The organism is Mesorhizobium sp. M0601, assembly GCF_040320845.1.
Classification (GTDB): domain Bacteria; phylum Pseudomonadota; class Alphaproteobacteria; order Rhizobiales; family Rhizobiaceae; genus Mesorhizobium.
Genome location: NZ_JAMYQK010000001.1, coordinates 111,093 through 336,836, shown reverse-complemented (window position 1 = coordinate 336,836; position 225,744 = coordinate 111,093). Strand labels below are relative to the sequence as shown.

The 225,744-nt window shown below is 63.3% G+C and carries 225 protein-coding genes, 2 pseudogenes and 1 riboswitch (2 of these 228 running past the window's edge); of the genes and pseudogenes, 129 read left to right on the top strand and 98 right to left on the bottom strand.

Going from position 1 to position 225,744, the window contains the following annotated elements; all coding sequences use genetic code 11:
- Together NKI41_RS01690 and NKI41_RS01685 are read left to right on the top strand one after the other, a co-directional pair.
- On the top strand, positions 1-968 hold the 3' portion of the coding sequence (locus tag NKI41_RS01690) for an NAD(P)H-dependent oxidoreductase (protein WP_352473396.1). It extends 355 nt beyond the left edge of the window; only the last 968 of its 1,323 coding nucleotides appear in the window; the start codon falls outside the window, past its left edge; its stop codon occupies positions 966-968.
- Between the two features lie 20 nt (positions 969-988).
- Positions 989-2,482: a xylulokinase gene (locus tag NKI41_RS01685; RefSeq protein ID WP_352681072.1), complete on the top strand. Its 1,494-nt coding sequence runs from the start codon at positions 989-991 to the stop codon at positions 2,480-2,482.
- Here the strand turns inward: NKI41_RS01685 and NKI41_RS01680 are convergent.
- Positions 2,479-3,441, bottom strand: a complete 963-nt coding sequence (locus NKI41_RS01680) for a sugar-binding transcriptional regulator (protein WP_352681070.1) — start codon at positions 3,439-3,441, stop codon at positions 2,479-2,481. The genes NKI41_RS01685 and NKI41_RS01680 overlap by 4 nt on opposite strands.
- Positions 3,442-3,749: 308 nt before the next feature.
- On the opposite strand from NKI41_RS01680, the gene NKI41_RS01675 reads away from it, so the two are divergent.
- From NKI41_RS01675 to NKI41_RS01655, 5 genes are all read left to right on the top strand, one after another.
- The gene (locus tag NKI41_RS01675) at positions 3,750-4,733 is read left to right on the top strand and encodes an ABC transporter permease (RefSeq protein WP_502895673.1); all 984 of its coding nucleotides are present in this window, start codon (positions 3,750-3,752) and stop codon (positions 4,731-4,733) included.
- 150 nt (positions 4,734-4,883) lie between these two features.
- Positions 4,884-5,822 carry a sugar ABC transporter substrate-binding protein gene (locus tag NKI41_RS01670; RefSeq protein ID WP_023674026.1) on the top strand — a complete coding sequence of 313 codons (939 nt, stop codon included), beginning with the start codon at positions 4,884-4,886 and terminating at the stop codon, positions 5,820-5,822.
- Between the two features lie 33 nt (positions 5,823-5,855).
- On the top strand, positions 5,856-7,364 hold the full coding sequence (locus NKI41_RS01665; protein ID WP_352681067.1) for a sugar ABC transporter ATP-binding protein: 1,509 nt from the start codon (positions 5,856-5,858) through the stop codon (positions 7,362-7,364).
- Positions 7,365-7,491: 127 nt separating this feature from the next.
- Entirely contained in the window at positions 7,492-8,256 is a 765-nt protein-coding gene (locus NKI41_RS01660; protein ID WP_352502025.1) for an SDR family oxidoreductase, read from the top strand.
- A gap of 8 nt (positions 8,257-8,264) precedes the next feature.
- The gene (locus NKI41_RS01655; protein ID WP_352681065.1) at positions 8,265-9,050 is read left to right on the top strand and encodes a glucose 1-dehydrogenase; all 786 of its coding nucleotides are present in this window, start codon (positions 8,265-8,267) and stop codon (positions 9,048-9,050) included.
- Positions 9,051-9,102: 52 nt separating this feature from the next.
- Here NKI41_RS01655 and NKI41_RS01650 read toward each other — a convergent pair whose 3' ends face one another.
- A complete protein-coding gene (locus NKI41_RS01650; RefSeq protein WP_502901191.1) occupies positions 9,103-10,185 on the bottom strand; it encodes a D-alanine--D-alanine ligase family protein in 1,083 nt (360 codons plus the stop codon).
- 470 nt (positions 10,186-10,655) lie between these two features.
- Between NKI41_RS01650 and NKI41_RS01645 the strand changes: the two genes are divergently transcribed.
- From NKI41_RS01645 to NKI41_RS01630, 4 genes are all read left to right on the top strand, one after another.
- The gene (locus tag NKI41_RS01645; protein ID WP_352681062.1) at positions 10,656-11,630 is read left to right on the top strand and encodes an ABC transporter substrate-binding protein; all 975 of its coding nucleotides are present in this window, start codon (positions 10,656-10,658) and stop codon (positions 11,628-11,630) included.
- A 74-nt stretch (positions 11,631-11,704) separates the two neighbouring features.
- A complete protein-coding gene (locus NKI41_RS01640) occupies positions 11,705-12,784 on the top strand; it encodes a quaternary amine ABC transporter ATP-binding protein (RefSeq protein WP_352681060.1) in 1,080 nt (359 codons plus the stop codon).
- A complete protein-coding gene (locus NKI41_RS01635) occupies positions 12,781-14,763 on the top strand; it encodes an ABC transporter permease (RefSeq protein WP_352681059.1) in 1,983 nt (660 codons plus the stop codon). The genes NKI41_RS01640 and NKI41_RS01635 overlap by 4 nt, the downstream gene beginning before the upstream one ends.
- A gap of 158 nt (positions 14,764-14,921) precedes the next feature.
- A complete protein-coding gene (locus NKI41_RS01630) occupies positions 14,922-16,469 on the top strand; it encodes an autotransporter outer membrane beta-barrel domain-containing protein (protein ID WP_352681057.1) in 1,548 nt (515 codons plus the stop codon).
- Positions 16,470-16,592: 123 nt separating this feature from the next.
- Here the strand turns inward: NKI41_RS01630 and NKI41_RS01625 are convergent, their stop codons facing one another.
- The 5 genes from NKI41_RS01625 to NKI41_RS01605 form a co-directional block, all read right to left on the bottom strand.
- Positions 16,593-17,774, bottom strand: coding sequence for a M20 aminoacylase family protein (locus tag NKI41_RS01625; RefSeq protein WP_352681055.1), 1,182 nt, complete (start codon positions 17,772-17,774; stop codon positions 16,593-16,595).
- A gap of 45 nt (positions 17,775-17,819) precedes the next feature.
- The gene (locus NKI41_RS01620) at positions 17,820-18,593 is read right to left on the bottom strand and encodes an amino acid ABC transporter ATP-binding protein (RefSeq protein WP_352681053.1); all 774 of its coding nucleotides are present in this window, start codon (positions 18,591-18,593) and stop codon (positions 17,820-17,822) included.
- On the bottom strand, positions 18,580-19,500 hold the full coding sequence (locus NKI41_RS01615) for an amino acid ABC transporter permease (RefSeq protein ID WP_352612313.1): 921 nt from the start codon (positions 19,498-19,500) through the stop codon (positions 18,580-18,582). Before NKI41_RS01615 ends, NKI41_RS01620 begins: the two co-directional genes overlap by 14 nt.
- A gap of 8 nt (positions 19,501-19,508) precedes the next feature.
- Entirely contained in the window at positions 19,509-20,339 is an 831-nt protein-coding gene (locus tag NKI41_RS01610; protein WP_502901192.1) for an ABC transporter substrate-binding protein, read from the bottom strand.
- Positions 20,340-20,411: 72 nt separating this feature from the next.
- Positions 20,412-21,386, bottom strand: coding sequence for a substrate-binding domain-containing protein (locus NKI41_RS01605; RefSeq protein WP_352681049.1), 975 nt, complete (start codon positions 21,384-21,386; stop codon positions 20,412-20,414).
- Between the two features lie 109 nt (positions 21,387-21,495).
- Here NKI41_RS01605 and NKI41_RS01600 point away from each other — a divergent pair, with 109 nt between their 5' ends.
- Positions 21,496-22,833, top strand: a complete 1,338-nt coding sequence (locus NKI41_RS01600) for an aminotransferase-like domain-containing protein (RefSeq protein WP_352681047.1) — start codon at positions 21,496-21,498, stop codon at positions 22,831-22,833.
- A gap of 25 nt (positions 22,834-22,858) precedes the next feature.
- Here the strand turns inward: NKI41_RS01600 and NKI41_RS01595 are convergent, their stop codons facing one another.
- Positions 22,859-24,217 carry a trimethylamine monooxygenase gene (locus NKI41_RS01595; protein WP_352681045.1) on the bottom strand — a complete coding sequence of 453 codons (1,359 nt, stop codon included), beginning with the start codon at positions 24,215-24,217 and terminating at the stop codon, positions 22,859-22,861.
- Positions 24,218-24,477: 260 nt separating this feature from the next.
- Between NKI41_RS01595 and NKI41_RS01590 the strand changes: the two genes are divergently transcribed.
- The gene (locus tag NKI41_RS01590; protein WP_352681043.1) at positions 24,478-25,200 is read left to right on the top strand and encodes a helix-turn-helix domain-containing protein; all 723 of its coding nucleotides are present in this window, start codon (positions 24,478-24,480) and stop codon (positions 25,198-25,200) included.
- A gap of 222 nt (positions 25,201-25,422) precedes the next feature.
- Here NKI41_RS01590 and NKI41_RS01585 read toward each other — a convergent pair whose 3' ends face one another.
- Genes NKI41_RS01585 through NKI41_RS01570 form a run of 4 tightly spaced genes read right to left on the bottom strand, consistent with a single transcriptional unit; the run spans position 25,423 to position 29,179 of the window.
- Positions 25,423-26,463: a heme-dependent oxidative N-demethylase family protein gene (locus NKI41_RS01585; protein ID WP_352681041.1), complete on the bottom strand. Its 1,041-nt coding sequence runs from the start codon at positions 26,461-26,463 to the stop codon at positions 25,423-25,425.
- Positions 26,464-26,472: 9 nt separating this feature from the next.
- Positions 26,473-27,438, bottom strand: coding sequence for a PDR/VanB family oxidoreductase (locus NKI41_RS01580; RefSeq protein WP_352681039.1), 966 nt, complete (start codon positions 27,436-27,438; stop codon positions 26,473-26,475).
- A complete protein-coding gene (locus NKI41_RS01575) occupies positions 27,435-28,031 on the bottom strand; it encodes a dimethylamine monooxygenase subunit DmmA family protein (protein WP_352681037.1) in 597 nt (198 codons plus the stop codon). The genes NKI41_RS01580 and NKI41_RS01575 overlap by 4 nt, the downstream gene beginning before the upstream one ends.
- Before the next feature lie 14 nt (positions 28,032-28,045).
- On the bottom strand, positions 28,046-29,179 hold the full coding sequence (locus NKI41_RS01570) for an aminomethyl transferase family protein (RefSeq protein WP_352681035.1): 1,134 nt from the start codon (positions 29,177-29,179) through the stop codon (positions 28,046-28,048).
- 287 nt (positions 29,180-29,466) lie between these two features.
- Here NKI41_RS01570 and NKI41_RS01565 point away from each other — a divergent pair, with 287 nt between their 5' ends.
- The 16 genes from NKI41_RS01565 to NKI41_RS01490 all read left to right on the top strand — a co-directional run bounded on the left by NKI41_RS01565 (position 29,467) and on the right by NKI41_RS01490 (position 46,942).
- The gene (locus NKI41_RS01565) at positions 29,467-29,754 is read left to right on the top strand and encodes a hypothetical protein (RefSeq protein WP_023673993.1); all 288 of its coding nucleotides are present in this window, start codon (positions 29,467-29,469) and stop codon (positions 29,752-29,754) included.
- Positions 29,755-29,765: 11 nt separating this feature from the next.
- Positions 29,766-30,143: a hypothetical protein gene (locus NKI41_RS01560; protein WP_023673992.1), complete on the top strand. Its 378-nt coding sequence runs from the start codon at positions 29,766-29,768 to the stop codon at positions 30,141-30,143.
- Between the two features lie 15 nt (positions 30,144-30,158).
- Entirely contained in the window at positions 30,159-30,320 is a 162-nt protein-coding gene (locus NKI41_RS01555; protein ID WP_023673991.1) for a hypothetical protein, read from the top strand.
- 15 nt (positions 30,321-30,335) lie between these two features.
- Entirely contained in the window at positions 30,336-31,736 is a 1,401-nt protein-coding gene (locus tag NKI41_RS01550) for an APC family permease (protein WP_292653875.1), read from the top strand.
- Positions 31,737-31,782: 46 nt separating this feature from the next.
- Entirely contained in the window at positions 31,783-32,463 is a 681-nt protein-coding gene (locus NKI41_RS01545; protein ID WP_352681033.1) for a hypothetical protein, read from the top strand.
- Entirely contained in the window at positions 32,460-32,792 is a 333-nt protein-coding gene (locus tag NKI41_RS01540; protein ID WP_352681031.1) for a hypothetical protein, read from the top strand. Before NKI41_RS01545 ends, NKI41_RS01540 begins: the two co-directional genes overlap by 4 nt.
- Before the next feature lie 84 nt (positions 32,793-32,876).
- Positions 32,877-33,770, top strand: a complete 894-nt coding sequence (locus tag NKI41_RS01535; protein WP_352681029.1) for a class II glutamine amidotransferase — start codon at positions 32,877-32,879, stop codon at positions 33,768-33,770.
- Between the two features lie 4 nt (positions 33,771-33,774).
- The gene (locus NKI41_RS01530; RefSeq protein WP_352453795.1) at positions 33,775-34,509 is read left to right on the top strand and encodes a GltB/FmdC/FwdC-like GXGXG domain-containing protein; all 735 of its coding nucleotides are present in this window, start codon (positions 33,775-33,777) and stop codon (positions 34,507-34,509) included.
- A 6-nt stretch (positions 34,510-34,515) separates the two neighbouring features.
- Positions 34,516-35,844: an FMN-binding glutamate synthase family protein gene (locus NKI41_RS01525; RefSeq protein ID WP_023673984.1), complete on the top strand. Its 1,329-nt coding sequence runs from the start codon at positions 34,516-34,518 to the stop codon at positions 35,842-35,844.
- Positions 35,845-35,877: 33 nt separating this feature from the next.
- Entirely contained in the window at positions 35,878-37,185 is a 1,308-nt protein-coding gene (gene glnT, locus NKI41_RS01520; RefSeq protein ID WP_023673983.1) for a type III glutamate--ammonia ligase, read from the top strand.
- A 36-nt stretch (positions 37,186-37,221) separates the two neighbouring features.
- The gene (locus NKI41_RS01515) at positions 37,222-38,475 is read left to right on the top strand and encodes a sarcosine oxidase subunit beta family protein (RefSeq protein WP_352542209.1); all 1,254 of its coding nucleotides are present in this window, start codon (positions 37,222-37,224) and stop codon (positions 38,473-38,475) included.
- A 17-nt stretch (positions 38,476-38,492) separates the two neighbouring features.
- The gene (locus tag NKI41_RS01510; RefSeq protein WP_352472303.1) at positions 38,493-38,768 is read left to right on the top strand and encodes a sarcosine oxidase subunit delta; all 276 of its coding nucleotides are present in this window, start codon (positions 38,493-38,495) and stop codon (positions 38,766-38,768) included.
- Positions 38,768-41,752: a sarcosine oxidase subunit alpha gene (locus NKI41_RS01505; RefSeq protein ID WP_352681027.1), complete on the top strand. Its 2,985-nt coding sequence runs from the start codon at positions 38,768-38,770 to the stop codon at positions 41,750-41,752. Before NKI41_RS01510 ends, NKI41_RS01505 begins: the two co-directional genes overlap by 1 nt.
- On the top strand, positions 41,745-42,374 hold the full coding sequence (locus NKI41_RS01500; RefSeq protein WP_352681025.1) for a sarcosine oxidase subunit gamma: 630 nt from the start codon (positions 41,745-41,747) through the stop codon (positions 42,372-42,374). Before NKI41_RS01505 ends, NKI41_RS01500 begins: the two co-directional genes overlap by 8 nt.
- Before the next feature lie 272 nt (positions 42,375-42,646).
- Positions 42,647-45,016 carry a trimethylamine N-oxide demethylase gene (locus NKI41_RS01495; RefSeq protein WP_352681023.1) on the top strand — a complete coding sequence of 790 codons (2,370 nt, stop codon included), beginning with the start codon at positions 42,647-42,649 and terminating at the stop codon, positions 45,014-45,016.
- A 216-nt stretch (positions 45,017-45,232) separates the two neighbouring features.
- Positions 45,233-46,942, top strand: coding sequence for a trimethylamine N-oxide permease (locus NKI41_RS01490; RefSeq protein ID WP_023675992.1), 1,710 nt, complete (start codon positions 45,233-45,235; stop codon positions 46,940-46,942).
- Between the two features lie 147 nt (positions 46,943-47,089).
- Here NKI41_RS01490 and msuE read toward each other — a convergent pair whose 3' ends face one another.
- The 9 genes from msuE to NKI41_RS01445 all read right to left on the bottom strand — a co-directional run bounded on the left by msuE (position 47,090) and on the right by NKI41_RS01445 (position 58,532).
- A complete protein-coding gene (gene msuE / locus NKI41_RS01485; protein WP_023675993.1) occupies positions 47,090-47,650 on the bottom strand; it encodes an FMN reductase in 561 nt (186 codons plus the stop codon).
- A 115-nt stretch (positions 47,651-47,765) separates the two neighbouring features.
- Positions 47,766-49,121, bottom strand: a complete 1,356-nt coding sequence (locus tag NKI41_RS01480) for an LLM class flavin-dependent oxidoreductase (protein ID WP_023675994.1) — start codon at positions 49,119-49,121, stop codon at positions 47,766-47,768.
- 133 nt (positions 49,122-49,254) lie between these two features.
- The gene (locus NKI41_RS01475; RefSeq protein ID WP_352681021.1) at positions 49,255-50,748 is read right to left on the bottom strand and encodes an aldehyde dehydrogenase family protein; all 1,494 of its coding nucleotides are present in this window, start codon (positions 50,746-50,748) and stop codon (positions 49,255-49,257) included.
- Positions 50,749-50,818: 70 nt separating this feature from the next.
- Positions 50,819-53,959: an efflux RND transporter permease subunit gene (locus NKI41_RS01470; RefSeq protein ID WP_352681019.1), complete on the bottom strand. Its 3,141-nt coding sequence runs from the start codon at positions 53,957-53,959 to the stop codon at positions 50,819-50,821.
- A gap of 208 nt (positions 53,960-54,167) precedes the next feature.
- A complete protein-coding gene (locus tag NKI41_RS01465; protein WP_352681017.1) occupies positions 54,168-55,316 on the bottom strand; it encodes an efflux RND transporter periplasmic adaptor subunit in 1,149 nt (382 codons plus the stop codon).
- Positions 55,317-55,378: 62 nt separating this feature from the next.
- On the bottom strand, positions 55,379-55,987 hold the full coding sequence (locus NKI41_RS01460) for a TetR/AcrR family transcriptional regulator (RefSeq protein WP_352681212.1): 609 nt from the start codon (positions 55,985-55,987) through the stop codon (positions 55,379-55,381).
- 236 nt (positions 55,988-56,223) lie between these two features.
- A complete protein-coding gene (locus tag NKI41_RS01455) occupies positions 56,224-57,864 on the bottom strand; it encodes an acyl-CoA synthetase (RefSeq protein ID WP_352612278.1) in 1,641 nt (546 codons plus the stop codon).
- 90 nt (positions 57,865-57,954) lie between these two features.
- Positions 57,955-58,269, bottom strand: a complete 315-nt coding sequence (locus NKI41_RS01450) for a type II toxin-antitoxin system RelE/ParE family toxin (RefSeq protein WP_352472289.1) — start codon at positions 58,267-58,269, stop codon at positions 57,955-57,957.
- Between the two features lie 17 nt (positions 58,270-58,286).
- Positions 58,287-58,532, bottom strand: coding sequence for a type II toxin-antitoxin system ParD family antitoxin (locus NKI41_RS01445; RefSeq protein WP_352612275.1), 246 nt, complete (start codon positions 58,530-58,532; stop codon positions 58,287-58,289).
- A gap of 146 nt (positions 58,533-58,678) precedes the next feature.
- Between NKI41_RS01445 and NKI41_RS01440 the strand changes: the two genes are divergently transcribed.
- The 4 genes from NKI41_RS01440 (at position 58,679) to NKI41_RS01425 (ending at position 62,387) form a co-directional block, all read left to right on the top strand.
- Positions 58,679-59,644 (top strand): sugar-binding transcriptional regulator, encoded by a 966-nt coding sequence (locus tag NKI41_RS01440; RefSeq protein WP_352612273.1) that lies wholly within the window; start codon positions 58,679-58,681, stop codon positions 59,642-59,644.
- Between the two features lie 81 nt (positions 59,645-59,725).
- A complete protein-coding gene (locus NKI41_RS01435; RefSeq protein WP_352681015.1) occupies positions 59,726-61,780 on the top strand; it encodes a bifunctional aldolase/short-chain dehydrogenase in 2,055 nt (684 codons plus the stop codon).
- 75 nt (positions 61,781-61,855) lie between these two features.
- Entirely contained in the window at positions 61,856-62,113 is a 258-nt protein-coding gene (locus tag NKI41_RS01430) for a type II toxin-antitoxin system RelB/DinJ family antitoxin (RefSeq protein WP_352472285.1), read from the top strand.
- Position 62,114: 1 nt separating this feature from the next.
- Complete coding sequence (locus NKI41_RS01425; protein ID WP_352472284.1) at positions 62,115-62,387, top strand: type II toxin-antitoxin system YafQ family toxin; 273 nt, start codon at positions 62,115-62,117, stop codon at positions 62,385-62,387.
- A gap of 18 nt (positions 62,388-62,405) precedes the next feature.
- Here the strand turns inward: NKI41_RS01425 and NKI41_RS01420 are convergent, their stop codons facing one another.
- The 6 genes from NKI41_RS01420 to NKI41_RS01395 all read right to left on the bottom strand — a co-directional run bounded on the left by NKI41_RS01420 (position 62,406) and on the right by NKI41_RS01395 (position 67,217).
- On the bottom strand, positions 62,406-62,855 hold the full coding sequence (locus NKI41_RS01420) for a GNAT family N-acetyltransferase (protein WP_352681013.1): 450 nt from the start codon (positions 62,853-62,855) through the stop codon (positions 62,406-62,408).
- Entirely contained in the window at positions 62,852-63,127 is a 276-nt protein-coding gene (locus NKI41_RS01415; RefSeq protein ID WP_352472318.1) for a DUF4440 domain-containing protein, read from the bottom strand. Before NKI41_RS01415 ends, NKI41_RS01420 begins: the two co-directional genes overlap by 4 nt.
- A gap of 10 nt (positions 63,128-63,137) precedes the next feature.
- A complete protein-coding gene (locus tag NKI41_RS01410) occupies positions 63,138-63,323 on the bottom strand; it encodes a hypothetical protein (RefSeq protein ID WP_352503011.1) in 186 nt (61 codons plus the stop codon).
- Between the two features lie 201 nt (positions 63,324-63,524).
- A complete protein-coding gene (locus tag NKI41_RS01405) occupies positions 63,525-64,580 on the bottom strand; it encodes a substrate-binding domain-containing protein (protein ID WP_352455225.1) in 1,056 nt (351 codons plus the stop codon).
- A gap of 46 nt (positions 64,581-64,626) precedes the next feature.
- A complete protein-coding gene (locus NKI41_RS01400) occupies positions 64,627-65,622 on the bottom strand; it encodes an ABC transporter permease (protein WP_023676003.1) in 996 nt (331 codons plus the stop codon).
- An 83-nt stretch (positions 65,623-65,705) separates the two neighbouring features.
- Positions 65,706-67,217, bottom strand: a complete 1,512-nt coding sequence (locus NKI41_RS01395; RefSeq protein ID WP_352681010.1) for a sugar ABC transporter ATP-binding protein — start codon at positions 67,215-67,217, stop codon at positions 65,706-65,708.
- A 135-nt stretch (positions 67,218-67,352) separates the two neighbouring features.
- On the opposite strand from NKI41_RS01395, the gene mtnK reads away from it, so the two are divergent.
- The 10 genes from mtnK to dhaL all read left to right on the top strand — a co-directional run bounded on the left by mtnK (position 67,353) and on the right by dhaL (position 78,049).
- Positions 67,353-68,624 (top strand): S-methyl-5-thioribose kinase, encoded by a 1,272-nt coding sequence (mtnK, locus tag NKI41_RS01390; RefSeq protein ID WP_352681008.1) that lies wholly within the window; start codon positions 67,353-67,355, stop codon positions 68,622-68,624.
- Positions 68,621-69,715, top strand: coding sequence for an S-methyl-5-thioribose-1-phosphate isomerase (gene mtnA / locus NKI41_RS01385; RefSeq protein ID WP_352542227.1), 1,095 nt, complete (start codon positions 68,621-68,623; stop codon positions 69,713-69,715). The genes mtnK and mtnA overlap by 4 nt, the downstream gene beginning before the upstream one ends.
- Before the next feature lie 180 nt (positions 69,716-69,895).
- On the top strand, positions 69,896-70,780 hold the full coding sequence (locus NKI41_RS01380) for a helix-turn-helix domain-containing protein (RefSeq protein ID WP_031211585.1): 885 nt from the start codon (positions 69,896-69,898) through the stop codon (positions 70,778-70,780).
- Positions 70,781-70,910: 130 nt separating this feature from the next.
- The gene (locus tag NKI41_RS01375) at positions 70,911-71,570 is read left to right on the top strand and encodes a 2Fe-2S iron-sulfur cluster-binding protein (protein WP_352681006.1); all 660 of its coding nucleotides are present in this window, start codon (positions 70,911-70,913) and stop codon (positions 71,568-71,570) included.
- Positions 71,571-71,573: 3 nt separating this feature from the next.
- The gene (locus NKI41_RS01370; protein ID WP_352681004.1) at positions 71,574-72,560 is read left to right on the top strand and encodes an FAD binding domain-containing protein; all 987 of its coding nucleotides are present in this window, start codon (positions 71,574-71,576) and stop codon (positions 72,558-72,560) included.
- 71 nt (positions 72,561-72,631) lie between these two features.
- Positions 72,632-73,102: a nuclear transport factor 2 family protein gene (locus NKI41_RS01365; protein WP_352472276.1), complete on the top strand. Its 471-nt coding sequence runs from the start codon at positions 72,632-72,634 to the stop codon at positions 73,100-73,102.
- A 98-nt stretch (positions 73,103-73,200) separates the two neighbouring features.
- Entirely contained in the window at positions 73,201-75,510 is a 2,310-nt protein-coding gene (locus tag NKI41_RS01360) for a xanthine dehydrogenase family protein molybdopterin-binding subunit (RefSeq protein ID WP_352472275.1), read from the top strand.
- Between the two features lie 116 nt (positions 75,511-75,626).
- Positions 75,627-75,773: riboswitch (FMN riboswitch) on the top strand.
- Positions 75,774-75,850: 77 nt separating this feature from the next.
- Positions 75,851-76,324, top strand: coding sequence for a 6,7-dimethyl-8-ribityllumazine synthase (locus tag NKI41_RS01355; protein WP_352681001.1), 474 nt, complete (start codon positions 75,851-75,853; stop codon positions 76,322-76,324).
- A gap of 69 nt (positions 76,325-76,393) precedes the next feature.
- Positions 76,394-77,401 carry a dihydroxyacetone kinase subunit DhaK gene (locus NKI41_RS01350; RefSeq protein ID WP_352503003.1) on the top strand — a complete coding sequence of 336 codons (1,008 nt, stop codon included), beginning with the start codon at positions 76,394-76,396 and terminating at the stop codon, positions 77,399-77,401.
- A 9-nt stretch (positions 77,402-77,410) separates the two neighbouring features.
- Complete coding sequence (dhaL, locus tag NKI41_RS01345) at positions 77,411-78,049, top strand: dihydroxyacetone kinase subunit DhaL (protein WP_352472272.1); 639 nt, start codon at positions 77,411-77,413, stop codon at positions 78,047-78,049.
- Here dhaL and derI read toward each other — a convergent pair.
- The 3 genes from derI to NKI41_RS01330 are packed head-to-tail and all read right to left on the bottom strand — an operon-like array spanning position 78,046 to position 80,049.
- Complete coding sequence (gene derI / locus NKI41_RS01340; protein WP_023676015.1) at positions 78,046-78,489, bottom strand: D-erythrulose-4-phosphate isomerase; 444 nt, start codon at positions 78,487-78,489, stop codon at positions 78,046-78,048. The genes dhaL and derI overlap by 4 nt on opposite strands.
- A 26-nt stretch (positions 78,490-78,515) precedes the next feature.
- The gene (locus NKI41_RS01335; RefSeq protein WP_352472271.1) at positions 78,516-79,274 is read right to left on the bottom strand and encodes a triose-phosphate isomerase; all 759 of its coding nucleotides are present in this window, start codon (positions 79,272-79,274) and stop codon (positions 78,516-78,518) included.
- A 10-nt stretch (positions 79,275-79,284) separates the two neighbouring features.
- Positions 79,285-80,049 carry a DeoR/GlpR family DNA-binding transcription regulator gene (locus tag NKI41_RS01330; RefSeq protein WP_352680999.1) on the bottom strand — a complete coding sequence of 255 codons (765 nt, stop codon included), beginning with the start codon at positions 80,047-80,049 and terminating at the stop codon, positions 79,285-79,287.
- Between the two features lie 255 nt (positions 80,050-80,304).
- Here NKI41_RS01330 and fba point away from each other — a divergent pair, with 255 nt between their 5' ends.
- Positions 80,305-81,369, top strand: a complete 1,065-nt coding sequence (fba, locus tag NKI41_RS01325) for a class II fructose-bisphosphate aldolase (RefSeq protein WP_352472270.1) — start codon at positions 80,305-80,307, stop codon at positions 81,367-81,369.
- A gap of 47 nt (positions 81,370-81,416) precedes the next feature.
- Here fba and NKI41_RS01320 read toward each other — a convergent pair whose 3' ends face one another.
- The 10 genes from NKI41_RS01320 to NKI41_RS01275 form a co-directional block, all read right to left on the bottom strand.
- Positions 81,417-82,355 (bottom strand): sugar phosphate isomerase/epimerase family protein, encoded by a 939-nt coding sequence (locus NKI41_RS01320; protein ID WP_352472317.1) that lies wholly within the window; start codon positions 82,353-82,355, stop codon positions 81,417-81,419.
- Positions 82,355-83,872, bottom strand: coding sequence for a glycerol-3-phosphate dehydrogenase (locus tag NKI41_RS01315; RefSeq protein WP_352680997.1), 1,518 nt, complete (start codon positions 83,870-83,872; stop codon positions 82,355-82,357). Before NKI41_RS01315 ends, NKI41_RS01320 begins: the two co-directional genes overlap by 1 nt.
- A gap of 19 nt (positions 83,873-83,891) precedes the next feature.
- Complete coding sequence (locus tag NKI41_RS01310; RefSeq protein ID WP_352612246.1) at positions 83,892-84,932, bottom strand: 2-hydroxyacid dehydrogenase; 1,041 nt, start codon at positions 84,930-84,932, stop codon at positions 83,892-83,894.
- A gap of 7 nt (positions 84,933-84,939) precedes the next feature.
- Entirely contained in the window at positions 84,940-86,502 is a 1,563-nt protein-coding gene (locus tag NKI41_RS01305; RefSeq protein ID WP_352472265.1) for an FGGY-family carbohydrate kinase, read from the bottom strand.
- Complete coding sequence (locus NKI41_RS01300; RefSeq protein WP_352680995.1) at positions 86,502-87,626, bottom strand: ABC transporter ATP-binding protein; 1,125 nt, start codon at positions 87,624-87,626, stop codon at positions 86,502-86,504. Before NKI41_RS01300 ends, NKI41_RS01305 begins: the two co-directional genes overlap by 1 nt.
- A complete protein-coding gene (locus NKI41_RS01295) occupies positions 87,623-88,741 on the bottom strand; it encodes an ABC transporter ATP-binding protein (RefSeq protein WP_352680993.1) in 1,119 nt (372 codons plus the stop codon). Before NKI41_RS01295 ends, NKI41_RS01300 begins: the two co-directional genes overlap by 4 nt.
- A 4-nt stretch (positions 88,742-88,745) precedes the next feature.
- Entirely contained in the window at positions 88,746-89,603 is an 858-nt protein-coding gene (locus NKI41_RS01290; protein ID WP_023676025.1) for a carbohydrate ABC transporter permease, read from the bottom strand.
- Positions 89,604-89,612: 9 nt separating this feature from the next.
- Positions 89,613-90,536, bottom strand: coding sequence for a carbohydrate ABC transporter permease (locus NKI41_RS01285; protein WP_352452414.1), 924 nt, complete (start codon positions 90,534-90,536; stop codon positions 89,613-89,615).
- Between the two features lie 152 nt (positions 90,537-90,688).
- Positions 90,689-92,134 (bottom strand): ABC transporter substrate-binding protein, encoded by a 1,446-nt coding sequence (locus NKI41_RS01280; protein WP_352455241.1) that lies wholly within the window; start codon positions 92,132-92,134, stop codon positions 90,689-90,691.
- 44 nt (positions 92,135-92,178) lie between these two features.
- Positions 92,179-93,153, bottom strand: coding sequence for a sugar-binding transcriptional regulator (locus NKI41_RS01275; protein ID WP_023676028.1), 975 nt, complete (start codon positions 93,151-93,153; stop codon positions 92,179-92,181).
- A gap of 226 nt (positions 93,154-93,379) precedes the next feature.
- On the opposite strand from NKI41_RS01275, the gene NKI41_RS01270 reads away from it, so the two are divergent.
- From NKI41_RS01270 to NKI41_RS01240, 7 genes are all read left to right on the top strand, one after another.
- Positions 93,380-94,423: a substrate-binding domain-containing protein gene (locus NKI41_RS01270; RefSeq protein WP_352612238.1), complete on the top strand. Its 1,044-nt coding sequence runs from the start codon at positions 93,380-93,382 to the stop codon at positions 94,421-94,423.
- Positions 94,424-94,459: 36 nt separating this feature from the next.
- Positions 94,460-95,728: an ABC transporter substrate-binding protein gene (locus tag NKI41_RS01265; RefSeq protein ID WP_352680991.1), complete on the top strand. Its 1,269-nt coding sequence runs from the start codon at positions 94,460-94,462 to the stop codon at positions 95,726-95,728.
- A 75-nt stretch (positions 95,729-95,803) separates the two neighbouring features.
- Positions 95,804-96,649, top strand: a complete 846-nt coding sequence (locus NKI41_RS01260) for a carbohydrate ABC transporter permease (RefSeq protein WP_352472253.1) — start codon at positions 95,804-95,806, stop codon at positions 96,647-96,649.
- Entirely contained in the window at positions 96,646-97,488 is an 843-nt protein-coding gene (locus tag NKI41_RS01255; protein ID WP_352680989.1) for a carbohydrate ABC transporter permease, read from the top strand. Before NKI41_RS01260 ends, NKI41_RS01255 begins: the two co-directional genes overlap by 4 nt.
- Before the next feature lie 21 nt (positions 97,489-97,509).
- On the top strand, positions 97,510-98,550 hold the full coding sequence (locus NKI41_RS01250) for an ABC transporter ATP-binding protein (RefSeq protein WP_352542239.1): 1,041 nt from the start codon (positions 97,510-97,512) through the stop codon (positions 98,548-98,550).
- Between the two features lie 31 nt (positions 98,551-98,581).
- Complete coding sequence (locus tag NKI41_RS01245; protein WP_352680987.1) at positions 98,582-99,862, top strand: amylo-alpha-1,6-glucosidase; 1,281 nt, start codon at positions 98,582-98,584, stop codon at positions 99,860-99,862.
- A gap of 604 nt (positions 99,863-100,466) precedes the next feature.
- Positions 100,467-101,858, top strand: coding sequence for an FAD-binding oxidoreductase (locus tag NKI41_RS01240; protein ID WP_352680985.1), 1,392 nt, complete (start codon positions 100,467-100,469; stop codon positions 101,856-101,858).
- Between the two features lie 35 nt (positions 101,859-101,893).
- Here the strand turns inward: NKI41_RS01240 and NKI41_RS01235 are convergent, their stop codons facing one another.
- From NKI41_RS01235 to NKI41_RS01225, 3 genes are all read right to left on the bottom strand, one after another.
- Complete coding sequence (locus tag NKI41_RS01235) at positions 101,894-102,823, bottom strand: pseudouridine-5'-phosphate glycosidase (protein ID WP_352502990.1); 930 nt, start codon at positions 102,821-102,823, stop codon at positions 101,894-101,896.
- A gap of 12 nt (positions 102,824-102,835) precedes the next feature.
- Complete coding sequence (locus NKI41_RS01230; protein WP_352680983.1) at positions 102,836-103,945, bottom strand: carbohydrate kinase; 1,110 nt, start codon at positions 103,943-103,945, stop codon at positions 102,836-102,838.
- Positions 103,946-104,181: 236 nt separating this feature from the next.
- Positions 104,182-105,030, bottom strand: a complete 849-nt coding sequence (locus tag NKI41_RS01225) for a MurR/RpiR family transcriptional regulator (protein ID WP_352472245.1) — start codon at positions 105,028-105,030, stop codon at positions 104,182-104,184.
- 187 nt (positions 105,031-105,217) lie between these two features.
- Between NKI41_RS01225 and murA the strand changes: the two genes are divergently transcribed.
- From murA to NKI41_RS01180, 9 genes are all read left to right on the top strand, one after another.
- Positions 105,218-106,474 (top strand): UDP-N-acetylglucosamine 1-carboxyvinyltransferase, encoded by a 1,257-nt coding sequence (gene murA, locus NKI41_RS01220; protein ID WP_352542244.1) that lies wholly within the window; start codon positions 105,218-105,220, stop codon positions 106,472-106,474.
- On the top strand, positions 106,471-107,361 hold the full coding sequence (locus NKI41_RS01215; protein WP_352542245.1) for a glucosamine kinase nucleotide-binding domain-containing protein: 891 nt from the start codon (positions 106,471-106,473) through the stop codon (positions 107,359-107,361). Before murA ends, NKI41_RS01215 begins: the two co-directional genes overlap by 4 nt.
- Positions 107,362-107,545: 184 nt before the next feature.
- Entirely contained in the window at positions 107,546-108,469 is a 924-nt protein-coding gene (murQ, locus tag NKI41_RS01210) for an N-acetylmuramic acid 6-phosphate etherase (RefSeq protein ID WP_352542256.1), read from the top strand.
- Positions 108,470-108,568: 99 nt separating this feature from the next.
- Positions 108,569-110,089 carry an ABC transporter substrate-binding protein gene (locus NKI41_RS01205; protein ID WP_352502986.1) on the top strand — a complete coding sequence of 507 codons (1,521 nt, stop codon included), beginning with the start codon at positions 108,569-108,571 and terminating at the stop codon, positions 110,087-110,089.
- A 34-nt stretch (positions 110,090-110,123) separates the two neighbouring features.
- Positions 110,124-111,083 carry an ABC transporter permease gene (locus NKI41_RS01200; RefSeq protein ID WP_352502985.1) on the top strand — a complete coding sequence of 320 codons (960 nt, stop codon included), beginning with the start codon at positions 110,124-110,126 and terminating at the stop codon, positions 111,081-111,083.
- Positions 111,083-111,922 carry an ABC transporter permease gene (locus tag NKI41_RS01195; protein ID WP_352502984.1) on the top strand — a complete coding sequence of 280 codons (840 nt, stop codon included), beginning with the start codon at positions 111,083-111,085 and terminating at the stop codon, positions 111,920-111,922. The genes NKI41_RS01200 and NKI41_RS01195 overlap by 1 nt, the downstream gene beginning before the upstream one ends.
- Complete coding sequence (locus NKI41_RS01190) at positions 111,919-113,667, top strand: ABC transporter ATP-binding protein (protein WP_352502983.1); 1,749 nt, start codon at positions 111,919-111,921, stop codon at positions 113,665-113,667. Before NKI41_RS01195 ends, NKI41_RS01190 begins: the two co-directional genes overlap by 4 nt.
- Before the next feature lie 68 nt (positions 113,668-113,735).
- Positions 113,736-114,737, top strand: a complete 1,002-nt coding sequence (locus NKI41_RS01185; RefSeq protein WP_352680979.1) for a serine hydrolase domain-containing protein — start codon at positions 113,736-113,738, stop codon at positions 114,735-114,737.
- Positions 114,738-114,742: 5 nt separating this feature from the next.
- On the top strand, positions 114,743-115,873 hold the full coding sequence (locus NKI41_RS01180; RefSeq protein WP_352542249.1) for an anhydro-N-acetylmuramic acid kinase: 1,131 nt from the start codon (positions 114,743-114,745) through the stop codon (positions 115,871-115,873).
- On the opposite strand, the gene NKI41_RS01175 is transcribed toward NKI41_RS01180, so the two are convergent.
- The gene (locus tag NKI41_RS01175) at positions 115,870-116,301 is read right to left on the bottom strand and encodes a GNAT family N-acetyltransferase (protein ID WP_352502980.1); all 432 of its coding nucleotides are present in this window, start codon (positions 116,299-116,301) and stop codon (positions 115,870-115,872) included. The genes NKI41_RS01180 and NKI41_RS01175 overlap by 4 nt on opposite strands.
- A 49-nt stretch (positions 116,302-116,350) precedes the next feature.
- Positions 116,351-117,526: an MFS transporter gene (locus NKI41_RS01170; protein ID WP_352680976.1), complete on the bottom strand. Its 1,176-nt coding sequence runs from the start codon at positions 117,524-117,526 to the stop codon at positions 116,351-116,353.
- 48 nt (positions 117,527-117,574) lie between these two features.
- Here NKI41_RS01170 and NKI41_RS01165 point away from each other — a divergent pair, with 48 nt between their 5' ends.
- Both NKI41_RS01165 and NKI41_RS01160 read left to right on the top strand, forming a co-directional pair.
- Positions 117,575-118,114, top strand: coding sequence for an Lrp/AsnC family transcriptional regulator (locus NKI41_RS01165; protein WP_352680974.1), 540 nt, complete (start codon positions 117,575-117,577; stop codon positions 118,112-118,114).
- 202 nt (positions 118,115-118,316) lie between these two features.
- Positions 118,317-118,580, top strand: coding sequence for a sigma-70 region 4 domain-containing protein (locus tag NKI41_RS01160; protein ID WP_352503014.1), 264 nt, complete (start codon positions 118,317-118,319; stop codon positions 118,578-118,580).
- On the opposite strand, the gene NKI41_RS01155 is transcribed toward NKI41_RS01160, so the two are convergent.
- The 6 genes from NKI41_RS01155 to NKI41_RS01130 are packed head-to-tail and all read right to left on the bottom strand — an operon-like array spanning position 118,574 to position 122,953.
- Positions 118,574-119,833: an ABC transporter substrate-binding protein gene (locus NKI41_RS01155; protein WP_352472226.1), complete on the bottom strand. Its 1,260-nt coding sequence runs from the start codon at positions 119,831-119,833 to the stop codon at positions 118,574-118,576. The genes NKI41_RS01160 and NKI41_RS01155 overlap by 7 nt on opposite strands.
- 48 nt (positions 119,834-119,881) lie before the next feature.
- Entirely contained in the window at positions 119,882-120,310 is a 429-nt protein-coding gene (locus NKI41_RS01150; RefSeq protein ID WP_352472224.1) for a DUF4440 domain-containing protein, read from the bottom strand.
- An 8-nt stretch (positions 120,311-120,318) separates the two neighbouring features.
- The gene (locus NKI41_RS01145; RefSeq protein WP_352472223.1) at positions 120,319-121,374 is read right to left on the bottom strand and encodes an aldo/keto reductase; all 1,056 of its coding nucleotides are present in this window, start codon (positions 121,372-121,374) and stop codon (positions 120,319-120,321) included.
- A complete protein-coding gene (locus NKI41_RS01140; RefSeq protein ID WP_352472221.1) occupies positions 121,371-121,730 on the bottom strand; it encodes a TIGR04076 family protein in 360 nt (119 codons plus the stop codon). Before NKI41_RS01140 ends, NKI41_RS01145 begins: the two co-directional genes overlap by 4 nt.
- Entirely contained in the window at positions 121,731-122,219 is a 489-nt protein-coding gene (locus NKI41_RS01135) for a DUF3830 family protein (RefSeq protein WP_352452384.1), read from the bottom strand.
- Complete coding sequence (locus tag NKI41_RS01130; RefSeq protein WP_352472220.1) at positions 122,216-122,953, bottom strand: GntR family transcriptional regulator; 738 nt, start codon at positions 122,951-122,953, stop codon at positions 122,216-122,218. Before NKI41_RS01130 ends, NKI41_RS01135 begins: the two co-directional genes overlap by 4 nt.
- A gap of 125 nt (positions 122,954-123,078) precedes the next feature.
- Here NKI41_RS01130 and NKI41_RS01125 point away from each other — a divergent pair, with 125 nt between their 5' ends.
- The 6 genes from NKI41_RS01125 to NKI41_RS01100 all read left to right on the top strand — a co-directional run bounded on the left by NKI41_RS01125 (position 123,079) and on the right by NKI41_RS01100 (position 128,013).
- Positions 123,079-123,876, top strand: a complete 798-nt coding sequence (locus tag NKI41_RS01125) for an ABC transporter ATP-binding protein (RefSeq protein ID WP_352472219.1) — start codon at positions 123,079-123,081, stop codon at positions 123,874-123,876.
- Complete coding sequence (locus tag NKI41_RS01120) at positions 123,873-124,622, top strand: ABC transporter ATP-binding protein (RefSeq protein ID WP_352472217.1); 750 nt, start codon at positions 123,873-123,875, stop codon at positions 124,620-124,622. The genes NKI41_RS01125 and NKI41_RS01120 overlap by 4 nt, the downstream gene beginning before the upstream one ends.
- Positions 124,619-125,527, top strand: a complete 909-nt coding sequence (locus NKI41_RS01115; RefSeq protein WP_352472215.1) for a branched-chain amino acid ABC transporter permease — start codon at positions 124,619-124,621, stop codon at positions 125,525-125,527. Before NKI41_RS01120 ends, NKI41_RS01115 begins: the two co-directional genes overlap by 4 nt.
- Positions 125,524-126,501, top strand: coding sequence for a branched-chain amino acid ABC transporter permease (locus NKI41_RS01110; RefSeq protein WP_352472315.1), 978 nt, complete (start codon positions 125,524-125,526; stop codon positions 126,499-126,501). Before NKI41_RS01115 ends, NKI41_RS01110 begins: the two co-directional genes overlap by 4 nt.
- The gene (locus tag NKI41_RS01105) at positions 126,498-127,790 is read left to right on the top strand and encodes an NAD(P)/FAD-dependent oxidoreductase (protein WP_352472214.1); all 1,293 of its coding nucleotides are present in this window, start codon (positions 126,498-126,500) and stop codon (positions 127,788-127,790) included. Before NKI41_RS01110 ends, NKI41_RS01105 begins: the two co-directional genes overlap by 4 nt.
- Positions 127,791-127,866: 76 nt before the next feature.
- Positions 127,867-128,013, top strand: a complete 147-nt coding sequence (locus NKI41_RS01100) for a hypothetical protein (RefSeq protein ID WP_352452379.1) — start codon at positions 127,867-127,869, stop codon at positions 128,011-128,013.
- A gap of 51 nt (positions 128,014-128,064) precedes the next feature.
- On the opposite strand, the gene NKI41_RS01095 is transcribed toward NKI41_RS01100, so the two are convergent.
- The 6 genes from NKI41_RS01095 to NKI41_RS01070 all read right to left on the bottom strand — a co-directional run bounded on the left by NKI41_RS01095 (position 128,065) and on the right by NKI41_RS01070 (position 133,996).
- Positions 128,065-128,901, bottom strand: coding sequence for a GNAT family N-acetyltransferase (locus tag NKI41_RS01095; protein ID WP_352472212.1), 837 nt, complete (start codon positions 128,899-128,901; stop codon positions 128,065-128,067).
- Positions 128,902-128,906: 5 nt separating this feature from the next.
- Complete coding sequence (locus NKI41_RS01090; RefSeq protein ID WP_352472211.1) at positions 128,907-129,647, bottom strand: aspartate/glutamate racemase family protein; 741 nt, start codon at positions 129,645-129,647, stop codon at positions 128,907-128,909.
- Between the two features lie 2 nt (positions 129,648-129,649).
- Positions 129,650-130,468 (bottom strand): ABC transporter permease, encoded by an 819-nt coding sequence (locus NKI41_RS01085; protein WP_352451583.1) that lies wholly within the window; start codon positions 130,466-130,468, stop codon positions 129,650-129,652.
- Between the two features lie 4 nt (positions 130,469-130,472).
- Positions 130,473-131,384 carry an ABC transporter permease gene (locus tag NKI41_RS01080; RefSeq protein ID WP_352472210.1) on the bottom strand — a complete coding sequence of 304 codons (912 nt, stop codon included), beginning with the start codon at positions 131,382-131,384 and terminating at the stop codon, positions 130,473-130,475.
- A 197-nt stretch (positions 131,385-131,581) separates the two neighbouring features.
- Positions 131,582-132,871 (bottom strand): ABC transporter substrate-binding protein, encoded by a 1,290-nt coding sequence (locus NKI41_RS01075; protein WP_352472208.1) that lies wholly within the window; start codon positions 132,869-132,871, stop codon positions 131,582-131,584.
- Positions 132,872-132,907: 36 nt separating this feature from the next.
- Positions 132,908-133,996, bottom strand: a complete 1,089-nt coding sequence (locus NKI41_RS01070) for an ABC transporter ATP-binding protein (protein WP_352472207.1) — start codon at positions 133,994-133,996, stop codon at positions 132,908-132,910.
- 258 nt (positions 133,997-134,254) lie between these two features.
- Between NKI41_RS01070 and NKI41_RS01065 the strand changes: the two genes are divergently transcribed.
- The 5 genes from NKI41_RS01065 (at position 134,255) to NKI41_RS01045 (ending at position 143,267) form a co-directional block, all read left to right on the top strand.
- The gene (locus NKI41_RS01065; protein WP_023676076.1) at positions 134,255-134,968 is read left to right on the top strand and encodes a GntR family transcriptional regulator; all 714 of its coding nucleotides are present in this window, start codon (positions 134,255-134,257) and stop codon (positions 134,966-134,968) included.
- Positions 134,969-135,307: 339 nt separating this feature from the next.
- Positions 135,308-137,395, top strand: a complete 2,088-nt coding sequence (locus NKI41_RS01060) for a di-heme oxidoredictase family protein (protein ID WP_352680968.1) — start codon at positions 135,308-135,310, stop codon at positions 137,393-137,395.
- Positions 137,392-138,822: a putative sulfate exporter family transporter gene (locus tag NKI41_RS01055; RefSeq protein ID WP_352472925.1), complete on the top strand. Its 1,431-nt coding sequence runs from the start codon at positions 137,392-137,394 to the stop codon at positions 138,820-138,822. Before NKI41_RS01060 ends, NKI41_RS01055 begins: the two co-directional genes overlap by 4 nt.
- 36 nt (positions 138,823-138,858) lie before the next feature.
- Entirely contained in the window at positions 138,859-139,581 is a 723-nt protein-coding gene (locus NKI41_RS01050) for a phosphoadenylyl-sulfate reductase (RefSeq protein ID WP_352502966.1), read from the top strand.
- 437 nt (positions 139,582-140,018) lie between these two features.
- A complete protein-coding gene (locus NKI41_RS01045) occupies positions 140,019-143,267 on the top strand; it encodes an AfsR/SARP family transcriptional regulator (protein ID WP_352680966.1) in 3,249 nt (1,082 codons plus the stop codon).
- A gap of 52 nt (positions 143,268-143,319) precedes the next feature.
- On the opposite strand, the gene NKI41_RS01040 is transcribed toward NKI41_RS01045, so the two are convergent.
- Positions 143,320-144,417, bottom strand: a complete 1,098-nt coding sequence (locus NKI41_RS01040) for a lactonase family protein (protein ID WP_352472922.1) — start codon at positions 144,415-144,417, stop codon at positions 143,320-143,322.
- Between the two features lie 190 nt (positions 144,418-144,607).
- Here NKI41_RS01040 and NKI41_RS01035 point away from each other — a divergent pair, with 190 nt between their 5' ends.
- The 8 genes from NKI41_RS01035 to NKI41_RS01000 are packed head-to-tail and all read left to right on the top strand — an operon-like array spanning position 144,608 to position 152,142.
- Positions 144,608-145,159 (top strand): MaoC family dehydratase, encoded by a 552-nt coding sequence (locus NKI41_RS01035; protein ID WP_352472921.1) that lies wholly within the window; start codon positions 144,608-144,610, stop codon positions 145,157-145,159.
- 3 nt (positions 145,160-145,162) lie between these two features.
- Positions 145,163-146,323 (top strand): CaiB/BaiF CoA transferase family protein, encoded by a 1,161-nt coding sequence (locus NKI41_RS01030; RefSeq protein ID WP_352472920.1) that lies wholly within the window; start codon positions 145,163-145,165, stop codon positions 146,321-146,323.
- 20 nt (positions 146,324-146,343) lie between these two features.
- Positions 146,344-147,486, top strand: a complete 1,143-nt coding sequence (locus NKI41_RS01025) for an ABC transporter substrate-binding protein (RefSeq protein ID WP_352472930.1) — start codon at positions 146,344-146,346, stop codon at positions 147,484-147,486.
- Between the two features lie 21 nt (positions 147,487-147,507).
- Positions 147,508-148,695: an ABC transporter substrate-binding protein gene (locus tag NKI41_RS01020; RefSeq protein WP_352472919.1), complete on the top strand. Its 1,188-nt coding sequence runs from the start codon at positions 147,508-147,510 to the stop codon at positions 148,693-148,695.
- A 55-nt stretch (positions 148,696-148,750) separates the two neighbouring features.
- Positions 148,751-149,488, top strand: a complete 738-nt coding sequence (locus NKI41_RS01015) for an ATP-binding cassette domain-containing protein (RefSeq protein ID WP_352472918.1) — start codon at positions 148,751-148,753, stop codon at positions 149,486-149,488.
- The gene (locus tag NKI41_RS01010) at positions 149,481-150,224 is read left to right on the top strand and encodes an ATP-binding cassette domain-containing protein (protein ID WP_352472917.1); all 744 of its coding nucleotides are present in this window, start codon (positions 149,481-149,483) and stop codon (positions 150,222-150,224) included. Before NKI41_RS01015 ends, NKI41_RS01010 begins: the two co-directional genes overlap by 8 nt.
- A complete protein-coding gene (locus tag NKI41_RS01005; protein WP_352472916.1) occupies positions 150,221-151,171 on the top strand; it encodes an ABC transporter permease in 951 nt (316 codons plus the stop codon). Before NKI41_RS01010 ends, NKI41_RS01005 begins: the two co-directional genes overlap by 4 nt.
- 5 nt (positions 151,172-151,176) lie before the next feature.
- Entirely contained in the window at positions 151,177-152,142 is a 966-nt protein-coding gene (locus NKI41_RS01000; RefSeq protein WP_352472915.1) for an ABC transporter permease, read from the top strand.
- A 67-nt stretch (positions 152,143-152,209) separates the two neighbouring features.
- On the opposite strand, the gene NKI41_RS00995 is transcribed toward NKI41_RS01000, so the two are convergent.
- Together NKI41_RS00995 and NKI41_RS00990 are read right to left on the bottom strand one after the other, a co-directional pair.
- A complete protein-coding gene (locus NKI41_RS00995) occupies positions 152,210-153,046 on the bottom strand; it encodes an amidohydrolase family protein (protein WP_352472914.1) in 837 nt (278 codons plus the stop codon).
- 67 nt (positions 153,047-153,113) lie between these two features.
- Positions 153,114-153,902 (bottom strand): IclR family transcriptional regulator, encoded by a 789-nt coding sequence (locus tag NKI41_RS00990; protein ID WP_352472913.1) that lies wholly within the window; start codon positions 153,900-153,902, stop codon positions 153,114-153,116.
- Between the two features lie 161 nt (positions 153,903-154,063).
- On the opposite strand from NKI41_RS00990, the gene NKI41_RS00985 reads away from it, so the two are divergent.
- From NKI41_RS00985 to NKI41_RS00950, 8 genes are all read left to right on the top strand, one after another.
- Positions 154,064-155,380: a type 2 periplasmic-binding domain-containing protein gene (locus NKI41_RS00985; RefSeq protein ID WP_352472912.1), complete on the top strand. Its 1,317-nt coding sequence runs from the start codon at positions 154,064-154,066 to the stop codon at positions 155,378-155,380.
- A 140-nt stretch (positions 155,381-155,520) separates the two neighbouring features.
- Entirely contained in the window at positions 155,521-156,417 is an 897-nt protein-coding gene (locus NKI41_RS00980) for a carbohydrate ABC transporter permease (RefSeq protein ID WP_352680961.1), read from the top strand.
- A gap of 2 nt (positions 156,418-156,419) precedes the next feature.
- Positions 156,420-157,286, top strand: a complete 867-nt coding sequence (locus NKI41_RS00975; protein ID WP_352451567.1) for a carbohydrate ABC transporter permease — start codon at positions 156,420-156,422, stop codon at positions 157,284-157,286.
- A gap of 1 nt (position 157,287) precedes the next feature.
- Complete coding sequence (locus NKI41_RS00970) at positions 157,288-158,385, top strand: ABC transporter ATP-binding protein (RefSeq protein ID WP_352472909.1); 1,098 nt, start codon at positions 157,288-157,290, stop codon at positions 158,383-158,385.
- 4 nt (positions 158,386-158,389) lie between these two features.
- The gene (locus NKI41_RS00965) at positions 158,390-159,502 is read left to right on the top strand and encodes a mandelate racemase/muconate lactonizing enzyme family protein (RefSeq protein ID WP_352472908.1); all 1,113 of its coding nucleotides are present in this window, start codon (positions 158,390-158,392) and stop codon (positions 159,500-159,502) included.
- Between the two features lie 9 nt (positions 159,503-159,511).
- Positions 159,512-159,841, top strand: a complete 330-nt coding sequence (locus NKI41_RS00960) for an L-rhamnose mutarotase (RefSeq protein WP_352472907.1) — start codon at positions 159,512-159,514, stop codon at positions 159,839-159,841.
- A complete protein-coding gene (locus NKI41_RS00955; RefSeq protein WP_352472906.1) occupies positions 159,834-160,910 on the top strand; it encodes a Gfo/Idh/MocA family protein in 1,077 nt (358 codons plus the stop codon). The genes NKI41_RS00960 and NKI41_RS00955 overlap by 8 nt, the downstream gene beginning before the upstream one ends.
- Position 160,911: 1 nt before the next feature.
- On the top strand, positions 160,912-161,391 hold the full coding sequence (locus NKI41_RS00950) for a MaoC/PaaZ C-terminal domain-containing protein (RefSeq protein ID WP_352472905.1): 480 nt from the start codon (positions 160,912-160,914) through the stop codon (positions 161,389-161,391).
- A gap of 213 nt (positions 161,392-161,604) precedes the next feature.
- Here NKI41_RS00950 and NKI41_RS00945 read toward each other — a convergent pair whose 3' ends face one another.
- The 9 genes from NKI41_RS00945 to NKI41_RS00905 form a co-directional block, all read right to left on the bottom strand.
- On the bottom strand, positions 161,605-162,561 hold the full coding sequence (locus NKI41_RS00945) for a C-terminal binding protein (RefSeq protein ID WP_352542034.1): 957 nt from the start codon (positions 162,559-162,561) through the stop codon (positions 161,605-161,607).
- 12 nt (positions 162,562-162,573) lie between these two features.
- The gene (locus NKI41_RS00940) at positions 162,574-163,332 is read right to left on the bottom strand and encodes an HpcH/HpaI aldolase family protein (protein WP_352472903.1); all 759 of its coding nucleotides are present in this window, start codon (positions 163,330-163,332) and stop codon (positions 162,574-162,576) included.
- A 42-nt stretch (positions 163,333-163,374) separates the two neighbouring features.
- Positions 163,375-164,085, bottom strand: a complete 711-nt coding sequence (locus tag NKI41_RS00935) for a hypothetical protein (RefSeq protein ID WP_352472902.1) — start codon at positions 164,083-164,085, stop codon at positions 163,375-163,377.
- Positions 164,086-164,111: 26 nt separating this feature from the next.
- Positions 164,112-165,422, bottom strand: coding sequence for a TRAP transporter large permease (locus NKI41_RS00930; RefSeq protein WP_352472901.1), 1,311 nt, complete (start codon positions 165,420-165,422; stop codon positions 164,112-164,114).
- Between the two features lie 3 nt (positions 165,423-165,425).
- Positions 165,426-165,938 carry a TRAP transporter small permease gene (locus NKI41_RS00925; protein WP_352472900.1) on the bottom strand — a complete coding sequence of 171 codons (513 nt, stop codon included), beginning with the start codon at positions 165,936-165,938 and terminating at the stop codon, positions 165,426-165,428.
- 78 nt (positions 165,939-166,016) lie between these two features.
- Positions 166,017-166,994, bottom strand: coding sequence for a TRAP transporter substrate-binding protein DctP (gene dctP, locus NKI41_RS00920; RefSeq protein WP_352472899.1), 978 nt, complete (start codon positions 166,992-166,994; stop codon positions 166,017-166,019).
- 80 nt (positions 166,995-167,074) lie between these two features.
- The gene (locus NKI41_RS00915) at positions 167,075-167,620 is read right to left on the bottom strand and encodes a flavin reductase family protein (protein WP_352472898.1); all 546 of its coding nucleotides are present in this window, start codon (positions 167,618-167,620) and stop codon (positions 167,075-167,077) included.
- Positions 167,620-168,714 (bottom strand): LLM class flavin-dependent oxidoreductase, encoded by a 1,095-nt coding sequence (locus NKI41_RS00910; protein WP_352472929.1) that lies wholly within the window; start codon positions 168,712-168,714, stop codon positions 167,620-167,622. Before NKI41_RS00910 ends, NKI41_RS00915 begins: the two co-directional genes overlap by 1 nt.
- Positions 168,714-169,430, bottom strand: a complete 717-nt coding sequence (locus tag NKI41_RS00905) for a GntR family transcriptional regulator (RefSeq protein WP_352472897.1) — start codon at positions 169,428-169,430, stop codon at positions 168,714-168,716. Before NKI41_RS00905 ends, NKI41_RS00910 begins: the two co-directional genes overlap by 1 nt.
- A 215-nt stretch (positions 169,431-169,645) precedes the next feature.
- Here NKI41_RS00905 and NKI41_RS00900 point away from each other — a divergent pair, with 215 nt between their 5' ends.
- The gene (locus tag NKI41_RS00900) at positions 169,646-170,137 is read left to right on the top strand and encodes a hypothetical protein (protein WP_352472896.1); all 492 of its coding nucleotides are present in this window, start codon (positions 169,646-169,648) and stop codon (positions 170,135-170,137) included.
- A gap of 43 nt (positions 170,138-170,180) precedes the next feature.
- Here the strand turns inward: NKI41_RS00900 and NKI41_RS00895 are convergent, their stop codons facing one another.
- The 5 genes from NKI41_RS00895 to NKI41_RS00875 all read right to left on the bottom strand — a co-directional run bounded on the left by NKI41_RS00895 (position 170,181) and on the right by NKI41_RS00875 (position 171,696).
- The gene (locus NKI41_RS00895) at positions 170,181-170,399 is read right to left on the bottom strand and encodes a hypothetical protein (RefSeq protein ID WP_352542035.1); all 219 of its coding nucleotides are present in this window, start codon (positions 170,397-170,399) and stop codon (positions 170,181-170,183) included.
- Between the two features lie 3 nt (positions 170,400-170,402).
- Positions 170,403-170,582 carry a hypothetical protein gene (locus tag NKI41_RS00890; RefSeq protein ID WP_352472894.1) on the bottom strand — a complete coding sequence of 60 codons (180 nt, stop codon included), beginning with the start codon at positions 170,580-170,582 and terminating at the stop codon, positions 170,403-170,405.
- Positions 170,583-170,707: 125 nt separating this feature from the next.
- The gene (locus NKI41_RS00885; RefSeq protein WP_023716639.1) at positions 170,708-170,866 is read right to left on the bottom strand and encodes a hypothetical protein; all 159 of its coding nucleotides are present in this window, start codon (positions 170,864-170,866) and stop codon (positions 170,708-170,710) included.
- A gap of 148 nt (positions 170,867-171,014) precedes the next feature.
- Positions 171,015-171,452 (bottom strand): GFA family protein, encoded by a 438-nt coding sequence (locus NKI41_RS00880; protein ID WP_352472893.1) that lies wholly within the window; start codon positions 171,450-171,452, stop codon positions 171,015-171,017.
- Between the two features lie 25 nt (positions 171,453-171,477).
- Positions 171,478-171,696: a hypothetical protein gene (locus NKI41_RS00875; RefSeq protein ID WP_352472892.1), complete on the bottom strand. Its 219-nt coding sequence runs from the start codon at positions 171,694-171,696 to the stop codon at positions 171,478-171,480.
- A 134-nt stretch (positions 171,697-171,830) separates the two neighbouring features.
- Between NKI41_RS00875 and NKI41_RS00870 the strand changes: the two genes are divergently transcribed.
- The gene (locus NKI41_RS00870) at positions 171,831-174,131 is read left to right on the top strand and encodes an FdhF/YdeP family oxidoreductase (protein WP_352472891.1); all 2,301 of its coding nucleotides are present in this window, start codon (positions 171,831-171,833) and stop codon (positions 174,129-174,131) included.
- Between the two features lie 66 nt (positions 174,132-174,197).
- Here NKI41_RS00870 and NKI41_RS00865 read toward each other — a convergent pair whose 3' ends face one another.
- Together NKI41_RS00865 and NKI41_RS00860 are read right to left on the bottom strand one after the other, a co-directional pair.
- Positions 174,198-174,545, bottom strand: coding sequence for a response regulator (locus NKI41_RS00865; RefSeq protein WP_352472890.1), 348 nt, complete (start codon positions 174,543-174,545; stop codon positions 174,198-174,200).
- Between the two features lie 8 nt (positions 174,546-174,553).
- A complete protein-coding gene (locus NKI41_RS00860; protein WP_352472889.1) occupies positions 174,554-177,658 on the bottom strand; it encodes a CheR family methyltransferase in 3,105 nt (1,034 codons plus the stop codon).
- A 166-nt stretch (positions 177,659-177,824) separates the two neighbouring features.
- Between NKI41_RS00860 and NKI41_RS00855 the strand changes: the two genes are divergently transcribed.
- Positions 177,825-178,022 (top strand): hypothetical protein, encoded by a 198-nt coding sequence (locus NKI41_RS00855; protein WP_352472888.1) that lies wholly within the window; start codon positions 177,825-177,827, stop codon positions 178,020-178,022.
- 1 nt (position 178,023) lies between these two features.
- Complete coding sequence (locus NKI41_RS00850) at positions 178,024-178,620, top strand: response regulator (protein WP_352472887.1); 597 nt, start codon at positions 178,024-178,026, stop codon at positions 178,618-178,620.
- Positions 178,621-178,644: 24 nt separating this feature from the next.
- On the opposite strand, the gene NKI41_RS00845 is transcribed toward NKI41_RS00850, so the two are convergent.
- Complete coding sequence (locus NKI41_RS00845; RefSeq protein WP_352472886.1) at positions 178,645-178,914, bottom strand: hypothetical protein; 270 nt, start codon at positions 178,912-178,914, stop codon at positions 178,645-178,647.
- 272 nt (positions 178,915-179,186) lie between these two features.
- On the opposite strand from NKI41_RS00845, the gene NKI41_RS00840 reads away from it, so the two are divergent.
- The 9 genes from NKI41_RS00840 to NKI41_RS00800 are packed head-to-tail and all read left to right on the top strand — an operon-like array spanning position 179,187 to position 188,450.
- Positions 179,187-180,293, top strand: coding sequence for an NAD-dependent epimerase/dehydratase family protein (locus NKI41_RS00840; protein WP_352472885.1), 1,107 nt, complete (start codon positions 179,187-179,189; stop codon positions 180,291-180,293).
- Positions 180,290-181,369: an NAD-dependent epimerase/dehydratase family protein gene (locus tag NKI41_RS00835; RefSeq protein ID WP_352472884.1), complete on the top strand. Its 1,080-nt coding sequence runs from the start codon at positions 180,290-180,292 to the stop codon at positions 181,367-181,369. The genes NKI41_RS00840 and NKI41_RS00835 overlap by 4 nt, the downstream gene beginning before the upstream one ends.
- Positions 181,366-182,658, top strand: a complete 1,293-nt coding sequence (locus tag NKI41_RS00830) for a TIGR04295 family B12-binding domain-containing radical SAM protein (protein WP_352472883.1) — start codon at positions 181,366-181,368, stop codon at positions 182,656-182,658. Before NKI41_RS00835 ends, NKI41_RS00830 begins: the two co-directional genes overlap by 4 nt.
- Entirely contained in the window at positions 182,643-183,743 is a 1,101-nt protein-coding gene (locus tag NKI41_RS00825; protein ID WP_352472882.1) for a glycosyltransferase family 4 protein, read from the top strand. The genes NKI41_RS00830 and NKI41_RS00825 overlap by 16 nt, the downstream gene beginning before the upstream one ends.
- A 2-nt stretch (positions 183,744-183,745) precedes the next feature.
- Positions 183,746-184,876, top strand: a complete 1,131-nt coding sequence (locus NKI41_RS00820) for a CgeB family protein (RefSeq protein WP_352472881.1) — start codon at positions 183,746-183,748, stop codon at positions 184,874-184,876.
- Positions 184,873-185,967, top strand: a complete 1,095-nt coding sequence (locus tag NKI41_RS00815) for a CgeB family protein (protein ID WP_352680950.1) — start codon at positions 184,873-184,875, stop codon at positions 185,965-185,967. Before NKI41_RS00820 ends, NKI41_RS00815 begins: the two co-directional genes overlap by 4 nt.
- A complete protein-coding gene (locus NKI41_RS00810; protein WP_352472880.1) occupies positions 185,964-187,073 on the top strand; it encodes a CgeB family protein in 1,110 nt (369 codons plus the stop codon). Before NKI41_RS00815 ends, NKI41_RS00810 begins: the two co-directional genes overlap by 4 nt.
- Before the next feature lie 23 nt (positions 187,074-187,096).
- Positions 187,097-188,143, top strand: a complete 1,047-nt coding sequence (locus NKI41_RS00805; RefSeq protein ID WP_352472879.1) for a UDP-glucuronic acid decarboxylase family protein — start codon at positions 187,097-187,099, stop codon at positions 188,141-188,143.
- Positions 188,091-188,450 carry a hypothetical protein gene (locus NKI41_RS00800; protein WP_352472931.1) on the top strand — a complete coding sequence of 120 codons (360 nt, stop codon included), beginning with the start codon at positions 188,091-188,093 and terminating at the stop codon, positions 188,448-188,450. Before NKI41_RS00805 ends, NKI41_RS00800 begins: the two co-directional genes overlap by 53 nt.
- On the opposite strand, the gene NKI41_RS00795 is transcribed toward NKI41_RS00800, so the two are convergent.
- Entirely contained in the window at positions 188,387-190,132 is a 1,746-nt protein-coding gene (locus NKI41_RS00795; protein WP_352680947.1) for a hypothetical protein, read from the bottom strand. The two genes, NKI41_RS00800 and NKI41_RS00795, sit on opposite strands and share 64 nt — an antisense overlap.
- A 239-nt stretch (positions 190,133-190,371) precedes the next feature.
- Here NKI41_RS00795 and NKI41_RS00790 point away from each other — a divergent pair, with 239 nt between their 5' ends.
- The 10 genes and pseudogenes from NKI41_RS00790 (at position 190,372) to NKI41_RS00745 (ending at position 198,962) form a co-directional block, all read left to right on the top strand.
- Positions 190,372-191,475, top strand: a complete 1,104-nt coding sequence (locus NKI41_RS00790; RefSeq protein ID WP_352472877.1) for an inositol-3-phosphate synthase — start codon at positions 190,372-190,374, stop codon at positions 191,473-191,475.
- The gene (locus NKI41_RS00785) at positions 191,472-192,068 is read left to right on the top strand and encodes a histidine phosphatase family protein (protein WP_352472876.1); all 597 of its coding nucleotides are present in this window, start codon (positions 191,472-191,474) and stop codon (positions 192,066-192,068) included. The genes NKI41_RS00790 and NKI41_RS00785 overlap by 4 nt, the downstream gene beginning before the upstream one ends.
- Before the next feature lie 14 nt (positions 192,069-192,082).
- Positions 192,083-193,186 carry a CgeB family protein gene (locus tag NKI41_RS00780; RefSeq protein ID WP_352472875.1) on the top strand — a complete coding sequence of 368 codons (1,104 nt, stop codon included), beginning with the start codon at positions 192,083-192,085 and terminating at the stop codon, positions 193,184-193,186.
- The gene (locus NKI41_RS00775; protein ID WP_352472874.1) at positions 193,186-193,986 is read left to right on the top strand and encodes a nucleotidyltransferase family protein; all 801 of its coding nucleotides are present in this window, start codon (positions 193,186-193,188) and stop codon (positions 193,984-193,986) included. The genes NKI41_RS00780 and NKI41_RS00775 overlap by 1 nt, the downstream gene beginning before the upstream one ends.
- A 2-nt stretch (positions 193,987-193,988) precedes the next feature.
- The gene (locus NKI41_RS00770) at positions 193,989-194,750 is read left to right on the top strand and encodes a TIGR04290 family methyltransferase (RefSeq protein ID WP_352472873.1); all 762 of its coding nucleotides are present in this window, start codon (positions 193,989-193,991) and stop codon (positions 194,748-194,750) included.
- Positions 194,743-195,675 (top strand): glycoside hydrolase 5 family protein, encoded by a 933-nt coding sequence (locus NKI41_RS00765; protein ID WP_352542039.1) that lies wholly within the window; start codon positions 194,743-194,745, stop codon positions 195,673-195,675. The genes NKI41_RS00770 and NKI41_RS00765 overlap by 8 nt, the downstream gene beginning before the upstream one ends.
- A gap of 20 nt (positions 195,676-195,695) precedes the next feature.
- Positions 195,696-196,760 (top strand): glycosyltransferase family 4 protein, encoded by a 1,065-nt coding sequence (locus NKI41_RS00760; protein ID WP_352472871.1) that lies wholly within the window; start codon positions 195,696-195,698, stop codon positions 196,758-196,760.
- Between the two features lie 7 nt (positions 196,761-196,767).
- Positions 196,768-197,757: a GNAT family N-acetyltransferase gene (locus tag NKI41_RS00755; RefSeq protein WP_352472870.1), complete on the top strand. Its 990-nt coding sequence runs from the start codon at positions 196,768-196,770 to the stop codon at positions 197,755-197,757.
- Positions 197,754-198,518, top strand: a pseudogene (locus NKI41_RS00750) (class I SAM-dependent methyltransferase); the annotation flags it as partial. The gene NKI41_RS00755 and the pseudogene NKI41_RS00750, both read left to right, overlap by 4 nt.
- 225 nt (positions 198,519-198,743) lie before the next feature.
- The gene (locus NKI41_RS00745) at positions 198,744-198,962 is read left to right on the top strand and encodes a hypothetical protein (RefSeq protein ID WP_023676213.1); all 219 of its coding nucleotides are present in this window, start codon (positions 198,744-198,746) and stop codon (positions 198,960-198,962) included.
- Between the two features lie 188 nt (positions 198,963-199,150).
- Here NKI41_RS00745 and NKI41_RS00740 read toward each other — a convergent pair whose 3' ends face one another.
- Together NKI41_RS00740 and NKI41_RS00735 are read right to left on the bottom strand one after the other, a co-directional pair.
- The gene (locus NKI41_RS00740) at positions 199,151-199,279 is read right to left on the bottom strand and encodes a hypothetical protein (protein ID WP_352451525.1); all 129 of its coding nucleotides are present in this window, start codon (positions 199,277-199,279) and stop codon (positions 199,151-199,153) included.
- 50 nt (positions 199,280-199,329) lie between these two features.
- The gene (locus NKI41_RS00735) at positions 199,330-199,893 is read right to left on the bottom strand and encodes a sigma-70 family RNA polymerase sigma factor (protein ID WP_352488584.1); all 564 of its coding nucleotides are present in this window, start codon (positions 199,891-199,893) and stop codon (positions 199,330-199,332) included.
- Positions 199,894-200,210: 317 nt separating this feature from the next.
- Between NKI41_RS00735 and NKI41_RS00730 the strand changes: the two genes are divergently transcribed.
- From NKI41_RS00730 to NKI41_RS00720, 3 genes are all read left to right on the top strand, one after another.
- Complete coding sequence (locus tag NKI41_RS00730; RefSeq protein ID WP_292657608.1) at positions 200,211-200,414, top strand: hypothetical protein; 204 nt, start codon at positions 200,211-200,213, stop codon at positions 200,412-200,414.
- 61 nt (positions 200,415-200,475) lie between these two features.
- Positions 200,476-200,880 carry a DUF982 domain-containing protein gene (locus tag NKI41_RS00725; RefSeq protein WP_352472869.1) on the top strand — a complete coding sequence of 135 codons (405 nt, stop codon included), beginning with the start codon at positions 200,476-200,478 and terminating at the stop codon, positions 200,878-200,880.
- 69 nt (positions 200,881-200,949) lie between these two features.
- The gene (locus tag NKI41_RS00720) at positions 200,950-201,249 is read left to right on the top strand and encodes a DUF982 domain-containing protein (protein ID WP_352472868.1); all 300 of its coding nucleotides are present in this window, start codon (positions 200,950-200,952) and stop codon (positions 201,247-201,249) included.
- Positions 201,250-201,290: 41 nt separating this feature from the next.
- Here the strand turns inward: NKI41_RS00720 and NKI41_RS00715 are convergent, their stop codons facing one another.
- The 4 genes from NKI41_RS00715 to NKI41_RS00700 all read right to left on the bottom strand — a co-directional run bounded on the left by NKI41_RS00715 (position 201,291) and on the right by NKI41_RS00700 (position 203,617).
- On the bottom strand, positions 201,291-201,788 hold the full coding sequence (locus tag NKI41_RS00715) for a hypothetical protein (protein WP_352472867.1): 498 nt from the start codon (positions 201,786-201,788) through the stop codon (positions 201,291-201,293).
- A gap of 84 nt (positions 201,789-201,872) precedes the next feature.
- The gene (locus tag NKI41_RS00710) at positions 201,873-202,505 is read right to left on the bottom strand and encodes a LysE family translocator (protein ID WP_352472866.1); all 633 of its coding nucleotides are present in this window, start codon (positions 202,503-202,505) and stop codon (positions 201,873-201,875) included.
- Between the two features lie 4 nt (positions 202,506-202,509).
- On the bottom strand, positions 202,510-202,668 hold the full coding sequence (locus tag NKI41_RS00705; protein ID WP_352472865.1) for a hypothetical protein: 159 nt from the start codon (positions 202,666-202,668) through the stop codon (positions 202,510-202,512).
- Between the two features lie 118 nt (positions 202,669-202,786).
- Positions 202,787-203,617 carry an SIR2 family NAD-dependent protein deacylase gene (locus tag NKI41_RS00700; RefSeq protein WP_352472864.1) on the bottom strand — a complete coding sequence of 277 codons (831 nt, stop codon included), beginning with the start codon at positions 203,615-203,617 and terminating at the stop codon, positions 202,787-202,789.
- A gap of 310 nt (positions 203,618-203,927) precedes the next feature.
- Between NKI41_RS00700 and NKI41_RS00695 the strand changes: the two genes are divergently transcribed.
- From NKI41_RS00695 to NKI41_RS00645, 11 genes are all read left to right on the top strand, one after another.
- Positions 203,928-204,593 carry a GlcG/HbpS family heme-binding protein gene (locus tag NKI41_RS00695; protein WP_352472863.1) on the top strand — a complete coding sequence of 222 codons (666 nt, stop codon included), beginning with the start codon at positions 203,928-203,930 and terminating at the stop codon, positions 204,591-204,593.
- Positions 204,594-204,652: 59 nt separating this feature from the next.
- Positions 204,653-206,455, top strand: a complete 1,803-nt coding sequence (locus NKI41_RS00690; RefSeq protein WP_352680941.1) for a methanol/ethanol family PQQ-dependent dehydrogenase — start codon at positions 204,653-204,655, stop codon at positions 206,453-206,455.
- A complete protein-coding gene (locus tag NKI41_RS00685) occupies positions 206,436-207,299 on the top strand; it encodes a substrate-binding domain-containing protein (protein WP_352472861.1) in 864 nt (287 codons plus the stop codon). Before NKI41_RS00690 ends, NKI41_RS00685 begins: the two co-directional genes overlap by 20 nt.
- 1 nt (position 207,300) lies before the next feature.
- Positions 207,301-207,834 (top strand): c-type cytochrome, encoded by a 534-nt coding sequence (locus NKI41_RS00680; RefSeq protein ID WP_352472860.1) that lies wholly within the window; start codon positions 207,301-207,303, stop codon positions 207,832-207,834.
- Positions 207,835-207,872: 38 nt separating this feature from the next.
- Entirely contained in the window at positions 207,873-208,847 is a 975-nt protein-coding gene (coxB, locus tag NKI41_RS00675; RefSeq protein WP_352472859.1) for a cytochrome c oxidase subunit II, read from the top strand.
- Positions 208,844-210,820: a cytochrome c oxidase subunit I gene (ctaD, locus tag NKI41_RS00670; RefSeq protein ID WP_352472858.1), complete on the top strand. Its 1,977-nt coding sequence runs from the start codon at positions 208,844-208,846 to the stop codon at positions 210,818-210,820. The genes coxB and ctaD overlap by 4 nt, the downstream gene beginning before the upstream one ends.
- Positions 210,817-211,422, top strand: coding sequence for a cytochrome c oxidase subunit 3 (locus tag NKI41_RS00665; RefSeq protein ID WP_352472857.1), 606 nt, complete (start codon positions 210,817-210,819; stop codon positions 211,420-211,422). The genes ctaD and NKI41_RS00665 overlap by 4 nt, the downstream gene beginning before the upstream one ends.
- A 1-nt stretch (position 211,423) precedes the next feature.
- Entirely contained in the window at positions 211,424-211,765 is a 342-nt protein-coding gene (locus tag NKI41_RS00660; protein WP_352472927.1) for a hypothetical protein, read from the top strand.
- Positions 211,762-212,646 carry a cytochrome c oxidase assembly protein gene (locus NKI41_RS00655; protein ID WP_352472856.1) on the top strand — a complete coding sequence of 295 codons (885 nt, stop codon included), beginning with the start codon at positions 211,762-211,764 and terminating at the stop codon, positions 212,644-212,646. The genes NKI41_RS00660 and NKI41_RS00655 overlap by 4 nt, the downstream gene beginning before the upstream one ends.
- Complete coding sequence (locus NKI41_RS00650) at positions 212,627-213,040, top strand: c-type cytochrome (protein ID WP_352472855.1); 414 nt, start codon at positions 212,627-212,629, stop codon at positions 213,038-213,040. Before NKI41_RS00655 ends, NKI41_RS00650 begins: the two co-directional genes overlap by 20 nt.
- Before the next feature lie 526 nt (positions 213,041-213,566).
- Positions 213,567-214,088, top strand: a complete 522-nt coding sequence (locus NKI41_RS00645) for a ferritin-like domain-containing protein (RefSeq protein ID WP_352472854.1) — start codon at positions 213,567-213,569, stop codon at positions 214,086-214,088.
- 294 nt (positions 214,089-214,382) lie between these two features.
- On the opposite strand, the pseudogene NKI41_RS00640 reads toward NKI41_RS00645, so the two are convergent.
- From NKI41_RS00640 to NKI41_RS00595, 10 genes and pseudogenes are all read right to left on the bottom strand, one after another.
- Positions 214,383-215,409, bottom strand: a pseudogene (locus NKI41_RS00640) (IS110 family RNA-guided transposase).
- A gap of 367 nt (positions 215,410-215,776) precedes the next feature.
- Positions 215,777-216,706, bottom strand: coding sequence for a hypothetical protein (locus NKI41_RS00635; protein ID WP_352473421.1), 930 nt, complete (start codon positions 216,704-216,706; stop codon positions 215,777-215,779).
- The gene (locus tag NKI41_RS00630) at positions 216,703-217,098 is read right to left on the bottom strand and encodes a phage holin family protein (protein WP_292657573.1); all 396 of its coding nucleotides are present in this window, start codon (positions 217,096-217,098) and stop codon (positions 216,703-216,705) included. The genes NKI41_RS00635 and NKI41_RS00630 overlap by 4 nt, the downstream gene beginning before the upstream one ends.
- Entirely contained in the window at positions 217,095-217,823 is a 729-nt protein-coding gene (locus NKI41_RS00625) for a hypothetical protein (RefSeq protein WP_352473423.1), read from the bottom strand. The genes NKI41_RS00630 and NKI41_RS00625 overlap by 4 nt, the downstream gene beginning before the upstream one ends.
- Before the next feature lie 269 nt (positions 217,824-218,092).
- Complete coding sequence (locus NKI41_RS00620) at positions 218,093-218,566, bottom strand: DUF2269 family protein (protein WP_352680937.1); 474 nt, start codon at positions 218,564-218,566, stop codon at positions 218,093-218,095.
- The gene (locus NKI41_RS00615; RefSeq protein WP_352473425.1) at positions 218,566-219,852 is read right to left on the bottom strand and encodes an SDR family oxidoreductase; all 1,287 of its coding nucleotides are present in this window, start codon (positions 219,850-219,852) and stop codon (positions 218,566-218,568) included. Before NKI41_RS00615 ends, NKI41_RS00620 begins: the two co-directional genes overlap by 1 nt.
- A 34-nt stretch (positions 219,853-219,886) precedes the next feature.
- Positions 219,887-220,225, bottom strand: coding sequence for a hypothetical protein (locus tag NKI41_RS00610; RefSeq protein ID WP_352473427.1), 339 nt, complete (start codon positions 220,223-220,225; stop codon positions 219,887-219,889).
- On the bottom strand, positions 220,225-220,587 hold the full coding sequence (locus NKI41_RS00605) for a hypothetical protein (RefSeq protein WP_352473428.1): 363 nt from the start codon (positions 220,585-220,587) through the stop codon (positions 220,225-220,227). Before NKI41_RS00605 ends, NKI41_RS00610 begins: the two co-directional genes overlap by 1 nt.
- Positions 220,587-221,807 carry an NRAMP family divalent metal transporter gene (locus NKI41_RS00600; RefSeq protein ID WP_352473429.1) on the bottom strand — a complete coding sequence of 407 codons (1,221 nt, stop codon included), beginning with the start codon at positions 221,805-221,807 and terminating at the stop codon, positions 220,587-220,589. The genes NKI41_RS00605 and NKI41_RS00600 overlap by 1 nt, the downstream gene beginning before the upstream one ends.
- Positions 221,804-222,424, bottom strand: a complete 621-nt coding sequence (locus tag NKI41_RS00595; protein ID WP_352473430.1) for a hypothetical protein — start codon at positions 222,422-222,424, stop codon at positions 221,804-221,806. The genes NKI41_RS00600 and NKI41_RS00595 overlap by 4 nt, the downstream gene beginning before the upstream one ends.
- On the opposite strand from NKI41_RS00595, the gene NKI41_RS00590 reads away from it, so the two are divergent.
- Genes NKI41_RS00590 through NKI41_RS00580 form a run of 3 tightly spaced genes read left to right on the top strand, consistent with a single transcriptional unit; the run spans position 222,423 to position 222,969 of the window.
- A complete protein-coding gene (locus NKI41_RS00590) occupies positions 222,423-222,638 on the top strand; it encodes a DUF2934 domain-containing protein (protein ID WP_023676165.1) in 216 nt (71 codons plus the stop codon). The genes NKI41_RS00595 and NKI41_RS00590 overlap by 2 nt on opposite strands.
- Before the next feature lie 5 nt (positions 222,639-222,643).
- Complete coding sequence (locus NKI41_RS00585; protein ID WP_280952094.1) at positions 222,644-222,772, top strand: hypothetical protein; 129 nt, start codon at positions 222,644-222,646, stop codon at positions 222,770-222,772.
- Between the two features lie 8 nt (positions 222,773-222,780).
- Positions 222,781-222,969 (top strand): hypothetical protein, encoded by a 189-nt coding sequence (locus tag NKI41_RS00580; protein WP_292657549.1) that lies wholly within the window; start codon positions 222,781-222,783, stop codon positions 222,967-222,969.
- Here NKI41_RS00580 and NKI41_RS00575 read toward each other — a convergent pair.
- The 4 genes from NKI41_RS00575 to uxuA form a co-directional block, all read right to left on the bottom strand.
- On the bottom strand, positions 222,955-223,716 hold the full coding sequence (locus tag NKI41_RS00575; protein ID WP_352680933.1) for a GntR family transcriptional regulator: 762 nt from the start codon (positions 223,714-223,716) through the stop codon (positions 222,955-222,957). The genes NKI41_RS00580 and NKI41_RS00575 overlap by 15 nt on opposite strands.
- Positions 223,717-223,786: 70 nt before the next feature.
- Positions 223,787-224,569, bottom strand: a complete 783-nt coding sequence (locus NKI41_RS00570) for an SDR family NAD(P)-dependent oxidoreductase (protein ID WP_352680930.1) — start codon at positions 224,567-224,569, stop codon at positions 223,787-223,789.
- Between the two features lie 101 nt (positions 224,570-224,670).
- The gene (locus tag NKI41_RS00565) at positions 224,671-225,585 is read right to left on the bottom strand and encodes a PfkB family carbohydrate kinase (protein ID WP_352680928.1); all 915 of its coding nucleotides are present in this window, start codon (positions 225,583-225,585) and stop codon (positions 224,671-224,673) included.
- Positions 225,582-225,744, bottom strand: partial view of a mannonate dehydratase gene (uxuA, locus tag NKI41_RS00560; protein WP_352680926.1) — the final stretch only. The gene runs 1,037 nt beyond the window's last position; 163 of the gene's 1,200 nt are visible here — the last part of the coding sequence; its start codon lies off the right edge, out of view; the stop codon is at positions 225,582-225,584. The genes NKI41_RS00565 and uxuA overlap by 4 nt, the downstream gene beginning before the upstream one ends.

The following is a 225,744-nucleotide window of genomic DNA, read 5'->3' as shown; positions in this document are numbered from 1 at the left end:
TGTTCGCGCTGGAAGTGATGAAGAACGGCAAGCACATCGTCATGCTCAATGTCGAGGCCGACATCACCATTGGCCGTTTCCTCAAGGACGAAGCGCGTAAGGCTGGCGTCGTATATACCGGTGCGGCCGGCGACGAGCCCGCCTGCACGCTGGAGATCATCGGCTTTGCCAAGAGCCTCGGCTTCAACATCATCGCCGCCGGCAAGGGCAAGAACAATCCGCTGAAGATCGACGCCATGCCGGCCGACTACGAGAAGGAGGCGGCCGAGCGCAACATGAATGCGCGCATGCTGGTCGAATTCGTCGACGGCTCGAAGACGGCGATCGAGATGGTGGCGATCGCCAATGCGACCGGGCTGGTGCCCGACGTGCCGGGCATGCACGGCCCGACCGCGACGCTGGAGGAACTGGCCAGCGTGCTTTGCCCGCGCGAGGATGGCGGCGTGCTGCATCGCAAGGGCGTGGTCGATTACTCGATCGGCAAGGGTGTGGCGCCCGGCGTGTTCTGCATCATCGAGACCCGGCATCCGCGTGTGCTGGAGCGCATGATCGACCTCAAGGTCGGCAAGGGGCCCTATTTCACGATCTTCCGGCCCTATCATCTGACCAGCCTGGAAGTGCCGCTGTCGGCGGCGCGTGCGGTGGTCTACAAGCGTGCGGACATGGAGCCGCTCGACCATCCGGTCGCCGAGGCGGTGGCGGTCGCCAAGAGCGATCTTGGTGTGGGCCAATCTCTCGGCATGATCGGCGAGAATGACTATCGCGGCTTCGCCATGACCTGGGGGGATGCGCGCGCCCGCGGCGCCCTGCCGCTCGGCCTTGCCGAACGCGCCAAGGTGGTCAAGCCGCTCAAGACCGGCGACTTCCTGACCTATGAAAATTGTGTACCCGACGATTCGATGGTGATAACCCAGATCCGCCGCCGTCTCGACCAGTCGGACGGACGGTTCGTTACAAACGCAGCCTGACCCCGCCGGATCTCCGCCTGATGGACGATGTCGTAATCGGGATCGACGCCTCGACCACGGCCGTGAAGGCGATTGCCTTCGCGCGCGACGGCGAGGAGCTGTTCCAGGCGCGCGAGCCGTACCCGCTTTCAAATCCGAAGCCCGGCCATTTCGAGCAGGACGCCGAACATTGGTGGACGGCGCTGCTTGGCGCATTGAAGCAGGTCACCGAGGCGGTCGGCGCTGCGCGGGTGGCGGCGATCTGCATCGCTCACCAGCGAGAGACCTTCACGCTGGTGGACAGCGCCGGCAAAGCACTCATGCCGGCGATCCTGTGGCTCGACGAACGCGCCCGGCCGCAGGTTATCAGGCTTTCGGCCGAACTCGGCCGCGAGGCGATCCGCGACTGGAGCGGCAAGCCGCCGGACCCGACGCCGGCGCTCTACGCTATTGCCTGGCTTGCCGAGCACCAGCCGCAAGTGCTTCGCCAGGCAGCGGCACTGGTCGACGTGCACGGTTTCTTCGTCCAGCGGCTGACCGGACGATTGGTCACCAGCACCGCAAGTGCGGATCCCCTCGGGCTGCTCGACGTCGAGAAGGGTACCTGGCATCCCCGCCTCGTTGCGGCCGCCGGACTGCAGATGAAGCAATTGCCCGAGCTGGTCGCACCAGGCGTGGTCTGCGGCAGTCTTTCCGCAAGCATAACGCAGCTGACCGGCCTGAGGGCCGGCACGCCGGTCGTTGCCGGCGCTGGGGACGGCCAGGCGATGGGTCTCGGCATGGGCGTCTACGGCGAGGGCAAGAGCTATCTCTCGCTCGGCTCCGGCGTGGTCAGCGGCTGCTATTCCGGCAAGGTGAAAACCTCGGACGCCTTTCGCACGCTGGTCTCGCCGACCGGCTCCGGTTTCATGCTGGAGACCGTGCTGCGCTCGGGCATGCAGCTGGTCGACTGGATCGTGCAAACCACCGGTTCGCCTTCGGCGGCAGCGCTGGAGAAAGTGGCGCTGGATGTTGCCGCGGGCAGCGAGGGCCTGCTCATCATGCCCTATTGGGCCGGCGTCATGAGCCCGTATTGGGACGGTGCGGCGCGCGGCGCCATTGTCGGCCTGTCGCTGGATCACCGGCCGGAGCATCTCTTCCGCGCTGTCCTGGAAGGCATCGCCTTCGAGCAGGCCGTCGCCACCGAGGCCATGGAAGCCCAGGCCGGCGGACCGGCGGCGATGATTGCCGCCGGCGGCGGCACCAATTGCGCGCTGCTCATGCAGATCATGGCAAGCGTGCTCGAGCGGCCGCTCTCGGTTTCGCCGGTCAACGAAGCCGCCGCACTCGGCGCTGCCATGCTGGCGGCAGCGGCTGTCGGCTGGTTTGCCTCGCCGGAAGCCGCCGCGCAGGCAATGGCTGCCGCTCCCACCAGGCATGTCGATCCGGTCGACGGGCTTGTCGCCGCCTATCGCAGCCGCAAGGAAATCTACCGCGACCTTTATCAGGCGACGCGCGACATCCACACCCGCCTCAGCGCTCTCGGCGAAATCTAGCGGTTGAGCAGGCCCTTGGCCGCGTCTTCGTCGGTGATCAGAACCGATACCTTGGTGTTGGCGAGCGCAGCCCGCATTACCGCTACCTTTTCGCTGCCTCCCGACACCAGGATGATGCTCGGGATATCCGACAGATCCTGCAGCGGATAGGCGCAGACGCGGCGGTTGACCTCGTGGTCGACCGGGCGGCCCTCGGCGTCGATGAAATGACACAGAATATCGCCGACGGCACCGGCCGCCTGCAGTTCCTCGAGTTCGCTTGGCTTGATGAAGCCGTAATTGGCGATCGGGCTGTCGTTGGAAAACGAGCCGACGCTGAGCACGGCGATGTTTGCCCGGCGTGCACGGAAGACGACGTCCTGAACGCTGCGCTGGCTCATGAAAGCGTCGCGCTGCTCCGGCCTGTCGGCATAGACCGGCACCGGCAGCAGGAAGCACTCCGCACCGATCTTTTCGGCGAAATCCCAGGCGCTTTCTGTCGGGTTAAGCGGCTGGGCATGGGTGAGGCCGCCAAGCATCGAAACCACCGTCGTCCTGGCGATGGGCCGCCGCGGCAATTCATTGATGGCGAATTTCAGTGTCCGCCCCCAGCCCAGTGCGATGACATCGCCGGCATTCACATGGTCGGCCAGGTAGGCGGCGGCGGCGTGGCCGATCATCAGCGGCGCGTTGCTTCGGTCGGCCGCCGACGGCACCACAACAGCCTGGCTGAGCCCGAACCGCTGCTTGAGGCTTTCCTCCAAAATCACGCATTCGACGACGCTGTCGCGGATGCGAAACTGGACGACACCCTCTTCGCGGGCGGCGGAGAGAATGCGATGCACCTTGATGCGGCCGACGCCGAGAATTTCGGAAATCCGCTCCTGTGTAAGACCCTCGACATAATAGTGCCAGGCGGCGCGGGCCTTGAGTTCGGCGTCGGGGAAGCGCGGGACTCTTTCGTTCTCTACGATCGTCATCTGTTTGCCTTGCCGCAGCCGCCGGCTCTGCTCATGATATTCCAATCCGGCGACTTCGAAATGCCCAAGATTTCGGAGACCTTGCGTAAGGCAAACCGGCGGACAGCGCAAACCCGTCGTCGAATGAAGCGGCAGGCCTTGACAATTTTCCGACGAACAGTTTAGCTGAACAAAATTGCATGTAAAAGATAAATTGTTCACAGGGAGGGGCCTGGTGAACAAAGTGGCCCGGTGATGCAGCGCCGGATTGCTGTGGAGGAGACAAAGTGGCTGTGAGCAACGACGCAAGCAATTTGAAGGCAGGCGAGTTGAAGGCAGGCTCTGGCGCGCAGGCTACGGCGGGCGCAAGGTTTTCGGCTGTCTTTGCCGGAACCATGGGTCCGCTGATCGGGCTGGCTCTGCTGTGCCTGGCGCTCTCGCTGACTACCGACACGTTCCTGACCATCCGCAACATCCTCAACGTGCTCGACCAGGTCACCGTGCTCGGCATCATGGCGATCGGCATGACGCTGGTCATCCTGATCGGCGGCATCGACCTGTCCGTCGGCTCGGTGCTGGCGCTGGCTTCCATGGTGATGGGCTTCGTCGCCCATCCGGACTATCTCAATCTCGGCCTGCCCGCCGGCATCGCCGCGGCCCTCGTCGTCGCCGGTCTTTGCGGCCTGGTTTCGGGCCTGCTGGTGACGGTCACCAAGCTGCCGCCCTTCATCGCCACGTTGGCGATGATGTCGGTGGCGCGCGGCCTCGCCAACATGATCACCGACGGCTCGCAGATCGTCGGCTTTCCCGACTGGTTCACCAGCCTGTCGATAATCCGCCATTTCGGCTTCCTCTCGGTCACCGTCGGGCTGATGATCGTGCTTGCGGTCATTTTCGCGATCTTCCTGAATTATCGCGCTACCGGGCGTAGCCTGTACGCAATCGGCGGCAGCGCCGAAGTCGCCCGGCTGTCCGGCATACCGGTCAAGTCGCTGACAAACTGGGTCTATGCGATCTGCGCCGTGCTGGCCGGTCTCGCCGGCATCGTGCTTGCCGCCCGGCTCGATTCCGTCCAGCCGAGCTCCGGCCTTGGCTACGAACTCGACACCATCGCGGCGGTGGTGATCGGCGGCGCCAGCCTGTCGGGCGGCGTCGGTTCGATCGGCGGCACAGCCATCGGCGTCCTCATCATCGGCGTGCTGCGCAACGGGCTGAACCTGCTCGGTGTCTCGCCCTTCATCCAGCAAGTGGTTATCGGCGTGGTGATCGCGCTGGCGGTGGCCACCGACACGTGGCGGCGCCGAGCACAATGAAGAATGGGGCACAATGAAGAATTGGGCTCAATGAGATTCGCCCCGATATTCGGGCGAAAACGGATCGGTGATCCGAAACTGGGAGTTGTTCGGCCAAGGGGCGCCGCGATGCGCGGGCAGGACAGATTGAACATCAACGGAGGAATAAACATGCTGACCAAACGTTCATTGCTGCTTGCCGCCGCGGCCGTCATCCCGCTGCTTGGCCTGTCCGACATGGCCTCGGCCAAGGAGGCCAAAAAGCTCGGCCTCGCCGTCGCCAATCTGCAGGCCGACTTCTTCAACCAGATCAAGCAGTCCGTCGAAGCCTACGGCAAGGAAAAGGGCATCGAGGTCGTTACCGTCGACGCCAAGGGCGATTCGGCGACTCAGGTCAGCCAGGTGCAGGACCTGATCACGCAGAACATCGATGCGCTGATCTATATTCCGGCCGGCGCCACCGCCGCCACCGTGCCGACCAAGACCGCCAAGGCTGCCGGCATCCCGGTCGTCAATGTCGACCGCAACGCCGACGGCGCGCCCGGCGATACCTTCATCGCAACCAACAGCGTGGCATCGGCCAAGGCGGTTTGCGACTACATCGCCAAGCAGGCCGGCGGCAAGGGCGAGCTGATCATCATCCACGGCCAGAAGGGCACGACGCCCGAAGTCGACCGCTCGAAGGGCTGCGGCGAAGCGCTGAAAGGCTATCCCGACATCAAGGTTGTCGGAGAATTGTGGAGCGAAGGCTGGCACCAGGACGAAGGTTTCAAGCTGACGCAGGATCTGTTGCAGTCGCACCCCGACGTGTCGATCGTCATCGGCCAGGCCGATGCGCTGGCGCTCGGTGCGGCGCAGGCGGTCAAGGTCGCCAATCCCGGCCATAAGGTCTGGGTTGCCGGCTTCGACGGCGATGTGGCGGCGCTCAAGGCACTGAAGGACGGCGTCTTCGACGTGACCGCGACGCAGCAAACCCAAGGCATGGGCCGGCTCGCCGTCGACGCAGCAATCAAGCTGGTGGCCGGCGAGACCATTCCCGCCGAACAACTGCAGGATGCGACGCTGACCACCAAGGACAATGTCGAGCAGTTCATCGCCAAGCATCCCTGATTGAGACCAGTCCGGCAGTCGACGAGCGCAACGATGTCCACCGATCCTCGCCACACGCACAGCGCCAATAACGGGCTCGTCGTCAGCGGCCTCTGCAAAAGCTACGGGCCGGTGCAGGTCCTGGCCGATGCGAGCTTCGAGGTGCGGCCGGGCGAGGTCGTGGCGCTGCTTGGCGAAAACGGCGCCGGCAAGTCCACCGTCTCGAACATCATCGCCGGCTCGACCAAACCCGATGCTGGCACCATCTCCTGGCGGGGGAAACCTTATTCCCCCGCCAATCCTGCCGCGGCGATCGACGCCGGCATCGGCATGATCCACCAGGAGCTGAAGCTCTTGCCCGATCTGTCGGTCGCCGAAAATGTCTATGTCGGCCGCCTGCCGATGCGTGGCGGCCGCATCGACCGCGCGGCAATGAACGCACGGGCATCGGCCCAGTTGAAGCGCCTCGGCCTCGATGTCTCGCCCGAGCGCAAGGTGCGCACGCTGCGTATCGCCGCCCAGCAGCAGGTCGAGATCGCCAAGGCGCTGACGCTCAATGCCGAGCTGCTGATCTTCGACGAACCGACGGCCGCCCTTGGCGGCGAGGAAACGGAGCTCCTGTTCCAGCAGATCCGCAAGCTCAAGGCGGAAGGCATGTCCTTCATCTATATCAGCCACCGGCTGGACGAGATCGCCCAGATCGCTGATCGCGTGGTGGTGATGCGCGACGGGCGCATCGTCGCCCGGCACGAGCGCGCCGACATTCCGGTGCGCACCGTCGTCGAGCAAATGGTCGGCCGCAGTGTCGAGCGGATGTTCCCTACGGTATCGGCGCCGGGCAACGACACGCTGCTCGAGGTCGAGAACCTGTCCTCGCCGGAACGCAGCTTTCAAAATGTCAGCTTTTCAGTGCGGGCCGGCGAAATCCTCGGCATTGCCGGGCTGATCGGCGCCGGACGCACGGAGCTGGTGCGGGCGATCGCCGGTGCCGATCCGATCTCATCGGGATCGGTGCGCGTCGCCGGCAAGCCGGTGCATCTCAATGGCCCGGCGGCGGCGATCAAGGCCGGCGTCGTCCTGGTACCGGAAGACCGCAAGGCGCAGGGCGTGGTGCTCGACCAGACGATCGGCGAGAACCTGGCGATCGGCAATTTCGACCATGTCGCGCCGAATGGCTGGGTGTTCCCGAAGGCGGTGCAGAAATTCGCCGAGGCCGGCATTCGCCGGCTCGGCGTCAAGGGCCGGCCGAACCAGGCGGTCAGCAAGCTCTCCGGCGGCAACCAGCAGAAAGTGATCATCGCCAAATGGGTGTCGCGCCCGCCCAAGGTATTCATCCTGGACGAGCCGACGCGCGGCATCGACGTCGGTGCACGCGCCGCGATCTATGATGTCATCGCCGACCTTGCCCGCTCCGGCATGGCGGTGGTGGTGGTGAGCTCCGACCTCGAGGAAGTTCTCGGCCTGTCGCATCGCGTGCTGGTGCTGAGCCGCGGCCGGCAACGCGGCATTCTCGACCGCAGCGAAGCAAGCAATATCGCGGTGATGGAACTCGCCACGAGCTAGGAACAGCCCATCGAAACAAAGCGCAGCAGGTGGTATCCTCCCGGGCACCAGACCGCGCGGGGCGCCAGCAACAGAGTTGGCGCCCCTTTATTTCCGGAGGACGGCGGTTGGAGCAGAGGGACCGACGATGAAATTATTCGACCTTCATGGTGACGTGGCACTTGTGACAGGCGCCGGCAGCGGCATCGGGCAGGCAATCGCCATTGGGCTGGCCGAGGCCGGCGCCGACATAGCCTGCTTCGGCCACGCCTCGAAAGGCGGGCTGGAGGAGACCGCGCACCGGATCACGGCACTCGGCGGCAAGGCGCTTGTGCTGAACGGCACGGTGACTTCAGAGGCCGATCTCGCGGCCGCGATCGAGCGTACGGAGATGGAACTCGGCGCGTTGACCATCGCCGTCAACAATGCCGGCGTCGCCGGAGCTGAGCCGGCAGAGACGCTGTCGCTGGAGAAATGGCAGAAGCTCTATGACGTCAATGTCAGCGGCGTGTTTCTGTCCTGCCAGGCCGAGGCCCGCGCCATGCTGACGCGGCGCAAGGGCTCGATCATCAACATCGCGTCGATGTCGGGCTCGATCGTCAATCGCGGCCTGACCCAGGCGCATTACAATTCGTCGAAGGCCGCGGTCATCCACATGTCGAAGAGCCTCGCCATGGAATGGGCCGATCGCGGCCTGCGCGTCAATGTCGTCAGCCCCGGCTACACGCTGACGCCGATGAACAAGCGGCCGGAGGTCGCCGACCAGGTCAGGATCTTTGAGCGCGACACGCCGATGGGCCGCATGGCGGCGCCGGAAGAGATGGTCGGCCCGACCGTGTTCCTGGCCAGCCGCGCCTCGAGTTTCGTCACCGGCATCGACCTGATCGTCGATGGCGGCTTCGTCTGCTGGTAGGAGAAAAGATGCAGAAGCGATTCCAGGGAAAAACGGCGGTCATCACCGGCGCCAGCGGCGGCATCGGCGCGGCAATGGCCAGGCGCTTCGCGGCGGAAGGTGCCGCGGTCGTCGTCAGCGCCATCGACGCGCGCGTCGAAGAGGTCGCCGCCGATCTCAAGGCTACGGGCGCCAGGGTCGCATCGCTGCGCATGGATGTGACGAAGAAAGACGAAGTCGTCGCCCTCTATGACCTGGCCGAGCAGGAGTTCGGCCGCGTCGATATCTCCGTGCAGAATGCCGGTGTCATCACCATCGCCAGGATCGAGGCGGTGACCGAGGCCGAATGGGACAAGGTGATGGCTGTCAACACCAAGGGCGTGTTCCTGTGCTGCCAGGAGGCGATCGCGCGCATCCGCAAGCATGGCGATGGCGGCCGGCTGATCAACACCGCATCCGGCCAGGCGCGGCAGGGCTTTATCTACACGCCGCATTATGCGGCCTCGAAATTCGGCGTCGTCGGCATCACCCAGAGCCTCGCAAAGGAAGTGGCGAAGGAGAAGATCACCGTCAACGCGATCTGCCCCGGCATCATCGACACCGATATGTGGGCCTATAACGATGCCGCATGGGGCAAGTTGATGGGCGACTACAAGCCCGGCGAGCTGATGGCCGAATGGGTGAAGAACATCCCGATGGGCCGCGCCGGCAGCGGCGAGGACGTCTCCGGCCTGGTCAGCTTTCTCGCCAGCGACGATGCGGCCTACATCACCGGCCAGACCATCAATGTCGATGGCGGCCTGATCATGTCGTGAGCGGCGCGGGCCGACGTACCATCGACCGGATATGAATGCCGCTTCGCTGCGTTCAGGCTGCTCGGCCCGCCCGAGCCAATCCATGTTTCACGAGCCGGTCGATGATTTCGGAATAGCTGACGCCGCTTGCCGCCATTGCCTTGGAATACATGCTGATGTCGGTGAAGCCGGGGATGGTGTTGATTTCATTGACCAGGAACTGCATGTCCGGCGTCAGAAAGAAGTCGATGCGGGCCATCCCGTCACAGCCGACGGCTCTGAAAGCCCTTGCGGCCACGTCCCGCATGCCTGCTTCGACCTCCGGCGGCAGATCGGCCGGCACTCTTAGCGCCGCGCCGTTCTCGTCGATGTATTTGGCATCGTAGCTATAGAAATCATGGCTTTCGGCCGGCACGATCTCGCCTGGCCGCGAGACGAACAGGTCGCCTGCCGGGTCCTCCAACACGCTATATTCGATCTCGCGCCCACGAATGAATTCCTCGGCCAACAGTTTGCAATCGTGCCGGAAGGCTTCAGCAAGCGCTCCATCGAATTCCTGGCTGGCATGGACTTTTCCGACGCCGACAGACGATCCCTGACGCGCCGGTTTGATGAAGAACGGCAGGCCGAGCTCGCCTTCCAGTGTGGCGAGGGCGGGCGCCGCACCTTCATGGATCGTCACTGAGCGCGCGATTGGCAGCCCCGCCGCTTCCAGGAGCCGTTTGGCGATGTCCTTGTCCAGCGCGGTTGCCGAACCCAGGATGCCGCAGCCGGCGAGCGGCACCCGAGCCACCTCGGCCACCCCCTGTACCGAGCCGTCTTCGCCATGAGGGCCGTGCAGTACGGGAAACAGGATGTCGATCTTCGGCAGGTCATAGGGCGTGCCGTCGGCCGGGATCGCCATCATCCGTCCGTGCCCGCCCGGAACCAGGCAAACTTCCAAACCGCCCGCAGGCTTTGCGAGCGTACCATCCTGGAAGCTGCTCAGCAGCCACTGTCCTTCGCGCGTGACGAAGATTGGGACGGCATCGTATTTGGCGGGCAGCAGCGCACGCATGACATTGGTTGCTGAAAGCACCGAAACGTCATGCTCGGCGGAACGTCCGCCAAAGAGCACGGCGATGCGCAGTCTGTTCAAGGAAGAGGTCTGCTGCATTGTATCGGTACCCTATCTTGCGGCTCGCATACGGGATGATCGGCAACCTTGGCTTTTTTCGAACCAATCTGCGGGTCCATGTAAAAAGACGGGCCGTGAAATTGGCACCGGCGTTATTCGTTGCGCGACATGACCGTTGGTATATATAATTTCATCTCATGAAAGTGGCTCTGGGCGAGTTGCGGAGCCAACAGCCGAGATCATGGGACTTTGATGGTTTGCCCCTCAAGACCGGCGATCGATCCGTGGATGACTGCTTTGGCAGCAATCCTTCGGCAGTCATGACGCGGCCGGTCCCGCCACATCCTTCACCAATTTGGGCACCACCCCCGTTTTGCGCCGGCATCCGCTTCGGCAGCATTGTGGCGCCTACGGCCTTGCGCAACGACCAGCTTTTCCAACACAATCAAAAAAAGACGCAAGAAGGGAACTAACGATAATTTCCACCAGAGCTTGACAGGAGAACAAGCATGTCACTTCGGAGCATGATTTCGAATTTCTCAATGGGAGCCTTAACACTTGCCGCGGCGAGCGCGCTGACGTCTTCGGCCTATGCGGCGGCGCCGGAATCCAACGACCCGATCAAGATCGCGCTGTTCGATTGGACCAGCGTCAATCTGAACGCCAAGATCCTCGGCGGCATCCTCGAAAAGCTCGGCTATACCGTCGAGTATCCGACCGCCGACTATCTCTCCAGCCTGACCACCGGCCTGACCAATGGCGACATCGATGTCGGCCTGGAATTCTGGGACACGACGGCCGGCGAGGCGATGAAGGCCTCGGACGCGACGGGCCAGACCGAACGCCTCGGCAAGCTCGGACCAAAGGCCAAGGAAGAATGGTGGTTTCCCGAATATATGAAAGAGAAATGCCCCGGCCTGCCGAACTGGGAAGCGCTGAAAGACCCGAAATGCGCCGAGGCCTTCTCGACGGCCGAAACCGCGCCGAAGGGGCGTTATCTCGGCGGACCCGTGACATGGGAAGGTTTTGACGATGAACGCATCGAGGCGCTGAAACTGCCCTTCACCGTCATCCATGCCGGTACCGATGCGGCGATGTTCGCCGAACTGGACTCGGCCTATCAGCGCAAGGCGCCGATCATGCTGTGGATCTATTCGCCGCATTGGGCGCCAGCCAAATACAAGGGCGAATGGGTCGAATTCCCCGACTATACGACCGAGTGCTACACCGACCCGAAATGGGGTGTGAACCCCGACGCGAAATATGACTGCGGCAAGCCGCATGGCGAGATCTGGAAATATTCCTGGGCCGGCATGAAGGACAAATGGCCGGTCGCCTACAAGGTCGCGAAAAACTACACGGTCGATACCGACGAGCTCAACAAGATGAGCGGCGAGATCGATCTCGAAGGCAAGACGCCGGAAGACGTCGCCGCCGCCTGGATCGCCGCCCACGAAGCCGACTGGAAAGCCTGGGCCGAGTGACCGTCTGACTGGAAACGCGACGACCCGGCCAGTCAGGGCCGGGTCTCGATCCCCTATTCCAGAAGGACGATTGCATGAGCGATACGATTGAACAGGCGGTGAAAGCAACGGGCAAGAATGCCCGCCCGATAAAGCTTGGCTGTCGCAATGTCTGGAAGCTGTTCGGGGCGGACGCGGCCAATTTCATCCGCCGGCGCGACGGCAAGGCCAGCCTGGCGGACATCGCCGCTGCCGGACTGGTTGGCGCGGTGCGCGCCGTCGATCTCGAAATCCGCCAGGGCGAGGTCTTCATCATCATGGGACTTTCGGGGTCAGGCAAGTCGACGCTGGTGCGCTGCATGTCACGGCTGATCGAGCCGACCCACGGCAAGGTCGAGTTTGAAGGCAAGGACCTGCTCAAGATTTCCGATGCCGCGCTGATCGAACTGCGACGCCATCGCATGGGCATGGTGTTCCAGAATTTTGCCTTGCTGCCGCATCTCAACGTACTGGAGAACATTGCCTTCCCCCTCGGCATCCAGGGGCAGGATCGGCCGACGCGCGAGAAGCGGGCCCGTGAAGTCATCGAGCTGGTTGGCTTGCGCGGCCGCGAGCATTTCTATCCGCGCGAGCTTTCCGGCGGACAGCAGCAGCGTGTCGGCATCGCCCGCAGCCTCGCCACGAAGCCGGAAATCTGGTTCCTCGACGAGCCGTTCTCGGCTCTCGATCCGCTGATCCGCCGTGAGATGCAGGACGAGCTGATGCGGCTGCAGACCATGCTGCACAAGACCATCGTCTTCATCACCCATGATTTCGACGAGGCCATCCGGCTGGCCGACCGGATCGCCATCATGAAGGACGGCGAGGTCATCCAGATCGGCACGCCGGAAGAGCTGGTGGTCAACCCGGCGACCGACTATGTCGCCGAATTCACCCGCGATGTCGATCGCGCCAAGGTGATCTCGGCGCGCCGCCTGATGCGCGCCTGCGACGGCGCCGAGTACGGCGGCACGGTCGCGCCGGATGCCAAGATATCAAGTTTTTCGGCAGATATCGTCTCTGCCGGCAAGCCCTTCGCGGTGGTCAACGGCACCGGCAAGCCGATCGGCGAAGTCACGCCGCAGGCGGTGATCGATCTTCTCGCCGGCATCGAGCGTCGTGGGGCCGGCGGATGACCGTCACGGCAAGCGCCAGCGCAGCGAGGCCCCGGCCGGTTCAAACCTGGCTGGCGATCTGGGCCTGTGCGCTCGCCGCCGTGCTTATTGTCTTCCTGCTGCAGGAAAGCCTGCCCTGGGCGGTCAATTACCCGGCCGACGCGATCGTTCCTGTCGCTGACTGGGTCGGTGCGCTGATGAACTGGGTGAAGTCGAACTTCTCCTGGCTGACCCGCTCGATCACCGCGGTGCTTGGCGTGCCGCTCGATTTCGCGCTCGGTCTTCTGGCCAAGAATTTCAAGATCGGCCATGGCGCGGATATGATCGTCTTGCCGCGCCTGTCCTGGGTCGGCGTCTGCGCTGCCGCCTACCTTGCCGGACGCGCCGCCGGCGGCTGGAAGCTGGGTGCGCTGGCCGGCGGCTGTTTTCTCTACATCGCGCTGTTCGGGCAGTGGACCAGCGCCATGCTGACGCTGGGCTTGATCTCGATCGCCGTGCCGTTTTGCATTGTTACTGGGCTGTTCGCCGGCATCTGGGCATGGCGCAAGCCTTGGGCGGAGAGGTTGTTGATCTCCCCTGCCCTCGATCTGATGCAGACGATCCCGACCTTCGCCTATCTGATCCCGATGCTGCTTCTGTTCGGCAACAGCCCGGTCTCGGCAATGATCGCGACGGCAATTTTCGCGACGCCGCCAATGGTGCGGGCGACGATGCTCGGCCTGTCGCGGGTGCCGTCGGAGATCGACGATTTCAGCGAGATGGCCGGCTGCACGGCACGGCAGAAGCTGTGGCGGGTGCTGTTGCCGTCGGCGCGGCCGACATTGATGGTCGGCGTCAACCAGGTCATCATGCTGGCGCTCAATATGGTGATCATCGCCTCGATGATCGGTGCCGGTGGGCTCGGCTATGACGTGCTTTTGGCGTTGCGCGCGCTCAAGGTCGGCGAGGCGATGGAAGCTGGCCTCGCGATCGTCGCACTGGCAATTGCACTCGACCGGCTGAGCCAGGCGATCGCGCACAATCACGCCAAGGGCAATGTCCGCCACCAGGCCAGCACCAGTTTCTGGCGGCGCTATCCCAATCTGACGCTGGCCGTTGCCATCCTCGCCGTCGCCACGCTGCTCGGCCTGTTCGTGCCGGCGTTCGCCACGGTGCCGAAGGCGATCACCTTCACCACCGCGCCTTTGTGGAAGGCGGCGGTGAACTGGATCACCATCAACTTCTTCGACACGATCGAAGCGTTCCGCGTGGCGCTTATCCTCAACGTGCTGAACCCGGTGCGCGCCTTCTGCGAGGGCTTTCCGTGGCTGGGCGCGGTGTGTCTCCTCGGCCTTGCCGGCTACCAGCTCGGCGGCTTGCGCCTCGCCGCCCTGGTCGCGGCTTTGACAGCGTTCTGCGCCGTCACCGGACTTTGGGAAAAGACCATGGCGACGGTCTATTTGTGCGGCATCTCCGCCTTTATCGCCTGCCTGATCGGCATCCCGATCGGGCTGATGGCATCGCGCAGCGACCGCTTCGAAAAGACCGTCACGCCGGTCATCGACACGCTGCAGGTGCTGCCGTCGTTCTGCTTCATCATTCCGGTGGTGATGCTGTTCAGGGTCGGCGACGTCACCGCGATGATCGCCACCGTCGCGTTCGCCGTGGTGCCGGCGATCCGCTACACCAATCACGGGATCCGGCAGGTGCCGCCGGCGCTGATCGAGGCGGCGAAGGTTTCGGGCTGCACCAGGCGCCAGACCTTCTTTCGCGTGCAGCTGCCGCTGGCGTTGCCCGAGATCATGCTCGGCGTCAACCAGACCATCCTGATGGCGCTGGCGATGATCATCATCTGCGCCATGGTCGGCACGCGCGATCTCGGCCAGGAGGTGTTCATCGCCCTGTCCAAGGCCGATTCCGGTCGCGGCATCGTCGCCGGCCTAGCCATCGCCTTCATCGGCATCGTCGCAGACCGGCTGTTCAACGCCTGGACGGCGAAGGCTCGGGCAAGGCTGGGATAGTCCGGAATAGGACGGCCTCAGGAAGCTGCCGCCAAGCGCGCCGTTAACGAGGCACCGATCCCTACGTCTAAAGACATAGCCATTCGGGATTATTGCTCGTTTTTGCCTCACATCGTACGGCTGTTATGGGACGGGTAGGCTCAACAGGAGAGCGGATAATGTCTACACGCGTTCCCTTTACTACCAGTGATCTAGCAGATCATCAGTGGGGTATCGATGACGCCCTCACAGGCGATCCGAATACGAATATCTTGACCGGCGACGCTGGCGGCAGCCTGCTCGATTTCTCAAGAGGCGGCAACGACACCTTTACGGAAACCGCACCGTCGACTTACACCTTCTACGGCGACGCGGCTCGGAGCTTGTTCAATTTTGCTCGGGGCGGTGACGACACCTTTACGGTGTCGAGCTCCTCCACCACCACTGCTTACGGTGACGCGGGCGACGATATGTCGGACCACAGCAAGGGCGGCAACGACACTTTCACGGGCGCCGCGCAAGCCAGCAACATTTTCTTCGGCGACGCCGGCGGCAACATGATCGGCTATGCTCAGGGCGGCGACGACCGTTTCACGGCCTTTCCCAACTCCTTCAACACTTTCTACGGTGACGCCGGCGTCGATATGTCCGACCACAGCAAGGGTGGCAATGACACCTTTGAGGGCACCAGCGTGGCCGTCAACATTTTCTTTGGCGACGCCGGGAACAACATGTCTGGGCATGCTCAAGGTGGCGACGACCGTTTCACGGCCAGGAGCGACTCCAGCAACGCTTTCTACGGGGACACCAGCGGCGATATGTCGGACTACAGCAAGGGCGGCAACGACACTTTCAATGGCGCTAGTGACGCCAACACTATTTTCTACGGTGATGCCGGTCGCAGCATGTCTGGCCATGCTCAGGGTGGCGACGACCATTACACAGACTTTGGTGGCACGATTCAGACCAAAACCTTCTTTGGCGACGCGGGCCTACATATGTCCGACTTTGCTAAGGGCGGCGACGACACCTTCACGAGCGTGGGTGGGTTCGTGATAAGTTTCTATGGTGACGCGGCCGGCATCATGTCCGACTCTGCTAGCGGGGGCGATGACGTGGCCGTGCTGCAAGGCACCCATAATTTCGCCTATGGCGACGCTGGCGCGATGGCCGGCAATGCTGTGGGCGGCAATGATATCCTAACCGGCGGCAATAAGAGCTCTGGTCCTGATGCTCAAAGCGAGTTGTATGGCGACACATTCGCTATGTCCGGGTCCGCCGCGGGCGGCAACGATATTCTTACCGGTGGCCTCAACAGCGGAAGCGGCCAGGTCCGTAATTTCCTGTGCGGCGACGCTCTGCAGATGTCCGGTTCGGCCAGGGGCGGAAACGATACCCTGTACGCCGGGACCGCGGCACCCGGCTGCACCGTCATCAACGACATGTGGGGTGACGGGCAACTGAGCGAACTGGCTCAGGGCGGCAGAGATCAATTCATATTCAAGGACGATGTTTCAATGACGGTCGGAACCCAAAACACCATCTACGATTTCAGCCAGACCCAAGACGACACCATTGTATTTAGTGGCGTGGAGGGCGTGCAATCGTTCGATGATCTCACAATTGCGCAAAGTGGAACCGACACCATCATTACCGCAGGAGTCGATCAAGTTACTCTCGCAAACTTTACAAGCCCGCTGACGACGGGTGACTTTTTGTTTGTCTGAAAGCGAAGCTCTTATCGCATTCGAAGAGGGGGAATGCGTGAGAATTCGTTGAGCATCGTCGCGCGGCCGGTCGCCCCAATAATGCTCGACCGGCCGATCGACAATCCAAGCCGCAGTCATGGATCAGGCGGCCAGGAATCTCTCGGTCAAACGAGCCCAGAGCGCTGCGCCGACGGTCAGATTGCCGTCGTTGAAATCATATTTCGAGCTGTGCAGGATGGCTGAATCCTCGCCGTTTCCGAGGCGCAGAAAGCAACCGGGTTTGTGTTCGAGGAAATAAGAAAAGTCTTCGCTGCCGGGGATCAACGGGCAGACGGACACCTTGTCCTGACCGACGAGTTCGACAGCGATGTCTGTCGCAAAGGACGTCTCGCGCTCGGAATTGACCACCACCGGGTAGCCGCGCTCGTAATCGATCTCGACCGTTGCGCCATGCGCCTGCGCCACAAGTGCTGCGATATTGCGAATACGCTGCTCGAGCGTGTCGCGGATCTCGGCCGAGAAGGAGCGGACGCTCAACGTGATTTCGGCGTGTTCCGGAATGACGTTGGAGGCCGTGCCTCCGTGAATCGTGCCGACGGTGACGACAGCGGTCTCGATCGGGTTGACGTTGCGCGACACAACCGTCTGCAGGGTCATGACGATGTTGGCGGCAGCGACGATCGGGTCGACCGTCAGGTGCGGACGCGAGGCGTGGCCGCCACGCCCGGCGATCCTGATGGTGACGGTATCGCTCGCCGCCATCAGCGGCCCGGCGCGCATCAGGAACGAACCCGTCGGCGCGCCCGGGTGGTTGTGCAGCCCGAATATCGCATCGCAGGGAAAGCGCTCGAACAGGCCGTCGGCGATCATCGCCTGCGCCCCGCTTCCCTTGCCGGCTTCCTCGGCCGGCTGGAAGATGAGGTTCACCGTGCCGTTGAAATGCCGTGTGCGCGCCAGGTATTCGGCGGCGCCGAGCAGCATCGTGGTGTGGCCGTCATGACCGCAGGCGTGCATCTTGCCGCTGGCCTGGCTGCCATAAGGGAGATTGGTAGCTTCGGTGATCGGCAGGGCGTCCATGTCGGCACGGATGGCGATGCTGCGGCCGCTGCCCTGGCGCAGGCGGCCGACGACGCCGAGCCCGCCGACATTGCGCGTCACCTCATAGCCCCAGCTTTCGAGCCGTTTGGCAACGTATGCAGCCGTTTCGTGCTCCTGGAATGAAAGCTCGGGATGCGCGTGCAGGTGCTGGCGGGCCGCTGCAAGCTCGGCGGCCTTGTCGGCGAAGTCGGAAATGTCGGCGAACTGGTTGGAGGTCTTTGGCATGGGAGGTCCTTTGCCGGCCGAGCAGGTGCCGCGCCGGCTTTGCTTTTAGATGAAACGGCTTAAGAAAGCCCGCGTGCGCGGGTGCCTGGGTTTAGCGAGAACCTCGTCCGGAGGCCCGGCCTCGATCACATTTCCGTCGTCCATGAACACCACCCGATCCGCCGCTTCGCGGGCGAAGCCGATCTCATGCGTGACCACGATCATGGTCAAGCCCTGCCTGGCGAGATCGCGCATGGTGGCGAGCACCTCGCCGACCAGCTCCGGATCGAGCGCCGAGGTCGGCTCGTCGAAGAGCATCAATTTCGGGCGGATGGCGAGCGCACGGGCGATGGCGACGCGCTGCTGCTGGCCGCCTGAAAGCTGGCGCGGATAGGCGTCGATCTTGTCGGCAAGACCGACACGGGTCAGCAGTTCGCGGGCGTAGCCGATCGCCTCCTTGCGGTTCTCCCGGTGAACGCCGACCGGAGCCTCGATGACGTTCTGCAGGGTCGTCATGTGCGGATAGAGATTGAACTGCTGGAACACCATGCCGATCTTGCGCCGCTGCGCGGCGATCGCGCGGTCGGAAAGTTTGTCGAGGCGGCCGTCGTACAACCGGTAACCGATCTGCTCGCCGTCCACCTCGATCGACCCCTGGTCGATCGCCTCGAGATGATTGATGCATCGCAGGAAGGTCGACTTTCCGGAGCCGGACGGTCCGAGAATGACCACCACCTCGCCAGGCGCGACGTCCAGATCAATGCCCTTCAGCACCTCGAGCGGGCCGAAGGCCTTGTGAACGTTGCGCGCCCGGACCAGGGGCGTGTCATGCGCGCTCATTGGCGGCCTCCAGGGTGGCGGTCGCCGTCTTCTCGCGCGCACCGCGATCGCCGCGGCTGTAGTGGCGTTCGATCGCGCCTTGCGCGACATTGAGGACCGAGGTGATCAGCAGGTACCACAGCACTGCAACCATCAGCAGCGGAATGATTTCGAAGGTGCGGTTGTAGATCGACTGCACCGAGTAGAGTAGGTCGGCCATGGCGATGACGCTGACAAGCGACGTTGCCTTGATCATGCTGATCAGCTGATTGCCGGTCGGCGGCACGATCGACCGCATCGCCTGCGGGATGATGATGCGCCGCAAGGCCCGCGCGCGGGTCATGCCGAAGGCTTCAGCCGTTTCGGCCTGTCCCTTGTCCACCGACAGCAGCCCGCCACGGATGATCTCGGCCATGTAGGCGGCCTCGTTCAGCGCCAGACCAAGAACGGCGGCGGTCAACGGCGTGATCAGGTCGTTGGTGTTCCAACTGGCGAAGCCGATGGAAATGCGCGGAAACAGCGTCGAAAGGTTGTACCACAGGATCAATTGCACCAGCAGCGGCGTTCCCCGGAAGAACCAGATGAACAGGCCGGAGAGAAGGGATGCCAGCCTGTCGCTCGACATGCGCGCGATGGCGAGCAGCAGGCCGAGCACGATGCCCAGGATCATTGCCACGACGGTCAGGCCGAGCGTCACCGAAAGCCCCTGCATGACCGTCGGATCGAAGAAATACTGGGCGACCACCGGCCAGCCGAAATTCGGGTTGACTGCAACGATATAGGCGAAGCCGGCTGCCACGGCGACGGTGAACGCCCAGAGCGCCAGCCGGGCGAGCGGAAACGGCCGGTGGGCTCGTTTGACGTCGCGCAGCGCGTCGTCGGGACGTCGCGGCAGCCCGGCCGCGTAGGCAGCGGTGGCGTCGGTCATGGCAGCCTCTACTGGCCCTGGTTGATGCCTGGCGCATCGATCATGTTCTTCTCGAGGCCCCACTTCTTCATGACCGCGGCGTAGGTGCCGTTCTTCATCAGGATCTTGAACGCGTCGAGCAGCACGCCGCCCAGCGGAGAGCCCTTCTTGACGACGGCGCCTTGATAGATGTCCTTGAAGCCGTTGGCCTGGCCGATCCCGGCGAGTTCCAGCTGGCCCTTCGCCTGCTCGACGAAATAGGTCAGCGGCGCCTGCGAGGAGAAGAATGCGTCGGAGCGTTTCGACCGGACGGCCAGTATCGAGCTCGGCTGGTCGGTGAAGGATTGCACCTCGACGACCGACTTGCCCCCCTCGGTGCATTTCTGCGCCTGCTGCTTGATGACCTTTTCGGCCGAGCCACCCGACATGACCGCGATGCGCTTGCCGCACGCGGTGTCGAGCGAGGTGATGCCTTGCGGGTTGCCCTTCTCGACGGCGAAGACGACGTATTCGCGCACCCAATCGATGAAGTCGTTGGATTTCTGGCGGTCGGGATAGTCGCCGACAGGCCCCATCGCGAACTGATAACGGCCGGCATTGATGCCGCTCAGCAAAGCCGGCAGGCCGGCGACCGAGGCATGATCGATCTCGACACCGAGCAGCTGGCCGATGGCGTCGGAAATGTCCCTGGTCGCCCCCGACAGTTCGGTGCCGGTGACGATCTCATAGGGCGGGAACGAGCCGTTGTTGACGGCTGTGATCTTTCCCGCCGTGCGGATCTCTTCCGGCAGCCGGGCCCGCAAATCCTCGTTCACCGATTGCTTCTGGATATCCTGGGCAAAGCTGGCCTGCGCCAGCATGGTGACGAGCGAGGCGAATATGAAGCTGATTGTCCTCATGGCATTCTCCTTCGTGTTCTTCGTTGTACGTTGTCAGGCTGCGGTGGCCCGCGATCTGGCCTCGAAAGGAAACAAGGCTTCGGCGGAAATCGGTTCCGCCAGAATGCCCTGGGCATGGAGCTCGGTGACGAAATCCTCGATCATGCGCCGGTTGGCCGGCAGGCCGTTGGCGTTCCAGGAGGCAGGCAGGTCGCGCCCCGCATGAAGCAGCTCCTCGAGGATCCAGGGCGAGGTATCGGCATATTTTCGGCGCTTTGCCGTCCAGACGCGCTGGCTTTCGTTGATCAGCCTGGCGAGTTCCTGCGGCAGCCAGGGGTGCTCCCTGGCCACTGCGGCCTTGACGGCGACCAGATGCATGCCCGGGACATAACCGACGTCGGCGAAATAGGCGCGTTCGGCCGCGCGAAAATCGCGCAGCACTTGCCGGAAGCCGGAAGCCGGGCCGAAAAAGCCGTCCGGCATGAAGGGCGTGAAAACGGCGTCGAGCTCGCCTTGCGACAGCAGCTCGATCATCGGGCGCTCGCCTGGTGCTGCTTCGATGCGCCCCGGCCTGCCGAATCCGTCGAGGCGGTCGGCGATCGGGTGCCCCGATGTCAGCCTGCCGGCGAACCAATAGGCATCCTCGACGCCGACGCCTTCCCGGCGAAGCGCCGCGCGCGTCCATGTGTTGCCGGAATCGCGCCAGCCGGTCACGCCGATGCGTTTGCCGGCAAGGTCGGAAAGCCGTTCCAACGGGCTGGCCTCGACCGTTATGATGCAGCGATGGCGAAAGCCGCGCATGATGAAGCACGGTATTCCAACCACCGTATCCCTGCCCGAAGCCATGGCCGACACATAACGGCTGAATGAGACCTCCGCCGCATCGTAGTTCGGATCGGTACCGATATCCGCGATCAGGGTGGCGACACGATCAACCTTCACCGACAAGCGGCTCGAAGTGACGTCACCCAGCACCAAAGGGGTGAGATAGTCCCAATCGCGGGTGGCTACAGTGATGGAAACGGGCATCGGCATGAACTTCAACGCTATGTTTGACCGGCGATTGGTAAATGTTTATTTTTGGCCGATCAAATGTTATTATGTTATTGAACATTAGCTTTAATGGTCGCGGGTGCCGATGGATTTCGATGCAGGATGGTTCGCTGATCGCCTTGGCGACCGCACGATGCGCGGCATCGCGCGCGAGACCAGTGCGCTGATCAGAAGCGGCGCGCTGCCTGTCGGCGCAAAGCTTCCGCCGGTGCGCGATCTGGCCTATGTGCTTGGCGTCAGCCCGGCGACGGTCTCGCAGGCGTGGAGCGAGTTGCGGCGCTACAAGATCATCGGCGGCCGCGGACGCAACGGCACCTGGATCATGGGCAACCGCTTTGCCGCCCGGCCCGAGCGCCACATGAGCGGCGGCAATTACGGACAGGATGTTCTGAACCTGGCGATCGCGGAGCCCGATGTGAGGCTCTTGCCGCCGCTCGACATCGCGCTGGCGCATGGTGCGCGCGCCGAAAAGCTCAACAGCTACGAGCGGGTGCGCATCCTGCCCGAGCTGGAGGCGGCGGTGCGCCCGTCATGGCCGTACGATCCCGGCGCGTTCCTGGCCACCAATGGCGGTTACAACGCCATCTACACCTTGCTGCATGCGCTGGTCCCGCCGGGAGCGCCGGTGGCCATCGAGAACCCGACGGCGCTTCGCCTGCTCGACATCCTCGAGGATCTCGATGTGCCGATCATCCCGGTAGACTGCGACAGCGACGGTCCCTTGCCGGATGCACTTGCCAACGCTCTGCGGCAGCGGCCCGTCGCGTTCCTGTTCCAGCCGCGCGTCCATTCGGTTACCGGCGCCTGCATGTCGTCGGCGCGGCTGGAAGTCATCGGCGACCTGCTCGCCGGCACCGACGTGCTGATTGTCGAAGATGACGGCGTCGGCGATATTGCCTCGGCGCCGCGCATTTCGCTTGGCCGGCGTTTTCCCGATCGCGTCGTCCATATCCTGTCCTATTCCAAGACCCACGGCCCGGATTTGCGGCTCGCCGTGCTGTCCGGATCGGCGACGATCGTCGAGCAGATCCAGTCCTACCGCAGCTTCAGCTCGGGATGGACCAGCCGCATCCTGCAGGCGGCCACCGCCTGGCTGCTGCACGACCCGGCCACGGCCGCCCTGGTGGAGCAGGCGAAGGAGGTATACCGCGGCCGTCGCGAACGGCTCGCCGGCGAACTGGCCAAACGCAATGTCGATATCGACGCCGGACACGGTCTCAGCGTCCTCATTCCGGTTGCTTCGGAACCTTACGCGATGGTCACGCTGGCCGCCCACGGCATCGCGGTCCATGCCGGGGCGAAGTTTTCGACCGGAAAAACGAACGCTGTCCGCGTCGCGACCAGCATTCTGGACGAGGAGCACCTCGAGCACGTCGCAAATTCCCTGGCGCTGGCGGCCGACCCGGCGCGGGAAGTTGTCTGAGGCAAGTCAATCGCCGTTCGGACTGCTACTCCGCCGCCACCCCCTTCATCTCGAGATAGCTTTCCATCGAATCGTCCATCGCCTGCAGCCAGGGCGTATGATGCAGCGGCGCCATCGTGCCGGTCATCAGCGAGCGGTAGGCATGGTCGCGGAAGCCCATAATGTCTTGCGCCTTGTGGTGCTCCCACTCCATGAAGGTCTGATTGACAGCCTCGACATCGAAGCCGGGATAGTCGGTCTGCTCCATCAGCTCCCTGGTGTAGTCGCCCTGGAACCAGATCATCTGCTCGGCGTCTTCAAGTGTTTCTTCACGTGCCCGCCATTTCCGGCCGTGCTCGGCCATCGCTTCGGCCGACGGCAGCTTGATGCGGCCCATGATGACGTCGCGGGCGAGCCAGGCCTGCGCGTCGAACATGTTGAAGGTGTAGAACTGGTCCTGCATGCCGATATAGGACAGCTTCGGGTTTTTCTCCCAGACGACGCCCTCGTAGAGCCCGTCCGGCCACATACGGTTTGCGGTCTTCAGCTTCAAATCCTCGGTGAGGAACGGGAAGGAATGGAGGTAGCCGGTGCACAGGATGATGGCGTCGACGTCTTTGGTGCTGCCGTCCTTGAAATGCGCCGTCTTGCCGACGACCTTCTGCAGAAGCGGCACTTCCTTCCAGTTCTCCGGCCATTTGAAGCCCATCGGCTTCGAGCGGTAGCTGGAGGTGATCGATCTGGCGCCGTATTTGTAGCATTGCGAGCCGATGTCCTCGGCTGAATAGGAGCGGCCGATTATCAAAATGTCCTTGCCCTTGAATTCCATGGCGTCGCGGAAATCGTGGCTGTGCAGGATACGGCCGTTGAAGGTCGAAAAGCCCTCGAAATAGGGAACGTTGGGCACGGAGAAATGGCCCGAGGCGACGACGACATGGTCGAACTCTTCCGAGTAGGTGACGTCGCTGGTGCGGTCATGCGCGGTGACGGTGAATTTTGTTGTCGTTTCGGAGAAGGTGACCATGCGCACCGGGCTGTTGAAGCGCACCCATTGGCGCACGCCGGATTTTTCGACGCGGCCCTTGATGTAGTCCCACAGCACGGCGCGTGGCGGATAGGAGCCGATCGGCCGGCCGAAATGCTCCTCGAAGGTGTAGTCGGCGAATTCGAGGCATTCCTTCGGGCCGTTCGACCAGAGGTAACGGTACATCGAGCCGTGCACCGGGTCGCCATGCTCGTCGAGGCCGGTGCGCCAGGTGTAGTTCCACAGGCCGCCCCAGTCGGACTGCTTTTCGAAGCAGACGATCTCGGGAATGTCGGCGCCCTTGTCGGCGGCCGACTTGAAGGCCCTGAGCTGGGCCATGCCGGACGGCCCGGCTCCGATGACGGCAACACGATCTTTCATTGCGGGCCTCCCGATCTCATTTCCCTAACGAAACAAATTTCACTGACAGGACAGTAATTGCCCCTTCGATGCTGTCAACAGGGCTTGTCGCGAAACCCTCGTTTCACCAAGCTGGATTTCCAAGCGACGCAGTAGCTCGGGCGAAATCCGGACATTGCGCAATTCGACACGAGTGGCTTGCCGTGGCAGTTGCGCTTCTGTATCGGCACCGAATATGTTCACCGTGAGTGAAATGAATCGGCAAGGTCCGGGGTGGCAACATGGCGAAAAAAGCATCCAGTCTGAAGCCCGCTGCGGCCGTCGTCGCCGCCAAAGCCAAGCCGTCGGTCGCTGCAATCGATCCGCGCAAGATACGCGCACCGCTCACCCAGAACCCGCACGCCATTCGCGACACCCGCGAAAAGGTCCTGGAGGTCGCCATCGGCCGCGAGGTGCGGGCCTTCCGCAAGAAGCTCGGCATCACCGTCGCCGATCTGGCTGCCGCCACCGACATTTCGCTTGGCATGCTGTCGAAGATCGAGAACGGCATCACCTCGCCATCGCTGACCACGTTGCAGGCGCTGTCGCGGGCACTCGGCGTTCCCGTCACCGCCTTCTTCCGCCGCTTCGAGGAGGAGCGCAGCGCCGTCTTCGTCAAGGCCGGCGAAGGCCTCGACGTCGAACGCCGCGGCACGCGCGCCGGCCACCAGTACAATCTGCTCGGCCATATCGGCTCGAACACCAGCGGTGTCGTCGTCGAACCCTATCTGATCACGCTGACCGAGGATTCCGACGTGTTCCCGACCTTCCAGCACGAGGGCATGGAGTTCCTCTATATGCTCGAAGGCGAGGTGGTTTACCGGCACAGCAGCAATCTCTACCCGATGAAGCCCGGCGACAGCCTATTCTTCGACGCCGACGCGCCGCATGGCCCGGAAGTGCTGAGCGTTCTGCCGATGCGGTATTTGTCGATCATCTGTTATCCGCAGAGCAGCGCGGGGTGAGCCGGAGATGAGGGCGCGCAAGCAATCCTGGATCGCTGCACTCCACGGCCGTAACCTCCACGCGCTGCTACGTTGAACTGCAGGGCAAGCTCGTCCTCGATTGGTCGCAAGGGGGCTAGAGGCCGGCGCTCTACGGCGCCCCCCTCTGCCCTGCCGGGCATCTCCCCCTCTTGGGGGGAGATTGGCAGCTTGACGGGCAGCGCGAACCTCGCAAACAGAACCTCAATCCGGCCCGAACCCCGGCGATATCGCACTGCCGTCATCCAGCTTCGACAGCCATTCGACCAGCGTCGCGCGGTAGCGCGTCAGGCCTTTGTAGTTGGCGAGTTCGTCGGGAAGGTCGCGGATGACGCGGTGCAGGCGCCGTGCCCATTTCGGCTGCGTCACCAGCTCGTCCATCTTGATCAGGTAGCAGCGGATCGGGAAGACGATCGAATTCGAGCGCGGCAGCCGCCAGAAGCTCTGCAGCTCAACGCGCAGATGCACTTTTTCGCCGACATTTTCCGGCGTCACCGTGGCGCGGTCCGGACCCCATTTGTGATAATTTTCCGGGCTGGTATCGAGGCGCGGATTGATGGTCATCGTCCAGTTCAGCCGGCGCGCCGGCTTGCCCTGCTGGATGTTGGTGAGGAATTTCAGCGCCCGGACGAAGATGCCCTTCTCATGCGCCAGCGGCACCGGCGCGTGCCATTCGAAGAAGTTCATGCCGATGTCGAAATCGAGCGACCAGTCGGCCTGGGTGGTGACCATGCCGGCATCCATCCACAGATTGCCGTCGCGCTGGTCGAGGATGCAGAAATCGCCCTGGGCCTGGCGCGTGATGTATTCCATCGGCCCATAGGGCAGCGTCGAGACATCGCCAAATGTGAAGCTGTCGTCGATGCCGAGCGGCCGGTTGATCCAGCGCCAGCGGTCGCCATCGCGCGTCAGCGTGAAATGCTCGGGATAGCCCAGCGCCTGCTGCTCCATCAAAAGCTCGAGCAGATCCCAGCCGGCCAGCGTCATGTGCGGCAGTGACTGGCAGCGCAGCGGATCCTCGGCCAGCACCAAAGCGCGGTCCTGCATCTCGGCGACATAGTGCTCGTCGACGTCGATCAAATTCTCCAGCACGCTGTCCTTCGGCCCGACGACATGCGGCTCGATGTTGACGGCATACATGTAGCTGTCTTCATGGAACGGGAACGGGAACCGCCTGATGTGCTCGGGGCTGTTCCTGAAGGTGAAGTCGTCGCGGAACGTTTCCTTGCGAAAGGTGATGCCCAAGCTCGCCTCCTATCTTTCCAGCACCAGCGACCTGCCCTCGAAGCGCGAGACGCAGGGCATGATCTTGCAGCCCGAACGGTGGTCTTCCTCGCTCAGCCAGTGGTCGTTGTGGATGAATTTGCCGTCATGCGAAATCACGTTGGTCTCGCATTGGCCGCAGACGCCACCGCGGCAGAGATAGGGCGGATCGACGCCGGCCGCCTCGATCGCCTCGAGCAGGCTCTGCTGCTCGTCGACACGGATTGTCTTGCCGCTGAGCGCCAGCGTCACGTCGAAGGGCGCGCCGGGCTGGGGTGCGGCGAAATGCTCGAAATGCACGGTCTCCGGAGGCCAGCCGAGGGCCGCGGCACGCTCGCGCACCCAGCCGATCATGCCGGACGGGCCGCAGACATAGAGATGCGTGCCGAGCGGCTGCGACGACAGCAGCCGGTCGAGATCGACGCGCTCGTCGCGGTCGTCGTGATAGAGCCTGACCCGGCGGTCGTAGCGCTCCCTGAGCAGGTTGGCATAGGTGCCTAGCGAGGCGGTGCGGCAGGTGTAATGCAATTCGAAATTGCCGCCTTCCGCCGCCAGTTGCGCGGTCTGCGCCATGAACGGGGTGATGCCGATGCCGCCGGCCAGCATCAGATGCTTCCTGGCGCGCAGATCGAGCGAGAACAGGTTGACGGGGTAGCTCACCACCATCTCCGTGCCCGGCCTGACATGCCTGTGCATGAACAGCGAGCCGCCGCGGCCGGCGTCGTCGCGGCGCACCGAGATGGTGTATTCGCGGGTGTCGAGCGGCGAGCCCATCAGCGAATAGGGATTGAGCCTGGTGCGTTCGCCATCGCGCATCTCGACGACGACATGGGCGCCGCCGGAGAAGGTCGGCAAAAGCTCGCCGTCGCGCCGTCGGAAATGAAAGCGCGTCACCAGTTCGTTGATCGGGACGACATCGCTGACGACGACATCGAGCTTGGTGGTGCCGGTGCTCATCGAAAGACCTCCTCGATCGGAGGAATTTCGCTGCGGTCCTCGGCGTTGATGCAGACGCCCTGGAAGGCGGCGAGCCGCCGCGAATAGTGGTCGCGCACCAGAAGCAAGAGGCCGCAATGCGAACAGGTTGCCGGCTGCGTCGTCACGTTCTCGGTGATGCCCTTGCAGTGGACGCACTGCATGCGGCGCGCCAGCGAGCCGCGATGCTCGGTCTGGATCGAGGTGTGGTCGATGCCGGCTTCGAGCGCCGCCTGCATGGCCTGGCCGATCAGCCCTTCGGTACCGGCAAGATAGAGCCCGAGTCCCATATGCGCGTTGGCCAGCGTCTGCTTCAGCCGCGGCAGGGCACTGGCGAAGGAATGGCCGAGGTAGAACTGTGCCGGCTTCAGGGCTTCGAGCGCATCGGCGTATTTGCCGTCGCGGCCGGGAATGAAGATGATGTGGGCGCCACCGAAGAAATCCGCCGGTGCCTTGGCGGCCAGATCGGCAATCGCCAGCGCTCCCTCTGCATCCGCTATGAAAAGATGATGCTTGCCAGGCTGCGGAGACAGGGTCCCATAGACCGGGCGGCTGATGATGCTTTTCGCTGCCATACCCGCAGTATGCCTCAGCCTTTCGCCGTGCGCTTGGTCTTCTTCGGATCATCGAAAGGAAGCGGCTCGGCGGTTGCGCTGATGGTGCCGCTCTTGTTGCGGATCTCGAGCCTGGTGCCCTGCACCGCGCAGTCGGCGTCGAGCCGGGCAATGCCCATCGATTTTTTGACCAGCGGCGAATACATGGCGCAGGTCACCACGCCGACCTTTTTGCCGTCGCGATAGACCGGCGCGCCCTCGTCGGCCGGCTCCTTGCCTTCGAGCAGCACGCCGAAGATCTTGAAGCGCTCCTTGCCCTTGAGGCGATAATGCTCCTCGGCGCCGCGAAAGCCCGTCTTGCCGGGGCTGACGGTGAAGTCGAGACCAAGCTCCCACAGTGTGTCGCCGGGGCCTTCGTTCTCAAACGGGTATTTCTGCGAATTGTCGTAGGGATAAAACAGCAGGTAGCTCTCGACGCGCAGCATGTCGAGCGTGGTGAAGCGGCACGGGATGATGCCGGCGCTCTTGCTCTCGTCGAGGATCCTGTCCCAGATCGTGCCGGCGTCCTGGCCGCGGCAAAAGATCTCGTAACCGCGCTCGCCGGTGTAGCCGGTGCGCGAGATCATCACGGGAAGGCCGAACAGCTGCGTCTGCATGTGGTGGAAATAATTGAGGTCGCGAATGCCGGGCACATGCTTTGCCAGATAATCCACGGCTAGCGGCCCCTGCAGCGAAAGGTCGTGCAGATTGTCGTCGAAGCGCAGCGACACGTCACGACCGACCGAAGCGCGCTGCAGCTCTTCATGGCCGGTGCCCGAGCCATGCACGACCATCCAGGAATTCGGGCCGGTGCGGTAGAGGATGCAGTCGTCGGTGAACTTGCCGGCCTCGTTGAGCATGCAGGCATAGGCCGACTTGCCGGGATAGATCTTTTCGACGTCGCGCGTCGTCGCCAGATCGATCAGGTGCGAGGCGTGCGGCCCGGTGATGTGGACCTTCTTCAAGCCGGACACGTCCATCAGGCCGGCCTTGGTGCGGATGGCGATATACTCTTCGTCGGCGTCCTTGTCGTAGGTCCAGGCGGTGCCCATGCCGCTCCAGTCCTCGAGCTTCGAGCCGAGCGCGCGATGGCGGTCCGCAAGCGTCGAAAATCTCCAGGATGCCGTCATCCGCTGTCCTCCGTTAGAAAGAAACTTTTTTGCTTTCCCCTGCTCCCTGCACACAGGCGGGAGCGTTGCCTTGAATATTGACCGCAAACGCCGGGAGCCTGCAATACCCGTAAGCAAATAATTTCATTGTCAGGCAAATCCGGCGCGCCCAAAACAAACGGTTAACGTCGCGTAAAATCGTCTTGACAATTCCAGAATTCGGCCGGATTTTATGAAAAAAATTTCACTCTCTTGAAAGAGGGCAATGACCGGCCAATCCGGACCGGCGTTGAAAAAGGGGAAAGCCGATGTCCGACCTGCAACAGCGCGTGGAAGCGTTGTACCGCTCCGACGTGCGTGGATCCATGCTCCTGATCGTCTGCCTGTGGGCGACGATCCTGTTTGTCCTGTTCATGACATGGCCATACGTCCCCGACGCCGGCATCAAGCTCGTCGTCGCGGTCGCCGCCGCCGCGGTGCTGATCTTCAACACGGCCGCGATCCTGGCGATGGTCAACCACTACAAGGAAGACAAGGACTTCATCTACGGCCTCGACATCAAGAACGCCGACGCCTACCGCAACCGCAAGTCCTGAGGGGGAGACGCATGGCCCGCTATACACCGCCCGAACAGAGCAAGGCCGGACAGGTTTTCGATATCGCCGTCGTCGTGGTCGCGATTTTCGTTGCGCTATGGCTGCCGCTGAAACTAGGTCTGGCAGGGGCGGCAAAATCCATCGACGCGCTCGACGCCAAGACGTGGGAAGCGCTCGGACAAAACCCGACCATGGCCTCGATCTGGGAAAAGCTCGGCTACACGCCGGAAACCGCGCACGACATCATCCAGAACCGGTTCCACTACATCATCGACTGGCCGACGCTGATCATCATGGCGGCGGTGCTGATCGGCTATTTCATCTTTCTGTTCCGCGCATCGGACCGCGAATACCGCGACGTCATCGACGAAAAGTTCGGCGACAAATAGATAGGAAGCATCGTCATGTGGGTGGCACTCTCTTACGCATGCTGGGGCATCTCGATCGTGCTCGCGCTGTGGATGCTCTACGACTGGTTCAAGATCGACACGACCTATTCCGAAGAGATGCTGACCTCGTCCAGGGAAGGCGAACTTGAAGCCGTGTCCGAAAAACACCGGATCTGAGTGGGGGATTGAGCGATGACGATCACGGCTGAACCAGCGGTGCAAGTGCAGGGCGACAGGGTTTCACTGCTCAGGGTGCTTGGCCCCGCCCATGTCTGGGCGCTCGGCGTCGGCATCGTTCTGGTCGGCGAATTCACCGGCTGGAATTTCGCGGCGGACAAGGGCGGCGCGCTGGCGGCGCTGATCGTCTGCTGGATCGTCGGCCTGCTCTACACCTCGGTCGCGATGATCGATTCCGAAGTGACCTCGACGGTTGCCGCCGCCGGCGGCCAATATGCGCAGGCCAAGCACATTGTCGGGCCGCTGATGGCCTTCAACGTCGCGCTGTTCCTGGTCTTTGCCTACACCATGCTCGAAGTGTCGGACGCGATCCTGCTCGGCGACACCATCGTCGCCAAGGCCGGCGTCGAGGGCCTCAACCACAATTCCTTCATCGCCGCGACAATCGTCGTGCTGGCATGGCTGAACTATCGCGGCGTGCTGATGACGCTCAACGTCAACTTCGTCATCACCGCCATCGCCTATGTCTCGATCGTCATCCTGTTCTTCTCGGTCAGCCCGTGGACGCAAGGCGCCGTGCTCAAGCTCAACGAGTTGGTGACCCCGGGCAACGCCCTGCCCTACGGCTGGATCGGCGTCATCGCCGCCTTCCAGTTCGGCATCTGGTATTATCTCGGCATCGAGGGCACCACGCAGGCCGCCGAGGAAGTGCGCTCGCCGGCGCGCTCGCTGCCCTATGGCACGATGGCCGGCATGATCACGCTTCTGATCGCCGCCGCCATGACCTGGTATGTCTGCGCCTCGCTGATGCCCTGGGAATATCTCGGCATCACCTATTATCCGCTGTGGGATGCAGGCAAACTGACCGGCAGTGCGCTGCTGGAGAACCTGTTGTTCATCGCGACGCTGCTTGCCGCGCTCGCCTCCGCCAATGGCTGCATCAACGACGCCGCGCGCGCCTGGTTTTCGCTCGGCCGCGACCGCTATCTGCCGACCTGGTTCTCGGCGGTGCATCCGAAATACCGCACGCCCTATCGCTCGATCCTGTTTCTGCTGCCGATCGCGCTCGCCTTCGCCTTCATCGCCGACCTCAACCAGGCGATCACCTTCTCGATCCTGTCGGGCGTGCTGCAATACACTTTCATGAGCATCAACATCATCATGTTCAGGAAAAAGTGGCCGCTCGGCTCGATCCGCCGCGGCTACACCCATCCGTTCCATCCGCTGCCGGCGATCGTCTTGTTCTGCCTTTGCGTGGTCACCTTCTTTGCGATCTTCCTCGGCTTCGGCTCGCAGCTGATCGCCATGGTCGCCTTCTACTTCCTGATCTCGCTGTGGTTCCACTTCTACCGCTACAAATTCGTGCGCCGTGGTGCCCAGTTCACCATGCCGTGGCCGAAGCCGCAGGGCTACTGACGGCGCGCCCGGTCTGGGCGGGCATTTGCGTGACGAGGTGCGTTAGGTGATCTCAGCATTGCTCGCCGGGGCGGTTGCCCTGGCTCTCGTCCTCCATATAGCCTGGCTTGCGCGGGCCAGCCGCGCCAAGGCTTCGACCGGGCTTGCCGCCGACGAAGCCGGCGTCCGCGTCTTCGTCCCCGACGCGGCCAACGTCTCGGACGGCACTGCCGGCGTCGTCACCTTCGCCGGCTCGTGGAACGGCCGGCGGGTGCAGGTGCGGACCATCGTCGACACGCTGGCGATCAGGAAGCTGCCGGCGCGCTGGCTTAGCGTTTCGATCACCGAAAAGGTCGCGATACCAGGCACTTTCGATATGATGATGCGGCCGGGATCGCCGACGACTTTTTCCAATTTCGATCATCTCGTCCATCCGCTGCCAAAGGCGGCGGGGTTTCCGGCCGAGGGGGTGCTGCGGAGCGACCGCAAGGGCGTGCGCTTCCCCGAAGCCATCATCGCCGGCCACCTCGATGTCTTTGCCGAGGAGCGCGCCAAGGAATTGCTGATCACGCCGAACGGCGTGCGCATCGTCTGGCTGCTGGCCGAGGCCGAGCGGGCGCGCTACGGCGTATTCCGGCAGGCCGAATTCGGCGCTGTCAGGCTCGATCCGGTGCTGATCGAGAGGCTGCTGTCGTCGGCTTCGGCGCTGCGCGATGCCATCAATCAAAGCGAACTGCAAGCGGCATGATCAGCCAGATCACCACCTCCCCCGCACCACCGAGCCCCTATCTGGTTCTGGGCGCTGCGATCGTTTTGCCGGCGAGCGGGCATGTCGTGCTCGGCGTGCCGGTGCGCGGCCTGCAATTCCTGTTCTTCATGGTGATCCTCGCCTGGGTCACCGCCAAGATCGCGCCGCCCGACGCCAGCTTCGTCGGACGCCATGCCGGCGGCTTCCTGATCTATGCCCTGTCGATCCTGGATGCCTACAAGATCGCCCGCATCCGCTATGCCAAATGGGTTCACAATGGCGGCCAGCGCAGCGATAGTGCGGCCGGCGGCGCCTCAGCCGATATATAACGACAGGAAAATTTTTTTCATACCAATTGAATTCCCGGGACTCATTCGATACATCTCGGAGGGAACAAACGCGCGGAGGCTGACATGTGCGGAATCGTCGGACTGTTTTTGAAGGACAAGTCGCTCGAGCCCCAGCTTGGCGCGATGCTGTCGGAGATGCTGATCTCGCTCAGCGATCGCGGTCCCGACAGCGCCGGCATCGCCATCTATGGCGCGCCCTCCAATGAAGCCAAGATCACCATCCAGTCGGCCAAGCCGGAGCGCGATTTCCGCAGCCTCGACGCCGAACTCGCCAAGGCAATCGGCGCGCCGGTGAGCATTGCTGCGAAGTCGACGCATGCCGTGGTCCGGACGATGCCTGCCAAGATCGACGAAACGCGCGAGGCGATCCAGACGCTGCGCCCCGACATCCGCATCATGGGCGCCGGCGACGTCGTCGAAATCTACAAGGAAGTCGGGCTGCCCGAAGCGGTCGTCGACCGTTTCGGCGTCCGCGAGATGACCGGCACGCACGGCATCGGCCATACCCGCATGGCGACCGAATCGGCGGTGACGACGATGGGCGCGCATCCGTTCTCGACCGGCGCCGACCAGTGCCTGGTGCATAATGGCTCGCTGTCCAACCACAACAATGTCCGCCGCGAGCTGATCCGCGAAGGCATGACATTCGAGACCGAGAACGACACCGAGGTCGCTGCCGCCTATCTCTCCTCGCAGATGGCGCATGGCAAGAACCTCGGCGAGGCGCTGGAAGGCACGCTGAGCGATCTCGACGGGTTTTTCACCTTCGTCGTCGGCACCAAGAACGGCTTCGGCGTGGTGCGCGATCCGATCGCCTGCAAGCCCGCCGTAATGGCCGAAACCGACCAGTATGTCGCCTTCGGCTCGGAATATCGTGCGCTCACCAAACTGCCCGGCATAGACAATGCGAAGGTCTGGGAACCCGAGCCCGCAACCGTCTATTTCTGGGAGCATTGAACCAATGCCGGCAATTAATCTCTCCAAGGCGGCTCGCGAGCCGGGCCATGCATCACGGGTCTTCGATCTGGCCGAAATGTCGCTGCGCGAGCTCAACCAGGCGCTGCACGATCTGGCGCCCGGTTCGAACGAGACCGCCTGGGAGGTGCTCCACCCGCGAGGCAGCCATTCGGTCGCCGTCGGCGTCGACCAGCCGGTCGCCATCGATGTGCGCGGCAGCGTCGGCTATTATTGCGGCGGCATGAACGACGGCGGCACCATCACCGTGCATGGCTCGGCCGGGCCCGGCGTCGGCGAGAACATGATGTCCGGCCAGATCGTAGTCAAAGGCGATGCCAGCCAGTATGCCGGCGCCACCGGCCGGGGCGGGTTGCTCGTCATCGAAGGCAACGCGTCGTCGCGCTGCGGCATCTCGATGAAAGGCATCGACATCGTCGTCCATGGTAATATCGGCCACATGTCGGCCTTCATGGCGCAGTCCGGCAACCTCGTGGTGCTGGGCGACGCCGGCGATGCGCTCGGCGATTCCATCTACGAGGCGCGGCTTTTCGTGCGCGGCAAGGTCGAAAGCCTCGGCGCCGACTGCATCGCCAAGGAGATGCGGCCCGAGCATCTCGAATTGCTGCAAGGCTTGCTCGACCGCGCCGGTGTGACCGGCGTCAAGGCGGCGGAGTTCAAGCGTTATGGCTCGGCTCGTACCCTCTACAATTTCAATATCGACAACGCCGATGCGTATTGAGGCTCAATGACCTATCGCAACCCGCCGACGACGCCGCGCAAATCCGCGACCTTCGACGACTACACGCTTTCCGAGATCCGCCGCGCCGCGGCGACCGGCATCTATGACATCCGCGGCGCCGGCGCTAAGCGCAAGCTGCCGCATTTCGACGACCTTCTGTTCCTCGGTGCCTCGATCTCGCGCTACCCGCTCGAAGGCTATCGCGAGCGCTGCGACACCAGCGTCGTGCTCGGCTCGCGCTATGCGAAAAAACCGATCGAACTGAAAATCCCGATCACTATTGCCGGCATGAGCTTCGGCTCGCTGTCCGGCCCGGCGAAGGAAGCGCTTGGCCGCGGCGCGACGCTGTCCGGCACCTCGACGACGACCGGCGACGGCGGCATGACCGAGGAAGAGCGCGGCCATTCGAAGACGCTGGTCTACCAGTATCTGCCGTCACGCTACGGCATGAACCCGCGCGACCTGCGCCGCGCCGACGCGATCGAAGTGGTCGTCGGCCAGGGCGCCAAGCCAGGCGGCGGCGGCATGCTGCTCGGCCAGAAGATCTCCGACCGCGTCGCCGAAATGCGCACGCTGCCGAAAGGCATCGACCAGCGCTCGGCCTCGCGCCACCCCGACTGGACCGGGCCGGACGACCTCGAGATCAAGATCCTCGAACTGCGCGAGATCACCGACTGGGAAAAGCCGATCTACGTCAAGGTCGGCGGCGCGCGGCCCTATTACGACACCGCGCTTGCGGTGAAATCGGGCGCCGATGTCGTCGTCGTCGACGGCATGCAGGGCGGCACTGCGGCGACCCAGGAAGTGTTCATTGAAAATGTCGGCCAGCCTACGCTTGCCTGCATCAGGCCGGCCGTGCAGGCGCTGCAGGACCTCGGCATGCACCGCAAGGTGCAGCTGATCGTCTCCGGCGGTATCCGCAACGGCGCCGACGTCGCCAAGGCGCTGGCGCTCGGCGTCGATGCGGTGTCGATCGGCACGGCAGCGCTTGTCGCGCTCGGCGACAACGACCCGCGCTGGGAGGCGGAATACAACGAGCTCGGCACCACCGCCGGCGCCTATGACGACTGGCATGAGGGTCGCGACCCGGCCGGCATCACCACGCAGGATCCCGAGCTAATGAAACGGGTCGATCCGATCGCGGCCGGCCGACGGCTGGCGAATTATCTTAAGGTGATGACACTTGAGGCTCAGACAATCGCCCGCGCCTGCGGCAAGAACAGCCTGCACAATCTCGAGCCCGAGGATCTTGTGGCCTTGACGATCGAAGCCGCCGCCATGGCCGGCGTGCCGCTGGCCGGCACCAACTGGATACCGGGCAAGAACGGCTTCTAAGACAAACCAAATGCCAGTAAGCGAGGAACTATAATGGGGAACGATCTCGCCGCCTTCGCCAAGGAAAAGGGCGTCAAATATTTCATGATATCCTACACCGACCTGTTCGGTGGGCAACGCGCCAAGCTGGTGCCGGCGCAGGCGATCGCCGACATGCAGCGGGACGGTGCCGGCTTTGCCGGCTTTGCCACCTGGCTCGATCTGACGCCGGCGCATCCCGACATGCTGGCGGTGCCGGATCCGGCCTCGGTGATCCAGTTGCCTTGGAAGCCGGAGGTCGCCTGGGTCGCCGCCAACTGCATCATGGACGACAAATCGGTCGAGCAGGCGCCGCGCAACACGCTGAAGCGACTGATCGCGGAGGCTGCTGGCGACGGCATGCACATCAAGACCGGCGTCGAGGCCGAATTCTTCCTGATCTCGCCGGATGGCAAGACGATTTCCGACGAATACGACACGGCGTCGAAGCCCTGCTACGACCAGCAGGCGGTGATGCGCCGCTACGACGTGATCGCCGAGATCTGCGACCACATGCTGGCGCTCGGCTGGGGCGCCTACCAGAACGACCACGAGGACGCCAACGGCCAGTTCGAGATGAACTGGGCCTTCGACGATGCGCTGGCGACCGCCGACAAGCATTCCTTCTTCAAATTCATGGTGAAATCGGTCGCCGAAAAGCACGGCCTGCGCGCAACCTTCATGCCTAAACCCTTCCAGGGCCTGACCGGCAATGGCTGCCATGCGCATATCTCGGTGTGGGACAAAGACGGCAAGACCAATGTCTTTGCCGATAATGCGATGGAGCTCGGCCTGTCGGCCAAGGGCAGGAATTTCCTCGGCGGCATCATGAAACATGCGTCCGCGCTTGCCGCCATCACCAACCCGACGGTCAATTCCTACAAGCGCATCAACGCACCGCGCACCATCTCCGGCGCCACCTGGGCGCCGAACACGGTGACCTGGACCGGCAACAACCGCACCCACATGGTGCGCGTGCCCGGCCCCGGCCGCTTCGAGCTACGCCTGCCGGACGGCGCGGCAAACCCCTATCTGCTGCAGGCCGTCATCATCGCCGCCGGCCTTGACGGCGTCCGCTCGAAGGCCGACCCCGGCCGGCGCTACGATATCGACATGTACCAGTTCGGCCATACGGTCGAGGGCGCGCCGAAGCTGCCGCTCAACCTGCTCGACGCGTTGCGCGAGTTTGACAACGACAAATCGCTCAAGGCGGCGCTGGGTGAGGAATTCTCGTCGGCCTATCTAAAGCTCAAGCAGCAGGAATGGAATTCCTATGCTTCCCACTTCACCCAGTGGGAGCGCGACCACACGCTCGACATCTGATCCGGAATTGTTGCACGCCCGGCGCGAAACAGGTTCATGAAATACTCGATCTTCTCCCTCGCCCGGGCGGCATTTTCCGGCCATAAGAACTGGCAGCGCACCTGGCGCGACGCCAGCCCGAAGAGCCACTACGACGTGGTGATCATCGGCGGCGGCGGCCATGGCCTGGCGACGGCATGGTTCCTCGCCAGCGAATACGGCATCAGGAATGTCGCGGTGCTGGAAAAGGGCTGGATCGGCTCCGGCAATGCCGGCCGCAACACAACCATCATCCGCTCCAATTACGGGCTGCCCGGCAATACCGGCTTCTACGAGCTGTCGATGAAGCTGTGGGAGCGGATGGAGCAGGACCTCAACTACAACACCATGGTCAGCCAGCGCGGTGTCATCAACCTCTACCATTCCGACGCGCAGCGCGATGCCTATGCGCGGCGCGGCAACACCATGCGCATCAACGGCATCGATGCCGAACTGCTCGATCTGACGGCGGTCAGGAAGATGATGCCGTTCCTGAACTTCGACAACGCACGTTTCCCGGTGCAGGGCGGGCTTTTGCAGCGGCGCGGCGGCACGGCGCGGCACGACGCCGTGGTCTGGGGCTATGCGCATGCGGCGAGCGCGCTCGGCGTCGACATCATCCAGAACTGCGAAGTGACCGGCTTTGTCCGCGATGGCAGCGGCAAGGTGACCGGCGTCGAGACGAGCCGCGGCAGGATCGGCGCGGCCAAGGTCGGCATGGCGGTCGCCGGCTCCTCGTCGCGCGTCGCGGCGATGGCCGGCATGCGGCTGCCGATCGAAAGCCATGTGCTGCAGGCCTTCGTCTCCGAGGCGATCAAGCCGCTGATCCCCAACGTCATGACGTTCGGCGCCGGGCATTTCTACGTCAGCCAGTCCGACAAGGGCGGCCTGGTCTTCGGCGGCGACATAGACGGTTACAATTCCTATGCCCAGCGCGGCAATCTGCCTGTCATGGAAGACGTGTGCGAGGGCGGAATGGCGCTGATGCCGATGATCGGCCGGATACGGCTGCTGCGTCAGTGGGGCGGCATCATGGACATGTCGATGGACGGCTCGCCGATCATCGACAAAACACCGGTCAACGGGCTCTATCTCAACGCCGGCTGGTGCTATGGCGGCTTCAAGGCGACGCCCGGCTCCGGCCTGGTCTTTGCCCATCTGCTGGCGCGCGACGAGCCGCACAAGGAGGCTGCCCGCTTTCGTCTCGACCGCTTCCGGCGAGGTGCGATGATCGACGAAAAGGGCCAAGGCGCCCAACCGAACCTGCATTAAAGGCTGGCTGAAGAAGCATGCGCATTGTCTGTCCCTTCTGCGGCGAACGCGAACTCGGCGAGTTCACCTATCTGGGCGACGCCAAGCCGGTGCGTCCGGCGGCCGGCGCCACCGAAGACGAGGTCTTCGACTACGTCTATCTGCGCGACAACATCGCCGGGCCGATGAGCGAATACTGGTACCATGGCGGCGGCTGCCGGGCCTGGCTGAAGGTCGCCCGCAACACGCTGACGCATGAGATTTCGGCGGTCGAACCGGCTGCAGGCGTTGGTGCCGCCGAGGTTGGGGCCTGATGGTTGGCCCCGCGCAGACACACCGGCTGGAGAGCGGCGGTCTCATCGATCGCGCCGCGCCGCTGGCCTTCCGCTTCGACGGCAAGAGCTTTGCCGGCTTCCAAGGCGACACGCTGGCCTCGGCGCTGATCGCCAATGGCGTTAAGCTGGTCGGCCGCTCGTTCAAATACCATCGGCCGCGCGGCATCCTGACCGCTGGTTCGGAGGAGCCCAACGCGCTGGTCGAACTGCGCAGCGGAGCGCGGCGCGAGCCGAACACCAAGGCGACCACGGCCGAACTCTATGACGGGCTCGAAGCCGCCAGCCAGAACCGCTGGCCGTCGCTGCGCCACGATCTGATGGCGGTCAATCAGCTGTTCGCGCCGATCTTCGTCGCCGGCTTCTACTACAAGACCTTCATGTGGCCGGCGAAATTCTGGGAAACGATCTACGAGCCAACGATTCGCCGCGCCGCCGGCCTCGGCCGCGCTGCAGGCGTCGCCGATCCCGACCATTACGACAAGGCGTGGGCGCATTGCGACGTGCTGATTGCCGGGTCCGGCCCGGCCGGGCTGGCTGCGGCACTGGCGGCCGGGCGCGGCGGCGCCCGCGTCATCCTGTGCGAGGAAGATTTTGCGCTTGGCGGCCGTCTGCTCGCCGACGGCGGCATGATCGACGGCGCGCCGGCGGCCGAATGGATTACGCGCACGCTGGCCGAACTCGCCGCACTGCACGATGTCCGCATCATGACCCGCACGACATTGTTCGGCGTCTATGATGGCGGCACCTATGGCGCCATCGAGCGGGTCAACGACCACCTGCCCTCGCCGCCCGAGCACCAGGTGCGCCAGCGGTTGTGGCGGATCGTGGCCAAGCGCTGCGTCGTCGCCGCCGGCGCCATCGAGCGACCGATCGTCTTTGCCGGTAACGACACGCCGGGCGTGATGATGGCTTCGGCTATGCGGACCTATGTCGCGCGCTACGCGGTTACCCCTGCCAGGAGGATCGCGCTGTTCACCAACAATGAGGATGGCTGGCGCACGGTCGAGACCGCGCTTGGCGCCGGTTTGCAGATCGCGGCGGTCGTCGATGCGCGCCCGGACGTCTCCGCCGCGCATCGAGCGCTTGCCGCCAAGGGCGGCTTTGCCGTGCTCAACGGCTCGGTCAGCGGGGTCGAAGGCGGCAAGGACGGGGTCCGGAAAATCGTGGTGGCGCTGACCGGCGGCGCACGGGCGGAAGTCGAAGCCGACGGGCTTGCCGTGTCCGGCGGCTGGAATCCGGCGGTCGGGCTGACCTCCTATCATCGCGGCCGGCCGAAATGGCAGGACGATATCGCAGCCTTCGTGCCGGATGGTGCGCCGCCCGGCATGATGGCCGTCGGCGCCGCCAACGGCGCCTTCGGGCTGGGCGACTGCCTGCGCCAGGGCTTTGCCGCGGGTGCTGCGGCAGCGCAGAGTGCTGGACGCGGCGGCAATGCCGGCACATCGCCGGTCGCCGACAGCGAGGCGTTTTCGCTGACGCCGCTTTGGTATGTGGCCGGCAAAGGGAAAGCCTTCGTCGATTACCAGCATGACGTGACCGCGTCCGACATCGAGTTGGCGCAGCGCGAAGGTTTCGAATCGGTCGAGCATCTCAAGCGCTATACGACGCTCGGCATGGCCACCGACCAGGGCAAGACCTCGAACGTCGCCGGTCTCGCCATCATGGCGGCAATCAGCGGCAAATCGATCCCCGAAACCGGCACGACGATCTACCGCCCACCCTATGTGCCGGTCGCCATCGGCGCCTTCGCCGGCCATCATCGCGACGAAGACTTCCATGCGACGAGGCTGACGCCGTCGCATCACTGGGCAGCCGAACAGGGCGCGGTGTTCGTCGACACCGGCCTGTGGAAGCGCGCGCAATGGTATCCGCGCGCCGGCGAAAAGGACTGGCTGGAATCGGTCACCCGCGAGGTCAAGGCGGTGCGCTCCGGCGTCGGCTTCTGCGATGTCTCGACGCTCGGCAAGATCGACGTGCACGGCCCGGATGCCGGCGCCTTTCTCGACCGCGTCTACATCAACACCTTCTCCAGTCTCGCCGTCGGCAAAGCCCGCTACGGGCTGATGCTGCGCGAGGACGGCATCGTCTATGACGACGGCACGACGTCGCGGCTGGCCGAGGACCACTATTTCCTGACCACCACCACCGCCAAGGCCGGGCTGGTGATGCAGCATCTCGAATTCTGCCGGCAGGTGCTGTTCCCCGAATTCGACGTGCAGCTGACATCCGTCTCCGATCAATGGGCGCAGTTCTCGATCGCCGGGCCGAAGACCCGGGACCTGCTTCGGGAAATCGTCGATCCGGCGGAGGATTTGTCGAACGAGGGCTTTCCCTTCATGGGGGCGCGGGAAGTCGCGCTTCGCGGTGGCATCAAGGCGAGGCTGTTCCGCATCTCGTTTTCGGGCGAAATGGCGTTCGAAATTTCGGTTCCCGCCCGCTATGGCGAGGCGCTGGTGCGCAATTTGATGCTGGCCGGCAAGCCGTTCGGCGTTACGCCCTACGGTACCGAGGCGCTCGGCGTCATGCGCATCGAAAAGGGCCATGTCGCCGGCCCGGAGCTGAACGGCACGACGACCGCCGCCGACCTCGGGTTGGGCAAGATGATGTCCAGCAAGAAAGATTTCATCGGCCGCGTCATGGCCGGGCGCGAGGCGCTGATTGCGCCGGACCGCCAGGTCGTGGTCGGCATCAAGCCGGTCGACAAGACGCGCCGCCTGCGCTCCGGCGCGCATATCATTCCGAAAGGCGAGACGCCCGGTCCCGGCAACGACCAGGGCTATGTCACTTCGGTCTGCTTCTCGCCCACGCTCGACCAGTGGATCGGGCTGGCGCTTGTTGAGCGTGGCCGCGAGCGCATCGGCGAGATCGTCCATGCGCATGACCCGCTGCGCGGCGAAGACTATGACGTCGAGCTGTGCAGCCCGGTCTTCTACGATCCGGATGGAGGGCGCCAGCGTGGCTGAGTTTTCCTGGATTGCCCGCAGTCCGCTGGAGAAAGCGCTTGTTGTCGGCGCCTATGGCGCGCGCGGCACGGCGGCCGGCGTATCGCTCACCGAGATCCGCAATTTCGACCTGATCCAGGTGATGGCGCGGCGCGGCAAAGCGGCAGAACTGGCGAAGGCCGCCGAAACCCGCTTCGGCGTTGCCGCCCCGGAAACGCCCAAGGCGACCCGAACTCCCGACGCTACGCTGATCTGGTCGGGACCGGATCAGTTCCTGGTCCTGTCCAATGGCGGCAAGCACGCGAGCGAACCGCTGAGCCAGACGTTTGCGCAATCCGCCTCGTTGTCCGACCAGTCGCATGCTCGCGCGCTGATCAGCGTTTCCGGAGAAAAGGCGCGCGCGATGCTGGCCAAACTGTCGTCACTAGACCTGCACCCCGCGGCGTTCCCGGCCGGCACCGCTGCGGCGACCTCGGTCGATCACACCAGCATCAATCTCTGGCGCGGCAATGACCGGCCGGACGGACAGGCGGTGTTCAATCTTCTGGTGTTCGCCACCTTCGCGGAAAGCCTGTCGCATACGATGCTGGACGCTGCCGCCGAGTATGGCGTCGAGATCGGGCATTCCGAGGAATTGGGGTAGGATTGTGCGCCACCTTCCCTTCTCCCCTCGTGGGAGAAGGTGGCCGAGCGAAGCTCGGTCGGATGAGGGGTGCTCCAGCTTGGCTATGACGGCACTCCGTCCAACACCCCTCAACCGTCTCGGCACTGCGCGCCGATCCACCTTCTCCCACAAGGGGAGAAGGAAGAGGCGCGCGCCTCGCCTTCACTTGCCAACTCCGGCTCTTCTATCCTATTCTTCCCGCTAAAATAATTTCACACACAGGCAAACTTGTTTCTCGAACCAAGGTTGAGATGAGCCAGTCGCCCTACCCCGCCGTCGTCGCCGGACCGCCCCGGCCGAGCCTGATCCTGCGGCCAGGCCAGATTACGCTGCCGGCCGGGATGGAGCGCTACACGGTTCAGGGCAATGGCGCGGTGCTGATCGAGGTCGAGGCCGGCGACATTGTCACCGTGCGCGATGTCGAGGGCGGGCAGGCCTGCGAGCTGCTGGCATGGGACAGCAGCGACGCGACCGATCCCGGCATTCTCGGCGAGAAATCGAACTGCAATGCCGCCGGCATCAAGGCGCTGCTGGCCGAAGGCGATGACAGCCTCGCATCCTTGCGCCGGGGGCTCGAGCGGCGCCAGGTGCAGCTCGACCAGGCGAAGGCGGTTCGCGTTTTCGGCGGCGCCACCCCTGCCGGTACCGAACAGGCTTTTGCCGTCGCCCGCGATGGGTCGATGCTGATTGCCGCGCCCGGCGGGCCGATGCTGGTCGACGGCCACGATACGGCGACGCCGCTTAGCGTCATCGTCCGCCGCGCCACCATCCGCCCGGCAGCGAAATCCAGGCTTGCCGACCCGCTGGCCGATCCCGTGCTCGACCTGCGCGTTCATTCGGCGACGGCGGAGGCCTACTTCGTCAAGGCGGGCGACTATCTGCAGATCATCGATGTCGACGGGCGCCAATGCACCGACTTCCAGTGCTTTTCGGCGCGCAAGCTGGACAAGGGCCGCGATCATCCGCTCGACGTGACGACGACGCGCACGCTGATGGGTTCGAGCTATCCGATGCCCGGTCTGCACTCAAAATACTACGACCAGGACATGGAGCCGCTGGTCGAGGTTGTGCAGGACACTTGCGGCCGCCACGATGCATTCGCACTCGCCTGCGCGGCCAAATATTACGACGACATCGGTTATCCCGGCCATCCCAACTGCTCGGAGAATTTCAACCGCGCGCTGGCCGACAAGGGTGTCACGCCTCGCGCCGGCTGGATGGCGATCAACTTCTTCTTCAACACGGCCATCGACGCGCATGGCGTCGTGGTATCGGACGAGCCGTGGTCGCGGCCGGGCGACTATGTGCTACTCAAGGCGCTCACGGACATCGTCTGCGTCTCGTCCGCCTGCCCCGACGATACGACGCCGGCCAATGGCTGGAACCTGACCGACATCCATGTGCGAACCTATCCCGGCCAGCACAAATTCTCGCGAGCGATCGCCAGACGCATGACGCCCGATTCGGAACCGAAAATGACCCGCGAGACCGCCTTTCATTCGAGCTTTGCCAAGCACACCCGCAACTTCGTCGAGTACAAGGGCTATTGGCTCGCCAATTCCTTCGCCAAGCAAGGCCCGATCGATGAATACTGGGCCTGCCGGCAGGACGCCGTGATCATGGACCTGTCGCCGCTGCGCAAGTTCGAGGTCACCGGGCCGGACTCCGAGGCGCTGCTGCAATACACGCTGACCCGCGACATCAAGAAGCTCGGCGTCGGCCAGGTCGTCTATTCCGCCATGTGCTACGAGCATGGCGGCATGATCGACGACGGCACGCTGCTCAGGCTCGGCAAGGATAATTTCCGCTGGGTCGGCGGCGACGATCTATCCGGCCAATGGCTGCGGGAAACGGCGCAAAAACTCGGCCTCACCGTGCTGGTGCGCTCCTCGACCGACCAGATGCACAATGTTGCCGTGCAGGGACCGAAAAGCCGCGACGTCCTGCGGCAGATCATCTGGACTTCGCCGCTGCAGCCGTCGATCGACGAACTCGAATGGTTCCGTTTCGCCGTCGCCCGCATCGGCGGCGGCAACGGCATTCCGGTCGTTGTCTCGCGCACCGGCTACACCGGCGAGCTCGGCTATGAGATCTGGTGCCATCCGCGCGACGCCGAAAAGGTGTTCGACGCGATCTGGCAGGCCGGCCAGCCGCACGGCCTGAAGCCGATGGGGCTGCAGGCGCTCGATATGGTGCGCATCGAGGCCGGGCTGATCTTTGCTGCTCACGAGTTTTCCGACCAGACCGACCCGTTCGAGGCCGGCATCGGCTTCACCGTACCCCTGAAGACCAAGAGCGACGATTTCATCGGCCGCGAGGCGCTGATCCGGCGCAAGGAAAACCCGCAGAAGAAGCTGGTCGGCCTCGACATCGACGCCAACGTCGCCGTCGGCCACGGCGATTGCGTGCATATCGGCCGCGCCCAGATCGGCGTCGTCACCTCGGGCATGCGCTCGCCGGTGCTGAATAAGACCATCGCGCTGGCCAGGCTCGACGTCGCGCATTCGGCGATCGGCACCGAGGTCGAAATCGGCAAGCTCGACGGCCACAGCAAGCGGCTACCGGCGCGCGTCGTCGCCTTCGCCCATTACGACCCGCAAAAGACCAGGCCGCGCTCCTGATCGACGCTGCCTGGTTCTTCCCTTGTCCCACAAGCGCAATGTGCACAGCGTCACAAAGCGCTTGACGTGAAAGCGCGTTGGGTCAATCTTCACTGCTAAGAAAAAAATACTACTGAGCGGAAAACGCCTGGGGCCGTTCAACGTGAGCGTCGATGACGCCTCGCGAGATTGCGGCTGTTGCCGATGGGGAACATCAAAAATGGGGAATCCACGTAAATGAGCACGATAGTCACCACCTTGGTGCCGCCTGCCGAAGGGCAGCTGCACCGGAACATCGACTGGCGCGGCGCCTTCTGGGTGGCAAGCGGCGTTCCGGCCCTTGTCCTGTTTTCGATCGGCGGCATCGCCGGCACCACCGGAACACTGGCCTTCCTGATCTGGGCCGTATCCATGGTCATGGGCTTCCTGCAGTCCTTCACCTATGCGGAGATCGCCGGGCTGTTCCCGAACAAATCCGGCGGCGCCTCGGTCTACGGCGCCACCGCATGGCTGCGCTATTCGAAATTCATCGCGCCGCTTTCGGTGTGGTGCAACTGGTTCGCCTGGTCGCCGGTTCTGTCGCTCGGCTGCTCGATCGCCGCCGCCTATATCCTCAACGCACTGGCGCCGGTGCCGCTGTTCACCGACACTTCGCCGGAAGTCGCCGCCTATATTGCGGCCCATGCCGGAACCAGCGCCGCTGACGCCATCACCGCGGTCACCGCGGCGGCGACGCCGGCGATCCGTAACTGGACGCTCTACGGTCACACGCTTGGCCCGGTTTCCTTCACCTTCAACGCCACCTTCTTCATCGGCGCGGTGCTGATGCTGATCATCTTCTCGATCCAGCATCGCGGCATCCTGGGCACGGCCAACGTGCAGAAATATATCGGCCTGCTGGTGATCATCCCGATGCTCATCGTCGGCGTGGTGCCGATCGTCACCGGCCAGATCAACTGGGCAAATTTTTCGCCGCTGGTGCCGCTCGCCGCCGCCTATGCGCCGGAGGCCGGCGCGTGGAACATCGCCGGCTGGACGCTGGTGCTCGGCGGCATGTTCATCGCGGCATGGTCGACCTACGGCTTCGAGACCGCGGTCTGCTACACCTCCGAGTTCAAAAACCCGGGCACCGATACCTTCAAGGCGATCTTCTACTCCGGCCTGTTGTGCATGCTGCTGTTCATCCTGGTGCCGTTCACCTTCCAGGGCGTGCTCGGCTTGAACGGCATGCTGGCGACGCCGATCGTCGACGGCTCCGGCGTTGCCGATGCGCTGGCCGGCATGGTCGGCGGCGGACAGCTGATCCACAGCCTGCTGGTGATGCTGATGATCCTGGCGCTGGTGCTCTGCATCATGACGGCGATGGCCGGCTCCTCGCGCACGCTCTATCAAGGTTCGGTCGACGGCTGGCTGCCGCGCTATCTCAGCCATGTCAACGAGCACGGCGCCCCGACGCGGGCGATGTGGACCGACCTGATCTTCAACCTGATCGTGCTGGCCATCGCCTCGGCCGACGCAACGAGCTTCTTCTTCATCCTGGCGGTGTCGAATTGCGGCTACATCATCTTCAACTTCCTTAATCTCAATGCCGGCTGGATCCACCGCATCGACAATGGCCACATCGCGCGGCCATGGAAGGCGCCGAGCTGGGTACTCGGCCTCGGCGCCATCTTTGCCTATGTCAACGCGGTCTTCATGGGCGCCGGCGCCAAGGTGTGGAACCCGATGGCATTGTGGGCCGGGCTGATCACGGCAGCCTTGATCATCCCGGTGTTCTGCTTCCGGCACTACATCCAGGACAAGGGCAAATTCCCCGACCACATGCTGGCCGATCTCGGCATGAGCTCGTCCGACCTTGCGGTGAAAAAGGCGGGGATGCTGCCCTATCTGACGCTGGTCGCCGGCGTCGTGGTGATGCTGCTCGCCAACTGGCTGTTCGTCATCTGATGGCTTGCCTTGAGGGATCGGGCGCGCAAGGCGCGCTCGATCCCTGCATTTTGTTCTTGCTTTGTGCCGGCAGCTATGCTACTAATCTCGATATGGTGCTGATTCGCCCCGAGACCCGCCGCCGAGGCGGGTTTTTCTTTTTAGGGGCTATTCGGCAGCGGTGCCTGCGCGGGAGCGACCGCCAAGCGCTGCACCGATATCCTCGAGCACCTGTCCGACGCGCGCCTGGATCGTCTCGGACGCAAGCACGCCGTCGATGAAATCCCTGTCCGAAGCGTAGATCGCGGTCGGCAGCGTAAAGGCCTCGAAGAAGCCGAACAGCGGCCTCAGCTGGTGCTCGATGATCAGCGCATGCCGGTCGCCGCCGCCGGTCGCCAGCAGCACCACCGGCTTGCCCCTGAGCGCCGTTGGGTCGACAAGATCGAAGAAGTGCTTGAACAGGCCGGTGTAGCTGCCCTTGTAGGTGGGCGAGCCAACGACGAGCACGTCCGCCGCGACGACGCACTTGAGGATATCGCCCGCTTGCGCATCCAGTTCACGCGCCCATCTGGCGCCACCGAGGCTGGGGCCGAGGTCGACGACGTCATGCGTGCTGGCGGCCAGGCCATATCTGCCGGCTACCTCGTTCACGATACGATCGACGAAGCCGCGCGTCTTGGACGGCCGGGTGAAATTGCCTGAGAAACCGACAACGGCCGGATTGGTCATGATGCAAAGCCCTCGCGACGATTTCGGGCTGCCAGCCCGCTGCTCATGACCCTATGGACATTCGGACCGAACGAAAAGAACGGATGCTTGCCACGGTCTAAAATCATTACCGGTTCTAACCAGCTTTGCGGATCGCTGCCGTCTCAGGTTGGAAGAACCGGTTTGGCGGCCGCTTCAGGCCAAGATTTTCGCGCAGGGTCGATCCTTCGTATTCGCTCCTGAAAATGCCGCGCCGCTGCAATTCGGGCACGATTTTCTCGACGAAATCATCCAATCCGGCGGGAAGATAGGGGAACATGACGTTGAACCCGTCCGAGCCTTCGGTGACCAGCCATTCCTCCATCTCGTCGGCGATGGTTTTCGAAGTGCCGACGAAGGCAAGACCGGAATAGCCGCCCAGCCGCTGCGCAAGCTGCCTGACGGTCAGGTTTTCCTTGCGCGCCAGTTCGATGACGCGCTCGCGGCCGCTCTTGCTGGCGTTGCTTTCCGGGATTTCGGGCAAGACTGAATCCGGATCGAACCGCGACGCGTCGTGGCCGAGCGCGATCGACAGCGAGGCGACGCCGCTCTCGTAGTAGACGAGGCTGTCGAGCTTGGCCCGCTTCGTCTGCGCCTCCTCGACAGTCTCGCCGACAATGACGAAGGCGCCGGGCAGGATCTTGATGTCGTCGCGCGACCGGCCAAGTTTTTGCGCACGTTCCTTGACGTCGGCAAAGAAGCGCTGCCCCGAGGCGAGATCGGCATGGGCGGCGAAGATCACCTCGGCCGTTTCCGCGGCGAGCTGCCGTCCGGCCTCCGACGCGCCGGCCTGCACGATGACCGGCCAGCCCTGCACCGGCCGCGCGATATTGAGCGGTCCCCGCACCGAAAGATATTCGCCCTTGTGGTCGAGCACATGCAGCTTCGCCGGATCGAAATAGAGCCCGCTTTCGGCGTCGCGGATGAAGGCATCGTCGGCAAAACTGTCCCACAGGCCGGTGACGACATCATAAAACTCCCGCGCCCGGCGATAGCGCTCGTTGTGCTCGACATGCTCGTCGAGGCCGAAATTCAGCGCGGCGTCGGGATTGGATGTGGTGACGATATTCCAGCCGGCGCGCCCGCCGCTGATATGGTCGAGAGAGGCGAAACGACGGGCGATGTGGTACGGCGCGTCGAACGTCGTCGAGGCGGTTGCGATCAGCCCGATACGATCGGTGACGGCGGCAAGCGCCGACAACAGCGTGAACGGCTCGAAGGACGTGACCGTGTGGCTGCGCCGCAGCGCCTCGATCGGCATGTTGAGCACGGCCAGGTGGTCGGCCATGAAGAAGGCGTCGAACTTCGCCGCTTCCAGCCTTTGCGCGAAGTGCTTGAGATGCGCGAAATTGAAGTTGGCGTCGGGATAGGCGCCCGGGTAGCGCCAGGCGCCGGTATGAAGGCTGACGGGCCGCATGAAAGCGCCAAGCCGCAATTGTCGATTTTCTGCCATGGAAAAACGCACCGATGACGACGAGCGTAACGCTCCAATTGCTCGAGCATGGGATGGCTTTGCGGCCATGGGAAGGAATTCTGTTTTGCAAAACCGGCGTCGGGGAGCATTTTTTGTGCGGGCGGCGGACCGATCAATCGATCTTGATGAACACGCCCTTGGTGTTGAGATACTCAGCGAGGTGCTCGGCGCCGCCCTCGCGGCCGTAGCCGCTCATCTTGTAGCCGCCGAAGGGCACGGCCGGATCGATGGCGTGATAGGTATTGACCCAGACCGAGCCGGCGCGGATCTTGCGCGACAGCTGGTGGGCGGTGGCGAGATTTTGGGTGAAGACCCCTGCAGCCAGGCCGTAAGGCGTGTTGTTGGCCCGCTCGACCGCCTCGTCCAGCGTATCGAACGGCAAGGCTGAAATCACCGGCCCGAATATCTCCTCACGGGCGATCTTCATGTTGTCCGAGACGCCGGCAAAGACGGTCGGCGCGACGAAATTGCCGGCGGCAAGCGCGCCTTCCACAAGCCGGGTGCCTCCGGTGACGAGTTTCGCCCCTTCCGCGGTGCCGGCCTCGAGGTAACCGGTGACCCGTTGCAGCTGCTTTTCGGAGACGAGCGGACCGATCTCGGTCGCCGGGTCGATGCCGTCGCCGAGCCTGAGACCCTTGGCGTATGCCGCGAGCCGCTCGACGAACTCGTCATGGACGGCGCGTTCGACGAAAAGGCGCGAACCGGCGATGCAGATCTGGCCGGAATTGGCGAACACCGACATCGCCGCCACCGGCACCGCCTTGTCGAGATCGGCATCGGCGCAGACGATGACCGGCGACTTGCCGCCGAGCTCCAGGGAGACGCGCTTGAGGTTGCCGGCCGAGGCCCGCACGATCGACTGGCCGGTTGCCGTCGAGCCGGTGAAGACGATCTTGTCGATGCCCATATGCTCGGCGAGTGCGGCACCTGCCTCGGTGCCGGTGCCGGTGACGATGTTGACGACGCCGGCCGGCACGCCGGCCTCGTTCATGATGTCGGCGATCAAAAGTGGCGTCAGCGGCGCCTCTTCCGACGGCTTCAGCACGATGGTGCAGCCGGTCGCCAGCGCCGGCCCGATCTTCCAGATCGACGCTGCCGTTGGCGCGTTCCAGGGAATGATGGCGCCGACGACGCCGACCGGCTCCTTGCGGGTGAAAGAGACGATTTCGCCGGGCAGCGAGTTGTCGATCGTCTCGCCGTGCAGCGCCGTCGCCATGCCGGCATAGTAGCGCAGCATGCCGATGACGCGGTTGCGATTGGCGCGGGTGCGTATGATCGGCATGCCCATGTCGGTGGTGTCGGAGCGGCTGATCTCTTCCCAGTGCTTTTCGAAGAGGTCGGCGATCCTCAGCAGCAGCACCTGCCGCTCATAAGGCTTGAACCGGCTCCACGGGCCCTCGAACGCCTTGCGCGCAGCAGTCACCGCCGAGTCGATGTCCTGCCGGTCGGCGCGCGGCACCGTGGCGATGACCGCGCCGGTGGCGGGATTGCGGCTCTCCGTGGTCCGGCCGGAGCGGGCATCGACCCAGCCGCCGCCGATGAACATCTGGCGATGGCGCCCGTCGATCGGCAGCCGCAGCGGTGCCTTTGTCTGAGCCATGGTCATGACGGTCCTCCTCCGGCGCCTACGCCTGGTGGGCGGATTAAACCGCCGGAGGTCACATTTGCCAACAGCTCTATTCGGCCGCCAGGGCCAGTTGCGGCCTTTCGCTTTCTTCTGCCACCTTGGCCGCCTCTTCCGTTGCCACCACCTTCTTGGGCTCCCTGCCGAAGAACAGCGCATAGGCTGCCGGCAGGACAAGGATGGTCAGCACCGTGGCGACGAGAATGCCGCCCATCATGGCGTAGGCGAGCGGCCCCCAGAAGACGCCGCGCGAGATCGGGATCAGCGCCAGCACCGCCGTTAGCGCCGTCAGCACGATCGGCCGGAACCGGCGCACCGCCGAGCCGATGATGGCCTCGGAGCGCTCCACGCCGGCGGCGATGTCCTGGTCGATCTGGTCGACCAGGATGATCGAGTTGCGCATGATGATGCCGAGCAGGGCGATGACGCCGAGGATGGCGACGAAGCCGAACGGCGCGCCGCTGATCAAAAGTGCCGCGGCCGCGCCGATGATGCCGAGCGGACCGGTGGCCAGCACCAGCATGGCCTTGCCGAAATGCTGCAGCTGGATCATCAGCAGCACGACGATGACGGCCAGCATGATCGGCGCTTTCGCCGCAATCGAGGCCTGGCTTTCGGCCGCATCCTCGGCGCCGCCCTGGATCTCGATCTTGTAGCCGGGTGCGAGGCTGGCGCGCAGGCCCTGCATCTCGCTGTACATTTTCATGGCGACATCGTTCGGCTGCACGCCGTCCGGCAGCGTGGCGCGCACGCTGATGGTCGGCAAGCGGTCGCGCCGCCATTCGACGCCTTGCTCCAGCACCGGGACGATCTTGGCGACCTGCGACAGCGGCACGGAGCCACCGAAATCGGTCGGGATGTAGACGGAGTCGACCGCCGACAGCAGGTGACGGCTTGCCTCCGGCTCACGGGCGACGATCGAAACCGTCTCCTCGCCGTCGCGGAAGTCATCGAGCGGCGCTCCCGACATGGTCGCCTGCAGTATCTGGCGGATGCGCTGCGAGGTGACGCCGAGCGCACGGGCGCGATCCTGGTCGATCACCAGCTTCATCGCCGGCACCGGCTCCAGCCAGTCGTCGTGGATGGCGCCGAGCAGCGGATTTGCCTGGAACTTCGCCTTCACCTCGTCGGCGATGCGGCGCACCTCCTGGCGATCCGGACCCATGACGCGCATCTGCACCGGCCAGCCGGTCGGCGGACCAAGGAACAGGCGATCGACCTTGGCGCGGATCGATGGGAAATCCTCGGCCAGGATGGTGCGCAGCTTGACGATCAGCCGCTCGCGGGCTGGTTCGTCATTGGCCATCACCAGAAGCTGGGCGAAGTTCGGGTTGCGAAGCTGCTGGTCGAGCGGCAGGAAGAAGCGCGGCGCGCCTTCGCCGATATAGGTGGCGATGAAGCGCTTGTCCTTGTCGTCCATCATCCTGGCTTCGAGCGCCTTGGCCTGGGTCTCGACTTCCTTGATGCTGGTGCCTTCCGGCAACCAGAGGTCGACAAGGATTTCCGGGCGCGACGATTGCGGGAAGAAATTCTGCGGGATGAACTGGAACGCCCACAGGCTGGTGGCAAACGTCATCAGCGTCATCACCAGGACGATGATGCGGTGGCGCACCGCCCATGCAACGGTCGAGCGAAGACGGCGGTAGAAGCGCGTGTCGAAGACATCGTGATGGTTGCCGGCGTGCTTGCGCTGCTTCAGGATCATGTGGCCGAGCCATGGCGTGAAATAGACCGCCGCGAACCAGGACACGATCAGCGCGATGCCGACGACGTAAAAAAGGGTGCGCACATATTCGCCGGCGGTCGAGGCAGCGAACCCGACGGGAATGAAGCCGGCCGTCGTGATCAGCGTGCCGGTCAGCATCGGGAAAGCGGTCGAGGAGTAGGCGAAGCTCGCCGCCTCGACCTTGACCAAGCCTTCCTCTAGTTTTCGCTCCATCATTTCGACGACGATCATCGCGTCGTCGACCAAGAGCCCAAGAGCGATGATCAGCGCGCCGAGCGAAATGCGCTGCAGGTCGATGCCGAGCTCGTACATGATGGCGAAGGTGGCGGCCAGGACCAGCGGAATGACGATCGCGATCACCAGGCCCGAGCGCCAGCCGATCGACAGGAACGATACAAAAAGCACGATCAGCAGCGCTTCGCCGAGCGCTTCCATGAACTCGCTCACCGCCTCCTTCACGACATGCGGCTGGTCGGAAATCTGATCGACCGAAACGCCATAGGGCAGCGCCTCTTCGAAGCGCTTGTAGGTCGCTTCGACGTCCTTGCCGACGTCGGTGACGTTGAAGCCCTTGGCCATGACGACGCCGAGCTGGACGCTGTCGTGACCGTCGAAACGGTATTTGCGCTGGTACGGATCCTCGAGGCCGGAGGTCACGGTGGCGATGTCGCCGAGGCGCGTCACCTGGTTGCCGGCGCGCAGGCGAAGCTCGCGGATGTCGGCCGCCCTGGTGACATCGCCCTCGACCGAAATGCGCACCGAACGCTGGCCGGTGTCGACCGAACCTGCCGGGTCGACATTGTTCTGGCCTCGGATCGCATTCTGCAGGTCGGTCAACGTCAGGCCACGTTCGGCAAGCGCCTTGGATGAAACGTCGATGTAGAGTTTTTCCGGCTGGTCGCCGATGATCACGGCCTTCTCGACACCGGGCGTCGTCAGCAGCATGTCACGCGCCTGGATGGCGAATTTCTTCAGCTCGGGATAGCTGTAGCCGTCGCCGCTGATCGAATGCAGGGTGATGAACGTGTCACCGAATTCGTCATTGAAGTAAGGCCCAAGCAGCCCCTGCGGCAGCTCATTGGCGATATCGCCGACCTTCTTGCGCACCTGATAGAAAGCATCGGCGACCTGCGCCGGATTGGTGTCGCCCTTGACCTGCAAGGTGATGATGGCGCTGCCGGCGCGGGTGTAGGAGCGGACGAAATCGAGGTGCGGCGTTTCCTGCAGCTTGCGCTCGATCTTGTTGACGACCTGGTCCTCCATCTCCTTGATCGAGGAGCCTGGCCAGATCGCCTGGACGACCATGACGCGGAAGGTGAAATCGGGGTCTTCCTTTTGGCCCATGCGCATCAGGCCGAGTGCACCGGCGACGATGATCAGCCCGAACAGGAAGCGGGCAATGCTCGGATGGCCGATTGCCCAGCGCGAAAGATTGAAAGACCGCTTTTCATTGGTGTCGATGGTCATCGGCGTCAGTCCGTTTCAATTTGATCAACAGAGCACGCGCTTTCGCATGCCCAAGGAACTTCCGATGTGGGCTTCCGGGCGGCGTGGCTTTCCGAGTTGAGAGATCTACATCGCGGTGGGACGCGAGGATCGACGTGGGGGTTACATCGACCTGAGATCTCGAAAATCGGGGGCGCCTGCCGCCCGGAAACCGTGAATTGCCTGGCCGTCAGCGCAAGCGCCTTGCAGCGTCATCGGCCGACGCCGACTGTTGCGCCGCATCACCGGTCAGCTTGACTTTCAGATTCTCGGTCATGAACTGCGTGCCGGCGGCGACGACGACGTCACCCGGCTTCAGCCCATCGGCGACACTGACGCCGTCGGGGGTGAAGGCGGCGACCTTGACCGGATGCGCATGGACGGTCCCGCCGTTGCGGTCGACTGTCCAGACGATCGATTGGCTGTCCTTTTGCGCCAACGCGGCCAGCGGGATCGACACCAGTTGCTGCCGGTTGTCCGCCGCGGCTTCGATGGAGGCGGTCATGCCTAGCAGCACGCGAGAATCGTTGGGCAGGCTGACGCGAACGGCAAAGGTGCGCGACTGCGGATCGGCGCTGCCGGCGACTTCGCGGACCTTGCCGTCGAGCGTCAGCGCCTCATCGGACCAGAAGCCAGCCTTGACGGTCTTGCCCGGCTTGAATTCGGCGATATCGGTTTCCGGAACAGCGATCAGGACTTCCTTCTCGCCGTCGATGGCAACGGTCACCACCGGCGTGCCGGAGCCGACAACCTGGCCGACATCGGCGGCAACGGCAGTGACGATGCCGTTCTTGTCCGCCTTGAGATCGGTATAGCGGACCTGGTTCTGTGCCTGGGCAAGCTGCGAGCGGGCGGAGTCTCGCGTGGCGACCGCCTGATTATAGGCGAGCGTCGCCTGCTCGAGCTGCGACTTCGGCGCGAAATTCTTGGCGTAGAGCTGTTCGGCCCGCTTGCGCGTAAGCTCGACTGTCTCGACCTGACGGTCCGCAGCATCGAGGCTGGCCTGAGAGCTTCTCACCGAGAGCTCGTAGTCGGTGGGATCGACGCGGGCGAGAACGTCACCCGGCTTGACGCGGTCACCGATGTCGACAAGGCGCTCGGTGATCTTGCCGTTGATGCGAAAGCCGAGATTCATCTCGGTGCGGGCGCGCACCGATCCGGAATAGGAAAGCTGACGGGTATCGCTCGCCTTGGCGATCTCGACCACCTTGACCGGGCGGATGATCTCCTTGACCTCGGCTTTCTCTTGCGAGCAGCCGGCGAGGCCGAGAGCGGCAACGACAATCAGTGCCAGGCCGGCGGCCGGTCGCCTGTAGGTGATGGACTTGGACAAAGACACTTTTCGTACTCCCGAACTGTGGAGATGAATTGCCGACATCACCGCCCGACGGGCGGCAATGGTCATTTCTTCAAGGCTCTGATGGCAAACTCGGTAAGCTCGTCCGGCGTCGCCCGGTTCTTCTTGGCGAGGCACTGGGCCATTATCTGCGGATGAGAGAGGCTGATAATGGCAGCGCCGAAACACCGGGAAGCGATCACCGGATCCTGATCGATGAACTCGCCGGTAGCGATTCCCTCGCGGATCACTTCCGCGACCAGTTCATGGATGCTGTCGATGTGCTTTTCGATGACGTGCCAGTCGCGCTCGATGGCGACGATGACCATCTCGTGCACCTTCTCCTGGTCGATCATGGTTTCCAGCGTCCACTGATAGTGCGTATGCACATAGCGGCGGAGCTTCTCGCTGGCGGTGCCGGAACCATGGCAGGCTTCGTAGCTCAACCGGTAGCAGGTCTCGAGCATACGGCCGCAAACCGCCTGATGGATTTCCACCTTGGAGGCGAAGAAGCGGTAGATGTTGGCGGTCGACATGCCGAGTTCGCGCGCTATGTCGGCGACGTTGGTCTTGCCGTAGCCGTAGTGGCGAAACAATCGCTCCGCGCAATCCAGGATGCGCGTGACATTTTCCTGGCGGGCGGAATCGGCGGCTGTGTCTAGGGTTTCAAGCATCTCGTTGGCCAAATTTACGACTGACGAATTTAGAATTTCGTCACTCGTAAATTGAAAACCATCACCTGTCAAGGCACGATTTTGGCTGCTGATGACAAATGGTGACATCCCTGGACGGAGTTGGCCCATGAAACGCATGTGGTTTCCGCCGGGCGCGCCTGCAACGCCGCCCCGTGTTTTTGCGAAGGATCTTGAAAAGATGCTTTCCGAAATCGGTTCCGTTTTCGGATCAGGCCCTAAGGCTGCTTTGCCATCTCCCGCAGCCGGAACTTCTGGATCTTGCCCGTCGAAGTCTTCGGGATTTCCGCGAAGATCACCGCTTTCGGCACCTTGAAGCGGGCGAGCAGCGCGCGGCAGTGCTCGATTACCTCCGCCTCGGTCGCCGCCTTGCCCGGCTTCAGCTCGACATAGGCGACCGGCACCTCGCCCCATTTGTCGTCGGATCGGGCGACAACGCCGCAAGAAGCGACGGCGGGATGCTTGTACAGCGCCTCCTCGACCTCGATCGAGGAGATGTTTTCGCCGCCGGAGATGATGATGTCCTTGGAACGGTCCTTGAGCTGGATGTACCCGTCCGGGTGCATGACGCCGAGGTCGCCCGAATGGAACCAGCCGCCGGCAAAGGCCTCGTCGCTCGCCTTGCGGTTCTTGAGATAGCCTTTCATGACGATGTTGCCGCGGAACATCACCTCGCCGATCGTCTCGCCGTTGGCCGGCGTCTCTTGCATCGTCTGCGGGTCCATCACCGTCAGGCCTTCGAGCGCGGCATAGCGTACGCCTTGCCTGGCCTTCTTCGCCGCCCTCGCCCCTTTCTCCAGCAGGTCCCACTCGCCATGCCATTCGTTGACGACGGCCGGGCCATAGGTTTCGGTCAGGCCGTAGAGATGGGTGACGGCAAAGCCCGCATCGGCCATGCCCGACAGCACCGCCTCAGGCGGCGGCGCCGCGGCGGTGTTGAAGGTGACGGTCTGCGGGAATTGCCGCTTGTCCTCGTCCAAGGCGTTGATCAGCACCGACATGACGATGGGTGCACCGCACAGATGGGTGACGCCGTGATCGGCGATGGCGTCGTAGATCGGCTTCGGCCGCACCCAGCGCAGGCAGACATGCGTGCCGGCCTGCACGGCAAGCGTCCAGGGAAAGCACCAGCCGTTGCAGTGGAACATCGGCAGCGTCCACAGATAGACCGGGTGCTTGCCCATCCCGGCATGGATGGTGTTGGCATAGGCCATCAGTGCCGCGCCGCGGTGGTGACAGACGACGCCCTTCGGATTGCCTGTCGTGCCGGAGGTGTAGTTGAGCGAAATGGCATCCCATTCATCGTCCGGCATCGACCAGGCGAAATCCTCGTCGCCGTCGGCGACAAACGCCTCGTAGTCCAGCGTGCCGATCCGCTCGCCCTTGGCATAGGGCGCATCGGCGGCATAGTCGGGATCGTCGTAATCGATCAGCAGCGGCCTGACCTTGGCCAGCGTCAGCGCTTGCCGAACCACGCCGGCGAATTCGCGGTCGACGATCAGCACCTTGCTTTCGGCGTGATCGAGCTGGAAGGCAATGACGGCGGCGTCGAGGCGAGTGTTGAGCGAATGCAGCACCGCCCTGGTCATCGGCACGCCGAAATGCGCTTCCAGCATCGGCGGTGTGTTCGACAGCATGACGGTGACGGTGTCGCCCTTGCCGATACCGCGCTTCGCCAGCGCCGAGGCAAGCCTCAGCGAGCGCTTCCAGAAATCGCGATAGGTCGTGCGTTGGCGGCCATGGATGATGGCGGTCTGGTCGGGAAAGGTTTTTGCCGCCCGCTCAAAATAGGTGAGCGGCGTCAGCGGCTGGTGGTTGGCCGGATTCCTGTCGAGATCCTGTTCGTAGGGATTGCCCATCCCGTCCTCCGCAATGTCTGGTCGAGCCTTCTTACCACCAGATCCTGAGCGCGTACTGGATTCGTGCACCGCCATCAGACACTTCGCCCATTACTTGGGACGCCCCTCCCCGCCCTCACCCTCCGGCCACAAAGCGTCGATGTCCCGATGCCCTTCCACGATATTCGCCACTTCGAAAAAGTCGCCATTATAGCGGAAGAAAATCACGTATCCCCTGAAAGCGAAACTTCGGACGTCCGGCCGGAGTTCGGGACGAGCACGACCAATCGTCGCCGGCAAGCTCGCCAGATCACGGCATTTCTGGCGCAGAGCATCCACAAAACGCCCGCCAATAAACAGGCTGCCGCTTTCACGAGTGAGGTATTCAAGTATATTGACCAAATCTGCTTGTGCCGACGGCAGCATGCGCAGCCGTGGCACTCCTAAAAGCCTTCCCTTGCGAGTTGCTTGGCCTTGGCTTCCAAGGCGGCGTCAATATCCTGCTCGGTGGCTTCGCCGCCTTCAGCAAACGACTTGTCCACCATGGCACGGAGCGCCTTCAGCTTTTCCTCGCGCTCTTCGACAAGGCGCAGGCCCTCGCGCACGACTTCGCTGGCAGAACCGTAGCGGCCGCACTTGACGATGTTGGAAACAAAGGTTTCCCAACGCTCTCCCAATGATACGTTCATTGTCGGACCTCCTGATCGGTTTATTGTACCGAGATAACAATAAATGCGCAATTACTGACATCCGGAACGCCAGGTGTCGGATCAGGTGCGCAGCCTAAGGTTTGACTTTTGTCGAGAGCCGTGAATAATGTCAGCGAGGAGATGGCATGGCGATCCGACCGGCAGAACAGCTTATCCACAAGGCCGCCTGGCTTTACTATGCACACGGCCTGCGCCAGGACCAGGTGGCCAGCCAGCTCAAGATTTCCCGTGCCTCGGTGGCGATGTATCTGCGCAAGGCGCGCGAGACCGGCATCGTCAACATCTCGACCTCGACCCAGCTTTTCACCGACGACGTGCTGGCGCGCAAGCTGGAAGACGCGCTGAAGCTCGACGCGGTCTGGATCGCGCCGGAAAACGGCTATGTCGCCGACCCCTCGACCGACATCGCGGTGCTGGCGGCAAGCGTCTTTCTCGAGCTGGTCAGGAAGGGCGACCGTATCGGCGTCGCCTGGGGGCGGACCATCTACACCATCGCCGACATCATGTCCTATGCCGATCTGCAGGACGTCACCGTGGTGCAGCTCTGCGGCAATCTGGGCGCCCCCTATTCGTACCGGCCGGACCAGTGCACCATGGAAATCGCGCGCCGGCTCAACGCCAAGGGACTGAACTTCTACGCGCCGCTGGTTCTGACGACGGAAGAACTGGCACGCGGCCTGCGCGCCGAGCCGGTGATCCGCGAGCAATTGTCGGGCATCGGTGAGTGCGACCTGGCGCTGTATTCGGTCGGCTCGGTGGACACCGACAGCCATCTGGTCAAATGCGGCGCGCTGACCGAGAGCGAAATGGCTGCATTGCGCAAGGCGGGTGCGGCCGGCGTCATTGCCGGGCAGATCATCGACGCCCGAGGCCAGGCGCTCGACTGCAGCTACAACCGCCGGCTGATTTCGGCAGAGCTGTCATCGCTGCACAGCATCGAAAAGCGCCTTGTGGTGGTGCAGGAGGACAGCAAGTTCGAACCGCTCGTCGCGGCGATCGCCGGCGGGCTCTGCACCCATCTGGTCGTAGGCGCGCGCATGGCGCGACGGCTGCTCGACCATGCCGGAGCAGCAGCAAAAGAGGTCGCCTGATACCTAGAGCCGCCGACGCATTGTCATCAAGGCGTCGCGGTATTCCTGTTCACAACAAAAGAGAAATCGGACGAAGCTGACATGAAGAACCTGTGGAATGACGGCGAGGCGGAGAAGCTGGTCGCCGACTATGCAAAGAAGGGTGTGGCCCGCGACCTGGCGCTGCGCGTCTATACGACCAGGCTGCTGGGCGGCGAGCCGCGGCTCGTCCTCCATGGCGGCGGCAATACATCGTGCAAGACCAAGGCCACCGACCTTGTCGGCGACGAATGGGACGTGCTCTGCGTCAAGGGCAGCGGCTGGGACATGGGCGTCATCGAGCCGCAGGGCCTGCCGGCGGTCAAGCTCGGCGCGCTGTTGAAGGCGCGGTCGCTCAAGAAGCTCTCCGACGAGGACATGGTCGCGCTGCAGCGGGCGAACCTCATCGACCCGTCCTCGCCCAACCCTTCGGTCGAGACGCTGCTGCACGCCTTCCTGCCGCACAAATTCGTCGACCACACCCATTCGACGGCGATCCTGGCCATCGTCGACCAGGAGGACAGCGAGGCGCTGAGCCGGAAGGTGTTCGGCGAGAAAATGGGATTCGTGCCTTACATCATGCCGGGCTTCGATCTGGCCAAGGCGGCCGCCGATGTATTCGACGCCGATCCGACGGTCGAAGGCCTGATCCTCGACAAGCACGGCATCTTCACCTTCGGCGACGATGCCAGGCAGGCCTATGACAGGATGATCCATTATGTGAACGTCGCCGAGGATTTCATCGCTGGGAACGGCAAGCCGCGCACCGAAAAGGTGGCACTGCCGGCCAGGCTGGCGAAGCCCGCGGAGATTGCGCCGATGCTGCGCGGCGCAGCGGCGGTGGCACGCGGCGAAGGCCGCTTCGACCGCATGATCAGCGATTTCCGCACCTCGGATGCGATCGTGGATTTCATCAATTCGGCAAAAATTGCCGACTATGCCGGTCGCGGTGTGTCGACACCCGACCTGTCGATCCGCATCAAGACCGGACCGATGGCATTGCCGGCGCCCGACGCGGACAAGGTCGGCGACTACAAATCCGTCATCCGCCAGCATGTCGAGAAATTCGCCAAGGACTATCGCGCCTATTTCGAAACCAATGATGCGCTCGACGACGTGAAGCGCACCATGCTCGACCCGATGCCGCGGCTGACGCTGGTGCCCGGCCTCGGCATGTTCGGCCACGGCCGCACGCTGAAGGATGCGAAGATCGCCTCCGACGTCGGCGAAATGTGGATCGAGGCGGTACGCGGCGCCGAAGCCGTCGGCGATTTCCGCCCGCTCTCCAAAGCCGACCTGTTCCCGCTCGAATACTGGTCGCTCGAACAGGCCAAGCTCGCCGCCAACAAGCCGAAGCCGCTGACCGGCCAGGTGATGCTGGTCACCGGCGGCGCCGGCGCGATCGGTGCTGCCACGGCAAAGCTGTTCGCCGACAACGGTGCCCATGCGGTCGTCGTCGATCTCGATGGGTCAAGGGCTGCCGAGGCGGCAAAAAAGGCCGGCAACGGTTCGATCGGCATTGGCGCCGACATCACCGAACCGCTGCAGATGCGCGCCGCCTTCGACAAAGCGGTCGAGGTCTACGGCGGCCTCGACATTCTTGTCTCCAATGCCGGTGCTGCCTGGGAGGGCCGGATCGGCGAGCTCGACGACGCCACCTTGCGCAAGAGTTTCGAACTCAATTTCTTCGCCCACCAGTCGGCGGCGCAGAATGCCGTGCGCATCATGCTGGAACAGGGCACCGGCGGCGTGCTGTTGTTCAATACCTCCAAGCAGGCGGTCAATCCGGGGCCGAAGTTCGGCGCCTATGGCATTCCCAAGGCGGCAACGCTGTTTTTGTCCAGGCAATATGCCCTCGACTACGGCGCGCATGGCATCCGCTCCAATGCCGTCAACGCCGACCGCATCCGTTCGGGACTGTTGACCGACGCCATGATCGCCAGCCGCTCGGGCGCGCGCGGCGTGTCGGAGAAGGAGTACATGTCGGGCAACCTGCTCGGGCAGGAAGTGACGGCAGAAGACGTCGCCCAGGCCTTTCTGCATCAGGCGCTGGCCGAGCGGACCACCGCCGATGTGACGACGGTCGACGGCGGCAACATCGCGGCTGCGTTGAGATAGCCCCTGATCGGGATCACTCTTGCGAAATTGGTATTTTGTAGCTACATTGTGGCTCAGACCTCAAGGAGTCACAACATGGCAACGGATACCGTGGTCCGCGCTCGGATCGATACGGCGACAAAGGATCAGGCAACGGAGGCCTTGGCGGCAATGGGATTGTCCGTTTCCGACGCCATTCGCCTGCTGCTGGTCCGCGTCGCCGCCGACAAGGAATTTCCCTTCCCGGTGAAAGTGCCGAACGCAACGACTCGAAAGGCCATGACCGAATTGGAACGTGGCAAGGGCAAGCCTTTCGCCTCGGCCGATGAGTTGTTCAAGGATTTGGGAATGTGACGTGCTGACGCCCGTTCGCTCTGGGCAATTCCGTCGCGACGTGAAACGTGCGGAGAAGCGGGGCAAAGATCTTGGCAAGTTGCGCGAACTGCTAGGCCTCCTGCTCGCCGGAGATGAGCTACCGGCGAGCTATAAGGACCACTCGCTGAAAGGCGATTGGAAAGGCTTTCGTGACGCTCACATAGAACCGGACTGGCTCTTGATCTACCGAGTTGCCGGCGATGAACTCCAGCTAGCTCGCGCCGGCTCCCATTCCGATCTGTTCAACGAATAGCCGAAGCTGTCGCGAAACTTAGGAATTCTGCGACTGGAAAGGGAACGAGAAGCGATACACGTTGCTCTCCCGCCGCTCGAAACCAAGTTTCTGATATAAAGCGTTGGCAGCCTTTCGCGACGGGCGGGAAGTTAAGTCCACTGTTCTTGCGCCAGCCTCTTGTGCCTGCCTCAGCGCTTCTCGTGTCAGGGCTTCCGCGAAGCCCTGACCTCGACGGCCAGCGTCAACAACGACATCTTCAATTATAGCCCTGATCCCCGTAGGGATTTCGAAGAGCACGAGCGTCAACATGCCAACGTAGGCACCCTCTTCCGAACGGGCTACGAGAAGAATAGTAGCAGGCGATTTTACGACCCTAGTGATGCTGTCGAATGTTGGGGTGGCTGCCGTCGTTGATAGTTGAGACACCAATTGGGAGATCGCTTCCGTCACGGTCGGAGTTGCCTCTGTCAAAACCTCAATCTTCACAAGCTACCTCTCCGAGGTTCGCAAATATCCGAAACTGACGACACATACGGAACAATCGTTCCTTGATGGAAGAGCATCTGCCATCGCCCATCAAAAAGCTTCCAGATCGAACTCCGAAGAGTCCTCCTCTCAGGCGTCCCCCCATCTGATCGGCGGATACTACGATATAGAACCAAGACAGCATCCGCCGCGATGGGCTTGACGGCGAAATCACGGATTTCAGGTAGAGTGGCTCTGCCCGAGTGCGTTTCTTGGAACAGAGAATCAATCACTACAGCTTTGTCATAAACCCGCCAGAACTGCCAAAATCCAAGAAATTTCCCCCAAAAATGGGGAGACGGCGTCCCGGGAAGAACGAACCTCTGGCCAGTGCAATTGCTGTTCGATCTGCTTAAAGACTTCAACATCAATCTCATTCGCTGACATCATCAGCCTTTCGCAAAACTCCCGATAAACCGATACTTTCACGCATGATTTTTGCAACGTTGCAAAATCGGAACTGGCGACAATTAAATCCGGCAAACCCGCGGTGAAAACATCTTCGGCAAGACAAGAAGAGCCGCCTGCAACACCCTGCAGCAGGCGGCTCTTGGTTCCGAGTACGCGTCTAGTTCCACATGTCCGCCAAAGGCTTATAGCATTGTCCGCTCTTTCCTTTTGCTTGAAACGCTACTTCGCGTTCGGGTTCGGCATCCAGGTCGGCATCGCGACATCGGCATGGGCGAATTGCGGCAGCTTGGCCGAGAGGTCCTCCATGTTCTTAATGTCCTTGTCGAGCAGATCCTTCTGGGTGATCAGCGTCGGCGGCACGATGACGTTGTGGCCGGGATCCTCGCCGGCCAAGAGCTGCGCCAGCGCACGCACCGAGACCTGGCCGACGACGGCCGGGTTGGTGGCGGCGGTTGCCGCCCAGGCGCTGTCCGGCTCGCGCATCGCGGCGATATCCGAGGTCGAGATGTCGGCCGAATAGATCTTGATGTCCTTGTTCAGCCCGGCCTCGTCGACCGCGATCTTCACGCCCTTGGCGAATTCGTCATAGGGCGCGAACATCACCTTGATGTCGGGATGGGCCGATAGCACCGAACGGGCCTGGTTGGCGACCGAATTGGCGATCGGATTGTCGAGCGTGCCGAACATGGCGGCTTCGTTGATGCCCGAATATTTCTTCTTGAATTCGACCCAGGTCTCGTTGCGGCGGTCGAGCGGCGCGATGCCGGCGACATAGACATAGCCGGCCTTCCAGCTCTCGCCATTGTCCTTGACCGCCTGTTCGAGCGCCAGGCGGGCGAGGTCGCGGTCGGACTGTTCGATCTGCGGGATCTTGGGGTTTTCGACATTGACGTCGAAGGCGACGACCTTGATGCCGGCGTCGACCGCACGCTGGGCGGCGTCCTTCATCGATTCCGTCAGTCCGTGCTGGATGATGATGCCCTGGACGCCGAGCGCGATGGCCTGGTCGACCATGTCCGCCTGAAGCGCCGCGTCCTGGCGGCTATCGAGCACGCGCAGGTCGACACCGAGCGCCTTGGCCTGCGCCTCGACGCCGGAAAGATAGGCCTGGAAGAAGTCGCCGGTCGAGAGATAGCGGACCAGCGCTATCTTGACGGCGCCCGGCTTGTCGAACGGCGCCGGCCTGTCCTGCGCCATCGCCGGCAACTGCATCAGCAATGTTGCGCCGGCAAGCCCGAGCGCTGCCTTCCCCAAAAGCCTTCTTGTGATGTTCACGTCGTTTCCTCCACTTGTTGAACCCAAAATGTGACCCGGTCGAACCCTATCTCCTGCCCCTGCCGGAAAGGGCGAAGGTAAAGACAAGGGCGACCACGAGAACCACGCCCTTGACGAAATCCTGCGTGTAGTAAGGCGCGTTCATCATCGTCAGGCCCTGCAGCAGCACGCCGACAAACACCGCGCCGACAGCCGTGCCGAAGGCGTTCGGCTTGGCGGCGCCGAGAACCGCGTAACCGATGAGTGCCGCAGCCACCGCGTCGAGCAACAGATTATTACCCGAGGCGATGTCGCCGCGTCCAAGCCGGGCAGCGAGCAAAATGCCGCCGATCGAGGCAAAAACTCCCGAAATAACGTAGGCCCAGATTTTGTATGCCTTGACAGGCGCGCCGGCGAGTTCTGCGGCGCGTTCGTTGCTGCCGACCGCATACATCATGCGCCCGAAACGCGTGTATTCGAGAAAGAACCAGATCAGCACCGCCAGCACGAGCAGAACGACGACCGACACCGGAATGAGGTTCGGGATGAAGAAATCGAAGCGATGGCGGCCAAGCGCCAGGAACGCGGCGCCGAAGCTGCCGTTGGCGACCGAGCCGTCGGGCATGGTCATGCCGGTGGCGATCGAACGGCCTTCGGTCGGGATGCGCTGCAGGCCGACAAGCAGGAACATCATGCCGAGCGTCGCCAAAAGGTCCGGAACCCGCATATAGACGATCAGCCAGCCATTGATCAGGCCGACGACGGCGCCGATCACAAGACAGACGACGACCGCCACGACGGCGTTCTGCCCCAGCACCACCATGACATAGGCAGCCGCCATCATGGCGCTGGTGGCGACAGAGCCGATCGACAGGTCGAAGCCGCCGACGACCAGCGTGGCGGTGACGCCGAGCGCTAGAACGCCGGTGATGGCGACCGACTGGAAGATGAAGACAGCACTTTGCGGCGAGACGAAACCATCGGCAGCGACGGCGAAATAGGCGATCAGCCCGAACAACAGAACGATGAAGCCGTAGCGAATAGCATTGTCGCGCAGGATCATTCAGCGCTCCCGCACGCCGGCACCGTCTTTATCCAACCCGAATTCATGCCCTCTCCATTCCAATTCTCATCGTCATCCCGCCGTCAGGCTGCGCTGTGCAACGGCCCGCCCGCCACTTCGGCCAGCAGACGCTCGAGATCGACATCGGTATTGCGGTGCTCGCCGACGATCGTCTGCTCCGACATCACCAGGATGCGATCGGCCGTCTCCAGGGCTTCGTCGAGTTCGGTGACGAACAGCAGCGTCGCGCGGCCGTGGGCGCTGGTCCGCAGCTTGGCGGCGATATCGCGTCTGGCCGAGATGTCCACACCTTGAAACGGCTCGTCGAGGATGAAAAGCCTTGCCGCCTGCGACATCCAGCGGGCGACCATCACCTTCTGCTGATTGCCGCCGGAAAGCGATGCCATCTCGTCCCTCTCCGAGCGGCAGACGATGCCGAGCTCCTGGATCTGCTGGCGGGCAATGGCGCGTTCGATACGGCGTTTGAGAACACCGAGACGCGACATGCGGCTGTGGAACGGCAGGCTGATATTCTCCTGGATGTTGAAGTCGCCGACGATGCCGTTTTCGCCCCGGTCCTTGGCGACGAGAAACACACCGGCGGCAATCGCTTCGCCGGTCGATGCCGGAGCATAGGGTTTCCCGTTCAGCACCATGGTCCCGGCCAGCGGCTGGCGCAGGCCGAACAGCGTCTCGGCGAGCACGGTCTTGCCGACACCGACAAGGCCGGTGATGGCAACGACCTCGCCATCGCCGAGGGTCAGCGAGATCGGCCTGGCGCCTTCAGCAATCCGCAGCGCGTCGGCAGTGAAAATTGCTTTGGCCGAATTCCTGGCGACGATCCGCTCGAGCTGGATCTTGCGGCCGAGCATGGCGTTGACCGCACCTTCGTAATCCAGCGGCTTCTTGTCGAAGATACCTGAGATAACCCCATCGCGCATCGAAATGATGCGATCGGCAAGCCGTCTGATATCCGACATACGGTGCGAGATGTAGAGGATGGCCACGCCTTGCTGGCGAAGCCGGTCGAGCAGCGCGAACAGCCGGTCGGCTTCGGGGCTGGACAGCGAGGAGGTCGGCTCGTCGAGGATCAGCACTTTCGGCCGGTGCGCCATGGCGCGGGCGATCGCCACCATCTGGCGGTCGGCCAGAGAGAGATCGCTGATCCGGGCCTTGAGGTCGATGGCCAGTCCCATGCGGTCGGCCACCGCCTTTGCCTCGCGACGCACCCGGCCCGGATTGAACAGCGTCGGCACGCCGCTGCCGCTCAGCCTGTCGAGGGTAAGGTTGGTGGCGACGTCGAGGTCGGCGACGACACCGTCATTGATGTTCTGGTGGACGGTAACGACGCCGACGCGGATCGCCTCCGCCGGCGTTTTCGGGTCGAACACGTGACCGGCAAGCGACATCGTGCCGCCGCCATGGTCGTAGACACCACTGATGATCTTGACGAGGGTGGATTTGCCGGCGCCGTTGGCGCCCATCAGCACGGTCACTTCGCCGGCATGCAATTCGAGCGAGACGCCGCCAAGCACCTCGATATGGCCAAAGGATTTCCTCAGGCCGTCGACGCGGAACACGGCATCATTGCCCATTCGTTCCTCCCTGACCATGACGCTATGGGCTATATCGGCAATTGTCAACACGATTGACAATTGCCAGCAGGCTTCCTAGCTTGGCCCGACCGCGTTGGCTCCGCTATCATCGGAGCACATGAGCGGGAGGTGAGGATGACTGGGAAATCGCCGTTCGAAGCACTGTCGGTCGAGACACTGGCGGGCCGTCTCGGTGCCAACGAGGCCCTGTGTTCGCAGATCGGCAAGGATACGAGCCAGTGGAAGGTTCGTGAAGTCGGCGACGGCAATCTGAACCTGGTGTTCACCGTCGAGGGTGCTGAGGGTGCGGCCGTCGTCAAGCAGGCCCTGCCCTACGTCCGGCTGGTCGGCGACAGCTGGCCGCTGCCGCTAAAACGCTCCTTCTTCGAATACCATGCGCTGACGCGGCAACAGGCGCGGGCGCCGGGTTCGGTGCCCGATATCTATCACTTCGACGAAGGCCAGGCGCTGATCATCATGGAGTATCTGTCGCCGCACATTATCCTGCGGCGGGCGCTGATCGAAGGCCGGCAATTGCCCAACATCGCGACAGACATCGGCTTGTTCATGGCCCGCACGTTGTTTCGCGGCTCCGACCTGCATATGGCGACCAAGGACCGCAAGGCCGATCTGGCGCTGTTCGCCGACAATGTCGAACTCTGCGACATCACCGAGAACCTGGTTTTCTCGGATCCGTATTTCGATGCCAAGATGAACCGGCACACCAGCCCGCAGCTCGACGGCATTGTCGCCGAGCTGCGCGCCGACCGCGACCTCAAGGTCGAGGCGCAGCGCATGAAGCACATCTTCGCTGCCAATGCCGAGACGCTGCTGCATGGCGACCTGCATTCCGGCTCGATCATGGTCACCGACACCGAAACGAGGATGATCGACCCCGAATTCGCCTTCTACGGGCCGATCGCCTTCGACGTCGGCATGCTGCTCGCCAATTTCTGGATGGCGTTCTTCTCGCAGCGTGGCCATGAACAGGACGGAAGCCGCGACGCCATGCGTGGCTATCTGCTCGGCGTTACGGTCGAGACATGGTCGGTGTTTCGCGCCGAGTTCTCGCATCTGTGGCGAACCGGGCGTACTGGCATGCTCTACCAGAAGAGCCTGTTCGAAGATCAGGGCGACAGGCTTGGCGCCGAGCAGGCGCTCGACCACATGCTGCAGTCGATCTGGACCGATCTGCTCGGCTTCGCCGGCGTCGAGGTTCACCGGCGAATTCTCGGCCTTGCCCACAATGCCGATTTCGAGACCATTGCCGATCCGGATCTGCGCGCCAGATGTGAGGCAAAGGCGCTGAAATTCGGCCGTCACCTCGCCGTCAACCGGCGCCAGATCCACAGCATCGACGAGGTCAACCGGTTGGCCGCGCTGATCGAACGGGAGAGCAGGATTTGAACGTCGGCGACCGCCACTACCGCACCATCTGGCCGAGTGACGACGGGCGTTCGGTGGAGATCATCGACCAGCGCTGGCTGCCGCATGATTTCCGCATCGAAAAGATCGATACCGTCGCCGGCATCGCCACGGCAATCCGCGACATGTGGGTGCGCGGGGCGCCGCTGATCGGCGTCACCGCGGCCTATGGCGTCGCCATGCAGATGGCCGACGATCCGTCGGATGCAGCACTCGACGCCGTCTGGGCAACCTTGCACGAAACGCGCCCGACGGCGATCAATTTGCGCTGGGCGCTGAACGAAATGCAGCGCTTCCTGCTGACGCTTCCGCTGGCAGAACGTGCCGCGGCTGCCTATCGGCGTGCCGGCGAGATCGCCGACGAGGATGTCGGCCTCAACCGCGCCATCGGCGCCCATGGGCTCGAAATCATCAAGGCGATCGCGGCGCGCAAGCAGCCGGGCGAACCAGTCAATATCCTGACCCACTGCAATGCCGGCTGGCTGGCCACCGTCGACTACGGCACCGCCACCGCGCCGATCTATCTGGCGACGGAAGCCGGTATTCCAGTCCATGTCTATGTCGACGAAACGCGACCCCGCAACCAGGGTGCCCAATTGACCGCCTGGGAGATGGCCGGCCACGGCGTGCCGCATACGCTCATCGTCGACAACGCCGGCGGCCATCTGATGCAGCGCGGCCAGATCGACATGGTCGTCGTCGGCACCGACAGGACCACCGCCGACGGCGATGTGTGCAACAAGATCGGTACCTATCTCAAGGCACTGGCCGCCGCCGACAACGACGTGCCGTTCTATGTCGCGCTGCCGTCGCCGACGATCGACTGGACCGTGGGCGACGGGCTGGCCGACATCCCGATCGAACAGCGCTCGCCCGACGAGGTCTCACTGGTCTGGGGCAAGACCGCTTCCGGCGAGATCGCCCAGGTCCGCGTATCCCCGGAAGCCACGCCGGCGGCCAATCCGGCCTTCGACGTGACGCCGGCGCGGCTGGTCACCGGCTTGATCACCGAACGCGGTGTCGCTACGGCCTCGCGCGAAGGTCTGAGGGCGATGTTTCCCGAGCGCGGATGATCCGCTTTTCCGGGAGGGCGCTCCGGATTTGCCTGATCTCACGATTTCTTGAACACGGCACGGTTAAAAACGCCCGTTGCCTGTCCCACATGGACGGCCGTATGCGTAGCGGCGGGGCGGCGCCCAACGCTCGAAGCCGGGCTGCCCACGGCTCGGCGAGTGAACCAGCGGGATACCGCGATGTCATTCAGACCGTTGCTTGGTGACGGACGGGTTCGGAGCCAGGACGAGAAGTCGGAGCCCCTGCAAACCGCGTCATGGGTCAGCTCCTCGATCGTCTTCGACAACCGGCGGTGGGCGTGCCGGGAGGCGGAGCTCCGCTGGACAGCCCCTCATCATCTGATCGTGCTGACCGAAGAAGGCGGCACGTCCCATACATCCATCCGGCACGAGGCACGATCCCTTTACGACGGAATGGACCGTCCCGGAGCCCTCACCTTCGTCCCGGCAGGCGCGGAACGACAGGGCTTCTATCGCGATGTAAACCTCTCCTATTCAGCCCTGTGGATCGATCCCGATATCGGGCTTCCCGGATGCGAACGCCTGAGGAACCTGCCTATACTGGTAAACAAGAAAGACGCGGTCGTCGCCACGCTCTTGAGTTCGCTTCGTGACGAGATGGCACTCGGCCACAAGCCAGACACTGCCTATGTCGAGCATCTGGTCGCCCTCGTCAGTCTCCGCGTGGCCAACCTGAGCCGGGAGCAACCGCGGTTTGTACGTCACGGCTGTCTCAGCCGCCGGGCACTTGGTCGCGTTCGGGATTACATCGATGCGCATATGAATTCCGACATTTCGCTAAGTGAGCTGGCAGCCGCCGCGGGCATGGCCGTCGACAGTTTTGCGCGTCGCTTCAAGGCGACGACCGGCCTTGCACCCTACGCCTATGTGATCGAGGAACGGGTGCGGCGAGCGGAGGCGCTACTGCGCGAAACGGGTTTGTCGATCGGTGTCATTGCCTTTCGGCTCGGCTTCTCAAGCCAGAGCCACTTCACCACGACCTTCCGACGTCTGAGGGGCATGACGCCTCGTGCCTATCGGGTGAATTCTTCTCCAGAATCCTGATAGTGCCGCCGGTTTCTTGAAAGAAAGCCGCCGCCCGCACTCCCACCTCCAGTGTCGTTGGGTGACAGAACCCGAGGGTTCGCTCGGGTCAAGTTGCCGTCTGCGCCTCATTGCGGCTGGGAGATCATGCATGGCCAAAACGGACAACAGGAGCGGGCCGACGCGTCGGATGGTATTGGAAGGCGGTGTTGCGACCGGGGTGCTGCTGGCTACCGGACTACCGGTTGACGCCGAGCCGGCCGAGACCGTCACGGCGGCTGCATCGTCCTCGCCGCTACCGACGATGACGATGTCGTTACGGATCAACGCGAAGGATCTTGCCGTCGAGCTCGACCCGCGGACGACGCTGCTCGACGCGCTGCGCAACCATGTCGGCCTCACCGGCTCGAAGAAGGGCTGCGACCACGGCCAGTGCGGCGCATGCACGGTGCTCGTCGATGGGCGCCGGATCAATTCCTGCCTGACGCTTGCCGCAATGCATGAAGGCGACGAGATCACCACGGTCGAGGGCCTTGCCGAGGGTGACCGGCTGCATCCGGTCCAGGCCGCCTTCGTCGCCCGCGACGGTTTCCAGTGCGGCTACTGTACGCCAGGCCAGATCTGCTCGGCGGTTGGCATGCTGGGCGAGGCGCGGGCCGGCTGGCCAAGCCATGCGAGCGCCGACGTGGCAGCGGCTTCCGTCGCTCTCACCGATGCCGAGATCCGCGAGCGGATGAGCGGCAACATCTGCCGTTGCGCCGCCTATCCGAACATTGTCGCTGCAATCCGCGACGCGGCAGAGGAGGCATGAGCAATGCAGTCCTTCACTTATGAACGTGCGGCGAGTGCTGAGCAGGCGGCGGCCGCGGTTGCGGCCCGGCCGGACGCCAAGTTCATCAGCGGCGGCACCAACCTGCTCGACCTGATGAAGCTCGAGATCGAGCGCCCAGCGCATCTCGTCGACATCAGCCGGCTGCCGCTTGATCGGATCGAGGAGACGGCGGAAGGCGGACTTCGGATCGGTGCCCAGGTCCGCAATAGCGATCTTGCCGCCGACCCGCGGGTAAGGTCGCGCTATCCGATGCTCACGCAAGCGCTGCTGGCGGGAGCGTCCGGACAGATACGCAACAAGGCCTCGACCAGCGGCAATCTCCTGCAGCGCACGCGCTGTCCCTATTTCTACGACCGCAACATGCCCTGCAACAAGCGCCAGCCGGGTTCGGGCTGCGCGGCACTTCAGGGCTTCAATCGCATGCACGCCGTACTCGGCGCGAGCGAAGCCTGCATTGCGGTCCATCCCTCCGACATGGCGGTCGCCATGTCCGGGCTCGACGCCAGGATTGAGACCGTCTCGCCCGGCGGCGAGACCCGCACGATCCCGATCGGCGATTTCCATCGGTTGCCCGAGGCGACGCCCCAGGTGGAGACCGTGCTCGGCCACGGCGAAATAGTCGTCGCGGTTGCCCTGCCGCCGCCGCCACCCGGCCGACAGGTTTACCGCAAGGTGCGCGACCGTGCTTCCTACGCCTTCGCGCTGGTGTCGGTGGCAGCAATCGTCGAGAAAAGCGGCGACCGTATCCGAAGCACTCGGATCGCCATGGGCGGCGTGGCAGCCAAGCCATGGCGCGCGACGGAGGCGGAGCGGACGCTCGCAGGAGCGGCGGCATCCGACGGCGCCTTTAGCGACGCCGCCGAAGCCGCGCTCGCCGGAGCCGTCGGGCATGGCGGCAATGATTTCAAGATCCCGCTGGCGAAACGGACGATGCGGCACACGCTCGCTGCTGCCGCCGAGAGTGCATGAGGTGATGCGATGACAGAGACGACGACCCCGAATCGCGGTTCCCAGATGCAGGCGCCGAGCAGGAGATCGATATGAAACTCACGCGACGCGCCGTTGCCGCCGCGGGTGGCGGCCTTCTCGTCTCTGCCGCCACAGCCTGGGGCGCCACATCCGATCCGGGAGCTCGTCACGGGCTCGAGGCCGCCGTAGACGCCTTCTTTGCCGGCTGGGCCTCTGGCGACTGGACGGCATTCCTTGACTGTTGCGATGAGACGATGACCTTCCAATTCCCTGTCGGCGAGCAACGAGGCCGACACGGACCGCCAGAGGGCAAACGGGCACTCGCAGCCTGGACCGCCGCGCACCAAGCGCTGGGGAACAGGATCACCAAATCGACCGTCGATCTCAAGCTCTTCGCCGCCGACTGGGTCATCGTCTGCGATCGCGGGAGCGGGACAATCGGTGGCGCGCCCTACACTGGCCTGCATGCGATCTTCATGCGAGCCGGCCCAACAGGGAGGCTGGTCGAGTTTCGCGAGTATTTCGGCGAGATCGCCGCGTGAGCTCCGGCCGCCGCGCGACGAACATAAAGGTGCGAGGAAGCGGCGTCGTCGCGGCCTCGATGTTTCCGAACTCCAGATGAAAAATCTTTAGGTGACTTATGAACGAGACCATACCCGGACTGCCCGGCTCCGCCACCCATTCAAGGGTGAAACCTCGTGCCGATGCTGGCATCATCGGGCGGCCGATCGACCGCATCGACGGTCCGCTCAAAGTGACGGGCGGCGCCACATACGCTTACGAGAATAAGCTGGATGGTACAGCCTATGGCTACATTCTCGGCGCCTCCGTCGCCAAGGGCCGCATCGCCGAGATCGACACGACCGAAGCCGAACGGGCGCCGGCAGTGTTGCTCGTCATGACGCACCGGAATGCGCCGGCCCAGCCGGATTTCGGCCCAACGGTCACGCCAACGGTGCCGGAGGTCTTCACGCGCCCCCGGCCCGCGCTCAACAGCGATCGGGTACGGTATTACGACGAGCCGGTCGCGCTGGTCGTTGCGGAGACGTTCGAGGCTGCACGCGCTGCTGCGGGCCTCATCAGAGTACGCTACGACGAGGAGCCAGGCCTCTACGATCTACCGGGACATATCGCCGACGCCTACGCGCCAAGGCGGACCAATGCCGGCTTCGAGACCGACAGCGTGGTCGGCGACTTCGAGCGCGCCTTTGCGACGGCGCCGATCAAGATCGATTCCACTTACGGGACCCCCTTCGAACATCACAATCCGATGGAGCCGCATGCGACGCATGCTGCCTGGTCAGGCAACGAGCTGACGATCCGTACATCGGCGCAGACCCTCGCGAACTTCCGGGCCGGGGTCGCCAGCACGCTTCGCATCCCGCTCGAGCGAGTGCGCATCGTCAGCCCCTTCATCGGCGGAGGCTTCGGCTCCAAGCTGATTGCCCATGCCGACACGATCCTGGCCGCACTTGCAGCGCAGGTGCTGCAGCGCCCCGTGAAGATCGCGCTGACGCGACAACAGATGTTCGCCAATGCCGGTCATCGCGCAGAGATGGTCCAACAGGTACGTCTCGGCGCGGACACTGACGGGCGGCTCACCGGGATCGCGCACGATGTCTGGTCGGCAACGTCCAGCTTCGAGGAGTACTGCGAACAAACGGCAGTTTTTGCGCGCTCGCTCTACGCGGCGCCGAACCGTCTCACCCGCCATCGCCTGGTTCCGCTGGACATCAACCGCGGCGAATGGATGCGCTCGCCCGGCGAAGCGCCCGGCATGCTGGCTTTCGAATGCGCCATGGATGAGCTCGCCGAGCGCGCCGGTCTGGACCCGATCGAACTCAGGATCCGCAACGAACCGGCACAGGATCCCGAGCGCGGCGTGCCGTTCTCCACCCGCAATCTCGTCGCCTGCATGGAGGAAGGCGCCCGCCGTTTCGGCTGGGAGCGGAGAAACCCGACACCGGGCCGAACTCGGGAGGGCCGCAAGCTTATCGGCCACGGCATGGCGGCGGCGATCCGTCCGAACTATATCGGCGCGGCGACGGCGCGGGTTGCGATCGACCGGGACGGTCGGGTGACGGCGCGGCTCGACATGACCGATATTGGGACCGGCACCTATACGATCCTGACTCAGATTGCCGCCGAGAGCCTCGGCCTGCCGATCTCGTCCGTCAAGGTGGAGCTCGGCGACAGCCGCTTCCCGCGTACCGCCGGCTCCGGCGGATCCTGGGGCGCAGCAAGCGCGGGTTCGGCCTTGCATGATGCGTGCAACATCCTCAAGAAACAGATCCTGGAGGCGGCGCAGTCGAACGAAGCCTCGCCGTTGCGCGGCGCGAACGCCACCGAGGCAAGCTTTGCCGACGGCGAGGTCAGGGTCGGCCAGCGATCGGCGAGCCTGGCCGATCTTATCCGAGGGATCTCTCCCGACGGGCTCGAAGCCGAAGGCTCCGTAGCCGCGGGCGCCACCACCCAGTCATACAAGACCTATTCGCAGCATTCCTATGGCGCGCATTTCGCAGAGGTCGCTGTCGATTGCGATACCGGTGAAATCCGCATGCGCCGGATGCTGGCTGTGATCGGCGCGGGCCGTATCCTCAACGCCAAGACCGCGCGCTCGCAAATCATCGGCGGCATGACCTGGGGGATCGGTGCAGCGCTGATGGAGCAGACGGTGCTCGACCCGCGCTACGGCCACTTCGTCAATCACGATCTTGCCGAGTATCATGTGCCGGTCAATGGCGATGTCCCCGATATGGAGGTCGCCTTCCTCGAGGAAGACGACGACAAGGCCAACCCGCTTGGCGCAAAGGGTCTCGGCGAGCTCGGCGTGTGCGGTGCGGGGGCTGCTGTCGCCAACGCCGTTTACAACGCGGCCGGCGTGCGAGTGCGTGAATTTCCCATCACCTTGGACAAGGTGCTGCCTGCCTTACCTGTGATCGCCATTTGACGCTCTCCTCCCTCGCCCTCAACGGTGACCAGGTCGAAACGGATCGCTATTTCTGCGCCATCGATGACGATGCCGGTGGTTGACAGCGCTTTCCGGTCCTTCCATACAAACGCCGTCAATGTTCTCAGGGCGGGGCGAAAGTCCCCACCGGCGGTAAGGGTCTCGGCCCAAGCCCGCGAGCGCTTTCCGGTTAGCCGGAGGGGTCAGCAGATCCGGTGTGATTCCGGAGCCGACGGTCACAGTCCGGATGGAAGAGAACGAAATGGAAGACGGTCCGCTTTCGCGGTTCGGACTCCATATCGTGCGTCCTGATTCTGGTTCGAAACGGAAGGATGGACCCATGAATCAGCATTCCCACAACGACTATGAAACGATCCGCGTTGCCGTCATTCGCGCGCGTTGGCATGCCGATATCGTCGACCAATGCGTTGAAGCATTCGAGGCGGAACTGGCGGTTCTCGGAGAGAAACGCGTTGCCGTCGATGTCTTCGATGTGCCTGGCGCTTATGAGATTCCCCTGCATGCAAAGACGCTTGCCGTGACCGGCCGCTATGCCGCTATCCTCGGCGCCGCGTTCGTCGTCAATGGCGGCATCTACCGGCACGAGTTTGTTGCAAGCGCGGTCATCGACGGCATGATGAATGTGCAATTGTCGACTGGCGTGCCGGTGCTTTCGGCGGTGCTGACGCCGCACAACTACCATGACAGCGCGGACCATCACCGCTTCTTCTTCGAGCATTTCAAGGTCAAGGGCAAAGAGGCGGCCAGTGCCTGCGTGCGACTGCTGGCGGCACGCGAACACATCGCGGCGTGAAACCTCCACCGCCGGGTGGAAATCCCGGTAAGGCGCTGTAGTATCTCACGAAAACCAGGGAGGATGCCGGTGCAGACCAAGAAGATCATCAATGACGGTAACCGCTCCGTCGACGAGATGCTGGAGGGCATCCTGGCCGCGCATCCGCGCCATCTCAGAAGCGCGGACGGCAGTCCGCGCGCCATTATCGCCCGCGACGGACCGCGCCCAGGCAAGGTCGGTCTCGTCATCGGTGGCGGCTCGGGCCACGAGCCGACCTTCCTCGGCTTCGTCGGCAAGGGGCTGGCCGACGCCGCCGCGATCGGCAATGTCTTCGCCTCGCCGCCGCCGGACCCGATCCTCGAATGCGCCAAGGCGGCCAGCGGTGGCGCCGGCGTGCTGTTCATGTACGGCAACTATGCCGGCGACGTGATGAACTTCGACATGGCCGCCGAAATGGCGGCAATGGACGACATCGAGGTGCGCACCGTGCTGACCACCGACGATGTCGCCTCGGCGCCGCGCGACCAGAGGCAGAAGCGGCGCGGCGTCGCCGGCAATTTCTTCATCTTCAAGGCCGCCGGTGCCGCATGCGACCAGATGCTGTCATTCGATGAATGCGAGCGTATCGCCAGGAAGGCCAACGATCACACCTTCACCATGGGCGTGGCGCTGTCGCCCTGCTCGCTGCCGCAGACCCGCCGGCCCAATTTCGAGATCGGACCGGACGAGATGGAGATCGGCATGGGCATCCATGGCGAGCCAGGCATCGCGCGCGGAAAGTTGAAAACGGCCGACGAGATCACCGACGAAATGCTGGACAAGGTCCTCGACGAGATGGCGCCGGCGCGCGGCGATAAGGTCGCCGTTCTGGTCAATTCGCTCGGCTCAACGCCGTTGATGGAGCTCTACATCATGAACCGACGCGTCAAGCAGAGGCTGGATGACGTCGGTATTTCCGTCCACGCGACCTGGGTCGGCAATTACTGCACCTCGCTCGAAATGGCCGGCGCCTCGGTGACGCTGATGCATCTCGACGGCGAGTTGCAGGCGATGCTCGACCATCCTTGCGACGGCGCCATGTTCCGCGCCGGCTGAGAAAGCATCATGACCTCGATCGATTCAGTCGGCTTGAAAAGAATGTTCGATGAGATCGCGGCGGCGATCGACGCCGACAAGGACAGGCTCTGCCAACTCGACGGCGTCATCGGCGACGCCGACCATGGCATCGCCATGGCACTAGGCTTCACAGCTGCGCGCGATGCACTAGCGCAACTCGACCTCGCGGCGACCGAGCCGACGGCGCTGCTCAACACTGCGGCGAAATCCTTCCTCAACGCGGTCGGCGCCTCGTCAGGCCCGCTCTATGCAACCGCCTTCATGCGCGGTGCCGCCGCCGTCAAAGGCAAGGCAATTCTGGAGGACGCTGACACCATCGCCATGCTCCGGGCGATGGCGCAAGGCATCCAGGATCGCGGCAAGGCCGAGCTCGGCGAAAAGACCATGGTCGACGCCTGGCTGCCGGCTGCGCAAGCAGCGGGTGCCGCGCAGGAAGCCGGCAAGAGCCTGTCCGAGAGCCTGGAGGCTGCACTTGCAGCGGCCGAACGAGGTGCCGAGGCGACCAAGGACATGATCGCCGCCAAGGGCCGCTCATCGCGGCTCGGCGAGCGCTCGCTCGGGCATATGGACCCCGGCGCCGCATCGGCCGTGACGATTATCAGAGCGATGTGGAACAGTCTGGCTTAACCCCGCTTCGCCGCGTCGAGCCTGTCGATCGCCTGGACATTGCCGGCCGACGGTCCCTTCTCATCGAATTCCGATGCAAGCCATGCATCGACGATCGACTTGGCCAGTTCCGGGCCGATGACGCGGGCGCCCATGGTGATGATCTGGGCGTTGTTGGATTTTGCCGCGCGCTCGGCCGAATAGGTGTCGTGGGTGAGTGCGGCGCGAATGCCGGGCACCTTGTTGGCGGATATGGATACGCCGATGCCGGTGCCGCAAAACAGGATGCCGCGATCGTTTTCGCCGTCCAGGATGGTCTGCGCGAGCTTCTGTGACAGGTCGGCATAGTAGCCCGACTGGCTGAGGTCGCTAACCGTGAGGCCAGGCTTGGTAGCGAGGTGAGCGGCAATGACGTCGAGCAGCGGCTTGCCGGCGCTATCAGCTCCAATGGCAATTTTCATGTTCCGTTTCCTTCCTGTTTGGTGATTCAGATCGCCGCCGAGGCGCGCTTGAGGATGTCGATATAGCCGTCCGCCTGCCAGGCCGAGCGGCCGATGAACAAGCCGTCGATGTTGGGCTGGCCGACCAGTTCGGCGGCATTTTGCGGATTGACGCTGCCGCCATAAAGCACCGGCGGCACCACCGGCAGCAGGTCGCGTGCGATTTTCTTGATTAGCGCCTGCTGCCTGTCGGCATAGTCCGAACTGGCCGGCACGCCCTTGTCGCCGATCGCCCAGACGGGCTCATAGGCAAACAGGATCGTCGCCGCCTTCGCCGCGCCTTCGAGAAACTGCAGCGCGCCGTGCACCTGCAAGGCCAGCACCGCAGCGGCCTGCCCGCTGTCGCGTTGAGCCAGGGTCTCGCCGACGCAGATGAGTGGCACGAGACCGTGCTTCACCGCCGCCGCAGTCTTCAGACCGACGGCGTTGTCGGTCTCGCCGAAATGCTCGCGCCGTTCGCTGTGGCCGAGCTCGACCATGTCGAGGCCGCAGTCTTTCAGCATGACCGGCGAGATCTCGCCGGTCCAGGCGCCGGCGTCGGCCCAATGCATGTTCTGCGCGCCGACCTTGATGCGCGTCGGCGACAGCGCTTTCTTGACCTCGCGGATCGCCGTGAAGGGCGGGATGACGAAAGGCTGGATGCGCTCGTCGAAACCGGGGACGAACTCCGCCAGCGCCTCGGCGAAAGCCATCGCCTCGGCGAGCGTCTTGTTCATTTTCCAGCTGGTGCCGACCCAATAAACCATACGTGCCCTCCTATTCTGCGATCACTGTCAGCGAAACGCCGGCACCATCCAGCGCGGCGCGCATCTGCGGCTGCGGCTCGCGGCCGGTGAAGACCGTGTCAAAGGCCTTGAGATCTGTCAGGAAGTGCAAGGCAGTGCGGCCGAATTTCCCATGATCGACCAGCAGATATTTGCGCGCTGCTGCGGCCATCATCAGCCGTTTGATCTGGACCACTTCCTGATCCTGGTGAAAGGCAGAGGCACCATGGATGGCCGATGACGACAGGAACGCGACATCGGCGCGCAATGATTTCAGCGTGTCCTCGGCGAGCAGGCCGAAGAAGCCGTGAAACTTCTTGTTGTATTGGCCGCCGAGCGCAATCAGGTTGATGCCGGCAACGCCCGCCAAATCCTGGATGACGGCCAGATTGTTCGAGATCACCGTCAGCGGACGCAGATCGGCAAGATGCCGAGCAACGCCGCCCGCGGTTGAGCCATCGTCGATGATCACCGTCTGACCCGGTTCGATCATCGTCACGGCAGCGGCGGCGATGCGCTTCTTCTCGTCGCCGGCCAGCCGCTGGCGGTAGCGGAAATCGCTCTCGAAAAGGCTGCTCGGCTGGATCGAGGCGCCGCCGCGCACCTTGCGCAGGAAGCCGCTTTCCTCGAGCTCGTCGAGGTCGCGGTGGACAGTCATCTTTGACACGCCGAAGCGTGAGGCAAGATCGTCGACACTGGCGGTGCCGATGTCCATCAGAAAATCCATGATGCCTTGCCGGCGGCCGTCGCTCTTCATTTCCGCGGCATCCTTGTGCAATCCGGTTCCGAGATATAACAGCAAACGTCGCACAAGCCACCAAATTTTTGTGATAATGTTATATCTCTTTGGGATATCATGACGCTTCTGGTCGCGTCCTGTAACAAGAATTGCTGCCGGCCGAGCGCCCAGCGGTTGCGGTGCCGCGGAAATCCGGCCAGAAGCATCAGGGGCTCGTCGACAACCGAACGGCCCGCAAACACTGGCTCGAAACCGGATACGGGAGACTACTGAGTGGCTCGCATCACACTGAGACAATTGCTCGATCATGCCGCCGAATACGGCTATGGCGTGCCTGCCTTCAACATGAACAATATGGAACAGGGCCTCGCCATCATGGAGGCAGCCGAGGAGACCAAATCGCCGGTTATCCTGCAGGCGAGCCGCGGCGCGCGAGCCTACGCCAATGATGTGGTGCTGGCCAAGCTGATCGACGCGCTGGTCGAAATCCATCCCGATATCCCGGTCTGCATGCATCTCGACCATGGCAACAACGAAGCGACCTGCGTCACCGCGATCCAGCACGGCTTCACTTCGGTGATGATGGACGGATCGCTGAAGGAAGACGGCAAGACGCCGGCCGACTACGCCTATAATTCCGGCATCACCCACCGCGTCGTCGACATGGCGCATTGGGGCGGCGTCTCGGTGGAAGGCGAGATCGGCGTTCTCGGATCGCTGGAGATGGGCGGCGGCGAGCAGGAGGACGGCCATGGCGTCGAGGGCGTCATCAGCCACGACCAGCTGCTGACCGATCCCGTGCAGGCCGAACAGTTCGTGCGCGACACCCGTGTCGATGCGCTGGCAGTCGCCATGGGCACCAGCCACGGCGCCTACAAGTTCAGCCGCAAGCCGGACGGCGCTGTACTGGCCATGAACGTCATCGAGGAAATCCACCGCCGTCTGCCGAGTATGCATCTCGTCATGCACGGCTCGTCCTCGGTGCCGGAGGAGTTGCAGGAGATCATCAACAAATATGGCGGCCAGATGAAGCCGACATGGGGCGTGCCGGTCGAAGAGATCCAGCGCGGCATCAAGCACGGGGTGCGCAAGATCAATATCGATACCGACAACCGCATGGCGCTGACCGGCGCAATCCGCAAGGTGCTGACCGAGAACCCGAGCGAATTCGATCCGCGCAAATATCTGACGCCGGCAATGGCCGCGATGCGGAAGCTGTGCAAGGAGCGCTTCGAGCAATTCGGCACCGCCGGCAACGCACCGAAGATCAAGCCGCTGCCGCTGTCGGAAATGGCCAAGCGCTACAAGTCCGGAAGCCTCGATCCGAAATTTGGCTGACGTATTCCGGCTCTGAGCAGGAGCTGCCTCAGCTCCTGCTCATCCGATCATGCTCGCGGCAAGAGATCGGCCCTGCCGGTCTCGATAAAGGGTGCCCAGTAGTCGACCGACTCGCGGATCATGGCGATGACCTGGTGGTCGACGGGCTCGCGCTCGCGGAACGACAATTCGAGGCAGATCTCGTTGTCGACGCCGCCGCCACGGCGAACCGTCTCCAGCAGCTTTTCCGGCGTGATGCGGCCGTCCTTGTTGTGAGCGGCAATGAACGGCCAGTGACCACCCTTGTTCATCGACGACTGCTTGACGTGGATGATCGGCGATTGCCTGGGAAAGGCTTCGGCCCAGGCATAAGGGTCGGTGTCCGCCGGATTGCTCGAGGTCACGTCGCCATGGTCGATGTCGACCATCATCTTGAACGGGACGGCCATGCCGGCCGCTTCGATCTCGCGCTGCAGTGCCCGGCAGCTTTCGATCGTATGGCCGAATTCGCGGCCGACCGACATCGGCTCCCAGAACAGGTAGGTCAAGCCGGCTGCTTTGGCATGCTCGGCGACCTCGCGCCAGCATTCCAGCGCGATGTCGAAAAGCCGCGCGCGACGTTCAGGATTGTCGTAATCCCGGTGAGTGAAGATCGCGAATTGCGTGCCCATGCCTGCGGCGCCGAGCTCGGCCGAAACTTCTGAAAAGGTCTTGAACCAGTCGACGTAGTAGCGCCGCACGTCGGCATCGGGATGGCCGAAATGATTGAGCCGGCCGTAAGGGCCGGTCATCGCGGAGGTCACGCGCACCCCGGTGCGGTCGAGCGCGGAGCGGAACAGGCGGACGAATTTGGCGATCGTCGCCGCCGGCCAGCCGGGATTGACGAATTCATGGGTGAGTTGGACGTCCCTGATACCGATCTGATAGGCGATCGCGTCGATCAGGTCGTCCGGCTCCGCAAAGCGGTTGACCAGCGGATTGGTGTTGAGCGAAAGCGTAAAGGCCATCAGCCGGCCTTTGCCAGCCGGCTCGAGCACCAGTCCTCGAAGGCGGTTCTTTCCGCGGCGGACAGATGCAGGCCGTGCTTGGTGCGCCTTTCGAGAATATCGGCGGCGGTCTCGGCCCATTCATGCTCGAACAGGTAATTGGCTTCGCGCTCGAAAAAATCCTTGCCGAAGCGCCGGCCCAGTTCGGCGAGCGAGGTGGCCGCGCCGACCAGATCGCGCGTCCTTGTGCCGAAGAGCCTGCCGTAATGCTTGACCAGCGATGCCGGCATCCAGGGAAATTCATGGCCGAGGTCGCCGAGGAACTGCTCGAAATCGGCATTGGCGATATCGCCGCCCGGCAGGTGCCCTTTCGAGGTCCACGGCTTGCCCATTTTCGGAAAGAACGGGGCGATACGGTCGAGCGCGTGCTCGGCCAATTTGCGGAAGGTGGTGATCTTGCCGCCGAAGACCGAAAGCAGCGGCGCCTGCCCAGCCGGTGCGTCGAGTTCGAATATGTAATCGCGGGTCACCGCGCTCGGATTGTCGGCATTGTCGTCATAGAGCGGCCTGACGCCGGAAAACGAGTAGACGACGTCGCTTCGTGCGAGCTGGCGCTTGAAGTAGCGATTGACTGCCTTGATCAGGTAATCGATCTCGCTCGCATCGGCGGTCACGTCCTCCGGCCGCCCTTCATAGGGAATGTCAGTGGTGCCGATCAGCGCCAGATCGTCCTGATAGGGATTGATGAAGATCACCCGCTTGTCGCTGTTCTGAACGAGATAGGCCTGCCGCCCTTCCCAGAATTTCGGCACAACGATGTGGCTGCCCTTGACCAGGCGCACGTTGCGCCTGGAATTCTGGCCGCCGACGCGGTTGATGACGTCGTTGACCCAGGGTCCGGCGGCGTTGATCAGCGCCCGTGCCCGGACTGTGGTCCTGACGCCGGTTCGACCGTCGCGCATCTCCACCGACCACAGGCCGTTTTCGCGGCGGGCAGCGGTGCAGGCAGTGCGGGTGAATATCCTGGCCCCACGCTCCGCGGCGTCGAGCGCATTGATGACGACCAGGCGGGCGTCGTCGACCCAGCAGTCGGAATATTCGAAGCCGCGCTTGAGGCTGTCCTTGATCGGCGCGCCTTCTGGCGCGGTGCGCAGGTCGAGCGTGCGGGTGGCCGGCAGTCGCTTGCGGCCGCCAAGATGGTCGTAGAGGAACAGGCCGAGCCGCACCAGCCAGGCCGGCCGATCATCGGGGCTGTGTGGCAGCACGAAGCGCATCGGCCAGATGATGTGCGGCGCGGATTCGAGCAGCACCTCGCGCTCGATCAGCGCCTCCCGCACCAGGCGGAACTCGTAATATTCGAGATAGCGCAAACCGCCATGAACGAGCTTTCCCGATCGCGAACTGGTGCCCTCGGCAAGATCGTCCTTTTCGCAAAGAATGACCGACAGACCCCGGCCCGCCGCATCGCGCGCGATTCCGGCGCCATTGACACCGCCGCCGATGACGAAGAGGTCGACGATTTCGGTTTCACCGTTCATCTCGCTCTATGCCCTGTCGTCAGCATGGATTGACCGGAGGCAGCCCGGCGATGTAGCGGCGCACTTCCTCGGCCGCCTGCTCGGCCGCGTAGGTCACGGTGCGTACCGACGCGCCGGCGATATGCGGCGTCAGCGTCACGTTCGGCAGTTGCAACAGCGGCCAGTCGGCAGGCACCGGCTCGATGGCGAACGTCTCCAGCATAGCGCTGCCGATCTGCCCCGAGACGAGCGCATCGTAGAGCGCATCGTAGTCGACCAGCGGTCCGCGCGCGGTATTGACGAAGATTACGCCGGGTTTCATCCGGGCGATGGCGTTCTTGCCGATCAGGCCGCGCGTCTCCTCGGTGACCCGGGAATGCAGCGTGACCACATCGGAGCGCGACAGCAGATCGTCCAGCGCAACCAGTTCGACGCCGGCATTGCGGTCCTCGGCGCTCAATTGCACATAGGGATCGCAAACCAAGATGCGGCAGCCGAAGGCGCGCAGCAGGCGAACCAGCCTGGTGCCGATATTGCCGTAGCCGATGACGCCGACGGTCATTTCGTTGAGCTCGCGGCCGGTGCGATCGGCGCGGTAGAGATCGCCGCGCCATTCGCCCTTGCGCAAGGCTTCGTGACCGACGCGGATCAGCCGCGTTTCAGCGAGAATGGCGCCGATGGTGAACTCGGCCACGGCGCTGGCGTTGCGGCCGGGCACATTGACCACGGTGATGCCGTGGGCCTTGGCGGCGGCCATGTCGATGTTGATCGGTCCGCCGCGCGAGACCGCAACCAGCTTGAGCGTGGGCAGGCGCTGCATCATGCTTTCGGAGAGCGGCGCAAGCTGGGTGACGAAGATTTCGGCGTCGCCGATGAAATCCACCACCTCGTCGGGATCGCCGAAATACTCCTTGACCTTGTCCAGACCAAGCGCGGCATTGCCGAATTGCATCGGCTCGTCGGGCCAAGCGGTCTCAATGCTGCGGATGTCGAGATTGTCGCCGCAGGCCGCCTCGATTTTCTCGCGAAACACTTCCGGAAGCATGAAGCGGTCGCCGATGATCGCAATTTTCTTGGGCATGCTCTTCTCAATTCACGTCGGTTTGCCTGGACGCGGCCATCGAGCGCCAGACCGGCCGCAGCGCCTCATGCGCCAATGTGTAGGACGGAGCCATCGCCTCATAGGCAGCGGCAAGTTTCCGATCGCTGGGTTCGGCCGTACGGAGCAAAGGCGTGACCCATTCGCTGACGCAATCGTCCATCGATGCGTATTGGCCGACGCAGACCGCAGCAATCATTGCGGCGCCCGCAGCACCGGCCTCCTCGCGCTCGCTGGTGCGAATGTCGGCGCCGACCGCAGCACCCAGGATCTTGCGCAGAGCCGGGCTCCTGGCCGCTCCGCCGGTCAGGCGGATTTCCTTGGGCAGGGGCCCCATGGCGGCGTAGCAATCGCGCGCCGCGAAAGCCAGCCCCTCGAACACCGCGCGGACTATGTCGGCATAGCCGTGCCTGGACGAAATGCCGATGAAGCCGGCCCTGGCATTGGCATCGACGAACGGCCCGCGCTCGCCGGCCTCCGAGACATAGGGCTGGTAGAGCAGCGCGCCTGGCTCGGACGACGATATCCACTGGTCGACCAGCGCGATCATCTCGCCATTGGTCCGCGTAATACCTTGCGAGGCGAGAATGCCGGAGGCGAGGCCAAGGACCCAGTCGATATTGAGCGTTGCCGCCATGTTCGACTGCATCTGCGCAAAGACGCCGGGTGCCGGCATCGTCATCGTGTAGCCGGTTGCAGCCTCGTTGAGCAGAACCTGGTCCGGCGTTTCGGCAAGCCGCATATGCATTCCGGTGGAGCCGATGATCGAGCATCCCGGCTTGCGTTCGCGATCGAACAGGCCGGCGCCGAGCGCCGTGCAGGCGACATCGACATAGGCCAGAACGACCGGTGTGCCGGCGAGCAGGCCGGTCGCATCGGCTGCTGCCGCCGACAGCGAGGTGCTTTGCCTGGTGCCATCGACGATGGGCGGCAACAGATGCCGGAGATCGGTGACGCCGAGTACCTCGAGCACATCATCGCAATAGCCGCGCGTGCGGAAGTCGCCGAAGGTGAAGGTGCCCTCGGACGGGTCGGTGGCGCGGTGGCCGGTCAGCTTGAAATAGAGCCAGTCCTTGCAGTGGAACGCCGTCGCTGCATTGGCAAGCATCGCGGGCATGTGGCGCTTCATGAACACGAACTGCGATCCCTGCTGGCAGGCAGCGAGCCCGCTGCCGGTCTTTTCGAAGCGCAGCCGGTCCTCCGGCCGCGCGCGGATCTCCTCGACGACCGCGGCAGCGCGCGCGTCGAGCCACAGCCAGCCCTTGGCAACCGGCTCGCCATCCTTGTCGATCAGCCAGGTACCGTCGCCCTGCCCGGTCACGGCGATGGCAATGGTCCGGCTGGCGAGATCCGGCACCTTGTCGGCAAGCTCGCACAAGGTCGTCGCGGTATCGGCCCAGGTGCGTGTCAGGTCCTGCTCGGCGCCGCCGCCCGGCAGTGTCTCGTATTTATTGGGCAGCGCGGCGGACGCGATCTGCCTGCCCGCCGTGTCAAAGGCGACGGATTTTATGACAGACGTGCCGGCGTCGATGCCGATCAGCACATCCTGCATCAAGCCAGCTCCGTGCCGTGCGAAATGGCATTGCCGCTCGCCTGATCGAAGACGTGAAGGTTTTTCGGATCGATGCTGATCTTGATCGGCGCGCCAAGCTCCAAGCGGGTTCGGTCATGTTCGACCAGGACCAGCGAACCGCCGGCGAAATCGGCGGCGATATGGGTCTGGTCGCCGAGCCATTGATTGGCCGAAACCGTCGCCGGCACACCATCCTTCGAGCGGCGGACCGCATAGGGCCTGACGCCGATGACGACGCGCTGCCGGTTGAGCAATTCGTCGCGAACCGGGCCGCTGAACGCATCCTTGTCGTAGTCGAGCGAAAGCCCGTCGGGCAGCTTGAGACTGATCTTGCCGGCGGCCGTGCCGACATAGGCCTCGAAGACATTCATCGGCGGCTCGCCAACGAAGGTGCCGGTGAACAGGTTTGCCGGCCGCTCCTTGAGCCTGTCAGGCGTATCGAACTGCTGCAGCACGCCGCCCTCCATGACGGCAATGCGGTCGGCAAGCGCGTTGGCCTCGGTCTGGTCGTGGGTGACCAGGATCGCGGTCAGGCCGCGCTCCTTGATGAAATGCTTGATGCGGCCGCGCAGCACGGCGCGAAGCTGCGGCTCGAGCTGGCCCATCGGCTCGTCCAGCAGATGCAGGTCGGCCTCGCGGATCAGCGCCCGGCCAAGGCTGGCGCGCTGCTGCTGGCCGCCGGAGATCGAGCTCGGATAGCGCTCGAGAATGTCCTCGATCTCGAGCAGCTTGGCGATGTTGGCAACCTTTGCATCGACTGCACTCTTCGCCAGCCTGGCGGCCTTGAGGGCGAAGGCCATGTTCTCGCGCACGGTCAGCGGCGGGTAGAGCGAATAGCCCTCGAAGGCCATTGCGACGTTGCGCCTGACCGGCGGCAGCATGTGCACTTTGCGGCCGGCAACCGCGATAGCGCCGCGCGAGACCTCTTCGAAGCCTGCGATCATGCGCAATGTCGAGGTCTTGCCGCAGCCGGAGGAGCCGAGCAGCGCCACGATCTCGCCCTTGACGATTTCCATCGTCAGGTTCTTGACGGCGTGTACGCCACGGTCAATCGGACCGTAGAACTTGTCGACGCCCGAAATGGTGATTGCGGTCGGGCTCATGCCGCTTCTCCGCTGCGCAAATTGACGACGTTTTTCGAGCCGATGCGCTCGCCGCTTGTGCGATCGAACAAAAGGGCGCTTTTACTGTCGACGGCAATGTAGACCTTGCCCTCGGATTGGCCCGGTGTCCCGGAAGGACGCGAAACCAGGATTTCACGGCCGCGCACGGTGCGCACCAGCGTGACGATCTTCTCGTTGAGCGGCGTCTCAGCCTCGACCGTCACCGGGATGGCGCCGAGCGTGCGTTCATCGACAAACGCCAGCGCCTCCGGCCGCAAACCGATCACGCAGTCGCGGCCGACCGCCGTCTCATGAGCGCCGGCAAGATGGACCTGGACGTTGGACAGGCCGACATAGATGCCCTTGGCGTCCCGCGCCGGCTTGACGTCCAGAAGGTTGATGGTCGGGTCGCCGAACAGCCGGGCAATCTCGACATTGGCCGGCTCGCGATAGATCTGCTCGGGCGTGCCGAGCTGTTTGACGACGCCCTGCGACATCACCGCGATGCGGTCGCCGAGCGCCATCGCTTCCTTGTAGTCCTGGGTGACGTAGATGACGGTCGCGCCACGATCCGCCAGCAGTCTTGGCAGTTCCAGCCGCATTTCGAAGCGCAATTTGGCATCGACGTTGCGCAAGGGATCATCGAGCAGCAGCACCGGCGGCGAGCCGACCAGGGCGCGGGCAAGCGCGGTGCGTTGCTTCTGGCCATTGGACAGCGCCCGCGGCTTGTGGCTGAGCACATGGCCGATTTTCAACAGCTTGGCGACGCTCTCGACGCCGGTCTTTATCGTGCCTTGCGATGAGTGCTTCGCCTGCAGCGGCGTCGCAATGTTATCGAACGCCGTCATATGCGGGAACAGCGCGAAGTTCTGAAATGCCATGCCGACGCCGCGGAACTCGGCGTCGAGATCGGTCATGTCCTCGCCGCCGATGAGTATCTTTCCCTCGTCGGGGTCGATGACGCCGGCCACCAGCCGCAGCAGAACGGTCTTGCCGGCGCCGGACGGCCCGAACAGGACCAGCGTTTCGCCGTCGGCGACGGTCAGCGACAGATTGTCGAGAACAGTCTGGCTTTTATAGCGCTTGACGATGTTTCGCAGTTCGAGGCTTGCCATCGGACTATCCTTTCACCGCGCCAAGCGACAGGCCTTCGACGAGATAGCGTTGCGCATAGAGCGCGAGCGCCAGCGTTGGCGTGATCGACAGCACGATCGCCGCCGAGATCTGGCCATACTGGATGCCCGAGGAGGTGATGAAGGCGAGCGCGCCGACCGTCACCGGCTGCTTGTCGGCCGAGGCGAGCACCAGCGCAAAAACGAAATTGTTCCAGGCAAAGATGAAGGCGAGCAGACCGGCAGCGGCGATGCCTGGGCCGGCGAGCGGCAGCGCGATCTTGCGGAAGGTGGCAAACCAGGAATGTCCGGCAATGCGGTAGGCGTATTCGATGTCGGCGGGAATGTCCTCGAAATAGCCGCGCACGATCCACAGGATCAACGGCAGGCAGATCAGCTGATAGACCCAGATCAGCCCGATATAGGTGTTGGCCAGCCCGAGCTTCTGGAAATAGAGGGTGAGCGGCAGGAGCACCAGCAGCGCCGGCGCGAACCGGAACGACAGCAGCGTAAAGGCAATGTCCTCCGAGCCGCGGAATTTGTGCCGCGCAAAGGCGTAGGCCGCCGGAACGCCGAGCAGCAACGCGACGGCAACCGAGGTGACCGACAGGAAGACGGAATTCCAGAGGTTGCGCATGAAGGCGATGTCGAGCGTGCCGGCCGCCGTCATCAGCTTGCCGGTGATCAAGGCAGTGTAGTTGGCGAGCGTCGGCTCGAAGACAAGCTGCGGCGGAATCCGCAGGATTGTCTCGTTGGTCTGGAACGACATCATCAGGATCCAGACGATCGGGAACATGAAGAAGATCACGACCAGCGCCAGGGCAATGCCGCGCAGGATGCGTTCGAGAAGCGAGGTGTGTTCCACGCCAGCCTCCTATGCCTGGCCGCGGGCGCGTTCGCGCAGCCGCAGCCAGTTCTTGATGAAAATGTTCGAGAGGAAATAGGTGATCGCCCACAGGATGATCATCAGTGCCGCCGAGCGGCCGACATTGGTCGACTGGAAGAAATTGAGATAGGCCTCGACCTGGAACACGGTCAGCGTGTCGCCCGGACCGCCCTGCGTCATGGCGTAGATGATGTCGAACTGCTGGATGGAATCAAGCAGGCGGAACAGGGTCGCCGTCAGGATGTAGGGGGTCAGCATCGGCAGTGTGATGCGGAAGAAGACGAAGCTGCGTGGCACGCCGTCGAGTGCTGCCGCCTCGAAGGGCTGCGTTGGCAGGCTGCGCAGGCCTGCAAGCAGCAGGATCATGATGAAGGGGGTGTAGACCCAAATGTCGACGAGCACGACGGTGAGCAGCGCCGTCGACGGAGACGAGGCCCAGCGGAAATCCTGCAACCCGATCAGGCTGGCGAGATAGCTGAGCACGCCGAAACCGGGATTGGTCATCAGCTTCCACATCAGCGCGGCGAGCGCCGGCGCCGTCATCAGCGGCATCAGCAGCATGATCGAGATGAAGTTGTTCAGCGTCGAGCGCTTTTGCAGCAGCATGGCGATGCCGAGACCGAGAAGCAGTTCAAGCACAACGGTGATGCCGGCGTAGAGCAGCGAGATCTCCAGGGTGTTCCAGAACTTCGGGTCGGTGAAGAAGGAGATATAGTTGTCGCCCCAGTTGAACTGCCGCGCCCAGGGTTGGCTCAACCGGTAGCGCTGGAACGAATAGACCACCGACGTCAGGAACGGGATCAGGATGCCGATGCAGACCAGCAGAGCCGGCAGGCTGAGGAGATAGGGCAGCACCCGCTTGCTGATCCTGAAGCCCGACGGCCTGTTTCTTTGTATTGTCGCCGCAGTCATCGGCTGCTCCGTCATCCTGTTGCTTCGCCGTCCCGGCCGCCCAAGGGAGCAAGGCGGCCGGTCGGGCGAGCAGGCGGCACCTTTCGGGACCGCGTCGCAAACGTATCACATCTCAAAGGCTGGCCCGCGGACGGGCCAGCCTTGGCCGCGGCTTAGCCGAGCCCGGCTTCCTTGAGCTGGCTGTTGATGCTCTCGGCCAGCTTGTCGAGGCCCTCGTCGACCGGCACTTCCTTGGCCACCATCTTCTGCAGCGTCGCCGCCCATTCGGTGGTGAGATCGAAGAACAGCGGCTGCGGGGTGAACTTGATGCTGGCGCCCGGCGCCGAGACGTCGAACATCTCGACATAACCCGGATAGCTCTTGTTCAGCTTCTCGCGGAACATCTCGTCGTTCCAGACCGACTGACGAACCGGATTGACGAAGTCCATCTTGGTCGCACCGAACAATGCATGCTCGGGTCCGGATGCCCATTGCATGAAGTACCAGGTGGCGTCCTTGTCCTTGGAGAAGTTGGACATCGACAGCGACCAGATCCAGATATTGGGCGTCGGCGCCTTGGCGGCAGGATTGGCCTTGAATGCCGAAAAGGCGAGCTTGCCGGCCATCTTGTTGTCGCCGCCATTCATGAAGTAGCCAAGGATGTCGGCGTCGTAAATCATCGCCGAAGCACCTGCACCGAGATCGGTGCCGACCTGGTACCAGGTGTAGGTCGACCAGTCCTTCGGGCCGCTCTCCTGGATCATCTGGACCCACTGCTTGTGGAAAGCCTTGGATTCGGCGGTGCTCATCGCGGCCGACAGCTTGCCGTCAGCCGAGACGTTCAGGTCCTTCTGGTCGAAATTGGCGTAAGCCGACAGGAATCCCGGGTGGATCGTCGCCCAGGAGCGCGAGCCGCGCACGCCGATGCCGTAGACGCCGCCACCGACGTCCTTGGTGAGCTTCGCGGCCGTAGCGACCATCTCATCCATATTGCCGGGAACGCTGACGCCGACCTTGTCGAACATGCCCTTGTTGTAGGTGATGTTGTTCTGCTCGAAGCCCCACGGAATGCACCATTGCTTGGCGTCCGCCGAACCGAGCGCGCCGCCCGGCTGGCCGTTCCAGGCGCAGGAGTTCTTGACGCCCGGCAGAAAGTCGTCCCAGGCATATTTCGGGTTGGTCTTGGCCGGATCCTTGATCCATTCGTTGAGGTCGGTGATCCAGCCGGCCGGACCGTAGGTCCAGGTCATGTAGGCGCCGGTCATGAAGGCATCGTATTCGGGCGAGCTGGCCGACAGCGCGGCGGTAACCTTGTCGAAATAGACGTCTTCGGGGAACACGTCATAGACGACTTCCATGCCGGTCAGCTTCTTGAAATTGTCGAGGTTGGCAATCATCGCATCGGCGTAAGGATGCTTGTTGAGCAGCAGCTTGATGGTCTTGCCCTTATGCGCCTGCCAGTCGAAATCTGCCGCCAGGGCGCGGGTCTGCCCGAAATTGAGCAGTGTGCCGGCGGTGCTGGCGGCAAGGCCCATTGCACCGAGGCCCTTGATCAGCCCACGGCGGTCGACTTGTCCACGCAGGAATGCGTCGATGAGGTCTTTCTCTTTCTCATGCATTTCTCTTCTCCTCCACAGGGTAGTTTCAACGAAATGGTTGCCGGCTACCCGACCGGCGTCTGTTCCACGAGCGATCGCGCCGTCCGCTCGTCGGTTATCAAGCCTTTGAGATAACGGCCCTCCAGCACTGACTTGATGGCGCGAACCTTCACCTTGCCGCCGGCGACGGCGACAATCCTGCGGTTGCTGATGTCTTCGCGCGCCAGTGCCAGCGCCCGGTCGGAAAGCGTCGTCGCAACGGCCTTTCCGGCATCGTCGAAGAAATGGCCGAGCAGTTCGCCGACACCGCCGTTGCGGCGGATCTCCTCCATCTCGCCCTTCTCGATCATGCCGGTGGCGACAAGCGAGGCCTCACGTTCAGCGGTGCCGATGCCGGCGATGAGCAAGTCGGCGGACTTGGCGAGGTCGAAGACATCGCTGACGCCTTTCTGCCCGAGCAATACTGTTCGATCCTCGACCGTGTTGGCGAACATCGGTACGGGCATCACATAGGCCTCCGCGCCGGTGCGTTCGGCGACACGGTGGATGACGTCATGCGGATTGGCGGAGAACTTGCGCGTCAGGCCGCCAAGCAGCGAAACGAAACGGATCCTGCCCGCCGATATGCGCGGCAGATATTCGACGCAGGCGGCAAGAGTGCGGCCGTGGCCGACGCCGATCAGCGCCTCTTCGCCGCGTTCGATCTCGCGCTTGAGAAACTGCGCGCCGGCAATGCCGAGCGCCTTGAGCGGCAGGTCTTCGGCATCGAAGTCCGGAACCACCTCGCAGTAGTCGAGGCCGTAGCGGCCGGACAACTCATCCTCAAGCTCCACGCATTCTGAGACTTCGCCGTCGATGTAGACTTTGACCAGGCCTTCCTGATTGGCCTTGGTGATCAGGCGATGCGCCTTGAGACTGGTCAGGCCGAGCCGCTTGGCGACCTCCGACTGGGTCAGGCCGCCGGCATAGTGAAGCCAGGCGGCACGGGCGGCCATCCCGGTCTCATCGTCGCGCAGCAGGCCGTTGCCAAAACCAACCATTTCCGCCCTTTGATATTTTTATCAGTTGCTGCAAAATTTTTCACAAGGCGTCGCCCGAGTCAAGCAACCGCTGCGTTTAAATCTCCGGCCAGGAGCTTGCCGGCCGGGGCCGAATCGGGCCGCGCTAACCAACGGGCAAGAAACAACACCGACCATGCGCATTTAAAACGTTTGCAATTTGGATTGGACGCATTACAAACGTTTCAAACTTCGTTCGGGAGAAACGATGCCGGCCCGCGTTACCACCCTCAAGGAACTTGCTGCGCAGCTCGGCCTGTCGATTACCACCGTTTCGCGCGCCCTTGCCGGCCACGTGCAGATCGCCTTGAAAACGCGCCAACGTGTCGCCGAGGCTGCGCATCAGGCCGGCTATGTGCCGAACACCGCAGCCCGCACGCTGGTCTCCGGCCGCAGCGGCTTTGTCGGCATGGTGCTTCCGATCCGCGGCCCCAATCTGGTCGACTCCTTCCTCGGTGAATTCGTCACAGGGCTCGGCGAAGGGCTGGTTTCGCACGGCTCCGACCTGATCCTGGCCGCAGCGGCGCAGGGCCAGTCGGAACTTTCCGTGCTTCGCCATGTCGTCGAATCGGGCCGCGCCGACGGGGTCGTCGTCACCCGCATCGCCGAGGTCGACGAGCGGCTTGCCTATCTGCGCCAGCGCAATTTCCCGTTCGTCGCGCATGGCCGGCTGCTCGACGGCGACTTTGCCTACCATTGGCTCGATACCGATGGCGCGCATGCTTTCGGCGAGGCCTTCGACATGCTCTACGATCTCGGACACCGCCATTTCGGCCTGGTGACGATTTCGGAGCCGATGACATTTCGCCATCTCAGGCAGGACGGGCTCGCCGCCGCGATCGCCCGCCGGGGCGATCCGTCCGTCAGTCTCGATGTGGCGACGGCGCCGCGTTTCGATCGCGGTGCCCGCATCCAGGCAATCAACCGGCTTCTGCACGCCACCGAGCGGCCGACGGCGATTGTCGCACTGTTCGACGAGCTGGCGCTGACTGTGATGGAAGAGGCGGGGCGCGCCGGACTTGCCATTCCTCGCGACCTTTCGGTGATCGGCTTCGACAACATAGCCGCCTCCGCCTATGCGCCGCCGGGGCTGACCACTTTCGACGCCTCGATCCGCCAGTGCGCGCGCGAGATCGGCGAGATGCTGCTGACCGTCATCGGCGACAGGCCGGACGCGCCACTGACGCGGCTGGTCCGGCCGACACTTGTCTTGCGGGCAAGCCATGGCCCGGCACCCACAGGACGGAACTGACGCCTTAGCGGCGCACAACCAGGGAGGAAGACGACGATGAATGCGTTGAGGACATTGGCAGGTGCGGTGCTGGCGTTGTCGCTTGCTGCCGGCGCAGCACAAGCCCAGCAGGTGTTGTTCTGGTCGACACAGGCGCGACCAGTGGAAGAGACACAGAAGATGCGCAGCGAAGTGCTGAAGGGGTTTGACGGCCAGGTCGACTATCAGGTCGCCGAGGACGGGCCCTGGCTCACCCGCCTTCAGGCCGAACTGCAGGCCGGCGCCGGCACCATAGGCGTGCTCGGCGGCCTGCACGGAGACTTCTCCACCGTCGGCGCGAACCTTGTCGATCTCTCTGGCGTCGATCTCGGTGGCGTCAAGGTCAACGAGACCTACAAGAAGCTCGGCATGCTCGGCACCGGCGAGCAGAAGTACCTTCCATGGATGCAGGCCACCTTTCTGATGGCGGCCAACAAACAGGCGCTGCAATATCTGCCGGCCGGCACCGATCTCAACACCATCACTTATGACCAACTGATCGAGTGGGCGAAAAACATCGCTGAAAAGACCGGTTCGCCCAAATTCGGTTTTCCGGCCGGCCCGAAAGGGCTGAAGCACCGTTTCTTCGAGGGTTTTCTCCTTCCATCGTATACCGGCTCGATGATGACGAAGTTCCGCTCGGCGGAGGCCGAAACGGCGTGGAACAAGTTCAAGGAATTGTGGCAATACACCAACCCGAATTCGACCAACTATGCCTTCATGCAGGAGCCGCTGCTGACCGGCGAAGTCTGGGTGGCATTCGATCACGTGGCGCGCCTCGCCGACGCCTTCAACCAGAAACCCGATGACTTCGTCGCCTTCCCGGCGCCGGCTGGCCCGTCAGGCCGCGGCTACATGCCGGTGGTGGCCGGCGTCGCTATCCCGAAGACCTCGCCCGACATGGACAAGGCCAAGGCGCTGGTCGCCTATATGCTGAAACCGGAAACCCAGATCGCGACGCTGAAGGCGACAAACTTCTTCCCCATCGTCGACGTCAAGCTGCCCGACGACATGCCGGCCTCGGTGAAGGCCTTCAGCCCAGTGATCGCCACCATGACCGGAGCTCCCGATGCATTGCCGGCGCTGCTGCCGATGGGACTTGGCGGCCTCGGCGGCAAGTTCAATCAGATCTACACCGACAGCTTCGAGCGCATCGTGCTCGGCGGCGAAGATGTGCACGGCGTGCTCGACGAACAGGCGACGGCGCTGAAAGCGATCATCGAACAGGCGAAGGCGCCGTGCTGGGCGCCCGACAAGCCCTCGCAAGGCGCCTGCCCGGTCGATTAAGAATCCTCCCGGGCGTCCGGATTTCCAGCGCGCCGGGCGCCCACCCCTTTTGAAGCTTCGAATAGAGAGCGCTCCATGCACAGCAAGGCCCTGCCCTATCTGCTGCTGACACCGGCGACGCTGTTCCTCTGCGTCTTCTTCCTCTACCCGTTCGTGTTGGTCGCCTTCGAGGCGTTCACCCGCGACGGCGGCTTTACGCTCGACAATTTCCGCACCATGGCGGGCAGCTGGAAGTTTCCGGTCACTGTCCGCAATACGCTACTGCTGAGCGTCGTCGTCGTGCCGATTCAGTTGGTCATGGCACTGCTGATGGCAACCGCGGTGTCGCGGCTCGAAACGGGACGCAGCGCCGCGCTTTATATCTTCGCCATTCCGCTCGGCATCTCCGATCTGGCCGCCGGGCTGATCTGGCTCGCCATCTTCGACCAGTCCGGCTTCCTGAACACCTTGCTCTCCAATCTCGGCGTCATCGACAGCCCGGTCATGTTCCTCGGCTACCAGAGCAAGCTGACGATCTTCATCGCCGTGGCGCTGGCCGAGATCTGGCGCGCGACCGCCATCATGATGGTCATTCTGGTCGCCGGCATGGGGCTGATCCCCCGGGAATACTACGAGGCGGCGGAGGTTTTTGGCGCTAGCCCGTGGAAGCGCTTCATCAAGATCACGCTGCCTCTGCTGCGCCCAAGCCTGCAGACGGCGATCATCCTGCGCGTCATCCTTGCCTTTGAGGTCTTTGCCGTGGTTGCAGCACTCGGCGGCACCAATCTGCCGGTGCTGATGGGCGAGACCTACAATTGGCAGTTCACGCTGCAGGACCACAATGTCGCCGCCGCCATGGCGCTGTTCATCCTCGCCATCTCGATCGGTTTCACACTGTTCTTCCTGCGTGTGCTGCGTGTGCCGAAGGAGGCGCGGATATGAGCACCGTCGCGGAGATCTCGATCGCCGCGCCTGCGGCCCGCAAAGCCGGCAACTGGCTGCTGGTCGCAACGGTCATCCTGCTTTGCGTCTGGGTGCTGCTGCCGATCTATCTGCTGATCGTCAACGCGCTGTCGTCGCCGGAAGAGGTGACCGCCTTCCCCAAGCGCTTCTTCCCGTCATTCGATTTCGGCAGCCTTTCTTTCTTCATCAATTTCGCCGGCGTCGCCAAGGCGCTGTGGAACTCCGTTCTCGTCGCCACGCTGACGATGCTCCTCTCGATCGGCTTCGGCGCACCCGCGGGCTACGCACTGTCGCGCTTCGATTTCCCAGGCAAGGAAACGTTCCGTTTCCTCGTGCTGATGACCCGCGCCTTCCCGCTGCCGCTGCTGGCGCTGCCGCTGGCGGTGATGTTCATCCGCACCGGCCTCGACGACACCGCGATCGGGCTGGCGCTGGTCCACACCACGCTGGCGCTGCCGTTTGCGGTGCTGATCACCTTCTCGCTGTTCTCCGGCATTCCCGTCGAGTTGGAGGAGGCGGCCTGGACGCTCGGCTGCACGAGATTGCAGGCATTCCGAAAAGTCATTCTGCCGCTGGCGCTGCCGGGCATCGCGGCGTCCGCGGTGTTTGCCTTCACCATCTCCTGGAACGAGGTGTTTGCCGCCGCCGTGCTCACCATCGAGAACCGGACGCTGACCGCCTTCCTGCTGCAGAGCCTTGGCGAATCGCCGCTCTACCTCAAATTCACCGGCGGTGCTGCCTTGGTTATCCCGGCACTGATCTTCATTTTTGCCGTCCGCAAATATCTGTTCGCCATGTGGGGGATCGCCAATCGATGACGCGCACAAAAGAGAACGCCGATGGCTGAGATCGTCATCAAGCAGGTGGCAAAACGTTTCGGCGGCTTCACCGCGCTGCATTCGATCGACCTGACCATCGCCGACCAGGAATTCATGGTGCTGCTCGGCGCCTCGGGTTGCGGCAAGACCACGCTGCTGAGGATCGTCGCCGGGCTGGAAACGCCAAGCCAGGGCGAGGTCTGGATCGGCGGCCGTCGCGTCGACCATCTGCCGCCGCGCGAACGCGGCATCGCTATGGTGTTCCAGAATTACGCCGTGTTTCCGCACCTGACGGTATTCGAGAATATCGCCTTCGGCCTGCGCATGAAGAAGCTGCCGCAGCAGGAGGTCGACGGGCGCGTCAACCGCACCGCCGAGCTAATGCATATCGAACAGCTTTTGAAGCGCTATTCGGGCCAGCTTTCCGGCGGTCAGCGCCAACGCGTGGCTGTGGCCCGCGCCCTGGCGATGGAGCCTGACGTGATCTTGATGGACGAGCCGCTGTCCAACCTGGACGCGCTGCTGCGGCTCGAAATGCGCGCCGAGCTCAAAGGTGTGCTCGCGGCGTCCAAGACCACCACCATCTACGTTACCCACGACCAGGTCGAGGCGATGAGCCTTGCCGACCGCATCGCCGTCATGCATCAGGGCCGTATCGTCCAGGCCGCCTCGCCGGTAGAGGTCTACCGCAATCCGGCGGCCCGCTTCGTCGGCTCCTTCATCGGCAACCCGCCGATGAATTTCATCCCGGCGACGAAGACGGCCGACGGCAGTTGGACCGTCGCCGGGCTGACGCTGCCCGGCCCCAAATCGGACAAGCAGACGATAGAATTCGCCATTCGCCCCGAGGATGTAGACGCCGGCAACGAAGGTATTAACGCCACCGTGCGCGTTGTCGAGCCGCTCGGACCGCACACGCTGGTCACCTGCGGCGTCGAGGGCGGCCTGTTCCGCGCCATCCTCGAATCGAATGCCACGGTCGCCGTCGGCGATCACTTGCGGCTTTCGCCCAAACCCGATCGCATCCGCTGGTTCGATCCCGAAACCACCAACGCCCTTTGATCCCCTTCGATTCTGAAAGTACGAACGCCCGATGATATCTCTTGCTGTCGACGAAACCATCGCCCGCGCCGTCGAGGTGCTCAGGGAAAATGACCAAGGCACCTACACCATACCGACCAAGGGCCTCTACCCGTTTCAGTGGAACTGGGATTCCTGCCTGACCGCGCTCGGCCTTGCCCACTATGACGAGGCGCGCGCCTGGACCGAGATCGACACGCTGTTCGCCCACCAATGGCCAGACGGCATGGTGCCGCACATCGTCTTCCATGTCTGGAGCGACGGCTATTTCCCCGGGCCGGAGGTCTGGCGAACCAATCGCCCGACTGCCACCTCCGGCATCACCCAGCCGGCGGTCGCCGGCTTTGCCGTGCGCCGCTTGTTCGACCAGGCCAAGGACAAGACCCCGGCGGCCGAGCGCGCCCGCGCACTGTTGCCGAAAATCGATGCCTGGCACCGCTGGTTCTACGAAAATCGCGACCCGGACGGCGAAGGGCTGGTCGCCATAATCCACCCATGGGAGTCCGGTCGCGACAACTCGATCGACTGGGACGAGGCGTTCGAGCGCGTGCCGACCGAAGGCGTCGAGCCCTACACCCGCCGCGACATCCTGCACGCCGATCCGGCGCATCGTCCAACCAAGGCACAGTATGACCGCTATGTCTGGCTGTTGCAGCATTTCCGCGGGCTTGGCTGGGACAATGCCCGGCTGCACGATGCCTCGCCATTCCAGGTCGTCGATCCCGGCTTCAACGCCATCCTGATCCGTTCCGCCGCCGACCTTGCCGATCTCGCCGAGGCACTTGGCGAAACCGAAGTCGCAGAAGCCAATCGCGCCCGTGCCGAAAAGGGGCTTTCGGCAATGGAACGGCTGTGGAGCGACGCGCATGGCCAGTACATTTGTTTCGACCGAGTGGCCGGAAAGCATGTTGACAGCGCGTCGGTCGGCGGCATTCTGTCGGTATTTTCGGCCATCCCGGAAAGCCGGGCAGCGACCATCGCTGCAACGATCGAGCGCATCGCCGGCAAAACGCGTTGCATCGTCCCGTCGCACGATCCTGAGGATGGGCGCTTCGACCCAAAGCGCTACTGGCGCGGCCCGGTCTGGCTGGTGGTCAACTACATGATCGCCGACGGCCTTGCCGTCGCCGGCCACAGCCAAATCGCACAACGCATCACGCAATCCAGTCTCGAGCTGATCGCCGAGAGCGGTTTTGCCGAATATTACGATCCCCTCAACGGCGAGCCGCTCGGCGGCAATCGCTTCACCTGGACCGCGGCAATGGTGATCGAGTTCCTGAAGGGCAGAGCCTGAAGCTTCCGCCAAGGCCGCCGGCTACCAAAGCCCGTTCTGTCCGCCGAATAACAGTCGATACTATTTGCGTCTGAGGCACGTCCTGGTCCATCAAAACAGGGCCAAGGCATGCCAATCTTCACCATGCCAGAGCTATAATAATTCTTCACAAACCGCTATCTATACTGCGTCGAGGCGGGGAGAAGCGCGGCTCGCGGCACTTGGCATTCCGGTCTTCGCCTGCACCCCGGATCTGTTTCCGGACATGATGGCGGCGGCACTGCGGCGGGAGGATATCGGCGCCTGGGCGGCGGGAGCCGACATCAAGCTCATTTGCGCCGAGGCTGAGGCGCCTGGGACGCGTGAGTGAGCGTTTGCCTCGGTCCAGAATACTGGGCCGCCCGCAGGTAAGCGCTTGCGGTCAAAGGTTTGACAAATAGCCGGCCGCGCCTATGGTCGACCTGTTACAGGAGCGACGCATGGCGAAGACAACCGGCTGTATTCTTGGCGGGTTTTCCGCACATTTGCTGAACAGTAGAAATCAGCCACGGCCGCTTTCACAGCCCTCGCCCTTCCCTCTCCCGGCCGCGTCGATGCGCCCGGGCCGTTCATGTCCTTGAGCCACATGTCGCAGAAAATTACCGAGCTTCTGTCGCGGCTGGAAAAGCGGCTGGACAGGTCAGCGATTGTCTCGGCTGAGGAGGCCGGACCACGCTACCGGGAAGACCCCGACGGCAAGGACGGCGCGCCGCCGGCGATCGTCTTGCGTCCACGCACGACCGGCGAGGTGTCGGACATTCTGCGCCTGTGCAACGAGGTCGGGCAAAGGCTCGTCGTCCAGGGTGGCCGCACCGGTCTTGCGGGCGCGGCGCGCATCCAGCGCGGCGAAGCGGTGCTGTCGCTGGAGCGCATGACTTCCGTTGAGGCTATCGACCGCGAGGCGGCGACCATCATCGCCGAGGCCGGCGCGCCGCTGCAAGCGGTGCAGGAAGCCGCCGATGCGGCCGGCTTGCTGTTCGGCGTCGACATCGGAGCGCGCGGCACGGCCACCGTCGGCGGCAATGTCGCCACCAATGCCGGCGGCATCCGTGTGCTGCGCTACGGCATGTACCGGGCGCAGGTGCTTGGGCTGGAAGCGGTGCTTGCCGACGGCAGTATCCTGACCTCGCTCAAGGGTTTGGCGAAGGACAACTCCGGCTACGACCTCAGCCAATTGTTCATCGGCAGCGAAGGCACGCTCGGCGTGGTCACGCGCGCATGCCTGCGGCTGCATCCGAAGCCGGCCACCGAGATCAATGCCTTCTGCGCGCTTGCTTCGCTGGACGCGGCGATCACGTTGCTTGCGCTGCTCAGGCGGAAGCTCGGGCCCTTGCTATCGGCCTATGAGGTGAATTTCGCACCGCTCTATGGCGCCATGATCGCCGGCATGGAGGCGCCGGCGCCGCTGCCGGTCGGCTCGCCCGTCTATGTGCTTGCCGAGATACAGGGCAGCGAGCCCGACCGCGACCGCGAACGTTTTGCCGCGGTGCTGATGCAGGCGGTTGAAGATGGCGTGATCGACGACGTGGTCGTCTCGCAATCGCCGCGCGAATTCCGGGCGCTCTGGGCGGTGCGCGAGGAGGCCAACCGTTTCCTGTTTTCGATGGCAGGCCTGATCGGCGTCGATATCAGCATCCCACTGGCGAGAATGGCGACTTTCCTGGGCGAAACAGAAGCCGTCATCAAGGCCGTCGACCGCAGCGCCGACGTCTACGTCTTCGGCCATCTTGGCGATGGCAATCTGCATTATCAGGTTCGCACCGGGGATCCGGCGGCCGCATACGACATCGTCTACCGGCGCGTGGCCGCGGCTGGCGGCGGCGTCTCGGCCGAGCATGGCATCGGCCTGGACAAGAAGGAATGGCTGCACCTTGTGCGCAGCGACGCCGAGATCGCGGCCATGCGGCGCCTGAAAGCAGCCTTCGACCCGAACAACATCCTCAATGCCGGGCGCATCTTCGACCTCGCGCCGGGCTGAAATCGAAGGTGCGTAGCGCTGGCCGGGCGCTGTCTCTATCTGGTCGCGCCCTTCAATTCCGCATGCGCAACCGCGATGCGGGCAGCAAGCGCGGCGTTGTTGCGGACCAGCGCGATGTTGGCCTTCAGGCTGCGGCCTTGCGAAAGCTCATTGATGCGTGCGAGCAGAAACGGCGTCAGTTCCTTGCGCCCGATGCCGCGCTTCTCGGCCTCAGCCACGGCCGCTGCGATCGTGCCGTCGATGAACGCCGGATCGAGCGCGTCCGCTTCGGGAATAGGGTTGGCGACGAGAATGCCGGTGCCGGATTCCATCTCGTCATGCAGCAGCATGGCTCGCGCGATCTCGTCGGGCGTGTCGAGGCGATGATCGGCCTTGAGCCCGCTGGAGCGGGTGTAGAAAGCCGGAAAATCATCGCTCCCATAGGCGATCACCGGCACGCGCTGAGTTTCCAGATATTCCAGCGTCTTCGCAATATCGAGGATCGACTTAACTCCGGCGCAGACCACGGTCGTGCCGGTTTGGCCGAGTTCGGTCAGGTCGGCGGAGATATCGAAAGTGGCTTCGGCGCCGCGATGCACGCCGCCCACGCCGCCGGTCGCAAAAATGCCGATCCCGGCTAACGCGGCGATCCGCATCGTCGCCGAGACGGTGGTTCCGGCCGAGCCGCCGCGCACCATGATGGCGGCGAGATCGCGCCCGGAAGCCTTGACCACGCCCTTTGCCGCTGCCAGCTCTTCCAGCTCACGGTCGTCGAGGCCAACCTTGATCTTGCCGGCGACCACTGCGATTGTGGCGGGCACGGCGCCGTTTTCACGCACCACGGTCTCGACACCACGGGCAGTTTCCAGATTGGCCGGATAGGGCATGCCGTGGGTGATGATCGTCGATTCCAATGCCACCACCGCGCGGCCTTCATCAAGCGCAGCAGCGACTTCATCGTTCAGGTGGACAAGGAAAGGTTTCATATCATCTCGCTTTCAGGCAGGAATGCGGTACATGCCGGCGGCAAGGAAGCGCGGCGACAGATCGGGATGGACGCTGGCTTCGCTCTCGGTGGTCAGTGTGGCAAGCAGCGCGCCGGTGCGCACGGCATGAGCGACCGGCTCACCCGAAAGCACCTTGTACAGTGTGCCGGCGATCATCGCGTCACCGGCGCCGGTGATATCGACGGGCTTGGCCGGGACGGAGTGCATGGTCGTCACACCGCTCTCAGTCGCAACGGCAAATCCATGCGCGCCCACGGTCACGATCACCTCGCCGGCGCCGGCCGCGCGCAGCGCTGCCGCTGCTTCCTCCGGCGTCAGCCGCCTGTCGGCATCCGTCATGCCGAGCATCGTATTGGCCTCGTCATGATTGGTGAACAGAAGATCGATGCCGGTCAGGTCCTTCGGCAGGCGCGCTGATTTCGGCGCCGATACCGTGTCGACGGCGAGCTTGAAGCGCGCACCCTGCTTGCGCGACATCAGTGCTGCGAGGGTCGCGGCCGGCAGATTGCAGTCGATGAACACCCATGTCGCCGAAGCCAGATGCGGCCAGAAGCGGTCGAGATAGGACGACGAAAACAGATCGAAGATCTCCATGTCGGCAATGCCGAGCACGAGGTCGTTGTTGCGGTCGAGGATGGCCGCGTATTCCGCCGTCGGCCGTTCCGTGGTGGTGATGACCTGGCTGACATCGGCGCCGAGGTCGCGCAGATGCCGCACCAGTGAGCGGCCGGTTTCATCGTCGCCGACGATCGAGACGAAGCTTATGTCGACGCCGAGGCGGGCAAGGTTTTCGGCGACGTTGCGGGCAACCCCGCCGAAGCTGCGATAGCCGTCGACCGGGTTCGACGTCTCGAAAATCAGATCCTTCTTGGCGTGGCATTTGCGGTCGAGCACCGCACCGCCGACGCAGACCATGCGCTTTGACGTCGGCAAGACGTAACCACGGCCGAGAATGTATCCCTTGTTGACGAGTTGCACGATGTGGGCCGCAACCGTCGAGCGGGCAATGCCGAGCGCGGTTGCAATATCCTGCTGGCCGGCGAACGGATTCGCCGCAATGAGGTCGAGAACCGCTTGTTCCTGTGCTCCAATGTCGTCCATCGTCTCACCTGGCCCGCCAAATTCGAGGCTGAATGTACGATATTCTAAACAACAGATGCTCTTGTCAATATTTGTTTGAAGCTGGGCGTTCCAGTCGACTGCCCGCATTTCGGCGACGCCCAGTCAGTCCACTTGGCGACTGTATCGACGTATCGATCGTGCTCACGCTGAAGGTCCGTACGCCGCGGGGATTCCGTCGAAAAACGGGACTCTTTAACACCAGGCCGCGAATACCGCTAAGCCTTCAGCACCGAGACGGCCAATTCGCTGTTGTGGACGTATTCGTTGGCGTCAGGCTGCTTCTGCACGAGCAGGATGAACAGCAGGTCGGTCAGCGTCAGTTGTGCATCACGCGCAGTTATCGATGAAGAGCGCGCGCGCTCTTCATCGGCGATCGTGTGGAGGCGAATGTCGGCAACCCGGCTCAGCGGATTGTCGCGAAGTCCGGTGACGGCGATCACGGTGGTGCCACGTTTGCGGGCAAGTTCAGCTATCCGCAGGGTTTCGATGCTCGCCCCGGAATAGGAGAGCGCGAACAGCACGTCACCTCGTCCAAGCGTCGAGACATTGGCCATTTGCACATGGCTGTCGCTGTCGTGCAGCACGTTGCGGCCGAGTTTCATCAGCTTGTAGGAAAAATCGCGCGCCACCAGCGAGGATGCGCCGACGCCGGCCAAATGAATGCGGCGCGCACCGTTCAACGCTTCGAGGGCCTTGCCGATTTCCTGCTCGGTGTTGGCCGCGACGGTCTGTTGCATCGACAAGAGCTTGCTGCCGATCAGCTTGCGCAGGATGACCAGATAGCTGTCGCCGACCTCGATCGAACCGTGGATCATGCCGGCCGGCACGTGCCATTCCTGCGACTTGGCCTCGCTGACGGCGAGCTTAAGCTCCTGATAGCTGGAATAGCCGAGCTTCTGGCTGAACTTGACGACGCTCGACTGGCTGCGGCCGATCTCGGCGGCAAGCGCCGCCGTCGACAGGCGGAGCATCTGGTCGGGATTATCGACGATATACTGACCGATCTCGCGGTCGCCGGGCGCCATGACTTCGAGCTTGGCCTCGATCTTCTTCAGGACGGACATGCGTTCCCCCATTGCCTGTCATAGGCAACGCCAAGCCAAGGAATAAATTATTCCGTCTCTGATTGACAGCCAAGAATGAACCATCAAATCTCGACTGATGCAGTTGCGGCCCAGCCTTCGGGCATGTCGACGATTCGGACATGAAAAGATCGTAGACTCGCCGACAGCTCGGGATTAGGTCAGAGCCATGGACAAATTGCGGATCGTCGGCGGGCACAGGCTTGAGGGCGCGGTTACGATCTCCGGCGCCAAGAACGCGGCCTTGCCGCAAATAGCGGCGGCGTTGCTCAGCCCCTATCCGCTGCAGCTGACCAACCTGCCTGAGGTGACGGATGTCGATAACATGCTTGGCGTCGTCGGCCTTCATGGGGCCGAAGTCACCAGATCGGCGCATGCCGCCACAATCGATACCAGTGCCGCCGCTTCCAGGGAGACAAGCTACGATACAGTCAGGCGCATGCGCGCGACGGTGCTGGTTCTCGGTCCACTGCTTGCCCGCTTCGGCCATGCCCGGGTCTCGCTGCCTGGCGGCTGCGCGATCGGCGCACGGCCGGTCGACATGCATGTCGCCGCACTTGCCGCACTTGGCGCCGATATCGCGATCGAAAACGGACTGATCGTCGCGTCTGCGCCGGGCGGACTGAAAGGCGCGCGCATCGTTTTGAGTTCGCCGTCGGTCGGCGCGACCGAAACGGCGATGATGGCGGCGACGACGGCAAACGGCGAGACCGAGATCCTCAACGCGGCCCGCGAGCCGGAGGTGGCCGATCTTGCCGCCTGCCTGAACGACATGGGCGCGCAGATCGAGGGCGCCGGCACGCACCGCATCCTGATCGGGGGCAGCACAGACTGGCGCGCCGCCACGCACGACATCATCCCGGACCGGATAGAGGCCGGCACCTATGCCGTCGCAGCGGCCATCACCGGCGGTCAGCTCGAGCTGACCCACGCGCGGCTCGAGCACATGGCATCCATCGTCCAGCTGCTCGAAGCAGCCGGTGTGAAAATATGGCCGGGCGACCGCGGGCTGATCGTGTCGAGAGACGGGCCGCTCAAGGCGGTCGACGTGACGACGGAGCCATATCCGGGCTTTCCGACCGATCTCCAGGCGCAGTTCATGGCGTTGATGTGCTGTGCCGAGGGCGCTTCGCTGTTGCGCGAGACGATCTTCGAGAACCGCTTCATGCATGTGCCTGAACTGATGCGGCTCGGCGCCAATATCAAGCTGCAAGGCACCATGGCGCTGGTGCGCGGAGGCGAGAAGCTGAAGGGCGCGCAAGTGATGGCGACCGACCTGCGCGCCTCCGTCTCGCTGGTGCTGGCAGCGCTGGTGTCGGAGGGCGAGACGACGATCAATCGCGTCTATCATCTCGACCGCGGGTACGAGCAGTTGGACCGCAAGCTCCGGCTGTGCGGTGCCCAGATCGAACGAATAAGGCAATGAGTGCCGGTGGGGCGTCTCCGCATTATTTCCTGGGCGTCGATGGCGGCGGAACCGGCTGCCGGGCGCGTATCGAAGACGAGGCAGGAACCGTGCTCGGGCAAGGCCTGTCGGGCCCGGCGACAACGCGACTCGGTATAGAGGTGGCCTGGGCCTCGATTGCCAAAGCCTTTGGCGCGGCGATCGAAGAGGGAGGGTTCACGGCGGCGGAAATCGCCAGGATCCGCGCGGGTATCGGTGTTGCCGGCATCGGCCGTAAGGGTGCGCTCGAGGCGTTTCATGGCATCGAACAACCCTTTGCGAGCATCGACTTCGTCAGCGACGGCGTCGCGGCTTGCCTTGGCGCGCATTCGGGTCAAGACGGCGCCATCGTCATAGCCGGGACCGGTTCGATCGGGCTCGGCTTTGTCGAAGGGCGCGACCTGCGCGTCGGCGGCTACGGTTTTCCGATTTCCGATGAGGGCAGCGGCGCCGATCTCGGACTGAAGGCAGTGCAGCTTGCCTTGCGAGCCCATGACGGTCGGCATGAGCGGACGGCGCTGCTGGCCGAGGTGATGCAGCGCTTCAAGGACGATCCGTTCGAGGCGGTGGCCTGGATGGACCGCGCCAGTGCGACTGACTATGCCGCCCTGGCGCCGATGGTGATCCGCCATGCCGATCAGGGCGATCCGGCCGGTCGGCGGATCGTGCAAGGCGCTGCCGAGCAGATCGACACCTTCGTGCGGGTGCTGTTCGAAAAAGGCGCGCCGCGGGTTACGCTGCTCGGAGGGTTGTCCAGCCCGCTTGAGCCATGGCTCGCTCCCGACGTCCGCCGACGGCTGAAGCCGGCCGACGGCGACGCGGTTTCGGGAGCCATAATCCTGGCCAGAAAATCCCTCTGCCGCCAGTGATGCCTTGCTCGCAAGGAATATAATATTCCTACTTTCTGTTGACACAGGGAATATCGAATTCTAAAAAGTTAACGAAACAGAACCGGCGCAGCCGGTACGGAGCCGACGGCCAGGTGCAGGCACTGGACGCCGCTTGCTGTGGGCATCACAGTCCTGCTCGCAGTCGCACTTGAAAGTAAGCGAAGTGGTCGAACAAGGGTTGATGTCGGAGCTGGAGCGGCTGGTTTCCGAGGACCGGAACCCGAAAACCATGGACATCGATCTGTTGCCGACCCTCGAGGTGCTGCGCAAGATCAATGACGAGGACAAAGGCGTTGCGGCAGCCGTCGAGAAGGTCATCCCCGATATTGCTGCGGCCGTGGACCGGATCGTGAGCGCGTTCCAGGACGGTGCACGCCTTGTCTATATGGGGGCTGGCACCAGCGGCCGGCTCGGCGTCCTTGACGCCTCGGAATGCCCGCCGACCTTCGGCGTACCCGAGGACATGGTGGTGGGCCTGATCGCCGGCGGCGTCGACGCGCTGGTGCACTCTGCGGAAGGCGCCGAGGACGATCCGAAACAGGGAATAAAGGCGCTGCAGGACATCAAGCTGACCGCCGACGACGTGGTGGTCGGCATCGCTGTCAGCGGACGCACACCTTATGTCATCGGCGGCCTGACCTATGCCAAGGAGGTGGGAGCCACCACCGTGGCGTTGTCCTGCAATCCTCGATCGACCATTGCCGGCATTGCCGATATTGCCATCTCTCCGGTGGTTGGCCCGGAGGTCCTCACCGGCTCGACCCGGCTGAAATCGGGAACCGCGCAAAAGCTGGTGCTCAATATGCTGTCCACCGCCAGTATGATCCGCATCGGCAAGAGCTATCAGAACCTGATGGTTGACCTCAATCCAAGCAACAAGAAGCTTGTCGCAAGGGCGGTCAGGATCGTGATGCAGACGACCGGCTGCGCGGCACAGCAGGCACGACAGGCACTCGACCAGACCGGCAATGATGTAAAACTGGCAATCCTCGTGACGATCACCGGCATGGGTGTCGAAGAAGCACGTAAGGCGCTTGCCAACGCGGGAGGTTTCCTGCGCAAGGCGATAGGCGAAAAGACGGTGTAAAACCGCATGGATACTGGGCCGATGTTCCGGGGCGTGTGTCCCTTTGAAGCGGTCCGGGGAACTGCAAGGCATCTGGTTTAACAATAATGGGAGACGACAATGGTACGGCACATTGGCAAGAAACTGCTTTCCGGCATGACGCTCGCGGCAATGGTTGGCATCGCCGCGCTACCGGTGCAGGCGAGTGCGGCGACGCTGCATATGGCGTGGTCGCAGGACGCCACCGGTCTTGATCCGCACAAGCAGACGGCATTCTCCTCACTGCGGCTGCTGGAGCTGATCTACGAACCGCTGGTGCGGCTCGACGCAAACCTGCAAATCACGCCCGCGATTGCCGATTCATGGCAGTTCTCGCCGGGCGGCAAGGAGCTGAGCTTCAAGCTCAATCCGAAAGCAAAATTCCAGAACGGCGCCGCCGTGACCTCGGCCGACGTCAAGGCATCGTTCGAGCGCATACTCGACGAGAAGACGGGTGCTGCGGCGCGCGCGAACTTTCTCTCGATCGCCAGCATCGACACGCCCGATCCAGCCACCGTCGTGTTCCACCTCTCGCAGCCGGATGTGCCGATCCTGACGGCGATGAGCGACGTCAACGCGGCGATCGTCCCGGCAAGCGAAATCGCGACTGGCTCGATCGGCACGACAACGATCGGCTCGGGTCCGTTCAAGCTCGAAAAATGGGATCCGAATTCCAAGGAAGTGCTTGTCGCCAACAAGGACTGGGCAGGCGGCGCGACCGGCGTCGACGGCATCGATATCAGCGTGCTGCCGGACGAGACGGCGATCCTGGCGGCGATGCGCACCAAGCAGATCGATTTTGCCCTGCTCAACGATCCGCTTGTCGCCACGCTGGTGCCCAAGGAAGCCAGCCTGCAGTTGAACCGCGTGCCGGTGCTTGCCTATCACGTGCTGCAGCTCAATCCCTCCCGCAAACCGATGACCGAACTCAAGGTGCGTCAGGCGATTTCCTGCGCCATCGACCGGCAGGAAGTGCTGGACACCGCCTCGCTCGGCGAAGGCAAGGTCACCGGCCCGCTGACCATCCCGGCACTGGCGACCGATCCGAAGCAGTTGTTCTGCTATAAGCGCGACATTGAGAAGGCCAAGCAGTTGATGGCCGAAGCCGGGTATGCCGACGGCTTTTCGGCGACCGTGATCGGCGCCACCGGCGAGCCGCCGACGGCAGCGGCGGAAGCCCAGGTCATCCAGTCGCAACTCGCAGAAATCGGCGTCAAGCTCGACATCAAGATGATGGAGCTCAACGTCTATGTCGACGCCTGGCTGAAGGGCGATTTCGACATGGCCGTCGCGCTGAACGGCGGCAGGGCCGATCCCTACACTATGTACAACCGCTACTGGACCAAGACGGGCAATCTGCAGAAGGTGGCGAACTATGTCGACGACACGCTGGACAGTCTTATGCAGAAGGGCCGCACCGAGACCGACCCGGCAGCGCGCAAAGCGATCTTCGCCGACTTCGAGAAGCACATCACTGAGATGTCGCCCTGGATCTGGCTCTACACGTCCTACAGCTACACGGCACAGCAGAAGAATATCGCAGGATTCGAACCGGTGCCGACAGGTTCGCTGTTCAGCCTCGCCAAGGTGACGATCCAGTAGCTGCTTTGATGCCGGACGAGAGGATATTCTTCGCGTGAACTATCTGATGCGGCGACTGGCGACCTTCCCTCTCGTCCTGCTTGGCGTGTCCATCGTGGTGTTCCTGGCGATCAGGATGGTTCCGGGCGATTCGATCACGGCAATGCTGGGGACCGAAGCCGGCCTGCTGACGCCGCAGCAGCGCGATGCGCTTGCAGCTTATTTCGGCATCGACCAGCCCTGGTTCATCCAATACTGGCGCTGGCTGCTTGGTCTTTTCCAAGGTAATCTCGGCATTTCGTCCACCTATGGCAGGCCGGTGCTCGACGTCATCCTCGAGCGTTTCCCGCTAACGCTGGAACTCGCCTTGCTGTCGATGATCATCGCCCTGGTTGTCGGCATGCCGGCCGGGATTTTTGCCGCCACCCATAATGAAAAGCTATCCGACCTCGGCGTGCGCGTTGTCGCAATGATCGGGCAGTCGACGCCGAACTTCGTCCTTGCCCTGCTGATCATCTACACGCTGTCGGCGGGGTTTGGCGTTTTGCCGGCGATGGGCGAGTTTTCGCCGCTGTGGCAGGATCCGCTGCGCAATCTCGGCCAGCTGTTGCTGCCTGCGGTCACGCTTGGATTTGCCTTCGCGGCTTCGGTGACCCGCATATCGCGTTCGGCGATGCTCGATGTGCTCAGCGACGACTATGTCAGGACGGCGCGCAGCAAGGGCGTTTCGGCGCGCGGCGTCATCTGGCGGCATGCTTTGCCCAACGCGCTCATCCCGGTCGTGACGCTGAGCGGCATAGAGTTCGGCTACCTCCTGGGCGGAGCTGTCATCGTCGAGCAGATCTATGCGCTGCCCGGTCTCGGCCGCATGGTGCTGGATGCCATCCTGCAGCGCGACTACGCGCTGGTGCAGGGAAGCGTGCTATTCATCGCCTTCAACTTCATGATCGTCAATCTCCTCGTCGACCTCGCCTATGTCGCGCTCGACCCGCGTATCCGGCTAAGCGAGCACTGATGGCGACATTGCGGGCTATATTTGCGCATCCCAGCGGCCGGATCGGCGGTGCCATCGTTGCGCTTTATCTGCTGCTTGCCGTGCTTGGCATGCTGGGGCTGACGCCGCACAATCCGTTGACGCAGCACCGGGTCGAGCGACTGCATGCGCCTGACGGCATCTACTGGATGGGCACGGACCTGTTCGGCCGCGATGTCGCAAGTCGGCTGATGACCGGGATCGACCAGTCCTTCATCGTGGCCTTCTTTTCGGTCGCCTTTGCGACACTGGCCGGCACCGTGCTCGGGCTGGCGGCAGCCTGGTTCGGGCGCCGCTGGGACGGCATGGTGATGCGCATCATGGACGTTGTGCTGGCGTTCCCGGCGATCCTGCTGGCGCTGCTGATCGTCGCGGTTGCGGGACCGGGAACCTCGACCAGCGTCATTGCCATCGCCGTCGTCTACACACCGATCTTCACGCGCGTCGTGCGAGGTCCGGCTCTGTCGCTCAAGGCGCGCGAGTTCGTCGACGCGGCCCGCACGTTCGGCAGCAGTGCGGGCTATATCGTAACACGGCATCTGCTGCTCAATCTGGTGGCGCCACTGACGGTTCAGGTGACGCTGGCGCTGGCCTGGGCACTGCTGACCGAAGCCGGCTTAAGCTTCCTCGGGCTCGGCACGCAGCCGCCCGCGGCGTCGCTCGGCCTGATGCTGAGCGACAGCCGCAATCTGATGGAGACAGCTCCCTGGCTGATGATCTTCCCGGGCGTGGCGATCATGATCGGCATCCTCGGTTTCAACCTGCTCGGCGATGCGTTGCGCGATGTCCTCGACCCGAAGATGCGGAGATCGATCGCATGATCCCGCTGCTGTCCGTCAGCGGATTGCGCGTCGGCTTCGGTCGCAACCCGCAAGCCAATGAGGTCGTGCGCGGCGTCAGCTTCGATCTCGCCGACGGCGAAACGCTGGCCATCGTCGGCGAAAGCGGCTCGGGCAAGTCGGTCACGGCGCTGTCGATCAATCGCCTCGTCGATTATGGCGGCGGCCGCATCACCGGCGGGTCGATCAAGCTGAGGCGGGCCGACGGCAGCACCTTCGACCTGACAGCCGCAGCCGAGCCGCAATTGACGAAGATCCGCGGCGGCGAAATCGGCATGATCTTCCAGGAGCCGATGACCTCGCTCAATCCGGTGCTGACCATCGGCAGGCAGATCGAGGAATCGTTTCGCCTGCATCGCGGCCTGACCGGCCGGCGAGCGACGGCGGCGGCCAAGGACGCGCTCGACCGCGTGCGTATTCCCGACGCTGCACGGCGGCTGAAATACACGCCCAACCAGCTTTCGGGCGGCATGCTGCAGCGGGTGATGATCGCCATGGCGATTGCGTGCAACCCGCGCCTGCTCATTGCCGACGAGCCAACGACGGCGCTGGATGTTACGGTGCAGGCGCAGATCATGGCGCTGCTCGCCGAGTTGAAGCAGGAAACCGGGATGTCGATGATCTTCATCACCCACGACATCGGTCTGGTTGCAGGCATCGCCGACAAGGTGATGGTGATGCAAGGCGGAGAAGCTGTCGAGCAGGGCGCATTGAACCAGATATTGGACGATCCGCGGCATCCCTATACGCGGCATCTGCTTCATGCGGTGCCGCATTTCGCCGGCGGCAGTGCCGCACGCAAGGACGTGCAACGCGAAACGCAAAAAGCTGCCGAGCCGGCGCTGAAGGTCGATGGCCTCGTAGTGCGGTTTCCGGTCAAGGCTGGGTTTTTCAGCCGTACCAGCGGTGCCGTCCATGCCGTGGACGGTGTGGATTTCGAGCTAATGCCGGGCGAGACATTGGCGGTCGTCGGCGAGAGCGGTTCCGGAAAGTCCACCACCGCCCGCGCGATTCTGGGGCTGGTGCGCTCGACGCGCGGCACGATCTCGGCCAGCGCGCGCAAGCCCGTCACCGGGCAGAGCGCCCTTCCCATGCAGATGGTGTTCCAGAATCCCTATGGCTCGCTCAATCCCAGACTCACCATCCAAAGCATCCTCGCAGAGCCTGTGATCGCTACCGGCGGACGGATAACTGCTGAAACGCGGGCGAAAATGGCCGCGCTGCTGAAACGCGTCGGCCTTCCGGAAAACAGCCTGCAGCGCTATCCGCACGAATTCTCCGGCGGCCAGCGGCAACGCCTGTGCATCGCTCGCGCGCTGATGCTCAATCCTTCGGTTGTCGTCCTCGACGAAGCGGTTTCGGCGCTCGATGTGTCGGTGCAGGCCAGGGTGTTGGAGCTTTTGATCGAGCTGCAGCGTGAATTCGGGCTGGCCTATCTGTTCATCTCGCATGACATGGCTGTCGTCGAGCGGATCGCCCATCGCATCGCGGTCATCTATGCCGGCCAGATCGTCGAGATCGGCGATGCCAGATCGGTGCTCTCGGAGCCGAAGCACTCCTATACCAAACAGCTTATCGCGGCCGTTCCTACTATAGACCGGCGGCATGAACGTTTCGAGCTGGACACGCGCCAGGTCCCCTCGCTCGTGCGTCCGCTGGGGTTTGAGCCGGGGCCGGCCAATTGGCAGCAATTCGGGCCGGATCATAGGGCACGGGTGGAAGCGTGATGATTGTCGCTCGAAAGCATGCAGAGTCAGACGGACAGCCCCTCGCTGCCTTCCAAACGGAGGCGTAGTTGATCGACCATGATTTCTTCTCCCGCGCATTCGCCCCGCTCGAAGCGGCCGTGGCCGCATCGCGCATTCCGGGCTGCGTGCTCGGCATAGTTGACGGGGACGGCGAACGCATCGTCCGGGCAATCGGCTCAGCCCAAGTCGTGCCCAAGATACCGCCGATGCATGTCGGGACATGGTTCGACCTGGCCTCCCTGACCAAAGTCATCTTCACCACGTCGCGTATCCTGGCACTGGCGGAAGAAGGCGTCGTCGACCTCGACGCGCCGCTGATTTCCGTCCTGTCCGACCTTCGCCAATATGACGAAAAAGCCTGGGAACGGAACGTAACGTTTCGCCAGTGTCTCGGCCATCAGACACCGTTTCCCGCCGTCGCGCCGATCTACACCTATGGCCACGATCCGGACCTGCTGCGCGCCTTCATCCTGCAGCGCGAATGGCAGGCTGGCGAGCCGGTCTATTCTGATATCAACTTCATCCTGCTCGGCTTCGTCCTAGAGCGCCTGTCTGGCAAGACCATTCGCGAGATGGATCCCGGTCCGGGCTTCGCGTTCTCCGCCGAACCAGATCAAGCGGCGGCGACCGAAGACTGCACATGGCGTCATCGCGTGCTCTGCGGCGAAGTCCACGACGACAATTGCTCGGCCTTGCAAGGTGCCGGTCACGCCGGCCTGTTCGGAACGGCGGCTTCGGTCCTCGACTTTGCGCAAGGGCTGCTGGACGGGACCGGCGCGTCGCAGCGTTCGATCGCGCTAATGCGCACGCCCTTGTCGGCAACCCGCACCCATGGCTGGGAGCGACCCTACGAAGGCTGGTCCGGCGGCCGGTTATGCAGCCCCGAAACCATCGGGCATACCGGCTTTACCGGTGTCGGGCTGTGGGTCGACTTCGACAAAGGCAGAGCCTGGACCTTGCTCACCAACCGGATCCATCCGACACGTCATTTCAACAGCGGGATCGTAGCGCTTCGCCAAGCGGTCGGCGATCTCGTCAACGGAGCCTGACAACCATGAATCCGAAAAATGGCGAACCCATGTGGGCCGTCGGCCTGATGACCGGCACCGTGCTGGACGGCAATATCGATGTCGCGCTGATCAAGACCGACGGCGAACGGATTGACGACTTCGGCATCTACACGCTTGCCCCCTACCCGCAGTCGATCCGGACCTTGCTGGAAGAGACGCTGCGGCAGGCAAGGAGCTGGAATTTCACAGGGCCGGAACCGGCAATCTTCGACGAGGCAGAGGAAGCGCTGACGCGCGCCCAGTCCGCGGCAGTCAAGGATCTGGTCGAAAGCCACGGGCTGACGATGGCCGATATAGGGGTCGTCGGCTTCCACGGCCAGACCGTGCTGCACCGTGCCCCGCAAGTGGGCCGACTGGGCCAGACCCGCCAGCTTGGCGACGGCGAGCTGATGCATGCCATCCTTGGCACCAGGGTCGCCTATGACTTCCGCTCGGCCGACATGCGCGCCGGCGGCCAGGGCGCGCCGCTGTCGGCCGCCTATCACGCCGCGCTGCTGCGCGAAGCCGACGCCACCGGCGACACGGCGGTGCTCAATCTCGGCGGCGTCGCCAACATCACCTGGTGGGATGGCACGGACAATGTTGTTGCCTTCGACACCGGGCCCGCCAACGCACCGCTGAACGATTTCATCAAATCGAAGGGGCTCGGCGAAATGGACCGCGACGGCGCCCTTGCCCGCGCCGGCACGGTCGACGAAGCGCGGCTGGCCAAGCTCCTGCAGCATCCGTATTTGACCAAACCCTACCCGAAATCGCTGGACCGTTTCGATTTCGGCGCCTCAATGGCGGACGGAATGAACGCCGAGGACGGCGCAGCCCTGCTGACGGCCTTCACCGCGGCCGCCGTCGGCAAGGCGCTCGATCTTCTGCCGCGCCGGCCGAAGCGGCTGGTGGTCAGCGGTGGCGGTCGACACAACCCAACGATCATGGCCATGCTTGCCAGCCGCGCTGGCGTCGAAGCGGTTCCGGCCGAGGCGCTTGGCTGGAAGGGCGATGCGGTGGAGGCGGAGTGTTTTGCGTTCCTGGCAGTGCGCGTGCTCAGGGGCTTGCCGATCAGCTTCCCCAGTACGACCGGCGTGCCAAAGCCGATGTGCGGCGGACGCCTTGCCGGCTAGTCAGGCTTCAGCCTCTTCTGCAGGAAGATGCGGCTGCGGCCGACGGGAAAATCGGCAAGCACGCCGAAGGGCTGATAGCCCTGGCGCTCATAGGCCTTGGCGGCCTTGGGATTGAACGTGTCGATCCAGGCGCCGCGACAGTCGCGCGCGATCGCCTCCCTCTCGGCCGCCTCGAGCATCCTGCCGGCCATGCGGTGACCGCGCAGTTTTTCATTGACCCAGAGCCATTGCACATAGAGCCAGCCCCAGGCGGTGTATCCCGAGATGCCGGCGACAATAGCGCCGTGCTCATCGCGCACGAACACGGCCAATGCCTTCCTGCAGGAGGCGCCGACATCACTGTCGTTGAACGCCGCAAGCCGCTCTCCGAGAAAAGCCAGCTCGTGCGGCAAGGGGTCGGCGGTTGTCTCAAGCGTTGTATTGTCCATCCACCAAGCATCTATCGAAGGACGGGACCGAGACGCAAGCCTTGCTGTGCTATAGCTTCGGCGAACGCCACGCCGCTGCCGCAGCAGCGATTAGCATGAGCAAGGCTGCAACCACCGCCGATGCCGCAAAACCGAACGTGGAATAGAGCGGTCCGAACGCCGTGGTGCCGACGAACACCGCAAGATAGGTCACCGCGCTGTTCAAACCCATGATCGTGCCGCGGCGCGCAGGGTCGAGCGCCGACAGGCGCATCACCAGCACGTTCAGCCCGAAATGATTGGCAAGGCCCCAGACGGCTATCACCGCTATGGTCAGATGAAAACTACTGCTTGCCGCGGCAATCGCGACATAGACGACCGCGACGAGCAGGTAGGCAAACGGCATGACACGCCGCGCACCCAGGCGATCGATAACGCCGTCAAGGAGCGCCGCCGCGCCAAAGCCGACACCATAGGCGAGCGTGGCCAGCCCGTTCGCGCTGACCGGCCGTCCCAAGCCGTTGTGAAGGTGATCGCCAAGATAGCCGTAGATGCCGTAGAACGCGGTCATGAAGGCGGCGCAGGCGACCAGCAGCGGCACTATGCCCGGAACGGCCAACGCACCCAGCGGCGTCGGTGCCGGACCGCTCTTCCTGACATCGCTCAGCGACGTCAGCGCCAGGCTTGCCAATGCGAGTGCTGCGAGCACCGCGACCGCCGCGAAAACGGCGCGCCAATGCACCAGATCGGCAAGTACGGCCGACAGCGAAACGCCGGCGACCATGCTCAGCGTCCAGCCGGTCAGCACGACGCCTATGGTGCCGCTTTCACGACCGGGCGGCGCAATCGCGGCGGAGCTGGCATAGATTGCCGGCATGGCGACACCTGCAGCGATGCCGGCGAGAAGCTGGGCCGCGACCAGCGTCGTCACGGTCGGCGCAGCGGCGCTGGCGACGAGCGCTATCGCCAGCAGCAGCAACGCCCCTTGCAGCATGCGACGGGCGCCAAGCCGATCGATATAGCGCGCCAGGAACAAGGCGCTCGCCGACGTACCGAGCCCGAACGCGGCGGACGCGATCATAACCGCCGGCACGCTTGTGCCGAAGGACGCGGCCACCGCCGGTGCGATCGGACCGAGCACCAGCGAGTTCGAGCCGATCACGGCAATGCATCCGGTGAGGAGGTAAGCGAGGGCCGGGATAGGCGGCCTTGCTGTAAATGTTGCGACTTGATCAGTGTTCGACATATGGCAATAATGGCCGTATTAAATTCTGCATCAATCGGGAATTTTAATATGGATGAAGAAACAGATGGCATTCCGCAGAACAGGCCCGCCGCCCGCGATATCGATGCAACCGACCGAAAAATATTAGGCGTTCTGGTCGACGACGCCACGATCAGCTATGCCGAGCTCGGCGACCGCGTCGGCCTTTCACCGCCGGCAGCCCATGAACGCGTCAAGCGCCTCCGGCGCAGCGGCGCCATCCGCAACACCGCGGTCATCATCGATCCCAAGGCGGTGCACAAGCCGCTGCTTGCCTTCGTCCATATCGACACAAAGGGGTGGGGAAAGACGCCGGAGCTGATGGCAATCTCCGAACACCCCGAAGTCGAGGAGATCCATTCGGTGGCCGGCGACACATGCATGCTGATCAAGGTCCGCACCGAGGACACGCGGGCGCTCGAGGGCCTGCTGTCGCGCCTCTACGAAACACCCGGCGTCACCTCGACCCGAAGCTATGTGGTCCTGTCGACCTATCTCGAGCGGCCGGTGCAGCCGGGGATAACGACGGAATGGCCGACCCCCCGGCACATGGCCGAGCCGCTTTATTAGCTCAAACGGTCCTCACGCGTATCCAAAGTCGAACCGGAAACGTCTCAGGCAAGCATCCTGTGGTCATCCGTCGGGCCGGTTCGTTTGCGCCGGTTCTTGGATCCGACTGGATGCCTGTTGCGCAACCGGAGACACGCGATGAGAAAATTGATCGTGGGCAGCTTCATTTCGCTGGACGGCGGGCCAGGGCGCGGATCGCGCCATCGAGCGGCTGGTGATCCATCTGCCGCCCAAGGAGCGCGCCTGCGTCCTGCTCAAGGATGTCTTCGACTATTCGCTGGAAGAGATTGCCGATCTCGTCGGCTCGACCGTGGGTGGTGTCAAAGCTGCGTTGAACCGAGGCCGCTCTGGGCTGGTGCGGTGGTCGTTTCCAGGCCGGCCTGACCAGCAACAGGACATGCAAGTGTCCGGCATCAACCTCAATGGAATGGGATCGATGCCGGACAAGACATGGGCGGCTTACTGAAGCTTCGCCTGCAGGGCGTTGACGTCATCCGTCGTCATTTCGCCGTCGGTCGTCACCTTGCCGTCGACGATCTTCCAGAGGCGGAACGGGCCGGTGATGTCGCCGTATTTGTCGAAGGCGACCGGGCCGATGACGCCTTCGTAGCGGATCGGCTTGCCATCCTTGATCAGGCCGAGCGCCTTGGCGAACTCATCCTTGCCGGCATAGATCGGCGTGCCGGCCGGGTCGACCGCCTTGTACATCGCCTCCTTGATCTTGGCCGGATCCTCGGAGCCCGCAATGGCGATGGCCAGGCCGACGATGGCGCCGGCATCATACGACCGGTCGGCCGCCGGGTTCGACGGTTCGATGCCCGAAAATTCCTTATAGTTCTTGGTGAAATACTCGGTCGATGCGGTCGGGCTGGTGCCGGAGGAAGTGCCGTACGCATCCTTCAGATAATCCGCGCCAACGGATTCGATGAAGTCCGGGCTGTTCATGCCGTCATTGAGCAGGAATTTCTGGACACCGCCCTGCGAAATCCAAGTGCGGGCGATGGTTGCGCCGTCGACAGGCGTGCTGACGAGATAAAGCCCGTCGGGCTCGCCGGCCATCGCCGCCGTCACTTCCGAGGCATAGCTCGACTGCTTTTCATTGTAGGGCGTGTCGGAGACGATGGTGCCGCCGAGTGCCTTATAGGCGCGCGAAAATTCCGCCACCATGTTGACGCCGAAGTCGTTGTTGACGTGGATGACCGCCAGCTTCTTGAAGCCTTTGTCGATGGCATATTTGGCGGCGGCGACGCCCTGCAGCGCATCAGATGTGATGGTGCGGAAGAAGATGCCGTTGGTCTTGCCGTCGCGCCCGAGCGCCGTCAGCGTCGGCGACGAGGAAGCAGGCGACACCTGGACTATCTTGGCCGGAGCGGTGACCGAGGTCAGGATCGGGATCGACACCGAGGAGATGATGCCGCCGATGATCACTGGCACCTTCTTGACCTGCACGAGCTGCGTCGCGGCGTCGACCGCAATGTTGCCCTGGCTCTGGCTGTCGCGCGTGTCGGTTGCGAGATCGCAGCCGCGGACGCCACCCGCATCGTTGATGTCGCGGAAGGCCATCTCGACCGATTTGGCGCCGGCCTGGCCGTACTCGCCGGCCGGGCCTGTCAGTTCCATGACGAGGCCGACGGTGATCTTGCAATCGGCGGCTTGCGCTGCGCCGGCCGCTGTCAGCAGTGCGAGCGCGGTGGTGATCTGAAGTATGGTCTTTTTCATTGTTGTTCCCCTTTCGTTACACGACTCTCATTGATGTCTTGAGCCTGTTCAGCCTTCCGGCATCTGCAGCCAGGTTTCATGCAGATGTCGCCATTCGACGCCGTTGGGCGCCGATGAACTGGTGGTGAAAACGGCACTTGAGCGGCGGCGGCTATGTTTGCCGGCGCGCTGCTGCGCTTCGATGTAGCTGACGACGATCGTGTCGCCTTGTTGCCAGCCGGCCCGGATTTCCTCGATCGAGATGGTGAAATTGCCGTCACAAGTGGCGCGGCTTGCCCTGACATGGTCGAGCACCGCGTCACGATCGAGGACCTGGCCATCCGGCACAACCATGCGGAAGCCTTCGCCCATGACGCGTTCGAAGCGCCTGAAATCTGAATTGTCCGCACTCGCCGCATTGAACCAGTCGACGAAGAAGCGGTGGAGATCGACCACCTCGGCGCTGGCGCGGGAAAGCAAGGAGGGCTTTTCGTCCATGGCCGCGTTCATTTCCTGCCTGCATTCAAATTGTAATGCATGATCGAGCCGTGGCGGCCGTGACGGTCGCGTTCCAAAGTGTAGACGTCGCCCAGCGGCCCACGGCTTTGCGCGATCACGGCAGCGATCCTCGCCCAGTCGTCGGCATCGAGCGCGACGTCCATGATTCTGGCATTGGCAAGGGCGTGCGCCTGGTTGCGAGCGCCGACGATGATGGCCGCCACTTGCGGCTGCTCCAGCACCCAGGCGCTCGCGATGGTGGCGATATCGACGCCGTGGCGGTCGGCGACGGCCTTCAGTGTGCGAAGCAACTCCTGGAAAAGCTCCCAGCCACCAAAGTCGTCAATGATCAGCTTGTATTTGACCAGCGATCGGTTTTCGAGCGGCGTCTGCGGCTCGGCAGCGCCAAGCCATTTTTCGCTGAGGAAGCCGCCAGCCACCGAACCGTAGCAGAGGAAACTGACGCCGTGCCGGCTGGCGAGCGCTGCAAGGCTGTTGGCTGGCCGCTGGTCGAGCACCGAGTATTGCAATTGCTGGCTGACCAGCGGCACACCGGCGGCCAGGATCTCGGCCAACCGCGGCGTGTCGAAGTTCGTGGTGCCGATGTTGCGCACCTTGCCTTCCCCGCGGATTTCGTTGAGCCAGCCCATCGCTTCGACATAGCCGGGCAGCGCATAGTCCCACCAGTGGAACTGCACGAGATCGAGCCGCTCGGTCTTCAGCCGCCGCAGCGACTGCTCGACGATGCTGCTGATGTAGTCGCGGCTGATCGTGGAAAGCCGTTCGAGGTCAGGCACTAGCTTGGTGTGCACCTTCATCTTGGCGGCAGCATCAAGGCCACGCTCATTGGCAAGGCGCAGGCGTGCCGCGCCGATCAGCTCCTCGACACCGGTATAGATATCGGCGCAATCATAGGTCCTGATGCCGGCGTCGAAGGTGGCGATCAGGTCGGTTACCGCCTGTTGGCGGTCGATCGCGCCGTGCCCGCCGGCAAGCTGCCAGCCGCCGCGAATAACGCGCGAGATCGTATAGCCGGGGCTGAGCTCGAAAGCCTTGGCGGTCATCTCCGGTCATTCTCCTTCGGCAGCGGCACCGCCGTCGTTTCGGCATGGCTGAACCGCCGCTTGCCGGTCCTGACGATCCTCAGCCGGCTGGCACAATTGGGATCCGGACAAGCGATCTCGGCGTCCGACGTCATCCAGTCGTTCCTGTGGGTCGGGCGCTGCTTTGCGGCCAGAAGCGGCAACACTGCCGCAATGGAATAGATCGAGAAACCTTGCCCCGCTGGCATCGACAGCATCTCGCCCTTCAACTCGAAATAGTCGCCGGGCTTGGCGCCGCAATAGATCGGCTTGCCCTCGGGGATAACCGCCTCGACGCGAAGGTCGAAGAGCTCAAAACTGTCGTCGGTCTCAGCCATTCAGATCTCCACCCGGGTGAAGGTGATGTCGCAGGCACCGTTGCGGCGGATCACGCCACAAGCAGCTGCGAATTTGTCGCGATCCTCAGGCACCACCTGCGCGACGACGCTTCCGGCAAGCCAGCCGATCGGGAACAGCAGGCGTGCACCCGCTCCGTAGAACAGGCCGACGTCAAAGATGGCATTCGGGTTGCCGCCCCACATGCGCGGCGGCACGTAGGACAACACGATGTCGCCCGGCTGCGGCGTCAGCGTTGCGTTCTCCGCCGGCAAGGGCCTGGCATAGGTTTGGCCCTCAAGTTCGGCTGATGGAACCGGGCAGGAGATTTCCGGCCCCGTCCACATAGCATGGATGCCGGAAACGACGCGCGGCTGCTCGAGATACGCCAGCAGGAAGGCGGCGTTGTCGGGCGCCTTTTCAGGCAACAGAAGCGCGGTCACGGAAAGCTTCGAGCGTGGCTCGGTGATGCTGATGCCAGGCGCCGTCATGCCCTCAATCCTTCCTTGCTTGTGGATTGGAGCTTGTCGCGCAGAAAGGCGAAGGGCCGGCTGATATCGGCCACCAGCGCCTCGCGCGCCGCTTGCGCATCCTGCCTCGCAAGCGCTGCGACGATGCTGCGGTGGTAGTGGGCCGTATCGACCTCGCCGGCGTCGGAGAAGGCGTAGATGGCGACGCGGATGCAAGGCCCGGATTGCAACCACAGGCTCTCGATCATCGGGATCAGCACGGCGGAACCGCAGCAACGGTAGATCTCGAAGTGGAAGCTCTGGTTGAGCGTGGCCTCGCGGTCGATATCCTTCTTGTGCTTCAGCGCCCGCATCTCGTCCCATTCGCCGAGCATGGCCTCGACCGAAGCAATCTGGCGCGCGTTCATGCGCGTGGCGGCCAGGGCGATCGCTTCGCCCTCGATCAGGGAGCGGGCCCGCAAGAGGTCGTCGATGCGCTCCAGCGTGATCGGCGGCACGCGCACCGAACGGTTGGGAAGCGCCTCCAGCGCCTTCTCGGTGATCAGCCGTCCGAGCGCCTCGCGCACCGGCATGGTGCTTGTGACCAGCGCGTCGGCGAGGCCGCGGATGGTTAGCACCTGGCTCGGCTCGAAAAGGCCGCCGATCAAGGCGCGGCGCAGCTCCGAATAGACGCGATCCTGCACGGTCTCGCGGCCGACCGGCGTAAGCTGGGCTGCGATCACCTCATTGTTCCTTTCGATGGCGGCCTTCTGCATGGGCAATCCCGGTCTTGGCCGTTTTCGGCTTGCGGAAGAAATTAAAGCCGAATAGCGTGATCAAAGCAAGTGTGATCACAAATCAAATCATAGGCGGCGAAGATCGCTTTCGGCCTGAGGGATTCATGGGCGACACGACGGAACGGCAGGAGGAGATCCGCACGCCGGTTCTGGCGGCCAGGAACGTCGTCAAGCGCTTCGGCGGCCTCGTCGCGGTCAACAATGTCTCGTTTGACGTCCGGCCGGGTGAAATACTCGGCCTCATCGGCCCGAACGGCGCCGGCAAGACCACGATGTTCGACCTGCTCGCCGGCAGCATTCTGCCGACCAGCGGCGAAATCCTCCTCAATGGCGTATCGGTGTCGGGGGAAGCAGCCCATCGCCGCATCGGCCGCGGCCTTGGCCGCACGTTCCAGATCCCCCGGCCCTTGCCTAACCTGACGCTGATCGAAAACGTCATGCTGGCCGCGCAAGGACAGACTGGAGAAAAACTGCTCGCCAATTTCCTGACGCCCCGGCGAGTCGCTGCCGAAGAAAGGGCTGCCGAGACAAGAGCCGTCGAACTGCTCGAGCTCGTCACGATCGCTCACCTCGCGCACGAACCTGCGCGCGTGCTTTCAGGCGGCCAGCGCAAGCTGCTCGAGTTGGCCCGCGTGATGATGGCCGACCCGGCCATCATCCTGCTCGACGAGCCGGCGGCCGGGGTCAACGCAACCCTGCTCGAGATCATTATCGATCGCATCCGCGACATCAATGCGCGCGGCATCACCTTCCTGCTGATCGAGCACAATATCGAAATGGTGACGCGGCTTTGCCACCGCGTCCTGGTCATGGCAAGCGGCCAGCTTCTGTGCGAAGGCACCCCGGAGGAGGTGGCGCGCGACCCGCGCGTCATCGAGGCCTACCTCGGAGGCACGGCATGAGCCAAAAGGTACTCGATGTCCGCGATCTCGAAGCCGGCTACGAGCCTGGCGTTCCGATCGTGCGCGGCGCTTCGATCACCGTCGACCAGGGCGAGATCGTCGTCGTTCTCGGTCCCAACGGCGCCGGCAAGTCGAGCCTTATCAAGGCCATCGCCGGCCTTGTCCCGATCACCGGCGGCACGGTGCTGCTGGACGGCAAGGATATCACGGCGTCGCCCGCTCACATCATGGTCCGCCGTGGCCTTGCCTTCGTGCCACAGACAGAGAACATCTTCCCGCTGATGTCGGTCGAGGACAATCTCAGGGTCGCCTGCGGCATCCTGAGGCCGCGCGAGGTCCCAGCCCGCATCGAGGAGATGTATGCGGCCTTTCCCGATCTCGCCCGTCAGCGCAGAACGGCCGCGGGCAATCTGTCGGGTGGACAGCGGCAGATGCTGGGCGTCGCCCGGGCGTTGATTGTCCATCCCAAGGTGCTGGTGCTCGACGAGCCGTCGGCCGGCCTGTCGCCGAAATTCGTGGCGATGGTGTTCGAGATGCTGGCCGGCATCCGAAAGTCCGGCGTCACCATCCTGCTGGTCGAACAGAACGCCAAGGCAGCGCTTGCCATTGGAGACCGCGCCTATGTGCTGGTTGAGGGCAAGGAGCGGCACCAAGGCGTCGCCTCCGAGCTCTGGAGCGACCCGGTCGTGGCTGAACTCTATCTTGGCCAGCGCCGCCTCGATCTTGGACAAGGAAGCGCGGCATGAACCTGCAATTCGTCGTCGACGGACTGCTGGCAGGCTCGATGATCGGCCTCGGCGCCATCGGCGTGACACTCACCTATTCGATCCTGCGCTTCTCGAACTTCGCCCATGGCGACTTCATGGCCTGGGGCGCCTATGCGACGCTCGCCGTGGTTGGCGCCATTGGCGCGATTTTCGGCAAGATCGCGCCGATCGCGCCCCTCTCCTTCGGTTGGCCGCTGATCGTCGCGCTCATCATCGGCATGGCGGCCACCGGCCTGCTGGCGCTGGTGCTCGACATGGTGCTGTTCGCGCGGCTGCGGGCCAAGGGCCAGGCGATCATCGTGGTGATGGCGAGCTTCGGCGCCTCGATGGCGCTGAGAAGCCTGCTCGAATTCATCTTCACCTCGCGTCCGACCTATTTCAGCCGGGCGATCCAGATCGCCATGCCGATAGGTTTCGGCATCCGCATCACCCCGGACCAGATCGCGCTGCTGCTGCTGACCGCCGTGCTGGTGCTCGGCGTGCATCTCCTGATGACGCGGACCCAGACCGGCCGCTCGATGCAGGCATTGAGCCAGAACGCGGCACTTGCCCGCATCGTCGGCATCGACGTCGCCAGGGTGGTGCGCGTCACCTGGATCATCGGCGGCGCGCTGGCCTGCGTCGCCGGCGTCATGATCGGCATTCTCATCCAGGTCCGCCCGTTCATGGGTTTCGAGATGCTGCTGCCGATGTTCGCGGCCGCCATCCTCGGCGGCATCGGCAGCGTGCCTGGCGCCGTTCTCGGCGGCCTGATCATCGGCATGGCCGAAGCGGCTGCCGTGCATTTGATCGGCGCCGAATGGCGGGCAGCCGTCTCGTTCATCATCCTGATGGCGGTGCTGTTCGTGCGGCCCATCGGCCTTTTCGGAGTGAGGGAACGCTGATGGATCTGCTCGGCTACGGCGCCTTCTTCCTGACCACCGCGCTGATCTTTTCGCTCATCACGCTCGGGCTCAATCTGCAATGGGGGCTGACCGGGCTTTTCAATGTCGGGGTCGCCGGCTTCGTTGCCATCGGCGCCTACACCTCGGCGCTGCTGACCACGCCCGACGATGCCGCGCGCCTGGGCGGCTTCGACCTGCCGATCCTTATCGGCTGGCTTGGCGCCATGCTGTTGGGCGGCGTCGCCGCCGCCATCACCGGCATTGCCACGCTACGTCTGAGATCGGACTATCTGGCGATCACTACTTTCGGCGTCGCCGTCGTCGTGCAACTGATAGCGCTCAATGCCCAGAAGCTGACCGGCGGGCCGTTCGGCATCGGCTTTATTCCGCGTCCGTTCGGCGGTCTTGCCGAAACGCCGTTGCTGTTCAACCTTTCGAACCTTGCGATCGTCTCGGTAGTGACGCTGATCGTCTATCTCGCGCTGGAGCATCTGTCGCGCAGCCCGTGGGGACGCGTGTTGAAGGCGCTTCGCGAGGATGAGCGGGCCGCGATATCCCTAGGCAAAAGCGCACGGTTCTACCGCGTCCAGGCCTTTGCCGTCGGTGGCGCCATCATGGCGCTTGCCGGTGCGCTGCAGGCGCATTTCACCGGCTTCATCGCCCCGGACAATTATTTGCCGGCGCTGACTTTCCAGGTCTGGGTGATGCTGATCGTCGGTGGCTCGGGCAGCAACATCGGCGCCGTCATCGGCAGCATCCTGGTCTGGGCGATATGGGCCGGATCGGGAGCCTTGACCAGTGTGTTGTTCTCGCCGGAACAGCAGGCCCGCGCCGCTTCGCTGCAGATCGTCGCCATCGGCGTGATGCTGTGCGTCATCCTTCTGGTCAGGCCGAACGGCCTGTTTGGCGACAGGCTGCGGCGTCCAAGGTTCGGCAAGCGTGCACGCGTGGCCCCGAGCGAGAGCGGCTCATGAACGCCGTAACCCGGCCGCACGGCGTTTCCCTTTGGCATGCCGTCAGCCGCAGTCGCCACGACCGGCCCACCCTCGAAGGCGCACTCGATGTCGATCTGGCAATTGTCGGCGGCGGGTTTTCAGGTCTTTCCACCGCGCTGCACAGTGCCGAGAAAGGCATCTCGGTTGCCGTCCTCGAGGCGGAAATCATCGCCTGGGGGGCAACCGGCAGGAATGCCGGCTTCGTCGTGCCGAATTTCGCGAAAAGAGACCCCGACGATATCATTGCCCAGCTCGGGCCCGAACGCGGCGAACGCCTTGTCGATTTCGCCGCCGGCAGCGCCGACCTCGTCTTCGACCTGATCAGGAGGCATGCCATCGAATGCGATGCCGTCCAGAGCGGCTGGATACAACCAGCCCATTCACCGGCCGCTTTGCAAAAGACCAGATCGCGCGCCGAACAATGGGCACCACGCGGAAGGCCGGCTGTTGCGCTGGATAGACAAGCGGTCGAAGAGCTGACCGGCGTTCGCGGTTATCTCGGCGGCTGGATGGACAGATCGGGTGGCGTCCTCAATCCGGTCGAATATGCGCGCGGATTGGCCGACGCGGCGGAAAAGGCCGGAGCGCGCATCTTCGAGAATACGCGTGTCGCGTCGATCGATCACATAGGCGATGGTTGGGCTTTGAAGACGGCTGCCGGTTCGGTGCGTGCCGAAAAAGTGCTGGTCGCCACCAATGCCTATGGCGGGTCGCTGAACCGCACGCTTGAGCGAACCTACATCCCGCTGAAAATCTTCCAGATCGCGACAGCGCCGCTGCCGCGCGAAATACGCACTCGCCTGCTTCCTGGCGGGCAAGGCGTCGGCGACACAAGACGCAATCTCTTCACCTTCCGCTTCGACGGCGAAAACAGGCTGATCACCGGCGGCATGCATGTTTTTGGCCCCGGTGCCGACACGCGGGTGCCGCGGGCGATCTGGCGGCGGCTTGCCGGGCATCTCGATCTCCCGGACATCCCGCCGCTTGAATACAGCTGGTCGGGGATGGCTGCCGTCGAGCCCGACTTCCTGCCGCACCTCGGCGATCTCGGCCCCGGGCTGATCGCCGGCTTGGCGTGCAACGGACGCGGCATCGCCATGACCACTGCGATGGGCAAGGTGCTTGCGGATTGGGCTGATGGAACAAAACCTCAGGATTTGCCGCTGCCGTTTGCGCCGCCGTCGCCGATCCCGTTCCATAGCCTGATGCGGCATGCACCAAACATGGTGCTCCCCTGGAGCATGCTGCGCGACCGGCTGGATGGCTGATCGACGTGCGTCTCCGGCCGCCGTCCTGATACCCGAACTGCTAGACTCGCCCACATCATGTTGTTAACGACAGCGGATGAAGCAGAACTATCTTTATCTCATCATCGGCGCTTTGGCCGTCGCCGTTATTGCGTTGGGGATTTACGTTTATCGCGAGGAGACTAGGCCGAAAGGCGTGGAACTTCGCATCGACGATTCCGGCATTTCAGTTCAGGAAAAATAGACCGCGTAGTCCTGTTGCCCGACTTTGCACTGGAAGTCGGCTTGTACCGCCTCACCCCAACTCCAACGTCGTTATCGCAAAAATTCCGGACTGCATGAGCTGCGGCGCCTTTCCCTTGTACATCCGAGCCGTCTCGAAGCCCTGTTGAAGGCCTGCGGACGACAGCAAGTCTGCAAATTGCCGGCTGGTTTCGGGAACGTCGAGATGGACGTTTCCGGGACCGGACATGTGCGCGAGCGCGGCGAAGAGATGGCTTGCCGCGTCCAGGCTGTCGGCAAAGAGCGGGCCGATCTTGCAGCCGTCCCGGCATTGGCGCGCGACGCCGTATCCCGCAATGGCGCCGTGCTTGAGGATCGCAAGCGCCATGTGCGGCGGGCGCAGCCAGTGTTCCAGGAAGGATCGCCTCGGACCGGGAAAGAAGCGGCGGTCATAGTCCAGTATGTCCGGCACGAGTTCCGGCCCTATGGCGCGAATGTCGTTGCCGACGGCTGCCGGGACATTCGGTGACCCCATGAACCGGATCGTCCGGTAGGCCGGTGCAAAACCCATGCTGCGGTAGTTGGCCTGCTGTTCGACAACGCCGTCGAGGCCGATCGTGCGCTTGCCGAGCCGCGCTATGCCGGCATCCCAGACCGCCTTGCCATGACCTTGGGCACGCCTGTCCGGCCGGCAGATGTAGAGGCCGATGAAGCCGAAACCATCGCCATAGGCGACGGCCGAAATGCCGGCCGCCATCTCGCCATCGATAAAGGCGCCGATGAAGCCCTGCGGGTCGGCTGCCTGAAACAGCGCGGCATCGTTAAGGCCGGGATTCCAGCCTTCCGCCGCCGCCCAATCGACAAGGGTTTGCACTTCTTCACGTGCGAGCGTTCGGATCGTTCGGGGCATTGCGATCACTCGGCGGCGCCAGGCGCGAAGGATTTCAACGCGCCATGATAAGACTTTGCCAACGGGCTTGCATAGGCGCCGCGCTTGGATGTCGTCAGGCCAAGGGCGATCAATGCCTCGGCCTGTTTCACGGCAGCGCCCACGCCGTCGATGACCGGAAGCCCGAATTCCCGCTGCAGCGCCGCCGCCAGATCGGCCATGCCGGCACAGCCGAGCACGATCGCCTCGGCGCGATCCTCGTCGATGGCGCGCGCAATCTCGCTGCGCAGCCTGAGCAGTGCGTCGGACGCCGGATCTTCGAGGGCAAGAACCGGGATGTCGGCGGCGCGCACGCGTGCCCGCCCCGCCATGCCATAGCGTTGCACCAGGCCTTCGACCGGCACGCGCGAACGTCCGGTGGTGGTGACGACGGTGAAGCGCTGGGCGATGAACGAGGCCGTGCTGAGCGATGCCTCGCAAATGCCGATGACCGGAATGTTGGCCATGGCGCGCGCGGCATCGAGGCCGGTGTCGTCGAAACAGGCAATGATCGCGGCTTGCGCGCCGGAGCGTTCGCCGGCGGCGATCTCGACCAGCAGGCCGGGCACGGCAAGTGCTTCATCGTAATAGCCTTCGATCGATACAGGTCCCATCGACGAGGTGACGGCAACGATCTTCGTCGATTGAGCAGCGACCGATCGGGCTGCCGCCGCGATAGTGTCGGTCATGCTGGCGGTGGTGTTTGGATTGACGACGAGGATCTGCACTGTCAGGCACGCTCGCGGCGGCGGCCGACATAGACGATTGCGCCGAGCGTCAGCAGGATCACCAGGAAGGAAAACACGGTCGTCACGGTGCCCAGCGCATAGAGCACCGGCGTCGTGACATTCGTCGTCATGCCGTAGATTTCGAGCGGCAACGTGTTGAACGTGCCCGAGGTCATCAGCGTGCGGGCGAACTCGTCATATGACAGAGTGAAGCCGAACAGGCCGACGCCGATCAGGCTGGGCGCGATCATCGGCAGCACGACATGGGCAAAGGTCTGCCACGACGATGCTCCGAGATCGCGCGCGGCTTCCTCATAGGCTGGCGAGAACCGGTTGAAGACAGCAAACATAATCAGCACGCCGAAAGGCAAGGTCCAGGTCAGATGGGCGCCGAAAGCGGAGGTGTACCAGGCGGGGCGGAAGCCGATCTGCTGGAAGACGACGCCGATGCCGAGACTGATGATGATCGACGGCACGACCAGGCTGGCGACGGCCAGATAGAACAGTGCGGTTGCGCCGCGAAATTTCTGCCGGAAGGCCAGGCCGGCGAGCAGCGACACGGCGACAGTGACGACCATCACCATCAGGCCAAGGACGAGCGAGCGTTTGAAGCTGCCGCCGAAGTCGCCGACCGCCTGGCGCTCGAACAAATTGGCGAACCAGTGCAGCGACACGCCGTTCAGCGGAAATGTCAGACCGCCGTTCTCGCCCTGGAAAGAGAGGATCAGGATCGCCGAAAGCGGGCCGTAGAGGAACAACACGAAAAGACCGAAGAACGCCGCCAACACATAGAATTCGAGGGTGCGCTTGTCCTGGCTCATCGCCTCACAGCTCCTTGCGGATGTCGACGATGCGCAGGATGCCCGCGACCATCAGCAGCACCAGCACCAAGAGCACGACGGCGTTGGCGGCAGCTGCCGGATATTGCAGCAGCGACATCTGGTTCTTCATCATCAGCGCGACGGAGGCGCTCTGCCCGCCGGACATCACCTGCACCGTCGAGAAGTCGGCCATCACCAGGGTGACGACGAAAATGGTGCCGATCGCCATGCCGGGCTTGGCGAGCGGAATGACGACGTTCCACAGAACCTGCCAGCCGGAAGCACCGGCGTCGCGCGCGGCTTCTATCAACGACTTGTCGATGCGCATCAGCGTGTTGAAGATCGGCGTCACCATGAACAGCGTATAGAGATGCACCATGGCCAGCACCACGGCGAATTCGGAATAGAGCAGCCATTCGATCGGCTTCGGGATCAGCCCCATTTGCACCAGCGTCGAGTTGACCAGGCCATTGCGGCCAAGCACCGGAATCCACGAGATCATGCGGATGATGTTAGAGGTCAGGAACGGCACCGTGCAGACAAGGAACAGCACCATCTGCATGGCCGTGGTCCTGATATGGAAGGCAAGGAAATAGGCGACCCAGAAACCGATGAACAGCGTCAGCGCCCAGACGATGGCGGCGTATTTCAGCGTATTCAGGTAGGTTTTCCAGGTGACCCAGGAGCCGAGCGTGTCGGAATAATTGGTGGTCAGGAAATCCGGATACATCGCCGCGAAATCGTAATCCCAGAATGAGACCACGGCGATCATCAGAATTGGCAGCAGGAGGAACGCGCCGAGGATCAGCGCCAGCGGTGCCGCCTGGAGATAGGGTGCGACTCCGGCAAAGGAGCGCCTACGTCTGGCAGGCCTTGCAGACGTAACGTGCGTGGATTGTTCGAGCGCTACTGCCATCTATATCTCGGTCGAAGTCGGCGATGCGACTGAGGGGTGTGCCCTTCTCCCCCTGTGGGAGAAGGTGGCCGAGCGAAGCTCGATCGGATGAGGGGTGTTCCAGCTTGGCACCAACAGTGCTCCGTCCAGCACCCCTCAACCGTCTTGGCGCTGCGCGCCAATCTGCCTTCTCCCACAAGGGGAGAAGGCAGAGGGCATCAAGCAGCGATGAACTCGTTCCAGCGCTTCACCATGTAGCGGTCCTCGTCCATGACCGAGTTCCAGCAGGCGACCTTGCCCATGCGCTCTTCGAACGAGCCGCCGTCACGCACGGCGCCAGCCTTTTCCATGACCTTGCCGTCCGGCGACAGGATATCGCCCTTTGCCGGCTTGCCTTCGATCCAGTAGCCCCACTCGTCCTCGGACATGAACTTCTTGGCCGACACCATGTTGGCCGAGTAATAGCCCTGACGGTTGAGATAGCCGCCAACCCAGCCGGACGTGTACCAGTTGATGTATTCATAGGCGGCATCGAGTTCGGCGCCGGAGAGATGGGCTGCCAGGCCAAGCCCGCCACCCCAGGACCGGTAGCCTTCCTTGAGCGGCTGGAACCGGCACGCGATGCCCTTGGAGCGGACCGCGGCCACGGCCGGCGACCACATCGACTGGATTACGACTTCGCCTGAAGCCATCAGGTTGACGCTCTCGTCGAAGGATTTCCAGAAGGCGCGGAACTGGCCGGCTTGCTTGGCCTTGATCAGGAAGTCGATCGTCTTGTCGATCTCCTCCTTGGTCATGTTGCCCTTGTCGGCGTATTTGATGTTGCCCGTTGCCTCCATGATCATCGCCGCATCCATGATGCCGATCGACGGGATGTTGAGGATGGCGGTCTTGCCCTTGAAGGCCGGATCCATGATGTCGGCCCAGGTGGTGATATCGCGGCCGACGAGGTCGGGGCGGATGCCGAGCGTATCGGCATTGTAGATCGTCGGCACCATGGTGAACCAGTTGGTCGGCGCCTTGGCGAAGACCTTGCTGTCCTGCGCCTCGACGTAACCGACGGTATGCGGCGCGGTGCCCTGGGCAATGACGCTGTCCGGCGTCAGCTTGCCGGTTTTGAACAGCGGCACCAGCTCGTCGTAATATTTCAGCTTGCTGACATCCATCGGCTGCAGGACGCCTGTCGGGAACACCTTCTTGCAGATCCAGTATTCGATGTCGGCGATGTCGTAGCTGTCGGGCTGCGTCACAGCGCGCTGCGCGGCGGCGTCGGAATCGGTTGCTGTCATCTCCAGCGTGATGCCGAGGTCGGCCTTGCACTTGTCGGCGATGGCATTGAGGTTGGATACGCCGGTGCCGAACTGGCGCAGCGTGATGTTCGATTGCGCCCAGATGGTCGGAAAGCCTGATATGGCGCCGGAACCGGCGGCGAAACCGACGGCGGCGGCACCTGTCTTGAGCAGCGAACGTCGCGATATTCCAGTCTTCTTGTCGGTGGTGTTGGTCATGTTCAGTTCCCCTGTTTTGGTTGGTTATGCTGGATTTCAGGAATCGAGACGGCCAAGGACGATCGCGTCCTCGGCGTCCCAGGCGATCGGCACTGCGTCGCCGACGGCAACCGGCCTGGCGAAGAAGCTGGTGTCGTCGACGATCACCGTGAAATCCTCGATGCCGGCGCCGTTGACTGAGAGCTTCACGGTCGAACCGCGGTACTCGACGTTTGCAATAATGCCGGTGAAGCCGAGCCCGGCTGCCGGCGGCTCGCCGATGCGCACGTGGTCGGTGCGAATGGCGATGTCGATGGGTTCCCCGGTCTCCCTGCCCTGCCCGCTGGCGGCGAGCGTGACGCCGCCGGGCACATCGAAAACGACCATGCCGTCGCGACTGCCGGCGACGCGCCCGGAGATGACATTGTGGTCGCCCATGAAACGAGCGACGAAGGCCGTGGCCGGCCGCTCGAACACCGTGCGAGGGTGCGCCGCCTGCTCGATACGGCCGTCGTTCATCACCACGATCAGGTCGGCCAGCGCCATCGCCTCTTCCTGGCTGTGGGTGACGTGGACGAAAGTGATGCCGAGCGACGTCTGCAGCTTCTTCAGTTCGGCTCGCATGCGGATCTTCAGGAAAGGATCGAGCGCCGAAAGCGGTTCGTCGAGCAACAGCGCCTCGGGATCGGTGATCAAGGCGCGCGCAAGGGCAACGCGCTGCTGCTGCCCGCCGGAAAGCTGCGCCGGGCGGCGGCTGGCATAGGCCTCCATCTGCATCAGCTTCAGCATGTCGAGCGCCTTGGCGCGGCGCTCCTCCTTGCCGACGCCTTTCATCTTCAGGCTGAAGGCGACGTTGTCGATCAGGTCGAGATGCGGAAACAGTGCGTAGGACTGGAACATCATGGCAGTGCCGCGCCTGGCCGGCGGCAGGTCGGTGACCACTGTGTTGCCGAGACGCACGTCGCCACTCGATATGCTCTCGTGCCCGGCGATCATGCGCAGCGTCGAGGTCTTGCCACAGCCGGACGGACCGAGCAGGCAGCAATAGGTTCCGGCAGGGATTTTCAGGCTGATGCCTTCGACGGCAGTCGTCGCGCCATAGACTTTCGAAACGGACACAATGTCGATTTCGGCGGCTTTGGACATCCAGCTTCCCCTTTGGTCGGATTAGCCAAAGCATCATGCGTGCCAGTTGCGCACCGCCGCACCAACTGACTGAATCCTCGAAGAAATCAGGGCCGCCTCTATGTAGCTGCCGATACGTCGGCCTTGTGCAATGCACAAATTATAGGCGATTGCCGCCGATCTCCGCAAAGATCGTATGCAATCTTTTTCATCTCTGTATTCACTTTGTCTCTCGTCCAAGCGATGCGATTCAGGGTAGAAGAAGGCAGGACCACTGCCATGAACATTGCCGACCAGACCTTCCCTGCTATCGAGGCCGCCAACGAGGATCGCGCGCAGGCGATCCGCGACCAGTTGCGCGACGCGATCGTCGATCGCCGGCTGGCGCCGGGAACAAAGCTTTCCGAAGGCGAAGTCGGCACGCTGTTCGATGTCAGCCGCACCGTGGCGCGTGCCGCACTGCAGATGCTTTCCTTCGAGGGATTGGTGCGCACCGAGCGCAATCGCGGCGCCTTCGTCGCCAATCCGTCGCCGGAGGAAGCGCGGCAGGTTTTTGCTTCGCGCCGGCTCATCGAACCAGGCATCGCGATCGCCGCCGCCGGACGGATGACGCCGGCGCATGTCGCCGCGTTCAAGGCCCAGCTCGACGAAGAAGGCCGTTTCATCGCCGAACGCGGACCGAACGCAAGGCGATCGGAGATCAAGGCGTCGGGGGATTTTCACCTGCTTCTGGCGTCGGTCGCGGGAAACGTCATCCTGCAGCGCTTCATGGAGGAATTGGTCGCTCGTTCATCGCTGGTGATCGCACTCTATGGCCGCTCGGGCATCTCGAGCTGCGGCCACAACGAACACACGCAGATCCTCGAGGCGCTGGAAAATGGCAATGCCGAACGCGCCAGCGCGCTGATGCTGCACCACATCGACCATATCGAGGCCGACCTCGATTTGCGCGTCAGGAGCGGCCCGGCACTCAGGCAGGCGCTCGAGTTCTGAAAATTTGCCGTTCGCGGCAACCTCGCCATGCCCATAATCACCTTTGCCCGACAAGCGCTTGCCTTGCGAAGCGCGCGCGGCCGCACGCCTTCCCCCAAAGCGCAAGATACGGCCGGCGGTTGAGGTGCCGTACACGATACGTAAGTGCACCCGCTCAATGATTGCGTCGAGATAAGCGTCACATGCTCGGGGCCGCATGTAGACGCATCGAGGTATCGAGCCGGGGATGTCGCAATGCGCAAGGGCCTTGCCGCGGTGCTTATGGATTTCGTCAGAGCTCGTCGGTCGCGGCGAAGCTGCGCCTCGCTGGACCTTTCGTTTGGCCGGATTATCTCCGGAATGACAGCGGTGTCTTTCATCTTGCTGCCGACGGTGGGCTTCACCAGCGATCACATCTCCGCCTGGCGCCTGGGCGCCCGTATCGTCGCCGTCGGGCTGCCGGGCGTGGCCGGCGTGCGCGAGGTGGGGCGTTTTCATAATGGCGGACCGATACCGGGAAATCCGGAATTCCTGCTGACCACGCGCGAAGGACGTGTGCTCGATCCGCTTAGGGTTCTGGTCGCGGTAGGCAGCAATTTCGGCGCGCCACAAGGCGATCTCGTATTCAAACCTGGCGCGATCCTGTCAATCGATCCGCGCGGCGACAAATCGGGCACGATCCTGGTTCCGCAGGATCTCACCGACCAAGATCTAGCCGACTATGGCGGAGCGAGCCCAGTCCAGCTCTACACGGCGCAGAGCGAGCCATTCCTCAACCGGCGCTACAATGGCCAGGCTCGAACGGCGCGGCTGGCGGCGGCATCCGGACCGCGCTACATCTCGATCAACAACGCCTTTGGAAGGCCCTGGATCGCCAACGCGCCGAACGGATTGGCCGGCGAAGGCAGCGTCACCGTCGTCGACCCCGACGGAGCCCCGCTCGACAATGCGCCAAGCCGCGAGGCCGGCGGCGTGTTCGCCGGCCGGTCTACCGATCGCGAACAAGCGCAGATCGCTCAACCCACTGGATGGCTGGCGAGCGGCTGGCTGGCCAACGGATGGCTGGCGAAGCGGCTGAACTACCGGGCAAGCGGCCAACTGACGCCCGGCGGGCTGCAGACCGGTGCGCTCGGAACGGCGTTTCTCGGCCCGTCACCGGACGGCAGCGGATTTGCCGTGTTCGGCGCGGTCACTGCGGACGGCAGCGTGGTCCAGATCCATGTCCAGGACGGTGTCGACGGCCTAGCCGGCCCTGGCACGGTGAGCATGGGCCGCAACAGCGGCGACGATCCCGGCGTCATCGGCATTGCCTTCAAGTGGAACCCGGACCGTGTTCTCTACATCGCCGACCCCGGCCGCGACCGGCTGGTGCTGCTGAAACTGCAAGACGACCGGCGGCATTTCACGGTCGCCGGGGCTGGCATGGTCTCGCTGCCGGAATTCGATCGTCCAGTCGACATTGCCGCCGCTGTCCCCGAGATCGCCAATCCGCACTTTTCGAGCCATACGACGCTTGCCGGGGGGTCGGACCTGTTCGTCGCCAATCGCGGCGACGGCTCGCTGCTGCGCATAAGCCAGGACGGCCGGCTTCTCGCCCGAGCGACGATCGACATCCCTGGCCTTGGGCCTCTCGGCGGCGATCGCCTGCGAGCCATCGCAATGTCGGCGGACGCGCAGCGGATCTGGATAACGATAGGCGGCGAGCTTCCCGGATTTCCCGGCCGCGACGGAGCGCTGCTCGAGGTTCCTGCTTTTGACGAGCACGGCGTGTCGGCGACGGCCCAGCAGACGCAAAATGCTGCCGCCAACCCCGATCTCGCCGCTCGCGGAAGGGAGCTGTTTCACACCGATTTCACGCCGCGGACCGGTCTTGGACCATTGTTCAATGCGACGTCCTGCCTGTCCTGTCATCCCGGCCCCGGCGGTGCGAGCGCGGATGAGAACCGTTTCGCGCGCAGGATAGCCCATATGGATCCGGGATCCGGGCGCACGGTCCCGATCGATCATCCCAACAGCCCGGTCGCCCGGCGCTACATGCTGCGCGATGGTGCCGGCATCGCGGCTGAACCGGCTGCACTGCCGCAGCAGGCCAATGTCATCTCGCTGCGCATGCCGCCCAGCCTCTACGGCGTCGCTGGCATAGACGACATACCCGACAGCGTCATCGAGGCGCAGGCAGTCAGCAAAGGCGACGGGATCAAGGGCCGCCCGCACTATGTCCTCGATGCCAACGGCGCGACGCGCGTCGGCCGCTATGGCTGGAAGGCCGACATTGCGGTCCTCGAAGAGATGGTCGCCGACGCTTTCACCAGGGAGCTCGGCATCACCAGCGTCGTCTCCGGCCACAGCGGGACGGACACGCAACCCGTCGAACAAGGGTCCGGAGAGATCGAGGCGGTGGCTGCCTATCTGCGAACGCTCACCCCGGCCGAGGAGGCCAGGCGATGAGCATCGCCCTGACGTTTTCGCATGCGCCGGAACAAGCGCACTCGATCTTGCCCGGTATAGCCGTGGCGGCCGCGCTCGCCCTTGCGGGCGGCTGGATTGCCGGCGGATTGGGCGAGCCGCTGTCGCGCAATCCGGTCCTCGTCGCCATGCTCTTCGGGCTGCTGATCGGCAACAGCTTTGCCTGCCCCGACGTCCTGCGCCCGGGGCTCGACTTCACCAAGCGCTACCTGTTGCGCCTGGCGGTCGTCCTTGTCGGCTTCCGCATCACGACGCGACTGTTCCTCGATCTCGGGCTGATGCCGCTCGCGGTGGCGGCCATCGAACTGATCCTGGTCGCGGCTTTGCTCTACGCCATCGCACGTAGGCTGTTCAGGCTGGAGGCCGAGATCGCGTTGCTGGTCGCGGTCGGAAGCGCCGTCTGCGGCGCAGCCGCCATTCTCTCAGTGGCTGCGCTGATGCGCGCACGCGACCAGAGCGCGGGGGTTGCGATCGCCCTGATCACGCTCAGCGGCACCGCGGCGCTGCTCGTCTATCCCGTGATGTTCCTGGGCGGCTGGCTGCCGCATCTCGACGACCGGCTCTACGGCGTGTTCGTCGGCGCGAGCATCTTCGAACTGGCGCAGGTCTACGGCGCCTCCTTCGCAGTCTCGGACGGGGCGCTGAACACCGCTACCCTCGTCAAGCTCAGCAAGGTGCTGATGCTCATCCCGCTTCTGCTGGCCATCGGCACGTTCTTTCGCGGCCGCAAGAGCGCGCCCGGAGCAACGCCGATCCCGTTCCCGTGGTTCATCGTCGCCTTCATCGGCGTGGTGATGCTCAATTCGCAAATCACGCTCGATCCGCAATTGCGCCGCGGCATTCTCGACGTCGACCAGTTCCTGTTCCTGATGGTGATGGTCGCGCTCGGGATCACCACACGCATCGGCCGTCTCGGCGAAGCCGGCGGTGCGTGGCGCCTGATCGGCCTCGGCTCCAGCGGAGTGCTTTTGTCGGCAACCCTGGCCTCTGGCGCACTGATCCCGTTCTCGGCCGGCTTCCTGGCCTCGCCGTCGGTCTCGAGCGAAAGCGCAATGCTGGCCAGCGATGGCGGAAGGCTCTTCGCTTCGGTCGGCTGCGCCAAATGCCATGTGCCGGCGCTGGCGGGCACAAAAGGCGAAGTCAGGCTCTACTCGGACCTTTTACTGCACGACATGGGATCGGCGCTCGACGACAAGATCATCCAGGGCAACGCCATCGGCGCCGAATGGCGGACAACGCCGCTGGTCGGCATCCGCCTGCGCCAGCGCTTCCTGCATGACGGCCGCGCGACCACACTGCGCGATGCAGTGTTCGCGCATGGCGGCACGGCGCAGATCGTCCGCGACCGCTTCTTCGGCCTGGACGAGGCCGACCGCCAGGCGGTCCTCGATTTCGTGAGCAGACTATGAACCGGCCGCGTCACGCCAAAACCGGACCGAATCGCCATGCATGAAGGCATCATCGCGGAGCTGAACCATCTCGACGGACCCGAGCTGCTGGCGCCACTCGTCACCGACTTGTTCCGCGGAAAGGTAGCGCTCGTCTCCTCATTTGGCGCGGAATCTGCGGTGTTGCTGCACATGGCCGCATCGATCGACAGGTCGCTCCCCATCGCCACGCTCGATACCGGAAAGCTGTTTGCGGAAACGGTCGCCTATCGTACGCAATTGACGGCCTTGCTCGGCCTCACCGACGTGCGCATCGTCACGCCCCGGGCAAACGTCCTGCGGGTGCTCGACGGCTCTGGATCGCTGCACCGCAGCGATCCGGACCGGTGCTGCCACATCCGCAAGGTGCTGCCGCTCGAGAAGGCCCTGAGCGGTTTCAAGGCCTGGATTTCCGGCCGCAAGCGCTATCATGGCGGAGTTCGCACGGATGTTGCGACGCTGGAAGAAACTGACGGACGCCTGAAGATCGAGCCACTCGCCCGCTTCACCCGGCAGCAGATCGAGGTCTATCTCGACCATCATCGCCTCCCCCGGCATCCGCTCATCGAAAAAGGCTATTTCTCGATCGGTTGTGCGCCCTGCACCGTCGCGTGCGGCAGTGCGGACAATCCGCGCGCGGGCCGCTGGAGCGGATTGTCGAAAACAGAGTGCGGGATCCACCGGTCGCCCATCCCCTCGCACAATCCGGTCCCGTCCGCTTCCCGATTTCCGGTTGCGTAAGGCACCGAAGACCCGGGCGCCCAACAAGCCTTGAAAACTAGGCACGCTTGCGAAAACTGGGAGATCAATCGCCGGGAAACTAGGTGACCGTACCGATGTGCGCGGATGCCACTGCGCACAGGATGAGCTCGTGCGTTTGGAAAGGACTGCCAGGCAGCCCATGAGCTTGCCAATCGGAGGGAATAGCCATGATCAGGTCTTCTACCGGATTTGGAGCCGACGGTCGAAGACCGAGTGCGAGGTTCGCCCGCCGTCCATTGCCCAGTTTCAGGTTGCGCAACCATCGAGATCCGCCCTCCCGGGATCAGCCAGTGCCGCTTCATCTACGAAGCCCCCACGAATTGTCGCATGACTGCGCCAGGCTAACGTCAATCGGATCGGCGGGACGGTCATGGCAGCACGACCGTCGCTCGATGATTGGTCGAGCGGGAGCCCCCATGGCCGCCTTAGATGCCTTTGAAGCCGATGCGACGCAACCGCTCTCGGGCACAGGCCGGATCGCCAAGCTGGCGGCCCCGCGCAGCGCCAGGATATTGAGGCGGAACCGCGTTCTCGAAGCGATCGATCGGGTGTCGCGGTCGAGCGTATGCTGGGTGGCGGCACCGGCCGGCTACGGCAAGACGACCGCGGTCATCGATTATCTCGAAAGCGTCGAGGCGCCGCACATATGGTACCGTGTCGATGAGGGCGACCAGGATATAGCGCGGTTCTTTCAATATCTGGCGCAGTCGCTGGACTCAGTCTCGGCTGGAGACATGCCGGTCTTCGGCGTCGAGTATGCCGAGCAGCCGAAGGAGTTCGCCAGGCGCTTTTCCAGAGCCTATTTCGCTCGGCTAAAGCCCGGCACAATTCTGGTGCTCGATGATTTGCACGACGCCGATACCGCAGAATTTCGGGCGGTGCTTTCCGAGATGTTCCGTGAACTTCCTGACACCGTCCGCTGCATCTGTGTCTCACGCACGCTGCCCCAGGAGGAATTGGGCGACCTCATTCTCAAGGGCAAAATGGCTGTCATCGACCGCCACGCGCTCGAATTCTCGACCGCGGAAGCGCGCGATCTCGTCCACCTGCGTTCGAGGGACGCCGCTCGGGTCGATGTCGAGGCGGCGCGCGGTTGGGCGGTCGGGCTCGTCCTGCACGCGGACCAAGGCACCAAAGCCGGACTGGACGGCACAACGGAGACGGTCCCCGGCGGGCAGAACGTGCTGCCCGACGTTCTCGGTCGTCATTTCTTCCTTTCCCTTCCCTCCGTCGACCAGGACATGCTGCTGAAACTCAATCTGCTGCCCGAAATCAGCGCCGGGTTGGCTGACGAGATGATCGGGTCGGGCGAAGCAGGAAAGCTGCTCGACAGGCTTTACAGGCGACAGTTTCTGGTCACGCGCTCGGAAAACAACCGCGATATCTTTCACCTTCATGACCTCTTGCGCGACTTCCTCGAGCGTCGTTTCGCACAGCAAATTGCCAGGGAAGAGCAGCAATCGCTCCGGCGAAAGGCGGCGAAGGTCCTTGCGGGGGCGGGCCGTCATGACGAAGCCATACGCCTCGCCTTACAGGCCGACGACTGGGACCAAGCGAGCGACCTGCTGCTGAGCCGCGCAGAGGACTTGCTGGCGCAAGGGAGCCGCGCGACCTTCATCGAGTGGTGCGGCCGATTGCCGGAAACCATCATGAATGGCTGGCATTTCTATTGGCTGGGCGTGGCCCACATGCCCGACGACGCTGCGGCGGAGCGTTGGCTGTCCAAGGCGTGGCAAGCCTTTGGCGAGGCCGACGATCTGCGCGGCCTGTGCCTCACTGTGTCGCGGGCGGTGTTGGTCAAGACTGCCAGCTGGCGCACGTACGAAGGTCTGTCCATGTGGACGCGACGGGCGTTCGAGCTGATCGAACGCGGGCTTCCGGAACTACCTTCCGAGGAAGCGATGCTGGTACGCATTGGCATGATGCGGGCGCTGAACTTCGGCGACGACTGCTATCGCAGCAGCCCCGCCGGACAAGCACTCGAAACCGAACTCCTGGAGCGGTTGACCCGGAATCCCGAGCACGATCCGAGCGGATTGCGGCTGCTTGCCAGCGAAACGCTGATCGATCTTTCGGTATCGACCATGCGCGCCGATCTGTTCGCCAAGGCCGTCGACAGCGTCGTTGACGATTTGAGTGACAAGAGCGTGCTGCCTTGGATTCTCGGCATGTGGCTGGTCGCCTTTGGTGCGGAAAGTGGACGTTATTTTCCCTATAAGAGAAGGGATTTTCCCTATCCGTCGGCCGAAGCGGCGTTGCGGGCGGCGATCGCAATTGGCGAGCGCGAATCGCTGAGGGGCGTGGAGTTCGGGGGGCTCTATCATTTGCAAATGCAGATGAAGGTCCGCAACGATTTTGCCGAGTTCCACCAAGTGGTCGAGCGTTTGGCCGAGATCGCCGACAGCCGTTTCACCACGCAGGTCGCCGTCGTCGCCGATTGCCACGCCGCGCTCCATGCCAGGCAAGGCGATTTCACGGCCGCTTACCAGGATTGCGAGCGCTTCATGACTGCCATCGAGGCGGCCAACGAGCCGATGATCGAGCGCTGGCCGCACTACATCACGCAGTTCCAGGTGCTGCTGGCGGACAGGAAGCCGCGCGAAGCCGCCGTGCTTCTCAGCGATCTGCTGCCGCGGCTGGACGGCGGCGCCCACAAGCGAACCGAGATATGCATTCTGGCAGCGGCCGCATTGGAGAACCTGTGGAGCGACGATCCGCACTATGGCGACCGGCTGCAGGCCTTCCTGGAAGCGCTGCGCGACATCAGCTGGCCAATGGTGCTGCTCAATGTCCCGGAATTGCTCGCCGAACTGCTTGGCGATGCGCTTGAGCGCGGCATCGAGCCCGAGTTCTGCCGGTCGTTGATCCGCGAACGCCGGCTCGAGCCGCCGCCCCGGCGGCCCGCCGCCTGGCCCTGGCCGCTCAGGGTCCACGTCCTCGGAGGCTTTCGGCTCGAACTCGATGCAAACCCTCTCGCGCTCGGCGCGAAGCCGCCGACGAAGGCCCTCGACATCCTGCGAGTGCTGGCGATCTCAAAGGAAAATACCCGCTCGCAGGAGACCATTCAGGACTGGCTGTGGCCCAACCTCGACGGCGACCAGGCGCGGGCGGCGTGCGACCAGGCGCTTCATCGGCTGCGCAAGCTGTTGGGACGGACCGACCTCATCGTCCAGCGCGAAGGCAAGCTTCGCCTTGCATCGGACAAGGTCTGGGTCGACCTCGCCGACTGGGAAGCACGGCTCAAGACTGTCGCAAAGGTCAATGCGGAGGGATTGCGGCCAGACGCGGAGGCGCTCTTCCATGCATTCCCGGGTCCGTTGTTGTTGCACGAGCGAACCGCTTCCTGGTCGCTCCCGGCTTGCGAGCGCGTGCGTCGCGAACTGATCGATCTTGGGCTGCGGCTCGGCCAGCGGCTGGAGGCGGCCGACCAAGCCGACAAAGCACGGGCGATATATCTAGCGGTATTGGACTTCTATCCAGATGCCGGACCGATCTGCAAAGCGCTGATAAAGGAGCAACTGTGCCGCAATGATTTCGAAGGCGCAGTTGACGAATATGGGCGCTGCGAGCGCGCATTGCGTGCTGCCGGTGACGTAGCGGCCGCAGACATACGCGCGCTGGTGGCTCCCTATCTCGCGCGACGGGCGTCCCGATCCTCGTATTGAAACGACACGTTCTTATGGCCATGGTACTGGCGGAATTTTCACCCGCCAGCGCTCAACGCACGATCCTCACGCACATCGGCGTGCCAATATCGATGGATCGGCCGGTGTCGGTCAGCCGGCCGGTTGCGGCATCACGGGCGAAAATCGAGATGCGGTCGGCATTCTGGTTGGCCGAGAACAGATGGCCGCCCGAGGGCGTCAGTGCCAGATTGCGCGGCGTGGCACCGCCGCAAGGCGTATAGTCGACAAGAGCAATCCTGCCGGTTTGCTGGTCGACCGAAAACACGACGATGCTGTCATGACCGCGGTTGGAGCCGTAGAGAAAGCGGCCGTCAGGCGAGATCTGGACGTCGGCACAGTGATTGCCGTCGCGCGCCTCGGGCGGCACGGCCGGCTTGCTGTCGATCACCGTAAGCTTGCCTGATGCTTCGTCCAGCGCCAGCGAGACAACCGTCGAATCCAGCTCGTTCATGACGAACACGAAGCGACCGCCCGGATGCAGTGCGAGATGGCGCGGACCCGCGCCTGGCGCAAGCGCCGACTCGGCGAGTTTCGTCAGGCTGCCGTCGCGCCCGATGCGATAGGACACCAGCCGGTCGATGCCGAGGTCAGCGACGATCGCCATGCCGCCGGCAACCGTCTCGGTTACGCTATGGGCATGCGGCCGCTCCTGGCGGGCAGGATCTGGTCCGGTCCCGCTATGGGCAACGCTCGACAACGGCGCTGTCAGGCCGCCATTCTCACCCAACCCATAGACCACGACCGAGCGATCGGGGCCGCCCTCGCCCATGCCGTAATTGGCGACCAGCAGCTTGGTCCGGTCGCGCGTGATGGTGTTGTGCGCCGTGATGCTGCCCAGCGTCGGCTGCTTGTTGATGTAGGACAGCGTGGCGGTCTGCCTGTCGAAACGGTAGGCCGAGACCACCCCTTCGCGCCAGGTGAACACTTCTGAGTTGGCATAGACGTGGGAGCCGTCCGGCGTCACCGACAGGAAGGTGGGATTGTCGATGTCTCCCGTCTCGGCCAGTTTCTTCGTCTGCAGCGTCCCTTCGTCGAAACTGTAGACACCCAGCCCGATGCCGCGCGCGCCCTGAAAATACGGGGCGTCGCGATTGAGGCTGCCGACGAAAATCAGACAGGCATTCTGCATCACTTCCTCCCTTGTTCCGCCGGCATTGGCCCCAACGGAGCAGGCAAAATTTCGCCGAGACTCGCTTGCAACGCAACCCCATATGTGAAAATACTATTCACAAAAGAAGATTGACGGGAGGATCGATCATGCATTTCGCTGGTCTGCGGCGCGCCCTGATGGACGATTCCCGCTCCCAGAGGAAGTTGTCATGAGCAGTTTCGCGCCAACCGTGGGCGTGGCATCGACACACCCCGCCAACATGCCTAGGGATCACGCCGACCTTCCCGTCTGGAACGCGGAGAACTGGTTCTACGAAGACTGGCCGGTCGGCCAGAAGATCCGCTCGCTGCGCCGGACCATTGCCGAGGGCGACAGCCATCTGTTCAACACGCTGGTGCTCGACATCCATCCATACGTGCAGGACCAGATGTTCGCCGAGACGCAAGGCATTTTCGGCAAGCGGCTGGTGGCAGGGGCCTTCGTGTTCTCGGCCGGGCTCGGTCTCGTCGCCACCAATTGCGTCAACGCCTTTTCGTATGGCTACGACAAATTGCGCTTCATCAAGCCGGTGTTCATAGGCGACACGATCTATTCAATCCGCTCCAACCTCGACAAGAAGCCAAAATACAAGGAAATGGGGCTGATCCGCGCCAGCTATGAAGTCTTCAAGGGTGAAGGCGAGCTCGTGCTTTATTGCGAGCACCTGCAGACGGTGAAGTACCGCAATCCGGCCGATTTCGCCGGTAAGACGGAGAAATAGGCAATGGCTGCCATTGCCGAACTGCCGCTGACCGGGCTCATCGTTGTCGATATGAGCCAGTTCTTGTCCGGGCCTTACTGCTCGCTGCGGCTGCTCGACCTCGGCGCTCGGGTCATCAAGATCGAACGGCCTGACGGCGGCGACCTGTCGCGCCGGCTCTATCTCAGCGACACCGAGATCGGCGGCGATTCCACCATTTTCCATGCGATCAACCGCGCCAAGGAAAGCCTTGCCATCGACTTGAAGGACGAGGCCGACCTTGCGGCGCTGCGCGGCCTGCTGGCCAAGGCCGACGTGCTGATCCAGAATTTCAGGCCCGGCGTCATCGAACGCCTGGGCTTCGATTACGAGGCGGTGCGCAAGATCAATCCGCGCCTGGTCTATGCCTCGATCAGTGGCTATGGCGAGGAAGGCCCGTGGGTCAAGCGGCCGGGGCAGGATCTGCTGGCGCAGGCGCGCTCCGGCGTGATGTGGCTGAACGGCGACGAGGACCAAGGGCCGGTGCCCTTCGGCCTGGCGATCGCCGACATGCTGGCGGGTTCCGCCGCCGCGCAAGGCATCCTCGCCGCACTGGTGCGGCGCGGCGTGACCGGCAAGGGCAGCCATGTCGAGACCAGCCTGCTCGAAGCGCTGGTCGACTTCCAATTCGAGGTGCTGACCACGCACCTCAATGACGGGCGCCGGCTGCCGCGGCGGTCGAGCTTCCGCAGCGCGCACGCCTATCTCTCGGCGCCCTACGGCGTCTATCCGGCCAAGGACGGCTATCTGGCGATCGCCATGACGCCGATCTCGAAACTCGCCGATCTCCTCGGGCTCGAGGAACTTGCGCCCTACCGCGATCAGCCGTCGACCTGGTTCACTGCCCGCGACGAGATCAAGGCGATCATCGCGCAAAAGATCGCAACGAAGACGGTCGACGAATGGCTTGCCATCCTCGAGCCTGCCGACATCTGGTGCGCCAAGGTTTTGACCTGGCCGGAAATGATGGCCAGCGAAGGCTTCCAGGTCCTCGACATGCTGCAGACGGTGACGCGCGAGGATGACGTTTCGATCCTCACCACGCGCTCGCCGCTCAGGGTCGACGGCATCCGCGCCAAGGTCGAGCGGGCCGCGCCGCGCATCGGCGAGCACAGCGCAAAAATCCGCGCGGAGTTCGGGCTGTGAGCGACGCCACGCTCAAAGGCATGACCTGGAGCCATCCGCGCGGCTATGACCCGATGGTCGCCTGTTCGAGACTGTGGAAGCAACAAACTGGCATCGCCGTTGAATGGGACAAGCGCTCGCTGCAGGATTTCGAATCCTTCCCGGTCGAGGAACTGGCCCGTGCCTACGACCTGATCGTCGTCGACCATCCGCATGTCGGCCAGATCACCGCCGAGAATTGCCTGGCGCCGCTCGATGTCGCCGGCCGGGAAGCCGAACGCGCGGCACTTGCGGCGGGCAGTGTCGGCCGGTCCTTTCCGAGCTACAACTGGCAAGGCCGGCAGTGGGCGTTTCCGATCGACGCGGCCAGCCAGGTGCAGGCATGGCGGCCCGACATGCTTTCGGCTGCGCCGGCGAGCTGGGCCGATGCCCTCGATCTGGCCCGGCAAGGCCACGTGATGTTGCCGCTGAGGCCGCCGCATTCGCTGATGGTGTTCTACACGCTTGCCGGCAATCTCGGCCGGCCCGCCGGTGAAGGCCCTGGCGACCACGTGGATCCGGCAGCGGGCAAGCAGGTCTTCGAGATGATGCGCGAGATCGCAGCCCTCGTCGACCCGGCCTGTCTTGGCATGGATCCGATCGCGGTTCTGGAGCAAATGGCCGGATCCGGCTCGCGGATCGCCTGCGCGCCGCTGATCTATGGCTATGTCTCCTATGCCATCGCCGGGTTTCGACCCACCCGCCTGGCTTTCGCGGATATCCCGGCCGCTGGCAATGCCGGCCCCAAAGGCTCGGCGCTCGGCGGGACCGGCATCGCCGTGTCGGCCTTCTCGAGGGCCGGACAGGCAGCAATCGACTTCGCCTACTGGATCGCCAGCGGTGACGTGCAGCGCGGCCCTTACGCCTCGGCCGGCGGCCAGCCCGGCCATGCGGCAGCCTGGGCGGATGCCGCCGTCAACGCCGCCGCCGGCAATTTCTACAAGGACACGCGGACTACGCTCGAAGGTGCCTGGGTGAGGCCGCGGCACGACGGCTACATGGCGTTCCAGCAGGCGGCGTCCGATCGCATCAATCTCGGCCTGAGCGAAAGGCACAATGCCGCTCGCGTCGTTGCCGATCTCAATCGCCTGTTTCGGGAGAGCCTTTCGACGCAGGTGTCCGGCGTTGCCGGCGGAGGAGCCTGAAACAACCGAACGGAGGAGAACATGAACAGCCTGATCCGCGGCCTTATGGCCGCAACCGCACTTGCATCGGTCACGACCATAGCTTGCGCTCAAGACGTTTCGGGCGTGATTGCTGGATTGCCGACCGAACTGAAGGCACAATATGACGGCGCGCCGCAAAAGGTGCTGCCGTCGGCCTGGGATAATTTCACGCCGCCGTCAAAGCCGTGGAAATGGTGCCACTCCGAGTCCTACCAGGGCAATCCGTGGCGCGTCACCGTGACCAAGGAGTTGAAGCGGCTGGTCGACGGCCTGATCGCCGACGGCACCGTGGCGAGCTTCGAGGTGTCGGATTCCAACAACGACGCCAGTCAGCAGATCAACCAGATCCGCGCCTTCATCGACAAGAAATGCTCGATCATCACCTCGATCCCCGGCTCGGCGACGGCGCTGGACGATGCCATCGATGCCGCAGCCAAAGCCGGCATCCCCTTCATCACGGCAGCTGGGTCGGTGACCAGCCCGAATGCGATCAATGTCGATTCCAACTATGCGCGCTGGGGCTACGACATGATGACCGCGATCGGCAAAGCAATGCCGGACGGCGGCAGCGTGCTTCTGGTCGAAGGCATTGCCGGTCACCCGATCGTCGTGCAGGAGCGCCAGGGCGCCGACAAGGCGCTGGCCGAAAATTCAAAGCTCAAGGTCTCGCGCAGCGTCAACGGCAACTGGACTGCAAACGTCACCAAGACGGCGGTGCTGCAGGCGATCGCCACCAATCCGGCGCCGATCGATGCGGTGTGGACGACGGGCAGCGAAAGCCGCGTCGTCGCCGAGGCCTTTGCCGAGGCCGGCCGCCCTGCCCCGCTGATCACCGGCTCGATCACCGGCGATGCGCTCGGCTACTGGAAGGCCAATCCCGACAAATACCGCTTCGAAGGCCATGCGGTTCTGCCGCACTGGACGGCCGAGACGCTGTTTCGTGTCGGCGTGCGCATGCTCGACGGACAGAAGGCGAAGCTCAACACGCTGCTGATCCCGATTCCGCCGGTGCACAATGCCGACCTCGGCGCCTGGTACAAGGACTGCATGACGCCGGACGCCGTCTCGATCTTCCCGGTCCCGCCGAAGGATCCGATGCCGGAGGAATGGCTCGATGCCTACTTCGCCAATCCGGCACCCACCAAGGGCTGGGATTATTCGAAGGTGCCGGACGCCTGCGCCAAGTAGGATACGAAGGCCGGCTCCGCACGGGCGGTGCCGGCTTTCTCCATCAGGATTGCTCATGCTGGAAGTCCAGGCCATCTCGAAACGCTACGGCGAAACGATTGCGCTGGCCAATGCCTCAATCGCATTCCGCGCCGGCACGATCCACACCATCCTGGGCGAGAATGGTTCGGGCAAGAGCACGCTGGTCAAGCTGCTGTCGGGGATCGTCCAGCCGGACAGCGGCGCGATCCTGCTCGACGGAGCGCCCTTTACCGGCCTCTCGCCGGCGGCGTTCCAGGGCGCCGGGTTCGCCACCGTGTTCCAGGAAGTGCTGATCGCGCCTGACCGTTCGGTGACGGACAACATCCTGCTCGGCCTCGACGGCTTGCTGACGCGCACCGTGCCGCGTGCCGAGCGGCGGCAACGCGCGCAAGCGGTGCTGAAGCGCTTCGCGGTGACCGAGATCCCGCTCGACCAGTTGGCCGGGCAATTGCCGCTTGCGGTTCAGCAATTGGTAGTGCTCGCCCGCGCCGTGGTGCGCAGCCCGCGCATTCTCATCCTTGACGAGGTTACGGCGGCGCTCGACTTTGCCGATCGCGAGGCGGTCTTCGCCATGATGCGCAAGCTTGCCTCCGAAGGCTGCCTGATCCTGTTCATCACCCATCGCATGGACGAGGTGATGTCGCTTTCGGACCGGATTTCCGTGCTGCGCGGCGGCAGCGTGGTGACGACTGAGGAACGCGGCACGTCCTCCGCATCCGAACTTCTCAGAGCGATGGCGCCACGCACGGCGGCGGAGCTGGCGCATGGCTGATCGCGCCAGCCTTTCGGTGCGTGGCCTGGTGATCGCGCCGGGCGCAAGCCCCATGACGCAAACCATCGCGCCTGGCGAGATCGTCGGCCTTGCCGGCCTCGACGGCCACGGACAGGAGCGGTTCCTGAAAGTGCTGGCCGGCCTGGAACGCCCGGCCGGCGGCGAGGTGACCGTCGAGGCGCCAACCGGAGCACGCGCGATCACCAATTTCCGCAAGGCGGTCGCCGGCGGCATCGCCTATTTGCCGCGCGACCGGCGCACCACCGGCATTTTTCCGACCCAATCGGTGCTCGACAATTTTGCCGTCTCGACGCTGTCGCGCGATATGCGTTTCGGTCTGCTCAGCTTCGCCGCGCGGCGGCAGCGCTATGAACGCTATCGGGACAGACTGTCGATCATCGCGCCACGGCCGGACGCCCCGATCACCACGCTTTCCGGCGGCAATCAGCAGAAGGTGCTGCTGGCCCGCGCATTGGCGCTGGAACCGGCGATCCTGCTCCTCAATGATCCGACGCGCGGTGTCGACGTGGCGACGCGCCATGTCCTCTACGATGTGTTTCGTGGACTGGCGGCGGACGGCATGGCTCTGGTCATCCTGTCGAGCGAGATCGAGGAGATCCTCCTGCTTTGCCATCGCGTGCTGGTGTTCCGCGAACAGCAGGTGGCGGCTGAAATCACCGGAGATGCGATGAAAAGCGATACGGTGATCGCCGCCATGTTCGGGCGCGCGGCATGAGCGGGTTGCGGCGCATGGCGGCGCGATGGCGCGGCGCTGGCTTTGCGGCAGTGCTGCTGGCCATCCTGATCGCGGTCAATCTGCTGCTCAATCCGGCGCGCTTCCATCCTGCCGCCTGGGGGGCGCTGATCGGGCTCGCCGCGCCGCTGATCGGCGCAGCGGTCGCCTCGGCTCCGGTGATCCTCGCTGGGCGCGGCGGCATCGACATTTCCGTCGGGCCATTGATGGGCTTCGTCAATGCGATGGTGATCCAGCTGCTGTTTCTCAGGCTTGGCATATCTTCGCCGCTGGTCATCGTGCCGGCGGCGCTTCTGATCGGCGCGATCGTCGGCGCTGCCAACGGCTTCTTGGCGACCATCGTTCGCATCCAGCCGATCGTTGCGACGCTCGGCACCTATCTGATCCTCACCGGCATGACGCTGACCATCCTGCCGGCGCCGATCGGTCCGGCGCCGGGCTGGCTGAAGGCAATGGCCGGACCCTGGTCGGCACTGCCGCTGGCGCTGATCTTCCTGTTCTGGTGGCTGGTGCGGCAGACGCCTTATTACGACCAGCTGATGGCGGTGGGCAGCGACGACCGCGCCGCCTACACGGCCGGCATTCCGGTGACGAAAGTACGTTTCATCGCCTATGTCATGACCGGCATACTTGCCGCCTGTGCCGGCCTCATGCTGACCGCCCTGATCGGTTCGGCCGACCCTAATATCGGGCCGACCTACACGCTGATCGCGATTGCCGCGGTGGCGCTCGGCGGCGTCAGCCTTGCCGGCGGGCGCGGCGGGCTCGCCGGCGCCGCCATCGGCGCTGTCGACATCTTCCTGCTGCAGAGCGTGCTGACCGCCTTCAACGTCTCCACCTATGTGCTGCAGATCGCCTATGGCGCGATCCTGGTTGTGGCGGTCATCATGACGGCGCTGCAGGAGCGGCTCTCGGGACGGAAAGGCTGAGAAGCATGAGCCGGAACTGGTTCCAGTCCACCAATGCCCGCGTCGCCGGTGCCTTTGCCGTCGCTGTCGCCTTGCATCTCCTTGGCACCTTGCTCATCCCGGGCTACTCCCAGCCGTTCGCCATCCGGGCGCTGCTGGTGATCGCCTCGCTGCTGGCGGTGGCATCGATCGGCCAGACCCTCGTCGTCATCCTGGGCGGTATCGATCTGTCGATCCCCTTCATCATCGGCTTTGCCAATGTCGTTGCCGCACAGCTCTACGGCGTCGGCTGGAATTTTGCTCTTGTCTGCGCGGTCGTCAGCGCGCTCGCCTTACTGATCGGGGCGCTGAACGGCCTGATCTCGCGCGGGCTCGACATCCACCCGCTGATCGTCACGCTCGGCATCGGCATGATTGTGCAAGGCGCCGTCCTGTTGTGGACCGGTGGTTTTCCATCCGGATCGGCGCCGCAAGCGGTTTCCGCCTTCGTTTCGATCGGCGGTTCGGTCGGACCGCTGCCGGTGCCGGGGCTGGTGCCATGCGTCGCGGTGTTGACCTTGCTGGTGGCGCTGGTGCTGGCGCGCACGCCATACGGCCGCCGTCTCTACGCCCTAGGCAGCAATCCAGGTGCTGCGCCGCTGGCGCTGATCGATCCGGTCCGCATGTGGACCGTGACCTATGCCGCGAGCGCCTTCTTCGCCGCCGCAGCCGGCGTGCTGCTGCTCGGCTTCACCGGCTCGGCCTATGGCGATGTCGGCCAGCCCTATCTGTTCCAGACGATCGCGGCAGTGGTGGTCGGCGGCGCCGCCCTTGTCGGCGGCCGCGGCAGCTATTTCGGCACCATTGCCGGCGTGCTGGTGCTGACGGAGATCAACACGCTGTTGATCGGCCTCGGCTTCCGGCCCTCGACCGTGCAGGCGGCACTTGGCCTGGTCATCGTGCTCCTGGTTTCGCTCTACGGTCGCGAGCGGCACGTGTCGGCGACGATCTGAGGCCACCTATTCGTTTGAGCCGCATTTGTGCGACGCCAAGTGATCCGTCACTTGGCTGCAAAATGCTCTACAAACGCCACAGCCGCTTGGCGTTGCCGGAGAGCAGCTTTTGCCGCTCATCGATGCTTGCACCGGCGAGCAGCGCGTGCGTTGCCGCCACCCAGGTCGCAAGCCCGCCGCCAAGCGTGCAGACCGGCCAGTCGCTGCCCCACACAACGCGGTCCCAGCCGAAGCATTCGATGGTGTGCTCGACATAGGAACGCAGCGTTTCGACAGTCCAGGATCCGGCATCCGCATAGGCGACCACACCGGAAATTTTGCCGACGACGTTCGGGCGCCGCGCGATCTCCGCCATGTGCTCGCGCCAGGGGTGCTCGGCACCACCCTTGATGTCGGGCACGCCACAATGGTCGAGCACGAACTGCACATCTGGCGCGAGGTCGGCGAGTGCAATCGCCTTGGGGATCTGGTGCGGCAGAACGACAAGGTCGAAGGTCAGGCCGCTGCCGGCAAGCCGCCTGATGTTTTCACGAAACAGCGCGCCCTCCGAAAGCTCGTCCGGCATGACGTGCAGCACGCGGCGAAAGCCTTTGACGAAAGGATCGGCGCGCTGGCGCTCGAGATAGGCGGCAAAGCCAGGCTCCTCGGGGCGGCAGGAGGCAATTGCCCCCCGCAGCAAGCTGGCCTTTTCCCGCGACAGCGCTTTGACACGGCTGGTTTCAGCCTCGATGTCGGCAGGATCGACATCGACCTCCATATGCAATGCGCCCTCGATGCCGGCGCGGCGGGCCTGGACTGCATATTCGTCGTAGGAGAAATCGCGGTTGAGTGCCGGCACGCCGGCCAGCCAGGGATAGCGCAGCGCGGACTGGTCGATCAGGTGCAGATGGGTGTCGAAGATCATGGTGGCGCGCTCCTCCTTGGCGACTTCGAGATCATCTCACGGAGAAATTCTTCATTCAAATAAGAATTCATCTCGATTGCTTGACGGTCGATCCCGCCAGTTGCGACAGCTTTTCGGTCGCTGCCAGCAGCAGCTCAATCGTCCTCGTAATGTCGGGCGCCTTGGGTGCGTTGACCAGGGTTATGTAGGGGATCGACAGCGCGGCGATCGCCCTGCCGTCCGAGCCGAGAACCGGTGTCGACAGGTTGAAGACACCGGCGGTCTGCATCGATGCCATCATCTCGTAGCCGCGTTCCCGGATCTGGTCGAGGCGGGCAAAGAACTCCGGCGATTGCGGTGGCTTGTCGGTGCTGCGCAGATGTTCTGAGATCATCATCTGCCGCTCTTCCGGCTGGCGGAACGCCAGCAGCACATGGCCGGAGCCGGTGTCGAACAGGCTGATATGCGAGCCGACGCGGATCGAGATGCCCCAGTAATCCGGCGCCTCCTGCTGGGCAATCACCACGGCGGAGCCGCGATCGAAAACGACGAGCTGGTTTGCCTGCTGCGAGGTTTCTGCCAGCTCGCGCATCAGCGGCGTCGCGTAGGAAACCAGCCGGCGCACCGGCGCGTGCAGCTGCGCCAGGCCAAACAGCTTGAGCGTCAGCGAATAACGGTCGCCATCCGGCCGCGTGACGTAGCCGCGCCGCACCAGCCGGTCCAGCATGCGGTAGAACTCGTTCGGACTGCGGTCGAGCTTCTTGGCGATTTCCGCCTGCGTCAGGCCGCCATCGACACCGGCCAGCAACTCGAGGATGTCGAGCCCCTTGTCCAGCGCCGGGGCTCGATAGCGGTCATCTTCCTCGTCCTCTGCCATTGTGGGCTTCTCCAGTGAATTGCACTTTTCATATACGCATAACGGTATTGTTTCCGAAAGAACTTTCGGCTTGACGATCCTGTAAATGTTTTGTTTGTATATGAATGAAGCTGCCGATCCGCCCTCGCTATGGATCGACGCGGACTCTTGGGAGGATACCGATGACGAAACTGTTTTGCGGCCTGTCGGCCGGCGTAACGCTGCTCGCACTGGGTGCGAGTGCCCTTGCTGCCGACCTGCCCGGCAAATTCGACGGCGTCACCATCGACGCCAAGCTGATCGGCGGCCAGCAATATGAAGGGCTGTACGCGCGCATCGGCGAATGGGAAAAACTGACCGGCGCCAAGGTCAACGTGATCTCGAAGAAAAACCACTTCGAGCTCGACAAGGAAATCAAGTCGGACATCGCCTCCGGCAGCATCAACTGGTGCGTTGGGTCGAACCACTCGTCCTTCGCGCCGCAATATCCTGATATCTACACCGATCTCAACAAGCTGCTGCCGAAGGAGGAGATCGACGCCTTCGTGCCGTCGACGATCAAGGCCTCGACGCTCGACGACAAGCTGGTGATGCTGCCTCGCGCGCAGTTCGACGTCTCGGCGCTCTATTACCAGAAGAGTCTCTACCAGGACGAAGCCAAGAAGGCCGCCTACAAGGCCAAATACGGCAAGGAGCTGACACCGCCCGACACCTGGGACGAGGTCGCCCAGCAGGCGGAATTCTTCGCCAGCCCGCCCGATTTCTACGGCACCCAGTTCGCCGGCAAGGAAGAGGCGATCAACGGACGCTTTTACGAGATGCTCATCGCCGACGGCGGCGAATACCTCGACAAGGACGGCAAGCCGGCCTTCAACTCGGAAGCCGGCGTGCACGCGCTCGACTGGTTCGTCAATCTCTACAAGGCCAAGGCGGTGCCGGCCGGCACCACCAACTATCTGTGGGACGATCTCGGCCAGGGCTTTGCCTCCGGCACCGTCGCCATCAACCTCGACTGGCCGGGCTGGGCAGGCTTCTTCAACGATCCGAAGTCATCGAAGGTCGCCGGCAATGTCGGCGTGAAGGTGGCGCCGAAGGGATCGGCCGGCATTCGCACCGGCTGGTCGGGGCACCACGGATTTTCGGTCACCGAAAACTGCGCCAGCAAGGAAGCCGCGGCGTCGCTGGTCTGGTTCCTGACCAATGAGGACAGCCAGAAGCTCGAGGCGGCAAGCGGCCCACTGCCGACCCGCACGGCGGTGTGGGACTGGGACATCCAGCAGGCGGCCAGCGATCCTTACAAGAAGGAAGTGCTGGCGGCTTTCCAGGAAGAGGCAAAGCACGCTTTTGCCGTGCCGCAGACACCTGAATGGATCGAAATCTCCAACGCCGTCTATCCCGAATTGCAGGCCGCCATCCTGGGCGACAAGACCTCCAAGCAGGCGCTGGACGACGCTGCCGCCAAGGCCACCCAAATCCTCGAGGACGCCGGCAAGCTTTGACCATTCTCCCAAGGGGGCGCCGCTCATCGAAGAGCGGCGTCCCCGAACTTTTTGCGAACCATGCGCAACACGCTTTGTCTTGATCCCGGCTGGCCGATGGCGGCCTTCGGTGTCCGGGCACCAACCAGAACCGGATCGCCATGAAAGGCTGGAGACCTTCGCCGCCATTGCTGCTCCTGCTGCCGGCGGTGATCGTTCTGGCGGCGGTGGTGGTGGTGCCGCTGCTGCTTTCGCTCTATTCCAGCTTCACGCCGTTCCGGCTGACCAGGCCGAAGACGTTCTGGGTCTTCATCGGCGCGCGCAACTACGTCGCCATCCTGACCAGCCGCGCTTTCTGGGTCGCCTTTGCGCGCACCGTGGTGCTGCTGACGGTGGCGCTCAACCTGGAAATGCTGATCGGGCTCGGGCTGGCCCTGCTGGTGGAGAAGGCATCGCGCGGCCAGCGGATCCTGCGCACCATCATGATGTTTCCGATGATGTTTTCGCCGATCCTCGTCGGCTTCCAGTTCAAATTCATGTTCAACGACAATATCGGCCTGGTGAACAACGCCCTGCAGGGGCTCGGCCTGACTGACCGCGCCATCCCGTGGCTGATCGACGGCAATCTCGCCTTCATTGCCATCCTGACCGCCGAGATCTGGTCGTCGACTTCGGTGTTCGCGATCCTGATCCTGGCCGGGCTGCTGGCGATGCCGCGCGAACCGGTCGAGGCGGCCCGCGTCGACGGCTGCACGCCGTGGCAGACATTCCGCTATGTCACCTGGCCGTTCATCATGCCGTTTGCTTTCATTGCCATGACCATCCGCTCACTCGACGTCGCGCGCGCCTACGACATCGTCAAGATCATGACCGACGGCGGCCCCGCCGGCCGCACTGAACTGGTCTGGACACTGGTCGCCCGCACCGCCTATGGCGACGCCAGGATGGGCCTGGCCAATGCCATGGCCTATTTCTCGATCCTGCTGTCGATCCTGTTCACCGTCTATTTCTACCGCAAGCTCGCCGCGGCGCGCACGCAGATCGCGGCGGAGTGGTGAGGATGGACCAGAACAGCCTGCATCGCGTCGGCAACAAAGCGCTCGGCATCGTTCACGGCATCGGACTGTTCCTGGCCATGCTGGTCATCTGCCTGCCCGGCATCTGGATCGTGCTGTCGTCGCTGCGGCCGACCGTCGAAATCATGGCCAAGCCGCCGGTGTGGATCCCGCAGCAACTCTCGCTCGACGCCTACATCGCCATGTTCAGCGGCGTCGGCCAGGGCGGCATTCCGGTGCTCGACTACTTCCGCAATTCGCTGATCATCTCGGTGACCTCGACGGTGATCGCCATCGTCATCGGCATGGCCGGCGGCTACGCCTTTGCGCGCTACCGCTTTCGCGCCAAGTCGGCGATGTTCCTCGGCCTGATGCTGACGCGCACGGTGCCCGGCATCGCGCTGTCGCTGCCGCTGTTCTTCGTCTTTGCGCGGCTCGGCATCATCGACACGCATTTCGGGCTGATCCTGGTCTATGTCGCGCTCAACGTGCCGTTCACCGTCTGGCTGATCGACGGCTTTTTCCGCCAGGTACCGAAAGACCTCGCCGAAGCCGCGCAGATCGACGGCTGCACGCGCTGGCAGGCCTTCTGGCAGGTCGAGTTTCCGTTGGCCGGGCCCGGCATCGCCTCGGCCGGCATCTTTGCCTTCCTCACCTCCTGGAACGAGTTCGCGCTCGCCTCGCAGCTGACGCGCTCGATCAACTCCAAGACCCTGCCGGTCGGCCTGCTCGACTATACGGCCGAATTCACCATCGACTGGCGCGGCATGTGCGCGCTCGCCGTGGTCATGGTCATACCGGCGCTCACGCTTACCTTCATCGTCCAGAAACACCTCGTCGGCGGCCTCACTTCCGGCGCGGTGAAAGGCTGACATGGCAACCGTATCGCTCAAGAACCTCACCAAAAGCTACGGCCCGGTGGCGGTGGTGCACGGCATCGATCTCGAGGTCGCCGACCGCGAATTCATCGCGCTGGTCGGGCCGTCCGGCTGCGGCAAGTCGACAACCCTGCGCATGATCGCCGGCCTCGAGGCGATCAGCGACGGGATCATCGAGATCGGCGGCCGCATGGTCAACGACCTGCCGCCGCGCTCGCGCAACATCTCGATGGTGTTCCAGTCCTACGCGCTCTACCCGCATATGACGGTGCGCGAAAACCTCGGCTTCTCGCTCAAGATAGCGGGCGCCGCGAAAGAAGAAATGGACCGTCGCGTCGCCGAAGCGTCCGGCATTCTCGGCCTCGACCAATTGCTCGACCGCCGGCCGTCGCAGCTGTCCGGCGGACAGCGCCAGCGCGTCGCCATGGGCCGCGCCATCGTGCGCGATCCCGACGTCTTCCTGTTCGACGAGCCGCTTTCAAATCTCGACGCCAAGCTTCGGACGCAGATGCGCACCGAGATCAAGAAACTGCATGCCAAGGTCAAGTCGACGGTGATCTACGTCACCCATGACCAGGTCGAAGCGATGACATTGGCGGACCGTATCGTCATCATGCGTGACGGTTTCATCGAGCAGGTCGGCACACCCGACGAGGTCTTCCGCCGGCCCCAGACACGCTTCGTCGCGGGCTTCATCGGCTCGCCGCCGATGAATCTGCATGAGGCGGTTGTCGACGACGGACAGTTGCTGTTCGCCAGCGGCGAGAGGCTGCCTTTGCCCAGCCAGTTCAAGGCCAATATCGAGGCCGGCGACAAAGTCGTGTTCGGCCTCAGGCCCGACGACATTTATCCGACCGGGCATGGCATCAGCTCCGGCGAAGACGTCGACGTCCACCAGCTGGAGTTGCCGGTGACCGTCACCGAGCCGCTCGGCAACGAGACGCTGGTGTTCGCCGAATTCAACGGCAGCGACTGGGTATCGCGGATGCTCAATCCAAAGCCGCTGAAAGCCGGCGACCGGGTCAAGATGAGCCTGGACCTGTCGCAGGCCCATCTGTTTTCTGCTGAAACGGGCAAGACATTGCGAGGTTAAAACCATGGCAAAGATCGAGAAAATCGAACTGCGGATGGTCGACCTGGTGCCGAAGGTCAAGCGCACCGATGCCATCCAGAGTTTTGTCAGCCAGGAAACACCGATCGTCACCATCACCGACGCCGACGGCGCGGTCGGCACCGGCTACAGCTATACGATCGGCACGGGCGGCTCCTCGGTGATGCGGCTGCTGGCCGACCACCTTGCGCCGCGGCTGATCGGCCGCGACGCCGACATGATCGAGGCGATCTGGCACGAGCTGGAGTTCGCCAGCCATGCCACGACGATCGGCGCGATCACGGCAATCGCGCTGGCGGCCATCGACACTGCCCTTTGGGACCTGCGGGCCAAGAAAAAGAGGCTGCCGCTGTGGAAGCTGGCCGGCGGCGCCAAGGACCGCTGCCCGCTCTACACGACCGAAGGCGGTTGGCTGCATATCGAAACCGAGGCACTGGTCGAGGATGCGCTGGCCGCCAAGGGCAAGGGGTTTCGCGGCTCGAAGGTCAAGATCGGCAAGCCGCACGGCTCCGAGGATCTTGCCCGGCTGACGGCGGTCCGCCGGGCGGTTGGAGACTCCTACGAAATCATGACCGACTGCAACCAGGGCTTTTCTGTCGACGAGGCGATCCGCCGGGCCGAGCGCCTGCGTGAACTCGACCTCGCCTGGATCGAGGAACCGCTGCCGGCCGACGACATAGACGGCCATATCCGCCTGTCGAATGCGACGTCGACGCCGGTCGCCGTCGGCGAGTCGCTCTACTCGATCCGGCATTTCCGCGAATATATGCAGAAGGGCGCGTGCTCGATCGTGCAGGTCGATGTCGGCCGCATCGGCGGCATCACGCCGTGGCTGAAGGTGGCGCATGCAGCCGAGGCGTTCGACATACCGGTCTGCCCGCATTTCCTGATGGAACTGCATGTCAGCCTGACATGCGCCGTTCAGAACGGCAGATATGTCGAGTATATTCCCCAGCTCGACGAGCTGACCGGCAAGAAAATGCGTATCGAGGACGGGCACGCATTGGCACCGGACGAACCCGGCATCGGCATCGACTGGGACTGGGATGCGATCAAGGCGAAGAGCATCGCGGAATTCACCATGGCGATAAAAAAATAGGAGGCGGACATGCAGCGAATGGGAATGGTGCTCGGCCTCAAGCCGGAGAAAGTCGCCGAGTATGTGCGGCTTCACGCCGCCGTCTGGCCGGACGTCCTCAAGATGATTTCCGCCTGCAACATCAAGAATTATTCGATTTATCTGAGGGAGCCGGAGCACCTTTTGTTCAGCACCTTGGAGTACCACGGCACCGACTATGCCGCCGACATGGCGAAGATGGCTGCCGATCCCACGACGCAGGAATGGTGGGCGCTCTGCATGCCATGCCAGGAGCCGCTGCCGACCCGCAAGGAGGGCGAGTGGTGGGCGTCGATGGACGAAGTCTTCCATTATGACTGATGACATTTTCGATCCTGCCTCGCTTTCCCAGGCCTGGGCACAGCCGTCAAAGCCCCGGCCGATCGTGATTTTCGGCGCCGGCTCGATCGTCGGCGATGCGCATTTCCCGGCCTATGGGAAAGCCGGCTTCCCGGTTGCCGGGCTGTTCGACCCCGACCTGGCCAAGGCGGAAAAACTCGCCTCGAAATGGGGCGTCACCGCTTACCGGTCGGTCGAGGAAGCTGCGTCAATCAAGGACGCCGTCTTCGATCTGGCGACGCCGCCGGCTCACCACGCCGGGGTGCTCAGGGCGCTGTCCGATGGTGCGGTGGCGCTGATCCAGAAGCCGATGGGCAGCAATCTCGCCGAGGCGACCGAGATCCTCGAAATCTGCCGCTCCAAAGACCTGAAGGCGGCGGTGAATTTCCAGCTGCGCTTCGCGCCGATGATGCTGGCGCTCAAGGATGCGATCGCCAAGGGCTGGCTGGGCGAAGTGGTCGATTTCGATGCATGGCTGGCGCTGGCGACACCCTGGCATCTCTGGGAATTCCTGTTGCAGGCGCCGCGCGTCGAGATCGCCATGCATTCCATCCATTATCTCGACCTGATCCGGCAATTGCTCGGCGACCCCAAGGGGGTTCACGCCAAGACGCTCGGCCATCCCGGCCACAAGGTTGCGCAAACGCGCACCAGCGCGATTCTCGACTATGGCGACACGGTGCGCTGTGCACTGTCGATCAACCACGATCACAAATTCGGTCGAAAACACCAGGCCTGCGAATTCCGCATCTGCGGCACCGAAGGCGCCGCTTACCTCAAACTGGGCGTCAACCTCGACTATCCGCGCGGCGAGCCGGACATTCTCGAAATCTACCCCAAAGGCGGCACGGACTGGATTGCGGTTCCACTCGTCGGCGCATGGTTTCCGGACGCCTTTGCCGGCCGCATGGCCAATGTCCAGCGCTACGCGTCGGGCGAGGACGCCGAGCTTGTCAGTTCCGTCGAGGACGGCTGGAACACCATGGCGCTGGTCGAAGCCGCCTACCGATCGAGCGCGGCGCCGGCAACACCGATAGCGGCGAGGCCCTGACATGGAGCAGACAGTCTATTTCGAGGACTACCGGATCGGGTCGTCGCGCATGACCAGCGGGCGCACCATCACCGAGACCGACTTCGTCGTCCATGCCGGCCATACCGGTGATTTCTTTCCCCACCACATGGACGCCGAGTTCATGAAGACGATGCCGTTCGGGCAGCGCATCGCCCACGGCACGCTGGTGTTTTCGGTCGGCGTCGGGCTGACGGCCAGCGTCGTCAACCCGGTTGCCTTCTCCTATGGCTACGACCGGCTGCGCTTCATCAAGCCGGTGTTCATCGGCGATACGATCAGGACCCGCACCACCATCTCGGCTAGGGAAGACGACCCGAAGCGACCCGATTCAGGCCGGGTCGTCGAGCGCTGCGAGGTGATCAACCAGCATGGCGACGTGGTGCTGGTCGCCGATCACATCTACATCGTCGAGCGTCGCGACAAGCCGAGCAGAGCCTCGACAGATGACGCTGAAACCTAAAGACAAAAAAACCGCCTTGCGGCGGGTCCTCGGTGAATCATCACCATACGCAAATTAGTAGCATAGCTGCCGGCACAAAGCAAGAACAAAATGTGGCAAACCGGATAAATCGCGACAGGTTGCGCTGCCCCTTATCGCCCTGCGAACCCCGACTTGCAGGACTTGGGTTCCGCGGAGCAGGCGGATAGAGGTGGTGCCGACATCGGGAATTGGTCATATCCGGTTGACCGGATATACAGGCTTGCCGCCGCGCAGGACCGATGCGACATCGGCAAACACCTTGTTGCGAACCTCCGCGTAAGACTGGGTCGAGTAGTGCGCCGCGTGTGGACTGACCAGGACGGTGTCCAGCGCCAGCAGCGGATTATCGGGCGAAGGCGGCTCCCGCTCGAACGTGTCGATGCCGGCGCCTGCCAGATGGCCGCGCCGGATCGCGTCCGCCAATGCGACCTCGTCGACCAGGCCGCCGCGGGCCACGTTGATGAGTATCGCCCCTTCCTTCATCCGCGACAGGGCTTGCGCCGACATGATGTTTCTGGTCTCCGGTGTCGCTGGAACGTGCAGCGAGACGATGTCGGCCCTGGCCAGCAACTCGTCGAAGCCGACCGGTTCGGCATCACCGGCCGCGATTCGCTCGGCCGGCATATGCGGATCGTAGGCGATGATGTGGTAGCCGAAGACCCGCGCCCGCTCGGCAGTCAGCCGCCCGATCTGGCCGAAGCCGATCAGGCCGAGGATCTGCCTGTCGGGCCGTGTGATGCCGGCGCCGTCGGTCATTGCAGCCCAGCGGCCGGCGCGCACCGCGCTGTCGAACTGCTTCAGCCTGCGCGTCAAGGCCAGGATCAGGGCCATGGCGTGGGTGCTGACTTCAACCAGATTGGCGTCCGGCACGTAGGTTACCTGAACACCGGCACGGCTGGCGGCCTCGACGTCGATCGAATCGAGCCCTACGCCGAACCGTCCGATGACCTTGAGCCCCTTCAGTTCCGCCAAAACGCGAGCCGTGATCGGCTCTCGCAATACCATCAATGCGTCGGCGTCGCGGCAGTGTTCGATCAGGGCATCTTCCGTGAGCAGCGTCTTTTCGACAAACTCGGCGTTCAAGCCGTCGAGGTAGCGCAGCTGCTCCTCCTCGACTGACAGCACACCGTCGGTCTTGATGATCTTCATGGCAAACTCTTGCTATGAGGCGCTGCGCGCCGAGGCGACGCCGGCGGCAAGGCCGGCCCCGAGAAACATCGTGTCGCTGGCCAGCATGTAGAAGCTGATGCCGTGCCGCGACCATTTGCTGACATCATCCGCCGAAGGGCGAAAGATGCCCACGGCCTTGCGGGCCGTGCGCGCCGCGGCCGCGATCCTCATAATCGCTGCATTGAGCTTTTCCTGGCCGGCCGGCCCCATGGCGTCGATCGAAACCGACAGGTCGCCGGGACCGATGAAGATCACGTCGACGCCGTCGACCTGGACGATGTCGTCGATGTTGGCGAGCCCTTCGGCCGTCTCGACCTGGATGGCGACCGTCAGGACATCGTTGGCCGATTTGAGGTAGTCCGGAATGCTGTAGCCATAACCGGCGGCGCGGCCCGGGCCGACACCGCGGGCGCCGACCGGCGGGTAACGGCAGGCCATGACCGCCATGCGCGCTTGCTCGGCCGTGGAGACGCGCGGTACCAGGACACCCGACGCGCCGGCGTCGAGCGCGGCGGCCATCCACTCCGGCGTGTGGCCGGGAACGCGCACCATCGCGGGAACCTTGTGGACATCGGCGGCGCGGATCAGATCCTCGAGCCGTTCGCGGCCGATCTGCGAATGCTCCCAGTCGATGCACAGGAAATCGACCCCGCTGGCGGCGGCCACTTCGACCGCCACAGGGTGCGGGATGGCGCAGAAGGTGCCGATGAGGCGATCGAGAGAGATACATTTCTTGCGAAAGTCGTACATGAAATCTCCAGAAATTTTCGGCGTCGGCAAAAACCTGTTTGCCTATGTGGCCCTTGACGAAGGATGCACGGCTTCCGTCGACATCGGAAAATGCCGGCTGCCGCCTGAAAACGGCGGGAAGGTCTTGTAGTCGGCGCGCATCTCCAGCCGCGCCGGCGATTGCAGCGCGTGCGTCAATGCAGCGGGACTGTCGAACATGACGCGATTGCGCTGCATATGGTCGATCCGCGGCCAGGGCAGCGAACCGCACCAATCCAGTCGCGACAGAACCTCGATGTGGCGAATGCCGGGGAAGCCCCGCATCAATTGCGGATGATGCGTCACATAGTGGTAGAGCCAGGCATTCATGTCTTCGGCCGGCCCGGGATAGTGGACAAGATAGCTGCAGGGGAGCCCGGACGTCTTGACGCCAGCGTCGTCGACGGGAAACGGACGCACGCACATTGCCTGTTGCGTCGGCCTCGAACCGGCGATGCTCGACAGCATACCAGGTGCGGCAAGCGCCTGCAGATGGCCGGACGGCGCCAGCGCCGCCTCCATGTCCGCCAGTTCGTCGAAATAGAGCTGGAAGCCGAAGACCGGCGGCGGACCATCGTTGTTGAACATGTCCGCCACTTCGGGCAGATAGATGTTTGCAAGCGCAAGGCCCGGCGTCGATGCAATCACACGCCGCACGGCGTCAACATCTTCGCCGGCGATGGCCAAATTTGCCTCGCGGTCATCATGGAAGAAAGCAAGATAGGCAAAGCGCATGTGGACACCTGCTGGATCGAGTTCGACTAGATCAAATTCGGAAGAAAGAGAGCGATCTGCGGAAAGAGGACAATCAGCAGGATCAGCAGAAGCGTCAGCGCGATGTAAGGCGCCGCAGCCATGGCAACCGTCTTGAGCGATGTGCCTTTCGGCGCAACGCCGATCATGATGAACAGCAGCAGGCCAAACGGCGGCGTGGTGAAGCCGACCTCGTAGGCGAGCAGCAGGATCAGCCCGAACCATACCGGCTCGTAGCCGAATTGCTGGGCGATCGGCAGGAAGATCGGCAGCGTGATCAGCATCATCGAGACCTGATCCATGAACATGCCGAGCAGCAGGATGACGAGCACCATCATGAGCAGCATGGGATACGGTCCAAGATCGTAGCCGACGATGAACTGGATAAAGCCGTTGGAGGCGCCGGAGAAGGCGAATATCTGCGAGAACGTCGTCGAAGCCGAGATGATCAGGAAGGTCATGCCGGTGACCTTCATCGCATCGTCCAGCGACTTCCAGACAACCGACCAGCTGAACCGCCGGTAGACAAACAACAAGGCGAAGACAGCGGCACAGCCGAGGCCTGCCGACTCGGTCGGGGTCGCTATTCCAAGGATGATCGTGCCGACCACCATGAACACGATGACGCTCATCGGAATGATGTTGACGGCGACCGCCCTCACCTTCTCGGCCGCGGGGACGGCGGGCACCGGATAGTGCGGAGCGGCGTCCGGATCGATCTTTGTCTGCGCGAAGATCAGCGCCGCGTACATGAGAACGAGCAGCAGTCCCGGCAGAGCCCCCGCTATGAGCAGCGCGCCGACGTCGATCTGGGCCAGCGAGCCGAGCAAGACGGCCAGCGAGGATGGCGGGATGATGACGGCAAGGCTTCCGGCGCCAAGCACCGGGCCGTAGGCCATGTGCGGCTTGTAGCCCCGCTTCAGCATCTCGGGCACCATCAGCGAGCCCATCATGCCGGTATTGGCGAGGCTCGAGCCCGACAGCGCGGAAAAGATCGTGCCGGCGGCCAGCACGACATAGGCGAGGCGTCCGCGCAGATTGCCGATGCACAGGTCGAGCGCGTAGACGACCTTCTCGCCGAGGCCGGAGCGGAAGAACAGGCTGCCCATGACGAGAAACATCGGCAGCGGGGCAAGCGCGTAGGTCGAGACAGCGTCGGAGAAGTTGGCGACCATCTGCGTCACGCCGATCGAGCCGCCGAAGAACAGATACAGCCCGATCACATTGGTGACGAAGAACGCGAAGGCGACCGGCAGCCCAAGGCCCATCAACACCAGGATGGTGCCAACGAGCACGGCGAATGGAAACAGCCAGGCCACCGGTCAGAGCCCTTCCATTTCCAGCGGATCGAGCGTGTACAGCGTGTCACGGCCGAGCAGATATCTGAGCCATTCCAGCGCCGAGAGATAGAAGGCGAGCATGATGGGCAGAAAGACCAGCCATTTCGGCATATCGAAGCTGCGCGTTTCGTATTCGCCGCCCGCAACGGCACTTGTCAGCGAAGACAGAGCGACGCTGCCGAGGTAGAGGCTGACGCCGATGCAGGCGAGATAGACCAGCTTTTCAAGCACCACCCGTGCCCGCACCGGCAGCGCCTGGCGCAGGAACTCGACGAAGACATGGCCCTTGCTGTGGACCAGCCAGGGCATCGGCAGGAATGCCGCGTAGAGCAGGCCGTATTCCGTCGCCGACACCGCCCAGGCAAGCGGCCTCAGGCCCAGATTGCGGACGCACACATCAGCAACCACCGCGACGATGATGAGGCCAAGCACCACTTTTGCCGCCGCCGCCAACGCAAGGCTCAGCTTCCCAATCGCTGCAAACAATCTGTCCATGCCCGACGACCCCCATGTCCACCTTCGTCCTCTTGGCCCAGCTTTGATGGAGGGCACGCAAGGCACCCTCGGCTCGGGCTACTGGAAGAATTTCTTCAACTGATCGATGTTGGTGGGATCGCGTTTGGCCATTCTCGCCCAGCTCGCCTGCGTGGCAGCCGCCAGGAATTTGTCGCGGCCGGCGCCGGTCAAGCTGATCACCTTCTGCCCGCCGTCGATCATCGCCTGTGCCTGTTTTTCGGACTGGGCAAGGTTGGCGTCATAGCTCGCGCGCTCGTATTCGACGGCCGTGTCGGCAAGCAGCTTCTGCGCTTCGGGCGACAGCGTGTCCCATTTGGCCTTGTTGATCGAGATCAGCACGTCGGTTTTGAAGAACTGCGGGTCGACACGGTATTTGGTGAATTTGTCCCAGCCGAACGACGCATAGCCAAACACGGTATACGCGTTGGCATTGACGACGCCGCGCTCGAGCGAGGTATAGACATCCCCCGGCGCTTGCACGATCACCGTTGCGCCCAAGGATTCAAGGAAATCGCGGTAGAGCGGCGACGAGCGGATCTTCAGACTGCCCCAGTCGATGCTGCCTTCGCTGTTGAGCTTGGGTTCGTCGACGGTGAAGACGTTGAAGCCCGAGCCCGCGTCGACATGCGCCAGCAGATGGGCATTGGCCTTCTTCTCGAAAATCCCGCTGATGAAGTCCCAGCCGCCATTGTCGCGAACCTCCCACGGCGTCTTCGTCGATGCGGAGAAAACCTCGCCTTCGGGCACGAGTTCGAGGAACTGCCCTGCCGGTGTGTCGATCACATCGATCAGGCCGCTCCTGAGCGCCGCGCCCTGCTGGATCGGCGGAATGACCTCCGGCCCGCCACGGACGTTGATCTGGACCACGCCCTTGCCCTTTTCGTTCACCTTCTGAACGAACTTCAGGAAGCTCTGCGCGTAGCCGTTCTGCGTCGGCGTAAAATGCACGGCGTTGAGGACGACCTCTTCGGCCGCGGCGCTACCCGCCACACCCGACATGAGTGCAGCCAGAACAAGGGATTTCCAAATGCGCATTGCCATACTCCCTTTGATAGTTCGTCCATGATCGGGTTCGATCTAAAATTGCAATCGCCGCGCCGCCGCGTGAACGGCGGTTAGTTGGCATCATCTCCTACTGTCAGGAACCGCCCATGCGCGTAGAAGACCGGCGATCGATGAGCGCGGTCCAGCGCAACGCCCGACACGATGCCGATGACGATCATGTGCGATGCCCGCACGATGATTTCGGCCACCCGGCATTCGAATATTGCCCGTGCGCCGACAAGCAAGGGCGCGCCGGTTTCGCCACGCACCCATGATCCGGACGAGAACCGCGCGGCGCCCTTGGCTTTGGTCATGCCGCCAAAGGCACGTACAACGTTCTCCTGGTCGCCGGCGGGAAGATTGACCGAAAACGGCAAACCTTCGTGAATGACCGAGGCAAAGGTGCTGCCGCGGTTGACACAAGCCAGCAGCGACGGCGGCTCGGCGCTGAACGAGCAGAGAGCCGTCGCCGTGATGCCGCAAAAACCGATCTCGTCATGTTCCGACGCGAGGATGGCGACCGAGCCCGCCACGGCCCGCATAGCCTGCTTGAACGCGCGCGGATTGATGGAGTCGTGCCCATCCACCCACGGCGTCGGAATGGCGGCCGCCGGCATCAATTTACTCGAAGCCCGGCCTGGCGCATCAGCGGCAGCACGCGGTCGCAGAAGAAGGGCAATTCGTAGGTGTAGTTGACGAATGTGAGGGCGGCGCCGGAATAACCCTGTTCCATGATCTCGGTGAGGTCGTCGACGATCTTTTCCGGCGTGCCGATGAGCGGGAACGTCCCGGCACCACCGGCGAACCTTTGCCGATATTCGGTGAAAGCCTTCGCATCGTGCGAGTTCGCGAATTCCTTCTTCTTGCGCATGTGCTCGTCGACCGCACCCTCGTCCGCGCATTCCAACGCGTAGTGCCGGTAGTAATCCTCGGCTTCCTGCTGGGTCTCCCGGCAGACGACGTGACAAACTGTACAGACGCCGACTTCGCGCCCGACTTCGGCCGCGCGGTTGGTGATGTCGACCACATGCGCACGGCCGTCGGCAATTTCGGAAAACGTCGAAAACAGATAATCGCAGTGGCGCGCTGCGTAGTTGCGCCCCGGCGCGCCGAAGGCGGCGTTCATGGTCACCGGTCGCGGCGCCTGCAGGCTTGGCGGCCGGCTGACGACCCCCTTCAGATCATAGAACTCGCCGCCGAAGTCGAACGGCTCCCTCGATTGATAGGCACGCACGATGATGTTGATCCATTCCTCCGCTTGATCGTAGGTTCGATCGCCGACCGTCTGCCCGAACATCGCGAACTCGTCGGGGTTCCAGCCGCAGACAATGTTCAAGCCGGCCCGCCCATTGGAGATGTGGTCGACCGTCGCCAGCGCTTTTGCAGCCTGCAGCGGATGAACCAGCGGCACATGCACCGTCATGAACAGGCCGATGTTTTCCGTGGCGACAGCAAGGCCCGCCGCCCAGGTGAAAGTCTCGAACGACCATTCCCGCACATGCGTCAAACCGCCGAAGCCGCGCCAGCGGGCGATCGGCAGCAGAAACTCGAGGCCGGCGCGGTCGGCGATGCAGGCGGAATTGAGGTTGTCCTCCCAGCGGGCACGCCAGCGCTCGGGGACGGTAGTCATTGCCAGGCCGCCATCGGCGTTCATTGAAAATACGCCGAGCTTGAACCTGTTCGGCCCTTTCAGCGGGTGCTGCTTCCTGATCATGCTTTCCCCTGCCGCGACATGCCCTCACCTTCACCGTTGGAGTTTTGAAACGGTGGGCTAAGCTTCATGAAACGCTCCTCGGCGTTCTGAATGAAGTGGGTCATGCGGTCGTAAGCGGCGACGGCGTCGCGCTTGACGAATGCCTCATAGATTGCGCGCATGCCGGCAACGATGACGGCCTGCGTCGGCTGGTGCGACAGCGTCCTTAAGCGCACGACGAGCACATGGTCGGCGAACCTTGCAATCGTTTGGGAAAGGCGCTCGTTCTCGACGGCGCCGAGCCAACAATTCCTGAATGCCGAATTGGCCTGGAAAAAGCGGTCGGCATCGCCGGCGGCGGCCGCAGCCTCGGCCTCCCGAAGCGCGGCTGCCAGGGTCTTGAGGCCAGCGGCGTCAAGTGTCCGTGCCGCGTGCGCGGCGGCCCGTGGCTCAAGCAGGCGGCGGACCTCGAAGATGTCGGCGACATCCGTCGCGGTAAGCGTGGGCAGGGTGAAGCCGCGTGTCGTGCCGACGAGATAGCCCTCATGCACCAACTGCATCAAGGCGTCACGGACAGGCATTCTGGAAATGCCGAGCTGGGCGGCAATATCGACATCGACGAGCTTCTGGCCAGGCGCCAATTCGCCATGCTGTATCGTCAGCCGGATTTGTTGATAGACCTGGGCACGCAGATTGCCATCGCCAACCCGTTTGAGCTCTATCGTTTCCGTCATCCACGCCTTCCCATGCGAAGATTTCGTATATTGTTTGAGGCTGTGTTCTCGCAGTCGTGCCGTTTGAAATGCAGCCACGTGTCGGCAGAAATCCACCTATCAGCCATGTTCCCGGCTCAAGTGGAGCATAGGCTGGATCACCTGGCAAGATGTTTTAAGTTTATAATGTATACTGTTTGAGTTCGCTGTCCGGAGGGCAATGGATCGCGCCATCCGTGCTGCCGCGCCGCGCCACGGCGGGGACAGCTAACGATCCGCGCGGTTCGGTAAAAAACGTACAGACGTTTTTCCGTGACACATCGAAGTTGACGGATTTAACTAAAATTACTTGCGATCTGCGCGCGCCGGCACGCCCACCCCGATCCCTCGCCGGTACGCATTACTGGATCGCCCGCCGTATCGAAAGGTGCGGCGGGCTTTTCGTTTCGTTTGGCGGGGAGGCGCTTATGCGAGACTTGCCCAGGAATATCGACGCCGACGTCGTGATCGAAATCAGCAAGCTGCTCGACGACCGGGCGAAGTCCGTGCCGGTGCCGGTGCACAAGCTGGCGGCGATGATCCGGCTGGGCGTCGAGACGCGTCTGACCGATCACTCCATCGAAGAACTGATCGTGGAGATGGCCGCGACGCGGGGGCTTCCGATGCTGTTCGACTTGCCGGTGGTCGACAACGTCGTGCCGATTGCCTCGGCGCGCCGTCCCCGCTGACACTTCGCTCGAACCTCACCGATCGTCGCGTCGCCGGCCGACTTCACTTGTCCTGATGCGCGGACCGGGTGTCGCCTTTCTTTTCGGGGTCGTGGGTATGGTGGCTGTCGTGTTCGCCGCCGCCGCCGGAAACCTTGCTGTGGCTGCGACGGTCGGAGTCGGCCGGCGGCTTTTCGACGCTCAGCGGCTTCTTGGCGTTTTCGTGCGCGGCGCCGGGACCGCCCTGGCGGATGCTGGCAGGAGTCTTCTTCGACGTGGACATGACCTAGCGATCCTGGACGTTGCCTTGATGGGTGGTGTTGACCTTCGTATTGCCTTGCTGGCCCTGCTTGTCGGGATCCGGAACGGCTGATTGCGGTGCCTGGTCGGCTGCTACCGGTTTTTTGTCACCGGTGCCCTTTGGGCTCAGGTTCTTCGGCGGCACAGGGGGAGGTTTTGTGCTCATGGCGTGTCTCCTTCCGTCACCCAAACAAGCGGCTCGGGAGAAAGGTTCCCGATGGCCCGGTCCGAACGGCAATTGCCGCGAATAGCCGGGCCCGCAGGCGGTGGCTTGGCCGGCGGGATCCAGGATTATTTCTTGATGATGTTTCCGTTGTTCAGATCGAAGGCCTGGGCACCGAACGCCTGCCTGAAGAAATCCTCCTGCAGATCGCCCCATTCGCCAAGATAGGCGCCGCAATTGCTGCAATAGATCGGCGTCGAATCCTTCGGGTTGTCGGGAATTTCCATCAGGATCGTCCCGCACGCCTTGCAATCGAGCTTGTCATCCAAACGGCGGCCCATTGGCCTATAATTGCGCGTTTTCGGCCGCGCGCCAATTGTCGTATTCGTACGAAACTGCGAACGGTACGTTTTCCACCTCCAAGCGGGCAGCAGGCTAGCGGTCCGCCGGATTTCCGAAAGCGGGATCGCGCCGCCTCGAATACCTTCCCACCCGCGGCAGCTCGTCTGGAAAGTCGACCCAGGGAAGCCTCATGTCCCAATATGCGTGGGCCTGCGGCGGAAACCGTTCGGGGTGGTCGAGAAAGCCGATCGACAGATAGAGTTCGTCGGGCAGGCCCTGGTCGACATAGCCGATCGATGTTCCGCAATCCGCACAGAAGGACCGGAGCACGCCGGGGGTTTTCGAAAAGGTCTTGGGCGTGCCGGTGAGCAATGTGAATTCGGAAGGCCGATAGCCGACCCACACCGTTAGCGGGCTTCCTATCGCCTTGCGGCAGTCGTCATCGTGATCGGAGCAAATCCAGAACGGCTCGCCGCGCATCTCCGCCGTTATGGCGCCGCAAAAACAGGACCCCGTTTCAGTTCGTGGCATTACCTGCCTTCATTGCTGACCTCACTCATTGCTGGCCTGGCATTTCGGTATTTTCCTTGGGGTTCTTCTTGATGCCGGCGGCAGGCGAGGTATCGGCCGGAGCATTGCCACCCTGGTTCTGTTCAGGGGCTCTTTTGAGCGGCGAAGTTCGCCAGCCCATATCGCCGTACAAAAAGCCGATGAGAAAGCCGACGATGATGATGGCCGAAATCACCATCGCAATTAACGCGTTACGTCGCTCCATTTCGCGCGGCTCCTTTCTTCGGGCCGAACAAACGATGGCGGAAATGGTTCCGGCGAGACGGTACGGACCCGGCCCGGAACATTCAGCCTTACGGCGGGTTCTTATGCATGCTCTTCTTACAGGGAGTGGCTCGCATGAAACCCGCCGTAACCGATCGCATCGAAACCAAGAAATACGACCACCCGACAGGCGGCTGGGGATCGCTCAAATCCCTGGTCCGCAAGGCGCGCGGCGAAGGCCTGCTGTTGTCCGGGATATGGAGCACGCTGCTCAAGCAGAACAAGGCCGACGGCTATATGTGCGTGTCTTGCTCATGGGCAAAGCCAGCCCAGCCGAGGCCTTTCGAATTCTGTGAAAACGGCGCCAAGGCGACGATGTGGGACCAGACCAAGCTGCGCTGCGAACCGGCTTTCTTCGCCGAGCATTCGGTGACGGAACTGCTCGATTGGCCGGACCACGATCTTGAGAAGCAGGGCAGGCTTACCGAGCCCATGCGCTACAATGCCGCCACCGACCGTTACGAGCCGGTTTCCTGGGACGATGCATTCCGCGACATCGCTGCCGAACTGCGGCGGCTCGATCCCAAATCGGTGGTGTTCTACACGTCCGGCCGGGCCTCGCTCGAGGCCTCGTTCGTGTACCAGCTTTTTGCGCGGATCTATGGCTCTTCGAACCTGCCCGATTCGTCCAACATGTGTCACGAATCGACCTCGGTCGGCTTGCCGGAATCGATCGGTTCGCCGGTCGGGACCGTGCAGCTCGAAGACTTTGCGAAATGCGACATGATGTTCTTCTTCGGGCACAACACCGGGGTGACGGCGCCGCGCCTGCTGCATCCGCTGCAGGAGGCACGTCAACGCAACGTGCCCGTCTTCACTTTCAATCCCTTGCCCGAGCGGGGACTGAAGCGCTTCAAGAATCCGCAAAACCCCCTCGACATGCTGTCGCCCGGACCGGGTACCAAAATGTCCAGCGACTACTTCCAGGTTCGTTCGGGCGGCGATATCGCCGCGATGACGGGTATCGCCAAGGCGTTGCTGGCGCTCGACGACGACGCCCGCGAAAGCGGCAGGACGCGTGTCCTCGACACGGCTTTCATCGCCGAACACACGCATGGCTTCGCCGAATTCGAAGCCTTCCTGCGCAAAACCCAGTGGAGCGATATCGTCGCGCGATCCGGCATTGCGCAGACCGACCTGGAGCATGTCGCCGAGGTCTACAGCCATGCCAACGCGGTGATCGGCAATTACGGCATGGGCTTGACCCAGCATCGGCACGGCACCGAGAACGTCCAGATGCTGTGCAACCTTTTGATGCTGCGCGGCAATATCGGAAAACCCGGCGCCGGCATTTCGCCGCTGCGCGGCCATTCCAATGTCCAGGGGCAGCGCACCGTCGGCATATCGGAAAAACCCGAGCTCGTCCCGCTCGACAAGTTCGCCGAATTCTACGCCTTTGAACCGCCGCGCGAAAAAGGTCTCGATACGGTCGAAACCTGCGAAGGCGTCATCGACGGATCGGTCAAGGGCTTCGTCGGGCTCGGCGGCAATTTCGTGCGGGCCGTGCCGGAAACCGGCCTGGTCGAGAAAGCCTGGCGTGGGCTCGACCTGCATGTCGAGATCGCGACCAAGCTCAACCGCAGTCACCTGGCCGCCGGCCGGGCAACCTATTTGCTGCCTTGCCTGTCACGGCTGGAAAGAGACCATCAGGCAAGCGGCGACCAAAGGGTGTCGGTAGAGGATTCCACCGCCTGTATCCACGGCTCGTTCGGATCGCGACCTCCGGCTTCGCCGCATCTGCTTTCAGAGCCCAGGATCGTCGCCGAACTCGCCAAGGCCACGGTGCCGGGCAGGAGTTCGATCCCATGGGATGAGTGGGTTGGGGATTATTCCCGCATCCGCGACGAAATCGAGCGCTGCTACCCCCAACATTTCCGCGACTTCAACGAGCGTTTCCTGACGCCCGGCGGCTTCCATCGCGACATCAAGGCGAGCAAGCGGGTGTGGGAGACGCCGAACAAGAAGGCCAATTTCAAGCTGCCAAGTGGCCTTGAAACCGATCCCGACATCGATGTCGCCGGCGATGATGTGCTGACACTGATCACGGTGCGCTCCAACGACCAGTTCAACACCACCGTCTACGGCTACAACGACCGGCTGCGCGGCATCAGCGGCACACGTATGGTGCTGTTGATGAATGAAAAGGATATCCAGCGCCTCGGTTTGAGCGCGGGACAGGAGGTCGATCTCGAAGCCAACGCGCGGGACGGTGTGGAGCGCCGCGTGCACGGACTGCGCATCACGCCTTACTCGGTGCCGGAGGGAAATTGTGCCGGTTACTACCCCGAGCTCAACCCGCTGGTTCCTTTGTGGCACAGAGCCGAGAGGGCTCATGTTCCGGCGGTCAAATCGGTACCGGTGCGGATATTGCCATAGGCGTTCGTCGTTCGCGGCAGGCACGCACCACGCCGATGTGACCTGGCGCGACTTTCAATCGCGATCTCAGCCGGCTCGCGCGAGTTCATCCACGGCATTCAGGATCGCACTCTGGCTCGCCGGCTTCTGCACCATCCTGCAAGCGCGGAACCCGGCTGGAATTTCGCGTTCGCCATACCCGGAGAGGAAGGCGAACGGAACACCGCGCATCCGTAACGCTTCCGCGATCGGATAACTGGTCTCGTCGTTCAACTGGATATCCAGCAACGCGGCGTCGATCCCGCCTTCGCCAACGAGCCGGAGTGCCGCCGTTACCGACGAAACAGGTCCAACCACCTGATGGCCGGCTTTGCGCAGGTAAGCCGCCGCGTCGTCGGCGATCAGCCATTCGTCCTCGACGATCAGCACACGCATCTTTCCGGTCACGACGAGCCCTCACGGGTCAGAGGGAATGCGATTTCCGCCTCCAAACCATTTGAGTGGAAAGTTGTTTCAACCTTTCCGCCCAGCCGGTAGCCGATTTCTCCGCGCAGAAGGGTAAGGCCGAAGCCGCTGTCGGTTGGCTCCTTGATGCGGGGGCCGCCCTTCTCGCGCCAAGTGAGCCTGAAGGTTCCGTCCGCCACCGACCATTTCACGACTATCCGCCCGGCAGGTTTCGAAAGGGCGCCATATTTAGCGGCATTCGTCGCCAGTTCATGGATTGCCATGCCGAAGGAAAGCCCTTGTACCGGCTTGAGGCTCACCCGTTTGCCATGGAGTTCGAACCGTTCGGCCCCGAAGGGATCGAGTTCCTGGCGCAGCAGTTCCTCGACGGAAGCTTCGGTCCAGCTTTCTCGCGAGAGCAGACTGTATGCTCGTGACATCGCCTGCAGGCGGCCGATCAAGGCGTCGGCGAACTCGTCTTTCGACGCCGAGTTTTCACGGGTCCGGTTGGTGATGCTGGCGACGACCGCCAGCATGTTCTTGACGCGATGGTTCAGCTCCGAGATGAGCACCTGCTGACGCTCTTCCGCCTGCGCCAGCGTCGTCACGTCGATCATGGTCACGACCACGCCTTGGACGCCGCCGCTCTTGTCCCGATAAGGGTTGATGCGAACCAGGTGAAACCGGCCGTTGTCATCGCGCGCAAGGTGATGGTTCAGGGTCTCTCCCGTCTCGAACACCGCCTGGATGTGCCGCTTCAACTCGGGGTAGTCGAGTCGGCTCGAAAGATCGGTCAGCGGGCGGCCGACATCGGACGGACGCAAGTTGAAGAACGACGACGCGGCGGGAGTAAAGGTCCGCACCACAAGGTTGCGGTCGAGGAAGATGGTGGCGATTTCCGTGCTTTCGAACAAGTTTCTGAGATCGCTGTTGGCGCGATCGAGTTCCTCTATCTTGCCGGTCAGCTCCGCGTTGATGGTGTTTAGCTCTTCATTGAGCGACTGCATCTCCTCCTTCGAGGCCTCAAGCTCCTCATTGGTCGACTGCGCCTCTTCATTGACGGAGACGAGTTCCTCGTTCGAAGATTTTACTTCCTCCAGCGCGGTTTCGTATTCCTCGATGGTCGATTGCAGCCGCTCGCGTGTGTCGCGCAACTCCCGCTCGAGATCGGCCGCGTCGTCGGTGCCGCGGCTTTCGTGTGCCGGCTCGGAGCGGATCTGGGACTGTCCCACCGGATTGAACAGGACGAGGTAGAGGGGCTCGCCATTACCGCGTTCCGTGTATGGCTCGACCGTCAATGTAATGAACTGAAGCTGTTCGTCGTCTTCCTCGACCGCTATATTCTCCCGCACGACCGTGCGGCGCGTCGTGGCTGCTTCCCGCAACGCGGCGCGCAGTTCCAGTCTCAGCCCGTGGCGGGCCTGGGTCAGCAACTGCCGGCTCGGGGCGCCTTGCGGCGCTTCCAGATATTTGCCCGTCCGCGCCGAATAGTAGACGATGTCGCCATCGCCATTGACCAGAACGTGAGGCGGGGCGAACCGCTCCAGCACCTGAGCCTCGATCGCCTGGCGCAGTGAATGGCTGGTCGCATCCTTCTTCGAGCCGCCGCGTCCGACCGGAAGGGCACCCGTGCGGCCATTGCCGATCAGGACCGGCGGCCGCGGCGTGGCATGTTCCCGCGCCTGGAATATCCGCTGCTTCTTGTCGACCGTGGCGAACAGGTCACCGTGCTGACCGATGGTTTCCGAGGTCCCGAGGAACAGATAGCCGCCCGGGCGCAGCGCGTAGTGGAAGATCGGGATGACCCGGTTCTGGATCTGCGGGCCGAAATAGATCAGCAGGTTGCGACACGAAATCATGTCGATGCGCGAGAAGGGAGGGTCGCGGATAATGCTGTGCGGCGAAAAGATGCACAGTTCGCGCACCTCCTTGCCGAGCACATAGCTCTCGCCGTCACTGTGGAAAAAGCGTTGCCTGCGCTCGGGCGAAAGCCCGTGCAGCAGCGCTTCTGGATAACGTGCCGCACGCGCCACCGCGAGCGCCGGCTCATCGATGTCGGTCGCGAATATCTGGACGCGCGGCTGCGCCGAAAGTTTCTCCATGCGCTCGCGCATCAGCATGCCGATCGAGAACACCTCCTCGCCGGTGGCGCAGCCGGGCACCCACACACGCACCGCATCGGAGGCGTTCTTGCCTTCGAAAATCTGCGGTATGATCTTGTCCTCCAGCAATTTGAACGCGTCGGCGTCGCGAAAAAAGCTGGTGACGTTGATGAGGAGGTCGCGAAACAGCTTCGCCACCTCGTCCGGATCCCTTTTCAGCCGTTCTGTGTAGGTGGTGATCGACTGCAGCTGCGTTATCTGCATGCGCCGCTTTACGCGACGCAGGAACGTCTTGGCCTTGTAGCCGGAAAAGTCGTGACCGGAATGGCTGCGCAAAATGGTGTAGATTTCATCGCGGGCTCGATCCATCTCGGCCTTGTGTTCGTCGTCTGCTTCGGTCAGGCCGTTCAGCACGTCGAAACCGCGGACAAACGCCTGAAGCTTTGCACCGATCTGCTCGGCGGGCGCCGCTATGTCGATCAGGCCGCTCGAAATCGCGCTCTGCGGCATGGCTGGATTGCGCGGGCCGGAACCGTTGGAGGCCTGGGCAATGGTCAGCCCGCCATGCTCCTTGATTGCCCTGGCGCCGAGCGTGCCGTCCGAATCGCCACCCGACAAGATAATGCCGACGGCATACTCGCCCTGGTCCTCGGCCAATGCGCTGAAGAAGATATCGATCGGCTTGCGCTCGCGGCTGAACGTGTTCGGCCGGCGCAGCGAAAGCGCGCCCTTACGGATGGTGAGAACGACGTTTTGCGGCATCACATAGACCTGGTCGGGTTGGACCGCTGCCCCCTCCTCGGCCACCAAGACCGGCATTTCGGTGTAACGTCGGATGACCTCGTGCAGCAGGCTTTCCCGCTCCGGGCTGAGGTGCGTGACGACGACGAACGCCATGCCGGTGCCGCCGGTCATTCCCTTGAACAAGCCCTCCATCGCCGGAATGCCGCCGGCCGATGCACCGACGCCGACTATGGGAAATCTGCCATTCTGGGATGCCACGCCAAGCCCCTGGTAACAGCCGCGAACACAAAGCCGTCAAATCGGGCCTCAGACCCTAATCACGCCTCAGACTAAGACCGGGCCGAGCCTGAGGCCAGTAAATAGTCCAGTAACGGAACAAAGCACCGCGGCTGGGCATTAACATTTGACTTCGGAGGCGGTTCCAATGGCAAGACGACCACCTGAAATAAAGCCGGCCAAGCGAATCCTGTTGCCCTCGCCGGATCTGACCAAGTTCCCGGTATCTGAAAACATCCCGCCTCGCCTGCTCGCGCTCGCGGAACGGTTGCAAGAGGTCCTGGCCCGCCATTTTGCGGAAGTCCGCGCCGACAGCCGTAAATCCCGCAGGAAGAAGGAACAATGAGGTGCGCGACCTGCAAGGCTTGCATATCCTGATCGTCGAGGACGAATGGATGCTGGCGGGCGATCTTGCACGTTACTTCAGCAAGATGGGCGCCGTGGTGCTTGGCCCGGTGGCGACGGTCGAACAGGCATCAAAACATACGGACGAGGCGGAGGCCGCGATCCTGGACGTCAATCTCAACGGACGACGGGTATTCCCGATCGCCGACGAGTTGATGCGCCGTGGCGTGCCGTTCGTGTTTTTCAGCGGCGACGAAGACATCGTTATTCCTGAGCGCCTTCGCTATGCCAGCAGCCTCCGAAAATCCTCGAACGGCCAGGCTGTCTTCGATGCTCTCTTCCCAGCCGAGACGTCGGCATCGAAAGGAGGCCGATCGTCGGAGCCCTCGGACGACGTATTTTCGCTGCTGCCCAAGCTCAGGCTCGCGGCGCGCCTGCTGCTGGGAGATGTGGAGGCCTCCGACCGGCTGGTCGAGCGAACGCTCGAACAGGCCATCGGCGAAATCGACAAGAGACGATCCGGCTCCTCCACGGAGGACTGGCTCAACGGCATCATGCGAAACATCGTCAGGGCACGCGGGCCAAACCTGCTGCACTGACCGTGGCCGCTGTTTGCCGCGATCCTACTTCCGGCTGCGTTCGACGAATTTGTTGAAGCGGCTGGTCTTTCCGCCGCTGGTCTCATCCTGGTAGAGGAAGGCCAGTTCGTTCTCATCGAAGATCCTGAAGAACTCGTCCCATTCGACAGGCTCGAACGTCTCTTCAGGCTCGCCGAAGTCGATGCGCAGTATGCCTCCCTCGCCCTTGGTGCGCACCACCGCCGGTCGCCCGTCGCGGTCCTCGGCCCAACGGCGGATTTCGTCGTGATCGGTGGTCGTCCTGGATTCAGACATCGCAATCTCCCTTCGATTCCACCGCAGGCCGCGAGATCTCACGCGTTGCTCCGGTCTGCCCTCACACAACCAGCAGATGCATTGCTGCCCGGCATGTGCGCGCGGTTGGTTGATTATGGCTCCTAACACCAAGCGCGCTTCGATGTTCCCGTGCCCAGCCCGAGGCGGGGTCGCTTTCGGAGCGCAGCGTTCCGGGAACTTTGTTGAAGCAAGGGAACAAACCTTTCGCCCGGAAGTTTGGGGCGGCAAAGCCATTCGTATGAGGAGTTGTCGTGAAACGTATACTGGTCACGGGAGGCTGCGGTTTTATCGGCCGCCACGTCGCCCAGGAACTCGTTGAACATGGCTATGGGGTTTCAATTCTCGATGCGCTGCTGGACCAGGTGCATGGTGGCGAGGCAATCAGCCTGCCGCCAGGCGCCAAGCTGATCAAAGGCGACGTTCGCGATCGCGACGCCATCTCAGAGGCGGTCGACGATGTCGACGCGATCATTCACCTGGCGGCTGAAGTGGGCGTCGGCCAGTCCATGTACGAGATCGCCCGCTATGTCGGCGCCAACGACCTCGGCACCGCCACGTTGCTGGAAGCGCTGATCAAACGCCCGATCGAACGGATCGTCGTTGCTTCGTCGATGAGCGTCTATGGCGAGGGTCTCTATGCGACGCCGGACGGCCGGCGCATCGACAATGCAAGACGGCAGCCGGACGATATCCGCAGCGGCCAATGGAATCCCCTGTCCCCGGAAGGTGAAGTCCTGTCGCCGCTGCCGACCGACGAACAGAAACCGGTCGATCTCGCCTCAATTTACGCGCTGACGAAATACGCCCAGGAACGCGCCGTACTGATCTTCGGCGAAGCCTATGGGGTCGATGCGGTGGCGCTGCGCCTGTTCAATGTCTTCGGCGCCGGACAGGCGCTCTCGAACCCGTATACCGGCGTCCTCGCGAACTTCGCCTCGCGCATCGCCAACGGCCAGCGGCCGCTGATCTTCGAGGACGGCGAACAGCAGCGCGATTTCGTGCATGTACGCGACGTCGCCCGCGCCTTCCGGCTGGCGCTGGAACAGCCGCAGGCACGCGGCCACGTCATCAACATCGGCAGCGGGCGAGCCTACGCGGTCAGCGATGTCGCCCGGCTGCTCGCCGAAGCGATGGGCGTGCCTGGCCGCCAGCCGGAAATCCTCGGCAAGGCACGCTCCGGCGATATCCGCAATTGCTTTGCCGACATCTCCAAGGCGCGCGAACTGCTCGGCTTCCAGCCGCAGTACCGGCTGGAGCATTCGCTCGGCGATTTCGTCGCCTGGGTGCGCAACACGGTCGCCATCGATCGCAGCGCCGAGATGAAGCGGGAACTCGAAGCGCGAGGGCTGGTATCATGAGACCGGAGTCACCCGATTTTCGCGAAATGCCCATCGCCATTATCGGCGGCAGCGGCTTCATCGGCTCCAACCTCGCCGACAGCCTGTTGTCGGATGGCGAACTGGTGCTGGTCATCGACAACCTGAGCCGTCCCGGCGTCGAGCAGAACCTGGAATGGCTGACGCAAAAGCACGGCAGCCGCCTGACCATCGAAATCGCCGATATCCGCGACGCCGAGGCGCTCGCGCCGCTGGTGGCGCGTTCAAAGGCGGTTTTCCACTTTGCAGCGCAGACCGCCGTCACCACGAGCCTGGTTCGACCGGACGAGGATTTCGACGTCAACCTGCGCGGGACGTTCAACGTCCTGGAAGCCGCTCGCCGCAGCGGCAAGCGCACCCCCGTCGTTTTCGCCAGCACCAACAAGGTCTATGGCCGCCTTGCCGATCTCGCCATGCGCGAAGAGGACGGCAGATACGCGCCTCGCGACGCGGCCATCCATGCGCACGGCATCGACGAGACGCGCGGCCTCGATTTCTGCACGCCCTATGGCTGCTCCAAGGGCGCGGCGGACCAGTATGTCCTCGACTACGCCAAGTCATACGACCTGCCGACGGCGGTGCTGCGCATGAGCTGCATCTATGGACCGCGCCAGTTCGGGACGGAGGATCAGGGCTGGGTCGCCCACTTCCTGCTTAGCGCCTTCTCGGACCGGCCGATCACCATCTATGGCGACGGCAAGCAGGTGCGCGACATCCTCCACGTTGCCGACGCGGTCGCGGCCTATCGCGCCGTGCTCGACCGGATCGAGGAAATCAGCGGCCAAGCATTCAATCTCGGCGGCGGACCACAAAACGCCGTCAGCCTGCGCACGCTGCTGAACGAGATTCGCGACATAACGAAACGGGACGTTCCGATCCGTTACGACCGCGAACGCACCGGCGACCAACCGTTCTTCGTCGCCGACACACGCGCGATCGAGGCGGCGCTGGGATGGAAAGCGCACGTCCCGTGGCAAAACGGCATCCGCGACCTCGCCGACTGGCTGCAGCGTCATCGCCTCGACCCGCATCCCGAACCGGCGAGGTACGTGGCATGAGGGTCGCTCTGGTCAATCCGTCCTGGACGTACCAGGACAGCATCTATTTCGGCTGCCGCCAGCCGCATCTGCCGCTCGAACTCGGCTATTCGAAAGCGCTGCTCGACGCCGCCGGCCACGAGGTGCTGATGCTGGACGGGCAGATCCAGAAGCTCGACAACGCCGCGCTCGCCGATCGCGTCGCCGCATTCGAGCCTGACATGACCGTCGTCAGCACCGCGCCGACCTACCTGTTCTGGCGCTGCGCACCGCCCGAGTTGCGGGTGCCGGCCGATTTCCTCAATCATCTTGCCGGGTGCGGCGGTCGCACCGTCGCCGTCGGGCCGCATGGCTCGGCGACGCCGACGCCGACTTTGCGCAAGCTAGGCGTCGACATCGTCGTGCGCGGCGAATGCGAGGAAGTGGTCGCGGAACTTGCCCGGCGCGACGACTGGAGCGCGGTGCCGTCCACGGCCTATTTCGAGGATGGAGAACTGGTCTCGAACGGCGGCGTGCATGCGAGCTCGTTCATCGATCACCCGCCGCTCGAATGGCCGTCGGACTGGATTGCCGCGCATTCGCACCACCATCATCGCTTCGACGACAACCAGGTCGGCTTTGGCGCGGAGGTCGAGGCGTCGCGCGGCTGCCCGTATAATTGCAGCTTCTGCGCCAAGATCGATTTCCGCGATGCCTACCGCCGCCGGAACCACGAAGCAGTGATCGCCGAGATCGACCGGCTGATCGCACAGGGTGTCGGCTACATCTACTTCATCGACGAGATCTTCCTGCCGCAAAAGGCATTGCTGGAGGCGCTGGTCGATCGCGATGTGAAGTTCGGCGTGCAGACCCGTATTGACCTCTGGAAGCCGGAATTGCTGAAGCTGCTCGGTGCCGCCGGCTGCGTCTCGATCGAGGCGGGCCTCGAAAGCCTGACTGTGGAAGGCCGCGCCATGCTGGCAAAACGCTGCCGTTTGGGCACCGAGGAGCTGGCCGCGCTGCTGGTCGACGCAAGGCGCCACGTGCCGTTCGTGCAGGCCAATCTGATCGGCGTGGTCGAGGACGATCCCGCGCTCGTCGATTATTGGCGGAAGCACCTGATCGACAACGGCGTTTGGGCCAACGAACCGGTGCCGCTCTATCCTTATCCGAGTTCGCCGAGCTACCGCGAACTTTGGGGCGAGCCGGACGATCTCGCCTGGGAGCGCGCGCATGAACATTACCTCGCATCCTTCCGAACGTTCAGCGACATCCAGGAGAAGCGTCCGCGTCCGCTGGCTGAATTGGAGGCCACATGTTGCGGACGCTGAGCCCGCCGCGTCGCATACTGATGACCGTCGATGCCGTCGGTGGCGTCTGGCGCTATGCGCTCGATCTGGCCAGGCAATTGGTCGCCGGCGGCGACAGCGTCGTGCTTGCCGGGCTTGGTCCGGAACCGTCCAGGCAGCAGGCGGAGGAGGCCCAGTCATTCGCGGCGCTGACTTGGCTCAACACGCCGCCCGACTGGATGACCCGCAACGAGCACGACCTCGATACATTGCAGCGGGAGCTGCACCCGCTCATACGTGACTACGCCGTCGAAATCGTCCATCTCAACGCGCCGACGCAGGCCGCGGGGCTCGATGTGCCCTGCCCGATCGTGACGGTGTCGCATTCCTGCGTGGTGACATGGTTCCACGCCGTCAAGGGACAGGCGGCGGACGGCGAATGGGCCTGGCAGAAGGACCGCAACCGGCGCGGTTTCGACAAAACAGGCATTGTCGTTGCACCCAGCCGCAGCCATGCCGACATGCTCGAAACCTGCTACGGGCCGATCGCCCGCCTGAGCGTCGTCGGCAACGGGGCGCGGCCCGGCGCGAAGAGCGAAAGACGGGAATCGGTGGTTTTCGCCGCCGCGCGCTGGTGGGACGAAGGAAAGAATGCGGCGGTGCTGGACCAGGCCGCCTCCCTGACGCAATGGCCGGTCTTCGTCGCCGGCTCCTTGCAAGGCCCGGACGGCCAGCATGTTGGCTTCAGTCACGCCGTTCCCGTCGGACCGGTGCCACATGAGGAAGTGCGCTCGCTGATGGCGCGGGCAGGCATTTTCGTATCGCCGTCGCTCTACGAACCGTTCGGCCTGGCCACGCTGGAAGCCGCGATGTCGAAGACGCCTTTGGTGCTCGCGGATATCTCGACCTATCGCGAATTGTGGGACGGGGCGGCCATGTTCTTCGACGCGCGCGATCCGGGCGATCTCGCCAGATGCGTCAACAGCCTTTGCAGCGACGCGCAGCGCCGGCGAGAGCTCGGTGAAGCAGCCGCTCGCCGAAGCCGCAGATTTTCATTGGCAAGACAGGCGACCGCCATGCGCGGCGTCTACGACAAGGCGGCCCTGGCCACCATGGCGGATAATTGATTATGCGATTTTTATTCTACACCCATTCGATCGTTTCCGACTGGAACCACGGCAACGCACATTTCCTGCGCGGCATCATGCGTGAGCTGGTCGCGCGCGGGCACCAGGCTATCGCGCTGGAGCCCGCCGACGGCTGGAGCCGGTCGAACCTGCTGGCCGAGAAAGGGTCCTTCGCAATCGAGCGATTCCGGAAGGACTTCCCCGAGTTGATGCCGGTGACCTACGATGCCGCTTTCGACCACGAAGCCTGGATCTCCGACGCCGATGTGGTGATCGTGCATGAGTGGACCGAGCCGGACCTTGTTGCGCGGCTGGGCAGGGCGAAAGCAACTGGCGGCCGTTTCACGCTGCTGTTCCACGACACGCACCATCGCGCTATCTCGGCCACGCAAGCGATTTCCGCCTTGCGGCTTGAACATTACGACGGCGTGCTCGCCTTCGGCGAGGCGCTGCGGGAAAGCTATCTTCGCGCCGGATGGGGCAAGCGGGTCTTCACCTGGCACGAGGCAGCCGATGACCACCTGTTCCAGCCGCATCCTGAAATCGAGCGTAGTTCCGACCTTATCTGGATCGGCAATTGGGGCGACGACGAGCGCAGTGCCGAAATCAGGGAGTTCCTGGTCGGCCCGGTGCGTGAACTCGGCCTGAGCGGAACCGTCCACGGCGTTCGCTATCCGCGGGAGGCGCTCGCCGACCTTGCGGCCGCCGGCCTGCGCTGCGAAGGCTGGATCGCCAATGCCGACGTGCCGAAGGCGTTCGCGGCGAACCGCATCACGGTTCACATCCCGCGGCGTCCATACCGCGAAAGCCTGCCCGGCATCCCGACCATCCGCATGTTCGAGGCGCTCGCCTGCGGCATCCCGCTCGTTTCGGCGCCGTGGTCCGATGTCGAATGCCTGTTCAGGCCCGGCGTAGATTTTCTGTTTGCAAACAACGGTTCCGAGATGCGGCGTCATCTTCGCGCCGTGCTGCACGACGCGGACCTCGCCGCTTCTCTGGCGACATCGGGCCTCGAGACCATCCGCTTGCGGCACACATGCCGGCACCGGGCGGATCAATTGTTCGGCGTGCTCGCCGAATGCGGGCGCCGCCAAGCCGCCGACACGATCCTTGCAAAGGAGGCCGCCGAATGAAGATCGCATTTTACGGGTCAAGCCTGCTGTCGTCCTACTGGAACGGCGCGGCCACCTATTACCGCGGGCTGCTCAAGGCCTTGGCCAGGCTCGGCTACGACATCACCTTCTATGAGCCCGATGTCTACGATCGCCAGAAGAACCGCGACATCGAGGCGCCGGACTGGTGTGCCGTCGTCGTCTACGAGGCCACTCCGCATGCCATGATGCAGGTGGCGGCGCGAGCGGCGGAGGCAGATATCGTCGTCAAGGCGAGCGGCGTCGGTTTCGCCGACGACGCACTGTTGCGGGCGGTGCTCGATCACGCCCGTGCCGATGCGCTCACCGTATTCTGGGATGTCGATGCGCCGGCGACGCTTGGCCAGTTGCGCGACGAGCCCGACCATCCGCTGCATCGCGCGCTGCAGGAAATCAACCTCGTGCTGACCTATGGCGGCGGCGACCCGGTGGTCTGGGCCTATCGGGCAATGGGGGCGGCCGAATGCGTGCCGATCTACAACGCGCTCGATCCGGAAACGCATCATCCGGTCGGCAAGGACATGCGCTTTGCCTGCGATCTCGCCTTTCTCGGCAACCGGCTGCCGGACCGCGAGGCGCGCGTCGAGGCCTTCTTCCTCGACCCGGCCGGCCGCTCCGCCGATCAGCGCTTCCTGCTCGGCGGATCGGGCTGGGGCGACAAGCAGATGCCCGCCAATGTCCGATGGCTCGGCCATGTCGGCACGCGCGACCACAATGCATTGAACGTCACGGCCAAGGCGGTGCTGAACATCAGCCGCGACAGCATGGCGGCCAATGGCTTTTCACCTGCGACGCGCGTTTTTGAGGCGGCGGGCGCCGGCGCATGCCTCATCACCGACGCCTGGCTCGGCGTCGACCTGTTCCTGAAACCCGGCGAGGAAATCCTGGTCGCGCGCGATGGCGAGGACGTCGCCGAGATCATGCAAAGCCTTAGTGCCGAACGGGCCAAGGCGATCGGGGCATCGGCGCTTCGTCGGGTACTTGGCGAACATACCTATACGACACGGGCCGTTTTGGCCGACGCCATCTTCAGGCGCCATTTCGAGCGTCCGACCGTGGAGGCGGCCGAATGACGAAGCCGCTCGACATCGTCTTTCTTGGCCTGTCGCTCTCCTCATCCTGGGGAAACGGCCATGCCACCACCTTTCGGGGGCTGCTTAAAGGTCTCCACGAACTCGGCCACCGCGTCACTTTTCTCGAACGCGACGTGCCGTGGTACGCAAGTCACCGGGATCTGCGCGATCCCGATTTCTGCGCCTTGCGCTACTATGAAACGATCGATGATCTTCGCCGCAATTTTGCGCGCTGCCTGCGCGATGCCGATATCGTGGTCGTCGGCTCCTTCGTTCCCGAAGGCCCTGAAATCATCGACGTCGTGGCATCGTTGTGCACGGGTCAGTTCTGCTTCTACGACATCGACACTCCGATCACGCTGGCAAAGCTTTCGACCGATGATTGCGAGTACATTGCCAGGCGGCAGGTCCCGTATTTCGACGTCTACTTCTCCTTCACCGGCGGGCCGACGCTTGCCCGTCTAACGGCGGAATTCGGCGCGAGGCGGGCCGAGCCGCTCTACTGCTCCGTCGACCCGGAACGGCATCACGGAACCGGTGATCCAATCCGCTGGGATCTCGGCTATCTCGGCACCTACAGCCCCGACCGCCAGGCGACGCTGGAGGCCCTGCTGTTCGAACCGGCGCGTCGCATGCCAGAGCGCCGCTTCGTCGTGACAGGCTCGCAATATCCGCGCGAAATCGCCTGGCCGGACAATGTGGATCGCATCGAACACCTGCCGCCGGCAGATCACGCCGCCTTTTACAGCCGCCAACGCTACACGTTGAACGTCACGCGCAGTTCCATGATCGCGGCCGGATGGTCGCCCAGCGTGCGCCTCTTCGAGGCAGCCGCCTGCGGCACGGCGATCATCAGCGATAGCTGGGCCGGACTGGACAGCCTGTTTCCAGAGCGGACGATCCACACGGCTCGCAGGACCGAGGACGTAGTCGGTATCCTGTCCGGGGAATCCGACGGCGCCCGGCTTGCCATGGCCAGGCAGGCGCGCGTGCTCATCCTCGCAGCTCACACAAGCATCGCAAGAGCCCGCGAATTCGTTTCGCTGCTGGCGCAGGCCAAATCGCCAGGTTCTGTTCTCGATCTGGACGTCGAGAGCGCAGCATGACCCGCAGACGGGAGAAGATAGAGATGCAGCTATCAAGAAAGGCGCAACGGACCAAGACCGTGCTTGTCGCCGGCGGCGCAGGTTTCCTCGGTTCGCATCTTTGCGAGACAATGTTCCAGGCCGGCTGGCGCGTGATCTGCGTCGACAATTTCCTTACCGGCCGCATGGAGAACATAGCATCGATCGCCGATCGTCCGGATTTTCGGCTGATCAAGCAAGACATTTGCCGACCGTTGGAGCTTGGCGAACCGGTTGACCGCATCTTCAACATGGCGTGCGCGGCCTCGCCGCCGCGTTACCAGGCCGACCCGGTCCATACGACGCGGACTTGCGTCATCGGAACGCTCAATCTGCTGGAGCTCGCCGCCCGCAATGGCGCCCGGTTCCTGCAGGCGTCCACCAGCGAAATTTACGGCGATCCCGAACAGCATCCGCAGAAGGAAGACTATGTCGGCCACGTGAACTGCATCGGGCCCCGCGCCTGCTATGACGAAGGCAAGCGCACCGCCGAAACCTTATGCTTCGATTATTTGAGAATGGGAAAGGCCGATATCCGTGTCGCGCGCATCTTCAACACCTATGGTCCCAGGATGGACCCTGCGGACGGACGGATCGTTTCCAATCTGATCATGCAGGCACTCGAGAGACGGCCGCTGACGATATTCGGCGACGGGCTGCAGACCAGGTCGTTCTGCTACGTTTCCGATCTGGTCGACGGCTTGATCCGGCTGATGGAGGTCGATCCCAATCCACGCCAGCCGGTTAATCTGGGCAATCCGGGGGAGTTCACCATCCTGCAACTGGCGAGCCTGGTGAGAGGCATGACCGCAACCAAATCGGGCCTGAAATTCCTGCCGCTGCCGCAAGACGATCCTCGTCGTCGGCAACCCGACATTTCCCGCGCGAGAAAGCTTCTCGGCTGGTCGCCAAAAGTGCCGCTCAGGCAGGGTTTGATGCACACGATCGGCTATTTTGCCGAGCTTGAGACGGCGCAGATGATCGACAGAAGACGTCGAATTGCCGCCACCGTGCGTTCTGCATCAGGCCGGCTGCAAAACCTGCCGGCCTGAGGCGAGGAGCGTCTGGCCGCTGTATGATCGCGCGGTCGTTTCGGATTTGGTCACTTTTTCTCGTCGCGGGAACAACCCGTCCAGCTTCTGGTTCTGCCAAGGTACCGGCATGGAGACGACTGTGCATCCGAAGCGATCCGCCAAAGACATCGAACAAATGGCCGCAAAGGAGACGGCTGCCTTCCTGCGGCGCGCCTCTATCACCTATCTGGAATGTTGTGTGAGCCTGATGATGACGCATCTTCAGCGCGAGGAGGTAGCCGCCATCCTCGAAAAGGAAGCGGATATGCTGCGCCGGCTGGATTGATCGGGCTCGAAGGGCCGCAGGTCGCCTTGGCTTTCCAGGAAACGAAGCAGCGCGGCAGCGTAACGTCTTGCCGCGGCCGCCAGCCGGATCTGTTCCCGATCATCGCCCGATCGCTCAGCCATGCTCCACAAGCCAAGCTGGAAGGCGAGATAGCAGGGCTCGTAGTAGTGGACCAGTTTGGCATCGACGGGACGAGACGTAGTCGCCTCGACAGCTTTGCACAGTGCCGCAGTCGCCGCGTCGGAGAGGCTGTACTCGACACGGGCGCCGGCAATGTCCCAGGCGATGTCCTGGCAGCCGATCAGATCGTGCGATCGGCAATGGTCGAGGGCGTCCGTCTTGATCAGCGTTCCGCCGCGCGAAAGGATGAACTCCCACGGATGAAGCCGCCCGTCGATTTCGACCCGCTGCATGGTCTTTGGTGAAGCCTGTTTCGAGAACCAGTTCCGCAGCTCCGCCGCGCGGCTTTCGCCCAGCGCCTCGCTGGTATTCCGCACGGCCATGTCGGCAAGCGCCTCCAGCGAGGCACCCGGCCCGGAGGCGGGCAGATTGGCTGCGCGCCAGGCGAGATAGCGCGCCAGATGAGCGACCATTTTTTGTTTCGAATGCCTTGCCCGCTCCAGCGTTGCACCGTCGCTCCAGCGTTCGACGAGAAAGCCATGGCACAGCCCGGCAATTTCCGGGCCAAAGCCTGCGTCATGCAGCCTCCTGGCAGTCTCGGCCTTGTGCATTCCGATTTCACCGAGGCCGACGAATTTGACCGACCATTTTTCCCGGCCCGCAGAAGCAAGAAACTTTCGCCGCTCGAAGCCGCGGTGGACGGGTGGCCAATGATCCTGCGAGCCATAATGCAAGCGACGCCACTCTCCGGCGGATATTTCCATCAGGCTGACCGCTGTGCGGCCGATCGTCCTGGCCACCCAATCCCGCAGCGCCGGCAGAGCGGATCCCGCGGGGAAAGTCCGTTCGAAATCCGCGGTGTGTTTTTGGCAAACCGTCCATGCCTCACGGATGTCCGCCGATGCCTCGGGACCCGGCCCACCCGAATGGCTGGGGAACAGATGGATGCGCCCGGCATCGATATCCAGCGCTTGCAGCCATGCGACGACGGCGTGAAACGAGCTGCCGGACAGGCCCGGGCCCTCATCGACGACAGCGAAATGGGCCGATGGCCTTGTCCTCCAGCCGCCGATCAGTTCCGGATCGGCGGCAAGCCGCCTGCGAAACGGATGACCGATCGGACGGACACCGACGGGTGCCTGTGCGCCGATGGCTGCAGCCACCATCGCTGCAAGCCCCAGGCCGATGCTGCGGATGCCGATTACGCATGTGTTCGCATCGAGACCCGACTGCCGCGCGGCGACCAAATAGCTTTCCGGATAGAGCGCGTAATGGGCGTAGCCCTCGGCCGTGCCGATGAGGATTTCGCCGTCGCAATCGAGTTCGGCCAGCATTCGCGGCACGTCGGCATCGATCGGGCCGTCGACGGCGAATCCGGCCCTCCACGATCTGCCCACGTCCCGGGCCAAGCCGACCAGGAGATTTGCGCCCGCGATCCGCTGTCGGGAATTCCTGTCCATGCCGTTGGCCTCGAATTCAGCATCGGCAAGGCCCTGGACCAATTCCGAGGTCTTGATGAACAGGCCGACCAGGGCTGCGTGGCGTTCGATCCCGCTGGGCATGTCCGCAATGTGCCCGGCCGCTTCGCAGGCCGAGCTGCGAACATGTCGCGCGCTCTCAATTCGCTTGTGGTCGCCATAGACGATCATTGTCCCGTCCCGGTTGGCCTCACTGCACAACTCGGCGAGCGCTACTTTGATCCACCATCGGTTGCACGATTTTTGCAGCCGGCAAGGAACAATCAGCGAGGCAGGCGGTTTGGCACGAAGAACTTACCTTCAACAGCATAGGCAGCGGTTTCGTGGGATCGAAGAAAGTTCGGATCGGAATAGTCGGCGTCGGCAACTGCGCCTCCTCCCTTGTTCAGGGCATCACCTATTACCGCGACGCAAGAAGCAATGAGCCCATACCCGGGCTGATGCATGCCGATCTTGGCGGCTACCATGTCAAGGACATCGAAGTGGTCTGCGCTTTCGACGTCGCCAAGGGCAAGGTCGGACGCGATGTGGCCGACGCGATCTACAGCGCGCCGAACAATACTTTCCGCTTTGCCAATGTAGCGCCTACCGGCGCCCGCGTCGAACGCGGACCGACGCTGGATGGCATCGGCAAATATCTGCGTGACGAGATCGTGGAGGCCGACGAACCCGTCGCCAACATCAGCAAGATCCTCGCCGAAAGCGGCGCCGAAATCCTGGTGTCATATCTGCCTGTCGGTTCGGAGGAGGCAACGCGCTTTTATGCCGAGTGCGCGCTCGAGGCGGGCTGTGCCTTGGTCAACTGTATACCCGTCTTCATCGCCTCGCGGCCGGAGTGGCGCCGGCGCTTCGAGCAGCACGGCCTGCCGCTGATCGGCGACGACATCAAGAGCCAGGTCGGTGCGACGATCGTCCACCGGCTGCTCGCCAACCTGTTCCGCGAGCGCGGCGTGCGCATCGATCGCACCTACCAGCTCAATTTCGGCGGCAACACCGACTTCCTCAACATGCTGGAGCGCGAGCGGCTGGAATCGAAGAAGATCTCAAAGACGCAATCCGTCACCAGCCAGATCGACGTTCCCCTGGAGCCCGGCAACATTCACGTCGGGCCGAGCGACCATGTCCCGTGGCTGACCGACCGCAAGTGGGCCTATATCCGGGTCGAAGGCACGACCTTCGGCGGCGTACCGCTCAATGCCGAGCTCAAGCTGGAAGTGTGGGATTCGCCCAATTCGGCCGGCGTCGTCATCGATGCGGTGCGTTGCGCCAAGCTGGCGCTCGACCGCGGTATCGCGGGCGCGCTGACCGGTCCCTGCAGCTATTTCATGAAATCGCCGCCCGAGCAGTTCACCGACGCGGAAGCGCGCCAGCGCACGCTCTCTTTTATCGCCGGCAAGGACGAGCCGATGCTCGATGCCGCGGAATGACGACGACGTTCTTTCTGGTGCGCCACGCCGCGCACGACAATGTCGGCTGTTATCTTGCCGGAAGGATGGCCGGCGTTTGCCTCGGCGAAGCCGGCAAGGCACAGGCCTCGCATCTGGCAGACCGCATGGCACGTGAGGCGATAGCGGCAATCTTCTGCAGCCCGCGCGAACGCACGCAGGAGACTGCCAATCCGATCGCGCTCGCCTGCAATGCCGGTGAAATCGCGATCCGCGAGGAGATCGATGAGATCGACTTCGGCACCTGGTCGGGAAAGACCTTCGAGGAGCTGAACCAGGATGCCGACTGGCGGGTGTGGAACGACCAGCGTCAGCAGGCGAGAACACCGAGCGGCGAGACCATGCTGGACGTGCAGCAACGCGTCGTCTCATTGATCGAGCAGGTCCGCGGCACCTACCAGAACCAGGGCGTCGCACTGGTCAGCCATGCCGACGTCATCAAGGCCGCCGTGTGCAAGGTGCTCGGCCTGTCGCTGGGGAACTGCTTTCGCTTCGATATCGACCCAGCCTCGATCACCACGGTTGTTTGGGGGGACTGGGGGTCGAAGCTGATCAGACTCAACGAAGCTGCCTGACGAGGAATTGCCGGATGCGTATGGCTATTTTCGGTCTTACCGTGACATCGTCGTGGGGCAATGGGCACGCCACACTGTGGCGCGGATTGATCCGGGCGATGGCCGGGCTGGGCTGGTCCATCACCTTCTTCGAACGCAACACTCCCTATTATGCCGGGACGCGCGACCTCGATCAGTTGGATGGCGGCAGCATTGTCCTTTATCCGGACTGGCAGGACATCCAGAGCGTTGCCGAGCAGGCGATGAGTGAGGCCGATGTCGTCATCGTCACCTCCTATTGCCCCGATGCCGTGAGCGCGTCGCGCCTTGCCCACCAGGCCTGCCGCGGACTGAAGGTGTTCTACGATCTGGACACGCCGGTGACGCTGGCGCGGATCGAACAAGGTGAGCCTCCGGCCTATTTCGGGCCGGAAGGGCTTCGCGATTTCGATCTCGTGCTGAGCTACACGGGAGGAACCGCGATCGACGCATTGAGGTCGATGCTGGGTGCGCGCCACGTCATGCCGCTCTACGGCCATGTCGATCCAGAGCGACACCGGCCGGCTCCGCCCAGGCCGGAGTTTGCCGGCGACCTTTCCTATCTCGGGACCTATGCGGCAGACCGCCAGGCCGGGGTCGAGAGGCTGCTGGTCAGTCCGGCTGCGCGCCTGCCGGAGCGCCGCTTCATCATTGGCGGCGCACAATATCCGCAGGAATTCCCGTGGAGCGACAATATTTTCTTCGTCCGTCACCTGCCGCCCGCCGACCACCCCGCCTTCTTTTCATCATCACGGCTGACTCTGAATGTGACCCGCGAGGCGATGGCAGAAAGGGGCTGGTGCCCATCTGGCCGGCTGTTCGAAGCCGCCGCTTGCGGTGCCGCGATGGTGAGCGACACATGGCCGGGACTGGAGGCCTTTTTCCGGCCCGGCGAAGAGATCGTCGTGGCGAACAGCACCGACGACGTGGTCGCCGCGCTCGACCTGTCCGACGCCGAGCTTGACGCCATCCGCCGTCGAGCGCGCGAGCGGGTGCTGGAGGAACACACCTCGGCACGGCGCGCGAAGGAATTCGACCGCATCCTGTCCGATGCACTGCACGGCTCCACGCATGGCGAGCCGTTGAAGGAGGCAGTTTGATGTTGGGCATCGTGCCCGCAGCCGGACGGGGAAGCCGCATCCAGCCGCTCGGCTTTTCGAAGGAGCTTCTGCCGGTCGGCAGCCGCATCGACGGCAACACCGAACGGCCTTGCGCGGTCAGCGAATACCTGGTGCGCCGCATGGTGCGCGCGGGGGCCGACAAGATCTGCTTCGTCATCGGCTCGGGTAAGTCGGATATCCTCGAATATTATTCTGCCGGCTATGCCGACGCGACTGCGCTGTTTGTGGTGCAGCCCTCTCCGGTCGGCCTTTGCGACGCCATCTTCCGTGCCGCACCGCTCGTCACAGCCGATGAGACCGTTCTGGTCGGGTTGCCTGATACGATCTGGTTTCCCGAAGACGGCTTCCTGGCCCTCCCGGACGACGGCCTGTCCTTCCTGCTGTTTCCGGTGGACCAGCCGGAGTTCTTCGACGCCGTTGTTGTCGACCAGGACAGCCGGGTGAAGCAAATCCAGGTCAAGCAGCAGAATGCCCAATCGAACTGGATCTGGGGTGCGTTCAAGATGCCCGGCCGCACCCTTCACCAGCTCGCCGCGCTGTGGCGGGAACGGGACCGGTGCGACGAATATATCGGCACGCTGGTCAATGCCTATCTCGCCGCCGGAGGCGATGCCTGCGGCATCAAGGCTGGCACCGCCTATGTCGACGTCGGCACCTTCAACGGCTACCGCACCGCACTTCGCCTGCTTGAAAGCGCCGCCGGTACCAGGGACGATCAAGTCGACATTACGCTGCCCAGCCACCAGCACGTCCCTGTCCTCGCAGGCGAAAGAGGCTAGCCATGCTGCATTCCGATGCCGAAATCCGCCGCCGTATCGATGCGCTCGGCCCATGGTTCCACAATATGGAACTGGCCGGCATCGAAACCGCTCCCGACCATTTCCTTGGCAACTATCCGCTGATCAAATGGCGCAAATTCGCCGACGCCATTCCCGCCGATCTTTCCGGCAAGGCGGTGCTCGACATAGGCTGCAATGCGGGTTTCTATTCGATCGAGATGAAACGCCGCGGCGCCGGCCGCGTGCTTGGCATCGATTTCGATGAGGCTTACCTGGCGCAGGCGCGCTTTGCCGCCGAGGTAGCAGACTGCGACATCGAATTCCGGCAGCTCTCGGTCTACGACGTTGGCGCCCTGCATGAGCGGTTCGACATCGTGCTGTTCATGGGCGTGCTCTACCATTTGCGCCATCCCTTGCTCGCACTCGATCTGATCCGGGAGCACGTCGCCCGGGACCTGATGATCTTCCAGTCGATGCAGCGCGGCAGCACCAACGTGCCGGCGCTCGAGCAGAATTATCATTTCTGGACCCACGACCTGTTCGACCGGCCGGAGTTCCCAAAGCTACATTTCATCGAGCATCGTTACGCCGACGACCCGACCAACTGGTGGATTCCCAATCGCGCCTGCACCGAAGCCATGCTGCGCAGCGCCGGCTTCGAGATCGTGCTGCAACCGGAGCAGGAGGTCTATTTCTGCCGCACCGGCGACGTGCCGGCCGGCGGCGGCGCCGTCTACCCGTCGAAAGGACCGACAAATGATTGAAGCCGCGATGATCTGGAACGAGCCCAACAACAAATCCCACTGGGATCCCGAGCTCGACCCCGACTGGAGCCGCTTCGCCGCTACGGCAATCCTGGCCGCCGACGCGATCGCGTTGGAGAATCCGGCCTTGACCAAAGTCCTTGGCGGCATCTCGCCGATCGATGCCGGCTTCATGACACGGATGAAGGAATTCGGCGTGCTCGATCATGTCGACGCAGTCGCCGTGCACGGCTTTCCGCTCGACTGGAACCTCTGGCAGATCCACGAATGGCCGCAGAAGATCGGCGAGATTTCGGCTGTCACCGATCTTCCGGTATGGGTCAGCGAGGTCGGCGTATCGACCTTCGGCGCCGAGGAGGTACAGGTCTGGGGCCTGCGCCGGACCGCGGAATTGCTGATCGGCAACGCGCCGCGCATCCAATGGTACAGCCTCTACGACCTGCCGCGCGAGTGGGAAGCGACGACACGCCATCGCGAGGCGGAAGGCTCGTCTTACTACCGCCATTTCTACATGGGCCTGCTCCGCCAGGACGGCACGCCAAAGCCCGCGCTCGAGGAGTTCCTTCACCACACGCCGGCAATGGGACTGGTGCAGTGGTTCCATTTCGAAGATCACCGGCTGGACGACGCCGTTGCCTGGATGAAACGCCTCGGCGTCACCAATCTGCGTACCGGGCTTTCCTGGGCCGACAGCTTCAGGCCGAACGCACTTGACTGGTTCGACCGGCAGATGGAGGCTTTGGCCGACTTCGACGTGACGGTTACTTTCTGCTTCACGCCGGAACACCGCGGAATGATGCCGCACCACAGCAGTCCGCCGCTGGTGCCGGAGGAATTCGCCGACTTCTGCGCGGCAATGACGCGCCGATATGCCGGCAGCATCGCTGCCCCTTCGGTCTGCAGGCTGCGCGCCTCCGCAGCGTGAGGAGCTTCGGCCCTCCAGCCATGACGCTCACCATCCTCAACGTCGCCTATCCCCTCGCCCCGGTCGGGCCGGATGCGGTCGGTGGTGCCGAGCAGGTGCTGTCGATGCTCGACCAGGCGCTCGTACAGGCCGGACACCGCTCGATCGTGATCGGCTGCCAGGGCTCGAGCGCTGCGGGTGTCCTCATCGAGACGCCGGCCGAACCGGGCGTGCTCGATGAAGCGGCCAAGCGCCGGGCGCAGCGTGCTCATTGCGCCGCAATTGCCACCGCGCGCGCTCGCTGGCCAATCGAGGTGGTCCATTTGCACGGTATCGATTTCGATGCCTATCTGCCGGGCGACGGGCCGACATTGGTGACCCTGCATTTGCCGCTCGACTGGTATCCGGCCGACGCTCTCAATCCGGCGCGGGAGGATCTGTGGCTGCATGCGGTATCGGCGGCTCAGCAAAGAACCGCGCCGCCGGGAGCCAGGCTGATTGGGCCGATTCCCAACGGAGTGGACGTCGACGCGCTGAGCGAGCCGCAGGCCAAACACGACTTTGCGCTCGTGCTCAGCCGCGTCTGCCCGGAAAAGGGCATCCATCTGGCGCTCGACGCAGCCAAGAAGGCCAGCGTGCCGCTGGTCATCGGTGGCAAGGTCTACCCCTATGAAACGCACACAGCGTATTTTCGCGACGAGGTCGAACCCCGGCTGGACGACCGGCGCCGCTTCCTTGGTCCGCTCGGCTTTGTCGCCAAGCGGCGCCTGCTGAATACAGCCCGCTGCCTAGTCATCCCGAGCCTTGCCGCGGAGACCAGTTCGCTCGTCGCAATGGAGGCGCTCGCCTGCGGCACCCCCGTGGTGGCCTTCCCGAATGGCGCACTGCCGGATGTGGTCGAGCACGGCAAGACCGGGTATCTGGTCGGGGATGTCGACGAGATGGCCGAAGCCATCGCTGCCGCACCCAGCCTGGACCCCGAGACCTGCCGAGCCGAGGCGCGGCGGCGCTTTTCACTCGACCGCATGGTTTCCTCCTACATGGACGCCTATCGGGCGCTGGCACGGCTCGGCACAGACAGCGGGCAGCTCGCGACGGCGAGGTGAGCAGGACATGCTCCGCAGTGAGATCATCGACGATCCGGCGGACCTCGAAGCCCTCGAGCCGCACTGGTGGGAACTTTGGTCGCGCAGTCCCTCGGCGACGCCGTTCCAGTCTCCCGCATGGTTGCTGCCATGGTGGCGGACATTTGCTCCCGGCGAGCTAGCGACGGTCGCCGTCTGGCGTGGCGACGATCTGGTCGGCCTGGCGCCACTCTATCTGGAACGCCACGACGCCGGCGCGCGATTGCTTCCGCTCGGCATTTCGTTGAGCGACTATCTGGATGTCCTTTGTCTTCCCGAGATGGCCGAACCGGTCGGCGCAGTCATCGGTGGCGCCGTTCTTTCCGTCGGCTGGTCACAGTGGATCTTGCAGGATCTGCCTCCCGGCGGCGCCGGCCTTGCCATCAGGCATGCCGCGCTCGAATCGTGCCAACCCGTCGGTCACGCCGCTTGCCCGGTGCTCGCCCTCGCTGGCGACCAGACGCTTCAAGGCTGCGTTCCGGCACGGCGGAGGCGCCAATTGCGGCGCGCCCACAGGGCCGCGTCGAGACGCGGCAGTGTCTCCATCGAACCCGCTTTGTCCGATCCGCAGATATTCCTCGACCACCTGATCCGCCTTCACCGCGCGCGCTGGGCCGGACACGGCGACGGCGTTCTGTCCGATTCCCGCGTGGAAGCATTCCACCGTCAGGCGCTGCCGCAGCTGGTCGCACAGGTGCTTGCCCGATGCTGGCTTGTCACGATCGGTAACGCGATCGTGGGCGCCTATTACGGGTTCCATCATCGTGGCCGCGCTTGCGCTTATCTCGGTGGCTTCGATCCGGCCTATGCCGATGAAAGTCCCGGCGCGCTGCTCATCGGCCAAGCGATAAGGCAGGCGATCTGCGAAGGCGCGGAAGAGTTCGATTTTCTGCGCGGACAAGAGGCCTACAAGTACAGCTGGGGCGCCGTCGACCGGTGGACGATGCGCAAGATCTGGACGCGGAGCAAAGGGCGATGAGCGCGACCCAGCCAGAATCTCGGCGGTCGATATCAGCAAGGCGGGTGCTGGAGGATTGCATGGCAGACGGTGCCGGCGTCGAAGCCGTCATCGCCAGGCTGGCTCTCCGTTTCGAGACAGGAATCGATGCTGCAGAATTGGCGAAGATTGCGCAAAACACGCACTCGGCTGACCCGCGAAACACGGCAAAACTGCAACGGATTGCCGACCTGCTTCGGCGCAGGCCCGAGATCTTCGCCACGCTGCGCAAAACAGGTGGCGCCGTTCGGCACGAGCGTGGCGAGGACGAGACCGACGATGCGATCGTCAAGCGGCTGGCGGCTGGGTTTGACGCGGCGGCGGCGATCTCCCCGGCGGCGAGCGTCCAGCTGTCATCGCTGGGCAATGAGGAAAACCTCTCTGCCGCTACGGCTGAGATCGTTGCATGGCTGGAGAGGCGAGGCTTTACCGGCACCGGCCGCGACATACTGGATATCGGCTGTGGTATCGGTCGGTTCGAACAGGCGCTCTCCGCTCTGTCGCACCGAATCGTTGGCAGCGATATATCCCCAGCGATGATCTCGATCGCCCGCCGGCGATGCGCCGGGCTCGGCAACGTAGAATTCCGCCCTACGCGCGGTTTCGATCTTGCCGATTTTTGCGATGCAAGCTTCGACCGCGTGCTGGCCGTCGACAGCTTTCCCTATCTGGTGCTGGCCGGCCTTGCGGAGCGACATTTCGTGGAAATCGCGCGCGTGCTGAAGAGGCCGGGGATGGCCGCGCTTTTGAATTATTCATATCGCGGCTCGCCGGCGCTGGATCGCGCCGATGTCCATAACTTCGCCAACGCAAATGGCATGCAAGTCCTCGTCGACGGCGAAAAGCCGTTCCGGCACTGGGACGGCGATGCCTTCCTGCTTACGATTTCCGGCGGAACATTGCGGCCCAACGCTGGTTCGGATGCCGAACGGGAAAAGCCGCTATTCGACGGTATGAAGGAGGACAAGATGGCGTCCGGAAGCAAGAAGCACATCGGTCGCGGCAGTCACGGCAAAGGCGCTGGCGCTGGCGCGATGACGGATCTTCCCAAGGACAAGATCGGAGAGAACGCCGTTCTGTCCAACAGAGACAAGAAGCAGCACACCAAGGAGCGTGGGCTCGACGGCAATCGGGTCAAGTCCGAGCAGTACCAGGATCATTCAGCGGATCGGCGGCCTGAAGACTGATCGTTGCGGCGGCATATGGCTTGCAGCCGGCGAGCAATTGAAACACCGCGAGAACCCAACCGCTGACGAAGCTGTGCAAGGACCGAAGCCGGTCGCATGGACGCCCTGCAAATTCTTGCAAACTCGCACTGTTGCCACCAGAGTGAGGTGAAGGGACCAACATTTGCCAAGAGAGCGCGATGTCTCGCTCAAGGGAAGATTCCGTCAGCACGCGTGCCGATCTGACGATAGACCGGGAAATCGCTTCCTTGCTTGCGGCCATCGAGCAGGAAAGGGTTCCTGACCGGCTGACCAAACTTGCGATCGAGTTGCAGCATGCGCTTGTCGAAAGGCACTTGCGCGAGACCAGCAACTAACGTGACGTGTATTAGCGGCGCCTCTCGGCTTCGAAGTCCAGTTGTCCTTCGGACAGATAGCTGCGCCTTTCCATCAGGGTTTGCGAGGAACTTTCGCCAAGGTATTCCAGCACGCCGGCGCGTGCCCTGTTGAGCCGGCTCTTCACGGTTCCCACCGCGCAACCGCATATTTCGGCCGTTTCCTCATAGCTGACGCCCAGAACGCCTATCAACATCAGAACCTCGCGCTGGTGCTCAGGAAGGCTCTGGATGGCCTGGTGGACCTCCTTGCCCTGCACGGACCATTCCTGCGTCGCTTCCGAGATCGGCCGCAGCGATGCGCAGTCGAGCAGGCCGGGCGCTTCCCTCACCGCGGCCCTGACACGCGTGTAGTAGGTGTTGCGCATGATCGTAAAGAGCCATGACTTCATGCGCGTTCCAGCTTCGAATTTGTCAATGTTGGCCAAGCCCTTGGTCAGCGTCTCCTGGACCAGGTCGTCGGCATCATCGGGGGTGCGGCAGAAGGTGCGGGCGAAAGCCCTCAAAGCGGGTATGAGGTCGACGATGGAAACTTCTTCGGTTTCGCGAGTCGCCAAGGCGTAGGCTGCAGGTGGCAATGGTCCAGCTCCCGTCCAGAATGAGTTCGTGAGCGCAGACCAGTTAAATGCATTGGGCGAAAGATCGTTCCGGTTGGCGAAAGCACCCGGCTCCAGAAACCGGAGAGGACTTGGCTGAGCAATCCCGGCCGACGGCGATATTTTTGACGGAACAACCATCGGGATCGCGGAGTTCAAAATCAAGGTCGTCCGACAAATTCGCGCGCCGACATTTGGCGCGTCGAAATGCGATCTCGCAGCGAGCCTTGGCTGCGACCTCAAGGGCGGCCCGCCACCTCAAGAAACAGGAGGAGTCCATGACAGGAAACAAGCACGCCAAAGGCAAAACGCCGGCCGATAGCGATCTTGCCAACGATCCCGGCATCGGCAGTTCCAGGGGCACGATCAAGGAGGGCGACCGGCTCGATCAGGGCAACAATACGTTCGAAGGCGATGTCGAGAACGACACCACGCCGCAAGGCGGTATCAATCCCCGGCAAAAGATGCGGACCAACAAGTGACCGGCTGCGCACGATCGAACAAACCTGCTGCAACCCGTGCAGCAATCCCGCGTTAAAGAGCATGAGCCTCGTGTCCGCCCCGGACGTTGATGCGACAGGCTCTTTCGCGGAGACACAGATGACAAAAAAATCGTTTGGCCGCCCCGTTCCAATTCTCGTCGGCCTTGGTTTCCCTCGCCATGTCGAGAATATCTGGCAGGCCTATGACGTCTTAAACGAATGGCCGAGCCGCGGTCCGGCGCACAAGGCGGCGTTCGACGCCTGTCGCGCCGGGCTGGCTGACGAGGTCGACGTCGAGACGGTGCGCGCGGCGTTCGATACGTTCGCCCGCAAGGCGGGCATTCTGGCCTACGATATCGCAGCCGAAATACCAGCACGCCCCACAACAGCTGCGAAGGCCCACGACGTCTGGCCGAAACGCCCATCGGACGGCCGTGTAGACCCTGAAGACGCCCAGCTTGCTTGAAGCGGCCACCTTGCTTGAAGCGGCCACCTTGCTTGAAGCGGCCACCTTGCTTGAACCGGGAGGAATACGGTGCTGAGAACAGAGTTCGATACCCCTGTTTGCATCTATTTCGGCAAGCCTGGGCGATCGCGATTGGTCAGTTCCGTTTTCGAAGCAGTACATTGCCTGAAAAGCGAGAAATGGCCGGCGCGCAATGCTCCGCTGGCGCTGGCGGCCGCTGATGTATTGAATCGCGCCCGGACCGGTGAAATTACGGCCGGCAAAGCGCGGCAAGCATTTGTCGACGCCGCTTGGGAGGCGAACATTCTTGTCGAAGGCGAGCCGCATGACGCGCGTGGCCTGACAGCCTTCATGTCGGACAGCGGGTGAACCGGCACGCTGTTTTCCCGCAGTTCCGTCCAAAGCTTGGTTTATCGCGAATGATTGGCGTTCTCGGCCTTTTTCTCGCGCTGCTGCCTGAGGACCTCGTCGGTTCCGACCAGCTTCTTCGATCCGCCGGGAATCGCGGTGGACACAACAGCCGGTGGGTCGCTTGCCGGGAAAGAATCCTCCAGACCCGCCTGCAACTGGTCTTCCAGCGTTTGCGGCTCTTCAGACCGGCCGGGGGTCCTTCGGGTATCTACGTTCTCCAGTGGCTGCTTCATGTCCGGTGAAGACTTTACCTCTCGAATCCAGCCGTAGAGCTGTTCGATGGCAAATTCCTTCATCGTGTCGAAATCGGCTTTTTCGTCACGCGATGCCTCGATTTGGTCGACCATCGTCTTCTCGAACCGGTCGAGATTATCGTTTCCGCAGGCCCGGCAGAGACGCACCAGCGCCTCGCGCAGTATGAGTGGCGCAAAGTGCGCCGTCGCCTCAAGCCTGAGCTGCTGCAAACGCTCCGGGGTAGCGGCTTGGAACTTCGACATGTTCGACCTCTCGCCTTGTGGAGCAGGTCAACGAAAATTGTCGGCGGATGTTCCATCGGCGGTGGCCGGTGCATCGCTTGATCCTCAGCGGTGCGCGCCACCGACTGCCATGCGGATACCGAGACAGACGACGAAGCAGCCTGCCACGCGCTGCTGCCAGAGCCTTACCTTCGGGCGTTTCATGACCCAGGTCCCGAGCGTGCCGGATGCGAGTGCATATGTGCCCAGCACCAACACACCGGTCATTTTCTGGGTGCCACCGAGCAGCAGCAATTGCAGCGTGACCGATCCGCGGGAGGGATCGACGAACTGTGGAAGGAAAGCTAGCATGAAGGTTATCGGCCAGGGATTTATCAGATTGGCGATCATTCCTTCGCGTGCGGCCACAAGCGCCCCGACACTGCGGGGCTCCTCGACGGCGACGCCGGCCGACGGCAGCAGCACCAGACGCGATCCAAGCCAAACCAGATAGGCTGCGCCCATCCATCGAAGCATGGCAAAGGCAAACGGCGATGCCTGGAGCAGCGACGATATGCCGAGGGCAAGCAGCGGCAGCTGGACCATACCGGCGCCGAGGGTCATTCCCAGGACGGTGAACAGGGCAACATCACGGCCCTGCCCGATGCCGCGCGCAATCACCAGCAGACTGTCGGGCCCCGGCGGCATCTGCATCAGGATGACCGTTCCGACAAAAGCCGTCCACGAAGCGGGATCCACGTCGCTACTTCGCCCCGGTTTCGCAAGATGCCTTTGCGCCGTCCTTCAACTGGCCGGCATCTCGCATCATCTTGAGCGCTTCGTCCCTCGTCAGGCCGCACTTGCGGGCAAAAAAATCGATCTCATAGGCCAACTCGGCCGACAGGTCGTGTTTGGCATACATTCTTCGCTTGTGTTTGCGTGCGCCCACCAAGGCTCGGTCCCGGCTATGTTAGTCCTCCCGAACTCACATCGGATCAGCCGGTTCCCACTGCCTGACCAATTCGTTTCCGCAGGTTTTCTCACGCGCCGTCCGGCCGGCCGACCCTGTCCTTGAGTTCGTTCAGGAATGCGAGGAGCGCGTCTTCAGGATCGTCGGCCTCTTCGGTCAGCATATCGATGCCCCAGCGGCCGAGAACAGCCTCCTGGACGATGCTCGGCTGCGACATGAAGATGAAGGATTTCGGACGGTTCTTCTCGTAACCGGACCTGCGCCAGGTCTGCCAAAGCCGATGCAGCAGCAGACGGATGTTCATGTCGGACATGCTGTAGCCGATGAACAGGATGGTGCGCCCTAGCGCGTCGGCTCGAAATTTCACATCGAGCGGCGAATCGAACGACAGCCGTTCAAAATAGTCGGTCTCCGCCAGGACCAACGATTTATCGTCGTCGAAATCGCCGTGGAACTTGATGATCTGCGTCACCTCGCCGGTGGCCTTTGGCAAGTCCTTCGCATTGGCGACTTTGACAAAGGGGCGGCTATGGATCTCGAAGGCCACCTCGAGGTTGCGATCATAATTGGTGGTGTAGATGATCGGAAAATCGAGCGATACGATCAGCTTGTGGATTGCCGATCGCTGCACTTCTTCCCGCGAGACGCTCCATTCGCGATCCATCCAACTGCGCAAATGGCTGAGGCTCCCCTGCTTCAGCCGGTAATATTCTGCAATGGCCTGATAGCTGGCCTCTGGTGCGCCTATCATGTCCTCGTGAAGGCCGAGCTCGTTTTGCATGTGCTCGATGAGCTTTTGCCAAGACGGCAAGCCGACGCTCATCGACACCCCGGCTCCAACGAACAGGATCGCTCGTCGCTCTTTCACCGATTGGGCCAGTTGCTCGACTGCAGACAGCATTCGACACAACTGCAATAGATACCGCTCCGTTCCAGCCGAGCCCGGACCACCGGGAGAATAACTCCGATTTCGGATTGAATGCCTCCCGAGCGCCCGCCGCCGAGTTTAGCTCACCCCATCCGATATTTATTTCATTCCATTTGGCACTTCTGCGCCTGTCACGCGTTGGGAGTGTTCAACAAACACGGCGCAGCTGATGGATCGCAATCGGATTGTCTCAGTAGCATTATGTCTGTTCCTGCTTACGATCTGCGCCGTCCAGCAAAAAGCTTGGGCTCAAGCACCTTGCCCGGCCGACCACGACAAATTGTTGGCCGCTCTCAAGGCCAACGTCAAAGCAAGCGGCGGCCCGGGCAATGGCGGCTTCGATACTCATGAATGGGCCGCAGTCGTGGCTCGCGACGGAACGGTCTGCGCCGTCGCGTTCAGCGGGCCTACCGCCGACGCCCAGTGGCCCGGCAGCCGGCTGATCGCCGCCGAAAAAGCCAATACCGCCAACGGGCTCAGCCTCGCCCAGATGGCGTTGTCCACCGCGAACCTCTATGCGCCGGTGCAGCCCGGCGGTCCTCTATACGGCCTGCAGGCCACCAATCCGGTCAATCCAGCGGTAGCCTATGCCGGCGATCCTTCGACATTTGGAAGCTCCAGCGATCCGTTGCTGGGAAAGCCCATCGGCGGTGTCGTCGCATTTGGCGGCGGCCTGGCTCTTTACGACGCCAAGGGGATCGTCGGGGCGCTTGGCATAAGCGGCGATTCCTCTTGTGCCGACCACAATGTCGCCTGGCGCGTGCGCGCCGCGCTGGGGCTGGACAAGGTGCCGGCCGGCATCAACCCAGACCGCAAGGACGCCATCATTTACGACCTCGATCCCGGCGGCAAGAGCGCCTCCGGCTGGGGGCATCCATTGTGTGCCGGAAGTGAGGCGGACGTGGCGGCGGAGCTCGGCGCCGGCGTGGGCGGGTCAATACACAAATGAAGAAAGTGCGACAGGTGGCCGTGCAAACCAGTGTGTCAGCCAACGGGGGAAAAAGGTCTATGGCTGCGATGCTGGGATGGACGCTGCTGGCGGGCTTCGCGCTGATTACCGCGGCGGTTGCTCAGTCAACGTCAAGCCCTGCGATAAATCCGCCGGCCGCAGCCGCTCCGCCCGACGACGGCCAGTGGGCGATGCCGGCAAAGAACTACGCCTCGACCCGCTACAGCGATCTCGCGGAAATCACCGAAGACAACGTCAAGACCCTGCAGGTGGCCTTCACCTTCTCGACCGGCGTCAACAAGGGCCAGGAGGCTGCGCCCCTGGTGGTCGGCAACACGATGTACATAGTGACGCCGTTTCCCAACATCCTCTATGCGCTTGACCTTACCAAGCCCGGCGCGCCGATGAAGTGGAAGTTCGAGCCCAATCCGGAGCCTGCCGCCCAGGGCGTTGCCTGTTGCGACGTGGTGAACCGCGGTGCGGCCTTCTTCAACGGGCGCATCTATTTCAACACGCTCGACGGCCACACCATCGCCGTGGATGCGGCCACCGGCAAACCGGTCTGGAACACCCATATCGGCAACATCAATGTCGGCGAGACCATCACGATGGCGCCGCTGGTGGTAAAGGGGAAGGTGCTGGTCGGCAATTCCGGCGGCGAAATGGGCGTACGCGGCTGGATCAAGGCGCTCGACGCCGGCGACGGCCACGTCGTCTGGACGGCCTACAACACCGGCCCGGACACCGAGGTGCTGATCGGCCCGGATTTCAACCCGCATTACGACATGGACAAGGGCAAGGATCTCGGCGTGACGTCGTGGCCGCCCGACGCCTGGAAGATCGGCGGCGGCAATGTGTGGGGCTGGATCTCCTATGACCCGGACCTCAACCTGATCTTCCATGGCACCGGAAATCCCGGTCCGTGGAATCCGGATCTGCGGCCTGGCGACAATAAATGGACCGCCGGCATCTTTGCCCGCGATCCCGACACCGGCGCAGCCAAATGGTTCTATCAATGGACCCCGCACGATCTGCACGACTACGACGGCATCAACGAACAGGTGCTGCTCGACATGACCTGGCAGGGCAAGCCCCGCAAGGTGCTGGTGCGGCCGGAACGCAACGGCTACGTCTATCTGTTGGATCGCACCACGGGCGAGGTCCTGTCGGCAGTGCCGTTCGGGCCGGTCAATTCCAGCAAGGGCGTCGACCTCAAGACCGGCCGGCTGATTGTAAATCCGGACAAAAAAACCGGCACCGGCAAGGTCGTGCGCGACATCTGCCCGACCGCGTCCGGCCTCAAGGACTGGCAGCCTTCGGCATTCTCGCCCAAGACCGGTCTGCTCTACATCCCGCACAACAATCTCTGCATGGACGAAGAGGGCGTCGAGGTGAATTACATCGCCGGCACGCCCTACGTCGGCATGAACGTGCGCATGATCCCCGGGCCGGGCGGCAATCGCGGTGCTTTCACCGCCTGGGATGTCGCCGCCGCCAAGCCGGCGTGGAGCCTGAAGGAGAACTTTCCGGTGTGGAGCGGCGCCGTCGCCACCGCCGGCAACGTCGTGTTCTATGGCACCATGGAAGGCTGGTTCAAGGCGGTCAGCGCCAGGACCGGCGAACTGCTGTGGCAGTTCAAAACGTCGTCCGGCATCATCGGCCAGCCGATCACCTATCGCGGCCCGGACGGGCACCAATATGTTGCGATCCTTTCGGGTGTCGGCGGCTGGGCCGGCGCGATCGTATCCGGCGATCTCGATCCGCGCGACGCCACCGCCGCGCTCGGCTTCGTCAACGTCATGAAAGATCTGAAGGATGTAACCACGCCGGGAGGTACGCTGTATGTGTTCCGGCTGCCTTGAGACGATCGGCCGAGTTGCGCGGCCACGGAGAACGCGTTCGCGGCGGTTAGCCGTCGCGGTTGGCGCACTGGCGCTCTCGCTTGTCGCCACCCTTGCCGATGCGCGCGAGCTGAGGATCTGCGCCGATCCCAACAACATGCCGTTCTCCAATGCCGCCAGGGAAGGCTTTGAAAACAAGATTGCCGAACTCGTCGCCGGGGAGCTTGGTGCGACGGTGTCCTACACGTGGTGGGCACAGCGGCGCGGCTTCGTCCGCAACACGCTGAAAGCCGGCTTGTGCGATCTGGTGCCCGGCACGCCCGTCAATCTCGAGATGCTGCGCACGACCGCGCCCTACTACCGGTCTTCCTATGTGTTCGTGACACGCAAGGATGTGCCAGAAATCACGTCCTTCAACGATCCTCGCCTGCGCGATCTGCACATCGGCGTCCAACTGATCGGCGACGACGGCGCCAACTCGCCGCCCGTCCAGGCGCTTGGCCGCCGCGGCATCGTCGGCCATCTCATCGGTTTCCCCGTCTATGGCGACTATTCGGCGCCGAACCCGCCAGCGCGCATTATTGAGGCGGTCGCGAATGGCGACATCGACATGGCCGTCGTCTGGGGACCGTTGGCCGGCTACTTCGCATCCAAGCAGAAGGTGGCGCTGCGGATCACGCCGGTTTCGCCGCGCGTGGACGGCCCGCAACTGCCGATGATCTACGACATCTCGATGGGCGTGCGCCGTGGCGACGATACGCTGCGCAACGAGGTGAACGCCGCCCTGACCAGACACCGCGACGAGATCGACGCGATCCTGGCGGCCTACCAGGTGCCCCGCCTCGATCCTGTCGGAGCGCCTTGAAATGAAGCGCGGTCTTCCCTTGCTGGTGTTCGCGATCCTCGCGGTTTCCGGGTGCCAGCGTGAGGAACGCGACACGCGTCCACAGTCGGCGCTCGGCTCGGGCGACCAACCGGCAGCCGTGACGGCCCTCGAGCCGGGCGGCCAACGGCCGGCCTCGTCCGATACCAAGGCCGGCGTGTTCGAGGCCAACGCCTTCCACCTCAGCGAGGGCAAGCGTCTGTTCAACTGGTTCAACTGTTCCGGTTGCCATGCCAATGGCGGTGGCGGCATGGGCCCGGCCCTTATGGACAAGAAGTGGCTCTATGGCAGCTCGATCGAAAGCATCCACGCCACGATCAGGGACGGTCGGCCAAACGGCATGCCGAGCTTCCGCGACAAGATCCCGGACGACCAGATCTGGGAGCTTGCCGCCTTCGTCCGCGCGTTGAGCGGCAACGCGCCAAAATCCGCTGCGCCGAGCCGCGACGACGACATGATGCCCCATCCATCCGAAAATCGCCTGCCGGATGCCGCGACTCTGGGGAAGTCGCCGTGAACCGCCTTGTTTGCAGGGTGTGCTGCGGCGCAGCCTTCATGCTGCTCCTTGCAGGATGCAGCGGCTGGCAATCGGCGCTCGACCCAAAAGGCTCGGCCGCGGGTGAGCTTGCGTGGCTGATCTGGTTCTTCACCGCGCTGTGCACGGTGGTCTGGCTTCTAGTGCTGGCTGTGCTGATCATGCCATTGGCCCGGCGCGCGGCGCCGCTCGGCGATCCACTTGTACTCGACGCTGCCGCCGAGCGCAGCAAGATGCGAATTGTCGTCGCCGCACTCGCCGCTACCGCCCTGATCCTGGTAGGCCTGACCCTGCTGAGCTACTTCGCCAACCGGACGCTCGCTGCTATCGGCTCGGATGCGGCGCTGACGATCCGGGTGACCGGACATCAATGGTGGTGGGAGGTGCGCTACGAAAATGATCAGCCGAACCGCATCCTGACGACCGCCAATGAAATCCACATCCCGGCGGGCGAGCCGGTGCGGCTTGTAGTGACCTCGACCGACGTCATCCATTCCTTCTGGGTCCCGAACCTCTCGGGCAAGCTGGACCTCATTCCAGGCCACGAGAACGTTCTCGATCTGAAGGCGGACAAACCCGGCGTCTATCGCGGCCAGTGCGCCGAGTTCTGTGGCGCGCAGCATGCCAATATGAGCACCTTCATCATCGCCGAACCTCGGCCTGTATTCGACGCCTGGCTGAACGATCAGCTGCGGCCGGCGGCCGCCCCCGTGTCGGCCGAGGCCAAAACCGGCCACGACCTGTTCCTCAAACGGCCATGCGTGATGTGCCACAAGATCGGCGGCACCATCGCCGGCGGTACGGTCGCTCCCGACCTTACACATATCGCAAGCCGGCGGACGCTCGCTGCCGGAACGCTGGCGATGAGCCGGGGCAATCTCGCAGCCTGGATAGCCGATCCGCAAGGGATCAAGCCAGGTGCCCACATGCCCGTGGTGGGACTGAACGGGGACGAGCTGAATGCAATCGTAGCCTATCTCGAGGGCTTGAAATGAGTAGCGCCGACCTGGCCCATGGGCGTGACCTCGCCCAGCAACGCGCCGCAGCACAAAAGGGTGACCTAGCTCCCGAGCGCGACGGTCCTCGTGATACCGGCCTCGACGACGCCAGCCTTGACGGCTGGTTGGCGCGGACATGGCAGACGGCGCCAGGCATCATCGGTGCGCTCTCGAGCGTCGACCACAAAATTGTCGCGCGGCGCTACCTGATCACCGCTTTCGTCTTCCTGTGCCTCGGTGGCCTCAGCGCCGTTGCCATGCGCATCCAACTGTCGGGGCCGGAGCGTGGGCTGATCGGGCCCGACCGCTACAACCAGCTGTTCACCATGCATGGCGTGACCATGATGTTCCTGTTTGCAGTGCCGATCGTTCAGGCGACCGGCATCTACCTCGTGCCACTGATGGTCGGCACCCGCAATATCGCCTTTCCGCGCCTCAATGCATTCAGCTTCTGGATTTATCTCTCCGGTGGCCTCTTCGCTTGGGTGTCGTTTGCACTCGACATGGCGCCCGACGTCGGCTGGTTCTCCTACGTGCCGCTGTCCGGTCCTGAATTTGGGCCAGGCAAGCGTTCCGACGTGTGGGCGCAGATGATCACTTACACCGAAGTGTCATCGCTGGCGGTCGCGGTCGCCACCATCGTAACCGTGCTGAAGCAGCGTGCGCCGGGCATGTCGCTCGATAAGATTCCGCTCTACGTCTGGGCGATGCTGGTCACCTCTTTCGTAATCGTGTTCGCCATGCCGGCGGTCATGATCACGTCGACGTTCCTGATCCTCGACCGGCTGGTCGGCACCCATATCTTCAATCCCGCCGAGGGCGGCGACGTTTTGCTGTTCCAGCACCTGTTCTGGTTCTTCGGCCACCCCGAAGTCTACATCATATTCCTGCCGGCTACCGGCGTGGTGTCCTCGATCATCGCCGCTTTCGCCCGGCGTCCGGTATTCGGCTATCTGGGCATGGTACTGGCCTTGATCGCGGTCGGCTTTCTGTCGTTCGGCCTGTGGGTTCACCACATGTTCGCAACCGGTCTGCCCAAGCTCGGCGCGAGCTTCTTCACCGCCTCAAGCATGCTGATCGCCATCCCGAACGGGCTGCAGATCTTCTGCTGGCTGGCGACATTGTGGGACGGACGCCCGATAATCCGGACGCCGCTGCTGTTTGTGTTCGGCTTCTTCTTCACGTTCGTCGCGGGCGGCCTGACTGGGGTGATGCTGGCGTCGGTGCCATTGGACCTGCAAGTGCACGACACCTATTTCGTGGTCGCGCATTTCCATTACGTGCTGATCGGCGGGTCGGTGTTCCCGCTGCTCGGCGCGACCTATTTCTGGTTCCCCAAGATCACCGGCCGGATGATGAGCGAACGTCTCGGACGCTGGCACTTCTGGCTTGCCTTCCTAGGCTTCAATGCGGCGTTCTTTCCGATGCACATTGTCGGCCTGTGGGGCATGCCGCGGCGGGTCTACACCTATCCGGTGGAACTCGGCTGGGGCAACATCAACCTGTTCATCACAGCCGGCGCGGTCATCCTGTTCCTAAGCTTCGTTCTGTTCACTATAAACCTGGTGTACAGCGCCTCGAGGGGCGCCCCGGCGGGGGACAATCCCTGGAATGCTGGCACGCTGGAATGGGCGACGAGCTCTCCACCGCCGAGCTATAATTTCGCTCGGATCCCGGTGGTTACCCACGCCGAGCCGCTCTGGGCCGAACGTGACACGCTGCCTGTCGCGACCGGGCTTCGCGTCGACGCGCGCGAACTTGTCATATCGACCGTGGCAGAGGCGCATCCAGATGTGCGCGAGAAGTCGGCGACACCGTCGATCTGGCCATTGTTCGCCGCGCTCGCCGTCGGCGCCACCTTTCTCTATTCGATCTTCAGCCCGTGGGCGGTGGTCTGGGGAGCCGGGCCGATCGCCATCACTCTGATCGGCTGGTTCTGGCCGAAAGGCGACCCGGAGGATGAGGAATGAAACAGCGCCCTACCGCCGATCTTTCCCAACTCCCGACCTTCGGGCTCGGACCACGCAGCCCGACCTGGTGGGGCACTCTCGCCTTCATGGCGCTGGAGGGCACTGGGTTCGCGCTCGCCGCAGGCGCCTATCTTTACCTTGCCTATCTGTCGCCAGAATGGCCGCTGGGCGTGCCGCCGCCCAACCATTGGCCAGGCACCATCGTCACGCTGTTGCTGCTCGCCAGCGTGGTGCCCAACCACATACTGAACCGCTATGCCGAAGCCTGTGCCATGGTGCCCGTGCGCATCGGCCTGATCGTCATGTCGCTGCTCGGTATCGCACCGCTTGTCGTGCGGTGGTTCGAATTTCCGGCCCTCAACATCTATTGGGATACCAATGCGTACGGCTCAATGCTGTGGGTCCTGCTCGGCCTCCACACAACGCATCTGATTACCGACGTCGGCGACACGCTGGTGCTGACGGTCCTGATGTTCACGCGCCATGGCTATAACGGCCGGCGTTTCGGGGACGTTGGCGACAACGTCTTCTACTGGGATTTCGTGGTCGCGACTTGGATCCCGATCTATCTGTTGATCTACTGGATGCCGAGGCTTGACTGAGATGCGTGCGCTTCGCTTGGGCACATCATGGGGCGGGCTGTTGTCCGGGCCTTTGGCCTGGGCGGTGTCGACGCAGCTGAACTATGCGTTCGTGGAGTGGCAGTGCGCCCACGGCGTTCCCCTCATACTGGTCATTGCGCTGGTGCTGACAGTGCTGGCCCTGCTCGGCGGCGTGCTTTCGTGGCGGGCGCGCCAGCAAGGTGGCGCCGCCTTTAAACCGGATCGTACGCGCGGCACCGAGGATTTCGTCGCCAATATCGGCATTCTCAGCGCGGTGCTGTTTGCGCTGGTAATTGTCATGCAAGGCGCCGCCTCGCTCATTCTTGACGGCTGCCTGCGATGAGCTTCGACGCGCTCTTCTCTACCACGATCTGCTACGGTGCCGGCGCCGCGCAGGCCGGCTGGACGCTGGCGTTGCCGATCACGCTGCCGCTAACCATGGTCGCACTGCTTTACGCGGCAGGCGCCTTTCGGCTGTGGCGGCGGAGTGCCCGCAGCCGCCCGTTGCGGTTGCGGCAAGCCCTGCTGTTTGCGACCGGCTGGGCCATTTTGGCGGCAGCACTGGTCAGTCCGCTCCATGCATTGGGTGAGCGGGTCTTCACCGCCCACATGATCGAGCACGAACTGTTGATGGCGGTGGCGGCACCCCTGCTGGTCGCCTCCCGGCCGGCGGCGGCGATGATGTGGGCATTGCCGATCAAGCTGCGGCTGGCATTTGGCGCAGCCGGGCACGCGAAGATGCTGCAGGCGGTTTGGGCCACCATCAGCCGCCCTGTAACGGCCACCGTCCTGCACGGCGTCGCCATATGGGCATGGCATATTCCGGCGCTGTTCGAGGCGGCGCTTGCACAGGGTGTCCTGCATTACGCGCAACATGCCAGCTTCTTCGGTTCCGGCCTGCTGTTCTGGTGGGTCCTGCTGCCGCGTTCAGGCCGCGAACAAGCCTGTGGCAGCGCAGTCATGCACCTCTTCTTCACGTCGCTGCACACTGGCCTGCTCGGAGTGCTGCTCCTGGTCTCGCCAAGGCTGTGGTATCCGGAAAATGGCGCAGGCGCAGACCTATGGAATCTTAGCCCGCTCGAGGACCAGCAACTCGCCGGTCTGGTCATGTGGGTTCCGGCCGGCCTGATCTATGGCGGCGCGGCGTTGCTGCTGGCCGGCCTGTGGATCCGCTCGAGCAGCCGAAAGGACCGGGAGGCGTCGCATGCGCTTCACGCTGTCTAAAGCCGTAATCGGCGCTGCGGTTATTGTCGTGCTCGTTGCAGCCCTGGCCGGGATTTTGTTGTACTTCGAGCAAAGCCGTCGGGTCGAGCAGAAGGCCGACAATGCGACCGGCGGCGTCGGCGCCCGCGCCATTCCGATCATGATGGCCAATGGCTGCGCCGGTTGCCACACCATCACCGGCGTTCCCGGCGCGCAAGGGTTAGTCGGTCCACGCCTCGACGCAAGCCTGGCCACCCGGGTCTATGTCGGCGGCGTCTTGCGCAATAGGCCGGAGAACCTGATCCGCTGGATCCGTGCGGCAAGGGAGATCAATCCGCATACGGCAATGCCTTCGACCAGAATTTCCGATCAGGAGGCGCGGGACGTCGCTGCCTACCTCTATTCGCTGAAATGACATCGTTGCTCGCCTAGTCGAGATCAAACACTGCCGGCAGTCTACCGATGCCGGTTTGCCGGACCGGCAATCGTCACCGCCTTCGGCTCGATGCCTTGCTTGCCGACGAACCTTTCGGAACCGGCCCGCATCGGCGAGGCTGCCCGCGGTCGCGTCGCACATCGCGGCCGACGCGAGCGCCCGCTATGGCCCGGGCAATCTGCTGGTGCGGATTGTTTCGCGGGCATCTCGGATATGAGCTTCTTTGGCGAGGGGGCCGAGTCCGGTCCGACGTCGTCGTCCGCAACACGCCGATGTGGGCAACATTCCTACCCTCAATATGGTGGGGAACGAGACTACCATACGCCGTGCGACCGTTTGCATATCGGCTATGCTTTCGACGTACTGTCGCAGGTTGTGAGAGCTGTTTATGCTGCACTTCTTGAAGAGCAGGGTTAGGTGTAAAAGCTCGACAGTCAACACCTCGCCAGGAACAAATCGGCATAGCCACGGTTTGGTTCTACACGTCAAACCGCGAGGAAATCCTATGGATACTGATGTCAATTCCGAAACCCGCTCGATCTTCATTGTCGGGCTGCGCAACGCCCACGCCATGGAGAACCAGGCACTGTCGATCATGAAACCTCAGGTCAAGCGGATCGAGAACTATCCGCAGGTCGCCGACCGCCTGCAGCAGCATATCACGGAGACCGAAGGGCAGATGGCCCGCCTGGAATCCATTCTGGATGGCCTCGGTGAGGACCATTCCACATTGAAGGACACGGCCATGTCGATGGTCGGCAGCATGGCCGCGATGGGACATTCCGTAGCCGGCGACGAAATCCTCAAGAACAGCTTCGCCAACTTTGCATTCGAAAATTACGAGATCGCCGCTTACAACTCGTTGCTCGTACTCGCCGAGGCCGGAGGGTTTAGTCAGGCAACCAATTCCCTTCAGCAGAATCTCAGCGAAGAAGAGAAAATGGCCGACTGGTTGAGGCAGAACCTGCGCGGTGTCACCTTGCAATACGCCAGGCTGCGTGAGGCGGGAGAGACCGCCAAGAGTTAGGCCGCCCGGCGGGCCGAGAGGAATTCCTAGCAACCACCCCTGTCGAATTGACGGGGTTGTCTAATCGCCGCTGGGACGTCAAGCATGTAATTGCGTTGAGACGACGCTGCCGGGTGCATGGTTGTCTTCGCGGTCGACATCAGTCGCCGCATGATGGAGCTCCGCGGACGAGCCTTCAATGTGGACGACGCACTTTGCTGAGACAGCGGTGCAATCCCATCAGCGGAATGGCTCGGCTCACGTCCCGGCAGGGACGTCTCAGGCGCTCAGATCCTGAACGCTATTCGCAAGATTTCATGCTGTGGCGCCTGCATTTCGATCAAAGAACTCACCGGTCTTGAGCATCGAATGCATTATCACCGCCAGTTTGCGCGCCACAGCCACGGCAGCTCGTTTGAAGCCAAACCCTCTCCCGGAGCCTGAGGCCCCACGTGCGCAGGCTGCTGTCGATCGAGCTGCGTGTCAGGATGACCGCCGCAGCCTCATAGAGAAGTCCCCGCAAATGTCGATCGCCGCGTCGGGATATATGGCCGTCATAATCGACTTCTCCCGATTGGTAGCGGCGAGTTGTCAGGCCGATCCAAGCGGCAACAGAGCGGGACTTCTTGAAGTTGCCCGGATCTTCAATGGCCGTGGCGAAAGAGGTTGCGGTAATGGCGCCGATGCCGGGGATCGACATGAGTATGCGGCATGCTTGGCTTTGACGTGCATCTGCGACAAGCTGGCGCCCAAGCTCGGCGGCACGGATGCGAATGCTGCACCAGGCTTCCAACATCGGTAGGACGACAGGAGCAAGCTCGCTCTGATCGATAAGAAGGCTCCGGACATTCTTTTCGAATGTAGTTCCCTTACCGGCGGGAACGAGCAAGCCGAACGTTTTCATGATCCCTCGGATCTGGTTGGAAAGCTCGACGGTGATCCGGACCAGCCGAGTGCATGCTGCCACGAGCGTGCGGGTCAACATACTGTCGAAGCCTTTCACGCGCACCTCGCGAAAGAATCCTGCTTCAGCAAGACGCGCCAAACCATCGGCGTCATTCGCATCCGTCTTGTTCGCCGCCATATCGAGAGCGGCTTTGGCATGGCGCGCATCGATGCAGATGGCTGGCAATCCCTCGGCGCGCAGCGCATGATAGAACCAAACTGACAGCGGGCCGGTTTCGAACACGACGCGCTTTGCGGCCGGCGCCCGCTTGCGGACAAGCTCGGCAATGATCCTGGGATCAGATGCGCACTTCCCGCGCCAGATCCGTTCGCCTTCACGGCGGATCGACACCGCCGTCTCTTTCATCGACACGTCGAGACCGATATGTTCTTCCATGGCTGTTCTCCGTTGATGCTGGGCCCGGCGTCCAGTCGTGAGCCCGTATTTCATCTTATCGGGGAACAGCCACCCTCCAAGGCTATGATCGGTTCCAGGGCGCGTCGCTCCCGCGATTACCCCATGTGGTTGTTTTTTTTCAGAATGGACAGTGCTGCTGAGGCCCGTTGGCCAGACACGCTTCATGCAGCCCGACGAACCGAACGGATTCAGAGCGAAGAATCGGAACGGACCGGAGCGCCTCGGCTAATGACTTGAGCGCCGCGATCATATTTGTCTGCGGAAGGTTGCGGACTCCTAGCCGACTTCGATGTGCCAACCGCGAGGCGGCCCGTGGTCGGAATCGCCACGAACGACCGCAGCGCTATCACGTTGTTTCGGGAGAATCGTTCGAACTGGGAACCTCGTCGGTCTCCGGCAAACGATCGCGAATCGCTTCCTCAGTTTTGCTTGCCGTCTTTTTCACGACTTTCTCGACGCGGTCGACCAAGGTCTCGGCGTCGCTGCTGGAACCCTGTCGGTCAGCCTCTTCTTTTACAGTCTCATATGCTTCGGCGGCGACCTGCTTGGCTTGTTCCACGCCTTCTTCAAAGAGCTCCTCGGCACTGTCACGAAGCTTGTCGCGGTAGGGGCCGAGTTGTTCGTCTTCCGCGGCGGTGTGAGGCAGCATCACGCCGATGGCGGTGCCCACGGCAAGGCCCACCGCGGCCATTGCCAGAGGTTCGCGCTGGAACAGGTCTCGCGTCGACTGCCGCACCCGCCCCGCCATATCGTTGGCGCTCGAGCCGAACTGCCCGGCCGTGCTTCTTAATCTTTCTTTGGCGCCGCTCGCAACGTCTGCGACAGCCTCAGTCCCACCGCCTGCCACGGAAGCAACCGAACGAGCGGCATCGGAGAGCATGGAGCCGGCGGAATCTTCGCTCTCGGCACCGTACTCATCGCCGCTTGAGTCCTGCCAGGCCCCGCCCAAGCTCCGCTGGTCAGAGAAGGTTCGGCTGCCGTCAGGTTCCCTGCTGGTCGAATAGGCACCAAGTGCTGAACTGTCTACCGACGTGCCCTTGCCAAGCATCAGCCAGGCCAGGCCCGCGCCGACCAATGTAAGCGGCAACGGATTGTCCCTGACCTGAGTCTTAAGATTGCTGAGCATGGCGGATCCCTCGCCGCTGAACATCCCGGTGAATTCGTCGATCAGTTGGCCCGGTGTCATCTTGCTGCGGATCGAGTCTGCGGTATCTGCCACTCTGGCGCGAGCAATATCAGCATCGCGTTCCAACTCGGCTGCGGATTTGTCGGTCATCTTATCTGTTCCTTGATCACGCGTGCGTCGCGTTTAAGTTGGTCTTGTGTCCGGTCGGGGGTCAACTCTGAGGGAGCCATGCTTGCCTTGCCGGAGCGCAAGAGTATGACGCCCAGTACTGCCACCACGACGCCGACGAGCAGCGAGGACCATCCGGCTCCCAGCCCGGCGCTCGCCAAGGCAATCACCAGCGCCTGCAAAAGCACCATCAGGGCGGCGAGCAGGCAAATGGCGCCTCCCATTACCTCCACGGCGCCGGCGCCGGCCTTGCTTACCTTTTCCGACATTTCAGCCCGCAACAGCCTGCTTTCGGTTTGAAGCAGTGTTGTGACCTGCTGTGCCAGATCGCTGACAAGGGTTGTCAGGCTGCGAGTGTCCTGATTGTCAGTCATGGGTTTTGCTCCAGGCTTGCATTGGCCCAGTCATCGCCGGACTGATCGGATACTAGCGGGGCCGGCTCCACTGCCTCTGCCGATCGCCCTCCGAACTCATTCGAGCTAGGACCGGTCTCGGGCGCCCGGCCTGCTCCCGACCGGCGCGGTGCTCCGGCTTGGGCAGAGGGCGGCGAGCTCTTGATGAACCGCCCCAGCGCCAGGCCTGCCAATACCGAACCGGCGATCAGCGCCCCCGAGTTTTCGCGGCCGAACGACTGAATTTCGCCAAGCACCTCGTCGAACGGTTTATCCTTCAGGGACGAGGAAAGCCGCTCGAGCCCGCCTGCGGCGTCAAGGGCGAATTTCGAAGCGGTCCGTTGATCATTATTGGCAAGATGCTCGCTTGCCGCGCGCAATGCGCCGCTGAAGGCCTTCAGATTGGCGCTCACGTCGCGCTGCGTTCCCTCCGCCTTGTTGAACAATGCTTGCTTTGCTTCCGATGCGTAGTCTCCGGCTTTCCTGGTGATCTCGTCACGCGCATCGTGGAGCGCTTCCGTCGCGGTCTGCTTTTCTCGCTGTAGTCTTTCCGAAAGCTCGCTTCTGGCTGTCTCGAAATCGGCCGTCTGACGGCCCTGATCGTCCTGGTCCTGCATGGTGTCTCCTAGTGGAATCCGAGGAAGGAGAGGATCGCAAGCACGACGACGACGAAGCCGATGAGATAAATAACACTGTTCATGGCGCAATCTCCTCCACTGCGCACCGAACTTGCCTGTGCTTCCCGTGTTCCCCTCAGGCGTCATCTTTTTTGGTAAGCGAAGCCTAACCAGCCTCAAGACGGGATGTTGTCCTGTGCCGATGGCGGTGAGCGCGCGGTTGGAAATGATACGAGACCGGACTCCGGTGCGACTTACAGGTCGAGGCGCAGGTCCGCTCCGGCACATGGCGCTGCATGGGCCGGAATCTTTCCGTAGTGCTTTGACTGGGCATTATCGCAGTGGGACCTGCCTGCGACCTACCACTCGATCGCAGGCCGCGCGATCATCAGCCAGAAAATCCCGAGTACGGCAGCGAAGGCGGGGAAGCCGAAGGCGAACCACAGCCAGAAGAGCCGATGATAGCGCGGCGGCAACGGCGCGCCTGCAGCGGCGGCTTGCGATGCCAGCTTGCGCATCTCCATTTGCATCCAGACGACCGGGAGCCAGAACATTCCGGTGAAGATATAGAGCGCCATCGAAAGTACGATCCAGCCCTCCGACAGCGAGTAGCCGGCCTGCCAGGCGAGCGCGGCTCCGGTCAAAGGTTGCGCGACCACGGCCGTCGCGGTGAAAAGGAAGTCGGCGACGACGACGACACGCGCCACCGCCGCAACCGTCGCGGCATTGCCGGTCCTGTGGGCGAGCAACATGAAGAAAGCGATACCGGCGCCGGTACCAAGCAGCACGGATGCGCCGATGACATGCAGAAATTTCAGCAGGAAATAGAGCATCAACGCTCCTCCAGCACTGCCAAGGCCACAAAGTGCAGCACCAGGATCGGCAACACCTTGAGGAACGGCCCAAGCGGGTCGTTCCACAGCTCGGGGCTCAGAAAGCTTCCGACGACCAGGTAGAAGAGCGAGAGCGCGATGCCGCCATAGAGGCCTTTTCGCGCCGCCGGCCGCCAGGCTAGGAGCGCGCCGACGGCGATGTCGGCAAGAGCACCGGCTATCACGATCGGCGGCGACAAGATGCCCGCCCCCGTGCCTTGCATCAGATCGACGCCGCTGCGGTAGCCGGTGGTCAGCGACACAATTCCCGTCACGATCCACAAGAAGGGCAGGACGACGAAGATCGCAGGCTTGATGAAATACAGCCGGGCAAACCATTTTTCCTGCACCGTTGCCGGATTGAGCGCGAGGAAGCCCGCCAGGGTTTGCGGGCGTATGCCGGTCGTGGCGGTCCAGTCCGAGGGATCTCCAACCGCTCCTCGGGCAATCTCTCTGGCCGCGTTGGTGCGCATCGGTGGACGCCAGCCGAACATCGCGGCAAGGTCGCCGAGGCGGTAGAGAAGCCTTGCAACAGCCGCCGGCAAGACAAACCTGGCTGCAGGAGCCCAGCCGAGCCATCGGCGATAGCTGCCGACGACCTCGTCCATGCTCAGCTGTTCGGGACCGACAAGTTCCAGCACGATGCGAGACGGACTGGCGGGATCGAGAAGGAAGACGACGGTTGAGACCACGTCGTCGAGCTGCACCACTTGGAGCGGGCCGGTGCCGGGCATGGACGGCAGCACCGGCAGCGAGGCGAGACCCCTAAACAATGCGCTGGCCCCAAACACCGGCCGGCCGAGCACCACGGACGGGCGCAGGATCACCCAATCCAGATCAAGCGCCATAAGCGCTTGGTCGCCAGCCAGCTTCGTCGCCGAGAATGCCGAAGGCTGCGCCCGATCGACGCCGATTGCCGAGAAGTGGATCACCCGGGCAACCCCTGCCCGCGCACAGGCGAGGAAGAGTGCTGCCGCCGCCTCGCGATGGACTTCGCGCGTCTTTTCACGAGGGCTATCCTGCAGAACGCCGGCACAATTGACGACGGCGTCTATGCCCCTGAGATGCGGTAGCCAGTCTTCGGGCTGCAGCGCCACCGCCATGTCCAGCACCAGCAATTGATAATTGCCGGTCCGGTTTGCGCCGGGGCTGCGGACCAATCCGATCACCTCATGTCCTTCGGAAAGAAGGCGTGCCACGACGGAGGCACCGATTAGGCCGGTGGCGCCGGTAACCAGGACTTTCACTGGACCCCATTCTCCGACGGCGGGAAAGTATCGTTCATTCCGGTTTATCGCCCTCGATACTCCCCTTCATACCGGAAAGTTCTTCCGTCGTGCATAACAACCGCGGCCGCGCCGGATCGGAGATGTCGAGCTTGTCCCAAGGGATGCGGTACATGCTGTCGCGACTGCGCAGTCGAAAGACATTGAGGACCGCAATGCCGATGGCCGAAGCGGACAGACGCTCGAAGGCCGCGTAGATGCCGACATGGTACTCGGCAATCACCAGGTCGTCGCCATCCGATTCTGCGCGTATCTCCTCGATATGACCGATGCTTTTGCCGCGCTGCGAAAGCACATTCCTGCCAGCCAATTGCTCGAGATTGATAGTAGCCATCATCCAGCTCCCGGGATACGCCCAATGACATGATCGCGCAGCCAGTCCTGCCAGTCGAAAATCGCCGTTTCGCGGACGTCGATATCGAACTCGATGTCGACGCCGATGTCGCGCACCTTGTTCCAGGCGATGCGGTGCGGCTCGGCATGGCGCTTGCCGCCGAGCCTTGCCGCAAGCCGCGCCATCCAACGCCCGGGCCGCTGGCCAAGCCGGCGCGCCAGCGTGATCGAGCCGAGCTCGACCGCAATGATTTTTGGCGGCTTGCCTGGCCTGAGTTCGGCCACCAGCCCGTCAACCTTGCCGATCTTGACCTGCTCGCGGTCGACCACTTGCTTGTCCAGGATGTCACGCAGCAAATCCATCACGTGCCTCCGAACATCTGCAAAGGAATGGTCACGATCGCGAGCAAGAAACCGAGCGCGATGATGAAGATAACCGCGGCATTCGCGATGATGCCATTGCGGTGCTCGCCGATATAACGCTCGTCGTTCAGCAGGAAGAGGAACGGCACCACGGTTAGCGGCAGGCTGGCGGCCGTCAGCGCCATGGAGAAGATGGTGAGCTTCAGCGGATCGAGACCCAGTGCGATCGGAATGGCGGCGAGAAACAGCGAGACCGTATACACGGTGCTGAAACCCGGGTCGTCGCGCGGTTTCAGGTTCTCGCCCCAGGTCCAGCCGAAACCCTGCGCCACAAGGTAGGCTTGCTGCAGGCCGATTTCGAGCGCGGCGCCGAAGCAGGCAATGCCTAGTGACGCAACGAACAGGACGAACCCCCAGAAACCGAAGATCTGAATCAGCATCAGCGGCAGTTGGTGGTAGTCGTCGACCTGCACTATGCCGTGTGCTGCCAGAACGAGCGCCGCCACAATCAGCACACCCATAGCGATTGTGCCGCCAAAACTCATGCCCAGGCCGGCAATCGCCCGATTGGCTCCGAGATAGCTCTTGTCCCACTCGTCCTCGATCGCTCCCGACGAATAGAACATGAACAGATAGGGCGAGATCGACGCACCAAGAATGCTGACTGCCATGAACCAGTAGTTGGCCGCGTCGTGATCCGGCAGTGTTGGCACGGCCCCGGCCGCGACCTGCCCCCAATCGGGCTTCAGCATGACGGCGCCAACCACGAAGCACAGCGTGACCAGCCCGAGGATCGCGACGCCTTTTTCGATGAATCCGAACGTGCCTTTCCAAAGGAACAGCCATGCCAGAAAAGCGACCGGCAGCGCCCACCACTGAAAGCCGATGCCGGTGGCGAGCTCGAGCGCAATCGCAACACCGCCGATTTCGGCTGCCATGACCAGGAAGTTAACCAGCAAAGTGGCGAGCAACGGCCACAGAAAGGCGTTGAAGCCAAACCGTTCCCGGATCCCGTCGGCGATGGTGTGATGACTAACTGCGGCGAAGCGTCCGGCCATTTCGACCAGGAAGATGATGCAGATCGTGCCCAGGACGACGGCCCATATCAGCTGAAACCTGAACGCGGCGCCGGCCTGAGCGGCGGTCGCCATTGATCCGACCTCAAGAAAGCCGCCAACGCTGGTGACGACGCCGAGCGATATTTCGAGCAGCTTCTTCATGATTTCGGCGCGAAATATTTCGCGTAGGACGTGCTCAGGTCGGCGGCGGCGGCCCGCAGATCCTGCTGCGCGTGTTCCACTTCCGAGCGGTTGCCGTTCTGCACGGCCGTCGCCGCGCGAATTACCGCTGCCGAAAGCCGTCCAACCGCCATCTTCAGACCGGCTTGGCCGCTGGACTCAGGCGACTTGCCGGACTGGATTTGCGCACCGGCATCGGCGAGCGCCTTGCCGGCCGATTGCAAAGTGCGCGACGTGTATTCCGACGGGGCTTCCCCAGCGATCCAGCTCTCCAGGACCAGCGATGCGGTCTGTGTGGCGGAAGCCGCGGTTTTCGACTGCTGCTCGACCTGGCCGGAAGGCGAGCATGCCGTCACTACAAATATTATCAGCAGCAAGCGCAGGCGGTCTGGTCGAGAACCGACGGCTGTAACGGCATTTACAATACGTGCTTGTAGCGTTGCTGCCACACGATTGTTCTCCCCGGCACCAGGCGACTTCGGCGCGAAGTTTGATCTAGAGCGCTGGGTGATCAGGTCAACTGAATCGCGATGAACTGCGCTGGCACCGCGGAACAAACCAGCGATCGCCGGATTAGGGGATGACGAGGCAAAGGCCATGGACAGGGAAGAGCGTATCAGGCAGCGAGCCCATGAGATCTGGGAGCGCGAAGGCCGTCCGCAAGGACGCGAGCGCGAGCATTGGGATCAGGCCGTGCAGGAGATCGAAGCTGAGGGTTCCGAGGCCGAACGCGGCCCGGTCGTGCCCGATCCAACGGTCGAGGCCGGCTCCGATCCGGAGGCACGCGGCAGCAAGCGGCGGCGAGGGACATGAGGCCGATGCCTCGTTTCGTCGCCTGGATCGTGGTCGTACTGGTCGTGCTGTTCGCCGCCTGGCTGATGATCGGGCGCGACAGAACCGGCGGCGGAGGTCAGCCCACGCCGCACGCAATTGATCAAAATGGATAGGAACCGACATGACGGGAACCGATACTCATCCTGAACAAGACCCGGCGGAAGGATCGCGATCGATAGTGGAAAAGCAGCTCCGCAAGGAGCAAGGCGGTGAGGGTCAAAATCGCAAAGCCGAGCCAGCTTCCGACAAATCCGGCAGCAAGACCAAGACACCTTCGGAAGCGCGCAAGAAAGGCTCAGGCTTGGATTGAGCCGGCCGAAAGCGGGCTCACACTGCCGTTTGCCTCGAAATAATAGGGATAGCGCTCCTGGACGATTTCGAGCACCTCGAAGATGCGGCGAAGATGCGTTCGCATCGCCTCTTCCGCCGCAAACGCGTCGGCCTGCTCAAGCGCATCGACAATCCGCCGATGCTGGCCGAGGACTACCGACACGCTGTCGAGGCGCGGAAAAGACAGGAAGCGGAAGCGGTCCATGTGCAGCTTCGCCGCGCTGATGTCGGCCCAGATTCCGGGAAACCCGGCATGACTCGCGATGTGCTGGTGGAACAGCTCGTCCGACTTGAAGAAGCGCCTGTCGTCCGCGATGGAGGCGAACGTCTCCTGGACGGCCAGTTCGCCTTTGAGCACGGCAAGCAGGTCGGCACGGCGCGGGCTCTCGACCGCGCGCTTGATCAGGCCGACTTCGAGCGCTTCGCGCAGAAACTGCGATTTCTCGAGATCGGCAATCCGGAGCGGCGCCACCATGCTGCCGCGCTGCGGATAAATGTCGATCAAGCCAAGACCGGCCAACCGGGCGAGGGCCTCCCTGACCGGCGTGCGGCTCACGCCGAGGGCTTCCGACATCGCCTTTTCAGAAATCAGCTCGTGCGGCTTCAGACGGAAGGTCAGGATCTGGTCGAGCAAAACCTCGAACGTCCTAGCCGCGACTGAAGCGCCGGGGGCGGTTTCGTCGAGCCGCCCCTCGGTGATGGTCCGCGTTCCCAAAAGCCGTGCCATCGGCGACCCCTTATAGGCTCTGCACCTTCAAGCCGTTCATGAAATGCCTGCGCAAGCAGCAGCGCCGACGTTATTCCTTGCGCGGAGAACCGCCGATGCGCGCCAGCAGGCCGCCATCGACGCGTACGACCTCGCCGGTGACGAAGGAGGCATCGTCGGACAGCAGGAAGGCGACGACTGCGGCAATCTCTTGCGGCTGGGCGGTACGGCCGAGCGGATGCATGTTGTCGAGGATGCGCAGGATCTCGTCGGGCTTATCGTTGAGCTTGACCGCATCCCGCAGCATCGGCGTGTCGACCGCGCCCGGAGCGACGGCATTGACGCGCACACCGAGTGGCGCATAATCGACGGCCATCGATTTGACCAGCCCGATCAGGCCGTGCTTGGCCGTGCTGTAGGCCAGAACCCCTTCCTGGCTGGCCAGACCCTGCACCGAGCTCATATGGACGATGGCGCCGCGGCTTTGCCGCAGCAGCGGCATCGCCGCGCGGGAGAGCAGGTAGGCAGCCTTGAGGTTGACGTTCATCACCTCGTCCCAAAGCGCCTCGTCCGTGGTCTCCACCGTTCCGTAACGCTGGATGCCGGCATTGTGGGAGAGCATGTCGAGCCCGCCGAACGCGGACCGGGCAAGCTCGACGGCGCGGCCACAGGCTTCAGTGTCGGCGGTCGAGCCAAGCACGGTGTGCACGGTCACGCCGCGCGCCGAAAGCTGCGCCGCGACGTCATCCAGCTGATCGCCCGCCCGGTCGAACAGAATCAGGTCGACGCCTTGCCGGGCCAGTCTTTCGGCGACAGCACGGCCGATGCCCATGGCCGCCCCGGTGACCAGTGCGCGTTTTTTGAACTCAGCCATTTATCCTCCCTCGAACAGTGGCGCCGATCGACTACCATGGTAGTCGATCGGCGCCACTTGACGTGCCCTTCTTTGCCGAACCGGCCAAAGCGTGTTCGGCGTCATGTCGATCCTTGCATGAAAGCCAGCGTTTCCGCGCGCGTCGGTGCGCCGAGCCGTCCGCCAAAGCGCAGGCACTTTAGCGCGGCCGCGGCGCTCGCCACTGCTATCGCCCGCTCTTCGTCCCAACCTTCGGCTAGGCCGAGAGCGAAGGTGCCGTGAAACACGTCGCCCGCCGCCAGGGTGTCGACGGCTTCGACCCGCGGCGACGGCAGATGACGGACATCATTGCTGCCCGAGTAGCGGAACACGGTGCCGTTCGCCCCATCGGTGACCGCCACGAAGGCGCCGGTCCGTTCGCCGAGAATGGCGACGGCGGAACCGGCGGAAACCTCTGGACCGCAAAGGATGCGTGCCGCCGGCAGCGAAGCAACGACATGCGAGGCGAGCGGCAGTAGCCGGTCGAGCACCGGTCGCGACGCGACATCGGCGTCAAGGATCGCCGGGATGCCGCACTCGCGAGCCTTCGCCAGCGCCGGGGCCGCGGCTCCGGGCCAGCGGACATCAACCAGCACGGCGTCGAAGCGGGAAAAATTCGCGGGCGGAAGACGGTCAGGATCGGCTTGCGTGACGGCATCGTAGAAGGGCACAATCATACGCTCGCCGGCGGCATCGACCAGGATCGTGGCAATGGCCGAGCGGCCACCTTCAACCCTGCGCACCAGCGAACAGTCGACCCGCTCCGCCTCCATCTGGGCGGTGACGTCCCGGCCGACGGCATCGTTGCCGACGCTTGCCCATAGCCAGACCTGACCGCCCTGGCGGCTGGCCGACGCGGCCGCGCTTGCTGCCATGCCGGCCGCGATCTGCACGGCCTCGCTTGGCAGGAACTTGCCGGCGCCGGAGGGCAGGACATCGAGGCGCAAGATCGTATCGTAGGTGAGCGCGCCGACGCAAAGCAGGCGGGGCGCCGTCATTGCAGCCGGTAGCCGCGCTGATGGGCAATCGCCGTCATCACGCCTCTCAATTCGGCAAGGCCGCGAAGACGGCCGATCACGGGATAGCCGGGATGGGTGTGCCGCGCAGCGTCATCGATCAGCTCATGGCCATGATCCGGGCGAAACGGCAGCAACGCC

Coding starts and splice junctions, on each gene's coding strand:
- NKI41_RS01685 (WP_352681072.1), top strand. CDS start 989: ATGGACGATGTCGTAATCGGGATCGACGCCTCGACCACGGCCGTGAAG.
- NKI41_RS01680 (WP_352681070.1), bottom strand. CDS start 3,441: ATGACGATCGTAGAGAACGAAAGAGTCCCGCGCTTCCCCGACGCCGAA.
- NKI41_RS01670 (WP_023674026.1), top strand. CDS start 4,884: ATGCTGACCAAACGTTCATTGCTGCTTGCCGCCGCGGCCGTCATCCCG.
- NKI41_RS01665 (WP_352681067.1), top strand. CDS start 5,856: ATGTCCACCGATCCTCGCCACACGCACAGCGCCAATAACGGGCTCGTC.
- NKI41_RS01660 (WP_352502025.1), top strand. CDS start 7,492: ATGAAATTATTCGACCTTCATGGTGACGTGGCACTTGTGACAGGCGCC.
- NKI41_RS01655 (WP_352681065.1), top strand. CDS start 8,265: ATGCAGAAGCGATTCCAGGGAAAAACGGCGGTCATCACCGGCGCCAGC.
- NKI41_RS01650 (WP_502901191.1), bottom strand. CDS start 10,185: ATGCAGCAGACCTCTTCCTTGAACAGACTGCGCATCGCCGTGCTCTTT.
- NKI41_RS01645 (WP_352681062.1), top strand. CDS start 10,656: ATGTCACTTCGGAGCATGATTTCGAATTTCTCAATGGGAGCCTTAACA.
- NKI41_RS01640 (WP_352681060.1), top strand. CDS start 11,705: ATGAGCGATACGATTGAACAGGCGGTGAAAGCAACGGGCAAGAATGCC.
- NKI41_RS01635 (WP_352681059.1), top strand. CDS start 12,781: ATGACCGTCACGGCAAGCGCCAGCGCAGCGAGGCCCCGGCCGGTTCAA.
- NKI41_RS01630 (WP_352681057.1), top strand. CDS start 14,922: ATGTCTACACGCGTTCCCTTTACTACCAGTGATCTAGCAGATCATCAG.
- NKI41_RS01625 (WP_352681055.1), bottom strand. CDS start 17,774: ATGCCAAAGACCTCCAACCAGTTCGCCGACATTTCCGACTTCGCCGAC.
- NKI41_RS01620 (WP_352681053.1), bottom strand. CDS start 18,593: ATGAGCGCGCATGACACGCCCCTGGTCCGGGCGCGCAACGTTCACAAG.
- NKI41_RS01615 (WP_352612313.1), bottom strand. CDS start 19,500: ATGACCGACGCCACCGCTGCCTACGCGGCCGGGCTGCCGCGACGTCCC.
- NKI41_RS01610 (WP_502901192.1), bottom strand. CDS start 20,339: ATGCTGGCGCAGGCCAGCTTTGCCCAGGATATCCAGAAGCAATCGGTG.
- NKI41_RS01605 (WP_352681049.1), bottom strand. CDS start 21,386: ATGCCCGTTTCCATCACTGTAGCCACCCGCGATTGGGACTATCTCACC.
- NKI41_RS01600 (WP_352681047.1), top strand. CDS start 21,496: ATGGATTTCGATGCAGGATGGTTCGCTGATCGCCTTGGCGACCGCACG.
- NKI41_RS01595 (WP_352681045.1), bottom strand. CDS start 24,217: ATGAAAGATCGTGTTGCCGTCATCGGAGCCGGGCCGTCCGGCATGGCC.
- NKI41_RS01590 (WP_352681043.1), top strand. CDS start 24,478: ATGGCGAAAAAAGCATCCAGTCTGAAGCCCGCTGCGGCCGTCGTCGCC.
- NKI41_RS01580 (WP_352681039.1), bottom strand. CDS start 27,438: ATGAGCACCGGCACCACCAAGCTCGATGTCGTCGTCAGCGATGTCGTC.
- NKI41_RS01575 (WP_352681037.1), bottom strand. CDS start 28,031: ATGGCAGCGAAAAGCATCATCAGCCGCCCGGTCTATGGGACCCTGTCT.
- NKI41_RS01570 (WP_352681035.1), bottom strand. CDS start 29,179: ATGACGGCATCCTGGAGATTTTCGACGCTTGCGGACCGCCATCGCGCG.
- NKI41_RS01565 (WP_023673993.1), top strand. CDS start 29,467: ATGTCCGACCTGCAACAGCGCGTGGAAGCGTTGTACCGCTCCGACGTG.
- NKI41_RS01560 (WP_023673992.1), top strand. CDS start 29,766: ATGGCCCGCTATACACCGCCCGAACAGAGCAAGGCCGGACAGGTTTTC.
- NKI41_RS01555 (WP_023673991.1), top strand. CDS start 30,159: ATGTGGGTGGCACTCTCTTACGCATGCTGGGGCATCTCGATCGTGCTC.
- NKI41_RS01550 (WP_292653875.1), top strand. CDS start 30,336: ATGACGATCACGGCTGAACCAGCGGTGCAAGTGCAGGGCGACAGGGTT.
- NKI41_RS01540 (WP_352681031.1), top strand. CDS start 32,460: ATGATCAGCCAGATCACCACCTCCCCCGCACCACCGAGCCCCTATCTG.
- NKI41_RS01535 (WP_352681029.1), top strand. CDS start 32,877: ATGTGCGGAATCGTCGGACTGTTTTTGAAGGACAAGTCGCTCGAGCCC.
- NKI41_RS01530 (WP_352453795.1), top strand. CDS start 33,775: ATGCCGGCAATTAATCTCTCCAAGGCGGCTCGCGAGCCGGGCCATGCA.
- NKI41_RS01525 (WP_023673984.1), top strand. CDS start 34,516: ATGACCTATCGCAACCCGCCGACGACGCCGCGCAAATCCGCGACCTTC.
- glnT (WP_023673983.1), top strand. CDS start 35,878: ATGGGGAACGATCTCGCCGCCTTCGCCAAGGAAAAGGGCGTCAAATAT.
- NKI41_RS01515 (WP_352542209.1), top strand. CDS start 37,222: ATGAAATACTCGATCTTCTCCCTCGCCCGGGCGGCATTTTCCGGCCAT.
- NKI41_RS01510 (WP_352472303.1), top strand. CDS start 38,493: ATGCGCATTGTCTGTCCCTTCTGCGGCGAACGCGAACTCGGCGAGTTC.
- NKI41_RS01505 (WP_352681027.1), top strand. CDS start 38,768: ATGGTTGGCCCCGCGCAGACACACCGGCTGGAGAGCGGCGGTCTCATC.
- NKI41_RS01495 (WP_352681023.1), top strand. CDS start 42,647: ATGAGCCAGTCGCCCTACCCCGCCGTCGTCGCCGGACCGCCCCGGCCG.
- NKI41_RS01490 (WP_023675992.1), top strand. CDS start 45,233: ATGAGCACGATAGTCACCACCTTGGTGCCGCCTGCCGAAGGGCAGCTG.
- msuE (WP_023675993.1), bottom strand. CDS start 47,650: ATGACCAATCCGGCCGTTGTCGGTTTCTCAGGCAATTTCACCCGGCCG.
- NKI41_RS01480 (WP_023675994.1), bottom strand. CDS start 49,121: ATGGCAGAAAATCGACAATTGCGGCTTGGCGCTTTCATGCGGCCCGTC.
- NKI41_RS01475 (WP_352681021.1), bottom strand. CDS start 50,748: ATGACCATGGCTCAGACAAAGGCACCGCTGCGGCTGCCGATCGACGGG.
- NKI41_RS01470 (WP_352681019.1), bottom strand. CDS start 53,959: ATGACCATCGACACCAATGAAAAGCGGTCTTTCAATCTTTCGCGCTGG.
- NKI41_RS01460 (WP_352681212.1), bottom strand. CDS start 55,987: ATGCTTGAAACCCTAGACACAGCCGCCGATTCCGCCCGCCAGGAAAAT.
- NKI41_RS01455 (WP_352612278.1), bottom strand. CDS start 57,864: ATGGGCAATCCCTACGAACAGGATCTCGACAGGAATCCGGCCAACCAC.
- NKI41_RS01450 (WP_352472289.1), bottom strand. CDS start 58,269: ATGCTGCCGTCGGCACAAGCAGATTTGGTCAATATACTTGAATACCTC.
- NKI41_RS01445 (WP_352612275.1), bottom strand. CDS start 58,532: ATGAACGTATCATTGGGAGAGCGTTGGGAAACCTTTGTTTCCAACATC.
- NKI41_RS01440 (WP_352612273.1), top strand. CDS start 58,679: ATGGCGATCCGACCGGCAGAACAGCTTATCCACAAGGCCGCCTGGCTT.
- NKI41_RS01435 (WP_352681015.1), top strand. CDS start 59,726: ATGAAGAACCTGTGGAATGACGGCGAGGCGGAGAAGCTGGTCGCCGAC.
- NKI41_RS01430 (WP_352472285.1), top strand. CDS start 61,856: ATGGCAACGGATACCGTGGTCCGCGCTCGGATCGATACGGCGACAAAG.
- NKI41_RS01400 (WP_023676003.1), bottom strand. CDS start 65,622: ATGATCCTGCGCGACAATGCTATTCGCTACGGCTTCATCGTTCTGTTG.
- NKI41_RS01395 (WP_352681010.1), bottom strand. CDS start 67,217: ATGGGCAATGATGCCGTGTTCCGCGTCGACGGCCTGAGGAAATCCTTT.
- mtnK (WP_352681008.1), top strand. CDS start 67,353: ATGACTGGGAAATCGCCGTTCGAAGCACTGTCGGTCGAGACACTGGCG.
- NKI41_RS01380 (WP_031211585.1), top strand. CDS start 69,896: ATGTCATTCAGACCGTTGCTTGGTGACGGACGGGTTCGGAGCCAGGAC.
- NKI41_RS01375 (WP_352681006.1), top strand. CDS start 70,911: ATGGCCAAAACGGACAACAGGAGCGGGCCGACGCGTCGGATGGTATTG.
- NKI41_RS01370 (WP_352681004.1), top strand. CDS start 71,574: ATGCAGTCCTTCACTTATGAACGTGCGGCGAGTGCTGAGCAGGCGGCG.
- NKI41_RS01365 (WP_352472276.1), top strand. CDS start 72,632: ATGAAACTCACGCGACGCGCCGTTGCCGCCGCGGGTGGCGGCCTTCTC.
- NKI41_RS01360 (WP_352472275.1), top strand. CDS start 73,201: ATGAACGAGACCATACCCGGACTGCCCGGCTCCGCCACCCATTCAAGG.
- NKI41_RS01355 (WP_352681001.1), top strand. CDS start 75,851: ATGAATCAGCATTCCCACAACGACTATGAAACGATCCGCGTTGCCGTC.
- dhaL (WP_352472272.1), top strand. CDS start 77,411: ATGACCTCGATCGATTCAGTCGGCTTGAAAAGAATGTTCGATGAGATC.
- derI (WP_023676015.1), bottom strand. CDS start 78,489: ATGAAAATTGCCATTGGAGCTGATAGCGCCGGCAAGCCGCTGCTCGAC.
- NKI41_RS01335 (WP_352472271.1), bottom strand. CDS start 79,274: ATGGTTTATTGGGTCGGCACCAGCTGGAAAATGAACAAGACGCTCGCC.
- NKI41_RS01330 (WP_352680999.1), bottom strand. CDS start 80,049: ATGAAGAGCGACGGCCGCCGGCAAGGCATCATGGATTTTCTGATGGAC.
- NKI41_RS01320 (WP_352472317.1), bottom strand. CDS start 82,355: ATGGCCTTTACGCTTTCGCTCAACACCAATCCGCTGGTCAACCGCTTT.
- NKI41_RS01315 (WP_352680997.1), bottom strand. CDS start 83,872: ATGAACGGTGAAACCGAAATCGTCGACCTCTTCGTCATCGGCGGCGGT.
- NKI41_RS01310 (WP_352612246.1), bottom strand. CDS start 84,932: ATGCCCAAGAAAATTGCGATCATCGGCGACCGCTTCATGCTTCCGGAA.
- NKI41_RS01305 (WP_352472265.1), bottom strand. CDS start 86,502: ATGCAGGATGTGCTGATCGGCATCGACGCCGGCACGTCTGTCATAAAA.
- NKI41_RS01300 (WP_352680995.1), bottom strand. CDS start 87,626: ATGAGCCCGACCGCAATCACCATTTCGGGCGTCGACAAGTTCTACGGT.
- NKI41_RS01295 (WP_352680993.1), bottom strand. CDS start 88,741: ATGGCAAGCCTCGAACTGCGAAACATCGTCAAGCGCTATAAAAGCCAG.
- NKI41_RS01285 (WP_352452414.1), bottom strand. CDS start 90,536: ATGACTGCGGCGACAATACAAAGAAACAGGCCGTCGGGCTTCAGGATC.
- NKI41_RS01280 (WP_352455241.1), bottom strand. CDS start 92,134: ATGCATGAGAAAGAGAAAGACCTCATCGACGCATTCCTGCGTGGACAA.
- NKI41_RS01275 (WP_023676028.1), bottom strand. CDS start 93,153: ATGGTTGGTTTTGGCAACGGCCTGCTGCGCGACGATGAGACCGGGATG.
- NKI41_RS01270 (WP_352612238.1), top strand. CDS start 93,380: ATGCCGGCCCGCGTTACCACCCTCAAGGAACTTGCTGCGCAGCTCGGC.
- NKI41_RS01265 (WP_352680991.1), top strand. CDS start 94,460: ATGAATGCGTTGAGGACATTGGCAGGTGCGGTGCTGGCGTTGTCGCTT.
- NKI41_RS01260 (WP_352472253.1), top strand. CDS start 95,804: ATGCACAGCAAGGCCCTGCCCTATCTGCTGCTGACACCGGCGACGCTG.
- NKI41_RS01255 (WP_352680989.1), top strand. CDS start 96,646: ATGAGCACCGTCGCGGAGATCTCGATCGCCGCGCCTGCGGCCCGCAAA.
- NKI41_RS01250 (WP_352542239.1), top strand. CDS start 97,510: ATGGCTGAGATCGTCATCAAGCAGGTGGCAAAACGTTTCGGCGGCTTC.
- NKI41_RS01245 (WP_352680987.1), top strand. CDS start 98,582: ATGATATCTCTTGCTGTCGACGAAACCATCGCCCGCGCCGTCGAGGTG.
- NKI41_RS01240 (WP_352680985.1), top strand. CDS start 100,467: ATGTCGCAGAAAATTACCGAGCTTCTGTCGCGGCTGGAAAAGCGGCTG.
- NKI41_RS01235 (WP_352502990.1), bottom strand. CDS start 102,823: ATGAAACCTTTCCTTGTCCACCTGAACGATGAAGTCGCTGCTGCGCTT.
- NKI41_RS01230 (WP_352680983.1), bottom strand. CDS start 103,945: ATGGACGACATTGGAGCACAGGAACAAGCGGTTCTCGACCTCATTGCG.
- NKI41_RS01225 (WP_352472245.1), bottom strand. CDS start 105,030: ATGTCCGTCCTGAAGAAGATCGAGGCCAAGCTCGAAGTCATGGCGCCC.
- murA (WP_352542244.1), top strand. CDS start 105,218: ATGGACAAATTGCGGATCGTCGGCGGGCACAGGCTTGAGGGCGCGGTT.
- NKI41_RS01215 (WP_352542245.1), top strand. CDS start 106,471: ATGAGTGCCGGTGGGGCGTCTCCGCATTATTTCCTGGGCGTCGATGGC.
- NKI41_RS01205 (WP_352502986.1), top strand. CDS start 108,569: ATGGTACGGCACATTGGCAAGAAACTGCTTTCCGGCATGACGCTCGCG.
- NKI41_RS01195 (WP_352502984.1), top strand. CDS start 111,083: ATGGCGACATTGCGGGCTATATTTGCGCATCCCAGCGGCCGGATCGGC.
- NKI41_RS01190 (WP_352502983.1), top strand. CDS start 111,919: ATGATCCCGCTGCTGTCCGTCAGCGGATTGCGCGTCGGCTTCGGTCGC.
- NKI41_RS01180 (WP_352542249.1), top strand. CDS start 114,743: ATGAATCCGAAAAATGGCGAACCCATGTGGGCCGTCGGCCTGATGACC.
- NKI41_RS01175 (WP_352502980.1), bottom strand. CDS start 116,301: ATGGACAATACAACGCTTGAGACAACCGCCGACCCCTTGCCGCACGAG.
- NKI41_RS01170 (WP_352680976.1), bottom strand. CDS start 117,526: ATGTCGAACACTGATCAAGTCGCAACATTTACAGCAAGGCCGCCTATC.
- NKI41_RS01165 (WP_352680974.1), top strand. CDS start 117,575: ATGGATGAAGAAACAGATGGCATTCCGCAGAACAGGCCCGCCGCCCGC.
- NKI41_RS01155 (WP_352472226.1), bottom strand. CDS start 119,833: ATGAAAAAGACCATACTTCAGATCACCACCGCGCTCGCACTGCTGACA.
- NKI41_RS01150 (WP_352472224.1), bottom strand. CDS start 120,310: ATGGACGAAAAGCCCTCCTTGCTTTCCCGCGCCAGCGCCGAGGTGGTC.
- NKI41_RS01145 (WP_352472223.1), bottom strand. CDS start 121,374: ATGACCGCCAAGGCTTTCGAGCTCAGCCCCGGCTATACGATCTCGCGC.
- NKI41_RS01140 (WP_352472221.1), bottom strand. CDS start 121,730: ATGGCTGAGACCGACGACAGTTTTGAGCTCTTCGACCTTCGCGTCGAG.
- NKI41_RS01135 (WP_352452384.1), bottom strand. CDS start 122,219: ATGACGGCGCCTGGCATCAGCATCACCGAGCCACGCTCGAAGCTTTCC.
- NKI41_RS01130 (WP_352472220.1), bottom strand. CDS start 122,953: ATGCAGAAGGCCGCCATCGAAAGGAACAATGAGGTGATCGCAGCCCAG.
- NKI41_RS01125 (WP_352472219.1), top strand. CDS start 123,079: ATGGGCGACACGACGGAACGGCAGGAGGAGATCCGCACGCCGGTTCTG.
- NKI41_RS01120 (WP_352472217.1), top strand. CDS start 123,873: ATGAGCCAAAAGGTACTCGATGTCCGCGATCTCGAAGCCGGCTACGAG.
- NKI41_RS01115 (WP_352472215.1), top strand. CDS start 124,619: ATGAACCTGCAATTCGTCGTCGACGGACTGCTGGCAGGCTCGATGATC.
- NKI41_RS01105 (WP_352472214.1), top strand. CDS start 126,498: ATGAACGCCGTAACCCGGCCGCACGGCGTTTCCCTTTGGCATGCCGTC.
- NKI41_RS01100 (WP_352452379.1), top strand. CDS start 127,867: ATGAAGCAGAACTATCTTTATCTCATCATCGGCGCTTTGGCCGTCGCC.
- NKI41_RS01095 (WP_352472212.1), bottom strand. CDS start 128,901: ATGCCCCGAACGATCCGAACGCTCGCACGTGAAGAAGTGCAAACCCTT.
- NKI41_RS01085 (WP_352451583.1), bottom strand. CDS start 130,468: ATGAGCCAGGACAAGCGCACCCTCGAATTCTATGTGTTGGCGGCGTTC.
- NKI41_RS01080 (WP_352472210.1), bottom strand. CDS start 131,384: ATGGCAGTAGCGCTCGAACAATCCACGCACGTTACGTCTGCAAGGCCT.
- NKI41_RS01075 (WP_352472208.1), bottom strand. CDS start 132,871: ATGACCAACACCACCGACAAGAAGACTGGAATATCGCGACGTTCGCTG.
- NKI41_RS01070 (WP_352472207.1), bottom strand. CDS start 133,996: ATGTCCAAAGCCGCCGAAATCGACATTGTGTCCGTTTCGAAAGTCTAT.
- NKI41_RS01065 (WP_023676076.1), top strand. CDS start 134,255: ATGAACATTGCCGACCAGACCTTCCCTGCTATCGAGGCCGCCAACGAG.
- NKI41_RS01060 (WP_352680968.1), top strand. CDS start 135,308: ATGACAGCGGTGTCTTTCATCTTGCTGCCGACGGTGGGCTTCACCAGC.
- NKI41_RS01055 (WP_352472925.1), top strand. CDS start 137,392: ATGAGCATCGCCCTGACGTTTTCGCATGCGCCGGAACAAGCGCACTCG.
- NKI41_RS01050 (WP_352502966.1), top strand. CDS start 138,859: ATGCATGAAGGCATCATCGCGGAGCTGAACCATCTCGACGGACCCGAG.
- NKI41_RS01045 (WP_352680966.1), top strand. CDS start 140,019: ATGGCCGCCTTAGATGCCTTTGAAGCCGATGCGACGCAACCGCTCTCG.
- NKI41_RS01040 (WP_352472922.1), bottom strand. CDS start 144,417: ATGCAGAATGCCTGTCTGATTTTCGTCGGCAGCCTCAATCGCGACGCC.
- NKI41_RS01035 (WP_352472921.1), top strand. CDS start 144,608: ATGAGCAGTTTCGCGCCAACCGTGGGCGTGGCATCGACACACCCCGCC.
- NKI41_RS01030 (WP_352472920.1), top strand. CDS start 145,163: ATGGCTGCCATTGCCGAACTGCCGCTGACCGGGCTCATCGTTGTCGAT.
- NKI41_RS01025 (WP_352472930.1), top strand. CDS start 146,344: ATGACCTGGAGCCATCCGCGCGGCTATGACCCGATGGTCGCCTGTTCG.
- NKI41_RS01020 (WP_352472919.1), top strand. CDS start 147,508: ATGAACAGCCTGATCCGCGGCCTTATGGCCGCAACCGCACTTGCATCG.
- NKI41_RS01015 (WP_352472918.1), top strand. CDS start 148,751: ATGCTGGAAGTCCAGGCCATCTCGAAACGCTACGGCGAAACGATTGCG.
- NKI41_RS01010 (WP_352472917.1), top strand. CDS start 149,481: ATGGCTGATCGCGCCAGCCTTTCGGTGCGTGGCCTGGTGATCGCGCCG.
- NKI41_RS01005 (WP_352472916.1), top strand. CDS start 150,221: ATGAGCGGGTTGCGGCGCATGGCGGCGCGATGGCGCGGCGCTGGCTTT.
- NKI41_RS01000 (WP_352472915.1), top strand. CDS start 151,177: ATGAGCCGGAACTGGTTCCAGTCCACCAATGCCCGCGTCGCCGGTGCC.
- NKI41_RS00995 (WP_352472914.1), bottom strand. CDS start 153,046: ATGATCTTCGACACCCATCTGCACCTGATCGACCAGTCCGCGCTGCGC.
- NKI41_RS00990 (WP_352472913.1), bottom strand. CDS start 153,902: ATGGCAGAGGACGAGGAAGATGACCGCTATCGAGCCCCGGCGCTGGAC.
- NKI41_RS00985 (WP_352472912.1), top strand. CDS start 154,064: ATGACGAAACTGTTTTGCGGCCTGTCGGCCGGCGTAACGCTGCTCGCA.
- NKI41_RS00980 (WP_352680961.1), top strand. CDS start 155,521: ATGAAAGGCTGGAGACCTTCGCCGCCATTGCTGCTCCTGCTGCCGGCG.
- NKI41_RS00975 (WP_352451567.1), top strand. CDS start 156,420: ATGGACCAGAACAGCCTGCATCGCGTCGGCAACAAAGCGCTCGGCATC.
- NKI41_RS00970 (WP_352472909.1), top strand. CDS start 157,288: ATGGCAACCGTATCGCTCAAGAACCTCACCAAAAGCTACGGCCCGGTG.
- NKI41_RS00965 (WP_352472908.1), top strand. CDS start 158,390: ATGGCAAAGATCGAGAAAATCGAACTGCGGATGGTCGACCTGGTGCCG.
- NKI41_RS00960 (WP_352472907.1), top strand. CDS start 159,512: ATGCAGCGAATGGGAATGGTGCTCGGCCTCAAGCCGGAGAAAGTCGCC.
- NKI41_RS00955 (WP_352472906.1), top strand. CDS start 159,834: ATGACTGATGACATTTTCGATCCTGCCTCGCTTTCCCAGGCCTGGGCA.
- NKI41_RS00950 (WP_352472905.1), top strand. CDS start 160,912: ATGGAGCAGACAGTCTATTTCGAGGACTACCGGATCGGGTCGTCGCGC.
- NKI41_RS00945 (WP_352542034.1), bottom strand. CDS start 162,561: ATGAAGATCATCAAGACCGACGGTGTGCTGTCAGTCGAGGAGGAGCAG.
- NKI41_RS00940 (WP_352472903.1), bottom strand. CDS start 163,332: ATGTACGACTTTCGCAAGAAATGTATCTCTCTCGATCGCCTCATCGGC.
- NKI41_RS00935 (WP_352472902.1), bottom strand. CDS start 164,085: ATGCGCTTTGCCTATCTTGCTTTCTTCCATGATGACCGCGAGGCAAAT.
- NKI41_RS00925 (WP_352472900.1), bottom strand. CDS start 165,938: ATGGACAGATTGTTTGCAGCGATTGGGAAGCTGAGCCTTGCGTTGGCG.
- dctP (WP_352472899.1), bottom strand. CDS start 166,994: ATGCGCATTTGGAAATCCCTTGTTCTGGCTGCACTCATGTCGGGTGTG.
- NKI41_RS00915 (WP_352472898.1), bottom strand. CDS start 167,620: ATGCCGGCGGCCGCCATTCCGACGCCGTGGGTGGATGGGCACGACTCC.
- NKI41_RS00905 (WP_352472897.1), bottom strand. CDS start 169,430: ATGACGGAAACGATAGAGCTCAAACGGGTTGGCGATGGCAATCTGCGT.
- NKI41_RS00895 (WP_352542035.1), bottom strand. CDS start 170,399: ATGTCCACGTCGAAGAAGACTCCTGCCAGCATCCGCCAGGGCGGTCCC.
- NKI41_RS00890 (WP_352472894.1), bottom strand. CDS start 170,582: ATGAGCACAAAACCTCCCCCTGTGCCGCCGAAGAACCTGAGCCCAAAG.
- NKI41_RS00885 (WP_023716639.1), bottom strand. CDS start 170,866: ATGGAAATTCCCGACAACCCGAAGGATTCGACGCCGATCTATTGCAGC.
- NKI41_RS00880 (WP_352472893.1), bottom strand. CDS start 171,452: ATGCCACGAACTGAAACGGGGTCCTGTTTTTGCGGCGCCATAACGGCG.
- NKI41_RS00875 (WP_352472892.1), bottom strand. CDS start 171,696: ATGGAGCGACGTAACGCGTTAATTGCGATGGTGATTTCGGCCATCATC.
- NKI41_RS00870 (WP_352472891.1), top strand. CDS start 171,831: ATGAAACCCGCCGTAACCGATCGCATCGAAACCAAGAAATACGACCAC.
- NKI41_RS00865 (WP_352472890.1), bottom strand. CDS start 174,545: ATGCGTGTGCTGATCGTCGAGGACGAATGGCTGATCGCCGACGACGCG.
- NKI41_RS00855 (WP_352472888.1), top strand. CDS start 177,825: ATGGCAAGACGACCACCTGAAATAAAGCCGGCCAAGCGAATCCTGTTG.
- NKI41_RS00845 (WP_352472886.1), bottom strand. CDS start 178,914: ATGTCTGAATCCAGGACGACCACCGATCACGACGAAATCCGCCGTTGG.
- NKI41_RS00835 (WP_352472884.1), top strand. CDS start 180,290: ATGAGACCGGAGTCACCCGATTTTCGCGAAATGCCCATCGCCATTATC.
- NKI41_RS00830 (WP_352472883.1), top strand. CDS start 181,366: ATGAGGGTCGCTCTGGTCAATCCGTCCTGGACGTACCAGGACAGCATC.
- NKI41_RS00825 (WP_352472882.1), top strand. CDS start 182,643: ATGTTGCGGACGCTGAGCCCGCCGCGTCGCATACTGATGACCGTCGAT.
- NKI41_RS00820 (WP_352472881.1), top strand. CDS start 183,746: ATGCGATTTTTATTCTACACCCATTCGATCGTTTCCGACTGGAACCAC.
- NKI41_RS00815 (WP_352680950.1), top strand. CDS start 184,873: ATGAAGATCGCATTTTACGGGTCAAGCCTGCTGTCGTCCTACTGGAAC.
- NKI41_RS00810 (WP_352472880.1), top strand. CDS start 185,964: ATGACGAAGCCGCTCGACATCGTCTTTCTTGGCCTGTCGCTCTCCTCA.
- NKI41_RS00805 (WP_352472879.1), top strand. CDS start 187,097: ATGCAGCTATCAAGAAAGGCGCAACGGACCAAGACCGTGCTTGTCGCC.
- NKI41_RS00795 (WP_352680947.1), bottom strand. CDS start 190,132: ATGCCCAGCGGGATCGAACGCCACGCAGCCCTGGTCGGCCTGTTCATC.
- NKI41_RS00785 (WP_352472876.1), top strand. CDS start 191,472: ATGACGACGACGTTCTTTCTGGTGCGCCACGCCGCGCACGACAATGTC.
- NKI41_RS00780 (WP_352472875.1), top strand. CDS start 192,083: ATGCGTATGGCTATTTTCGGTCTTACCGTGACATCGTCGTGGGGCAAT.
- NKI41_RS00775 (WP_352472874.1), top strand. CDS start 193,186: ATGTTGGGCATCGTGCCCGCAGCCGGACGGGGAAGCCGCATCCAGCCG.
- NKI41_RS00770 (WP_352472873.1), top strand. CDS start 193,989: ATGCTGCATTCCGATGCCGAAATCCGCCGCCGTATCGATGCGCTCGGC.
- NKI41_RS00765 (WP_352542039.1), top strand. CDS start 194,743: ATGATTGAAGCCGCGATGATCTGGAACGAGCCCAACAACAAATCCCAC.
- NKI41_RS00760 (WP_352472871.1), top strand. CDS start 195,696: ATGACGCTCACCATCCTCAACGTCGCCTATCCCCTCGCCCCGGTCGGG.
- NKI41_RS00755 (WP_352472870.1), top strand. CDS start 196,768: ATGCTCCGCAGTGAGATCATCGACGATCCGGCGGACCTCGAAGCCCTC.
- NKI41_RS00745 (WP_023676213.1), top strand. CDS start 198,744: ATGGCGTCCGGAAGCAAGAAGCACATCGGTCGCGGCAGTCACGGCAAA.
- NKI41_RS00740 (WP_352451525.1), bottom strand. CDS start 199,279: ATGCTGCAACTCGATCGCAAGTTTGGTCAGCCGGTCAGGAACCCTTTC.
- NKI41_RS00730 (WP_292657608.1), top strand. CDS start 200,211: ATGACAGGAAACAAGCACGCCAAAGGCAAAACGCCGGCCGATAGCGAT.
- NKI41_RS00725 (WP_352472869.1), top strand. CDS start 200,476: ATGAGCCTCGTGTCCGCCCCGGACGTTGATGCGACAGGCTCTTTCGCG.
- NKI41_RS00715 (WP_352472867.1), bottom strand. CDS start 201,788: ATGTCGAAGTTCCAAGCCGCTACCCCGGAGCGTTTGCAGCAGCTCAGG.
- NKI41_RS00705 (WP_352472865.1), bottom strand. CDS start 202,668: ATGTATGCCAAACACGACCTGTCGGCCGAGTTGGCCTATGAGATCGAT.
- NKI41_RS00700 (WP_352472864.1), bottom strand. CDS start 203,617: ATGCTGTCTGCAGTCGAGCAACTGGCCCAATCGGTGAAAGAGCGACGA.
- NKI41_RS00690 (WP_352680941.1), top strand. CDS start 204,653: ATGGCTGCGATGCTGGGATGGACGCTGCTGGCGGGCTTCGCGCTGATT.
- NKI41_RS00685 (WP_352472861.1), top strand. CDS start 206,436: ATGTGTTCCGGCTGCCTTGAGACGATCGGCCGAGTTGCGCGGCCACGG.
- NKI41_RS00680 (WP_352472860.1), top strand. CDS start 207,301: ATGAAGCGCGGTCTTCCCTTGCTGGTGTTCGCGATCCTCGCGGTTTCC.
- coxB (WP_352472859.1), top strand. CDS start 207,873: ATGCTGCTCCTTGCAGGATGCAGCGGCTGGCAATCGGCGCTCGACCCA.
- ctaD (WP_352472858.1), top strand. CDS start 208,844: ATGAGTAGCGCCGACCTGGCCCATGGGCGTGACCTCGCCCAGCAACGC.
- NKI41_RS00665 (WP_352472857.1), top strand. CDS start 210,817: ATGAAACAGCGCCCTACCGCCGATCTTTCCCAACTCCCGACCTTCGGG.
- NKI41_RS00660 (WP_352472927.1), top strand. CDS start 211,424: ATGCGTGCGCTTCGCTTGGGCACATCATGGGGCGGGCTGTTGTCCGGG.
- NKI41_RS00655 (WP_352472856.1), top strand. CDS start 211,762: ATGAGCTTCGACGCGCTCTTCTCTACCACGATCTGCTACGGTGCCGGC.
- NKI41_RS00650 (WP_352472855.1), top strand. CDS start 212,627: ATGCGCTTCACGCTGTCTAAAGCCGTAATCGGCGCTGCGGTTATTGTC.
- NKI41_RS00645 (WP_352472854.1), top strand. CDS start 213,567: ATGGATACTGATGTCAATTCCGAAACCCGCTCGATCTTCATTGTCGGG.
- NKI41_RS00635 (WP_352473421.1), bottom strand. CDS start 216,706: ATGACCGACAAATCCGCAGCCGAGTTGGAACGCGATGCTGATATTGCT.
- NKI41_RS00630 (WP_292657573.1), bottom strand. CDS start 217,098: ATGACTGACAATCAGGACACTCGCAGCCTGACAACCCTTGTCAGCGAT.
- NKI41_RS00620 (WP_352680937.1), bottom strand. CDS start 218,566: ATGCTCTATTTCCTGCTGAAATTTCTGCATGTCATCGGCGCATCCGTG.
- NKI41_RS00610 (WP_352473427.1), bottom strand. CDS start 220,225: ATGGCTACTATCAATCTCGAGCAATTGGCTGGCAGGAATGTGCTTTCG.
- NKI41_RS00605 (WP_352473428.1), bottom strand. CDS start 220,587: ATGGATTTGCTGCGTGACATCCTGGACAAGCAAGTGGTCGACCGCGAG.
- NKI41_RS00600 (WP_352473429.1), bottom strand. CDS start 221,807: ATGAAGAAGCTGCTCGAAATATCGCTCGGCGTCGTCACCAGCGTTGGC.
- NKI41_RS00590 (WP_023676165.1), top strand. CDS start 222,423: ATGGACAGGGAAGAGCGTATCAGGCAGCGAGCCCATGAGATCTGGGAG.
- NKI41_RS00595 (WP_352473430.1), bottom strand. CDS start 222,424: ATGGCCTTTGCCTCGTCATCCCCTAATCCGGCGATCGCTGGTTTGTTC.
- NKI41_RS00585 (WP_280952094.1), top strand. CDS start 222,644: ATGCCTCGTTTCGTCGCCTGGATCGTGGTCGTACTGGTCGTGCTGTTC.
- NKI41_RS00580 (WP_292657549.1), top strand. CDS start 222,781: ATGACGGGAACCGATACTCATCCTGAACAAGACCCGGCGGAAGGATCG.
- NKI41_RS00575 (WP_352680933.1), bottom strand. CDS start 223,716: ATGGCACGGCTTTTGGGAACGCGGACCATCACCGAGGGGCGGCTCGAC.
- NKI41_RS00570 (WP_352680930.1), bottom strand. CDS start 224,569: ATGGCTGAGTTCAAAAAACGCGCACTGGTCACCGGGGCGGCCATGGGC.
- NKI41_RS00565 (WP_352680928.1), bottom strand. CDS start 225,585: ATGACGGCGCCCCGCCTGCTTTGCGTCGGCGCGCTCACCTACGATACG.